The following is a 227260-nucleotide window of genomic DNA, read 5'->3' as shown; positions in this document are numbered from 1 at the left end:
TGGCCATGCTCACCTCGGCGTGTTGCGGCGTTGGGCTTTGGTCGAGCGGCCGCCGGGGCGCATTGCCTTGCTCAGTGCCGGGCCGGTGGCCTGGTATTCGGGCATGTTGCCGGGCTTGCTGGCCGGGCGGCATGCGCCAGAGGATTGCCAGATCGAGCTGCAAAGCTTGTGTCGCGCGGCCAAGGTCGAGCTGATCATCAGCCCGGTAGAAGGCTTGTCTGCCGCCCAACAACAGGTGCAACTGGCCGATGGACGCACCCTGGATGCGAGTTGGTTGTCGCTGAATGTCGGGGCCCAGGTCAGTGCACCGCCGCAACACGGCGACGCCATGCACCTGTTGGCGGTAAAACCGTTCGACGAACTGCTCGCCGGCTGGCAACAGTGGCAACGCGCGCCGCAACCCATGGCGATTCTCGGTGGCGGGGCGGCCGGGGTCGAATTGGCCTTGGCCCTGGCCGGCAAGGTGCCGCAACTGGCGCTGTTCTGCGCCGGGCATTTGCTCGATGGCTTATCACCAGGGATACGCTTGCGGGCGTTGGGGCAACTACGCCAGCACGCGGTGGACGTGCGCGAGGATTGCCCGATCAGTCGGGTCGATAACGATCGTTTACTTAGCGGCAATGAACCGGTTTGGCGCGGTCAGCGCCTGTTGCTGGCCAGCGGTGCCAAAGCCTTTGCCTGGCCAGCGCACAGTGGCCTGGGCTGCGATGAGCGCGGTTTTGTATTGATTGCGCCCACATTGCAGAGCTACACCCACCCGACCATTTTCGCCGTGGGTGATTGCGCCAACCTGCCGGGCGCACGCAAAAGCGGGGTCTACGCAGTACGTCAGGGCCCGGTGCTGGCCGCCAACCTGAATGCAGCCCTGCGTGGGCTGCCGTTGCAACGCTACCGCCCGCAACGCCAGAGCCTGGCGTTATTGGCCACCGGCGATGGCGGCGCGCTACTCGACTGGCACGGTTACAGCGCCGACGGCCAGCTCTACGGCCGCTGGAAAGATTTTCTGGACAAAGGCTTTATCCAGCGCCATCGCCTTTAACACCAATCTCGGCCTGCATGGCATCGCTTGTGTGAGCACAAACAGATGCCAATGGCTTAGCCCCCTGCGACCAAAGTGCCATGGCTGCGGACAGCCAAGAGTGCTCGAATCAACCTCCCGTTAAAGGTTGGCCGCAGGGAGCGACACCCGCTATGGTCTATAGATTCGCTGACAGCGGCCGATTGCCTACGCAGGCACATCCGGCTGCAAGCACGTACTCTCCAGCAGGCATGGCCCGCCCTATACCAGTAGGCGCGCTGCAGGCAGTTTCTGGTGTTGGCACTGCCAGAATAAAAATAATGAGGTTTGTCATGCGTTCTGCGTTTATTACCTACCCCAAGGCCTGCCTGCTGCATGCCATCGGGTTGGCCGGGTTGATGGTGGCTTACCAGCAGATCCAAATACCCTGGTTTATCAGCATTCCCTCGTTCCTGCTGTTGGCTCTGTGGCCCTGGTTAGGGCCTTGGCAGCGTCAGCATGAAGAGCTGCCTGCGCCAACCGACAGCCACGCTGAGTCGTTCACCTCCCTCAGCCAGAGCTTGTCGCGGCATACCTGCCACAACGCCTTATCTGCCGCCCAAGTGGCCCATGCCGCGCAGCAACTGGCCGGCAAACTGCAATCGCAGCTGAGTGCCACCGAGCAGGTCAACCTCGCTGCCGAAGCCATCACCCACACCGAACAGGACAACGCCCAGCGTGCCGAGCAAACGCTACTGGCAGCACAGCGCGTACGGCAAAACAGCGCCAGCGGGCAACAGGAACTGCGCGCCGCCATCGCGGCCATGCAACAGCTGAGCACACAAACGGCCACCAGCCGCGAACTGATCGACGGCCTTAGCAGCCGTACGGAACAGATCGAGAAAGTCACCCAAGTGATCCAGTCAATCGCCAGCCAGACCAACCTGCTGGCGCTCAATGCGGCCATCGAAGCCGCCCGCGCCGGTGAGCTCGGCCGTGGCTTTGCCGTGGTGGCCGATGAAGTGCGCAACCTGGCGGGGCGCACCAGCAGCGCTACCGAGGAAGTCACCCAGATTGTCAGCGATATCCGCCAGCAGAGCGCAGCGGTGGTCAGCCATATGCAGCAACAGGCCGAGCAGCTGACACTGGCGGCAACCCAGGTCGAACACACCGGCGAACAACTGCAGGGAATTGCCGACCTGGCAGTGGACGTGGAGTGCCAGGTGAGCCAGATCGACACCGGCACCCGGCACAATCACGAACGCCTGGCCGAGCTGTCAGTGGCGGTCAGCCAATTGCGCACTGATGTGAGTGACAGCGAAGGGCAGACCCGCCAACTCAGCAGCGCCGCTGAGCAGTTGGTCGGCCAAGCCGAAACGGTCAGCGAGCAGCTCGCCAGCGTCGGTCTGGATGACTACCACCAACGCATTTACGACCTGGCCCGCAACGCTGCCGTACAGATCGGCCAGCAGTTTGAGGCGGATATCCAAGCCAACCGAATCAGCCTCGGCGACCTGTTCGACCGCCACTACCAACCGCTGCCGAACAGCTTCCCTGCCAAGTACAAAACCCGCTTCGACAGCTATGCCGATCAAGTACTGCCGGCCATTCAAGAGCCTTTACTGGCGCAACACGAAGGCCTGGTATTTGCCATTGCCAGCACCGCCGAGGGTTATGTGCCGACCCACAACAATGCCTTCAATCATGCGCAAACCGGCGACCGCGCGGTGGACGCCCTGAAAAGCCGTAGCAAGCGTCTGTTCAACGACCGCACTGGCATTCGCTGCGGCAGCCACCAGCAGCCGCTGCTGCTGCAAACCTATATGCGCGACACCGGTGAGCTGATGCACGACCTGTCGGTGCCGATCAGGGTCCAGGGTCGCCACTGGGGCGGTTTGCGCCTGGGTTACAAGCCAGAACCTTGAGCCGCCGCACGTCGGCGCGACGCACGCATAGCTTCGCCCGGCAGAAAAATTGAATTTCCATACCCTCTGCGGTTCATACCCTGTACCCCATTCAGGTTGACCACTGCAGCCGTCAGCCGCCAAGGAGCACCTTTATGAAGATTCTGCTGGTACTGACTTCCCACGACCAACTGGGCGATACCGGGCATAAAACCGGTTTCTGGTTGGAAGAATTCGCCTCACCCTATTACGTATTCAAAGACGCCGGCGCGCAGTTGACCCTGGCCTCGCCCAAGGGTGGCCAGCCACCACTCGACCCCAAGAGCGACGAGGCCGATGCACAAACCCCGGCCACTGAACGCTTCAAATCCGACCCGGCCGCGCAACAGGCACTGGCCAACACTGTGCCGTTGAACCAAGTGAAGGCAGATGATTACGACGCGGTGTTCTACCCAGGCGGCCATGGCCCACTGTGGGACTTGGCTGAAGACCTCCACTCGATCGCCTTGATCGAGCACTTTCAGGCCCAAAACAAACCAGTGGCGGCGGTTTGCCACGCGCCGGGCGTGCTGCGGCATGTCAAAGCAGCCAACGGCCAGCCGCTGGTTCGCGGTAAAAAAGTCACGGGCTTCAGCAACAGCGAAGAAGCGGCGGTGCAGCTAACTGAGGTGGTGCCGTTTTTGGTGCAAGACATGCTCATCGCCAACGGCGGTCACTATTCCAGCGTTAACGACTGGCAGAGCCATGTGAAGGTCGACGGCTTGCTGATCACCGGGCAAAATCCTGGCTCATCAGACGCCACCGCTGAAGCGCTGATGCAGCTGCTGAAAACCGCTAAAGCGTGAGCGAGCTGGCCGTGCGTAGCGTACACAGTGCGCCACGCCACCTGAACGCCAGCCAGAGGTAATCTCGACCATGCAACTCAACGCCGACTTCAGCCAACGCGCGCTGGTGCGTCCAGACGACAGCCCGTGGGTAGCTTCTCCTATGCCGGGGGTGGAGCGGCGCATGCTCGACCGGATTGGCGAGGAAGTGGCGCGGGCGACTTCAATCGTGCGTTACGCCGCCGACTCGCACTTCAGCGCCCATCAGCATCCGGGCGGTGAGGAGTATCTGGTACTGGAGGGAGTGTTCAGCGATGAACAGGGCGACTACCCCGCCGGCACCTATGTGCGTAACCCCATCGGCAGCTCGCACGCGCCGTTCAGCCGCGAGGGCTGCACGATTTTCGTCAAGCTGATGCAGTTTGATCCGGCGGATGATCAGCACGTGGTGATCGACAGCAACCAGGCCGAATGGCTGCCGGGCATGGTGCCGGGCTTGCGCGTATTACCGCTGCATCAGCACGGCACCGAACATGTAGCGCTGGTGCGCTGGGCACCGGGCACATGCTTCAATCGCCATCGGCATTGGGGCGGCGAAGAGATTCTGGTGCTGGAAGGGGTCTTTCAGGACGAGTTCGGTGATTACCCGGCGGGCAGTTGGCTGCGCAGCCCGCACCTGTCAGAGCACACCCCGCTCAGTGAACAGGGTTGCCTGATCTGGGTAAAAACCGGGCATCTGGGCGGTTAGCTGCCGCCCGCCATCAAGCGCTTGTAAACCCGGGTACGCCGTACCGTCTTGAGTTGTTCCTGCAGCAAGGCGCGCAACGGCGACACCTGCGCATCCGTGCGCTTGCCGCGGCTGAGCTGGCGCAGCTGGAATTTCACCGTGGCCATATAGGCCAGCGAGGCCAGCGCCTTGTTCTTCCAGCGAATCGGCGGCAGCTCGGCACGTGCCTCGTGTTGGCCCGCCTGCCATTGCTTGGGCAGTGCCGGCTCGATAGCCAGCGCTGTGCCAATACCGGCCATGGCCACCCCACTGGCCAACACCTGCTCGACCACCGGCAAGCGACGAATGCCGCCCGTAACCATCACCGGCATCTTCGCCACAGCCGCGATCTCACCGGCAAACTCCAGAAAGTACGCCTCACGCGCCAGGGTCCGCCCATCGCGGGCATCGCCCTGCATGGCCGGCGCTTCGTAGCTGCCGCCGGACAGCTCGACCATATCCACCGCCAACTCGTTGAGCAGCACCACCACCTGCTTGGCATCGGCCTCGGCAAAGCCGCCGCGCTGAAAGTCCGCCGAGTTGAGTTTGACCGCCACGCTGAAACCCGGCGCCACCACTGCACGCACCGCCTTGATCACCTCCAGCAATAACCGGGCGCGGTTTTCCAGCGGGCCACCCCAGCGATCGGTGCGCTTATTGCTCAACGGCGAGAGAAACTGGCTAAGCAGATAACCGTGCGCAGCGTGAATCTGCACGCCGTTAAAGCCAGACCGTTCGGCCAGTTGCGCACTGCGCGCAAAGCGCTGAATCAGTGCTTCGATTTCGGCCTCATCGAGCGCCTTGGGTACGGGAAACATCTTCGACAAACCGCCCAGCTCCAGCGCCACCGCCGAAGGCGCGACGGTTTGCTGGCCAAGATTGGCCTGCATCTGCCGCCCCGGATGATTGAGCTGCATCCAGATCTGCGCGCCATGGGCCCGGCTGATGCGCGCCCACTCACGGAATTTTTCCAGCTGCCGCTCATCTTCCAGCACCACGCCGCCTGGCCCAGTCATGGCGCGGCGGTCGACCATCACATTGCCGGTCAACAGCAAGCCGCTGCCGCCTTCAGCCCAGGCCTTGTACAAGCGCAGCAATTCGGCGGAGGGGCCCTGACTGGTGTCGGCAAGATTCTCTTCCATTGCCGCCTTGGCAATACGATTGGGGATGACACTGCCGTTGGGCAGGTGCAGGGCTTCAAATGCGCTCATGGAAGACTCCGGGGTGGCAGATCAAGCAAGCCTAAGGTTAAAGTCAACTTTAAGGTCAATAGCCCGGAGTGCAGATAATGAAGATTGGTCAATTGGCCGAGCGCAGTGGCTTGCCGCCGTCACGCATCCGCTTTTATGAAGCCCGCGGCCTGCTCAGCGCCCAGCGCCAGGCCAACGGCTACCGCAGATATCCGGAACAGGCGCTGCAAACCCTCAGCATCATCAGTTGCGCGCAGCAGGCCGGGTTTAGCCTGGAAGAAATCCGCCGCTTGCTGCCGCAAGCTGACACAACGGGTTTGGACCATGCCGAATTACTCACCAGCCTGCAGCGCAAGGTCAGCGAGATTGAGCTGATGCAGCAACGCCTGGTGCAAAACAAGGCGCAGTTACTGACGATCATCGCCACCATCGAAAATAAGCCCGCAGGCATGCTCTGCACCGAAAATGCCGAGCGCGTATTGGCCACTCTACGCAACGCCAACAACGGCTAAACAAGCGGATAAATGTTTAGCCAATCAGCAACTAAGCATGTGAATAATCAGATTTAACCCCTGTGTTGGCCTGTGTGAACCTGCTGGCCATGTGTTTATCCATCGTGCTTACCACCGCTTCTGCATGCTTTGCCCTGCTGACTAAACAGCGCTTTTGCGCGGCCCCTTACAGCAACGCAACGCTGCCACAAACCCTGGCCTTCTGGGCCCTGTGGCATTGCCGTCATGCCCGCCCGCCGGACACCTGCGCCTCTCGCTAACTGTCTAGCTGCCAGCGTTGCTGGCGGCCCATGCTGTGCTAGCGCACCATGGCCCGCCGCGCACAGCACCCGCACGTCGTCCCAGGAAGCTGCTTATGAATGCCGCCACCCAGCCCGTAATACCCGCTGCCGAACGTTGCCCGTCCTATTACAGCGCCAGCCTCAATGAGGAAACCGATTACCCGACCCTGCAAGGCGAAGTCAGCGTCGATGTAGTGATCATCGGCGGCGGCTTTACCGGCGTCGCCACCGCCGTGGAGCTGGCCGAGCGCGGTCTAAAAGTGGCGATTATCGAAGCCAATAAAATCGGTTGGGGCGCGACCGGGCGCAACGGTGGCCAGGTTACCGGCAGCCTGTCAGGCGATGCAGCCATGACCAAGCAGATGCGCAACACCCTCGGCGAAGAGGTCGAGGACTTTATCTGGCACTTGCGTTGGCGCGGTCACACCATCATCAAACAGCGTGTGGAGAAGTACGGCATTCAGTGCGACCTCAAGCACGGCCACCTGCATGCGGCGATGAAGCCCGTGCACATGCACGAACTGGAAGCCACCCACGCCGAAGCCGTGCGCCGCGGCATGGCGGCTGACGTGACCCTGCTCGACCGCGACGGCGTGCGCAGCCACCTGGCCAGCGACCTGTACAACGGCGCGCTGAAGAACACCCGCAATATGCACCTGCACCCGCTGAATCTGTGTATCGGTGAAGCCAAGGCCGCCGCCAGCTTGGGCGCGTTAATTTTCGAGCACTCCGAGGTACTGGAGATTGTTCACGGTGCCAAGCCGGCGGTAATCACCGCTCAAGGGCGGATCAACGCCAAGCAGGTGCTGCTGGCCGGCGACGTGTACCACAAGCTCGAGCCGAAGAAACTCAAAGGCATGATCTTCCCGGCCATGGGCGGCATCGTCACCACCGCGCCGCTGGGTGAGCTGGCCAAACAGATCAACCCGCAGGACCTGGCCGTGTACGACTGCCGCTTCGTCCTCGACTACTACCGCACGACTGCCGATGGCCGCCTGCTGTTCGGCGGTGGCTGCAACTACTCCGGGCGTGATTCTCGCGACATCGCGGCTGAGTTACGCCCTGGTATCGAGAGCACCTTCCCGCAGCTCAAGGGCGTCGATATCGACTTCCAGTGGAGCTGCGCCATGGGCATTGTGATCAACCGCATCCCGCAACTGGGCAAGCTCTCGGATAACGTCTGGTACTGCCAGGGCTACTCCGGCCACGGCATCGCCACCACCCATATCATGGGCGAGATCATGGCCAACGCCCTGACTGGCACCATGGGCCATTACGACACCTTCGCCGCCTGCACACACATCAAGGTGCCGCTCGGTGATGTATTCGGCAACCCGATGCTGGCCGCCGGCATGTGGTACTACCAAATGCTGGAAAAACTGCGTTAAGCCACTCGCCATAACAGATCGCGGGCATGGCCCGCTCCTACAGGGTTACGCCTATCGTAGGAGCGGGCCATGCCCGCGAGCCTTTAGCCTCTTCCTGCTGGGCTGAGTGCGGCTTGCGGGACCGACGCCTTATCCCGATCATCAACAAAGGCCACCGCCGGCGAACCATCGGCGTTGTGCTGGTAGATCGCGCTCGGCTGGCCCTGCTCGTTAAAGAACACCTGGCCCAGCCCTGCGCCATTCCACAACCTTTCACCGGCCTTACTGCGCGAAGGAATGCGCGGCGTGACCTGCATACGCCGGCGTTTGGTCAGCCAGTTAAGCGGTGACCAGGGCGCGTACAGCCAACGGTTGAGGCGGTCGAACCAGTCGAGCAGGCGCGGTGGAAACTCATTCTTCAGACCGCTGCTGGTGATCTGCCAGAGTTGCGGCCCACGCTTGCGCTGCCGAATCAGCACCTCGTAAACGAAGGAATAGTGCACATCGCCGGAAAGAATCACATAGTTACCCGGCGTGCGTGAATGACGGAAGATATTCATCATCACCCGCGCTGCACCGCGGTGAGCCATCCAGTTTTCGGCATCGACCATCAGCGGATGGCCGGCCCAGCTGAAGACTTTTTGCACGGCCTCGATCAGCTTGACGCCGAACATCGGCGCGGCCGAGACGATGATCGCCGACGGCTGATCCAGCAGCGCCTGCTGAAATTCACACAGTGCTTCCCAATCCATCAAACCGGACGGCCGCTTGCGGTTACGCGCGCTACGCCAGCGCCGGGTGCGGGTGTCCAGCACCACCAGTGTCGGGCTGGTCGGCAGGACGAAATGCCACTGGTGAAAGGCCAATAAGCTATCGATCAGCGCATCCTGCTGTTGCGGGTTCATGTGGTTGTCCGCATCGCGGTCTGCGGTCATGGCCTGAACGGCCTGCAACGGCTTGGCGAACACCTCAGGGTTGTTACCCCAACCCTGACACAGCAGGTAGGCAATCAGGGCATTGCCCAAAATGCGCCTGGAAAACGGGTGACCGTAGGCCGTCAGCTCCCATTGCGCGGAGAGGTTCCAGTCATCGGTGACGTCGTGGTCATCGAAGATCATCAGCGTGGGCAAGTGGGCGAGGGCACGGGCAACCTGCGCCAGACCGCCGCGAAACACTTCAATATGCTTACGCTCAGCCTGGTAACGCGGCACTTCATCGCGACTCAACGCCGGCATCTCGGCATCCAGCAGGGTCCAGGGCACGGGTGACCAAACCAGCAGGTACATGGCCAAGACTTCGGCGCAGGTCACCAGATGGTTGTCGGCGCTGCTGGTGGTGAAAATCGGCTTCTCCACCCCGCCAAAGAAACGCTCACGCAGGGTTTCGTTGCTTTTCAGCTCTGGCAGCAATTCCGCGCGCTGGTAGTAGCTGGCCGGATGCTGGTACAGCGCGGTGCTGTCATCGACCACTGCACCCTCCAGGTGCTCACCGAACAGGCCGAGGCGGGCGATAACCTGATGGATCGCGCGCAACATCGGCCCGCTGACATCATCGGCGTAGATCTGGTCGCCGCTCATCAGCAGCAACGCCGGGCGCTGTTCAGGGGCGTGCGGTTCGGCCAACAGGCGGTCGGCGCAGAGTAGGCCATCGGCCGAGGGATGATGCGGCTTGCGGCAGGAACCGTGAAGAAGCTGATCCAGGTGCTCGCGCAGCACAAAATTAGGCTGCGCCACACCGTCATACAACAAGTGCGGCGCCCATTCGGCAATGCCTTGCGGCGCCTGGCCGGGTTGATCGATCAACAGGTCATAGTCGATCTGCACATCGCAGGGCAACGGCGTATCAAGCGCAAGTTCGATCAGGTGGATAAAGGCCTGCTCACCGACCTGGATCACCTGACAGCTGTCACCTTGCAGCGGATAACGCTGCGGCTCTTCAGCCTCACCATGAGCCAGCTGCAGGCTTAGGGTCAGCGGCCGACTGCCGACCAACCAGAGCACCAAGCACTGTGGCTGCATGCGCCGTAGCAGCGGACCGGCGAGCACCAGGGGGAGGTCATCGTGCACAGTAGCAGTGGGAGTCGGCATCAGGGCATTGGCTCAGGTGGCATGCAGAACGGCAATAGAGCGCCATTTTGCGCCACAGGTTCAGTATTTGCAGCCTCCCAGGCCTGCTCAGCTCACTGCGCCGCCTGACGCAGCCCTGGCAGATCAAGAATCTCAATCTCGCCATAGGTCAGGCGCAGAATGCCCTGGCCTTCCAACTCTTTGAGGATCTGGTTGGTGGTCTGCCGGGAAATCGCCAACATCAGCGCTAACTGTTCCTGGGGTAAATGGATGACCCGACGCGGCTCACCTTCACCGTAATTTTCGGCAATCAACAATAGCCGCCGGGCTAGGCGCGGAGCCGCTGGGCGCAGGCTCATCTCTTCCAGAGCAATAAACGCCAAACGCAATTTCTGACTCATCAGCAGGGCGAAATCACGCCAGTACTGTGGCTGTTGTTCAAGCAGCGCCAGCAGGCGCACTTGCGGCACCCACAGCAGGGTGGTGGTGCCTTCGGCGAAGGCATCGTGGGTGCGCGGCTGACCATCGAACAGGGAGATTTCGCCAAACCAATAGGGCGGTTCGACCAGAGTCAGCAGTGCTTCTTTTCCGGCGGCATTGACTGCACCGATGCGCATGCCGCCCTCAACCACCGCATACAAACCACAAGGCGGGTCGCCACGGCGAAACAGTACCTGCCCGGCCGCCAGTTGCTGCACCTGGGCGCACGCCAACAGGGCCTGCTGCAACGCGGCGGGCAGGGTATTGAACCAATGTCCTTGGCGCAGTCGTGCGTGATAGGTCTCGACAGCACTCATTGGCGGCTCCCGGTTTGTCGGCTAGCTGACAGAGCGGCGCGTGGTCTCGGGTTCATGCTGGGCACCTGTCCTGCGTGAGGAACACAATAATGAAAACCTTGGTCGACCATCTGGCTCAATACGCGGCGTATCACCGCGATCAGCGCAATATTCTCAGCCACTTTATCGGTATTCCACTGATCGTTCTGGCGGTAGCGGTATTACTTTCCCGTCCCGGCTTCGAGGTGCTTGGCCTGTGGCTGTCCCCAGCCGCGCTGACAGCACTGGCGGCAGCTGTCTTTTACCTACGCCTGGATGTGCGCTTCGGCTTGCTCATGGCTGCGCTGCTGGGCCTGAGTCTCTGGGCCGGCGCGGCGTTGGCGCAACAAACCACCCTGGTTTGGCTGAGCATGGGGTTGGGGCTGTTTGTGCTTGGCTGGGTTATTCAGTTCGTGGGGCATCACTACGAGGGGCGCAAGCCGGCGTTTGTCGATGACGTGATGGGCTTGGTGATCGGCCCACTGTTCGTCGCCGCCGAAGCCGCCTTCCTGCTGGGCCTGCGTAAAGAGGTTGAGCAGGCCATCGTCGAGCGCGCTGGGCCGACCTGCAGCCGCGAGAAGAAAGCCACCGCCTGAGGCTGCTAGACCCGATCCGGATCTCGCGAGCTAGAGCGAGGCCATTTTTAACGCCGTATCGCCGACGCGCAGCAGATCCAAGGCAGCCCTCAGTACATCGCCATCCATTGCGTGGTCAGTGACCGCGTATGGCGATACACAGTGATCGGGGCGAACGGCCGACCTGAGGCGCTCTGCAAGGCGCTGCTTTGGCTGTTGAGGTCCAGCAGCGCTGCTTTGAGGTAGTCCCAGCGGGTTTTCAACTTACCGACCTGCGGATCACTTTTGCTGTCCAGTGCGTCCAGCTGCGCATCAACCGCAGGTACGATTTTGCGCTCGTCCTGACCCAGATAGGTATTGGGCTGCTCACGGGCGGTTTCAAAATTACCGAAGTAGGCACGGCTGAGGTACTGAACCGAGAGGTATTCGAGTTTGGCGGCCACTTCGCTGGCTGCCGGATCGGCGAGTTTGCGGGTTTCCTCCAGCACGCCGAGCAGGGCTTTGCTGAGCTCCTCCGGATAGCGCCAAGGCATGTCATCCTCACTCGGACCGAAAGACACGCCCCGGCGAATCTGCACCACCAACTCCTGATGGGCGCTGCGTAAAGCATCGTTGCTTTGCGGCAAACCTTGCACCGACGCAGCCAGCGCTTGCAGGTCGGTTTCCAGGGCGTCTTGATGTTTCTTTTGGAAACCTTCGCCCCGTAACAACATCAAGCTGCTGGTAACCCGGCTGGCCTGCACCTGCACCTGTTCTTGGGGGGTAACGGCTTGAGCAAAGGTTACTGGTGCAAGGCTGATAAACAACCCGATAACCGCGACCAACAGCGGTCGATACAGCGTTATAGAACGCATACGAGGGGGGCTCCTTATTATTTTTGTGAGCAGCGCTTAAGCCATTCGGCTTATACAGTCGCGCGCACAGATTACTGCACTGAATACTGGATAGAAGCAATCTAAAGAGTGATTTCGTCGGAAAAATGCGCCTCTTAGAGCAAATCTTGCAGGCACTGCGCGCTGAAGCCGTCGGCCGCAAAGAAGGCTCCCAATGCCCGCTCCGCCAAGGTGATGCCGTGGGCGGTGGCAAACGGCGGCTGGGCCACGCTATACCTGCTCGGTTACATCTTCGTGATGTTCCAGGCGGTCGTGGTGCTGGTGTTTGTCGAGCTGAAGTGGATTGGCCTAAAGCGCTCGACAGTCGTCACCAAAGCGCTCGATTAGGCTTCAGTTGGCACTCAGCAATGACACCGATTTAACCTGCGCCCAAAGTGATTGCTCATGCTGAATCTGCAGGTGGTCGAAAGAGTAGCGAGTGATGCGCGCCAGCAGTTGCTCGTCACCCACCTGCAGACGCACCAGCACATGCGCCTGCTCGGCCACGTTGATCCAGTCGACCACCCGCGCTGGGAGCAGGTTGAGCACGCTGCTGGCCTCGGCACGCTGCAGGCTCAGGCTGACATCGCGCGCCTTGATCTTGATCCGCACCGACTGACCCAGCGCTAGCGCCGCATGTGGCAGCTGCAGACCGATAGCACTACCGGGCAATTGCAGGGCAAGCAGCCCGTAGGCCGGATCATGGCCACTGACCACGCCGTCGACCACCGCCTCGGCATCGTCCTCGAAAACAAACGGCAGGTCGGCGCGCAGCAGGGTTTCTTTGAGCGGGCCGCTGGCGCTTACCTTACCGTCCTCGAGCAGCACCAGATGATCGGCCAGGCGCGCCACCTCATCAGGAGAGTGGCTGACATACACAATCGGGATCTGGAGCTCCTGATGCAGGCGCTCCAGATAGGGCAGCACCTCCTGTTTGCGCTTGAGATCAAGCGAGGCCAGCGGCTCATCCAGTAGCAGCAAGCGTGGGCTGGTCAGCAGGGCGCGAGCGATGCCGACGCGCTGCTGCTCACCGCCGGACAGTTTGCCCGGCAAGCGCTGCAGCAAGTGCTCAATGCCGAGCAGCTCCACCGCCTGCTCCAGGGCAATCCGCCGCTGTGCTGCCGGGATGCGTTTAAGCCCGTATTCCAAGTTACGCCGCACCGTGAGGTGGGCGAACAGCTTGGCATCCTGAAATACATAACCCACGGCACGCTGATGCGCCGGCACAAAAATACCCTGGGCGCTGTCCTGCCACAGCTCGCCATTGACCTGCAGGTAGCCGTTCGCCGGCCTATCCAGCCCGGCAAAACAGCGCAGGCAGCTGGTCTTGCCGGAACCGGAATCACCAAACAGCGCGCTGACCCCACGACCCGGCAGATTCAGCTCGACATCCAGACTGAAGCCGGTGTGTTCAACCTTGAAGCGCGCCTGGATCTCGCCCGGCCCGCTGACGGTGCGAATCGCCGCAGCGCGCCGCGAAAATGGCCAGATCATTGCCACACCCGCGTATTGCTGCGCCCGCTGCTTCGTCCAGAGTAGAGCGCCAGCAGCACGATAAAGGAGAACAGCACCATGCCCCCCGCCAGCCAATGAGCCTGGGCGTACTCCATGCTTTCTACGTGGTTATAAATCTGCACGGAGGCCACTTGAGTTTTGCCGGGAATATTGCCGCCAATCATCAGCACCACGCCGAACTCGCCTACGGTATGGGCAAAACCGAGAATCGCCGCCGTGACAAAACCCGGCTTAGCCAGCGGCAGCACCACCGTAAAGAACGCATCCCAAGGCCCCGCGCGCAAGGTAGCGGCAGCCTCCAGCGGGCCCCGTCCAATCGCCTCGAAGGCGTTCTGCAGAGGCTGCACGACAAAGGGCAGGGAATAGAACACCGAACCGATCACCAAGCCGGCAAAGGTAAACGTCAGGGTGCCGAGGCCCAGGCTCTGGGTCAGCTGACCGATAACACCCTGCGGGCCCATGCTCACCAGCAGGTAGAAGCCAATCACGGTCGGCGGTAGCACTAACGGCAACGCGACCACTGCGCCAATCGGCTGCTTCCAGCGCGAATCCGTACGGGCCAGCCACCAGGCAATCGGTGTTCCGATCAGCAGCAGCACGAGAGTGGTCAGCGATGCCAACTCAAGCGTCAGCAGTACGGCGGCGAAATCGGCTTTGCTCAGTGGCATCGCAGCATCCTTTAGCGCTGATAACCGTAAGACCTGATTATTGCAGTCGCTTTTGCGCCTTTCAGGTACTCGATAAAGGCCACCGCCGCGGGGTTATGTACGCCCTTCTTAAGAAGCAACCCGTCCTGCTTGATTGGCGTGTGCAGCTCGGCCGGCACCCGCCAGGCCGAACCGCCGTTGAGCTGGCCATCCTTGTACACCTGCGACAGCGCAACAAAGCCCAGTTCGGCGTTGCCGGTGGCAATGAATTGGTACGTCTGGCTGATACTCTGCCCCTCAACCAGCTTGCCCTGCACCGCTTCGCTCAGGCCGAGCTTTTCCAGCACTTCGCTGGCAGCCAGACCATAGGGCGCAGCCTTTGGGTTGGCCAGCGCCAGGTGTCTGTATTGATTGGCCTTGAGCACTGCATCGCTGCCATCCAGGTAACCCGGTGTGGCCGACCACAACACCAGGTTGCCGACCGCATAGGTAAAGCGCGAGCCCTTAACGCCCAAGCCTTCGCTGTGCAGCTTGGCCGGGGTGCTGGCATCGGCGCTGAGAAATACTTCGAACGGTGCGCCATGCTGAATCTGTGCATACAACTGGCCGGTGGCGCCGAAGGAAGCGACCACTGTGTGTCCAGTGTCTTTCTCGAACTCGGCGGCAATCGCCTGCAGCGGCGCGGTGAAGTTGGCCGCCACCGCGACCTGCACCTGCTCAGCCAAGACCTGACTGCTGAATACCAAGGCGGCGAACAGTGCCGCGATACGAGCTTGCATGGATAACTCCTGGGTGGATGCCGCAGGACAACGGCTGTTCTGTCGACGCTGATTTGCCTGGCTACTCTACCTTCGCTATATCCCACGATATACAGCGATTTGCGCAATAAACCACCAGGCAGATAAACAAAAACAGGGCTGCCGAGAGAATCGACAACCCTGTTACGCAGGCATCAGCGCTGCGAGCTGAGCTGCATAAAGCCAATTACTGACTCAATAGTCAAGTGGCGCCCTATCCAGCTCGCATATCGAGGCTGACTGCCGTCAGCCCCGTTCGATCATTGCTTTAGCTCAGCGCGATTTCCACCGTATCGCCCTGCAACCGAACCAGCCAGGTGCGCAGCTGCTGCTGCGGGTACTCCAGGCAGGTGCCGTCTTGCAGACGGAAGTGCTGCTTGTACAGCGGCGCAGCGATCACCAGATCACCGGCCAGGCTGCCGACAATGCCGCGGCCGATGACGTTGGCGCCCGATAACGGGTCGCGGTTATCGAGGGCAAACAGTTGCTGGTCGCTGGCCTCGTCTGGCAGGTAGAACAGCGCCACTTGCCCACCCTCGATCCACGCGACCACGCCGGAGTTAGCCACCAGGTCCTGGCGGGCACACACGGCTTGCCATTGCAGCGCGTGCTGCACGCTGCGTTCTGCGCTTAATTGGCTCATCAAACCACCTCTTCGAATAGCGGAATAAGGGAACGTTCGTCGTCGCGGACCGGACGAATCTGCGCACGCTCTTTGACGAACTGGATGTCCGGATCGGCGCGCTTGTCGTTAACGAAGGTGCGGAAGCGTTTGAGTTTTTCCGGATCGTTCAAGGCGTTGGCCCATTCGCATTCGTAGCGATCGACCACCAACTGCATCTGCGCTTCAAGCTCGGCGGCGAGGCCCAGGCTGTCATCGATAACCACAGCCTTGAGGTAATCCAGGCCACCTTCCAACGACTCGCGCCATACCGAGGTGCGTTGCAGACGGTCGGCGGTTTGCACGTAGAACATCAGGAAACGGTCGATGTAACGGACCAGGGTGGCGTCATCCAAATCGGTGGCAAACAGCTCGGCATGGCGTGGACGCATGCCGCCATTCCCGGCCACATAGAGGTTCCAGCCATTCTCGGTGGCAATCACGCCCACATCCTTGCTCTGCGCCTCGGCGCATTCGCGAGTGCAACCGGATACCGCAAACTTGATCTTGTGCGGCGAGCGCAGGCCCTTGTAGCGGTCTTCCAGCAGCAGTGCCATGGCCACACTGTCCTGCACACCGTAGCGGCACCAGGTGCTGCCCACGCAGGATTTCACCGTGCGCAGCGACTTGCCGTAGGCGTGGCCGGTTTCAAAACCGGCGGCGATCAGCTCGGCCCAGATCTGCGGCAGTTCGTGCAACTGCGCGCCGAACAAATCGATGCGCTGGCCGCCGGTGATCTTGGTGTAGAGGTCGTATTTCTTCGCCACCGCACCAATCGCAATCAAGCCATCCGGGGTCACTTCGCCACCGGGAATACGCGGCACCACCGAGTAGGTACCGTTCTTCTGCATGTTGGCCATAAAGGTGTCGTTGGTGTCCTGCAGCGGCACCAGCGCCGGATCGGTGATCGAGCGGTTCCAGCAGGAAGCGAGGATCGAACCCACCGCTGGCTTGCAGATGTCGCAACCCACATGGCCACGGCCGTGCTTAGCCAACAGGGTTTCGAAACTCTCGATACCTTCAACGCGGACGATGCCGTACAGCTCTTGGCGGGTATAGGCGAAGTGCTCGCAAAGGCTCTTATCCACCACCACGCCGCGTGCGGTCAGCTCGTGTTCGAACACCTGCTTGAGCAGGGCCGAACACCCGCCGCAGCCGGTGGCCGCTTTGGTACAGGCCTTGAGCCCAGCCAGGTCGCCGCAGCCGCCGTCGATGGCCGCGCAGATCGCGCCCTTGCTGACGTTGTGGCAGGAGCAGATGGTGGCGGTATCCGGCAGCGCATCGGCACCCAGCGCTGGCGCGCCTTCGCCTTGCGGCAGAATCAGGCAGGACGGATCGGCCGGCAGGGTGATGCCGTTCTGCACGTACTGCAGCAGGGTGTCGTAGTAGCTGTTGTCGCCGACCAGCACGGCGCCGATAGCCTGCTTGCCGTCGGCCGAAACCACCAACCGGCGGTAGCTGGCGTTGGCTTCGTCGATAAAGCGATAGCTGCGCGAACCGGCAGTGGCGCCATGGGCATCGCCGATGGAGCCGACGTCGACGCCGAGCAGCTTGAGCTTGGTCGACATGTCCGCGCCCATAAAGGGCTCGCTGTCTTCACCACAGAGCTGGGTGGCGACGCTGCGGGCCATCTGATAGCCCGGAGCGACCAGGCCGAAGATCCCACCATTCCACGCCGCGCATTCGCCGATGGCGTAGATGGCCGGGTCGCTGGTGCGGCACTGGCTGTCGATGGCCACGCCGCCGCGCGGGCCAAGCTCCAGGCTGCACTGTTTGGCAATGGCGTCCTGCGGGCGAATACCGGCGGAGAACACGATCAGGTCGGTCTCCAGAAACTCTTCTCCGGCGAAGTTCATCCGGTAGCGGTACTCGCTGCCGGGGGTAATCGACTGGGTGCCGCGCGACAGGTGCACGCTGACGCCCAACGCTTCGATCTGTGCTTTCAGCGCCAGGCCGCCGTGCTCATCCAACTGCACCGGCATCAAGCGTGGGGCGAATTCCACTACATGGGCTTCCAAACCCAGCGACTTCAGCGCGTTGGCCGCTTCCAAACCGAGCAAACCACCGCCAACTACTACACCACGGCGCTTGCCTTTGGCCGCAGCGCGAATGCCGTCGAGGTCAGCCAGGGTGCGATAGACCAGGCGCGAATCGCCCTCGGCGCCTTCGATCGGCGGCACAAAGGGATAGGAGCCGGTGGCCAGCACCAGTTGATCGTAGGGGAAACAACCCGTGGCGGTGATCACTTCACGACGCTCGCGGTCGATCTCCAGCACCGGCACGCCCAAGTGCAAAGTGACCCCAGGCGTCTGGTACAGCTCAACCGTGCTGAGCGCCAACGACTCGGCATCACGGCCGCCGAAATACTCTGAGAGGTGCACGCGGTCATAAGCACGCAGCGGCTCTTCGCTGAACACATGCACCTGATAGCGGGCCAGGGCGCCACGCTCAATCAGTTGCTCGACGCAATGATGGCCGACCATGCCGTTGCCGATGACGATAAGCCGTTGCTGGTCTGTGGAGGTCTCTGTGCTGTTCATGGCATTTCCCGGCCGAAGCTCATCAGGTTGTTCTGCGGCAATAAAAAAGGCGCCTGAAACCTTGCGGTTTCAGGCGCCTTTGCCTGTTCTGTGCGGTGCCTGTGAGGAGCACCTGATACCCATTGCCTGTGTAGGCTAGCGATCGCCATTGATCGAATGGGCGGCCCGAATGTGGCGGGCTCGACGGGACTTATGCAGTGCTTGTGCCAGTTTTCCCGCAGTGGCCTGCGAGCCGCATAACGCCGAGCTGCAGCCTTGCAAGCGAGCACCCCACCAGACGCGGCAAAGACCCAAAAAGAGGCGAGCCGACCACCCGACGCCCCATTTTGAGTCGCCCCTGCCTTCACCTTTTTCCTCGCACAAATCTCGCTAGGCCTTGCTGCACGGGCGCTGAAGCCGTACCCGCAAACCCTGGCGCGTGCCTTGCTATAGCCCAGCATGGGTAATCAAAGCCGATTGCCCGTCCACGACAAAGACGCCGTGTTGCTCCCGTTTCGACGGAGGGTGGCATGGCGTTTTGCGTTTAAGGTTCAGGAGAAGGTGTGGCGAACAAAACGGTTCGGAGTGTCTGTCCCTATTGCGGCGTCGGTTGCGGCATCGTCATGCAGGTGGAAAACGGCAAGATCGCCAAGGTCAGCGGTGACCCGCAGCATCCGAGCAACTTCGGCCGCCTGTGCACCAAAGGCAGCACCTGCGCCCAACCGCTGAACGAGTCCGGGCGCATGGAGCACGCCTACCTGCGCAGCGAACGCAGCCGCGACCCGGGGCAAATCGCCATGGGAGCCGCCATCAGCGCCGCCGCCGCCCGCCTGCGCACGATTCTCGACGAGCACGGCCCGGACGCCATCGCCCTGTATGTTTCCGGGCAGATGTCGCTGGAGGCGCAGTACCTGGCCAATAAACTGGTCAAAGGCTACCTGGGCAGCAATCAGATCGAATCCAACTCACGCCTGTGCATGGCCAGCGCCGGCAGCGGTTACAAGCTGTCGCTCGGTGCCGACGGCCCACCCGGCTCGTACCAGGATTTCGAGCGCGCCGAGGTGTTCTTCGTTATCGGCGCGAATATGGCCGACTGCCACCCAATCCTGTTCCTGCGCCTGATGGCGCGGGTCAAGGCGGGCGCCAAGCTGATCGTCGTCGACCCCCGGCGCAATGCCACGGCGGACAAGGCCGACCTGTTTCTGCAGATCAAACCAGGCAGCGACCTGCTGCTGCTCAATGGCCTGCTGCATTTGCTGCACCAGAACGGCCACACCGATCCGGCCTTTATTGCCGAGTTCACCGAAGGCTGGGAGGTCATGCCGGACTTTCTGCAGACTTACACCCCCGAATACGTCGCCGCACACACCGGGCTGGATGAGGCCGCCATTCGCCAAGCCGCGCAGTGGATCGGCGAGGCGGGTGAGTGGATGAGCTGCTGGACCATGGGCCTCAACCAGAGCACCCACGGCACCTGGAACACCAACGCCCTGTGCAACCTGCACCTGGCCACCGGCAAGATCTGCCGCCCGGGCAGCGGGCCGTTCTCCCTCACCGGCCAGCCCAACGCCATGGGCGGCCGCGAGATGGGTTATATGGGCCCTGGTCTGCCCGGCCAGCGCAGCGTGTTGGTGGCCGATGACCGCACCTTTGTCGAACAAATCTGGGGCGTGCCGGCCGGCACTTTGCACAACCGCTTGGGCGGCGGCAGCGTGGCGTTGTTCGAGGATCTGGCCGCCGGCAAGGTCAAGGCCTGCTGGATCATCTGCACCAACCCGGTGGCCAGCATGGCCAACCGCGCCACGGTGATCGAAGGGCTGAAAGCCGCCGAACTGGTGATCGCCCAGGACGCCTTCCTCGACACCGAAACCAATCGCTACGCGGACATCCTGCTGCCCGGCGCGCTGTGGGCCGAAGCCGAAGGGGTGATGATCAACTCCGAACGCAACCTGACCCTGATGCCGCAAGCCGTCGAGCCGCCCGGCGAAGCCATGGCCGACTGGCGCATCATCGCCGAGGTGGCTTGCGCCATGGGCTTTGCCGACGGCTTTAGCTACAGCTCGGCCGAGCAGGTATTCGACGAAATCAAACGCTTCCACAACCACAAAACCGGCTATGACCTGCGCGGCGCCAGTTACCCACGCCTACGCCAGAACCCGCTGCAATGGCCCTGCGCCAGCGAGACGGGCGACGGGCGCGCGCCGATCCGCTATCAGAATGACGGCATCAGCCAGACCCTGCACACCCACGCCGACGGCAGCACGCCGCGCCTGGCCTTTGCTACGCCCAGCGGCAAAGCGCAGTTCTTCCCCCGCCCGCACTTGGACCCGGCGGAAATGCCCGATGAAGATTTCCCCTTCGTGCTCAACACCGGGCGCCTGCAGCATCAGTGGCATACCCTGACCAAGACTGGAAAAGTCGCCACGCTGAACAAACTCAACCCCGGCCCCTTTATCGAAATACACCCGCAGGATGCCGCTGCCCTCGGCGTGCGCGACCGCGACTCGCTGGAAGTCCGCTCGCGACGCGGCCACGCCGTACTGCCGGTGGTGGTCAGCGATCGCGTGCTGCCCGGCGGCTGCTTTGCGCCGTTCCACTGGAACGATGTGTACGGCGACAACCTGGCGATCAACGCTGTGACCAGCGACGCCATCGACCCCATCTCGCAGCAGCCGGAATTCAAATTCTGCGCCGTCAGCCTGCGGCGCATCGAGCTGATCAGCCATCAACGCCTCGACACACCTTCTGGCGAGGCGACCACCAATGCGCGTCTTTCCCCTTTGCCTGAGGAACTCGAGATGTCGAGTATCGAAACCTTTGCGGCCCTGGTCGGCGTGAATACCCACACGCCACCGTCATTGAGCGAACGCGAGCGCACCTATATGGCCGGCTTTATCAGCGGCTTGCGCAGCAACCCAGGTGGCGGCGTGCCCAGCCTACCGAGCCAGGCGCCCCTGGCCGAAGCTAACCGTCTGTGGCTGGATGGCATGCTCGCCGGAATGTTCAGCCGCAGCGCGCCAATAGCACAGGCCACAGGCCCTGACGTAACGCTGCTGTGGGCGTCGCAGACGGGCAATGCCGAGGCGCTGGCCGAGCGCTTTGCCGCGCAGCTGCACGATGCAGGGGTGGCTGTGGCGCTCAGCTGCATGGCCGATTATCCACTGGAGAAACTGGCCAGCGCCGGCTCAGTGCTGTTGCTCAGCAGCACCTTCGGCGACGGCGATGCGCCAGACAACGGTCAGGCGTTCTGGAGCGCCCTGCAGACCAGTGACACGCGCCTGGAAAACCTGCGCTATGCGGTACTGGCGCTTGGCGACCCGAATTACGAGCAGTTCTGCCAGCACGGCAAAAACCTCGACCGCCGCCTGACCGAACTCGGCGCCACACCGCTGCGGCCCTGCCTGGATTGCGACAGCGACTTCGACGACAGCGCAGCAGCCTGGCTCAGCGAGCTATTGCCGTTGCTGCGACCCGCCGAAACGGCAGTTCTGGCACACAGCGCCGCCGCAACTGAACCCGCCAGCACACAGCGGATAAGCAAGGCGCAGCCGCTGCCTGCGCGCCTTACGGTCAACCTGCGCCTGAACGCAGCAGGCGCCAGCAAGGACACCCGCCAATTTGCCTTCGCCCTGGGCGACTCCGGCCTCACCTACGAAGCCGGCGATGCCCTCGGCGTATGGCCACGTAACTGCCCAGCCCTGGTTGATGAGGTGATCGAATTGGCGCGCCTGGATGGCGAGCAACGGGTCAGCGTGGCTAAGGTCGGTGAACTGTCGCTACGCGACGCTTTGAGCAGCCATTTCGAGATCACCCGCCCGAGTCACGAGGCACTCGCGCTGGTGGCCGAACGCAGCGCCAGCAACGAGCTGCGCAGCCTGCTAGGCGAGCGCAAAGCCGAGTTGAACGACTGGTTGTGGGGCCGCCAGCTGGCGGATGTGCTGCAGGCCTATCCAGCTGAGCATTCGACCAGCGCGTTGCTGGGCAGCCTCAAACGTCTGCAACCGCGCCTCTATTCAATCTCCTCAAGCCCCAAGGCGCATGCCGGCGAAGTGCACCTAACCGTTTCCGCCGTGCGCTATGGCCAGCGCAAAGGGGCGGCCTCAACCTTTCTCGCCGACCGCGCCGATTGTGCCGAGGTGCCTGTCTTTGTGCAGCCCAATAAACACTTCCGGCTGCCACACGCTGGCGATGTACCGATCATCATGGTGGGCCCCGGCACCGGCGTGGCGCCGTTTCGCGGTTTCCTCCACGAACGGCGCGCGCGCGGCGATACCGGCAAGAACTGGCTGTTCTTCGGCGAACAGCACGCGGCCAGCGATTTCTACTACCGCGACGAGTTAACGGCGATGCAACACGACGGCCTGCTGACCACCCTCAGCCTGGCGTTCTCGCGCGATCAGGCAGCGAAAATCTACGTGCAGGACCGTATTCGCCAACAAGGCGCCGAACTCTGGCGTTGGCTGGAAGAGGGTGCACAGCTGTATGTCTGCGGCGACGCCAGCCGCATGGCCAAGGACGTTGAGCAGGCGCTAAGGGATGTGGCGCGAGAGCATGGTGGTTTGAGCGAGGAGCGGGCGGCAGAGCATATTCGCCGCCTGGCCGAACAGAAGCGTTACCTGCGTGATGTGTATTGAGTAGGGTGGATCACGCTTCATCGATCCACCATTGCGGTGGACGTGAAAAGCGACGTCCATCCTACGGACTGCGCTAATCCAGGCTAAATGCTAAGGCGTCAGAGCCGGCGCCATACACTGGCCAACCAAGGCTGCTGCTCACGCGGTAAGCCCGCCGGGCGGTAGTAATGCTGCAGCTCGCTAAACCCGGCGGCGTTAAGCAACACACGCCAGTTGGCCAGGTCGTAATAGGCGCCATAACGGTCGCCATTCCAGCCTTCCTGGTTTTCACCACGCGGGTTGGAGCTGAACAGCACGCCACCCGGTTTCAGGCAGGCATGCAGCTGCGCCAACACCCGTGGCAGTTCCTGGCTGGGAATATGAAACAGCACGGCATTGGCAAATACACCGTCGAAGCGCTCAGGTGGCAGATCGAGAGCAAGAAAATCCTGCTGCCAGGCTTCGCAGCCGCTGTCGGTGCGTGCCATCTCGACAAAGCGCGCGCAACCATCCAGACCCACCGCGGTGTGACCCATGGCCTTGAAGGTGCGCAAATCGCGGCCCGGGCCACAACCGAAATCAAGAATCTGGAAGGGCGCAGTCGCCTGAATAGGCGCGAGCAGGGCGGCAATGTTCTGGCTGACATCGTGATCACGGGTGCCATCACGAAAGTCTTCGGCGCAGTCTTGATAGTGCTGCACCGTCAACGCACTGATGTGCGCCAACGTCTCCGGGCTTAATCGCACAGGCGCTTAACCCGCAGCCAATAGACGGCGCAGCTCGGCCAGCACCGGCGCGCTGTCGGGGCGCACATCGCGCCACAGGGCAAAGGCTTCGGCCGCCTGCTCGACCAACATGCCCAAACCATCCAGCGTGCGCACCGCGCCATGCTCGGCCGCCCAGCAGTTGAACGCCGTCGGTTCCTTGCCATACATCATGTCGTAGCAGACCGTGTGAGCCGGCTGAATCAGGCTCGGCGCAATCGGCGGTACAGCACCGGCCAGGCTGGCCGAAGTGCCGTTGATGATGATGTCCACCGGCGCATCGATCCAGTCATAACCGCTAGCAACCACCGGGCCGAGATCGGCGAATTCGCGGGCCAGCTGTTCGGCTTTTTCCACCGTACGGTTGGCAATCACCAGTGCCGCCGGTTGCTCGGCCAACAACGGTTCGAGCACACCCCGTACGGCGCCACCTGCACCGAGCAGGAGGATGCGTTTGCCCTTGAGTGTCACGCCGGCATTTACCGTCAGATCACGCACCAAGCCGGCGCCGTCGGTGTTGTCACCCAGCAGGCTGCCATCCGCCAGCTTCTTCAAGGTGTTCACCGCACCCGCGCGTTGGGCGCGGGCACTCAAGCTGTCGGCCAGGGCAAACGCCTGCTCCTTGAACGGCACGGTGACATTGGCGCCCCGACCTTCGACGAAAAACGCCTGGGCAAAACCGGGGAAGTCCTCCAGCGGTGCCAGCAAGGCTTCATAACTCAGCTGCTCACCCGTCTGCTCGGCAAACAAACGATGAATCAGCGGCGACTTGCTGTGGCCGATGGGGTTGCCGAAAACGCCGTAGCGGTCCATGAACACTCCTCAGAAATAAGTCGGCGACCTAGAACGGCCACCAGCTGCGATTATCCTCCAGCTCGGCGCGACACTGCTTGAGCTGCCAACCATAGGCCTTGGCCTGCTGCTCGACCTTGCGCGCCACCTGCATCAACCAGGGTTTGCCGTTGTAGCTGCCGCGGCGATAGCCACCACGTCCTTCGTGATAGGCCAGGTACTGGTTGTAAGCGTCCCACTTGGAAATACCCAGCTCACGCTGGCTGGCGTCGGCGTACCAACCCACGAACAGCAGGGCGTCGTCGAAGCTGCTGCGCGAGCCGCCATTGCCGGTGGCGCGCTGGTAGTCAGCCCAGGCCGGGTCCTGCGCCTGGGCATAGCCGTAGGCTGAACTGACCCGTCCCCAGGGAATGAAACCGAGAAAGTAGTAGCGTGGCGGCAGGGCATCATGGCGGTAGCCGCTCTCCTGCTTGATGACCGCCATGGCCACCTGCATGGGCGTGCCCCACTGCCGTTCCATCACCAACGATTCTTCATACCAATCCGGGTACTGGCGATAGATCGCGCACAGGTTGCCCACGTCGCGGGGCGGCGGCGTGGCGCAACCAGCCAGCAACAGTGCGGCGATCAACAGGCAGCCGATTCGCAGCGAACGCCCCACCCTGACTCAGGCCTGTCCGGCGAGCCAGTCGCGGTCAGTCAGGAAATACTCGTTCAACCGCGCCTCTTCGCTGCCGGGCTCGGGCTTCCAGTCATAGCCCCAACGCACGTGCGGCGGCAGAGACATGAGGATCGACTCGGTGCGTCCGCCGGACTGCAAACCGAACAAGGTGCCACGGTCGAACACTAGGTTGAATTCGACGTAGCGACCACGGCGGAAGGCCTGGAACTCACGCTCACGCTCGCCATACGGCGTCAGCTTGCGGCGCTGCACGATGGGCAGGTAGGCCGCCAGATACGCGTCGCCGATGGCGCGCATAAAGGCGAAGCTGGTGTCGAAGTCCCACTGGTTGAGATCGTCAAAAAAAAGCCCGCCAATGCCGCGCGGCTCATCCCGGTGCTTGAGGTAAAAGTAGCGATCGCACCAGGCTTTAAACTTCGGATAAACCTCGGCCCCGAACGGCGCGCAGGCGTCATGGGCGACTTGGTGCCAGTGCGCGCAGTCTTCGTCATTGCCGTAATAAGGGGTCAGGTCGAAACCACCACCAAACCACCACACGGGTTCTTCACCTTCCTTCTCCGCGCTAAAGAAGCGCACGTTGGCGTGGGAGGTCGGCACATAAGGGTTCTCCGGGTGCATCACCAGCGACACACCGAGGGCTTCAAAACCACGACCGGCCAACTCGGGGCGATGGGCGCTGGCCGAGGGCGGCAGGCTGTCACCGAACACATGGGAGAAATTCACCCCACCCTTTTCGATCAGCGCACCGTTCTCCATCACCCGCGTGCGACCGCCACCGCCGGCGGGGCGCTGCCAGGCGTCCTCAAAGAACTCGGCGGCGCCATCCTCGGCTTGCAGGGCAGCGCAGATACGGTCTTGTAAATCCAGCAGGTAGGCTTTGACGGCCTCAGTACGGTCACTCACGGCGGCACCTTGAATCAGCTAAGACCGCTCAGCAGCACAGGGGCTGAGCGGCGAAATCGATGGCAAGCATAACATTATGGTTTGCCATCCATGGCTGCCTCCAGGGCCGTCGCGACGCAACGTTAAATTGCCTCCCGGCCATTTTTTGGCCAGCGCCACACCGCAGTTGACGCCGGTCAATGCAGACGATTGGATAACGGCACTTTTCTGCCCGTGCGGGCATGATTCAATCATCCATTCGCCGAGGAACCTGAAAATGGCTATGCGTATCCAGTTCAACCGTCACGGCGGCCCGGAAGTACTCGAATACACCGACTACAACCCAGCCGCTCCAGGTCCTAATGAAGTGCGGGTGCAAAACCAGGCCATCGGCCTGAATTTTATCGACACCTATTTCCGCAGCGGTCTGTACGCACCGCCGGCGCTGCCATCCAGCCTGGGCACCGAAGGTGCCGGCATCGTTGAGGCCGTGGGCTCGGCCGTTAGTCACTTTCAGGTCGGTGATCGCGTGGCTTATGCCACAGGGCCATTGGGCGCGTACAGCGAGCTGCATGTGCTACCCGCCGACAAACTGGTGAAACTGCCGGATGCGATCAGTTTCGAACAGGCTGCGGCCGTCATGCTCAAGGGCCTGACCGTGCAATACCTGTTGCGCCAGACCTTTTCCCTGCAAGGCGGCGAAACCATCCTGTTTCACGCCGCCGCCGGCGGTGTCGGCTCCCTCGCCTGCCAGTGGGCCAAGGCGCTTGGGGTCAAACTGATCGGCACTGTGAGCTCGGCCGAAAAAGCCGCGCGGGCTATGCAACAAGGCGCCTGGGCAACCATCGACTACAGCCATGAGAACGTCGCCCAGCGCGTGCTGGAACTGACCGATGGGCAGAAGTGCCCAGTGGTCTACGACGGCGTCGGCAAGGACACCTGGGAAACCTCGCTGGAGTGCGTGGCCCCGCGCGGTTTACTGGTCAGCTTCGGTAATGCTTCCGGCGCGGTAACCGGAGTTAACTTGGGTCTTCTGGCGCAGAAAGGCTCGTTGTTCGTCACTCGCCCGACCCTAGCGGGCTATGCCAATACGCCGGAACGCCTGCAGAGTATGGCGGATGAGCTGTTTGCCATGATCAGCAGCGGTCAGCTGCAGGTGGAGATCAGCAACCGTTATGCGCTCAAGGATGCGGCGCAGGCACAAACAGCGCTGAGTGCCCGGCAAACCACCGGTTCGACCATCCTGCTTCCTTGAAACTACGTAGCCCGGATGCAATCCGGGGACCGTGTCGGCCATCCCCGGATTGCATCCGGGCTACGAGAAGAAGCGAAACCTACGACGCCCTGACCACATCACCGCTGATCAAGTCGCGAATCAGGCTGGGGTTCTTGCGTCCACCCAAGGCCCCGCCCAGCACAGCATCCAGCTGACCGGGGAAGTACTGTTCGACCCGCAGACGCGAACGGGCCGAGGGCCGCCCTGCCGGATTGGCCGAGGTCGACACCAACGGCCCGGTCAACCGGCATAGCGCACGCACTTGTGGATGGTCGCTGACGCGCAGGGCCACGCTGCTGTATTGGCCGCTGATCCACTCCGGCAAGCGGTTCTGATGCGGCACCAGCCAGGTATTGGGGCCCGGCCAGCTGCCAGCCAAACGCGCCAGCCAGATTTCCGGAAGGTCTTCGAGAAGGAAGTCGAACTGCTCGATCTCGGCCGCCACCAGGATCAGCCCCTTGTGCACAGGACGGTCCTTCAGTGCCAGCAGGCGCTCCACCGCCTCGCCATTCCAGGGATCACAGCCCAGCCCCCATACCGCTTCGGTCGGATAGGCAATCACTCCACCACTGCGCACCACCTGTGCGGCTTGTTGTATTTGCCAATTGCTGACCATGCACTGCTCTCCGCTAAACACTTGACGGGCAGTGTATCCAAGCCAAAGCCCTGTTCAAGGTGCGCGGCCTACCCAGCGACCATTTTCACAGGCCACTCGCCCCTCCAGCTCCAGCTCTGTCAGCGCCGCCAGCACCTCAGCCAACGGCAAGCCACTGGCCACCACCAGCGCTTCGCTGCTGTGCGGTGCGGCATGCAGCAAGGCCAACAAGGGATGGCTGGCCGACTCTGGTTGGCGCGAGGGGCTTGTGGGCGGCTGCACCTGCCAGCCGCGCAGGGCCTGCAGAATATCTTCGATACTTTCCACCAAAGTCGCGCCTTCACGGATCAACTGGTGGCAGCCACGCGCACCGGGATGGTGGATAGAGCCAGGAATCGCATACACCTCACGACCCTGCTCGGCCGCCAGACGCGCGGTGATCAAGGAGCCGCTAGACGGGCTGGCTTCCACCACCAGCACGCCCACGGAAAGGCCGCTGATGATTCTGTTCCGGCGCGGAAAATTACTCGCCTGAGGCGGGCAATCCAGCGGCAACTCGGAAATCAGCGCGCCACCATTGACCACAATCGCTGCCGCCAACGCTTTGTGCCGCGCCGGATACAAGCACTGCAAACCGGTGCCGAGCACCGCTACCGTCTTGCCGTTCGCGTCCAGTGCACCCTGATGCGCCGCGCCATCAATCCCCAACGCCAATCCGCTGGTAATCACAAATCCGCCAGCGGCCAGGCTGCGCGCGAAGCTCTGCGCCGTATCCAAACCCGGTCGTGAGGCACGCCTGCTGCCAACCATAGCCAGTTGTGGCTGTTCCAGCAGCGCAGGGTCACCGTCGATAAATAACAGCGGTGGTGCATCCGCCAGTTCACCCAGCAGTCCCGGATAAACAGGGTCATCCCACATCAGCACATGTTGGGTATCGCCCTCCAACCAGGCCAGGCTGCGAGCCGCGCGCTCACGGACTTCGCTACTGCGGCGCGCCTCACTGCAAGATTGCGGCAAGCCGAGTGACCGCCAGGCGCTGGCCGGTGCACTAAGCGCCGCCGAAGCACTGTCGAAAGCACTGAGCAATTTACGAAAACGACGAGGGCCTAACTCTGGCAAGCAGTGCAGGCGCAGGCGGGCTTCCAGTTCAGCTGGAGAAATGGCAGGAGAAATAGCAGAAGATTGCGACATCCGGATCATCCTTGATCGGTCGCGCCGCGTGGGCGACAGGGGCGTCTTGTAGCAAAAAATGTTGGCCGTTCGTTTAAACGTCGCAGCGCGACGGTTCAAGGTGGCGAGCCAGAAACAGGACGCCATAAAAAGCCCCGCATTCGCGGGGCTTTTTGGTGTTACGGGTTACGCACTTTATCCATGACGGCCAGTGAGCGAGAAGCGCCCAACACCAGGCCATAGCTGAGCTTGTCATAGGTGCGGAACACCATCAGCAAGCCTGAACGCTCGTCCGGAATTTTCACCGACTCGCCTGAAATGCGGTCACGCACGGTTTCACCGGTCTTGTAGATCGCCAACACGTTACCTTCACTCAGACCGTCACGGGCGCCCTTGTTGATGGTTACCACGTCGAACTGACCAATCTGGGTCACGCCGCGCGGCACATCGAGGATCACACCGCTGATCTCACCAGCCGGCTCACTCGGCATAAAGGTCGAGTTGATCGATCGCTCTTCGGTGGCGAACAGACGGTCGCCAAGGCGAACCTCTTGAGTCGAACGACTTAGCAACATAGTGCCGACATCGCCTTCTTCGGCCACGATCTCGCCCGAACCAATGTCGTCGGCGTTGATCCCGAGAAACTCCTGGGTATCAGGATCGGTGTAGGTTTTACCCTGGCGAAAAATGCCGTAAATAGGTGCTGATTCATTAAAACTGCCGCGGGCATACACTCGATCGCCGGCGCCACTGACCACGCGCTCAGCATTGCCTGCCACGATGTACGGCGCACCCTGGAACTGCTCAGGGGTATCAACGATACGGTTGCTCAGCAGAAAGCTGTTGATAGCTTCCAGCGGAATCGCCGGAATCGCCTCAGCCATTGGCGTGCTGCGTACCTGCGGCGACAGCTTGATGGTGCCGCGCGACTCGCCGCGATTGAGCATCAGGCGTGGCTGACCATCGACATAGACCAAGCTAAGCTGGTCGCCTGGGTAGATCAGGTGAGGATTTTCCACCTGTGGATTGGCGTGCCAGATCTCAGGCCACTTCCACGGTTGGCTCAGAAACTTACCGGAAATATCCCAGAGGGTATCGCCCTTGACCACGGTATAACGGTCTGGGTGACCGTCCTTGAGTTGCACGGCGGCCTGGGCCAAGCCACTTGCCGCAATTAGCAGCAGGGCGAGTAGTGATTTCCTCATGCGGTGAATCCCTTTATTATGTGCCTTCACGTAGAGCGCCCTAGCGCCGCGACAAAACCCAGTCGTGCTGCGGCGTGAAGCCGTTTTTCAATGCTGCTCATCATCTTAGCAGCGGATTTTGACTTTATTCCACAAGTGCATCACAAACGCATATGGCGATTCTTAATATCCTCGAATTTCCCGATCCGCGTCTGCGCACCATCGCTAAGCCGGTGGACGTAGTCGACGACGCCTTGCGTCAGCTGATCGATGACATGTTTGAAACCATGTATGACGCCCCTGGCATCGGCCTGGCAGCCACACAAGTCAACGTGCACAAGCGTTTGGTGGTGATGGACCTGTCGGAAGACAGGTCCGAGCCACGGGTGTTTATCAACCCCGAGTTTGAGCCTCTGACTGATGAGGTGGACCAATATCAGGAAGGTTGCCTGTCGGTACCGGGGTTCTACGAGAACGTCGACCGCCCGCAAAAGGTCAGGATCAAGGCACTGGATCGCGACGGCCAGCCCTATGAGCTGATCGCCGAAGGCCTACTGGCGGTGTGCATCCAGCACGAGTGCGACCACCTTAACGGCAAGCTGTTTGTCGATTACCTGTCTAATCTCAAACGCGACCGCATCAAGAAGAAGCTGGAAAAGCAACATCGCCAGCAGGCTTGAGCCACACCTTTCAAAGGCTTGCTACGGCAAGCCTTTTTCTTTAGCGAGCCCCCATGACTGAAGCACTGCGTATCGTGTTTGCCGGCACTCCGGAATTCGCCGCCGAACACCTCAAAGCCCTGCTCGACACACCCCACCAGATCGTAGCGGTGTACAGCCAGCCAGATCGGCCGGCCGGTCGCGGGCAAAAGCTCACGCCCAGCCCGGTCAAACAACTCGCCCTGCAACACGATATTCCGGTGTATCAGCCGCAAACCCTGCGCGACCCGGCAGCGCAGGCCGAGTTAGCAGCGCTCAAGCCTGACCTGATGGTAGTCGTCGCCTATGGCTTGATCCTGCCGCAAGTGGTGCTCGACACCCCACGCTTGGGTTGCATCAACAGTCACGCCTCACTATTGCCACGCTGGCGCGGAGCGGCGCCGATCCAACGGGCGATTGAAGCAGGAGATGCCGAATCGGGTGTGACCGTGATGCAGATGGAGGCCGGCCTGGATACTGGACCGATGCTATTGAAAGCCAGCACCCCAATCGCTGCAGAGGACACCGGCGGTAGCTTGCACGACCGCTTGGCCAGCCTCGGGCCGCAAGCTGTGATCGAAGCCATCAGCGGTCTAGCCGCTGGCACCCTGATAGGCGAGGTGCAGGACGACAACCTGGCCACCTATGCGCACAAACTGAACAAAGAGGAAGCCCGCATCGACTGGAGCCGCCCGGCCGTTGAGCTGGAGCGCCTAGTACGTGCCTTCCATCCCTGGCCGATCTGCCACAGCACGCTGAAAGACGATGCATTGAAAGTACATGCGGCAGAGCTAGGCGAGGGCAGTGGACCCGCCGGCAGCATTCTCGCCGCCGACAAGTCCGGGCTGACAGTCGCATGCGGCACCGGCGCGCTGCGCCTGACTCGCCTGCAGCTGCCCGGCGGCAAAGCATTGAACTTCAGTGACCTGTACAACAGCCGCCGCGAGCAATTCGCCGTGGGCCTGGTGCTCGGCCAATGAACCCACGTCTCGCTGCTGCTCGCGCCCTGGCCGTCGTCCTCAATGGCAAAGCCTCACTGGGCAGCAGCCTGCCGCCGCTGCTGGATAAGGTCGAGCAGCGTGACCGTGGTCTGGCTCAGGATCTGGCCTTCGGCACCGCACGCTGGCAACCGCGCCTGGCCCTGATCGCGGAAAAGTTGCTGCAAAAGCCGTTCAAGGCTAACGATCGTGATGTCGAAGCGCTGCTGCTGATCGGCCTGTACCAGCTGTTCTACACGCGTATCCCGCCTCACGCGGCCATCGGCGAAACCGTAGCCTGCGTCGATAAATTGAAGAAGCCCTCGCTTAAAGGCCTGCTCAACGCCGTGCTGCGCAACGCCCAACGCGACAACGAGAGCATCATCGCCAGCCTGGATCGCGACCCGGTGTTGCATACCGCTCACCCACGCTGGCTGCAAAAGGCTCTGAAAGCTCAGTGGCCTGAGCAGTGGGAGGCGATTTGCGCCGCCAACAACGCCCACCCACCACTGATTCTGCGGGTCAATCGCCGACTCAGCACACGGGACGACTATCTGGCCGAGCTACGCCGGGTCGGCTTCGAGGCCGAGCCCAGCCTCTATAGCGCTGATGGTATTCGCCTGCTCCAAGCCTGCGATGTCACCACCCTGCCAGGCTTTGCCGAGGGCCGCGTCAGCGTGCAGGATGAAGCCGCGCAGCTGGCCGCCGAACTGCTCGATCTGGCCCCCGGCCAACGCGTGCTGGATGCTTGTGCCGCGCCGGGCGGTAAGACTTGCCACCTACTCGAAGCCGAGCCCGAACTGGCAAGCGTAGTGGCGGTGGATCTGGAAGAAAAACGCTTGGTCCGCGTGCGCGAAAACCTCAAGCGCCTGGGCCTGCACGCCGAACTGATCGCCGCCGATGGCCGTGACCTGGCTGCCTGGTGGGACGGCAAACCGTTCCAGCGCATCCTGCTCGATGCGCCTTGCTCGGCCACCGGCGTGATTCGCCGCCACCCCGACATCAAACTAACTCGCCAACCCGACGACATCCCCGCACTCGCCAAGCTGCAGAGCGAGCTGCTGGATAGCTTGTGGCAGACCCTGGAAGTCGGCGGCATCCTGCTCTACGCCACCTGCTCGGTGATGCCGGCAGAGAACAGCGAGAATATCGCCGCCTTTCTGACGCGCACTCCGGGCGCCCGTGAGCTGGATATTGCCGGTGCCTTCGGTCACAAGACCACCCACGGTCGTCAGCTCTTCCCGCAAGTCGACGGCCACGACGGCTTCTACTATGCCAAGCTGATGAAAATCGCTGCCGCCCCACGCGGCTGAGGAACAGACTGCATGAAGATCATCATTCTCGGTGCGGGCCAAGTCGGCGGCACCCTGGCGGAACACCTGGCCAGCGAGGCCAATGACATCACCGTAGTCGACACCGACGGCGAACGTTTGCGTGCCCTCAGCGACCGCCTGGATATCCGCACCGTGCAAGGCCGCGGCTCGTTTCCCACGGTGCTGCGCCAAGCCGGCGCGGACGATGCCGACATGCTGGTGGCCGTGACCAACAGCGACGAAATCAACATGATCGCCTGCCAAGTCGCCTACACCCTGTTCCACACTCCAACTAAAATCGCCCGGGTTCGCGAAGCCGCCTACCTGACCCGCAGCGGCCTATTCAGCAACGAATCAATTCCGGTCGATGTGCTGATCAGCCCTGAGCAAGTGGTGACTAACTACATCAAGCGCCTGATCGAATACCCCGGCGCCTTGCAGGTGATCGACTTCGCCGGTGGCAAAGCCCAGCTGGTCGCGGTCAAGGCCTATTACGGCGGGCCTCTGGTCGGCCAGCAGCTGCGTCAGCTGCGCGAACACATGCCCAACGTCGACACCCGCGTGGCAGCGATCTTCCGCCGTAACCGAGCGATCATGCCGCAAGGCGACACGGTGATCGAAGCCGACGACGAGGTATTCTTCATTGCCGCCAAAGCGCATATCCGCGCAGTGATGAGCGAAATGCGCCGCATGGAAGACAGCTACAAAAAGGTCGTTATTGCAGGCGGCGGACACATCGGCGAGCGCCTGGCCGAAGCGATCGAAAGTCGCTATCAGGTGAAGATCATCGAGATGAACCCGGCGCGCTGCCGCTACCTCTCAGAAACTCTCGACAGCACCATCGTGTTGCAGGGCAGCGCCTCGGACCGCGACCTGTTGGTGGAAGAGAACATCAGCGACGCTGACATCTTCCTGGCCCTGACCAACGACGACGAAGCCAACATCATGTCGTCCTTGCTGGCCAAGCGCCTCGGCGCACGCAAGGTGATGACCATCATCAACAACCCGGCCTACGTCGACCTGGTGCAGGGCGGCGAAATCGATATCGCCATCAGCCCGCAGATGGCGACCATCGGCACCCTGCTGACCCACGTACGCCGTGGCGATATTGAAAGCGTGCACAGCTTGCGACGTGGCGCGGCAGAGGCCATCGAGGCGATTGCCCACGGCGACTCCAAGTCGAGCAAGGTCGTGGGCCGCGCCATTCAGGATATCGCGCTGCCCCCTGGCACCACCATTGGCGCGATCATTCGTAATGAAGAAGTCCTGATTGCGCATGACGCAACGGTCATTGAGTCCGGCGATCATGTGATCCTGTTCTTGGTCGACAAGAAGTACATCCGCGATGCCGAGCGGCTGTTCCAAGTCGGCCTGACTTTCTTCTAGGAATCGCTAATGAGCACTGAAGCCCTGGAAAAAATGCTGACCAAAGGCATGGACAACGCGCTGCTACGCTTCGGCCTGGGCAAGGGCTATCTGGATGCGGGAGAGCTGGCGCGTGCCGCCGAACACCTGCAACACTGCGTACAGTTCGATCCGCAATATTCAGCCGCCTGGAAGCTACTCGGCCAAGCGCTGAACAAGCAGGGGCTGATTGATCAGGCGCGAGCGGCCTGGACACAGGGCTTGCGGGTCGCAGACGAGAAGGGTGACAAACAGGCAGGCAAGGAAATTACGGTGTTTCTAAAACGTCTGGATAAACGCGCTCAATAGCCTGCGGCGGCTACTCGGCCTGCACAAAACGCAGGCCAACACCTAAGGCTTCAACACGCACCACCTCAAGCGAGAGAATCGGCGCCTCCATCGGCAAACCTTGCACCTGACCCTGCACCCGCTCGCCCATAGCCAGCATGTTCTGCGCTTGATCGATCAACACATACACACCGCATTCGGAGATATCCCGGGTGGTAACCAACATTTCGCCGTGCACCGGATGATCAATGCGCAGGCGAACCTTGAGCGGGGTGCGGAGACTCTTTCGACTGTTACTCATACGGCATCCGTCGTGGGAAGTGTTAGCAGCCTAGTCGAGAGCACGCTTACCCTGCAACACACGTGCTTATCCTTAACGCTCAGTACCATTTAGCTTCGCCTGGCGGGCGCTTTTTGAAGCGCTTCATGCTCCACATATATTGGCTGGGATAAGCCCGCACATAACGCTCAATCACCGAACTCATCGCGGCCACAGCGGTGGCCGTGTCGCTGCTGTACATCTCTTCCGGCGCCGCTTCCAGGATCACCTTGAAGCCCGAACCATCCGGCAGGCGCAGCGCATGCAGGAACACCCCGCAGGCTTTGCCGCCACTCAACATGCCGGCCACAAACTTGCTGGTCAGCGCCTCAGTGCCGAGGAAGGGTACAAATACGCCAGAAGACAGGCTCGGCTCAGGATCGGCGGGAATCCCCACCGCACCACCGCGACGCACCTCTTTGATCACACTGAGGATGCCCTCTTTGGTCGATGGTGCAACACGATTACCCAGCTGCACACGCTGTTGGCGCAGCAGGTCGTCGACGGCTTTCAACTTCGGCGGTCGGAAGAAAATAATCGGTTTGCACTGCGCGCAATAGAAGTGATTAAGCACTTCCCAGTTGCCCAGATGGCTGGTGATGCCGACCACGCCCTTGCCGCTGGCCAGGGCGTCCTTGAGCACGTCCAGGCCTTCGACTTCGCGCACCAAGCCGATGGATTTTTGCGCCGGCCAGATCCAGGCGCAGGCGCTTTCGGTCAGGGTTCTGCCGATATCCATCAATGAATCGCGCAACAGGCGCTGATGCGCGGCGTCATCCAATTCGGGAAAGCATTTGCGCAGGTTGATGCCCGCCACCTCACGTGAGCTGTTGGGCAGTTTCCACATCAACCAGCCAATCGCCGCCCCAACGGCCTGCACAGCGCGCCATGGCAGCAAGGCAAATAAACGCAGAAAGCCCACCACCAGGGCACCTTTGAGCTTTTCCACAGGCAACTCCAGCCGATCAAAAGGCGCTTATTGTAACCACCAGAGCTAGCGGGTGCTCAGGTGTGCGTAGCGGTCGCAGTCGGTGGTGTGATCCATGACCATCCCGGCGGCCTGCATATAGGCATAACAGATGGTCGGCCCGACAAAGGTGAAGCCAGCCTTCTTCAGCGCCTTGCTCATGGCCACGGCTTCGGTGGTGATCGCCGGTACCTGACTACGCTCGCTGAAATGATTGACCTTAGGCGCGCCACCGACAAACGACCAAAGCAGTGCCGACGGGTCTTCCAACTTGAGCCAGGCTTGGGCGTTCTTGCGCACGGCCTGAAGCTTAAGGCGATTACGGATAATCCCGGCATCCTGCATCAGCGTGTTTTCGATGTACTCATCCGTAAGCCCCGCCAGACGCTGCACATCGAAGCCAAACAGCACTTCGCGGTAGCGCTCACGCTTCTTTAGCACGGTGATCCACGACAGCCCGGCCTGGAAACCCTCCAGCAACAGCAGCTCGAACAACACCTGCGGATCGCGCTGCGGCACGCCCCATTCCTGATCGTGATAGGCGATATACAACGGATCATCGGTGCACCAGAAGCAGCGTGGCATGCGGGTTTTCCTGAGCTTCGGTATACTCGCGGACTTTCTGAAGCCGCCAAAGTACGGGTGAAATTTGTGAGCCAGACTACGCCTGCCGTGCGCACCTTCCAAGACTTGATCCTCGCCCTGCAACAGTACTGGGCTGAGCAGGGCTGCGTGGTGTTGCAACCCTACGATATGGAAATGGGCGCAGGCACCTTCCACACCGCCACGTTCCTACGTGCCATCGGTCCTGAGACCTGGAACGCCGCCTATGTGCAGCCTTCCCGTCGTCCTGCCGACGGCCGCTACGGTGAGAACCCCAATCGCCTGCAGCACTACTACCAATTTCAGGTGGTGTTGAAGCCGAATCCGGAAAACTTCCAGGAGCTGTACCTCGGCTCGCTGAAAGCCATCGGCATCGACCCACTGGTACACGACATCCGTTTTGTTGAAGACAACTGGGAATCGCCGACCCTCGGCGCCTGGGGTCTGGGCTGGGAAATCTGGCTGAACGGCATGGAAGTCACCCAGTTCACCTACTTCCAGCAAGTGGGCGGCATCGAGTGCTACCCGGTGACCGGCGAGATCACCTACGGCCTGGAACGCTTGGCCATGTACATCCAGGGTGTGGACTCGGTCTACGACCTGGTGTGGACCGACGGCCAGTTCGGCAAAGTGACCTACGGCGACGTGTTCCATCAAAACGAAGTGGAGCAATCCACCTACAACTTTGAACACGCCAACGTCGAGAAGCTGTTTGAGCTGTTCGACTTCTATGAGTCAGAAGCCAACCGCCTGATCGAGCTGGAGCTGCCGCTGCCGACCTACGAGATGGTGCTCAAGGCCTCGCACACCTTCAACCTGCTGGATGCACGCCGGGCGATCTCGGTGACCGCGCGTCAACAATACATCCTGCGCGTGCGCGCCCTGGCCCGTGCGGTGGCGCAGAGCTACCTGCAAGCGCGGCGCAAACTGGGCTTCCCGCTCGCCACCCCCGACCTGCGTGATGAAGTGTTAGCCAAGCTGGAGGCAGCAGAATGAGTGCGCGTGATTTCCTGGTAGAACTGGGCACCGAAGAGCTGCCGCCGAAAGCCCTGAAAACCCTCGGTGAGGCCTTCCTGGCTGGTATCGAAAAAGGCTTGAAAGCCGCCGGCCTGTCCTACAGCGCCAGCCGCTATTACGCCGCGCCGCGTCGTCTGGCCGTGTTGATCGAACAGCTTGAAGAACAACAAGCCGATCGCACCCAGAACCTCGACGGCCCACCCGTACAGGCGGCGTTCGACAAAGACGGTAATCCGACTCAGGCCGCCCTCGGCTTCGCCAAGAAGTGTGGCGTTGAACTGAGCGCCATCGACCAGAGCGGCCCTAAGCTGAAATTCAGCCAGAGCATTCCGGGCCAAGCCGCTGCTGGCTTGCTGTCAGCTATCGTCGAAACCTCGCTGAACGAATTGCCTATCCCTAAGCGCATGCGCTGGGGCGCGCGCAAAACCGAGTTCGTCCGCCCAAGCCAGTGGCTGGTGATGCTGTTTGGTGATGAGGTGATCGACTGCGAAATCCTCGCCCAGCAGTCCGGCCGGGTGTCCCGTGGCCATCGCTTCCACGCTAATCACGAGGTGCGCATCAGCGCGCCGGCCAACTACGCCGAGGACCTGCGCGCCGCCTACGTGATCGCCGATTTCGCCGAACGTCGTGCGCAAATTGCCGCACGTATCGACCAGCTTGCCGCCGAACAGCAGGGCACCGCCATTGTGCCGCCCGCCTTGCTCGATGAAGTCAGTGCTTTGGTCGAGTGGCCGGTGCCGCTGGTGTGCTCCTTCGAGGAACGCTTCCTCGAGGTGCCGCAAGAAGCGCTGATCATCACCATGCAGGACAACCAGAAATACTTCTGCCTGCTGGATGCCAACGGCAAGCTGCTGCCACGCTTTATCACCGTGGCCAACATCGAAAGCAAAGACCCGATACAGATCATTTCCGGCAACGAAAAGGTCGTGCGTCCACGCCTGACCGATGCCGAGTTCTTCTTCAAGCAAGATAAGAAGCAGAAGCTGGAAAGCTTCAACGAGCGCCTGGCCAATGTGGTGTTCCAGGCCCAGCTCGGTTCGGTCTATGACAAAGCCCAGCGGGTGTCCGCGCTGGCCGGTTTTATCGCCGAGCGCACCGCTGGCAATGCGACTAACGCCGCGCGCGCCGGCCTGCTGTGCAAATGTGACCTGGCCAGCGAGATGGTTGGCGAGTTCCCGGAAATGCAGGGCATCGCCGGTTACTACTACGCCAAGCATGACGGCGAAGCCGAAGACGTGGCCCTGGCGCTGAACGAGCAATACATGCCGCGTGGTGCTGGCGCCGAATTGCCGAGCACCCTTACCGGTGCCGCCGTGGCCCTGGCTGACAAGCTGGATACCCTGGTCGGCATCTTCGGCATCGGCATGCTGCCCACCGGCAGTAAGGACCCCTACGCCCTGCGTCGCGCTGCGCTGGGTGTGTTGCGGATTCTGATCGAGAAGCAGCTGGATCTGGATCTGGCCGAAGCAGTCACGTTCGCCATCAGCCAGTTCGGCGACAAGATCAAGGCCGATGGCCTGGCCCCTCAGGTGCAGGACTTTATCTTCGACCGCCTGCGCGCGCGTTATGAAGACGAAGGCGTCGAAGTGGCCGTGTACCAAGCCGTGCGTGCGGTCAGCCCGACCTCGCCGTTGGACTTCGATCAACGCGTGCAGGCCGTGCAAGCCTTCCGTGCATTGCCGCAGGCAAGCGCTCTGGCTGCAGCGAACAAGCGCGTATCCAACCTGCTGAGCAAGGCCGAAGGCCAGATCGCGGTAAGCGTCGAAGCTCACTATTTCGACAATCCTTGCGAGTTCGCCCTCAACGCCGCCATCCAGCAGGCCGAGCATGCGGTACAGCCGCTGGCCGCTGGCCGTCAGTACAACCTGGCGCTGAGCCAGCTGGCCAACCTGCGCGAGCCGGTGGACGCCTTCTTCGAAGGTGTGATGGTCAACGCCGAAGACCCGGCCGTGCGGGCTAACCGCTACGCGTTGCTGGCCAAGCTGCGCGGGCTGTTCCTCGGTGTCGCCGATATCTCGGTGCTGGGCTAACGGAACCTAGGATGGGTTGAAGGGCGTAAGCCCCGATACCCATCTATTCCCCATCCTACGGAACACGCATGAAACTGCTGATTCTCGACCGCGACGGCGTCATCAATTACGACTCCGACGCCTATATCAAAAACCTCGACGAGTGGATCCCACTGCCCGGCGCCATTGAGGCCATTGCGCGCCTGTCGCAAGCCGGCTGGACCGTCGCTGTAGCCACCAACCAGTCTGGTGTTGCCCGCGGCTATTACGACTTGGCCACCCTGGACGCCATGCACGCGCGCCTACGCGAACTGGTAGCGGTGCAGGGCGGTGAGCTCGGTTTGATCGTGCACTGCATCCATGGCCCGGATGAGGGCTGCGCCTGCCGCAAACCGAAACCCGGCATGCTTGAGCAGATTGCTGCGTACTATGGCGAAGCACTCAAGGGCGTCTGGTTTGTTGGCGACAGTAGCGGTGACCTGACGGCGGCCAAAACCGTCGACTGTCAGCCAGTGTTGGTAAAAACCGGCAAAGGCGAACGCACCCTGGCGAAAGGATTGCCGGCGGGCACCCTGATATTCGATGATCTGGCGGCGGTTGCCGATCAGCTTCTCCACCTATAAAGCAGGCGCTGCCTGCGACGGTAAAAGCTCCCATGTCGACAGTGCAGACCCTCAGAACTTTCCTCTTCTATCTGTTGTTGTCTTCCAGCGCCTTCTTCTGGTGCACCCTCAGCGTCTTCGTTGCGCCTTTTCTACCGTTTCGTGCGCGCTACCGTTTTGTTGTGCAGAACTGGTGCCGCTGCGCCACCTGGTTGGCCAAAGTGGTGATCGGCATCAACTACGAGATCAAGGGACTGGAAAACATCCCTGATAAGCCCTGCGTGATTCTGGCTAAACACCAGAGCACCTGGGAAACCTTCTTCCTCTGCGGCTACTTCGAGCCGCTCAGCCAGGTGGTCAAGCGCGAACTGCTCTATGTGCCGTTCTTCGGCTGGGCGATGGCCATGCTCAAGCCCATCGCGATTGACCGCAGCAACCCCAAGGCCGCGCTCAAGCAGCTGGCCAAGCTTGGCCACAAACGCCTGGGGCAGGGCGCCTGGGTGCTGGTATTCCCGGAAGGCACGCGCATTCCGCCCGGCCAGATAGGCAAATTCAGCCGTGGCGGTGCATCCCTCGCGGTGAATGCAAACCTGCCGGTGCTACCGATTGCCCACAACGCCGGCGAGTTCTGGCCCAAGCAAGGCTGGCGCAAAACCCCTGGCACCGTTCAGGTAATTATCGGCCCGCCGATGTATGCCGAAGGCACAGGCCCACGCGCCATTGCCGAACTCAATGACCGCGCCTTTGCCTGGGTCAGCCAGGCGCAACGCGATATCGGCTCACTGCATGGGCAAAACCAGCCGAAAGCCACTCAGGCACCAGCCTAAGCAATTGTGGATAAGCTGTGTATCGAATAGCGTCAAAGTGCTATTACACGCTTCAATTTATTGATTAATAACGCGTTTATGCCCTACCAGGGACGCCAGGCGATAGGGGATAAGTTTTCCTCAGCAGCGCCGTTGCGCGGGCCAACCCGCTAAACCGGGCACTCGCGCACAGTCTTAGTAACCTGCGCACGGAGCGAAGCAGCTAAGCTGGGTCGACACCCCATGCAGCGAAAAGGAATTCTTCGCCATGCTCTCCATTTATCAGCTCAAGCCGGCTTTTCAGAACCTCCTGCGCCCGGGGGTCAAGCGCCTCTACGACAGAGGCGTCACGGCCAATCAGGTCACCCTGTTCGCCGCCGTGGTTTCCGTTCTGCTCGGTATCCTGCTGCTGGCTCTGCCTCAGCACACCTGGCTATTCGCCCTGATTCCCCTATGGATGCTGCTGCGCATGGCGTTGAATGCCGTCGATGGCATGCTTGCTCGCGAGTTCGGCCAACAATCGCGGCTCGGCGCCTACCTCAATGAGCTCTGCGACCTGATCGCCGACTGCGCCCTGTTTCTGCCCTTCGCCTTGCTCCCCGGGGTCTCGCCGCTGCTGGTGGTGCTGGTGGTGGTGTTTGCCTTGATCAGCGAATACGCCGGCGTACTTGGGCCCATGGTTGGCGCCTCACGCCGCTATGACGGCCCCATGGGCAAAAGCGACCGTGCCTTCTGCTTTGGGGTGCTCGGTGCGGGTGTGGCCTGCGAATTGCTGCCCGCTGTCTGGCTCAATGGCCTGCTCGCAGTGATCCTCGCCCTGTTGCTTTACACCCTCTATAACCGTGTGCGCCAAGGTCTGGCCGAAGCGGCGCAGCCAACTAACTCGAAATAAGGATGTCTCGATGCGTGAAGCCCAAGAATTCAGCTTTACCACCCATGACGGCGTAGCACTGTTCTACCGCCACTGGCCAGCCAGTAACCCTGATGGCGCCGCGCCAAAACGCGCGGTGGTGATGTTCCACCGTGGCCACGAACACGGCGGACGCATGGCCCATCTGGTCGATGAACTGAACATGCCCGACTTCGACTTCTTCGCTTGGGACGCGCGCGGCCATGGACTGTCGCCCGGCGAGCGCGGCGACAGTCCGAGCTTCGCCACCAGCGTGCGTGATGTGCAGACCTTTATCGACCACATCAGCGCCAGTCACGACATGGTGGTGGAAGACATTGCCGTGCTCGCGCAGAGCGTCGGCGCGGTGGTGGTGTCGGCCTGGGCCCATGATTACGCGCCGAAAATTCGTGCCTTGGTACTCGCCTCGCCAGCCTTCAAGGTCAAGCTTTACGTGCCCTTCGCCCGCCCCGGTCTCAAGCTGATGCGGGCGCTGCGCGGCAATTTTTTCGTCAACAGTTATGTAAAAGCCAAATACCTCAGCCACGACCCAGAACGCATTACCTCCTTCGATGCCGACCCGCTGATCGCCCGCGCCATTTCAGTGAACATGCTGCTCGGCCTGTATGACGCCGCAGAACGCGTGGTGGCCGATGCCCAGGCCATCCAGATTCCAACCCAACTACTGATCTCGGGCGCCGATTTCGTGGTGCACCGCAAACCCCAGCAGCAGTTTTTCGAACGCCTGGGTAGCGTGCGCAAAGAAATGCACATCCTTCCCGGCTTCTTCCACGACACCCTCGGTGAGCGTGACCGCAGCCACGCCTTGAGCCGCGCTCAGCGCTTTCTGCTGCGTTGCTTTGAAGAGCCCGTGCAACGCCCGTCCTTGCTCGATGCCGATCGTCTGGGTGTAACCTGCGCCGAATCGGAAAGCCTGGCCGCGCCGCTGCCGCACAACTCCCTCGGCGACCTTTACTGGCGCGCCACGCGTGCCGGTCTCAGGTTCGGCAGCAATCTGGCCGACGGGGTGAAACTGGGTTTCGACACCGGCTTCGATTCCGGCAGCACCCTGGACTACGTCTACCGCAACCAACCGAGCGGAAAGTCGCCAATCGGTAGGCTGATCGATCAGAACTACCTCAACTCCATCGGCTGGCGCGGCATTCGCCAGCGCAAACTGCATGCTGAGGAGTTGTTGCGCCTGACCATGGGCAAGCTACGCGAGCAGGGCCGCGACGTGCGCATCGTCGATATCGCTGCCGGCCATGGTCGCTACATCCTCGAAGCGCTAGAAGGGATGGAGCAGAAACCGGACTCGATCCTGTTGCGCGATTACAGCGATATCAACGTGCGCGACGGCAGCGCCTTGATCGAGCAGAAGGGCCTGACGGACATCGCACGCTTTGTTAAAGGCGATGCCTTCGACAAGGCCGATCTGGCAGCCCTCACGCCTAAGCCGACCTTGGCCGTGGTCTCAGGTTTGTATGAACTGTTCGGCAGCAACCAGATGGTGGGGGATTCGCTGGCAGGATTGGCGGCGGCCGTGGAAGAGGGTGGTTATCTGGTGTACACCGGGCAGCCCTGGCACCCACAGCTTGAGCTGATTGCCCGCGCGCTGACCAGCCATCGCGACGGCGAAGCTTGGGTGATGCGCCGCCGCAGCCAAGCCGAAATGGATCAACTGGTTGAGGCCGCAGGCTTTCGCAAGGTTACCCAGCGGATCGACGAATGGGGCATCTTCAGCGTTTCCCTGGCGCAGCGGGTGTCCTGATGGAGCAGCTTGCCTCTAGTCGTGAGGCCGGCCTGTGGAAACGCGGGGTGCTCTGGCTATTGCTACTGGCCCCGCTGTTCTTTGCCAGCTACAGCTTTGCCAACTGGTTGAGCGGCCAGCGTGACGATGTTGGCACCCTGGTATTTGCCTGGGAAAGCCAGATGCCGCTATGGCCATGGACTATCGCGCCGTATTGGTCGATTGACTTGCTGTATGGCCTGTCGTTCCTACTGCCGGCCACACGTCGTGAAATGGATCGCCACGGCCTGCGTTTACTCAGCGTGCAAGTGCTGTGCATTGCCTGCTTTCTGCTCTGGCCGTTGCGTTTCACCTTCGAGCGCCCCGAGCTGAGTGGCTTGTTTGGCGGCATGTTCGACGTGCTGATGGGCTTCGACAAACCCTTCAACCAAGCGCCTTCGCTGCATATCGCCCTGCTGGTGGTGATCTGGGCGATGTTCGCCCGGCACACCCAGGGCGTGTTGTTACGCGGTCTGATGCACGCTTGGATGGCCTTGATTGGCCTGTCGGTGCTGACCACCTGGCAACATCATTTTATCGACGTGCCCACCGGCGTTCTGGCCGGCTGGTTGTGTGTGTGGTTATGGCCGCACGATGGCCGCAGTCCGCTGCTGCATTGGCAACTGACGCGCGAGCCACAACGCTGGCGGCTGGCCTTGCGCTACAGCCTGGGCGCCGCCCTGCTCACTGCCCTGGCGGTGAGCCTCGGCGGCATCTGGTTGTGGCTGCTGTGGCCGGCGCTCTCTTTACTGTTGGTGGCGCTCAACTATCTGCTGTTTGGTGCGGCGGGCTTCCAGAAAGACGCCAATGGCCGCCTGAGCAGCGCCGTCACTTGGCTACTCGCGCCTTACCTGGCGGCCGCTTGGCTTAACTCACGTTTATGGACCCGCACCCACCCGCACGCCGATGAGATTGAACCAGGCGTGTGGCTCGGCCGTATTCCTGCGCCAGGTCAGGCCGAGCAGTTCCATGCCCAGCTCGATTTGTGCGCCGAGTTACCGGCTAGAACACCACCCATGGCCTACCACTCGTTGCCACTGCTCGACCTCTGCGTGCCCAGCCCAGCCGCCTGCTTGGAAGCCGCGCAGGCCATCGACATGCTGCGCAGCCATGGCAACGTACTGGTGTATTGCGCATTGGGTTATTCGCGCAGTGCCACGGCAGTAGCCGCCTGGTTGCTGCACAGCGGGCGTTGCCAAGATGTGCCTGAAGCGCTGAGCCATCTGCGTAAAGCGCGGCCCCAAGTGGTGTTGAGCGACGCCCATCAACGCGCGCTGCACGGCATGTTGCAGCTAAATCGCAACTCCACGCCCAACGCAGCACTCGTCCATGGCTACTGAAATGCAGCTGTTCACCGTGGCCAGCCTACTGCGCCGGGGTAGGGCGCTGGATTGGCTATCCAGCGGGCTTACGCTGGTCGCCCTGCTGATCGGCCTGGCACCGTTGCTCGGTGTCACTGCACAGCCACTGACGGCGCTGTTCTGTGCGCTGATGCTGGTACTGGGGCTTGGACAGAAGTACTGGGCGTTACGAGTGGCATTGGACGCCGAGCTGTTTCAACACCTCGCTGAGCGCATAAACCATTTAGCCATTCACACCAGCGACCTTGATCAGGCCCTGGTCCAGCTCAAGCTGCAACCTGCACATCAGTCCGCACGTAACTGGGATGAGCGCAGCCTAGGTGCGCTGCGCTTGCTGCGTACGCAAGGGCTCTGGCTGTTGGCGCAGTTGCTGCTGGTTACGTTGACCGTATTAGGCCTGCCTTGGCTTTCAATCACTGGATAAGGAGTCGTCCATGCTCGCGTCTCTCACCGCGTTCGTCATCACCTCGGCGGCGCGTCTGCTCACCGGCGCCCGCGCGCTGTGGCTCGGTTGCACGCCACAACCCGTGCAGCGGCTGTATTACGCCAACCACAGCAGCCACGGCGATTTCGTGCTGCTCTGGGCATCACTGCCGGATGAACTGCGACGCCGCACCCGGCCGGTGGCCGGCGCGGACTACTGGCAGCGTGACGGCGTGCGCCGATACCTGATCAACAAGGTATTCAACGGCGTACTGATCGACCGCGAGCGCGCCACACCTGAGGCCAACCCACTGCAACCCATGCTTGATGCCCTGGATCAAGGCGACTCACTGATCCTGTTTCCCGAGGGTACACGCAACCTTGAAGACGGCCTGCTGCCGTTCAAAAGCGGTCTGTTCCACTTGGCCAGCGCCAGACCACAGGTCGAACTGATTCCCGTATGGATCGCCAATCTCAGCCGGGTCATGCCCAAGGGCAGGGCGCTGCCGTTGCCCTTGCTGTGCACCCTGAGCTTTGGCGAACCATTGCAGCATCTAGAAGACGAAAGCAAAACCGCGTTCCTCGAACGTGCGCGTAACGCCCTGCTGGCCATAGCGCCCGAGGAGGCTTGAAATGGATAACAACACCCTGCTGCTGTTCGCTGGTATCGGCACCCTGTTGCTGTTCGCATCGGCCATTGGCTATTTCCTCAAACGACGCAGCGGGGGCACTCCCAACCCGGTTATCGACAACCTTAATGCACGGATCAATGCCTGGTGGGTGATGGTGTTGGTAATCGGAGTCGCCTTCCTGTTCGGCGACCTGGGCGTGATCTTGCTGTTTTACTTTGTCTCGTTCTACGCCCTGCGCGAGTTTATGACGCTTACGCCCACGAGGCGCAGCGACTACCCAGCACTGGTAGCGGCCTTCTACTTCGCCCTGCCCATGCAGTACCTGTTGATAGCTCTGGACTGGTATGGCTTATTCGCCATTTTTATTCCGGTTTACCTGTTCCTGCTGTTGCCAATTTTGGCGTCCTTGGGCGGCGACACCACCCGTTTCCTTGAGCGCGCATCAAAGGTGCAGTGGGGACTGATGATTGCGGTGTACTGCATCTCCTCGGTACCGGCGCTGCTGACCCTGGACATACCGGGCTATGAAGGACGCAACTTGCTGCTGATTGCCTGGCTGATCATCGTGGTGCAGCTATCCGATGTACTGCAGTACGTCTGCGGCAAGCTGTTCGGCAAACATAAAATTGCCCCACTGCTGTCACCGTCAAAAACCGTGGAAGGCTTTGTCGGTGGCGTCAGCTTGTCCTGTTTGATCGGCGCGTTGCTGTGCTGGATCACCCCATTTAACTTCTGGCAGGCCGCCCTAATGGCCTTAACCGTTAACCTGCTGGGCTTCGCCGGCGGCCTGGTGATGTCGGCGATCAAGCGCGACCGTGGCGTGAAAGACTGGGGGCATATGATCGAAGGCCACGGCGGCATGCTCGATCGCCTCGATTCCGTATGCTTTGCCGCGCCGATCTTCTTCCACTTCGTGCGTTACTGGTGGGTGCCTTTGGCCTAAAGCAACGCGGTAGCGATCACCTTTTAATCTTCGTCCATAACGAAAAAGCCCGGTAGACCTAAGGTCTACCGGGCTTTTTCATTTCAACTACTGGACACTGAATTTGGCAGAAGAGGGCAGTTGCCCGCCTACTAACAATCAGAAGTCCAGGTTCGACACCGCCAATGCATTGGTTTCGATAAAGTCCCTACGCGGCTCTACAGCATCGCCCATCAAGGTGTTGAAGATCTGATCGGCAGCGATCGCATCTTCGATCCGCACCTTGAGCATGCGACGCACCTCCGGATCCATGGTGGTTTCCCAGAGTTGATCCGGGTTCATTTCACCCAGACCTTTATAGCGCTGAATACTGTGACGCTTGGTGCTTTCGGCCATCAACCAGGCCAATGCCTCTTTAAAGGTAGTGACGGGCTTCTTGCGCTCGCCACGCTGCACGTAGGCACCTTCTTCCAGCAGGCTGTTGAGCTGGTCGCCCAAGCTGGTAACGGTTTTGTAATCGTTACTGGCGAAGAAATCACGGTTGAAAATGATGTAGCTGGAGACGCCATGGGAAACCAGCTCAACCTGCGGCAGCCACACATGACGCTCTTGGTCTTCGTGCAGGCTGGTTTTGTAGACCAGACCTGACTTCTCCATACCTTTAAGACGGGCATCAAGCAGACCTAACCAGTGCTGCATGGCGTCTTTATCTGCCAGCTGCTCCGCTTCCACCCGCGGGATGTAAACGAAGTGCTCGGTGAGCTCAAGCGGGTACAGGCGCGACAAACGCTTGAGGGTCTTCATCACCAGGCGATAATCGTTAACCAAGCGCTCCAGCGACTCGCCAGACAGGCCCGGTGCGCTTTCGTTGACGTGCAGGCTGGCATCTTCCAGGGCCGACTGAGTCATGTATTCATCCATGGCCTCGTCGTCCTTGATGTACTGCTCCTGCTTGCCTTTCTTAACCTTATACAGCGGTGGCTGCGCGATATAGATGTAGCCACGCTCAACCAGCTCCGGCAGCTGGCGGAAGAAGAAGGTCAGCAGCAGAGTGCGGATGTGTGAACCGTCGACGTCGGCGTCGGTCATGATGATGATGTTGTGGTAACGCAGCTTGTCGATGTTGTATTCATCGCGGCCGATACCACAGCCCAGGGCGGTGATCAGGGTGCCGACTTCCTGGGAGGAAATCATCTTGTCGAAGCGAGCTTTCTCGACGTTAAGGATTTTACCCTTGAGCGGCAGAATCGCTTGAGTCTTGCGGTTACGACCCTGCTTAGCAGAACCGCCCGCGGAGTCCCCTTCCACGATGTAGAGTTCGGAAAGGGCAGGGTCTTTCTCCTGGCAGTCAGCCAGTTTGCCCGGCAGCCCGGCGATATCCAGTGCGCCTTTTCGGCGGGTCATTTCACGGGCTTTACGCGCGGCTTCACGGGCACGCGCGGCGTCGATCATCTTGCCGACCACAAGCTTGGCTTCGTTGGGGTTTTCCAACAGGAAGTCAGAGAAGTACTTGCCCATCTCCTGTTCCACCGCGGTCTTCACCTCGGAGGACACCAGCTTGTCTTTAGTCTGCGAACTGAATTTAGGGTCTGGAACCTTAACCGAAATAATGGCGGTCAGGCCTTCGCGGGCATCATCGCCGGTGGTGGCAATTTTGTGTTTCTTGGCCAGACCTTCCTGCTCGATATAAGCGTTCAGGTTACGCGTCAGCGCCGAGCGGAAGCCCGCCAGGTGAGTACCACCGTCGCGCTGAGGAATGTTGTTGGTGAAGCACAGCAGGTTCTCGTTAAAGCTGTCGTTCCACTGCAGGGCGACTTCTACGCCAATACCGTCTTCACGTTGCATGGTGAAGTGGAACACCTGGTTGACCGCTGTCTTGTTGAGGTTGAGGTACTCAACGAAGGCGCGCAGACCACCTTCATACTTGAATAACTCTTCCTTACCGCTGCGTTCATCCTTAAGGAAGATACCGACACCGGAGTTGAGGAATGACAGTTCGCGCAAACGCTTGGCCAAAATATCCCAGCTGAAATGGATATTGGCGAAGGTGCCTTCAGAAGGCTTGAAGTGAATCTGTGTACCGGTGGTTTCGCTGTCGCCCACGGCGGCAATCGGTGCCTGCGGCACACCATGCACGTAGGTCTGTTCCCAGATTTTTCCGCTACGGCGAATCGTCAGGATCAGTTCTTTAGACAGCGCATTCACCACGGAAACGCCCACACCGTGCAAACCGCCAGAGACCTTGTAGCTGTTATCGTCGAACTTACCGCCGGCGTGCAGTACGGTCATGATCACTTCGGCAGCTGATACGCCTTCTTCCTTGTGGATATCCACAGGAATACCACGGCCGTTATCGCGCACACTGATCGACTCATCCGGGTGGATGGTGATGGTGATCTCACTGCAGTGCCCAGCCAGGGCTTCGTCAATCGAGTTGTCGACCACCTCGAACACCATGTGGTGCAGACCGCTGCCATCGTCGGTATCACCGATGTACATACCAGGCCGCTTGCGTACGGCATCCAGGCCCTTAAGGACCTTAATGTTATTGGAGTCGTACGTTTGGTTTTCGCTCATGCTTCACTCCCGGTGGTCGTGGGTCTGGGTGATGCCACCATGTTCCACGTGGAACATGGCAACTGGCGTATCCGTGCGCCAGCCTTCCCTCAACAATTCATGGTCTACACAGGTGATGAACACCTGGCAGTGCAAGTCTTCTAACAACCGGCACAAGGCACGGCGGTGGTGCTCATCCAGTTCTGACGGCAAGTCATCCACTAGATAGATGCATTGGCCGTGCTTGGCCTGATTGACTAAGTGTCCCTGGGCAATACGCAGGGCGCATACAACTAATTTTTGCTGGCCGCGAGACAGAACCTCAGCAGCATTATGCGCACCCAGTCGCAGCCGTAAATCGGCGCGCTGCGGACCCGCTTGGGTATGACCCAGCTGCTGATCACGGATGAGGGTAGAGGCGAGCACTTCAGTTAGCTCACGTTCTTTATCCCAACCTCGGTAGTAGCTGAGGCTTAAACCTTGTAGATCCAACAGCTCACTCAGGGTGCGTTCAAATACCGGTTTCAGGGCCTGGATATAGGCACGCCTGTAGCCGTCTATTTCTTCGCTGGCCAGGCACAACTCACGATCCCAGGCCGCCTGCGAAGCGGCGTCAAGTGTACCATGCCGCAGCCACGAGTTCCGTTGACGCAGGGCCTTCTGCAGCCGCTGCCAGGCAGGAAGAAAGCGAGGTTCCACGTGGAACACTCCCCAGTCGAGAAACTGCCTTCTGATTTTTGGCGCGCCTTCGAGCAAACGAAAACTGTCCGGGTTGATCAACTGCAGCGGCAGGGTTTCAGCCAACTGCGCAGCACTACGCGCATTCTGACCGTCGATGCGAATCTGAAATTCACCCTGACGATCACGAGAAATACCCAAGCTACTCTGACGGCCATCCGCTAATTGAACTTGGCCAAAGATGGTGCAGGCAAGTTGCTCATATTGGATAACCGGAAGCAGACGCGTACTGCGAAAGGAGCGAGCCAGACCGAGCAGATAAATGGCTTCCAGCAGGCTGGTTTTACCGCTGCCATTATCGCCAGAGAGGATGTTGATTCGCGGGGAAGGGGAGAGGGTCACCGGGTGCAGATTACGCACCGCGGTGACGGTAAAGCGAGTCAGCGACATTGGATTAGCAGGCCGTTTAAAAACGTAGCACGCGAAGATTCGGATTCAACGGCGTATCGATTACAGGCGCATCGGCATAACAACATAAGACGAATCGTCGTTATCGGCTTCCTGCACCAGAGCACTGCTGTTGGCGTCGGAGAGGATCAGACGTACCTGTTCGGTAGTCATCACACTCAATACATCGAGTAGGTAGCTGACGTTAAAACCGATTTCCAACGCACTGCCGTTGTAGTCGACTGCGATCTCTTCTTCGGCTTCTTCTTGCTCAGGGTTATTGGCCTGAATTTTCAGCAGGCCGGACTCCAGCTGCAAACGAATGCCACGGTATTTCTCGTTGGACAGAATCGCGGTACGACTGAACGCTTCACGCAAGCCCTGACGATCAGCAACCACCAGCTTGTCACCACCGCGCGGCAGTACACGCTCGTAATCCGGGAATTTGCCGTCGACCAGTTTCGAGGTAAAGGTGAACTCACCGGTCGTCGCACGAATGTGATGCTGACCGAGGACGATGCTGACGCTTCCATCCTGCTCAGTGAGCAGACGGGCCAGTTCGAGAATACCTTTGCGCGGCACGATGACCTGGTGGCGCTCAACCTGCTCGATCGCCGCGTCCATGGAACACATGGCCAGACGGTGACCGTCGGTTGCCACAGCACGCAGAATGCCGGTCTGAACTTCTAGCAGCATGCCATTGAGGTAATAGCGAACATCCTGCTGCGCCATGGCAAAGCTGGTGCGCTCGATCAAACGACGCAACTTACTTTGCACCAGGCTGAAGGTCAGTGAGCCGGGGCCTTCTTCAACAGTTGGGAAATCGTTGGCTGGCAACGTAGACAGGCTGAAACGGCTACGACCCGCCTTGACCAACAGCTTCTGTTCGTCGATGCGAATATCAATCAGCGCATCACTGGGTAAGCTTTTGCAGATGTCCATCAGCTTGCGTGCCGGTACGGTGATTTCACCCGGCTCAGCAGGCTCTTCCAAAGTTACCCGGCCGACGAGTTCTACTTCGAGGTCAGTGCCCGTCAGCGAAAGTTGCTGACCTTCGACAACCAGCAGAACATTCGAAAGCACCGGCAAGGTCTGGCGGCGTTCCACGACGCCGGCGACCAGTTGCAGCGGTTTCAACAAGGCTTCGCGTTGAATGGTGAAATGCATGGTCTAGTCCCTTGCCTAGTGGAGTTGCGTATTAGGTAGTCAGTGTACGCAGCAGATTCTTATAGTCCTCGCGGATGTCCGCGTCGGATTCCTTAAGTTCAGCAATCTTACGACAAGCATGCAATACCGTCGTGTGATCGCGACCACCGAAGGCATCACCAATTTCCGGCAAGCTGTGGTTAGTCAGCTCTTTCGACAAGGCCATGGCCACTTGCCGTGGCCGCGCCACTGAACGCGAGCGACGCTTTGACAGCAGATCGGAAATTTTGATTTTGTAGTACTCAGCCACCGTACGCTGAATATTATCGATGCTGACCAGCTTGTCCTGCAGCGCCAACAAATCCTTGAGCGATTCACGAATCAGCTCGATGGTAATGTCCCGCCCCATGAAGTGCGAGTGAGCAATTACCCGCTTCAACGCGCCTTCTAATTCACGCACGTTGGAGCGAATACGCTGAGCAATAAAGAAGGCGGCGTCATGGGGCAAATCGACTTTGGCCTGATCGGCCTTTTTCATCAGAATCGCCACACGAGTTTCCAGTTCAGGCGGTTCGACAGCCACCGTCAAACCCCAACCGAAACGTGATTTCAGACGCTCTTCCAACCCTTCGATTTCTTTCGGGTAGCGATCGCTGGTCAAGATGACTTGCTGGCCACCTTCAAGCAGCGCGTTGAAGGTGTGGAAGAACTCTTCCTGGGAACGCTCTTTCTTGGCGAAGAATTGAATATCGTCGATCAGCAACGCATCGACCGAACGGTAAAAACGCTTGAACTCATTGATCGCGTTCAGCTGCAACGCCTTAACCATGTCCGCGACAAAGCGCTCCGAATGCAGGTACACGACCTTGGCATTGGGATTCTTCGCCAACAGGTGGTTACCCACCGCATGCATCAAGTGAGTCTTACCCAAGCCGACCCCACCATAGAGAAACAGTGGGTTATAGCCATGCTTGGGGTTATCCGCTACCTGCCAGGCCGCAGCGCGGGCCAGCTGGTTGGATTTACCTTCGACAAAGTTATCAAAGGTAAAGGTGCGATTCAGATAACTGGTGTGCTTCAGCCCACCCTCGACCTGCACCGTTCGCTCAGTTCGAGCCGGAGCCTGTTGGCTAGCGGCACCGGCCATAGGATCAAAGCTGGCACGCGAAGGTTCTGTGTGAGCAGTTGCGACGGCTGATGCAGCAGCATGAGTAGGTATCGACACACTAGGTGCTGCTGACGGTGTACTGACCATCGCCGCACGCGGAGCCGAGCTGCGCTTACTGCCTATTAATAAGGAGAGTGCCGGTACCAGCCCGTTAGTCCGTTCAGTGAGCAACTCAAGCAAGCGACCGAGATACTTCTCATTCACCCAATCAAGCACAAACCGGTTCGGCGCATAGACACGAAGCTCGTCGCCTTCGGCTTCGACCTGCAATGGACGGATCCAGGTGTTGAATTGCTGAGCAGGCAGCTCATCGCGCAGAAGCTCGACGCACTGCTGCCAAAGTTCCACAGACACGGACATCCCCTAAATCGAAAGGCGGTGAGGCAAAAAACAGCCGTCATTGTAGCCGTCTAGCCTTGAGTTATCCACATGCAGTCCTGCTTATGCGCAAGTAAAATCAAGGTGTTATTGGTATTTGACGCTAATAATACTAAGGTCGATAAAGGCTGTGGATAACAGCTCGTAAGCTCATGGGGTAACCTGGGGTAAAACCCTGTGGAAAACCCTGCTGTGGGTAAAAAGGCATTTCATCCTCAGCTTATGCGCTGCTTCCACACAGGTGCAGCACGCTTTTTTGACAGACTTACCCTTGTCTGGACAGCCCTAAACCATTGCTCTTAAAGCACTTATGCACAGACAATGGCCGCACTAATAGTTACTAACATTACTAAAGATCTTTAAATATTCTCTTCTTTATATTTCTTTATGCAGGAAAAGCCTGGTTGGAAATTGACCTGACCCTCGGGTTTCTCTAGAATTGCCGGTCTCTTAAAACGGGGGCCATTCCGGCCCGTAGTCGACCACCCAGGTACCGCATCATGAAACGTACTTTCCAACCCAGCACTATCAAACGCGCTCGCACCCACGGTTTCCGTGCCCGTATGGCCACCAAGGGCGGCCGTGCTGTTCTGCAGCGTCGCCGTGCCAAAGGCCGTAAGCGTCTCGCCGTTTAAATTTCGGTCTTGTGGTGAGTCGAGACTTCAGCCGGGAAAAGCGTCTGCTAACCCCCCGGCAATTCAAGGCAGTCTTCGACTCCCCTAGCGGCAAAGCTCCGGGCAAAAATGTCCTTTTGCTGGCGCGCAACAACGAACTTGATCATCCCCGTCTGGGATTGGTGATCGGTAAGAAGAGCGTCAAGCTCTCGGTTGAGCGCAATCGCTTGAAACGCCAGATCCGCGAATCGTTCCGCCTGAATCAAGACAACTTGGTTGGGTGGGACATCGTGGTGGTGGCGCGTAAAGGCCTTGGTGATCTTGAGAATGAGGAACTGGCACGCCAGTTTGGCAAACTCTGGAAACGCCTCGAACGCAGCAAGCCAAGCCCGGAAGCCGTTGCAACACCTGGGGTGAACGACAGTCCCCATGCGTAAACTGGCCTTGCTTCCCATCCAGTTCTACCGCTACGCCATCAGCCCCTTGATGGCCAGCCATTGTCGTTTCTACCCAAGCTGTTCTTGCTACGCGCTTGAGGCCATTGAATATCATGGCACCCTGCGCGGTGGCTGGCTGACCCTGCGTCGGCTTGGCCGCTGTCACCCGTGGAATCCCGGTGGCTACGACCCGGTTCCCCCCGCGAAAACCTCCCGTTCCTCTTCGATGGCCGAATAATCATGGATATTCAACGCTCGATCCTGATCGTCGCCCTGGCAATCGTGTCCTATATGATGGTTCTCCAGTGGAACCAGGACTACGGTCAAACTGCCCTGCCGACAGAAATTGCCGCGACTAGCAGTACGGTACCCGGCTTGCCAGATACTGCTGTCACGACCTCAACTGGCAGCGACGATATTCCGAGCGCCACGCCTGCTGTTGAGCCCAACGCTATCAGCGCCGCTCCAACAGCAGCCAGTGATGAACTGATTCGGGTAAAGACCGATGTACTTGATCTCGCCATCGACCCGCGCGGTGGTGATGTGGTGCAACTGCGCTTGCCGCAGTACCCACGTCGTCAGGATCGTCCGGATGTACCGTTCCAGCTGTTCGACAATGGCGGCGAGCGCACCTACCTGGCTCAGAGCGGTTTGATCGGCAGTAATGCGCCGGACAAATCCAGCGGTCGTGCCCTGTGGAGCAGCGCGCAAAAAAGCTATGAGCTGGCTGACGGCCAGGAGCAATTGCAGGTTGATCTCACACTCAGCGAAGCCGGTGTTAACTACATCAAGCGCTTTACCTTCAAGCGCGGCTTGAACGCTGAATGCTCCGCCAAGGAACAGCAGCAAAAGAAGCCTGGTTGCGTTGACCCTTCGTCGTATCAGGTGACTGTCAGCTACCTGATTGACAACCAGAGCGCTCAGGCCTGGAGCGGCAATATGTTTGCCCAGCTCAAGCGTGATGGTAGCGACGATCCGTCGTCCACCACCGCGACCGGCACCGCGACTTACCTAGGTGGCGCCCTGTGGACCACCGAAGAGCCGTACAAAAAAGTGTCGATGAAAGACATCGATAAACAAGCCTTCAAAGAAACCGTTCAAGGAGGCTGGGTTGCCTGGCTACAGCATTACTTCGTCACTGCCTGGATCCCAAGCAAAGACAGCACTAACCAAATACAGACCCGCAAAGACAGCCAAGGCAACTACATTGTCGGCTTTACCGGCCCGGCCATTCAGGTTGCTGCCGGCGCTCAGGGTGAAACCAGTGCAGTTCTGTATGCCGGCCCGAAGCTACAAGGGCATCTCAAGACCCTCTCTCCAGGTCTTGAGCTGACTGTCGACTATGGCATCCTGTGGTTCCTGGCCCAGCCAATCTTTTGGCTGCTAGAAGTTATCCACAACCTGCTCGGCAACTGGGGCTGGTCGATCATCATGTTGACCGTGATCATCAAGCTGATCTTCTTCCCACTGTCCGCTGCTAGCTACAAATCCATGGCGCGCATGCGTGCCGTAGCACCGAAACTGGCTCAGTTGAAAGAGCAGCACGGTGATGATCGCCAGAAGATGTCCCAGGCGATGATGGAGCTGTACAAGAAAGAGAAGATCAACCCGCTGGGCGGCTGCTTGCCGATCCTGGTGCAGATGCCGGTATTCCTCGCACTCTACTGGGTGTTGCTGGAGTCGGTGGAAATGCGCCAAGCACCGTGGTTGCTGTGGATAACCGATCTGGCGATCAAGGATCCGTTCTTTATCCTGCCGATCATCATGGGCGCCACCATGTTTATCCAGCAGCAGCTCAACCCGACGCCGCCAGATCCGATGCAAGCCAAGGTACTGAAGCTGATGCCAATCATCTTCACCTTCTTCTTCCTCTGGTTCCCAGCAGGTCTGGTGCTGTACTGGGTGGTCAACAACGTCTTGTCCATCGCCCAGCAGTGGTACATTACGCGCAAGATCGAAGCCGCAGCCAAGGCCGCAGACGCCTAAGCCGCACAAGCTTCTAAGCTGGATAAAACGCCCCTCTTCAGGGGCGTTTTGCTATGTCGCATCTGGAGACCCGCATGCAAACAGTCCGTGAAACCATTGCCGCCGTCGCCACTGCCCAAGGTCGGGGTGGGGTCGGCATCGTGCGCGTGTCCGGGCCGCTGGCGGGAAAACTGGCTGAAGAGATTTGCCAACGTGAGCTCAAGCCACGCTATGCACACTACGGCCCGTTCTTCGCTGATGCCCAACAGGTACTCGACGAAGGTCTGGCGCTGTACTTCCCTGGCCCTCACTCATTTACCGGCGAGGATGTGCTGGAATTGCAGGGTCATGGCGGCCCGGTGGTGCTCGATCTGCTGCTGCGCCGTTGTGTACAACTCGGCGCACGCCTGGCCAACCCGGGCGAATTTAGCGAACGCGCCTTTCTCAATGACAAGCTCGACCTGGCGCAAGCTGAGGCGATTGCTGACCTGATCGAGGCCAGTTCTGAGCAGGCGGCGCGTAATGCTCTGCGCTCACTGCAGGGGGAGTTCTCCCGACGTGTGCATGGCCTGACTGAGCGCCTGATCAGCCTGCGGATTTATGTAGAAGCGGCCATCGACTTCCCCGAAGAAGAAATCGACTTTCTTGCCGACGGCCATGTCCTGAGCCTGCTCGATGGCGTGCGTACCGACCTTGCTGGCGTACTGCGCGAAGCCGGGCAGGGTGCGCTGCTACGTGATGGTATGACCGTGGTGATCGCCGGCCGGCCAAACGCGGGCAAATCCAGCCTGCTCAATGCCCTGGCTGGGCGTGAGGCCGCCATCGTCACCGAGATCGCCGGCACCACCCGTGATGTATTGCGCGAACATATCCACATCGACGGTATGCCCCTGCATGTGGTCGATACCGCAGGCCTGCGTAATACCGACGATCAGGTTGAACGCATCGGTGTAGAGCGCGCACTCAAAGCGATTGGTGAAGCCGACCGCATTCTATTGGTGGTGGATGCCACTGCACCGGAAGCAGACGATCCTTTTGCCCTGTGGCCAGAGTTTCTCGACCTGCGTCCAGATCCCGCCAAGGTCACGCTCATTCGCAACAAGGCCGACCTGTCTGGCGAGTCGGTAATGCTTGAAGCCTGCAATGACGGCCATATCACCATCAGCCTCTCGGCCAAGTCCGCAGAAGGCCTGGATCTACTGCGCGAACACCTGAAGGCCTGTATGGGCTATGAGCAGACCTCAGAAAGCAGCTTCAGCGCTCGCAGGCGTCACTTGGAGGCCCTACGCCAAGCATCCACACACCTGGAGCATGGCCATGCTCAGTTGACCCTTGCCGGGGCGGGAGAGCTGCTGGCTGAAGACCTGCGCATGGCTCAGCAAAGCCTGGGGGAAATCACTGGTGCCTTTAGCTCGGACGACCTACTTGGGCGGATTTTCTCCAGCTTCTGTATCGGTAAATAACCGTAGGATGGGTTAGCGGCGCAGAACGTTGAACGTGCCACCAATACAAATCCAGCCCGGCGCGTAACCCATCATCTGCACCCGATTCCTGATGGGTTACCGCACCCCCATCCTTCTGTTGCCTTCACGATTGTCCACCTGCGTTTAACCCATCCTGCATAGCGTCGGTCTCTAAACCTTCATTAATGCCAAACGGCAGGCTTTCGCGTGGGCGAAAAAAGCTCATCAACCCATTTATTTATCCACCTAAGCCCTGTGGAAAACCCAGCCTAAGCCCTGCCTATAACCCGGTGATAAAACTGAGGATAACGGCCCCTGTGGATAACCATCGCTTTCATCCACAGCTTGCATACGGCAACTGAACAGAAAAATGCCAGGATTAGCACAACCTTTCAGAACGCTGTACACATTGATTTGATTGACCTGTAGCAATCTATCCACAGAAAACTGCTTTGTAAGTAATAAACATAAAAACAAAGCTCTATAAAAATTCATTCTTTTAATCTTTATTAACCGCACGTTCATTTTCTTGCCTAAGCCAGCTGGCTATTTTTTGTGCAAAAGGCTTCTTTCAGCTGTTCTAACTGCCTATACTTGCCGCCTTTCCCGCTTTTCAATCCAAAAAGCCCCCTAATTCGCAACAGGCACGAGGTGCGTGGTGGATTTCCCTTCCCGTTTTCAGGTGATCGTCATCGGCGGCGGTCATGCCGGTACCGAAGCCGCACTGGCGGCAGCACGCATGGGGGTAAAAACCCTGTTGCTGACCCATAACGTGGAAACGCTGGGGCAGATGAGCTGCAACCCGGCGATTGGCGGGATAGGCAAGAGCCATCTGGTCAAGGAAATCGATGCCCTTGGCGGCGCCATGGCAGAAGCCACCGACCGTGGTGGTATTCAGTTTCGTGTACTGAACAGCCGCAAAGGCCCAGCCGTAAGGGCCACACGGGCTCAAGCAGACCGCGTGCTGTACAAAGCGGCGATTCGCGAAACCCTGGAAAACCAAGCCAACCTGTGGATATTTCAGCAGGCAGCGGATGACCTGATCGTCGAAAACCATGAAGTCAAAGGCGTCGTCACCCAGATGGGCCTGCGTTTCCTTGCAGACTCCGTGGTACTGACCACCGGCACCTTCCTCGGTGGACTTATCCACATCGGTTTGCAGAACTACTCCGGTGGTCGCGCCGGCGACCCGCCGTCGATTGCCCTGGCGCAACGCTTACGTGAGTTGCCATTGCGGGTCGGTCGACTAAAAACCGGCACGCCCCCACGTATCGATGGGCGATCTGTGGATTTTTCGCTGATGACCGAACAGCCGGGCGATACGCCAACGCCGCTGATGTCATTCCTCGGTCGCGCCGAGCAACAACCCCGGCAGGTCAGTTGTTGGATCACCCATACCAATGCGCGTACTCACGAAATCATCGCCGCCAACCTCGACCGTTCGCCGATGTACTCGGGCGTGATCGAAGGGGTTGGTCCGCGCTATTGCCCATCGATTGAAGACAAAATTCATCGCTTCGCCGACAAAGAGAGCCACCAGGTGTTTATCGAGCCAGAAGGCTTGAACACCCATGAGCTGTACCCCAACGGTATTTCCACCTCGTTGCCATTCGACGTGCAGTTGCAGATTGTGCGCAGTATCCAAGGTATGGAAAACGCCCACATCGTGCGTCCTGGCTATGCCATAGAGTACGACTACTTCGATCCACGTGATTTGAAGTACAGCCTGGAAACCAAAGTGATTGCCGGGCTGTTCTTTGCCGGGCAGATCAATGGAACTACCGGCTACGAAGAAGCCGGCGCGCAAGGTTTGCTGGCAGGTTGCAACGCCGCACTGCGTGCTCAGGGCAAGGACAGCTGGTGCCCACGCCGCGATGAGGCGTACATCGGTGTGCTGGTCGACGACCTGATTACCTTGGGCACCCAAGAGCCTTACCGCATGTTCACTTCGCGCGCCGAATACCGACTGATCCTGCGTGAAGACAACGCCGATCTGCGTCTGACCGAAAAGGGCCGTGAGTTAGGTCTGGTCGATGATGTGCGTTGGGTGGCGTTTGAAACCAAGCGCGAAGCCATCGTGCAGGAAGAACAACGTCTGAAAAGCACCTGGGTGCGCCCGGGTACGGATCAGGGCGATGCGATTGCCGAGCACTTCGGCACGCCGCTGACCCACGAATACAATCTGCTCAACCTGCTCGCACGTCCGGAAATCGATTACGCCGGCTTGGTGGCTATCACCGGCGGTGGCGCGCAAGACCCGCAAGTGGCCGATCAGGTTGAGATCAAAACCAAATACGCTGGCTATATCGACCGCCAGCAGGATGAAATTGCCCGCCTGCGCGCCAGTGAGAACACCAAACTGCCGGCCGATATCGATTACGCGGGAATTTCCGGTCTATCCAAAGAAATTCAGCACAAGCTTGGCGACACCCGCCCGGAAACCCTAGGCCAGGCCTCGCGAGTTCCCGGTGTCACTCCGGCGGCGATTTCGCTGTTGCTGATTCACCTGAAAAAACGCACTGCCGGTCAGCAGTTGGAGCACAGCGCCTGATGTCGTTGGTTACTGCACAGCACGCCGAAGAACTGCGCGAAGGCGCCCGTGAATTGGGTGTAGAACTGAGTGCCGAGCAACACGAACAGCTGCTCGCCTACTTGGCCCTACTGATCAAGTGGAACAAGGCTTACAACCTCACTGCAGTGCGCGATCCGGATGAGATGGTCTCGCGTCATTTGCTCGACAGCCTCAGTGTGGTGCCCTACGTCGTCGAGGCTGGGGATAACTGGCTGGACGTTGGCAGTGGCGGCGGCATGCCCGGTATTCCTTTGGCCATTTTGTTTCCTGAGCGGCAGTTCACCTTGCTTGACTCAAACGGCAAGAAGACTCGCTTCCTCACCCAGGTGAAGCTCGAGCTGAAACTGGCTAACTTGCAAGTTATCCACAGCCGGGTCGAAGAGTTTCAACCTGAGCAGCCATTCAGTGGCATTTGCTCACGGGCGTTCAGCTCCCTGGAAGATTTCAGCAATTGGACCCGCCATCTGGGCGATGTGAATACCCAATGGCTGGCCATGAAAGGCGTGCATCCAGATGACGAACTGCAAGCCCTGCCTGCGGACTTCTCTCTCACTGCCACTCATGTGCTCAAGGTTCCAGGTTGCCAAGGTCAGCGCCATCTGCTGATACTGCGTCGCTCGGTCTAGGGGGAACGACAGCATGGCTAAGGTATTCGCAATCGCTAACCAGAAAGGCGGCGTGGGCAAAACCACCACCTGCATCAATCTGGCGGCATCGCTGGTAGCCACCAAGCGCCGTGTACTGCTGATTGACCTCGATCCCCAAGGCAACGCGACCATGGGCAGCGGTGTGGATAAGCACGCGTTGGAGCACTCGATCTACGACGTGCTGATCGGCGAATGCAACCTGGTCGACGCCATGCAGTTTTCTGAACACGGTGGTTACCAGTTATTGCCGGCCAACCGCGACCTGACCGCTGCAGAAGTCTCGCTGCTGGAAATGAAAATGAAGGAAAGCCGGCTGCGTTATGCGTTGGCGCCAATTCGTGAAAATTACGATTACATCCTGATTGACTGTCCGCCGGCGCTGTCGATGCTGACCATCAACGCGTTGGTCGCCGCCGACGGCGTGATTATCCCCATGCAGTGCGAGTACTACGCATTGGAGGGGTTGTCTGATCTGGTCAACAGCATTCAGCGTATCGCCGAGATTCTCAATCCAAAACTGAGGATCGAAGGCCTGCTGCGTACCATGTATGACCCGCGCATGGGCCTGACCAACGATGTCAGTGCGCAGCTCAAAGAACATTTCGGCGACAAGCTCTACGACGTGGTCATTCCGCGTAACGTGCGTTTGGCCGAAGCCCCTAGCTACGGCATGCCGGCGCTGGTGTATGACAAGCAATCACGTGGGGCCATCGCCTATCTCGCGTTGGCCGGCGAGTTGGTTCGCCGTCAGCGTGCCAGTGCCCACACCGCAACCGCATAAGGAAATTCGCATGGCTGTGAAAAAACGAGGACTGGGACGCGGTCTGGACGCTCTGCTGGGCGGTAGCAGCGTCAATGCCTTGCAGGAAGAGGCCGCACAGGTCGACAGCCGTGAGTTGCAATATGTGCCACTGGACCTGATTCAGCGCGGCAAATACCAGCCACGTCGCGATATGGATTCGACCGCCCTGGAAGAATTGGCGCAATCGATCAAATCTCATGGGGTGATGCAGCCGATCGTGATTCGCCCGATCGCTGATGGCCGTTTTGAGATTGTTGCCGGTGAGCGCCGCTGGCGCGCCAGTCAGCAAGCTGGCCTGGACAAAATTCCGGCCATGGTGCGTGAACTGCCGGACGAAGCGGCCATTGCCATGGCGCTGATTGAGAATATCCAGCGTGAAGACCTCAACCCCATCGAAGAAGCCATGGCCTTGCAGCGTTTGCAGCAAGAGTTCCAGCTGACTCAGCAGCAAGTCGCCGATGCAGTGGGTAAATCGCGGGTAACCATCAGCAACCTGTTGCGCCTGATCGCCCTGCCGGAAGAGATCAAGATTCTGCTGTCTCATGGCGATCTGGAAATGGGCCATGCCCGTGCCTTGCTCGGATTACCGGCCGAACAGCAGACCGAAGGTGCGCGACATGTTGTCGCACGTGGCCTCACCGTGCGCCAAACTGAAGCACTGGTGCGCCAATGGCTGAACAGCAAGGAAAAGCCTGTGACCGAGGTCAAGGCTGATCCAGACATCATTCGCCTGGAACAGCGCCTGGCTGAGCGCCTGGGCTCGCCGGTGCAGATCAAGCATGGGCAGAAAGGCAAAGGTCAATTAGTGATCAGCTACAGCTCGCTGGATGAGCTGCAAGGCGTGCTCGCCCACATTCGCTGAAACAATTGGCCGTGTAGCGACTAGTCGGAAATCACTACCTGGCAGTTGAACAGGGGTGGAAGCGCCCCTATACTCTGCGCGCATTTCGTCGGCACAAAGTATGCCAAGTTATTGATTTTTTGGGTGTCGACGCCCGAGTTTAGTTTCCAGGAAAAAATGATGGATGTACGCATGCAGAATCGCCTGCCCTTCCATCGCTTAGCTGTTTTCCCGGTACTGATGACGCAGCTGGTAGTCGTGCTGCTGTTTGCAGCAGTGCTCTGGCAGTGGCAAGGTGCTGTCGCGGGTTACTCAGGGTTGTGCGGTGGCGTAATTGCTTGGCTGCCAAATATGTATTTCGCCCATAAGGCGTTCCGTTTCAGTGGAGCGCGGGCCGCTCAAGCCATCGTCCGGTCTTTTTATGCCGGTGAGGCGGGCAAACTGGTTTTAACGGCAGTGCTGTTTGCACTGACCTTTGCAGGTGTGAAGCCTTTGGAACCGCTGGCGGTATTTGGCGTGTTCTTCCTGACCCAACTGGTCAACTGGTTCGCACCCTTGCTGATGAAAAAAAGACTTTCGAGACCTTAAGGCGTTTGAGGCACACATGGCAGAACAAACCGCTTCGGGCTATATCCAGCACCACTTGCAGAACCTGACTTACGGGCAACTGCCTAATGGTGATTGGGGCTTTGCCCACACCGCACAAGAAGCCAAAGAAATGGGCTTTTGGGCGTTCCACGTCGATACCCTCGGCTGGTCCGTGGCCCTCGGCCTGCTTTTCGTCCTGCTGTTCCGTATGGCAGCGAAGAAGGCGACTTCCGGTCAACCTGGTGCATTGCAGAACTTCGTTGAAGTGCTGGTCGACTTCGTCGACACCAGCGTTAAAGACAGCTTCCATGGTCGTAGCCCGGTGATTGCTCCGCTGGCACTGACCATCTTTGTCTGGGTGTTCTTGATGAACGCCATCGACCTGATTCCGGTCGACTGGATCCCGATGATGGCTGTCTTGATCTCGGGTGATTCGCACATTCCGTTCCGTGCGGTATCGACGACCGATCCGAACGCGACCCTGGGCATGGCCCTGTCGGTGTTCGCGCTGATCATTTTCTACAGCATCAAGGTCAAGGGCATCGGCGGTTTTATCGGCGAGCTGACCCTGCACCCTTTTGGTAGCAAGAACCTGTTTGTGCAGGCGCTGCTGATTCCGGTCAACTTCCTGCTGGAATTCGTCACCCTGATCGCCAAGCCGATTTCTCTGGCGCTGCGACTGTTCGGCAACATGTATGCCGGCGAGCTGGTGTTTATTCTGATTGCTGTGATGTTCGGCAGCGGTCTGCTCTGGCTAAGTGCCCTGGGCGTTGTCTTGCAGTGGGCGTGGGCGGTATTCCACATCCTGATCATTACCCTGCAAGCGTTCATCTTCATGATGCTGACCATCGTCTACCTGTCGATGGCGCACGAAGACAACCACTAAGAGCGTTTAGGCGCTCATGGTGGACGCTCGCAAGGGCACAGAAGTACCGATTTTGTTTTACCGCTTTACCCTTAGAAACCTTAACCAATACGACATAAAAAGTCGGGAGGAAAGATGGAAACTGTAGTTGGTCTGACCGCTATCGCTGTAGCACTGCTGATTGGCCTGGGTGCCCTGGGTACCGCCATTGGTTTCGGCCTGCTGGGCGGCAAGTTCCTGGAAGGCGCCGCGCGTCAGCCAGAAATGGTTCCAATGCTGCAAGTGAAAATGTTCATCGTCGCCGGTCTGCTCGACGCCGTGACCATGATCGGTGTTGGTATCGCACTGTTCTTCACCTTCGCGAACCCCTTCGTTGGTCAACTCGCTGGCTAATCACTCGGTTTTCGAGTGATTGGTTGTGATGGACAACGAACGAGCGAGGTGTTGGCGTGAACATTAATGCAACCCTGATTGGTCAGTCCGTTGCCTTCTTCATCTTCGTGCTGTTCTGCATGAAGTACGTGTGGCCTCCGGTCATTACGGCTTTGCAAGAACGTCAGAAGAAGATCGCAGACGGCCTGGACGCCGCTAGCCGTGCGGCTCGTGACCTGGAGTTGGCCCAAGAGAAAGTGGGTCAGCAACTGCGCGAAGCCAAAGGCCAAGCAGCCGAGATCATTGAGCAAGCCAAGAAACGCGGTACCCAGATCGTCGACGAAGCCCGTGAACAGGCCCGTGTCGAAGCTGACCGTGTGAAGGCTCAGGCTCAGGCCGAGATCGAGCAGGAAATCAACGGTGTCAAAGACGCGCTGCGTGCCCAACTGGGTAGCCTGGCCGTTAGCGGTGCCGAGAAGATCCTGGGCGCATCTATCGACCAAAACGCGCATGCGGAGCTGGTTTCCAAACTGGCAGCCGAAATTTAAGCGAGGGCGCGATCATGGCAGAACTGACCACGTTGGCCCGACCTTACGCCAAGGCTGCCTTTGAGTATGCTCAGGCCCACCAGCAACTGGCCTCTTGGTCAGCCATGCTCGGCCTGGCTGCAGCGGTGTCGCAAGACGACACCATGCAAAGCGTGCTTAAAGCACCGCGTTTGACGAGTACAGACAAGGCCACCACCTTTGTTGAGGTGTGTGGTGATAAGTTCGACGCCAAGGTACGCAATTTCATTCATATCGTCGCTGAAAACGATCGCCTGGCCCTGTTGCCAGAGATCGTTGAACTGTTCGACCTGTACAAGGCCGAGCAGGAAAAGTCGATCGACGTGGACGTTACCAGTGCCTTCGCATTGAGCGATGAACAGCAAGACAAACTCGCCAAGGTTCTCAGTGCACGGCTCGGCCGAGAAGTGCGTCTGCACGCCGCGGAGGATGCCACTCTTATAGGTGGTGTTCTGATCCGCGCCGGCGACCTGGTTATCGATGGCTCAGTTCGCGGCAAAATCGCGAAGCTGGCCGAAGCATTGAAATCTTGAGTTTGAAGGGGCAGCAGAGCTATGCAGCAACTCAATCCTTCCGAAATAAGTGAAATCATCAAGGGGCGTATCGATAATCTCGATGTCGCCTCTCAAGCCCGTAACGAAGGCACTGTCGTCAGCGTATCTGACGGTATTGTGCGTATTCACGGTCTCGCCGACGTTATGTACGGCGAAATGATCGAGTTCCCGGGCGGTGTCTACGGTATGGCACTGAACCTGGAGCAAGACTCCGTGGGTGCAGTTGTCCTGGGGGCTTATACCTCCCTGGCCGAAGGCATGAGCGCCAAGTGCACTGGCCGCATCCTGGAAGTTCCGGTTGGTCCGGAATTGCTGGGTCGCGTTGTCGACGCACTGGGCAACCCAATTGACGGCAAAGGCCCGCTGAACAACGTCGCTACCGACGCGGTTGAGAAGGTTGCGCCGGGCGTGATCTGGCGTAAGTCGGTCGACCAACCGGTGCAAACCGGTTATAAGTCGGTCGATGCCATGATCCCGGTTGGCCGTGGCCAGCGTGAGCTGATCATCGGTGACCGTCAGATCGGTAAAACCGCTCTGGCCATCGACGCCATCATCAACCAGAAAAACAGCGGCATTAAGTGCGTCTACGTTGCCATTGGTCAGAAGCAATCGACCATCGCCAACGTGGTTCGCAAGCTGGAAGAAAACGGCGCGCTGGCTAACACCATCGTTGTCGCGGCTTCCGCTTCCGAATCCGCTGCGCTGCAGTTCATTGCACCGTACGCCGGTTGCACCATGGGCGAATACTTCCGCGACCGCGGTGAAGACGCGCTGATCGTTTATGACGATCTGTCCAAGCAAGCAGTGGCTTACCGCCAGATTTCCCTGCTGCTGCGCCGTCCGCCAGGCCGTGAAGCCTACCCAGGCGACGTGTTCTATCTCCACAGCCGTCTGCTGGAGCGCGCTTCCCGCGTTTCCGAAGAGTACGTTGAGAAGTTCACCAATGGCGCCGTGACTGGCAAGACCGGTTCCTTGACCGCTCTGCCGATCATCGAAACCCAGGCTGGCGACGTTTCCGCGTTCGTTCCGACCAACGTGATCTCGATCACCGACGGTCAGATCTTCCTCGAATCGGCCATGTTCAACTCGGGTATCCGTCCTGCGGTCAACGCCGGTATTTCGGTATCCCGCGTGGGTGGTGCTGCACAGACCAAGATCATCAAGAAGCTCTCCGGTGGTATCCGTACCGCTCTGGCTCAGTACCGTGAACTGGCAGCATTCGCCCAGTTTGCTTCTGACCTGGACGAAGCCACCCGTAAGCAGCTTGAGCATGGTCAGCGCGTTACCGAGCTGATGAAGCAGAAGCAATATGCGCCAATGTCGATTGCCGACATGTCCGTATCGCTGTATGCCGCCGAGCGTGGTTTCCTGGTCGACATCGAAGTCGCCAAAGTTGGCGCATTCGAACAGGCCCTGATTGCTTACTTCAACCGGGATCACGCCGCTCTGCTGGCGAAGATCAACGAGAAGGGTGACTTCAATGACGACATCGATGGCCAGCTGAAAGCCGGTATCGAGAAGTTCAAGGCCACCCAAACCTGGTAAGCCGCAGTGGGGACCGCAAGGTCCCCGCTTGCTAACCCGATAGGTGTCAAATGGCAGGCGCAAAAGAGATTCGCAGCAAGATTGCGAGCATCAAAAGCACGCAGAAGATCACCAGCGCCATGGAAAAAGTGGCGGTCAGCAAAATGCGCAGAGCACAAATGCGCATGGCTGCTAGCCGTCCCTACGCGGAGCGTATCCGTCAGGTGATTGGTCATCTGGCCAACGCTAACCCGGAATACCGTCATCCGTTCATGGTCGACCGTGCCGTTAAGCGTGTTGGTTATGTCGTGGTGAGTTCGGACCGTGGTCTGTGTGGTGGTCTGAATACCAACCTGTTCAAGGCTCTGGTTAAAGACATGGCGAGCAATCGCGAGCAAGGCGTTGAGATTGATCTCTGCGTCGTTGGCAGCAAGGGTGCGGCATTCTTCCGCAACTTTGGTGGCAACATCGTTGCTGCGATCAGCCACCTGGGCGAAGAACCGTCGATCAATGATCTGATCGGTAGCGTCAAGGTAATGCTCGATGCGTACCTCGATGGTCGTATCGATCGTTTGTCCGTGGTCTCGAACAAGTTCATCAACACCATGACGCAAAAGCCGACAGTGGAGCAGTTGATTCCGCTGGTGGCCGATCCGGATAAAGAACTCAAGCACCACTGGGATTACCTGTACGAACCCGACGCCAAAGAGTTGCTGGATGGCTTGATGGTGCGTTACGTGGAGTCGCAGGTGTACCAGGCAGTGGTTGAGAACAACGCGGCTGAACAAGCGGCACGGATGATCGCGATGAAAAACGCCACCGACAACGCTGGCGATATCATCAAAGACCTGCAGTTGGTTTACAACAAGGCACGTCAGGCAGCGATCACCCAGGAAATTTCGGAAATCGTCGGCGGCGCTGCCGCGGTTTAAGCACGGTTCAACTGTTAGACGGTTGAAAAAAGTCAGAGGAACCAAAGATGAGTAGCGGACGTATCGTTCAAATCATCGGCGCCGTCATCGACGTGGAATTCCCGCGTGATCAAGTGCCGAGTGTTTATGAAGCGCTGAAAGTAGTCGGCGCCGAAACCACCCTCGAAGTTCAGCAGCAGCTGGGCGACGGCGTGGTACGTACCATTGCGATGGGTTCGACCGAAGGCCTCAAGCGTGGCCTGAACGTCGCTAGCACTGGCGCAGGTATCCAGGTACCGGTTGGGGTTAAAACCCTGGGCCGTATCATGGACGTGCTGGGCAACCCAATCGACGAAGCTGGCCCGATTGGCGAAGAAGAGCGTTGGGGCATTCACCGTGCCGCGCCTTCCTATGCTGAGCAAGCTGGCTCCAACGAACTGCTGGAAACTGGCATCAAGGTTATCGACCTGGTCTGCCCGTTCGCCAAAGGCGGTAAAGTCGGTCTGTTCGGTGGTGCCGGTGTCGGCAAGACCGTAAACATGATGGAACTGATCCGTAACATCGCCATCGAGCACAGCGGTTATTCCGTGTTCGCCGGTGTGGGTGAGCGTACTCGTGAGGGTAACGACTTCTACCACGAGATGAAGGACTCCAACGTTCTCGACAAGGTAGCCCTGGTTTACGGTCAGATGAACGAGCCACCAGGCAACCGTCTGCGCGTAGCACTGACCGGCCTGACCATGGCTGAGAAGTTCCGTGACGAAGGCCGTGATGTTCTGTTCTTCGTGGACAACATCTACCGTTACACCCTGGCCGGTACTGAAGTATCCGCACTGCTGGGCCGTATGCCTTCGGCAGTGGGTTATCAGCCGACCCTGGCCGAAGAAATGGGCGTTCTGCAAGAACGTATTACTTCGACCAAGACCGGTTCGATCACCTCGATCCAAGCGGTATACGTACCTGCGGATGACTTGACTGACCCGAGCCCGGCGACCACTTTCGCCCACTTGGACGCCACTGTCGTACTGTCGCGTGACATCGCCTCCCTGGGTATCTACCCAGCGGTCGATCCACTCGACTCGACGTCGCGCCAGCTGGACCCGATGGTTATCGGCCAGGAGCACTACGACACAGCTCGCGGCGTACAGTACGTACTGCAGCGTTACAAAGAGCTGAAGGACATCATCGCGATTCTGGGTATGGACGAACTGTCCGAAACAGACAAGCAGCTGGTATCCCGCGCTCGTAAGATTCAGCGCTTCCTGTCCCAGCCGTTCTTCGTGGCCGAAGTCTTCACTGGTTCGCCAGGTAAGTACGTTTCCCTGAAGGACACCATTGCCGGTTTCAGCGGCATTCTGAAAGGTGATTACGATCACTTGCCAGAGCAGGCGTTCTACATGGTTGGCAGCATTGAAGAAGCTGTTGAGAAAGCGAAGAAACTGTAATCACCCGTGCGCCCGGCAACGGGCGCTTACGGTCTGTTTGCAAGCTGTTAGTCTGTAAGCAGATCGATACGTGAGGTTAGACATGGCTATGACAGTCCATTGCGACATCGTCAGCGCAGAAGGCGAGATCTTCTCCGGTCTGGTCGAGATGGTGATTGCGCACGGTAACCTGGGTGATATCGGTATCGCTCCAGGTCACGCGCCGCTGATCACCGACCTCAAGCCGGGCCCGATTCGTCTGGTCAAGCTGGGTGGCGAAGCCGAGGTGTTTTACATCTCCGGTGGTTTCCTGGAAGTCCAGCCGAGCATGATCAAAGTGCTGGCTGATACCGTGCAGCGTGCTGCCGATATCGATGAAGCTGCTGCTCAGCTAGCCCTCCAGGCTGCTGAGAAAGCGCTGCATGAGCAAGGTGCCGAGTTCGATTACGGCTCTGCGGCTGCTCATCTGGCCGAGGTTGCAGCTCAGCTGCGTACCGTTCAGCAGTTGCGTAAGAAGTTCGGCGGTTAATTTCGCCGCTTCATCGCAAACGAGTAAAAGGGTAGCCTTGGCTACCCTTTTTCTTGTCTGTCATTTCATCTTTTCTGCGGGTTGTGCAGTGGCCTAGCCCACAAGGAACAACCCGCTATTGCTTGGGATCTGCCCTTATGTCGCTCGATATCGTCATCCTCGCCGCCGGCCAAGGCACCCGCATGCGCTCCGCCTTGCCCAAGGTTCTGCATCCGATTGCCGGTAAATCCATGCTCGGGCATGTGATCGACACGGCACGCCAGCTCAAGCCACAAGGCATTCATGTGGTGATTGGCCACGGTGCAGAGCGGGTACGCGAGCAGTTGGCCGCGGATGATTTGAACTTCGTGCTGCAAACTGAGCAGCTGGGCACCGGCCACGCTGTCGCCCAAGCCTTACCCGAGCTGACGGCCGAGCGTGTGCTGATTCTCTACGGCGATGTACCGCTGATCGAAGTGGAAACCTTGCAACGCTTGTTGAAGTTGGTCAGCGAGCAGCAGCTTGGACTGTTGACCGTCAACCTGAATGACCCGACCGGTTACGGCCGCATCGTTCGCGACGCCCGTGGTGTAGTCAACGCCATCGTCGAGCACAAGGACGCCAGCGCCGAGCAGCGTCTCATCAGTGAAGGCAACACAGGCATTCTTGCCGTACCGGGCAAACGTCTGGGCGAATGGCTGGGTCGCCTGTCTAACAGCAACGTTCAGGGTGAGTATTACCTGACCGACGTGATCGCCATGGCAGTGGCTGATGGCTTGGTAGTCGCCACCGAACAGGCGGCTGATGAAATGGAAGTGTTGGGCGCCAACGACCGCATTCAGCTCTCGCAGCTGGAGCGTCATTACCAGTACCGCGCCGCGCGCCAGCTGATGGTACAGGGCGTGACCCTGATCGACCCTGCGCGTTTTGACCTGCGCGGTGAGGTCACGGTGGGTCGCGATGTCACCATCGACATCAACGTGATTATCGAAGGTCAGGTGGTGATCGAGGATGGCGTACAGATCGGGCCGAACTGCGTGATCAAGAACAGCACCCTGCGCGCCGGTGCGATCATCAAAGCCAATAGCCACTTGGAAGGTGCGGAAGTAGGTGAGGGCGCCGATTGCGGCCCGTTCGCGCGTCTACGTCCGGGTACGGTGTTGGGCGCCAAGGCTCATGTGGGCAACTTCGTTGAGCTAAAGAACGCCAAGCTGGGTGAAGGCGCCAAGGCCGGCCATCTGAGTTATCTGGGCGATGCTGAGATCGGTGCGCGAAGCAATATTGGTGCTGGCACCATTACTTGTAATTATGACGGTGCCAACAAGTTCAAAACCGTACTCGGTGAAGACGTCTTTATCGGCTCCAACAGCGCATTGGTTGCGCCAGTGACTCTGGGTGATCGCGCCACCACCGGCGCCGGTTCGGTGATTACTGGTGATGTGCCGGATAACACCCTGGCTGTCGGTCGCGCCAAGCAGCGCAACATCGAAGGCTGGAAGCGGCCGACCAAGAAGTGAGGATGGACGTAGGATGGGTTAGCCTAGCGGCGTAACCCATCGCTCATGCAGCATGGGTATCGCTACGCTCAACCCATCCTACGATCTGATTCTCAAGGCGGCTTTTGCTGCCTTTTGTCGTTTTCCTGCTTGACGTAAAAGCTTCATTAGGTTTTGATTCGCGCAATTATCTTTCGAATCGAAACTTAGCATGTCGAAACGCAACACTCCGCAACGTCGCCACACCATTCTTGCCCTGCTCGCTGAGCAAGGTGAAGTGAGTGTGGATGAGTTGTCGAAAGCCTTCGCCACCTCTGAAGTGACCATTCGCAAGGATCTCGCCGCCCTGGAAAAGAGTGGCCTGCTGCTGCGTCGTTACGGCGGCGCCGTGACGATGCCGCAAGAGTTGATCAGTGACGTTCAACCCATCTCGCAATACAAGCAAGCCATCGCCCGTGCCGGTGTGGCGCGCATTCGTGAGCACGCACGGATCATCATCGACAGTGGCACCACCACGGCGGCGATGATTCCGCAGCTCGGCCATAAGCCCGGTCTGGTGGTGATGACCAACTCGCTGAACGTGGCCCGTGCCATCAGCGAGCTGGAACATGAACCGGTGTTGCTGATGACCGGCGGCACCTGGGACCCGCATTCGGAGTCTTTCCAGGGCCAGGTCGCCGAACAGGTGCTGCGCTCTTACGATTTCGATCAGCTGTTTATCGGTGCAGATGGCATCGACCTCAATCGTGGCACCACCACTTTCAATGAGTTGCTGGGTTTGAGCCGGGTAATGGCGGACGTAGCCCGCGAAGTGGTGGTGATGGTCGAGAGCGACAAGATCGGCCGCAAGATTCCCAATCTGGAGCTGCCCTGGAGCGGCATCCATACCCTGATAACCGACGAGCGCCTCGCTGATGAGGCTCGTGAACAATTGACCGCCCGCGGGATCAAGCTGATCTGCGCGGCAATAGACGTTTAAGTTAAGGAGAAGACTATGTGTGGCATCGTGGGCGCAGTCGCCGAACGTAATATTACCGCCGTGTTGGTTGAAGGCCTCAAGCGCCTGGAATACCGCGGTTATGACAGCGCCGGTGTGGCGTTGCTGAATGATCAGGGCGGCCTGCAACGCAGTCGTCGGGTGGGCAAGGTCAGCGAGCTGGAAGCGGCATTGAGCCAGGAGCCGCTGGCTGGCCGCCTGGGCATAGCCCACACCCGCTGGGCCACCCACGGCGCGCCAAGCGAGCGCAATGCCCACCCGCACTTCTCTGGTAAAGAGCCCGGTAGCGAGCTGGCGGTGGTGCATAACGGCATCATCGAAAACCACGAAGCACTGCGTGCTCAGCTGAAAGAGCAGGGTTATGTATTCAGCTCGGATACTGATACCGAGGTGATCGTGCACCTGCTCGACCACACCCTCAAATCCCAGCCTGATTTGACTGCCGCTCTGAAGTTGGCGGTTAAGCAACTGCACGGCGCTTACGGTTTGGCAGTGATCAGTGCCAAGCAGCCTGACCGTCTTATCGCTGCGCGCAGCGGCAGCCCGCTGGTGATTGGTCTGGGTTTGGGTGAAAACTTCCTGGCATCCGACCAGCTTGCTCTAAGGCAAGTCACTGACCGTTTCATGTATCTGGAAGAAGGCGACATCGCCGAAATCCAGCGCGACAGCGTGCAGATTTGGGACGCTGTGGGCCAGCCTGTGGTGCGCGAAAGCGTGCAGTACCACGAAGGCGCCGAAGCCGCCGACAAGGGCGAGTATCGTCACTTTATGCTCAAGGAAATTTTCGAGCAGCCTAAGGTGGTGCAGCGCACCCTAGAAGGCCGTCTGGGTTCTGATCACGTACTGGTGCAAGCGTTCGGCCCACAAGCCGCCGAGCTGTTTGGCAAAGTGCGCAACGTGCAGATCGTCGCCTGTGGCACCAGTTATCACGCCGGCATGGTCGCTCGTTACTGGCTGGAAGAGCTAGCCGGGATTCCCTGCCAGATCGAAGTGGCCAGCGAGTTCCGCTATCGCAAGGTGGTGGTGCAGCCCGACACTCTGTTTGTCAGCATCTCCCAGTCCGGCGAAACCGCCGACACTCTGGCCGCGCTGCGTAATGGTAAAGAGCTGGGCTACTTGGCCAGCCTGGCGATCTGTAACGTTGGCATCAGCTCCTTGGTGCGTGAATCGGATCTGTGCCTGCTGACTTTGGCCGGTCCAGAAATCGGCGTGGCTTCGACTAAAGCCTTCACCACCCAACTGGTGGCATTGATGTTGCTGACCCTGTCCCTCGGTCAGGTACGCGGCACCCTGGATAAAGCCCTGGAAGCCGAATTAGTCGATGAGCTGCGTCGCCTGCCGACCCGTCTGGGCGAGGCTTTGGCCATGCACGATGTGGTGGAGAAGGTTTCCGAGTTGTTTGCCGAGAAGCACCACAGCCTGTTCCTCGGTCGGGGCGCGCAGTACCCGGTGGCGATGGAAGGCGCGCTCAAGCTCAAGGAAATCTCCTATATCCACGCCGAAGCCTACCCAGCCGGTGAACTCAAGCACGGTCCGCTGGCCTTGGTCGACGCCGATATGCCGGTGGTCACCGTGGCGCCAAACAACGAGCTGCTGGAAAAACTCAAATCCAACCTGCAGGAAGTGCGCGCCCGTGGCGGTGAGCTGGTGGTGTTTGCCGACGAGCAAGCCGGCATGAGCAACGGTGAAGGCACCCACGTGGTGAATATGCCGCACATCCACGACGCTCTCGCGCCAATTCTCTACACCATCCCGCTGCAGCTGTTGTCGTACTACGTGGCCGTGCTCAAAGGCACCGACGTTGACCAGCCGCGCAACTTGGCCAAGAGCGTCACGGTCGAGTAACAGTGCTCAAGAGGGAAGAGGTGTGAAACGCGAAGACATAAGGGCCAAACATGCAGCCGGGGTGTTGTTCGATACGCATGTGATCGTCAATCCGGCTAACACCCAAGAGTGGATTGTGCTGTTGAAGAAAGACGCGGGCACCAGCTTTTTTCTGGTTGATCAGCAGGAGCAGGTGGAATCCTTTGCCGACCTCAACAGCCTGATCGAAGAGCTGCGGCTACTCGGTATTAAAGGTGCAGAGATCCATCTTTGAGGATCATTTATGCCCATTGGGTATGCGAGGCGTCTGATTGGCCGTGAGCGCAGTGCAGCGGCTAATCGACATTTAGGTTTCGCCCTGGCGTTTGTTGCCGGTGCGATTAATGCTGGTGGCTTCTTGGCCGTGCAGCAATACACCTCGCATATGACCGGCATTGTTTCGGCCATGGCCGACAACATCGCGCTGGGTGCCCACGAGCTGGTGTGGGGTGGTCTCGGCGCGGTGCTGTCGTTTCTGCTTGGCGCGGCGTGTTCGACGGTGATGGTCAATTACTCACGGCGGCGGCAGCTGCACAGTGAGTATGCCTTGCCGTTATTGCTCGAAGCCGTCTTGCTGTTGTGCTTTGGCTTTCTCGGCGCGGCGTTGGCGCAGATTACTGGCCTGTTTGTGCCGCTGACGGTGATCCTGCTGTGCTTCATCATGGGCTTGCAGAATGCGCTGATCACCAAGCTCTCCAACGCCGAAATTCGCACCACCCATATCACCGGGATCATTACTGATATCGGTATCGAGTTGGGTAAATTATTTTATTGGAATCGCACCCACAACCCTGAGATCGCCCGGGTGATGGCAGACCGCCAACGGCTGTGGGTACTTAGCTTGCTGGCTGTGTATTTCTTCCTGGGAGGCGTTGTCGGCGCCCTGGGCTTTAACTATCTGGGCTACATCGCGACTGTGCCGCTGGCCTTGTTTTTGGTGCTATTGGCCAGCGTTCCAGCGGTGGATGATCTGCTGTTGCTCATGCGGCGTTTGTTGCGCCGCTGAAATAGCCGACAAGCTCTTAGGCGTCGGACGACCTGAACAGATGCCGATGTTCGGCGTTATACAGCGCCGAGTCGGCGAACTGTTCGGCATGCAGCACGCGGCCGACGAGTATCAGTGCGGTACGGCGAAAGCCCTTGGCGCGCACCTGTTCCTCGATGGTGGCGAGTGTGCCGCTGACCCAATCCTGATCCGGCCAGCTGGCGCGATGCACCACAGCAATCGGGCAGTCCGCGCCGTAGTGCGGCAGCAGTTCGGCCACTATCTTGCTCAGATGCACCACTCCGAGGTGGATGGCCATGGTCGCGCCGTGGCGCGCCAGATCACTCAGCTGCTCGCCCGCCGGCATCTCCGACTTGCTCGCATAGCGGGTGAGAATCAACGTCTGTGACACCTCGGGCAGGGTCAGCTCGCTTTCCAGCAATGCAGCGCAGGCGGCAGTGGCGGTGACCCCGGGAATGATCTGAAAAGGAATCTCCAGCCGACGCAGGTGGCGGATCTGCTCACCAATCGCGCCATACAGCGACGGGTCGCCGGAATGCACGCGGGCAACGTCCTGACCTTTGCTGTGCGCCTGGGCAATCAGCTCGATGATCTCATCCAGGTGCAGTTCGGCGGTGTTAACCACCTGCTCGGCACTGTGGCCTTCCAGCACCGCTGCCGGCACCAGTGAACCGGCGTAGAGAATCACCGGGCAGCTGCGCAGCAGGCGCTGGCCCTTGACGGTGATCAGCTCAGGGTCGCCGGGGCCGGCGCCGATAAAGTAAACAGTCATGACAGCTCCTTGGCTGCAATCAACGCCAGGGCGCAGGTGGCGCTGGCATTCCGGGTTTTGCCGCCGAGCAGGCTGGCAGGTTGGCCGCCCAGGCGTTCGGCCAGCGCCAGGGCGCAAGGTTCGGCGACGGCCGGGCTGCCGGTGACGGACAGGGTAAGCGCGCAAGCTTCAACGAGGTTTTGATAGAGCAGCAGCTCTTCAGGGCTGAAGTAGATCAGCTGCAGGCCGAGGTGTTCGGCCAATGCCAGTAACCCAAGCTCATCGCGTTTGTGCGCGATGCTCGCCAGCGCCACGAGGTTATCCAGCGTCAGGCCCTGCGCCTGTAGGCTGTCGAGCAACAGTGTGGATAAGTCTTCGAGGCAGCAACCACGTCGACAGCCCAGCCCGGCGACCACTTGAATGGCGGGCGCGAGGCGGTTATAGACAGGGCTGGGCATCATCAACAGCGCTCGGGTTGTGCGGCGGCGTAGCTCACCATGCGGGCCATCAGCGGTCAACCGTGATTGACCGACCGCCATGCTCTGCGTAGCCTTGCTGCGTTCGAGGTTCTTCGTGGGAAGAGCCTGTTCACAATCTAGCGAGCTAGAGCCATGCAAGGCGGAAAGAAGCGAGGAAGCGGAGTTTACTGTTGTAAATGAGCATTCCGAGCCTCTTTCCAACGCCGCAGGGCTGACGCGCAGCAGATTTTGGATAGGTTCTTAGCCGGAGCTAAGAGGGAACAAGGTTGATGCCTTGGCTGCCCCCGCAACTGTAAACGACTCGTTCCCTTGTGTTGTTCTGCCGCTCAAGCGCTGCAGCACAACAGCCACTGCGTCAACGCGGGAAGGCGAAGGGATAGCCGGCGACTCTACGCCAGCCCGGTCGTGAGCCAGGAGACCTGCCTCGTCACGTTTTCGACAACCGGGCGGGGTGATCCGGTGGTGTTGGCTGACGCCCTGTGGCTGTCATGTCTGTGCCGCCTCCTGCTCGTCTTTCTTTCGACGCTATGCAGGACTCGCCATGAAAACCCTCGGCAAACTTCCCGTCACCATCGTTACCGGCTTTCTCGGCGCCGGTAAAACCACCTTGCTCCGCCATATGCTTGGCCACGCTGACGGGCGGCGCATTGCGGTGATCGTCAATGAATTCGGCGAGCTGGGCATCGACGGCGAAATCCTCAAGCAGTGCTCCATCGGTTGCAGCGAAGAAGAGGCCAATGGGCGGATCTTCGAACTGGCCAACGGCTGCCTGTGTTGCACAGTGCAGGAAGAATTCTTTCCGGTGATGCGCGAACTGGTGGCGCGCCGTGGCGAGCTGGACCACATCCTCATTGAGACCTCCGGCCTGGCTCTGCCCAAGCCTCTGGTGCAGGCTTTCAACTGGCCGGAAATCCGCAACGCCTGCACCGTCGATGCGGTGATCACTGTGGTCGACAGCCCAGCCGTGGCCGCCGGCACCTTCGCCGCCTTCCCTGATCAGGTCGACCAGCAGCGCAAGCTCGACCCGAATCTGGACCACGAATCGCCGCTGCACGAGCTGTTCGCCGACCAACTGGCCAGCGCCGACCTGGTGATCCTCAATAAAGCCGACTTGCTCGACGCTGCGGCGCTGGCTGCAGTGCGTGCCGAAGTGGCCGAGGAACTGCCACCTGCGGTGAAAATCATCGAAGCCCATGGCGGCGAACTGCCGCTGGATGTGTTGCTGGGCCTGAACTGCGAAACCGAACTGCACATCGATGCGCGTAAAACCCACCATGACCTGGAAGGCCATGAAGACCACGATCATGACGAATTCGACTCGTTCCAGGTGGAACTACCGCAAGCCGAGGAAGCACGCTTACTGAGCGCCTTGAAGGATGCAGTGGCCAAGCACGGCATTCTGCGTATCAAGGGTTTCGCGGCGATTCCCGGCAAGCCGATGCGCCTGTTGCTGCAAGGCGTTGGTCAGCGTTTCGACAAACACTTCGACCGCGCCTGGCAGGCCGATGAGGCGCGGGTCAGCCGCTTGATCGTGATCGGTCAGCAGCTTGATCAGGCGACAATTGAAGCCGAGCTACAAGCGGCATTGGCCTGAGCAGAGTGTGGGAGGGGGCTTTAGCCGCGACTAGGCCTGACAGGGGTCGCGGCTAAAGCCCCTCCTACAAGAAGAGTAATCATGCACCTAATCCGCACCCAGCCCGGCAGCCAAGTGCCGGTCGACAGCATCGCTGATCTCGGCCAGACCCCGGCTGAGCTGGTGATTCTCTGCACCGGCGATTCGCAGCTGTCGCTGTTGGCGGAGGTGGCGCGGCAGTTACCCGAGGATTACCCCAGCCTGCGTCTGGCCAGCCCGGCGCAGCTGAGCAATCACGCCTCGGTGGATCTCTATGTCGAGCAGGTGCTACAGCATGCCAAGGTCATCCTGATTGCCGTGCACGGCGGCGTCAGTTACTGGCGCTACGGTATTGAGCGTTTGGTTGAGTTGGCCGAGCGCGGTGCGCGGGTGATCATGGTGCCCGGCTGCGACAACCCCGACCCTGAGCTGATGGGCCTGAGCACTGTGCCGCTGGTTGATGCCGAGCGGCTCTGGCAGTTCCTCCGGCAGGGCGGTGCGCATAATGCCTTGCAGCTGTTCAACTGCATCGCCAGCCAGTGGCTACAGCGCGACTATGCCTGGGGCGAACCGCAGCCGTTGCCGCGCGTGGGCCTGTATCACCCACAGCAGGTCGGCGCGGTTTTGGCCGACTGGCAGGCCAATTGGCAACCCGCTGCGCCGGTGGTGGCGCTGCTGTTTTATCGCACCCAGGTGCAGGCGGCGAACACCGGCTTTATTGATGTGTTCTGCCAACGCTTGCAGGCTCAGGGCCTCAATCCGCTGCCGATTGCCGTGGCCAGCCTCAAAGAAGCCGCCTGTTTGGCTCAGGTCGAAACCTGGCTGGACGACACCCACACGGCGCTGATCATCAACACCACCGCGTTCGCTTTATCTAATCCAGAAGCGCCGAGTGCGCGGCCTTTCCGCCGCGATATCCCGGTGCTGCAAGTCATCTGCGCGCTGGATAACCATGCGCAGTGGCAAGCCAGCGCTCAAGGTTTGGGTTCCCGCGACTTGGCCATGCACGTTGTGCTGCCGGAGTTGGATGGCCGGTTGATTACCCAGCCCATCAGCTTTAAAGGTATGGCCTGGCACAGCGAGCGCAGCCAGAGCGATGTGGTGTGTTACCAGCCGCATCTGCCGGGGATGGATTTCGTCGCTGAGCTGGCGCGCAACTGGATCGCCTTGGCTGACAAGGCCAACGTCGATAAGCGCATTGCCTTGGTGCTGGCCAACTACCCGACTCGCGACGGCCGTATCGGCAATGGTGTTGGCCTGGACACCCCGGCGGCGGCGCTGAATATTCTTCGCGCGCTCGAACAGCAGGGCTATCCGGTTGAAGGCTTGCCTGCCAGCGGTACGGCGCTGATCCACCAGTTGCTCGGTGGCGTGACCAATGATCTGGATAACCTCGACCTACGGCCCTGTGCGCAGAGCCTGGCACTGGACGATTACCTGGCGTTCTTCCACAGCCTGCCGCAAACCAACCAGCAAGCGGTGCGTGAACGCTGGGGCGAGCCGCAGCAGGACCCGATGTTCCGTGGCGGGCGCTTGATGATCGCCGGTCTGCGCTTCGGCCTGACTTTTGTCGGCATCCAGCCGGCGCGCGGCTATCAGCTGGATGCGGCGGCGGTGTACCACGACCCCGATTTGGTGCCACCGCACGGTTACCTGGCGTTCTACTGCTGGCTGCGCAAAACCTTTGCTGCCGATGCCGTGATCCACGTCGGCAAGCACGGCAATCTGGAGTGGCTGCCGGGCAAGAGCGTCGGTTTATCCGAGCAGTGCTGGCCGAGCGCAATTCTTGGCCCGCTGCCGAATATCTACCCCTTTATCGTCAACGATCCGGGCGAGGGTGCGCAGGCCAAGCGGCGTACTCAGGCGGTGATTATCGACCACCTGATGCCGCCGCTGACCCGCGCCGAAAGCTACGGCCCGCTGCGCGATCTGGAGCGCCTGGCCGACGAGTATTACGAGGCCAGCCAGCTCGACCTGCGCCGCGCCGCCGAGCTGCGTGGGGAGATTCTGCTCAAGGTGCGCGAGGCCAGCTTGGATCGCGAACTGGGCCTGCAACTCAACGAAGACCCCAACAGTTGGCTGCCGCAGCTCGACGCTTATCTGTGTGATTTGAAGGAATCACAGATTCGCGACGGCCTGCATGTCTTCGGCGAGTCGCCCGTCGGCACGCTGCGCCGCGACACCTTGCTGGCGCTGCTACGCATTCCCCGTGGCGATGGCCAGGGCGGCAATGCCAGTCTGTTGCGCGCCTTGGCCAGCGACCTGCAATTGGCCTTCGATCCGCTCGACTGCGATATGGCCGCGCCCTGGCAGGGACTGCGCCCGCCGGTGCTGGCAGAGCTGAGCGATGAAGCTTGGCGCAGTACCGGCGATACCCGCGAGCGTTTGGAGTTGCTGGCTTTACAGCTGATCGATACAGCGGATTACCAAGCCGTGGGTGCGCAAAGTCGCCAGGTGCTGCAACGCTTGCATGAGCAAATCGCGCCACTGCTGGATGCCTGCGGCGATGCCGAGATGCACGGTTTGTTATCGGCGCTGGATGGGCGCTTTGTCCCGGCTGGGCCGAGTGGCGCGCCGAGTCGCGGGCGCCTGGATGTGCTGCCCACCGGGCGTAACTTCTACAGCGTGGATGTGCGCAACTTACCGACGCCGACCGCCTGGCGCATCGGCGTGCAGGCAGCGGATCGTCTGCTCGAACGGCATCTGCAGGACCACGGCGACCATCTGCGCCAGCTCGGCCTGTCGATGTGGGGTACGGCGACTATGCGTACCGGCGGCGATGATATGGCCCAGGCCCTCGCGCTGATGGGCGTGCGCCCGGTATGGCAGGCGGGCAGCCAGCGCGTCGAGCGTTTCGAGGTGCTGCCGCTGGCGCAACTCGGCCGCCCACGGGTGGACGTGACCCTGCGTGTTTCCGGTTTCTTTCGTGATGCCTTCAGCAACCTGATTCGCCTGTTTGACGACGCGGTGCAGGCGGTGGTCGATCTCGATGAGCCGGAGGACATGAACCCGCTGTCGGCAAGGGTTTGGCGTGAATCCCTGACCCTGCAAGACAGCGGCCTGGACGAAGCCGAGGCACGCAAGCAAGCCGGTTGGCGCGTGTTCGGCAGCAAGCCGGGGGCTTATGGAGCGGGCGTGCAAAACGCCATCGAAGAACGCCTGTGGCAAACCCGCGAAGACCTGGCCGAGGTCTACCTCAACTGGGGCGGCTATGCCTACGGCGCGCACAGCGAAGGCACCCCCGCGCGCGCGCAGTTCGCCGAGCGTCTGGAGCAGATGCAGGCGGTGCTGCACAACCAGGACAACCGCGAACACGACATTCTCGATTCCAACGACTACTACCAGTTTCAGGGCGGCATGCTCGCGGCGGTGGAAACCCTGCGCGGGGCCAAAGTGGCCAGTTACCACGGCGACAATAGCCAGCCGGATACACCGCGTATCCGCACCTTGAAGGAAGAACTCAACCGCGTGGTGCGTGCCCGTGCGGCCAATCCCAAGTGGATCGACGGCATGAAGCGCCACGGTTACAAAGGCGCGTTTGAGTTGGCGGCGACCATCGACTATTTATTCGCTTTCGACGCCACAAGCGAACTGGTTGACGACCACCAATATGCGCTGCTCACCGATGCTTATCTGCTCGATAAAAGTACCCGCGACTTTATCCAACAACACAACCCCGGTGCCCTGCAGGACATCCTCGAACGCCTGCTCGAAGCCCAGCAACGCGGCCTCTGGCAGGAACCCGGTGAGTACCGCGAAACCCTGGAAAACCTGCTGATTGATAGCGAGGAGTCGTAGGGTGGATGGCGCTTTATCCATCCACCAAAACACCGCCATGGTGGACGAGAAAAGCGTCGTCCACCCTACGCAAACTTGATGGACTGCAACCATGACTGAACATCACTTTCCCCTCGCCGCCGTGGTTGGCGCTGACGACCTCAAGTTGGCGCTGTGCTTGGCGGCGATTGATCCGGCGATAGGCGGCGTGCTGATCGAAGGCCCGCGCGGCATGGCCAAATCGACCCTGGCCCGTGGCCTGGCCGATCTGCTGGCCAGCGGCACCTTTGTCACCTTGCCGTTGGGGGCGAGTGAGGAGCGCATTGTCGGCACGCTCGACCTGGATGCCGCGCTGGGCGAGGGCCGCGCGCAGTTTTCCCCCGGTCTGCTAGCCAAGGCCAATGGCGGCGTGTTGTACGTGGATGAGGTCAACTTGCTGCCCGATCATCTGGTCGATCTGCTGCTAGATGCCGCCGCCAGCGGGGTCAACCATATCGAGCGCGATGGCATCTCCCATCGGCATGCCGCGCGCTTTGTGCTGATTGGCACCATGAACGGCGAAGAGGGCGAACTGCGCCCGCAACTGCTCGACCGCTTCGGCCTTAATCTGGCCCTGGACGCCCAGCCGCAACCGGCGCAGCGCGCCGAAATTGTTCGCCGCCGGCTGGCCTTTGATGCCGATCCGCAGGCATTTCTGCAGCGTTGGCAGGTGCAGCAAAACGAGCTACGCGGCCGTTGCCAACGTGCCCGCGAGCGCCTCGCGACGATTCCGCTAGATGACGCCGCCCTGGAGCAAATCAGCCAGCGCTGCTTTGCTGCTGCGGTCGATGGTTTGCGTGCTGATCTGGTCTGGCTGCGCGCCGCCCGGGCGCATGCCGCTTGGCGTGGCGTCGAGCAGATTGCGTCCGAGGATATTGATGCGGTGGCAGAGTTCGTACTGCGCCACCGTCGCCGGCAGAGTCCACCACCAGCCGCACAACCTCCGCAGCCTCAGTCACAACCGGACAACAGCGCGCCCAGCGAACAGCCACAAGCGCCGCAAGGCGAGGGCCAGTGGGGCGAATTACCTGCCCAAGTGCAAAGCCTCGGCGTCCGGCGTGAACCGCCCCGCTGGACAAAAAAGCCCTAGGCATCCGCCCGCGCACAGCCCCAGGCGCGGATGCCAGGGCCGCTCCCGGCAAATTCGGCAATGGTCGTAACGGTGCCAATCGCAGTGGTGCGACGGGCCGTATCGACTGGCCGGCGAGCTTGCTTAAGGCCGCTTTTAAATACGTAGGCGAGGAAGTCAGCGCAAGGCAAAAGCAGGCGAAAAAGCGGAGTTTACGAGCTGTAAATGAGCATTTTGAGCCTGTTTTTAACGCTGCGATGACAACGCAGGTAGTTTTTAGAGGTGGCCTTAAAGGTTGCCCGCGCAATCGTCTGGATCTCGTGTTGCGTCCGCGCAGCGCCAAGCCGGCTGAACTTTGGCTGGTAATTGTCGATGCCTCGGCCTCGACTCGCCGCCATGGCGCGCTGAGCAAAGCCAAGGGTTTGCTCAGTGAAGTGTTCGAGCAGGCTCGCCGGCAACGTGCGCGCTTGGCTTTGCTGCACGCCACTGGCCGCCAGGCGCAGTGGTTGTGGCAAGGGCAGAAAGCCTCCGCAGCCTTGCAACAATGGCTCGCCGAATTGGGCGCAGGCGGCGGCACACCGTTGTTTGATGCGCTGCAACAAGCGGCCGACTGGCAGGCGCGGCGTCAGCGCTTACACCCGGGCGAAACTCAGCGGTTGTTGATCATCACCGACGGCCGTCTGCGCGACTGGCCGGCGTTAGCGCCAAGCGCCTGCCCGGCGCTGCTGGTGGATATCGAAAGCGCCCCGATCCGCCTCGGCCGCGCCCGACAACTGGCGGCGGAGTTAGGCGCAGACTACCGACATATTGATTCGCTGCCGGTACTGGCCGGCAGCCTGGAGACAACCCCATGAAAACCCTTCTGATAATCGGCATCGGTGCCGGCGACCCGGACTACCTGACCGTGCAGGCGATCAACGCGCTGAACCGCACGGACGTGTTCTTCCTGATGGACAAAGGCAGCGCCAAGGACAGCCTGATCGGCCTGCGCAAGACCATCTGCGAGCGCTTTATTAACGGCCGCGACTATCGTTTTGCCAGCGCCGAGTGCCCGGAGCGGGTGCGCGATGTGCCCGACTATCACGGCAGCGTGGTTGATCTCAATCAGGACAAGCAGCAGGTGTTCGAAGGCATGATCCGCGAGCAGATGAGCGACGGTGAAACCGGGGCTTTTCTGGTCTGGGGCGACCCGGCGCTGTACGACAGCACCCTGCGCATCGTCGAGCAGATTGTGGCCAACAGCAGCGAGCAGATCGAGTACGAAGTCATCCCCGGCATCACCAGCCTGCAAGCTCTGGCAGCCAAGCATAAGGTCTGCTTTAACAGCATCGGTCAGGCCTTCCAGATCACCCCGGCACGGCGTCTGGCCGAAGGCGGCTTTCCCGAGGGCGTGGACAGCGTGCTGGTGATGCTCGACGCCCAGGACACCTACCAGCGTTTTGTCGGCCAGCCCATGCACATCTACTGGGGCGCTTATATCGGCACCCCGGACGAAGTGCTAATCGCCGGCCCGCTTAGTGAAGTCGCCGACACCATCCGCACCTGTCGTGCAGAGCTGCGCGAGCAGCATGGGTGGATTATGGACAGCTACCTGCTGAGGAAAGTGTGAGGGTTCCCACCTAGATGGGAACCATCGAACGTTCAATTACTTTGCCAGTTCACACTTCTGCAGGTGCTTTTGCGCGGTTTCTTCCGGGACAACGTCCAATTTGGCGCCACCGACGAATACGCCCATTTTGATGGACTGACGTACGTAGTAGTTCTGCCCGGCGACGGCTAGCAGGTTGATGGCGTTATCGCTGAACTCTGACTCGGTGGCGAGGACGTGGTTACCCGGGCTGATATGGCGGTAGAAGTAAGTGCGGTTGGCTGTTTCGCCAATCACTTCGCCATCGATCTTGACGGTTTTTTTCAGCCCTTGGCCGGCGAAGCTGTCGCGGTAGATATACAGGCCAGCTTGGTCGGCTGGTGGTGCGGGGAAAGACTTCAGTGCAGCATCTGCCGAAGGGGTGTCCATCGGTACGGACGCGCAACCGGAAAGAACGGCGATACCGAGTGCGGCAATAAACAACTTGAAGCGGTTTTGCATGAGGAAATCCTTTTCAGGGCAGTGTGTATAGGGTTTGACAGCACGGCCTAGCGGCCGGTGCGGCGCGATTATGTCAGATTGACATCATTGTTAGCGATGGCCCTTTTTGCCCGCGAATCGTCCGTTGCTCTGATGGGTATCCCACGCTCAACCCATCCTACGTTCTGTCAGGCCGATGCAATGTTGGGGAGTTAGCCTTGGGCAGTAGAACCCCAAGGTGCATGCAGCGCGATACTCAGCAATACACGTTTGCCACGCATGATGGTCGATACGCTGTGATCGTATAGATCAGGACGAAACAGGATAATGCGGTTAAAAATGGAGAAAATCACACGATCTGTTTCGAAAACTCCACCTTCTTCAGGCTTGATCAACACAACATTGAGTTTGTAGTAGCTGCCGTTTCCCATCGGGTCATTGTGGCGCATCACACGATGGCCTTCGGGATAGGTGACCAGATTGATAGTCAAACGCCGTAGATGGAGCAAGCTGCGGTTGATGACGTGGCCCATGGAGCAGTCTCCTAAAGGATCATTGAGTGGCATTAGATACATTTCTGAATGACCGCTCAATAATCTTATGCTAGGCCTATCCGTACATCATTGGTCCAGACGGATAGCTGGTAACCCGCATAAACCTGTGGATTGACCATAGTTCGTAGGATGGGTCGGGCCGCGCAGGCTTCGGCTTTTGTGGTTATTGGCAGTCAAAACCGTGTTGGCTGCGGTAGTACTCCACCTGTTCGGGTGGCATCTCTTTAAACAGCGCGCAGATGGTGAAGCTTCCAACCTGGCGGCCGTTTTTCAGGTAGCCCCAGTCGGTGATCTGTTCGCGGGTAAAGCGCAGTTGTTGGCCCCAGACGACACTTTTGACGATGCGCGGCTCGTTGGCCACGGTGCCGATAAAACCCTGCTCAAGCGCGTGGAAGGGCGTGACCCAGAAGGTTTCTATGCCGTTGCTGTCTTCGGCCATGACCTGAACCTTGTAGTCATGGGTATTGGCGGGCGGTTTTGCGGCCAGTGCCAGGAACTCGGTCAGGCCTGCCTGTGCCTGGCGCACGGCCGCTGAGACGGCCGGGTTCTGCCGGTCAGAGGAGACCACTTCATTGGTGTCGCGCGCGGTGGCGTGAAATGCAGTCAGGCCCAGAGCGAGCAAAGGAAAAATAACAAAGGGGCGCATGCTGATTCCTTTCGTTAGTAGCTTGCCTGCTGTTCTGTGGCTTCCAGTTCTAAGTCCGGGCATTGAGCTGTTTCGTCGATCATTTGCCGCTTGCCCCAATTTTCCAGGCGGGTGTACCAAGGTAAACCGCTGTCATCCAGTCGCTCCTTGGCCTCTTCACTGCCGTTGCTGGCGGCCAGTTCCAGCCACAGTCGCTGTTGGTCGCGATTGACGGCTACGCCCGTGCCGGTGCTGTAGGCCTCGCTGAGGCTGAATTGCGCGGCGGCATGGTTGCTTTGCGCGGCTTTGCAGATCCAGTAAAGCGCTTTGCTGTCGTCGCTGCTGAAGTGCATGGCGCGCTCATCGCCGCTGGCGGCAAACTCCACGCCGCTATTACGGCTCCAGTACAGCTCCCCCAGCAGGTATTGGCTTTGTATATCGCCTTGGTCGGCCGCTTGTTCAAACCAGTGCATGGCCTGGTAGCGCTCATCCTGATCACCGGGGTTGTCCAGATAGTCGATGCCCAGTTCAACTTGAGCCAGCACCAAGCCTTGTTCGGCGGCCTGATTTAGCCAGCGTTTGCGCTCGGAGTCGTCACCCGGCAGGAGTTTGTCGCGGTACAGCATGGCAATTTCAAATGCCGCGCGGGTAACCCCTTGCTCGGCGGCTTTGGCGTACCAGCGCTCACTCTCGGCGTAGCGTTGCTGGGTGTAAAACTGGTAGCCCATGTTGAACTGGGCGCAGGCATCGCCGGCATGCGCCCGCTGCGCATGGTCCAGGATGTTGGCTTCGTCTGATTGATCAAGCGTCACCGGGCATTGCTTGATCGCCGCCTGACTGGTGAGTGTGCAGAGCAACAGAAGAGCGCTGGCGAACAGTGTGGCGGTAAGCCGGAGGGTGCGTAGCATGCCAATCATCCTTGATGAGGTAACCCGAGCCTGATGCGTCCGGGGCTGATAAACAGTGACGGTCACCTTAGTGACTCATCGTTAAACAAGACAAGTTATGCCTGCCCAGGCTGTCGATTAATCGTCTTTTTGCAGGACTGCCGAATGCAGTGATGCCGGCCTATATCTGCGGATAACTGCGCGGGGTATACACCCACTCGCCACCCTCGGCTCGTGGGAAGCGGCAGGTTTGGCTAGAGCCGATGATTACCAGGGTGCGCATGTCGACCATCTCCGATGTCAGTTCACCCAAGGTGAGGGTGTGCAGGGTTTCGCCGGGGCGGCCGATGTCGCGGCCGAGCACCACCAAGGTTTCCGGGGTGCGTTGTTGGCGGATGATCTCCAGCGCAGAGCCGAGCTGCCAGGGGCGGGCTTTGGATATGGGGTTGTAGAAGGCCATTACCAGGTCAGCGGCGGCGGCGTGCTCAAGACGCTTTTCGATAATCGCCCAGGGCTTGAGGTTGTCTGACAGGGAGATCAGACAGAAGTCATGGCCCAGTGGTGCGCCAGCCTTGGCGGCGGTGGCAAGCGCAGCGGAAACGCCGGGGAAGACCTGCAGATCAACGCGCTGCCACTCGGCATCGGTCGACTCGTGCAAGGCTTCCAATACAGCGGCGGCCATGGCGAATACGCCGGGGTCGCCGGACGACACCACCACCACCCGCCGACCGCTGGCGGCTAGCTCGAAGGCATGGCGGGCGCGCTGCATTTCTTCGCGGTTATCGGTGCAGTGGCGCACCTGCTCCGGGCGCAGCGGGCCGGCCATGTTGATATAGGTTTCGTAGCCGAGCAGGTCTTGCGCCTCGTCCAGCGCCTGGCGTGCGGCGGGCACCATAAATTCGGCGGCACCGGGGCCGAGGCCGATCACGGTCAGACGGCCACGCGGGCGGCCGAGTTGGCTGGTATCGATGGGCGTAGCGGCCAGCAGCAGGCGCAGGTTGGCGTGCTGGCTGTGCAGCGGCGGCAGTTGGCTGACGTCGTCGATAAAGCGCAGCGGTAGCTTGAGCTGCGCGGCGGCGGCGTGCAGCTCGGTGTTGGCCATCAGCGCGGGGACGGCGAGCAGGCAGGCCAGGCTTTGCGCGGCCAGGTTGCTGGTCTGTAGCGCCTGTTGCAGTTCGCTGACTAATGCAGGGCTGGCCTGTTCGACCCACACGGCCACTTGTTGTGGGTGAATCAGCAGCTCATCCGGATTGGTTGCGCGTGTGTGTGGGCTGATGTGGATGACCCGCGCGGCGCTGTTATCCACTGGCAGTTTGGCCTGGGCCAGCCAGGGCGCGTCGCCTTCAATCCGCACGGTTTGACCGCCGAGCAAGTCGCTGACAAAGCCTTTGCCCTGCTCAAGATCGGCCAGTACATAGCCGGCGGGCGGCTCTAGCAGGCAGGTGCCGAAACGCAGTTCACCGCTGGTGGTGATCGCCGCGTTGACTTCAAGGTGCGCGGCAACTTCGCGCGCCATACGGTTAACGCCACCCAGACCACCGAGCAGCGGCACCACGGCGCTGCCGTCTTCGGCTACGGCCAGCACCGGCGGCTCGCAGTCTTTCTCCCCCAGCACGGAGGCCAGGCTACGGATGACGATGCCGACGGCGCACAGGGCGATGATCGGTGTACCGGCGCGGTACAACGCGCGCAGGGTGTTGCCGAAGTTGTCATACAGCTGCTCAACGCCTGCCACTCGACCGCTCAGGCCGTAGATCTGCGCCTGTGGATAAAGCGCCTGGATGCGCCGCGCGCAGGGCAGTGCAGAGGAACCGAGAATGATAATGGCGGGAGCGCTGGTCATAAGGTGTTCCATCTGTTTGTGGGAGGGGCTTTAGCCGCGAGCTACATAAGGCATATCGCGGCTAAAGCCCCTCCCACGGGTTGTGTGCAGTTTTTAACCGCGCCATTTCTCGCCGGGAATAACGATCATCGAGAAATACGGCGAGGACATCGGCTCCACCTCATCCAACGGCACGATGCGTTGGTTGCCCATGGTGGCGCGCTCAACGTAGTGGGCGCGGTCGTCGATGCCCAGCTCTTGCAGCACGCGGCGAACTTTCTCGAAGTTGCGCCCTAGCTTCATGATCACGGCGGCTTCGGCGCTGTGCAGGCGCTGCTTGAGTTCGTCTTCGGGGAGCACGCCGGAGAGCACGCTCAAGCTCTGGTTGCGGTACACCAGCGGCGTACCGAGCACCGAGGAGCAGCCGAGCATGGAGCACACGCCGGGCACCACTTCGACCTCGTACTGCGCGGCTAGACGATCGTGCAGGTACATGTAGGAGCCGTAGAAGAACGGGTCGCCTTCGCAGATCACCGCGACATCCTGACCAGCGTCCAGGTGGGCTGCGATTTGCACTGCGCAGGTGTCGTAGAAGTCGCTGATCACATCTTCATAACTCAGCGGCGCGGCGAGTTTTTCCGTGGTCACCGGGTAGACCAGCGGTAGGCGCTGCTGGCTGTCGGTCAGGTGCGCTTCGATAATGCCGAAGGCGTTGCCGCCCTGACCCTTGTTGGCTTTGGCCTTGGCCACGAAGTAGCCAACCACCGGCGCCGACTGCAGCAAACGCAGGGCTTTAAGAGTGATCAGCTCCGGGTCGCCGGGACCAACGCCGATGCCAAGCAGGCGGCCTTTTTGGGTACTCATCACTCCACCTCCGTGGCCAAAGCGTTGACCGCGGCTACCGCCATGGCGCTGCCGCCACGCCTGCCGCGCACGATTACATAGGGCACGCCACGGCTATCGGCGGCCAGGGCGTCCTTGGATTCCGCCGCGCCGATAAAGCCCACCGGCATGCCGATAATCAGCGCTGGTTTTGGCGCGCCGGCGTCGAGCATTTCCAGCAGGTAAAACAGCGCGGTGGGCGCGTTGCCGATTACCACCACGCTGCCTTCCAGGTGCTCGCGCCAATGCTCCAGCGCGACTGCCGAGCGGGTATTACCCAGTGCACGGGCCTGCTCAATCACGCCTTCGTTATGCAGGGTGCAGATCACCGGGTTATTCGCAGCCAGGCGCGGGCGGGTGATGCCTTCGGCGACCATCCGCGCATCGCAGAGAATCGGCGCACCCTTGGCCAGTGCGGCGCGGCCGGCAGCACCGGCACCGGCGGAGAAGCGCAGGTCCTGCACCACATCGACCATGCCGCAGGCGTGGATGAGGCGCACGGCAAGCTTTTCCAGATCAGCGGGAATGTTGCTGAGGTCAGCCTCGGCGCGGATGGTGGCGAAGGATTGGCGGTAGATTTCCTGGCCATCGCGGATGTAATCAAGCATCGCTATTTCCTGTTGCGCAGTGGGCGGCGAACCAGTCGCCGGCCTCGTCGATCGTAATGGCGCTGGCCAGCAGTTGGCCGAAACCGGCTGCCTGCGGCGTGCGTTGATAGAGTTGGTAGTGGCCAGCGCTGCTGGCCAGCAAGGTAAAGGGCGCGGTGTGCGCAGCGGCGCAGGAGCGCGGGCAGGCGCTTAAATGCACCTGAGGGCGGACGCTGCTGGCGCGCAGCCGTGCGGAAAGGCGCAGGGCATCGGCCTTGCTGTCGCTCAAGCCTTTAGCGCAGGCGGCGGAGCCGGTGCAGGCGATCAGCTGGCTTAACGGTTCTTGCGCATCGGTGAGCAAGCCGAGGTCGTTCAGCTTGTGCAGCAGTGTGTCCGTCGAGTGTTCGGGGATATTTGGCAGCAACACACCCTGCCAGGGCGTCAGGCGCAGACTGGCATCGCCATGTTGTTCAGCCAGATCGGCCAGGGCCTGCAATTGCGCGGCGTCGATCCGTCCCAGGCGCGCGCCAGCGGCGACCATGCGCAGGTCCGCTTGCTGCTGGGGATAAATGCCGATCGGCGCGCGTGGGCTGACCGGTGTGCGTTGCCAATCGGCCGGCGGCGCTTGCACGGCAAAGGGCAGGCGCGTTTGCAGCTGTTGCAGCAGCTGGCTGGCTGGAATCACGCTTAGCAGCTGGCGCATACGGCTGTGTGCGTTGCCGGCCAGTTCGATAAACAGCCTTAGCAGCTGCTCTACCAGCGACACGGTTTGCTCTGCGTCGACCACGCCCAGTGGCTGATCACCTGGGCAGCCAGCCAGGCCAAAGGCCAGCCGTGCCGGCATGCCGGGCAGAGCGCTAAGCCAGATATCGTGCGGGTGTTCGAGCATCGCCAGGGCTTCGCCGCCATCCAACTGAATGGCGAATTTGGCCGATAGCCCGTGCAGTGCCGGGGTGCTTTGCAGCAGTTCAAGCAACGCGGCGGCTAACGGTCGGGTGTCGAGCAGCGCCTGCGGGTCGAGACCGGCGGCGGGGCTGAGCAGCAGGTTGCGCACATCATCAGCCGTCGGGTTACTTGGGCCCAGGTTGGCGGCGAGCAGGCGCTCAATCAGCTCGGCCTGCTGACCAGCTAATACGCCACGAATCTGCAGATTGCTGCGGTTGGTCAGCTCCAGCACACCGCTGGCGCAGTGTTCGGCGGCCTCGGCGATGGCGCGGGCTTGGTTGCTGCTGAGTACACCGCCAGCCAGCTTGACCCGGCAGATGCCACCGTCCAGTGCTTGCACAATGCGCAGCAGGCCGGGGCACGCGCTGGGGCGTGGTAGTGATGGATCGACGGTGATGGAATGGTCGCGCAAAAAAGGTCACCAACAACAAAGACGCGGCGACCGAACCAGCAGAGCCCGCCCTGGCACAGGGGACTCAATGGCATCGGTACACCCCGCCCGATGTTGGCACTCGCGACTAGCGTCGTCGGCAGGTCTCCTGGCTTACAGGTCTTCATCTGCTGCGGCCTTCCCGGTTACCCAGTGGCACAGTTGCGGCAAACTCGCTGTTTACAGTTGCGGGGGCAGCTCGGTCACGATCAGCAGATCGCTCCTGATTCCCTCTTAGAACCTGTTTACGATCTGCTGCGCGTCGGCCCTACTGCGTTAAAAACAGGCTCGGAATGCTCATTTACAGCTCGTAAACTCCACTTCCTCGCCTATTTTTGCCTTGCATGGCTCTAGCTCGCGAGATCGTAAACAGGTTCTTCGGCCCATTAGGGCACCGACGAAGGCGCTATTATGCCCGCTTTGCGCGCGGGTACGACAGCCAACTGGTCGGGCGGCGCGACGATGACGGTTTGAGGAAAGCGCATGACGGCCTGGTTAACCCTGGTGGGAATCGGTGAAGACGGCTATGTCGGCCTGGGCGAGGCGGCTCGCAAGGCCTTGGCTGAAGCGCAGTGCATCGTTGGCGCGGCGCGGCAGCTGGCGTTGTTGCCGGCTGATTTGCCGGGTCAGCATGAGCTGTGGCCCAGCCCTTTCAGTGTTGCGCCGGTACTGGCGCGACGCGGTACGCCGGTCTGTGTGCTGGCCAGCGGCGATCCGCTGTTCTATGGCGTGGGCGCGAGCCTGGCGCGGCAGCTGCCGGCCGAGGAAATGCGGGTGTTCTCGTTTCCGTCCTCAGTGTCCTTGGCCGCTGCTCGCCTGGGTTGGCCGCTGCAGGAGGTCACGGTGCTGTCGCTGGTGGCGCGGCCGTTGGCGGCGCTGCAGGCGCAGGTTTTCCCCGGTGCTCGACTGCTGGTGTTGAGTAATGACGGCGAGAGCCCGGCGGCGGTGGCCGAGCTGCTGCGCGAACGCGGTTTTGGTCCCAGCCGCATAACCGTACTGGAGCACTTGGGTGGCAACCAGGAGCGGCGCATTGACGGCTTGGCCAGTGATTGGGCGTTGCCGCGCGTTGCTGACTTAAATCTGCTGGCAATCGATTGTGTGGCCGTCGCCGATGCGCGTTTGCTGCCGCTTACGCCGGGTTTGCCGGACGACGCCTATCAGCACGACGGCCAGCTGACCAAGCGCGATGTGCGCGCTATCACCCTGGCGCGGTTGGCGCCGCAACCCGGTGAGCTGCTCTGGGATGTTGGCGCCGGCTGTGGCTCCATCGGTATCGAATGGATGCGCGTCCATCCCCGCTGCCGGGCGCTGGCCATCGAGGTCGATGCCGGTCGCCAGGCGCATATCCAGCACAACCGCGATGCGCTCGGTGTACCCGGCCTGCAACTGATCGCCGGTCGCGCGCCAGAAGCGTTGGCCGGATTGGCCGCGCCGGATGCGATCTTTATCGGCGGCGGCGTGACCATCCCCGGCGTGCTGGAACAATGTTGGGCCAGCCTTAAGCCGGGCGGGCGGCTGGTGGCCAATGCCGTGACCCTGCAGAGCGAGGCGGCGTTGGTGGCCTGGCGTGAACAGGTGGGCGGTGAGCTAACCCGCATCAGCGTGGCCCAGGCGCAGCCGCTGGGCGGCTTTGATACCTGGCGCAGCGCCTTGCCGATCACCCTACTGGAGGTGCGTAAGCCGTGAGTCTTCGTATTTTGCTGCTGGGCGGCACCACTGAGGCGCTTCGCTTGGCCCGTGATTTACCCGCCACGGCCATCTACAGCCTGGCGGGCTTGGGCCGGGTGCCGGATGACTTGCCCTGCGAAGTGCGGGTCGGTGGTTTTGGCGGGGCCGAAGGCCTGGCAGCGTTTATCCGCGAGCAGGGCATTGAGTTGCTGCTGGACCTGACTCACCCCTATGCCGCGCAGATCAGCGCCAATGCCGCCCGCGCTGCCGAGTTGAGCGGGGTTGCCTGCTGGGCGCTGCGTCGTCCCGGCTGGCAAGCCGGCGAGGGCGATGACTGGCGCGAGGTGGACGACTGGAACGGGCTGGTTGCTGCACTGCAAGACTTCCGTCGTCCGCTGTTTACCCTCGGCCGTGAGCCGCTGGAGCATCTGCATGATATCCCTCCTCACCAGCACTGGACCGTGCGTTGCCTAACGGCGCAGGAAGGCGTGCCGCGTGCCACAGTTATCGGCGCCCGCGGGCCGTTTGATCTGCACGGCGAGCGCGCGCTGTTCGCTCTGCTGGGCATCGATGTGCTGATCAGCAAGAACAGCGGCAGCCAGGCCACCGAGCCCAAGTTGCAGGTGGCGCGTGAGCTGGGTGTGCCTGTATTGCTGCTGCGTCGGCCCGAGTTACCAAGGGTAAGCCGCGAGTTCGTGCAGCTGGAGGCCTTGTGGGAGGCGCTTCAGCGGCGATTGGCTGAGCCGTAACCAGGTAGAGTGGATGAGGCTGTTTTCATCCACCATCGCAGTTGGTGAATGGGTGAAGCGTCATCCACCCTACGGGTTGCTGGGTTGCCCACCGCAAAACATCCCCTGCTAGACTGCCGCCCCGCTTTGGAGGCTGCTATGACCACGCCCGTTTCGCCTTACGCCCGTATTTTGTTTGTCGGCCCGGACCTGGACGAGGGTTCGTTTGCCGAGCTGTTTCGCCGGCGTCTGGCGGAGTTGCGCGGGGAAGCGGTGCTGGCCGATATCGTCGATACCACTGAGGGTTATGCGCTGCTCTGGCAGCGCGTGGCCGAGGCTGAACGGCCGCTGCTGGTGATCGATCTGGAGCCGCAGAGCAGCAGCCCGCATCTGGATTGGCTGCGCAGCGAGCTCAGTCAGCAGGCCAATCCTGAGCAGCTGTTTGTCGCTAGTGCGATTGGCCAAGCTGAAGGCTTGCCGGTGGACGCCGCCTGCGCATTGATTGAGCGCCCCGAGCTGCACCTGCCCTGCGTCGGCGTGAAGGCCGTACCGGGCTATCACGCCTGGTCGCAGATTCCGCCGCATGCCCAGCGTTTGTTGCTGTGCAACGGCCCGCGCTGCACCCGGCGCGGCGCGCTGGACCTGTGGAAAACCCTGCGCCAGCGCCTCAAGGCCGCCGGCAAACTGGAGTGCGAAGGCGGCGTGCATATCACCCGTACGCAGTGTCAGTTCCCCTGCGACCTGGGCCCGACGGCCAGCCTTTATCCGGCCGGTGAATGGTTCCGGGTGCGTGATGAGGCCGAGCTGATCCGCTTGGTCGATGAGCGCCTGGTGGCCGGGCGTGCAGTACCTGAGCTGCGTATCGATCAGGGCTAACACCTGAGTGCTGCAACCCCTGTGAGAAGGGCTTTCGGTTTGGGTAGCGTGCTTCGCTCTACCGCCTGCATCCATGCCGTAGTAGTCGCGACTGCGGCGATTAATACAGCACCGCTGCAGTGCCTTGCACAACAGCAAGCCTGTGCGCGCTGCTGATAGCGCAACCTATTCGCCATGACCATTCTCTGGCCTTATGCGGCTGCTAGAGTGGCAGTAGGCAGCGGGTTGCCCGGCCTACCGGCGGTTGGCTGATTTGATAGGTGGAGGCGAGATGGTGATTTCCCGGTTGCTGCGCTGGCTGCCCGAACGCTCATTGTTGGAGCGCGACGCAGAACAGAAATTTCGCGCATCCAAAGCGCGCGAGGCGCGTAAAAGCAGCCTGGTTTTCGCGCTCGTCTCAGCGCTATTGCTGCTGTTGTTTAACCTCAGTGATTATCTCAGCGGTTTGCCATTCGCCAGCCCGGAGAGCCTGCTGCGCTATATCGCTATCGCAACGCTGCTAATTCCCCTGGCGTATGCCCGCCGCGTCAGTGCCGTGCAGTTGCAGCGGCTGTGGTTTGCCGTTGCTGTGCTGCTGATTCTGCTCATCAATGCGGTTTTTTATAGCGCGGGGCTGCGCAATGGTGCGCTGGGTGTTGGTGGGCCTGTGGTGTTGGCGGTTGGGCTGGGCTCCATCACGTTCTTCCATATGGGGCAAAAACTCCTGCTCTGGTCACTGCAGCTGGCGGGGCTGTTGCTGGTCAAATATGCAGGCGGCGTGAACACGGGCTGGAGCCTGTTTTATCTGACCTTGGTCATCTTCCTGCTGAGCTTTACCCAGTATCGCCTTGACCTGTTACAGCGCCTGCATTTTCGCTATCAGCTGGCTGAGCGCCTGAAAGCGGAAACCGACAAGCTCACGGGGGCGCTCAACCGGCACTCATTTGAAAAACGCCTCAGCCACTTGCTCGGTCAGCTCAAACCAGGCACCACGCTGTGCGTTGGTTTGCTCGATATCGATTATTTCAAGAAGTACAACGACCACTATGGCCATCTCAAGGGCGATGCTTGCCTGGTTGCGGTGTCCAAGGCCCTGCAAGAGCTGCCGCTGGATTTACTGGTGCGCTTCGGTGGCGAGGAATTTATCGTGGTCAAAATGGTGCACGGTGATACGCCTAGCTGGTTGCTGAACCTCAACCAATGTATCCATGCCTTGCAGGTGCCTCACAGCGCCAGCCCGCTGCAATGGGTCAGCGCATCGGTCGGCCTGTGCCAGTACCGTCATCAGGCAGGCGGGAGCTTGCCCCTTAGTCAGCAATTACTGGGTGCGGCTGACAAACTGTTGTATGAGGCCAAGGAGGGCGGGCGTAATCGTGTGTGTTCGGCGCTGCTGGCAAACCCGGCGACAGCGGCCGTGCAGTAATCAGGCTGTTAAGCGTGTGGCCTATTATTTTCAACTGCGCTGTAACGTCGTGAAGAGTTACTACTCTAGTGATACGCCAGCATGCACTAAACCTATCCGCTGGCTTACCTGACCCATTGAGGATATGCCCATGACTATCAAAACTACCGCCGCCGGTGCTGCTATTGCCTTCGCTGCTGCTTCGTTGTTTGCTGGCATGACCAGCACGGTCGCGGTCGCTGAAGAAGCCGTAGTGCATTGCTACGGTGTCACCTCCTGCAAAGGCCAGAACGACTGCAAGACCGCCGAGAACAGCTGCAAAGGTCAGGCTGCCTGCAAAGGCCAGGGCTTCAAGAGCATGACCCTGGCCGAGTGCAATAACGCTGGTGGTAAAACCGGCGAATAAGTGAATCGGGGCGGCCGCAACTCGGCGGCCCCGCATCACTGCCTGAGGAGCCATAGATGAATGCTGGACAAGACAGTCTGGGTTTTGGCCTGGGGCTGCGCAGTGAGTACTACCAAGCCATTCTCGAGCAACGGCCGGCGATCGACTGGTTCGAAATTGTCTCGGAAAATTATTTAGTGGAGGGCGGTAAAGCCCTCTACTTTCTCGATGCCATCGGCGAACACTACCCGCTGGTGATGCATGGCGTGTCGCTGTCGATTGGCGGCCCGCATGAGCTGGATCGCGATTACCTGCGCCGGCTCAAGCACTTGGCGCAACGGGTACAGCCGGCGTGGATCTCCGATCACCTGTGCTGGAGTCGCGGCAATGCCCACCAGCTGCACGACCTGCTGCCGCTGCCCTACACCGAAGAAAGCCTGCAGCACGTGGCCGCGCGGGTGCGCCAGGTACAGGACGTGATCGAGCGGCCGCTGGTGCTGGAAAACGTCTCCAGTTATTTGCGCTGCGCCGATGATCAATTCAGCGAATGGCAATTCCTCTCGGCCCTCAGCGAGCTGAGCGGCTGCGAGTTGTTGCTGGACGTGAACAACGTTTACGTCAGCGCGCGCAATCACGGTTTCGATGCCTGGGAATTTATCAGCAGCCTGCCCAAGCAGCGTATTCGTCAGCTGCACCTGGCCGGGCACAGTGATTACGGCAGCTACCTGATCGACACCCATGATCATCCGGTCAGTGACCCGGTTTGGCAGCTGTATCAACGCACCTTGCAGCACCTCGGCCCGGTGTCGACCTTGCTTGAGCGCGATGATCACTTTCCGGATCTGGACGAGCTGCTCGGCGAGCTGAACAAAGCCCGCCTGTTGGCGGCAGAAACGCTACAGGGTGGTGCGCAATGCGCCTGAGTGATTGGCAGGCAGAGGTGCAAAGCTACCTGCTGAATGGCGACGTGACGCCTCATCCGGCCTTGCAGGCGAGCCTGCTCGGCAGCGCTGCGCTGACCGCCGAGCAGGGCTTGGCGATTTATCACAACGCCTACCGCGCGCGCCTGTTGGAAACCCTGCGCGGCGATTACCCCGCCGTGCATGGCTGGCTCGGTGATGACGAGTTCGATGCGCTGGCGCTGGCCTACCTCAATGCTCATCCGTCGCAGCATTACAGTCTGCGTTGGCTGGGTGCGCAGTTGGCGGATTTTATCGATGGCTATCTGGTGCCGGCACAGGCCGCGCCGCTCAGTGAACTGGCGCGTTTGGAATGGGCCTTCACCTTGGCCTTCGATGCCATTGAGGCGCCGGTATTGAGCATGGCGCAGATGGCCGAACTGGCGGCTGAAGACTGGCCCAGCCTGCAAGTGCGCCTATTGCCCAGCGTGCAATGGCTGACGTGTGGACATAACAGTGTGGCGATCTGGCGCGCGTGCAAAGAGCAGACGGAATTCCCCGGTAGCCAGCCGTTGGCCGAGGTTGAAACCTGCCTGGTCTGGCGTGATCAGTTGATTACCCGCTACCGCAGTCTGGCGACGGATGAAGCCGCCGCGCTGCAGGGCATGGCTGTGCAGGGCTGGAACTTTGCCGAGCTGTGTGGCGAGTTGAGTGGTTTGGGTGAACAGGCACCGGTACAGGCCGTGACTTGGCTGCGCCAGTGGCTCAGCGATGGTTTGCTGCAGCGTTACCCAACGGACTAATCCGCAGTAGCGGGCTTTTGCCTTACCATGCCGGCTCTGCCTTGTTGCGAGCCGTGCATGCATGCCTGCCTTCCTGCTGCGTTATCGCGTTGTTCTGATCGTCTTGCTGATTTTGCTCGGCCTGTTGGCGAGCATCTGGCTGGCCGGGCGCTATGCCGAGCAGCGTGCTTGGCAGGAGCGCAGTATCGAAGCCCGTGGCCAGTTGCAGCTGTATGCGCAGTCGATCCATACCCTGGTTGAACGGTTTCGCTCGGTGCCCGAAGTGCTGGCGCTGGACAGTGATATTCGCGCATTGCTGCGCGCCCCCGATGACCGTCTGCTGCGTGAAAAACTCAACCTGCGCTTAGAGCAGCTCAACACGGCGGCCGGCTCCAATGTGCTGTATCTGCTCAATGCCCAGGGTGAGACGCTGGTGGCCAGCAACTGGCGCGACTGGAGCAGCTTCGTCGGCAACAACTACGCCTTCCGCCCGTATTTTCAGGATGCGCTGCGCCAGTCCTCGGGCCGTTATTTCGCGGTGGGGGTAACCACCGGCATCCCCGGTTATTTCCTCTCCCATGCGGTGCGTGATGACAGCGGTACGGTGATCGGCGTGCTGGTGGTCAAGCTGGAGCTGGAAGAGCTGCAGCGTGACTGGGTCAATCAGCCCGGCATATTGCTGGTGGCCGACAGCTACTCGGTGGTGATCCTCAGTAATCGCCCGGCCTGGCGCTTCCTTGCTCTGGATGAGCTGAGCGAGCAGGCGCGCGCCGAGCTGGTAGAAGTGCGCAAGTACGCCGAACAAGCCTTGCAGCCGCTGCCCAATACGTTGCGCCGGCAAATCGACAGCAATAGCCAGTGGCGCCGGGTTGATGGCCCGGATGGCCCACGTGATTACCTCTGGCAGCGCCAGGCCATGGACGACGAAGGCTGGACCTTGCACCTGCTGCATGAACCGAAAACCCTGGTGAACTCTGTGCGCAGTTATCGCCTGGCCGCTGCTGGGGTGTGGATGACCCTGGCTTTTCTATTGCTCTACCTGGCCCAGCGCCGCAAAAACCAGCGCCTGCAAGCGGGTATCCGCGAGCGCCTGGAGCGCGAGGTGGCGCTGCGCACCGCCGAATTGCGTGAGGCGCAGGAAGGCTTGGTGCATGCGGCGAAAATGGCCGCGCTGGGGCAGATGTCGGCGGCCATGGCCCATGAAATAAACCAGCCGCTGACCGCCATGCAGATGCAACTGGGCAGCCTGCGCCTGCTGCTCGACAGCGGCCGCCAGGACGATGTACGTGAAGGGTTAAAACGCATCGACGCCTTGCTGCAACGCATCGCCGGGCTCACCGGGCATCTGAAAACCTTCGCCCGCAAGAGCCCGGCCGGGCTCAGTGAACGCTTGCGTTTAAGCGACGTGCTGGAGCAAACCTTGCAATTATTGGCGCCGCGTTTACGCAGTGAACAGGTGCAACTGCACAGTGACATCGATAGCAGTGCGCTGGTGTTGGGTGATGCGATTCGCCTGGAGCAGGTGTTGCTCAATCTGCTCAACAACGCCCTAGATGCGATGGCGGCAGTCGAGTCGCGACAGCTGCATATCCGTATCGAGCGTCAAGCCGAGCAGTGCGTGTTGAGCATCGCCGACAGCGGTGGCGGCATTGCGGCGGACGCTTTGGCGCATGTGTTCGAGCCCTTCTTCACCACCAAACCGGTAGGGGCAGGGTTGGGGTTGGGGCTGGCGGTGTCCTACGGCATCGTGCGCGAGCTGGGCGGTAGCCTGGAGGCAACCAATGCCGAGCAGGGCGCGGTGTTTACCCTGCGCCTGCCGGCTGCGCCAAACCAGTAGGGTGGATGTCGCTCTTTACATCCACCACTGGCTCATCGCGGTGGCTGGGTGAAGCCATGTAGGGTGGATAGCGCTCTTTTTATCCACCATGGGGCCAGCGTTGGTGGATGGATAAAGCGCCATCCACCCTACAAATTATCAAGGCGTTACACTGCCGCCGATTAATCAGGAGGTTGTATGACCGGGCAGGTAATAGTCGTCGATGACGAAGCGGCAATTCGCGAGGCGGTACAGCAGTGGCTGGAGTTGTCCGGCTTCAGCGTGCAGAGCTGCTCGACGGCGCAGGCCGCGTTGGCGCTGGTTGACCGTGATTATCCCGGCATCATCATCAGCGATGTACGCATGCCCGGCACCGATGGTTTGCAGCTGCTCGACAGCGTGCTGGAGCGCGACCGCGACTTGCCGGTGATTCTGGTCACCGGGCATGGCGATGTACCGATGGCGGTGCAAGCCTTGCGGCAGGGCGCCTATGACTTTATCGAGAAGCCCTTCACCCCTGAACGCCTGCTCGACAGCGTGCGCCGGGCTTTGGATAAGCGCCGGTTGGTCTGTGAAAACCGCCAGCTGCGTCAGCAGTTCGCCCTCAAGGATCATATCGAGTCGCAGCTGCTCGGCGTCTCGCGACCGATGGACACCCTGCGCCGGCAGATCCTCGAGCTGGCCGGCACCTCGGTGAATATCCTCCTGCGTGGCGACACCGGCAGTGGCAAGGAGCGGGTGGCGCGCTGCCTACATGACTTCAGTAACCGCGCCGGCAAACCGTTTGTGGCGCTGAACTGCGCGGCGATTCCCGAGCACCTGTTTGAGAGCGAGCTGTTCGGCCATGAGAGCGGCGCCTTTACCGGTGCCCAAGGCAAGCGCATCGGTCGTATCGAGCATGCTGATGGCGGCACCCTGTTTTTAGACGAGGTGGAAAGTCTGCCGTTGGCCCAGCAGGTCAAATTGCTGCGCGTGTTGCAGGAGAAAACCCTGGAGCGCCTGGGTTCCAACCGCAGCATTCAGGTTGATTTGCGGGTGATCAGTGCGGTCAAGCCAGACCTGCTCGATGAGGTCAAGGCCGGGCGTTTCCGTGAAGACCTGTACTACCGCCTGAATGTGGCCACTCTACGGATTCCCGCTTTGCGCGAGCGCCGTGAAGACATTCCGCTGCTGTTCGATCATTTCGCCAACCAGGCCGCGCAACGTCATGGCCGTGAGACGCCGAGCCTACCGCCCAGCGAGCTGAGCCGGCTGCTGGCGCATGACTGGCCGGGCAATGTGCGTGAACTGATTAACGCGGCCGAACGCCACGCCCTCGGTTTGAATGGCGGGCTGGAACCTGCGGATGAGCTGCCGGTGCAATCGCTGGCCGAGCAGATGGAAGCCTTCGAGGCGCAATGCCTGCACCGCGCGTTGCAACATTGCCAGGGCAATATTGCCGAGGTCATGACGCTGCTACAGCTGCCACGACGCACCCTCAACGAGAAGATGCAGCGTCACGGCTTGCTGCGCAGTAGCTACCGGCCGGCCGGCAGCAACGACGAAGACTAGGTACGGCTGCAAACACGTGACGTGATTTGTAGCCCGGATGAAATCCGGGGTATCGATAGCGCTCATAAAACCACCCCCGGATTGCATCCGGGCTACCAGAGCGATGTAGGGTGGGTCGGGGCGCGTAGCGGACGCTGTTTTCATCCACCATGGCTGTTGGTGGATGGGTGAAGCGTCATCCACCCGACGAATTCGCACCTTTGAGAGTTCGTAGGCGAAATTTCGCTTATCTAGGTTTTTTCAGTGGCGGATTTCCGCTTGCTACATCCAGCCATGCTGGCAGTCTGATTGGAGTAAAGGCTCTAGTGCGGGCTTTTCTGTCACTGGCACGGCATCTGCTATAGCTCTTGTCAGCCGCGCACTCGATTGCGCTGGCACCCATAAGAAAGACAAGAGGTGAACCCCATGAACTGCCCTGCATCATCTGCGCGCTCGGCGCGTCCGGCATCAATACCTTCTCTCTTGTGCGTTCGGCTCAGGTCGTGCGTTGGCCTCTGCCACTTTCTGCCATTCAGCTAAATCGGGCCCTGCACGGTCGTACTGACCTTCAGCGTCTACAGTGAAAACCTCTGCATAAAGCCATAACAACGACGGAGTTTCTTCCATGCGAATGACCAAACGTTTCAGCCTATTTGCTGCTGCCGCAGCCTTTACCGCCAGCACCGCAGCACTGGCTGCACCGACCTTTATCAATATTCTCACCGGCGGCACCAGCGGTGTGTACTACCCGATTGGTGTTGGCCTGTCGCAGCTGTACAGCAACGGTATCGAAGGCTCGAAGACCTCGGTACAGGCGACCAAAGCTTCGGTTGAGAACCTCAACCTGCTGCAATCCGGCCGTGGCGAACTGGCCCTGGCCCTGGGCGATTCCGTGGCCGATGCCTGGAATGGCGTGGAAGACGCCGGCTTCAAAGCGCCGCTGAAAAAACTGCGCGCTATTGCCGGCACCTACCCGAACTACATCCAGATCGTTGCCAGCAAGGAATCCGGGATCAAGACCCTGGCTGACCTCAAGGGCAAAACCATCTCCGTGGGCGCGCCGAAGTCCGGTACCGAGCTCAACGCGCGCGCCATCTTCAAGGCGGCTGGCTTGAGCTATGACGACATGGCCAAGGTCGAGTTCCTGCCGTACGCCGAGTCGGTAGAACTGATTAAGAACCGTCAGTTGGATGCCACCCTGCAGTCTTCGGGCCTGGGCATGGCGGCGATTCGTGACCTGGCGGCAACCCTGCCAATCACCTTCGTTGCGGTACCGGCTGAAGTAACCGCGAAAATTGGTAACGATGCTTACCAGGCTGCTTCGATCCCGGCCGGCACCTATGACGGTCAGGATGCTGAGGTGCCGACTGTGGCTATCACCAACATCTTGGTTAGCCATGAAGGGGTGTCTGAAGACGTCGCCTACCAGATGACCAAACTGATGTTTGAAAACCTTGAGCGTCTGGGCAATGCCCATTCCGCCGCCAAGGACATCAAGCTGGAAACTGCAGCGAAAAACCTGCCGATCCCGCTGCACCCAGGTGCTGAGCGTTATTACAAAGAAGTTGGCGCGCTGTAAGGCTGTTGAAGGATTGGCTGCGTAGGATGGGTTGAGCAACGCGATACCCATGCTGCACGGCTTGAGTCTGGAGAGAAGCTTCAGCAACGTTCGATGGGTTACGCCGCTGCGCGGCTAACCCATCCTACCTAGGCTCCACTGTCAGTAGAGTTGCGAATAAAACCGGTGTGATCGTCACGGCAGGTTTTGTTGGCGCCTCTTGTGCTATCGACGTTGTAACGAGGGCATCCGCTCCATGAGTGACCACAATCAAGGCTTAGCTGCCAACCCCGGCGACTGGCCCAAAGCGCTGTTCTATGTCGCGCTGCTGTTCTCCATTTTCCAGATCACCACCGCCGCCTTTCACCCGGTGTCGAGCCAGATTCTGCGTGCAATCCACGTAGGCTTTCTGTTGATGGTGGTGTTTCTCTGCTTTCCGCTGCGCGGCAAGGGCCAACCTTGGCAGCCGATGGCCTGGTTACTCGGTTTGGCCGGCATGGCCACGGCGGCATACCAGTGGTATTTCGAGGCTGATCTAATTCAGCGCTCCGGCGACTTGACCAACAGCGACATGGCCATCGGCCTGCTGTTGATCGTCCTGGTGTTCGAGGCCGCGCGCCGCGTCATGGGCATTGCCCTGCCGCTGATTTGCGCGCTGTTTCTGGTCTATGGTCTGTTCGGCCAATACCTGCCGGGCGACCTGATGCACCGCGGTTATGACCTCGATCAGATCGTCAACCAGCTGTCCTTCGGCACCGAAGGCCTGTACGGCACGCCGACCTATGTATCGGCCACCTACATCTTCCTGTTTATCCTGTTTGGTGCGTTTCTCGAACAGGCCGGGATGATCAAGCTGTTCACCGATTTCGCCATGGGCCTGTTCGGCCACAAGCTTGGCGGCCCGGCCAAAGTCTCAGTGGTGTCGTCGGCGCTGATGGGCACCATCACCGGTTCCGGTGTGGCCAACGTGGTCACCACCGGCCAGTTCACCATCCCGCTGATGAAGCGCTTCGGTTACAAGTCGGCCTTTGCCGGCGGTGTTGAGGCGACGTCCTCCATGGGCAGCCAGATCATGCCGCCGATCATGGGCGCCGTGGCGTTCATCATGGCCGAGACCATCAACGTGCCGTTCTTTGAAGTCGCCAAGGCGGCGCTGGTGCCGGCCTTGCTGTATTTCGGCTCGGTGTTCTGGATGGTTCACCTGGAAGCCAAACGCGCTAACCTGCGTGGCCTGCCGAAAGACCAGTGCCCGAACCCTTGGGCGGCAGTGAAGCAGCGTTGGTACTTGCTGATTCCGTTGTTCATCCTTATCTACCTGCTGTTCTCCGGGCGCACGCCGTTGTTCTCCGGCATGGTTGGCCTGGCCCTGACCGCTATCGTGATTCTCGGCTCGGCAATCATTTTGCGGGTGTCGTCCAAGGTCATGCGCTTTGCCTTCTGGATTGCCCTCGGGGTGCTTTGCGCCGGCTTCTTCCAGCTCGGTATCGCCGTGGTGTTTGGCGTGGTGGCGCTGCTGGTGGCGATTAGCTGGTTTATCAAAGGCGGCCGCGACACCTTGGTCATCTGCCTGCACGCCTTGGTTGAAGGCGCGCGCCATGCGGTGCCAGTCGGTATTGCCTGCGCCTTGGTGGGCGTGATCATCGGTGTGGTCTCGCTGACCGGTGTGGCCTCGACTTTTGCCGGTTACATTCTGGCGATTGGTCAGGACAACCTGTTCCTCTCGCTGATTCTGACCATGCTCACCTGCCTGGTATTGGGCATGGGCATTCCGACCATTCCCAACTACATCATCACCAGTTCGATCGCCGCACCGGCGCTGCTGGAGCTGGGCGTACCGCTGATCGTCTCGCACATGTTCGTCTTCTACTTCGGCATCATGGCCGATCTCACGCCGCCGGTGGCACTGGCCTGTTTCGCGGCCGCGCCGATTGCCCGCGAGAGCGGTTTGAAGATCAGCATGTGGGCCATTCGCATTGCCGTAGCCGGGTTTATCGTGCCGTTTATGGCAGTGTACGAGCCGGCGTTGATGCTGCAGGGCGATAGCCTGTTGGCGACCGTCTATGTGGTGTTCAAAGCGGCACTGGCTATCGGTATCTGGGGTGCGATCTTTACCGGCTTCCTGCAAATCAAGATGCCGTGGTGGGAGCGTGCGCTGGGCTTTGCCGCCGGTGCCAGCCTGATTCTGGCGACGCCCATGAGCGATGAAATCGGCTTTGCCTTAGCGGCTGTATTTATCGCCCAACACCTGTGGCGTGCGCGTAATGCGCAGGTAGCCACTGCATGATTGGTCTGTGCCTGGGGTTGGCTGGCGCGGTATGGGCAGAGGTGCCTACGCCAGCGTTCACCTTGGGCTGGATGCACACCATCGAGAAAATTCGTTGGGAAGAGGATTACCGCGTTACGCCTGAGGGGTTGATGCTCGGCGAGGCGCGGGTCAAGGGTTCCGGGGCCGGTATGGAGATTCCAGACGGCGCCGAACTGCGCGAGGGCAGCTGGCATTACCAGCGTCAGCTACCCCCCTTGCAACCGCTGCGCCTGGGGCGAACCCCCGAGGCAGGGGATTACCAACTGTGTTTCAACCAGCGTTGCCACTCGATGAGTGAATGGCTCGGCCCGCCAAAAGCGACCCAGCCCGCGTTGGAACTTTGGAGCTGTGAGCTCAGCTCCCCGGCCGTTGCTGCCGGCCAGGATGACGGTTAAGACCGCATTTGCTTCCAAGGCCACAAGCTTTGGCGTGCTGTAGAGGAGAGCCCCCATTTGGCGTAGCCGGTGGGGGTTTTGTTCATCTGCAGTAACGGTTAGTTTCAGCAGATTGACCGACAAGCAGGCTGTTATGAGCACCATCACCTATTACCTGGATATGCAGCGCCCCGAGCAGATTATTGGCAAACCACTGCCGGCCGATTTGAGCGTGGTTGAATGCCAGCACAAGCAGTATCAGCTCAACCGTTTTCTCTACCAGCTGGTTGGCGAGCCCTGGCAGTGGACCGACAAACTGAGCTGGAGCGATGCGCAGTGGCGCGCGCTGATCGAGCAGCCCGGCCATCGCACCTGGGTGGCCTATTACCAGGGTGCGGTTGCCGGTTACTACGAGCTGCTGCGCGACGCCGAGGGCGTGGTGGAGATTCTTTATTTCGGCCTGGCGGAAGCGTTCTTCGGGCAGGGCTTCGGCGGCCCGTTGCTGACTCAGGCGCTGCAATCGGCCTGGGCTTGGCCCGGTACCACGCGGGTTTGGGTGCATACCTGCAGTCTCGATCACCCCAGCGCGCTGGCCAATTACCAGGCGCGTGGTCTGCGTATTTATCGTGAAGAGGTCGAGGCTGAGGCCCCTTAAGAGGGTCTACGCTTGCAGGGCGTCCACTTATTTCAGGAGCCGATCATGCGCCGTGTTCTCAGCCATCCTCTGTTACTCAGTTTTTGCCTGCTACCCACCCTGGCCTGTGCGGTAGATATTCAGCCTGGTTTGTGGGAAATCAGTTCGGACACTATGCAGGTCGGCGGCCAGGCGGTGCCGGGGATGGAGGCAATGCTTGAGCAAATGAAAAATCTGCCCCCTGAGCAGCGCCAGATGATGGAGCAAATGATGGCGCAGCAGGGCGTGCAATTGGGCGACAAAGGCGTGCGCATTTGCATGACGGAGGCGCAAATCAAGGCCCAGCAAATCCCCCTGCAAGACCCCGACTCTGGCTGCAAAAATGAAGTGACCGAGCACAGTGCCGAGCTGTGGAAATTCCGCTTTACCTGCCCCAACGGGCAGGGTGAGGGCGAGACCCGCTTTATCAGTGACAAAGAATTCACTTCAACGGTCAACGGCACCTTCGATGGCCAGAGCAGTAGCATGCAAAGCCATGCGCGTTGGGTGGCGGCGGATTGTGGAGCGTTGCAGCGGCCTTAGCGGCCCTTGAGCGGATTGACGATGCCGTGGCGTTCTTTCAGCGCCTGTACCAGCTTGGCCTCCTTATTAAGAAAGGCATCAAACTGCTTGATGACCTCAGGGTATTTGATGCTCGACAGAAAGTAGTGATCATCCTCATAGGCCAGGCTGGGATCGAACACCAGGGCCTCGTTTCCTGCCGTGTTATAGAGCTGGTGCTGCACCACTTGCGGGTTGAGGTAAACGCCGTCGACCCGGTCACTCAGCGCCATGGCCAGCAGTGAGTCGATCTGATTGGCCTGAATCAGCAGGATCTTCCCCGCCTTGATGTCATCCAAGTAGGGCCAGGGGGTAAAACCGCGTTGGGTGCCCAGACGTTTCAGGCGTGCTTTGCCCTGGCCGAGAAACTGCGGTTTGACCAGCACGCCATCGATGGCCGGCGCGGCCGCCTGGCTGAAATACAGCGTGTGATCCTGCTTGAGGTCGGCATTCCAGCGTGGGTTATCCGGGTATTTGAAATCCACCCGACCGCTGAGAAAGTCGCTAAGCAGGCGTCGTACTGGGAGCGGTTCGTAGAGAAAAACATGGCCCTGTTGCGCGGCAAAGGCGTCTAGCAGATCGCGGCCATAACCCATGTACTGGCCATTCTGCACATCGGAGTAGGGCATATAAGGCTGCAGTTCGACCCCGACCTTGAAGGTGTCGGCTTGTACGGAAAATGCACTAAGGAGCAATAGGCCTGCCAGAAAAGGCAGCAGAGGTCTCATGAGTGGCGTCTCGTCCAGTGCCCTGACGGCTATAGCTCAACGATAGCTAATTGCCGGTGTTGTGTGAGCGTGCTGTCGATAAAAGCTGACGTTTTGAGCAAAAAATGAATCCGTAAAGTAGCTGTAATGGCCATCAGTCGTGGCTTTGCGCCAGCACGAATAGGCTATGAATGTTACCCTGTTAGGTGAAGCCACCGTACGGTTGGCTGTAAAAGCAGGGCAATTCGGTCCTCGTGCGCGTTAAGCGTGCCACACGCAAAAGGAGCATTCCACATGGAAAAAGACCCTTCGTCTGACACGATTCCACAACCAGAGGCGGCAACTCTGGACGGTATTCCGGCCCCCTCCGGTGATGCCAATCTGATCGACACCGATTACGTCATCGGGCAAGACAATATTCAAGGCAAGTTCCTCTTCCCCCTCGATATTCACGGCAAGGTATTCAGCATTTCAGCGCTGACTATTGTGCTGTTCGTGGTGCTGACGCTGGCCCTGCAAGATCAGGTAGAGCCGCTGTTTAGCGCCCTGCGTGGCTGGTTGACCGGCAACCTGGCGTGGTTCTTTATCGGCTCGGCCAATATCTTTGTGCTGCTGTGCTTGGGCTTGATTATTTCGCCACTGGGCAAAGTGCGTTTGGGCGGTATGGATGCGAAGCCGGACTACACCTACGTGGGCTGGTTCTCCATGCTGTTTGCCGCCGGTATGGGTATCGGCCTGATGTTCTATGGCGTGGGCGAGCCCATGTCGCACTTTGGCTCGGCCATGGGCGGTGTGAGTGTCGGCGAGGATGGTCTGCGTACCGACTGGGCGCCACTCGGTGCTGCAGCCGGTGATGCTAAGGCCGCCGCCAGCTTGGGCATGGCAGCAACTATCTTCCATTGGGGCCTACACCCTTGGGCGATCTACGCGATTGTGGCTTTGGCCCTGGCGCTGTTTTCGTTCAACAAAGGCCTGCCGCTGTCGATTCGTTCGATTTTCTACCCGATTCTCGGTGAGCGGGTGTGGGGCTGGCCAGGGCATCTGATCGATATCCTTGCAGTGTTCGCCACCTTGTTTGGTCTGGCTACTTCCCTTGGTTTGGGTGCCGCCCAGGCGGCTGCCGGGCTTGATCATCTGTTCGGTATTACCGCGAACGACACCAGTAAGGTGCTGCTGATTATCGGCATCACCTGCCTTGCCCTGTTGTCTGTTGTGGCGGGCCTGGAAAAAGGCGTTAAGCGCTTGTCCGAGCTGAACATGGGCTTGGCCATTTTGCTGTTGCTGTTCGTCATCATTGCCGGCCCGACGTTGGCGATCTTTACCGGTTTCTTTGACAACCTCGGTTCATACCTGCGTTATCTGCCGGAACTGTCCAACCCGATTGGCCGTGAAGACGCCAACTTCAGCCAAGGCTGGACGGCCTTCTACTGGGCCTGGTGGATCAGCTGGTCGCCGTTTGTGGGCATGTTTATCGCCCGGGTCAGCCGTGGCCGTACTGTGCGCGAGTTCCTGATTGCCGTGCTGTTGGTGCCGTCGATTGTATCGGTGCTGTGGATGACCGCATTTGGTGGCACAGCCATCAGCCAGTTTGTCGCGGATGGCTTTATGGGCGTGCAGGATGCAGCGCTGGAGCTGAAGCTGTTTGCCATGCTGGCTGAGCTGCCACTGTCGGCGATCAGCTCGTTTATCGGTATCGTCCTGGTGATCGTGTTCTTCGTCACCTCGTCGGACTCCGGTTCTCTGGTGATCGACACCATCACTGCCGGCGGCAAGGTCAATGCACCGACCCCGCAGCGGGTGTTCTGGGTGATCACCGAAGGTGTTGTAGCCATCGCCCTGTTGCTGGGTGGCGGGCTAGTCGCCTTGCAAGCCATGGCGGTGTCGACCGGTTTGCCGTTCACCATTGTGCTGTTGGTGGGCTGTGTGTCGATCGTCAAAGGCTTGATGAGCGAACCGCGCTAAAACACGGTTGTTGAGCTGTACAAGAGCGCGCCTTCGGGCGCGCTTTTTTGTGCGTGCGAGCTTTGCATTAGCGACGCCTGCCACCTGTAGGAGCGGGCTTGCCCGCGATGCTTTACGCGGCATCACGCCTGCAAAGAGGGCCGCCGCCGTAGGATGGGCTGAGCGTGGCGATACCCATCACGTGGTCACGTGCTTGATGTGTCGACGCTACACCGAGTGTGTTGAGTGTTGTGGGCGGGGCTTTAAAAATAGAGCTGTCAGCATTTTATTAGAAATGCAGGTATCAATTATCAGGGGTTACGGCAGTGCTTAACTCTTGGTCGGCATCGGCGGCTAGTTTCAGGCGGTCAGCTTTACTGATGTATTTATCCTTATTATTAGGTGGCGCTAACTTGGCGCTGGCTTTTTTTGCGTGTGCCTGTAGCAGTTGTTTTATCTTTTTGCGGCGATTCATGTTTCTTACCCATTGTTAGATAGTAATTAGTCGCAGGTTGAAATATTGATCCAGAACTAAGTAACGCGCGACGCGTTAGGTCGCAGTCAGTAATTGGTTACGCCATCTCAACTCTAGCGCAGCCAGCCCGCCGACAAAAATAGCCTCCCCGGCTAAATGTACGCTTCCCAGCAGAGTCATAGTCCCAAGATACTGGGTCGCAATACCCATGCAAACGAAAGCCCAAAGCGCATTTGCGGATATTAAAATATTTATTAAGACTTTTTCTCTCTTAGCCCGCCTGGCCAGCGAGAATGAATAACAGGCATAGACTAAGTTGGTCGCGCCAATCAATAACAAGAGGTTTTCTGGGATGGCGTATAAGCCGCTAAGCCACCCGGAGAATAAGACAACTAAAAGGCCAGCTACTGCGCCAGCAGTACAGTCGACCCACAGAAGATTTTTGATTATTTGCATAGACCCTCAACTCCACAGCTCGCCCACCGGCGTATCGGTCGCGTAGTGCGTGGCCACTTGGGCTTGCAGCAGTTCGGCGGTAGCCAGGGCGTCGATCAAGGCGTGGTGCGCCGAGTAAGACGGCAGGTTGTAGCGCAAGCGGCTGTCGGCCAGGCGTATCGACACTGGCTCGCGGCGCCACAAGCGTTCCCACCAGCTCGGCTGGCGATGCAGGCGGGCTTCCAGCTGCATGGTGTCGATCACGGGGAATTGCAGGCCTTCACCGAGGTGATCGCGTACGGCCTTATCAAGGAAGCTGCGTTCAATGTTGCGGTAGTGCACCACCATTACTTTGCCGGCCATGGCCGTGAGCAGCTCGTCGAGAATCTGCCCCAGGCGCGGCGCGTGGCGAATGTCCGAGTGGGTGATGTGGTGAAAGGTCACCGATTCGCTGCTCAATTCGCAGACCGGTTTGACCACCCAATACAGCGCGTCGCCACAACGGATGCGGCGCAGGTTGCACGGCACCAGACCGAGGCTGACGATGGCGTGCTGGTTGGCGTCGAGGCCGGTGGTTTCCACATCCAGGGCCATCAGTGGCACCTGTTCCAGCGGCGTGTCGGCGCTGACCACGCCGGCCTGGTAGAAGGCTTGCAAGCGTGGGTTCTGCGCGCTGCTGGCGAGCCTGGCGAACTGCTCAGTCCAATCGAAAAGCGCGCTGGCGGGGTGTTTGCCGTGACGCGCCATCAGCTTTTGCTCGGCTGGGCTGGATAGCGAAAGCGCAGGAATTTCTGCGCATTGCTCAGCACCTGAAAGGCTTCTTTGAGGTTGTGCCGATCACTGGCCGAGATCTTTTCTGGTTCGATGTAGTTGTTCGGCTCGCGTCCTTCTGCCACCGCGCTGGCCTGATGGCGGATGCGCACCATGCTGAGAAACTCCAGGGCGTAGCGCAGTTGGCTGATGGCCTCGGGTTGCAACAGTTTGGTTTTGGCGATGGCGTCGAGCCGTTCCAGTGAGTTCTGCGCTTTGCTGCCGCACGCCAGTGCGTGGATGCGGATCAAGTCGGTGAGCGGTGCAGTGCCCCGGCCCTTGAGGTTGATGATGTGCTTCTGCTGACCATCGGTCTCCATCACGAAGGTGCGAAAGAAGCCCAGCGGTGGGGTGCGATTCAAGGCGTTGCGGGCCATGGCGGCGAGGAAGGCTGGGGCGTTGCTGGCTTTTTCGGCAAGCAGTTCCTTGAGGTTCTCCGCCAGCTCGATTTCGCCGTGTACGCCGTCCAGGTCAAAGAAGATGCTGCTGTTGAGCAAGGTTTGCGGGTTGGGTCGGTCGATCCACTCGCTGAAGTAGGTACGCCAGACCTTGAGTGGCTGTCGCCACTGGCGGTTGCTGGCCATGATCCCGCCTTTGCAATAGGTGTAGCCGCACGCCGCCAGGCCATCGCTGACGAATTTGGCCAGCTCGGCAAAGTAGCTGTCATGCAGATCGGGGTCGAAGCGGTCGTCGAGGACCAGGGCGTTGTCTTGGTCCGTTACCACCAGCTGTTCGTCACGGGCCATAGAGCCGGCGGCGAGGAAGCAGTAGGGCACGGGCGGTGGGCCGAGTTTCTGTTCGGCCAATTCCAGCAGGCGTTGGCTGAAAGCGCGGCCGATGCCGGCCATGGCGCTGCCGATCATGTGTGCGGTGGCCTGCTCGTTGGCCATGCGCACGAAGGTGCCGCGCAGGTCGGGAAGCAGCCCTTGCAGGCCGGCGACATCCGGCTGATTGAAGATCGAGTTGACCAGGTACAGGCTGCTTTGTGACTCGTAGCGGATGATGTCGGAGAGGTTGATCATTCCCACCGGGCGGCGTCGTTGCACCACCGGTAGATAGTGGATGTTGTGGCGCAACATGCTCAACATGGCTTCGAACACGCTGTCATCAGCCTGGATGGTGATGGGATCTGGCGACATCACTTGGCTTACCGGGGTGGCGCTGTCCAGCCCTACGGCCAGCACGCGGGTGCGCAGGTCGCGGTCAGTGAGAATGCCGACCATGGTAGAGCCGGGCTCACAGCTGTCGAGAATCACCAGTGATGACACGCTCTGTTCCGTCATCAGCTGCGCAGCCTGCCGCACGGGTGTGTCCTGGCTGGCGCAAACGGGTTGGCGGGAGACCAGCGTGCGCACCTTGATCTGCATCAGGTCACTGGCTTTGCCCTGGCTCTCCACCGCGGATTTAAGCCGTGATTGCCCCTCTGCCTCAACGAAGTCAGCAAAATGGTCGTGTTGTTCACACAACTGGGCGAACAGAGCCGCCGGAATAAAGTAGATCAAGCTATCTTCGATGGCCCGCGCGGGGAAGCGCACCTTGTTGCTGCGCAGCAAGCCGGCTTGGCCGAAGATGTCGCCTTCGCTCAGGCGGTTGTACAGCTCGCCGTGACGTCGGTAGATTTCGACGGCGCCGCTGCGCACGTAATGCAGTTCATGGATGGCCGCGCCGTACAGCAGGATGTCACTGCCGGCCTTGAAGTAGGCCACTTCGACCTGGCGCGCGATGCTGTCGAGGCTGTCCTCGGGCAGGGAGTCGAAGGGCGCGAAGCGCTGCAAGTGGTCGCGGATTTCCAGTAACTCGATTTGCATGGGGGCCTCGCGGGTTGGCTGGCAGTACAGGATACGAGCATCCCGGCAGGATGTCCGCCTTGCTGGCGTTACCGGGTGTGCCTGCGTCCGCGCTCAGCGCCGATTATTATCAAGGGCTGCCGAGTGACGCGCGTGATCAAGTGGATTTTTAACGACCAGTTAAACAAGGAGCGGCGATGCAAGGTACGGGGCTTTGGTGGGGCGCGGCACTGCTGCTGTTGGCCGCTATTACGATTTATTACTACAACCGCCTGGTGTTCAACCGCGCGCGGGTTGCTGAGGCGTGGAGCGGTATCGATGTGCAGCTCAAGCGCCGCGCCAGCTTGATTCCGGCGCTGGTCGAGTGCGTGCGCCAATACATGGGCTATGAACAGGCCACGTTGCAGGCACTGGTGCAGGAACGTATGCGCGCAGTGCAACTGGCGGATTCACCGCTGGGCCAGCGTGCGCCGGTGGAGGCGCACGTGAGCACACAACTGCGCCAGCTGTTTGCTCTGTTCGAGGATTACCCCGCACTCAAGGCTGATGGCCAGTTTATTGACCTGCAACGCACCCTCACCGAGGTCGAAAATCATATCCAGATGGCCAGGCGTTACTACAACGGCGCCGTGCGTGAACTGAATGTGCGGGTCGAGTCGGTGCCCAGCAACCTGGTGGCGCGCACCTTTGCTTTTACCCCGGCCGAGTACTTCAGCCTGGATGATCCACGTGACACCCAGTCGCCAAAAATGGAGTTTTGAGATGCTGCGAGTCGTACGGTTTGCCTTGCTGGGGCTGTGTTTGCTGCCGTTCTGGGCCGCAGCGGCTGAAGTGATTGAGGACTTTGCCGTCACCTTGCAGGTGCAGCGCGACGGCAGTGTGCTGGTAACCGAGCAGATTACCGTGCAGGCCGAAGGGCAGCAGATTAAGCGGGGTATCTATCGCGATTTACCGGTCAGCTATGAGCTGCCTCTGGGTTTGCGCAAGAGTGGGCCCATTACGTTGCTTGGCGTCACCCGTGACGGCGAACCAGAGCGCATCCGCACTGAGCGCAACGGTGCCTGGGTGCGTTATTACATCGGTTCGGCGGATCACGTGTTGAAGCCAGGGCGCTATCAGTACGTGCTGCGTTATCGAGTTGAACGGCAGTTGCTCACTCATACCGATAAAGATGAGTTGTATTGGAATGTCACCGGTAATGGTTGGGTATTCCCGATTCTGCGTGCCTCTGTCGAGGTGACGCTGCCGCAGGGCGCACGCATTGGCGGGCTGGCGGCTTACACCGGCGCCGGTGGTGAGCAGGGTCAGGCGTTTGCGGTGGTCGAGCAGCGCGATGACTACTTGCATGTGGAAACCCGTGAAACCTTGCCGGCCTATCACGGCCTGACCGTGGCGGTTGATTGGCCGGCGGGGCTGGTGGTGCACCCTGGCCTGCTGCAGCGCGGCGGCTATTTACTCTGGGATAACCTCGGTCTGTGCCTGGGTGCGTTGCTGTTGATTGGTCTGCTGTTGTTTTACCTGCTCGCCTGGAATCGCGTCGGCCGCGACCCGCAGAAAGGGGTGATTATTCCGCTGTTCGAGGGGCCAGAAGGGATGAGTGCGGTGCAGGCCGGTTACCTCTGGCATCGCGGTTTGCGTGGCAGTTACTCAGCGGCGCGAGCGTTCAGTGTATGGCTGACCGATATGGCGATCCGCAAGCATCTGCATATCGAAGACAGCCCCCGTGGTGGTGGCTTTAACCTGGCGCGCGGGCAGGGCGAGCGGGACGACTTTAGCGCGAGTGATCGCGACCTGCGCAAGCGGCTGTTCCCGGCCAACAAGGAAGGCATCGCACTGCAGATCGGCAGCGAATACGAGCCGCGCCTGGCCAGTGCGGTGTCAGGCTTGAGCAGCCAATTGAAAAAGCAGGGCAAGGCCTGGTTCAGCAATAACCGTGGCATCTGGGTGTGGGGCCTGGTCTGGGCGGTCGCTGCATGCCTGCTGATGATCTGTAGCGGAGCGCAGAGCGAGGACGATATGGTCACCGGCCTGGCGGGTGCGGTGTTTAGCTTGGGGTTTGGTGTGCCCTCGCTGTTTGTGTTGCGCCTGGCTTGGCATCAACCCAGTTGGGGCAAGCAGGTCGGCTTGGGTTTAATGGGTTTGATGTTTGTTTGGCCGGTGCCGATTGGTTTGTGGATGCTCATCGAGTCGACGTCGTTGCCAGCTATTTTGTTGATGGGTGTCTATCTGGTGTTGGTGGTGGTTTTTTACTACCTGCTGCCGGCGCCGTCAGTCAACGGGCGGCGTTTGCTCGACGCCCTAGAAGGTTATCGCGACTACCTGCAGCTGGCCGAACGCGACGTGTTGGCCCTGGCAGGCGCCGCGCCGGCGATGAGCATCGCCTTGTATGAGCGGCATTTGCCTTATGCCATGGCGCTGGGTGTGGAGGATCAGTGGAGTGCGCGCTTTAGTGCCGCGCTAGCCAGCGGTTTGATTGACCCGGCGCAGCGTGACTACCAGCCCGACTGGTACCACAGCCACAGTAATTTCAGCACGCCACTGGCCATGAGCAGTGCATTGGCCGCTGGGCTGAGCAGTGCCACAGCGCTGGCCTCATCACCGCCGTCGAGCAGTTCATCGGGCGGCGGCGGCGGCTCCTCCGGTGGTGGCTCGTCTGGCGGTGGTGGCGGTGGTGGGGGAGGCGGCGGTTGGTAGGGTGATTTTGTGGGGGGGGCTTCAGTCGCGATCAAGGCTCGTCGCGGCTGAAGCCCCTTCCACAGATCATGATCAGCGACATTAAGGCTTGCGGGTTTCCTGCAACATGGCCAGCAAGGCTTCGCTTTTTTCCAGTTGTTCGGCTTCGCTGAGCTGCGGGTTTTCCAGCACGCTGTCGAGCTGTTCGATCAGCTCGCTCTGCCGGTTGATGCGCTCATCCAGTTTTTCCAGCTTGCGCTGGTTGCGCCAGCTCCACAGCGCCAAGGCGCAAGCAGCCAGCACAACGGCGGCCAGCACGATCATGGTCAGGGTGTTCATCGCGGCTCCAGAGGTTTGTGCATCAACATACGCGGCAAGTTAACAGCGCCGCGCGTTACCGTCTGTGCCTGCTGCACAGAAAATCCCTGGCGGTCGAAAAACGCCTGAGCCACCAGGCTGGCCTCGGTGAATACCCTGCTAACCCCGGCCGCCTGCATGCGCGTTTCGGCTGCCGCGTACAGCGCGCTGGCGACACCTTGGCGCGCGTAATCGGGAGCGGTGAACAACAGGTCGATATGGCCGTCGAGGTTAAAGCCGATAAAACCGGCGAGCTGCCCGTCGCGGTGCGCCAGCAGCACCTGCAAACCGGCCAGGCGCTCTTGCCAGGCCGGCAGATCGGCTGCCGATGGTGCCCAGGCTTGGCGCTGCGCGGCATCATAGTGAGCTGCGGCCAGATGCTGTATCGAGGCACTGAACAGCGCCGTTACGGCGGTGAGATCGTCCGCTTGGTAGGGCCGCAGATGGATCATGGCGGTGCTGGGCATTCGGCGCTTCTGTGGTTGTAAGTGCTTAGGCATTGTCGGTGTGCGGCGGTGCATTGCTCAAGGTGATTGAGTCGTTCTGGATGGGCTGCGCCAGATCAGGGTTGCTTCTTGCGCAGGCTTTTCAGGCGCTGGCTGGCGCGCTGCACGGCGGCCATTTTTTCCGGGCGCTTCATGCGTTTCCATTGTTTGATCTCGGCTTTGCTGCGCCCGCAGCTTAGGCACAGATCGCCGCTCAACTGGCAAACGGCAATACAAGGGTTGTCAATTTCCTTGGCCATGAACTATCGCTTGGCCGAACGCTGGCGGGCCAGGCGTTGTTGCCAGTTGCCGCCGTCGACCCGCAGGCACTGTTGCTCATTGTCGAGGTGGACATGGGCCGCCGGCGTGTCGAGTTGAATCGCTGCGGCCTGCAAGGCGGCAGCGGTCAGTTCCCGCATTAGACGATCTTGCCCTCTGGCGATGGCGGCGTCCTGCTCTGCCTGGCTGGCGAAGACCCAGATCACCCGTAGGCTGGCGGGGAAGTGTTGGTAATCAACATCATGGGTCAGCCACTGGAAACCGACAATTTCGGCCTTGGCGGCTTCGCAGGCGTCGGTCAGGGTCGCGGCCAACGTCCGTTCAATCTGGCTTTGCTCGCGCTTACTCAGGTTCATGGGGGCTCCTTGTTGGTGTGGGGCTACCGTGCAGGATAACGCCGAAAGCGGCTGGTTTATCCGGGCATACGCGCCTCGGTGCTCAGTCGTTCGACCAGCTCATTGAGCGTTAGGCTGCCCAGGTTGTCGCCAGCGCGGCTGCGCAGGGTCACGCGGCCTTCGGCTTTTTCCTGGTCGCCGATCACCAGCAGGTAGGGCACTTTCTGCAGGGTGGCTTCGCGGATCTTGTAGCCGATCTTCTCGTTGCGCAGGTCCGCCGCCGCGCGCAAGCCGGCGCGTTTGAGCGTGGCGAGCACTTGGCGGGCGTAGTCGTTCTGCCCTTCGGAGATGGTCAGCACGGTCGCCTGTTGCGGGGCCAGCCACAGCGGAAACAAGCCGCTGTAGTGCTCGATCAGGATGCCGGTAAAGCGCTCCAGCGAGCCGAACAGGGCACGGTGCAGCATCACCGGGCGCTCGCGTTCGCCCTGTTCGTTGATGTAGCTGATGTCAAAACGCTCCGGCAGGTTGAGGTCCACCTGCAGGGTGCCGCACTGCCAGTCGCGGCCGATGGCGTCGCGCAACACGAACTCCAGTTTCGGTCCGTAGAACGCGCCTTCGCCGGGGTTGAGTTGGTAGTCGATGCCCATCCGCTGCAACGCGCCGGACAGTGCGCCTTCCAGTTGATCCCAGGTGGCGTCGCTGCCGATGCGGTTGACCGGGCGGGTGGAGAGCTTCACCGCCACCTCGTTGAAGCCGAAGTCGCGGTAGATGGCGAACACTAGGGCGATGGTGTCGGCGCACTCCTGCTCCATCTGCGCGGTGGTGCAGAAGATGTGTGCGTCGTCCTGGGTGAAGTGGCGCACGCGCAGCAGGCCGTGCAGCGCGCCGGACGGCTCGTAACGGTGCACCTTGCCGAACTCGGCCATGCGCAGCGGCAGGTCGCGGTAGCTTTTCAGACCACGGGCGTAGAGCGCCACCGCGCCGGGGCAGTTCATCGGCTTGAGGGCGAACACGCGCTCGTCTTCGGTGGTGGTGGTGAACATGGCCTCGCGGTAGTTGAACCAGTGTCCGGAGGTTTCCCACAGGCTGCGGTCCATCACGTCCGGGGTGTTGACCTCGACGTAGCCGGCGGCGTCCTGTTGCTGGCGCATGTAATTGATCAGCTGCTGGAACAGGGTCCAGCCCTTGGGGTGCCAGAACACGGAGCCGGGGGCGCAGTCGTCGAAGTGGAACAGGTCAAGCTGAGCACCGAGCTTGCGGTGGTCGCGCTTGCCGGCTTCTTCCACGCGTGTGAGGTAGGCCTTGAGCTCTTTCGGCGTGGCCCAGCAGGTGCCGTAAATGCGTTGCAGCGCGGCGTTTTTGGCGTCGCCGCGCCAGTAGGCACCGGCCACTTTGGTCAGTTTGAACGCTTGCAGCAGGCCTGTGCGCGGGATATGCGGGCCACGGCAGAGGTCTTCAAAATCACCCTGGCGGTACAGCGACAGCACTTCACCGGCGGGAATGTCGCGGATCAGCTCGGCCTTGTAATGCTCGCCCTGGGCCTCGAAGTGGGCGATGGCGTCATCACGAGGCAGCTCGCGGCGGCTGACCGGCAGATCGCCGGCGGCCAGCTCGGTCATGCGTGCTTCGATCAGTGCCAGATCGTCCGGGGTAAAGGGTCGCTCGAAGGCAAAGTCGTAGAAAAAGCCGTCTTCGATCACCGGGCCGATGGTCACCTGGGCGCTGGGGTACAACTGCTTCACGGCCATGGCCAGCAGGTGTGCGCAGGAGTGGCGCAGCAGCGCCAGGCCGTCGCCGTCGCGGGCGGTGATCAGGCTGAGCTGGGCGTCGTTTTCGATCAGGGCGCTGGTGTCCACCAGTTGGCCATTCAGGCGGCCGGCCAAGGCGGCTTTGGCCAGGCCGGGGCCAATATCGGCGGCCACCTCGGCCACGCTCAGCGGCCGGGAGTAATGACGTTGGCTGCCGTCGGGCAGGGTGATGCTAGGCATATGGGTTCTCTAATCAGGTGCGGTTAAACATAAAATCTGTAGGGTGGGTTACGCGACGCCCGGATTGCGTGTTGGCGCCGATAACCACGTATATGCGCCGCTAACCCACCCTACCTAGTCCGTCTTCAAGCTCTTGTCAGCCGCGTCTATAGCGCAGCGGCAAGCCCTCGCAGTCGTCCTGCACCTGGCCGTTGTGCCAGGCCAGTTGGCCGGAGACGATGGTGCTGCGCACGGCATGGCGGAAGGCGCGTCCCTGGAAGGGCGTCCAGCCGCAATGGGCGAGTGTCGGGTCGGCTTCTACCGGGCGCGGTTCACGTAGGCGCTCGATCAGCGTCAGGTCGGCCCAGTAGCCTTCGCGTAAGTAGCCGCGTTGCTCGATAGCAAAGCGTTGGGCCACCGCATGGCTGGTTTTCTCTACCAAGGTGGTCAGTGGCAACAGGCCGTCGGCCACCAGTTCCAGCAGCGCCGGCAGAGCGTGTTGCACCAGCGGCAGGCCGGATGGGGCTTGTAGGTAAGGTCGCTGCTTTTCTTCCAAGGTGTGCGGGGCGTGGTCGGTGCCGATGATGTCCAGTCGTCCGCAGAGCAGCGCCTGGCGCAGGGCGTCGCGGTCGGCCTGGGTTTTGATCGCCGGGTTGCATTTGATCAGGTGGCCGAGCGCCGCGTAATCGCGGTCGTCAAAGCACAGATGATGCGCACAGACTTCGGCGGTGATCCGCTTGCCGGCCAACGGACCGGGCTGGAACAGGCTAAGTTCGCGGGCGCTGGTGATGTGCAGCACGTGCAATTGGGTATCAAAGCGTTGCGCCAGACTGACCGCGAGGCTGGAAGACTGGTAGCAGGCCTCGGCATCACGAATCAGTGGGTGCTGGTCGGGCGCAATGTACTCGCCATACTGCGCTTGCCACTGCAGTTCGCGTTCGCGGATGCGTGGCGTGTGTTCGCAGTGCGTCAGGATGAGGGTCGGGCAATCACGGAACAGCCGCTCCAGCGAGGGCAGGTCGTCGACCAGCATATTGCCGGTGCTGGCCCCCATAAACACCTTCACTGCTGCCACGCGGTTGGGGTCGAGGGCGGCGACGATGTCGAGGTTCTCGTGGCTGACGCCAAAGTGGAAGCCGAAGTTGGCTTTGGAGCAGCTCGCGGCGCGGCGTTCCTTGGCTTCCAGGGCATCCAGGTTGAGGGTCGGCGGGGTGGTGTTGGGCATATCCATCACGCTGGTGATGCCGCCGGCCACTGCCGCCCGCGATTCGGTGGCGAAGCTGCCTTTATGCGGCGCGCCGGGGTCGCGAAAATGCACTTGATCGTCGATCATCCCTGGCAGCAAAAACTGCCCGGCGGCCTCAATCTCGACCTTGGCGTTGAGGCCGGTAAGGCTGCTGGCGATTTTCTCAATGCGGCCGTTATGCACCCGTAGATCGGCGTCGAACTCGCGGCCTTCGTTGATCAGGCGCGCGTTGCGAATCAGCAGGTCAGTCATGGCGATGCTTCTCAATACAGTGGCGAGTGGGCGGCACCGGGTCGTAGCCACCCGGATACCAGGGTTGGCAGCGCAACAACCGGCGCAGAGCCAGCCAGCTGCCGCGCAGCGCGCCATGGCGTTCAATCGCTTCGATGGCGTAGTGCGAACAGCTCGGGTGGAAGCGGCAGGGCGCCCCGAGTAAGGGGCTGATCAGGTACTGATAAAGGCGCACCACACCGATCAATACGCGCTTCATTGCGCCACGCTGATTACGCACACCCGCTCGGCGCGGATGGCGTTGTAGAAGCAATTAGGGCGACCGGTGTGACAGGCCGGTCCATCCTGCTCAACAAGTAGCAGCACGGCGTCGCCGTCGCAGTCCAGGCGCGCTTCGACCAGCCGTTGGCGGTGGCCGCTGGTTTCGCCCTTGCGCCACAGTTGCTGGCGCGAGCGCGACCAGTAGCAGACTTGACCGCTGGCGAGGGTCTCTTCCAGTGCGGTGCGGTTGATCCAGGCCAGCATCAGCACTTCGCCGCTGTCATGTTGCTGGGCGATGGCGGCGATCAGGCCGTCGGCATTCCAAGGGATGGCATCCAGCACCTCACTGAACGGGCGACTGTCGCCCAGCCCGGCTTGTTCCAGCGCAAGCCACAGGCTCATGGCTTAAGTGCGGCCAGTAGGGTGTCGAGGTTGTGCTTGAACATGCCCAGGTAGCTGCTGGCAGGGCCTGCGCTGGCCAGGGCATCGGAATACAGAGTGCCGCCGACCTTGGCGCCGCCTTCAGCGGCGATCTGCTGGATCAGGCGCGGGTCGCGGATGTTTTCAACGAACACCGCGCGCACGCCATCGGTGCGAATCTGGCGGATCAATGCTGCCACTTCGGCGGCCGAGGGTTCGTCTTCGGTGGACAGCCCCTGGGGGGCAATGAAATTCAGGCCATAGGCCTGGCCCAAATAACCGAAGGCGTCGTGACTGGTGATGATGGTGCGTTGGGCCGGCGGTAATTGGCCCAGGCTGCGGCGGGCCTCACTCAGCAGGACGCGGATCTGGCTGATGTAGGCCTCACTGCGGTAAGCGTAATACTCGGCATTGGCCGTATCGATCTGGCTCAGTGTGTTGGCGATGTTGCGCACGTAAATTTCGGCGTTGGCCAGGTTCTGCCAGGCATGCGGGTCGGCCACCCGCTGTCCCTCTTCATCAAGCATTAGCGGCAGCACGCCGGCGCTGGCATCAATGCGCTTGCCAGGAGCTTCGCTGCTGTCGATCAAGCGCGCCAGCCAGGGCTCAAATCCCAATCCGTTGGCGATAATCAGATCGGCCGCGAAGACTGCTTTAGCATCGTCGGTGCTGGGCTGGTAGACGTGAGCATCGGCATCGGCGCCGACAAGGTTGTGAAGTTCGAGCTTATCTCCGGCAATTTGTTGGGTAATGTCGGCCAAAATGCTGAAGCTGGTAACAACCTTGAGTTTTTCATCTGCGTTAGCGAAAAGGCTAAGGCTTAGGGTTAGCAGGGCAATCAGGATGCGCATGGTTGTTCCTTAGTGGGCGGGAGATAAATGGGGTTGGCGGCGCAGCAGGCCATTCAGTGGCCCGAGCAATACGGAGCAGACATAGGCCAGGCCGGCGAGCAACACGATGCACGGCCCGCTGGGCAGATTGGCGTAATACGACAGCAGCAGGCCGAGCCACACGCAGACCGCGCCGGTGAGTGCGGCGAGCAGCAACATGCGCGGCAGGTGGCGGCTCCAGAAGCGTGCGGCAGCGGCCGGTAGCATCATCAGGCCAACCACCATCAACGCGCCGATGGCCTGAAAGCCGACCACTAGGTTGAGCACCACCAACGTCAGAAACAGCCCATAGGCCAAGGGTCCGAAGCGGCTGACGCCCGCGAGAAACAACGGATCGAGGCTGTCCATCAGCAACCAGCGATAGATCAGGGCGAGTAGCAGCAGGCTGCCGACGGACACCAGCAGCATGCCGTTCAGGGTGGGTGGGTCCACGGCCAGCACCGAGCCGAACAACAGGTGCAGCAGGTCGAGTTTGTTGCCGGCCAGGCCTAGCAGTAGCACGCCGCTGGCCAGGGAAATCGGGTAGATGGCGGCCAAACTAGCGTCTTCACGCAGGCCGGTGCGTCGTGTGACCCACGCCGCGATACCCGCCATGCCAAGGCCTGCGACTAAGCCGCCGAGCGTCAATGCCGGTAGGCTCAGGCCAAACAGCCAGAAGCCTACGGCGGCTCCGGGCAGAATGCCGTGGGCGATGGCGTCGCCCATCAGGCTTAAACGGCGCAATACCAGAAATACGCCCAGCGGCCCGGCACTCACGGCCAGCGCCACACCGCCAACCAGCGCACGGCGCATAAAGGCGAATTCGACAAAGGGACTCCAGAGCAGCTCCAGGCTCACGCCACTTGCTCCAGCGATGAACGCTGACCCATCAGCTCGCGAATAGGCGCAAAAATGCAGCCGCTGCGCGACACCAGCAAGGCGTTATCCAGGTGCTGACTCATATTGCTGATGGAGTGGCTGACGACGATTTGCGTGCGGCCTTGTGTATGCCAACGCTGAATGTGCTGCCAAAGCAGGACCAGGCCGTGCTCATCCAGCGCGGCTTCGGGTTCGTCTAGCAGCAGCACCTGGGCGTCGGTCAGGCTCAGGCGGGCGAGCAGGGCGCGTTGTAATTCGCCACCGGACAACGCCTGCAGGCTGTGCTGTTGCAAATCGAGCAAGCCCCAGTCGGCCAAGGCTTGCTCCAGGCGCGTCTGACGCTGCTGGCGATTAAGCGGGCTGCGCCATAAACCGGCGCTGACCAGATCGTGCAGTTTGATCGGGAATTGCCGGTCCAGCGCCTGCTGTTGTACCAAGTAGGCAACCCCACCCAGACGCGGCACCGTGAGTTCGATAGCGCCGCGCAGCGGTTGCTGGATGCCGGCAATGACCTTGAGCAGGCTGCTTTTGCCGCAGCCGTTAGCGCCGATCACGCCCGTTAAGCTGGCGCGTGCCAGGTGCAGGTTTAAAGGCGGCGTCAGGGCCCGCCCGCCTGGACCCCACTGCAGGTTGTGGCAGTGGATCATGTCTTGCTCCAGTTCCAGCGGCTGACAGCGACAGCATCGTGGGCGTGCAGGCTTTCGGCATGTACCACGCGCAGGTGAAAGGCGTTGAATGCAGTTTGTTCGCGCAATGCGCTGTGCAGCCGGCGGGCGGCGTCTTCGCAGAACATTAGGTTTTGCCCGTTGGCCAGGGCGAAAGCCTGTTCATCGGCACGCTTTACAGCGGTTTGCACGGCAGTGCCGAGGGCCTGTTCGGCGGCGTCGATCAACTCAACCAGCGGCAGCTCAGCGCAGTCCTCGTGCAGGCGTACTTGCAGGGTGGCGTAGCTGCGCTGGCTGTGCGGGGTGGCGACGATGCCTTGGGACGAGCCGAGCCAAGCCAGCAGGTGTGCGTGATCCAAGGGTTGGTTGGCGAAGTCCTCGATAAAGCGTTGCTGAATCAGCTGGCGCGCCAATGCGGCGGAGCAGGGGCAGGTTGATGAATAGGCCACTTCTACCTGTAGTTCCACGTGAAACCCCCATGAATCCTGACGTGCACGCACTTCGAAGGGGTAGGCCTTCCAGCCGGCGAGGGGGCTGACCAGTGCTGGACGACTGAGCAGGGTCTCGCCGCGCAAGGTAATGGAGGCTTGCTGCGACAGGCCCTGGTGGCTGTCGAGAAACTCGCCCAGCAGTTGCTGCAGCGTCGCCGGGTTCAGCGCGTTGTGCTCCAGCGCATGCAATGCCAGGTAGAGGCGCGACATATGAATGCCGCGGGCATTGCCATCATCCAGGCTGACCCCGACATCGGCGCGAGTATTGGTGCGTTGCCCGGCCAGGTTGATCGGCAGCGCTATGCCCTGCATGCCGACCCAGTCCAGAGCCTGTTCATGGGCAGGTATTTGCGTGGCTATGTCCGGCAAGGTCAGTGCGTTCATCAGAAATCTGCCGCTCGGTTATGGATTTAAATGTTATGTTATAACAAGTAAATTACAAAACCAGCGAATCCTGACAATGATCGAAATGCCGCTCACCCACGCCGAGCTGCTCGCCCAGCCGGCGGATGACTATATGAACACCGCGCAGCAGCAGTTCTTCCGCACGCTGCTTCTCAACCAGCGCGGCGAACTGCAAACGCGCATTGCTGACGAGTTCGAAGGCTTGCGCGAGCGCGAAACCAGCAGCGATCCCGCCGACATTGGTAGCGCCGAAGAGCGTCGCCAATGGCAGCTACGCCTATTGGAGCGAGAAAAAAAGCTACTCGACAAGATCGACGAAGCCCTCGACCGCCTGGCTCGTGGCGAATACGGCTGGTGCCGCGAAACCGGTGAACCGATTGGCCTCAAGCGCTTACTGCTGCGGCCCACCGCGAGCCTGTGCATCGAAGCCAAAGAACACCAGGAACAGCGGGAAAAACACCTGCGTCACACCGACCAATGATGGAGCCTGAAACCATGACCAATCGTCTTCCCGTCACCGTGTTGTCCGGCTTTCTCGGGGCCGGTAAAAGCACCTTGCTCAATGCCATTCTGAAAAACCGCCAAGGCTTGAAAGTAGCGGTGATCGTCAACGATATGAGCGAGATCAATATCGATGGCAGCGAAGTTCAGCGTGATGTCAGCTTGAACCGCGCCGAAGAAAAGCTTGTGGAGATGAGCAACGGCTGCATCTGCTGCACCTTGCGTGAGGATTTGCTGGAAGAAGTTGGTCGCCTGGCTCGCGATGGCCGTTTCGATTATTTGCTGATCGAGTCCACCGGCATTTCCGAGCCGCTGCCAGTGGCTGAGACCTTTACCTTCCGTGGTGAGGATGGCCAGAGCCTGGCCGATGTGGCGCGCCTGGACTGCATGGTGACGGTGGTCGACGGGGTGAACTTTCTGCGTGATTTCCATGAGGCCGAGAGCCTGGCCAGCCGTGGCGAAACCTTGGGCGACGAAGATGAGCGCTCAATCACCGACCTGCTGATCGAGCAGGTGGAATTCGCCGATGTACTGCTAATCAGTAAGATCGACCTGATCAGCAGTGTCGAGCGCGAAGAGCTGATGGCTATCCTCAAGGGCTTGAATACCCACGCCGAAATTGTGCCGATGGCCATGGGCGCGGTGCCGCTAGACAAGATCCTCAATACCGGTCGCTTCGACTTCGAACGTGCTGCCCAGGCGCCCGGCTGGCTTAAAGAGCTGCGCGGTGAGCATGTGCCGGAAACCGAGGAATACGGCATCGCTTCCAGCGCCTACCGTGCGCGCAAGCCGCTGCATCCCGAGCGGTTCTTCAACTTTATCAACCGCGAGTGGAGCAATGGCCGCCTGCTGCGCAGCAAGGGCTTTTTCTGGTTAGCCAGCAAGTACCAGGAGGCCGGCAGCTGGTCGCAGGCCGGTGGCCTGATGCGTCATGGTTTTGCCGGGCGTTGGTGGCGTTTTGTCCCGAAAGACCAGTGGCCGCAGGACGATGAAGGGCTGCAGTCGATTATGAAAAACTGGCAAGCGCAGACCGGCGACTGCCGCCAGGAGCTGGTGTTTATCGGCCAGAACATCGACTTCACTCAGTTGACCGCAGAGCTGGATGCCTGCCTGCTGACCGATGCGGAAATGGATTTGGGCGCGGACGCCTGGCGGGCGCTGCCTGACCCGTTCGGCCCTTGGCATGAGGAGGCGGCCTGATGCTGGCGCCTGTGTTGCGTCAGCCGTTGCAGCAGGTACGCAGCGAGCAGATTGAAGTGCTCAGTGAGGTGCTGCGTGAAGAGATCAATCTGGCGGTTTGGCAGCGCCAGTTGCCGACGCAAATCAGTGATTTCGCCAGCGCCTTGTTGGCCGAAGGCTCGTCGCTGGGGCACTCCATCGTGCTGGAGCTGGCCAACCCGGAGAGCACGCCGAACCTCAGTGGCTTGGTCGATGGCTACAGCGATCTGCCGGGCCAGGCGGCTTTTGTGCAGGACGTCAGCTGGCTGGTCAGCGCCTTTGCTTGCCTGTTCGACGCCAAACGCATCGGCCTGCGCCTGCGCATTCTCGACAAGGCCATGTGCCCGCGCTTTCATGTCGACCATGTACCGGTGCGGCTGATCACCAGCTACGCCGGGGTAGGCAGTGAGTGGCTGGAAGAAGGCGTGATGGCACGCCGGCGCCTCGGTGATCCGGTCGCCGAGCCCAGTGACGCCACGCTGATCCAGCGCGCTACGAGTGGGCATGTGCTGCTGGCCAAGGGCGAAAAATGGATCGGCAACGAGGGCGGCGGCTTGATCCACCGCTCGCCGCAACCACCAGCTGGTGAGCGGCGCTTGTTGCTGACGCTGGATTGGTTGGCCTGAATTGCAGGCAAAAAAATAGGCTGCAGATTATGGCAGCCCTAAGCACCAGAAAAGCATGTCGGGGCGTGAGCCGGCATGCAGGGGTGAGGTATAGGGCCACTAAACCATAGGAGTGATGACGCTTTGATGAAGCTTATTTAGCGCGCCATCCACACCCCTCTGCTCTGTTTCTCGCAGAAGGGTTTGAGGTAGGTGGCATCACTGGCCACGCCGTAGTAATGCACATCCTGTTGGTAGGGCGTGCCGCCAACGGTGGCATTGCGGCAAACGCCAAAGGACCCCGTCGGGCATTGCTCCACAAACTCCACCGCGACCTTCTGGCCTTGCAGCTGCGGCTTGCAGAAGCCGGTGCGAAACAGGTTGGGCGGGATGCTGCGGTTCTGCTGGCAGACCTTCACATCCAGGCGCTCGGCCTGGCTATGCACCACGCAGGCTTCGCCCCAGGCCTGGCCGGACAGTGCAAACAGGCTCAGCAGCAGAAAAGCGCGCATCAATTGACCCTCGAAAAATATGCCGGCGACTCTAGCATGCAGGGTTTAATCAGTCTGCGGGCTACGTTGGGATCGCACACAGGCGCCGCTAGAATGGCGGCAGCCAAATTCTTCTCTCTGATAGACAGTGCAAACGCCGATCATGCTGAAAAATATCCCCACCCATGTGATTGCCGGGCCGCTTGGTGCGGGCAAGACCAGCTTGATCCGTAATTTGCTGGCGCAGCGCCCGCCGACCGAACGCTGGGCGGTGTTGATCAACGAATTTGGCTTGATTGGTCTGGATGCCGCGCTGCTGACCACTGATGACGATGGCGTGGCTCTCGGCGAAGTGGCCGGTGGTTGCCTGTGCTGCGTCAACGGCGTGCCGTTTCAGGTCGGGCTAAGTCGTCTATTACGTCAGGCCAGGCCGGATCGACTCTTGATCGAGCCATCTGGCCTGGGTCATCCCTTGCAATTACTGGAGCAACTGCGCGAAGCGCCCTGGGCTGGGGTGCTGACGGTGCAGGAACCGCTGCTGGTGCTGGACGCCCAGGCCCTGGCCGCAGGTGAGACGCTGCCCGATAGCCAACAGGCGACGCTTGGTCGCGCCGGCTTATTAGTGCTGAACAAGGCTGAAGGGCTCGATCAGGCCGCAAAAGCGCGAATCCAAGCGCAGCTGCCGGCGCGGCCGCTGTATTGGACGAGCCAAGGCGTACTGCCGCTGGCGCAATTACCCGGCGTTAATGCTCAGGCCCAGGCGGGCAGCACCTTGGATGATTTGCCGCCCGCCGCTAAGGCATTGCCGCTGCTGTGGCGCAGCCCGAGCGAGCCAATCTGCCAGGTTCAGCAACAGGCCGAAGGCTGGAGCATCGGTTGGCGCTGGCACCCCAGCCAGCAGTTTGAGCTGATGCGCGTGCAGCAGTGGCTGAGCAACCTGTCTTGGCGCCGCGCCAAGCTGGTGCTGCACTCCAACGCCGGCTGGCTATCCGCCAACGCCCTGAACGGTCAGGCGTTGCATTGGCAAAACAGCGAATGGCGCACGGACTCGCGGCTGGAGCTGATCTTTAACGAAGCGCAGGACATCGCCGCATTGCAGGTGGAGTTTGCCCAGTGCTTGCTGTGAGGCCACTTTGCCGGTTATTGCAGTAGGGCCTCTTGGGCCGGTTGAGCCAGCGTGGGCAGCTGCTCCAGGTCGACGATGATCTGTCGGCTGTAGCGATTGACCAGGGTGGGGATATTGTCCTTTTGGTAATACCGCAGCGACGGTTCGATATAGCGCCATCTGCGTTCAATGCTGTGCAGCAACGCCTGCGCCTCGCCGTCTTTATACTTTTGCCGCAGTTGCTGCAGGCCCTCGCTAAAGACTTTGCTCTGCACATCCAGCGCCGGGTTATCCCCGCCGAGGGCATTGGCTCCCACGCTATGGGCTAGGTAATCGGTGGTAAGGGTTTGCAGCTGCATGGCCAGCACCCGACTGCGTGTCGTCATTAGATCTGGCTGCTGGTAATAGACGTCCAAACTGTCGCTAAGGCTCGTCAGCAGGCGATTTAACTGAATCAGTTCGGCAATCGACCCACCGCTTGGGCTGAGCTGTTGCTGCAGGCTGCTCGCCAGTTCTTGTAGCAGCGCACGGTAGGCGGGCCACTGTTCACGTAATAGCAGCAAAGTATTGAGCCCGTCGCCATCAGCGGGAGCATCCAGTTGGTGAAGCAGTTGATCTGTCTGGATGATGCGTTGCTGCACTGATGCCAGGTGTGCCGGGTCGTTGTCGACCCCGTACAGCAGATAGAAGTCGCCCATTGAACCGCTAAGGTCGAGGCGTATCTGCTGCAGCGCCATGGTCGGTTGTGTGGTTGCTGCGTAGCTGTTGAGGCAAGCGAGAAAAATTGCCAGCGCGCAAAGCTGGCGCAGGTATGAATGATTCATTGAGGTGTCCTAAGGTGCGGCCGGGCTTCTACCCGGCCGCATGTTGAGTGGTCAGGGATAGGCGTTAAACCAGGCCAGGGTCTTGCCCGGCGAGGCATCGAACCATTCATGCTGGCCCAGTGCTTGGGTGTAACGACCCGTGGGAATGCCCTGATAGAGCAGGCGGTCGTAGTACATATCCATACTCCACCAAGGCACCACGGCATCGACAAAACCGTGGATGAAGTAGGTCGGTGGATGATCGGCTGGCAGGGTGTTCGGTACCGAGCAGATAGGCCCACTGCAGGTCGCGTAGGAGCCGGAGTGAACCACCAGGGCCTTGAATTGGCCGGGGAAGCTGACGGCCATGCGACTGGTGTTATAGCCGCCGCTGGAGATGCCGGTGGCGTACTTACGCTGGCCGTTCAAGGGGCCGAAATGACCATTGTCGATGGCCTGGAACAGGTTGCTGAGGAAGGTGAAGTCAGTACTGGTTTCATATAGCTCACCTGACAGACCGGGGATATTGGTGTGCCAGAACAAATCGGCCGGTGCGCTGGGGGCAATCACCGCGTAGCCGTTGTCTAGCAGGGTCTTGATGGTCTTGCCTTCGTTGTACAGCTTGCCCAGCCAGGCATTGCTGTAATAAACGAAATTATCCAGCGCAAAGAACGAACCTTGATAGAACACCACCACTGGCCAACCTCCCGGCGGCGGGGTACCCGCTGGGTGTTGGTAGATCACTTTACGGGTCGCCAGAACGCCAGAATTGATCCAGGTCGATTGGTGGCTGCAGCTGATCTTGCCGGGCAGCAACAGGGTCTTCTTGCGCTCGCTGCAGGGTGAGTCGGCCCAACTGGGGCTTGTAAACAGACACGTCAACAGGGCGATCAGGCCCAGTCGACGCACATTTTGCTTGGCAGTAAACATGTGCTGTCTCCAGTTTCTTATTGGTTTTTTATCGAGGCGTCCTCCTGACGGTAATAAGTGATTCCCTGCATTCGCAACGTAAATAGAAACCTGAATTCCGATTCCGTCAAGTTGGCCAAGTCAAGAAATCTGCCTGCTGTAGCGCGGCGATCGGTCTAGCGCCGGCTATCGACGAGAAGAAAAATCTTTTGTGAGCTTGCCAAGACAAGACGTTGGTACTACTTTATCGGAACCGATGTTCCGGTTCCGATAAAAACAATACAGCAGGAGATCGTCGTGGCGACACAGAGATCAGCATGGACCGCAGGTTGCTTGGCATTGCTGGCGGCCAGCCAGGCAGATGCCTTTCAGACGCGCTCAGGAGACTGGGCGCTGTCGTTGGATACCACCCTGTCTTATGGGGTGAATTACCGCATGGAGAGTCAGGATCGTCGCCTGATCGCCCGCGCCAATGGTGGCAGGGGCGATAACAGCGGCCTGATCAACTCCGATGACGGCAATCTCAACTACAAGAAAGGTGAGCTGTTCTCAGAAGTGACCAAGGTGGTCACCGAGATGGACCTGAATTTTCAGGACAACTACGGCATCTTTCTGCGCGCCCGCGGCTTCTACGATTTTGAGCTGAAGGACGATGATCGCCGCCACCGCGAGATTTCCAATAAGGGGCTGGACGATGCCGGCTCCAGCGTCGACCTGCTGGATGCATTCGTTTACGGCAGCTGGACCGTGGCTGACCGTGCGCTCAACGTCCGCCTGGGGCGCCAGGTGATCAATTGGGGTGAAGGGCTGTTCTACCAGAACGGTATTGGCGCAACCAACCCGGTCGACCTCAATGCCCTGCGCGCCCCAGGCTCCGAGCTGAAAGAAGCCTATATGCCGACCCTGATGGGCTACGCCTCGTTCGAGCTGAGCGACGGTCTGTCCATCGAAGGTTACTGGCAACCCGGCAGCGCCTGGGACGAAACCAAGATCGACCCCTGTGGCACCTATTTCTCCACCCTGGATGTGCTCGGTGGTGGTTGCAATTACCTGATGCTGCCCCCTTTGCAGGAGCCGTTGCTCGGTGGTCAAGCCTTTGACAGCCCAGAACAGGCTCAAGCCTTTGCCGATAGCCTGGGCCCAGGCTTCGCCAATGACCTGCTGCGCGGTTACTTGCCGACGACCTATATCTCGCGGGGCAAGGATGTAGAAGCCGATGATGCCGCGCAGTTTGGTGTGGCCATGCGTTGGATGGTGCCGGAGCTGAATGACAGTGAGCTGGGCTTCTATTACATGCGCTACAACATGAACGTGCCGATGCTCGGCTTGACGGTTGGCCAGCCGGTGGTGTTGCCTGTGGTGGGCGCGTTGCCGTCTGGGACCAGCTCCAGCTACTACGCCGAATACCTGGAAAAGCGCCACCTCTATGGCCTGAGCTTTAACACCAGTATCGGCGGTGACAGCTTCCTCAATGGCCTTTCGGTGGCTGGTGAACTGAGCTACCGACCCAATGCGCCGATTGCACTCGGCTTGGGCGAATACCTGCCGACGGCATTGCTGGGCAACCTGGCAGGCCTGCCGGTCGGTACGCGCCTCGATGGCTTCGAAGAGAAGGCCATGTGGCAAGCCTCGCTGGTGGGTATCTACAGCTTTAACAACCTGCTCGGGGCCAACGCCGCCACCCTGATGACGGAGGTGGTCGGCAGCCGGGTACAGGGCCTGGAGTCGGATGTCGATTACTACGGCGCGACGTCCAGTGCCTGGGGGGCGCAAAGCAGCCTGTCGCTGACCTACAGCAACGTCTTCAACGTGGTCAATCTGGTGCCCAGCCTCAGTTACCAGTACGGCATCAACGGCGTTGCACCGCAGCTGACCAATGGCCTGTTGGAAGAGCGCAAAAGCTACTCGCTGGGCCTCGATGCGATCTATCAGGAGTCCCTGGCCGTCGGCGTCAAATATGTTGGCTACAGCGGTGGCGGCTTGGCCAACAAGCTCAGCGACCGCGACTACCTCGGCTTCAACATCAAATACAGTTTCTAGGACGAGATCACCATGAAGACTTCAGGATTGTTGCGCGCCAGTCTGTTTGGCACTTTGTTGCTGAGCAGCGCGCTGGCTCAGGCCCAGGTGGATGCCGTCCAGGCCGCACGCCTCGGCCAGGACTTGACCCCCATCGGTGCCGAGAAAGCCGGCAATGCCGCCGGCACCATCCCGGCCTGGGACGGCGGCCTGGCCCGCGACGTCAGCGCCTTCGACTCGGCGCAAGGTTACCGTGACCCTTACGCTGCCGATCAACCGCTGTTCAGCATCACCGCGGCCAATGCCCAGCAGTACCGCGAGCAACTCAGCCCCGGTCAGTTGGCCATGCTGACGCGCTTCAGCGACAGCTGGAAACTCAACGTTTATCCGACTAGGCGCTCGGCGTCCTACCCGGACAAGGTGTATGCCGCAGCCAAGCACAATGCGACCTCGGCCAAGCTGATCGAAAACGGTAACGGCATCGCCGATTTCAAGCTGGCCACGCCATTTCCAGTGCCGCAGTCCGGTCTGGAGGTGCTGTGGAACCACTTGGTGCGCTACCGCGGTGACAGCGTAAAGCGCTACTACGCCCAGGCGGTGCCCCAGGCCGGTGGTGACTACTTTATGACCAAGATCGAAGACCTGTTCCTGTTCAACCAGGCGGCCGGCGACCAGAGCCAGAGCGACGGCAATATCCTCTTCTACTTCCGCCAGTCGGTACTGGCTCCTGCGCGTCTGGCCGGCACCGAGCTGCTGGTGCATGAGACCGTCAACCAAGTCAAAGAGCCGCGTTTGGCCTGGCTCTACGCTTCGGGCCAACGCCGGGTGCGCCGCGCCCCGAACGTGGCCTATGACTCCCCCGGCACTTCATCGGATGGCATGCGCACCACGGACAACTTCGACATGTTCTCCGGGGCGCCGGACAAATACGACTGGCAACTGATGGGCAAGAAAGAGCTCTTCGTGCCTTACAACAGCTATCGCCTGGCGGCCAAGAGCAATAAGTACAGCGACATCGTCAAGCGCGGGCATATCAACCCGGATTTGCTGCGTTACGAGTTGCACCGTGTCTGGCATGTGCGGGCCACGCTGAAAGCCGGCATGCGTCATCAGTACAAGCAGCGGGATATGTATTTCGATGAGGACAGCTATCAGGTCCTGGTGGTCGATCACTATGACAACCGCGACACCCTGTGGCGGGTCGGTGAGTCTTATACGATCAACCTGTATGACCAGCCGCTGATCTGGACCAAGGGCGATGCGGTATATGACTTGATCGGTGGTCGCTATGTCATCGGCGTGTTGTCCAATGAAGAACCCGCCAATCAGTTTGATATTGCCCTGAAACCGTCAGACTTCACCCCTGCACAATTACGCAGGGACAGCCGACGTTAATGTTTGGCAACTTCCAGATAATTGCAGATGAGTGTGGAAAGTTCTCCGGGGATAACTTCCCGGGGAGTTTCACCGAGCGTCCCAACCATGGTCAGGTAATTCATGCTGGCCAGCAGCATATGCGCGGAAAGATCGGCGGCTTGTTGCGGTTGTGGGTGGCCGAATTCGCTTTGGCGGGTCAGGACGATGCGACAGAAGGTCTGACCGATATAGGCATTGAGCTGGTGGAAGCGCTGGCGAAATTGCAGATCGGCGGAGCTGCGGCGAACCAGGGCGCGCAGCAGACCTTCGTGCCCGGCGAACAGATCGATCATGCCTTGGATAAACCCCTCGATCTGCTTGGCCACAGGCAGGTCGCTGTGGCTGAGGTCGGCGACCAGGGCATCGATAGCGCTGCGGCCTTGCTCAACAAAGCGCTCGTGTACGGCGTAGAGCAGCACGTCTTTGTCGCCCAGCAGACGATAGAAAGTGCCTACCGAGGATTCGGCCAGTTGCGCAATCTGGGAAATGCCGGTGTCTTCGAAGCGATTGTCCGCAAGCAATTCGGCAGCCACGTTAAGGAAGCGTTCTAAGGCTTTTTTACTGCGAGCCTGAGTTGGGCTGGAAATGCTGTTCATTAGGAGTTCTCTATACGAAGCAGGCCGATTCTAGATTTTTCGGCGCAATAAGGCAAACGTCAGCGTAATAACTAAGTTGGCAAACTGAATATATTTATTAGTTGTTTCCTGATAACCGCAGTGGTTCAGGAGGGCAGGTTAATTAGTGCCCTGGTTATTATTAGAAGGAGTTTGGCCGTGCATTATATTCAATTGAAAAGTGGCCGCTGCGCCTATATCCGCAAAGGCCAGGGAATACCGGTGCTGTTGCTGCATGGTCTGGGCTCATCCTGGCAGGACTGGCAGCCGCAAATTGAGGCACTGTCGCGCTTTGCTGAAGTGTTCGCCCTCGATCTGCGCGGCCATGGTGCCAGCGAGCCCCTGCGTGAGCCGGTTAGCGTGGCCGAACTGGCGGAGGATGTGGGTGAGTTTATTCGCTTCCAGGCTATTCAAGGCTGTGTGCTGGTGGGCATTTCCATGGGCGGTATGGTCGGCTTCCAGTTGTTGGCGCAGCAGCCAGAACTGGTTGGGCGCCTGGTGGCGATCAACAGCGCGCCGAGCTTCCCGCTGGATTCCTGGGCGTTGCGCGGCAAGGTGCTGCTGCGTCTGGCGCTGATCCGTCTGCTCGGTTTGAAAACCATGGGTCGTCTGCTGGCGCGCAAGCTGTTTCCTTATGCCGAGCAGAGTGAATTGCGCCGCCGCACCGCCATGCGCATTGGTGAAAACGATCCGGTGTCCTACCTGCATGCGATTCGCGCAATTCTTGGCTGGACGGCGTTGCCGGCCGTCAATGGCGTGGACACGCCGATGCTGATCGTTGCTGGCGATCGTGATTACACGCCATTGGCCTACAAACAGGCCTATGTCGCTGCGCTGCGCAATGCCGAACTGCAGGTGGTGAGTAACTCGGGGCACGCCACGCCGCTGGATCAACCCGAGCAATTGAATACCCTACTTGAGCGGTTTATTCGCGCTCAACAATAGGTGGAGGTGAGTGTGGGCATTCGGGCACCTGCGGGTGCTCATTTTTTATGCCACTTCATGTGTAGCAATCACCCTTCGGGTTATTGCTACACCGCGTTAAAAATGACTTTTCGTCGAAGCTCGGCGGCAGGCTTACGGCGCAGTAAACTGGCGGGCCAGAAAACAGTGAGCCGGCTATGAATCTTCAACCTTGGTCCCATGAATGCTCTGCCGGCTTCACCCTGCGTGGTTGGCATACGCCGGCTTCGGGTAAGCCCGTGCTGCATTTTCTGCATGGCAATGGTTACTGCGGGCGGGTTTACACGCCGTTGTTACAGCGCTTGGCCGAGGATTTCGATCTGTGGCTGTGCGATGTGCAGGGCCATGGCGAGAGTGATCATGGCGGGCGCTTCCATGGCTGGAATCGCAGCGCCGAGCTGGCGGTCGAGGCCTTCGAAGCCGGTCGTGGGATATTCGGCAGCGCACCGTGCTTTGCCTTGGGCCATAGCTTTGGCGGCGTATTGACCAGCCTGATGCTGGCCCAGCAGCCGCAACTGTTCCAGCGCGCGGTGCTGCTTGACCCGGTGTTGTTCAGCCCGGCGATGATCGGGGTGATGGCATTGTCCGATGTGGTCGGCCTGAGTCGGCGCACCACTATGGCCAGCAAGGCGCTGAAACGTCGTAGCAGTTGGCCGGATCGCGCCGCTGCGCATGCTGCCTTGCACGGCCGTGGGATGTTTCGCGGTTGGACCGAGGAGGCCTTTGCCGCCTATATCCAACATGCGCTGAAGGACAGTGATAAGGGCGTCGAGTTGAAGTGCCGGCCGAGCCGTGAAGCGGATATTTTCAGCTCCTTCCCCAAGCGCCTGTGGCCATCATTGGGCAAGGTGACAACGCCGACCCAAGTGCTTTATGGCCAGCGCAGTTACCCTTTTGTGGCCAAGTCCGTGGCGCGCTGGTGCGCCAGCAATGCCCAGGTCAGCGCGCATGTAATGCCGGGCGGGCACTGCTTTATGCAGGAGCAACCGGACGTAAGTGCTGCCCGCGTGGTGCATTTTCTATTGCAGCGTGATTAGCGCTGATGGTCAGTCGCGAAGAGGTCTGGCTGGCGCTGTCTGAGCTATGGCTGGACACCGATCTGACGGAACCCACTCTGCGCTATATCGCCCGACAACTGCATGGCAGTGGATTTTGCGCTGAGCAGCTACAGCATATTTTTCAATATGAGGTGGCCCCGCAGGTCTGGGCAAACCATTGGACGACGGCGGGTGTGTGGGATGGTTTTGATCCGCAGTGGCTAGTGGCGGGATGTCGACGCCATCAGCAGGCGGGTCGTTGGCATCGGCTGAAATGCCGTTGGCTGCATAGGCCGATGACATATGGCTGCCGCCTGCAATGGCAACAGGTGCTGCTGTATTGGGCGGCGTTGGTCGCCGCTGAGCCGCGCCAGTAAACCTGTGTGCTTACGCGTTTGGGCGGGCGGGGTGGTGATGCGCTACCCCGTTCTAGCGGCTTTTAGTGTGGCGTAATGTCTTCATCGGGGTTCTGCCGCTGGCTGCGCCATTGCTGCATCTCGATCACCTGTGCGCTGGGCGTGGGCGGCTCACGAAACGGGTGGGCGGCCAGCTCAATACGCCCTAGCTGCTGGCCAAACATGATGATGCTACCGACATGCCGCTGTTCCCCGGTTACGGTGAACTCGAAACCGTAAACCCGTGCCAACCGCTTGCGCCCTCGTGCATCGGGCAGCAGGGCGAGCCGGCGCAGTGCCACGTTCTCATCGAGCAACTCGATATCGGCCTTGGCGCAGTGCTGTTTCACCAGGCTCAGTGCCCGTTCGCGTAAGCCATGGGCGTGCCATAGCCAGGCGCAAGCTGTGGCGAACAGCATCAGCAGAAATACATCGAAGAGGTCGATCATTTAGCCTTCAGCTTCGTTAAGCGCCTGGTAACGCTGTTGCAGTTCGTGGCGAATCTGCCGGCGTTGCAGGCCTTGCCGCTGGCGGCGCAGGCCGTCAGGCGTTTCAGGAATCAGGGCGGGGATGACGACCGGCTTTCGCTCTTCATCGACCGCAACCATGGTGAAAAAGCAGCTGTTGGTATGGCGTACCGAGCGCTCGCGGATATTTTCCGTGATCACCTTGATGCCGACTTCCATTGACGTACGCCCGGTGTAGTTGACCGACGCGAGAAAGGTCACCAGTTCGCCAACATGAATCGGCTCAAGGAAAATCACCTGATCCACTGAAAGCGTCACCACATAGGTGCCGGCATAGCGGCTGGCGCAGGCGTAAGCCACTTCATCGAGGTATTTGAGCAGGGTGCCGCCGTGGACATTGCCGGAAAAATTGGCGTTGTCCGGAGTCATCAGGACGGTCATCGACAGCTGGGCGGTTCCGGCTTGCATAGGGCACTCTATGACGGGTTGATCGCGCTAAATGCTGCAAGGTTGCGCGCTATGGGCGTCACGGTACTGGTTGCGGCAAACCATAAGCAAGGGGCTTGCTGCGCCCGGGTAAGCCCAGCCGGGCGCAACGCGTAGCGAATCGTCAACCGCTACTCAGGCGTGGGTCAGGTACCAGCGCCAGTCCTGCTCGCCAACTTCGCCCATAAACTGGCGAAATTCATTCCATTTGATCGCCAGGAACACCTTGAGGAATTCCTCGCCCAGCGCCTGTTTGGCCCAGCTGGAGTTTTCCAGCGCGCGCAGAGCGGTCAGCCAGTCGGTCGGCAGGGTTTCGCGCACCTGTTCATAGCCGTTGCCGATGATTTCCTCGCCTGGATCGATTTGGTTCTGGATGCCGTGATGGATACCGGAAAGGATCGCCGCGGCTGCCAGATAGGGGTTGGCGTCGGCGCCGCAGATGCGGTGTTCGACATGCCGGCTGTTGGACGGGCCGCCGGGTACGCGGAAGGATACGGTGCGGTTGTTCACCCCCCAGCTCTTGGCCAGCGGCGCGTAGCTGTTGGCCTGGAAGCGGCGGAACGAGTTGGCGTTGGGGCAGAAAATCGCCAGGGCGTCGTTGAGCGTCGCCATCATGCCGCCGATGGCATGCTTGAGCAGCGGGGTGCCATGAGGGTCTTCGGATGCCATCAGGTTATTTCCCTCGGCGTCGGCCAGGCTGACGTGCATATGCAGGCCGTTGCCGGCCTGGTCGCCGAACGGCTTGGCCATAAAGCAGGCTTGCAGCCCGTGCTTGTTGGCCACGCCCTTGACCAGGCGCTTGTAGCGCACGCCTTCATCCACTGCCTGCAGGGCATCGAAGCGGTGTTCCAGGGTCAGTTCGAGCTGGCCGGGGGCGTACTCGGAAATCGCCGTGCGCACCGGCAGGCCCTGCACTTCGCAGGCGGCGTAGAGGTCGTCAAGGAAGGGCTGCAGTTGTTCCAGCTCGTACACGCCATACACCTGCGGTGCCTGCGGGCGCACGCCGTTGGCTTGTAGCGCCGGTTGCGGGCGACCGTTGGCGTCGCGCTGCTTGTCCAGCAGGTAGAACTCCAGCTCCACCGCCATTACTGGGTGGTAACCGTCGGCCTTGAGCCGGTCGATGGCGCGGATCAGCACATGCCTTGGATCGGCCGGCGCAGCAGGCATTCCTTGGGTCGGGTGCATGCTTACCTGCAGCTGGCCGGTCGGTGTGCTGCGCCAGGGTTGCAGGGTCAGGCTGCCGGGCAGCGGATAGGTCCAGCAGTCGGCGTCGGCCACCTCCCAGACCAGGCCGCTTTCTTCCACGTCTTCGCCCTGAATGGTCAGCGCCAGGATCGAGCTGGGCAGCGGCCGGCCGTTCTCGTAGATGGCCAGCAGCTCGTCGCGGTGCAGCAGCTTGCCGCGGGGAATGCCGTTGGCGTCGATCAGCATCAGCTCGATGCTGCGCACTTGCGGGTGGGCGGCGAGGAAGTCGCGGGCTTCCTGAGGGTTGGCGAATTGCATGGTCGGATCTCGTATTGGGTCGTGTGGGCGCTATTCATCCCGTGGGAGGCGCTTCAGCGGCGACTGTCGCGGCTGAAGCCCCTCCCACAGGTGCGGTCGAGGTTCAACGATGAGTTACTCGCGCGCGTCGGGAATGGCCAGCAGCTCGGTCAAGGCCTGGTCGAGCATATCGATCAACTTGTCCACATCGTCCGCTGTAGTGCTCGGGCAGCACAGGGTCATGTTGTGGAACGGGGTGATCAGGATGTCGCGGTTGATCAGGTACAGGTGCAGGGCCATCTGCAGTTCGTCGTGGAACGCCGCTTCGGCCTCGGCCCCGGTCTTCGGCGACTGTGGGCAGAACTGGAATTCGCTGCGTGCGCCCAGCTCGGTCACCGACCATTTGAGGTCATGCTTACCGATCAGGCTGCGGAAGCCATCGGCCAGGCGTTTGGCCAATGGCAGCATGTGCGCGTAGGCGGCCTCGGTCATCACCTGTTCCAGGTTGGCGCGCATGCAGTGCATGGCCAGGGCGTTGGCGGAAAGCGTGGTGCCCATGCCGCTGTGGCCATGACCGTGGCTGCCTTCGCTGGCGCGTTGACGTGCGGCGGTCATGGCCTCGGCCATCGCCGCACTGCAGCCGAAAATGCCGCACGGCACGCCGCCGGCAATCGGTTTGCCGACCACGAAGAAATCCGGATCAAGGTCCCACAGTTTCGTGCAGCCACCGATATCGGTGGAAATGGTGTGGGTCTCGTCGATGATCAGCAACGCGCCGTATTTATGGGTCAGCTCGCGGCATTGCTGCATAAAGCCCGGCTCCGGCAGGACCATGCCGATATTGGTCATCGCCGGCTCGCAGAGCAGGGCGCAGACATCACCCTGGGCGAGTGCAGCTTCCAGCGCCGCGACATCGTTGAACGGGATCGAGCGGCTGTGCTGAGTCAGGTCATAGGCCTGGCCGATCAACCCGCTGCGCGGCACGGTTTCGCCATCGATGCAGCGCACCATCACATCATCCACGGTGCCGTGGTAGCAGCCGTCGAACACCAACAGGGTATTGCGCTGGGTAATCGCGCGGGCCCAACGCAGCACGTAGCGGTTGGAGTCGGTGGCGGTGGCCGTGACTTGCCAGAACGGTAGGCCGAAGCGCGCGGCCAGCAGCTCGCCGCAGACTACCGCGTCTTCACCCGGGAGCATGGTGGTCAAGCCGTTGTTGCCTTGTTCGGCAATGGCCTTGGCGATTGGGTCCGGTGAGTGGCCGAACATGCTGCCGGTGTCGCCCAGGCAGAAGTCGATGTACTCATGGCCATCGACGTCATAGAAGCGCGCCCCTTTGGCGCGCTCGACGAATAATGGGCAGGGCGTCGACCAGTCGGCCATCCAGTGCATCGGCACACCGCCATACAACGAGTGGCGCGCCCGCTCGGCCAGGGCCACGGATTTCGGATTGCGCGCGATAAAACGCTCGCGCTCGCGGCTGGCGAAGGCTTCTACGGCGGATGGGCTGATACCACTGGCAGTCATGTTGAACACCTCACTCAAAATCGTGGCTCATATTAGTTTGTGATCACATTTTGGTAAATAGGCGGAGTTAATTCAGGATTTTAGTGCTGATTTACTGTATTTGTGATCACATAAATGTCATGAGCCGTCCGCGAGGACACAAATTTAGACGCGCGTTACACTGCGCACGCTCCTAACTGATGAGGCCCTTTTTTATGCGTAACTGTAGTTTGACCTGCCGCCAGCTTCCCGCGCCGCCGCAGGGATACTGAGCGTATGGCTGATAACCTGCAGGAACAGCTCTACCAAAAAATACGCAACGACCTGCTGGCCGGACGTTTCCAGCCGGGTGAGCGCTTGAAAATTCGTGATCTTGCCGCTGCCTGGGGCACCAGCCCGATGCCGGTGCGCGCCGCTTTGCAGCGCTTGGTCGCCGAGGGCGCGCTGGAAGGCGAGCCGCAGCGCTCGGTGCGTGTACCGCCGATGACCCGAGAGCGGTATCAGAATATTTTCCAGGTACGCCTGGGGCTGGAAGGTTTGGCTGTGGAGCTGGCCACGCCCAGGCTGACGACCGCCGATCTAGCGGAGCTGCGCGGTTGCGTAGTGCGCATGGACGAGGCCATCGAGCGGCGTGACGTACAGGCCTATCTTGATGCCAACAGCCAGTTCCACCTGCAGCTGTATAGCGCGTGCGGCAACCCCGTGTTGCTGCGCAGCATCGAATCGTTGTGGCTGCAGGTTGGGCCGTTCTTCAATCGACTGTTCACGGAAGCCGATTTGTCGCTGCGCTTGAATGACTTTCACGAAGAAGCCTTTGCCGCCATCGAAGCCGGTGACGCCAAGGCGGCGCGGCAGGCGATGGAGCAGGACCTGAGTTATTTCGCGCGATTTTTGCTGAACCTGCTGGATCTCGAACAAACCCTTAAGCGGCCTTAGCCGCTTAAGGGTGGGTGCGGCGGCTTAGCTTTCCAGCCACACGTCGCGCACCCAGTGCCAGACCGATTCCCAGCTTTCGTCTTCGTTGATTTCGGTGGTTTCGGCTTCCCACAGCAGCACGGTGCCGTCTTCTTCCACTACGTAGTAGTTACCGTGGTCTTCGCACAGCGGCACGAATTCGCGCGGCACGCCCAGGGACCAGGCGGTGGCGGCCACTTCTGGCAGGTAGGTGTGTGATTGCGGATCGCTGGCAGTGACGGGCTCCAGGCGGCCGTAAACCACATCGCTGACCTGCAGCAGGTACTCGCGCAGAGCGAAGGGCAGGTGAATGAGGATCTGTTCCTGAATCTCTACCAGGGTTTCTTCTTCCGGCAACTCCAGCGGGACGGGCACCGGCTCGTTGAGTTCGCGCAACTGTTCGATGACTTCTTCCACGGTGTCTGCCTCATTTATTACGGGGTATACGGGAGCGTCTTATACCCTAGACGGGTCTAAGCAAAAAGCTGGCACAGTGCTATTGTGCAGATGAACAGTGCGTCAATTTATGAGCGTCATAGAATGGTTGGGTCATGAAAAGCCAAACGCAAGAGACCGAAGGTGGTGCCATCAGCGAGGAAGAGCGGCTGCAATTGCTGACGACCGCAGGTAAGCGCAACCGCTTGTTTATCCTAGCGCTGGCCGGGGTGCTGGGTAGCCTGATGCTGGTATCGATCGGGCTGAATATCTACAGCACATTCAGCACTGACGATGGGCCGCGTATTCAAGCGCTGGAAAAACAGCTGCTAAAGCTTGAGCGGCAGCTGGCGGTGCAACAGACCGCGTTGAACAACCAGGAAGAACTGCTGGTCAGTCAGCAAGCGTCGCAGCTCACGGGCATGTTCGACCGCGCAGAAAACCCCGACAGTCTCGCCGAGGTGAGCAAGGTGTTGCAGGCTCAAGAGCGCGATTATCAACAGGTCATGCAAGGGCTGAAGGTGGGGATGCGCGACCTGGCCAATATGCTGCCGGGCTCACGTAGCTGGCTGGCGCATTATGAGGAGGCGATTGATCGCGCCCAGCTCAACAGCCGTCAGCGCAGTGAGGAAATTCAGGCCTGGAAAGACAAGGCCCAGCAGCCTACCCCGGTAGCCAAGCCACCGGGTACTGCGGTTGATCCGGGCTGATGCATTAGCCCATATGGTAAAAGGCCAACTTGTTGCCATCCAGATCGCGGAAGTAGCCGCCATAAAAGCCCGGTATGCGTTCGCCGGGTGCGCCTTCGTCGCTTGCGCCCAGCTCGATAGCTTTGGCGTAGAGTTTATCTACCCCTTCGCGGGAGCCGGCGGCCAAGGCCAGCATGTTGCCGTTACCGGGAGTGGGTGCTTGCTTGTCATAGGGTAGGCATATGGCAAACATCGGCTGGCCTTTGGCGACGCCATAAAAGGCGATACGGCCCATATCCATCACAATCTTGGCGCCCATTTCGGCGAGCAAAGGGGTGTAAAAGGCCTTGGCTTTTTCCATGTCAGTGGTGCCGACTGTTGTGTATCCGATCATTGTTCAGTCCTCGTGGTGGGTCTTCTATGAAGGATGCAGCTTGCTCCTTGAGTGTATCGGGCGCTAGCGCATCAGTTGGCTGAATGATGGGCACAAAAAACCCGGGCAAGCCCGGGCTTTTTATTACAACAGGTATTAGCCGTTCTGGCGGATACCGGCAACCAGCCATGGCTGGTTGTCACCGGCCGCACGCTCCATGCGCCAGCTTTCGCTGAACACTTCACCCTGGTCAAACCGCGAGGTTTTGGCCACACCGGTGAAGGTCAGGGTCGCGACGGCTTTGTCGCTGAGATCATCGACGCCATCCAATTGCACATCGAGGTTGTCAACGTAGGTGGACTGGAAGCCATCACCCAGGTCGGCCCGCTCGCGGCTGAGGAACTCAAGCAGCTGCGGGGTGACGAACTCGGCGATCTGGCTCATCTCGTTGGCATCCCAGTGCTGTTGCAAGCTGAGGAAGTGCTCACGACCGGCGCTGATAAAGCTCTGCTCGTTGAACCAGGCCGGCGCGTTGATCACGGGCTTGATGGCTGCAGCGCTGCTGCCGCCAAAGATTGGGGCTGCTGGGCTCGCTGCTTCACGCTGCATCGGTGCGCCGTTAGCTGTAGCCGGGTTGGCTTGCTGGCGACGGGCGGCGAGGAAACGGAACAGCAGGAAGGCGATCAGGCCGAAAATCAGCATGTCCATGATCTGCAGGCCTTCAAAGCCGTCACCCATAAACATCGAGGCCAGCAGGCCACCGGCGGCCAAGCCAGCCAATGGGCCTAACCAGCGTGAGGCACCGCTAGCTGCAGCGGGCTGGCGACCGGCTGTAGCCGGTGCCGCGGATTGCTGGGTGGGCGCCTGACGCGCCTGATGGCTCGGTGCGGAGCCGAAAGATTTACCGCCGCCCAGACGCTTGGCCTCGGCTTCGAAGCTCATGGTAAGACCCAGGCTAAGGCACATGGCCAGGGCGACACTGAGAAAACGCTGCATAGTTAGCTGTCTCTTGATGATTGGATCTACGCGCGGCATCTTGCCCGGCGAGGCTGTGACTGGCTAGACCTAGAATGTTTCCGGCTTTTACCTGTGGCCGGCCGTATCGCGCCGGGGGTTGGATCAGGCCATCTGTGGTGATGGGTATCGCTGCTCTCAACCCATCCTACGGCTGGGGTTTAGCGCCAGTTGTAGAGTTCTTTCTCCGACAGCTGGTGCATCTGGCTGACCTGGGCTTGGAACGCTTGCATCGAGGCCCAGATGCGACCATTCAGCTCGCTCTGTGCGGCCAGCTCACCCAGTACCACGGTGCTTTCGCGGCGCATGGCGTCCAGCACGTCATCGGGGAAGCGCTTGAGTAGGGTGCCTTCCTGCTTCAACTGATCGAGCGCCATGGCGTTGTGGTAGACGTAATCGTCGAGCATGTCTTGGTTAGCGGCGCGGGTGGCTTCAGTAAGGATCGCCTGCAGGTCGGCCGGCAGGCTGTCGAGCGCCTTCTGGTTGATCAGCAGTTCGAGTACCGCCTGCGGCTCCTGCCAGCCGGGGTAGTAGTAGAACTTAGCCGCCTTGTGCAGGCCGAAGGCCAGGTCGTTGTAAGGGCTGACCCAGTCAGTGGCATCGATGGCGTTGGTTTGCAGGGCCGTGAACACTTCACCGCCCGGCAGGTTAACGGTGGTGGCGCCAAGTTTGCTCAGCACTTCGCCGCCCAGGCCTGGCATGCGGATTTTTAAGCCTTTGAGGTCATCCAGCGAGTTGATTTCCTTGTTGTACCAACCGCCCATCTGCATGCCGGTATTGCCCACTGCCAATGGCTTTACACCAAAGGGTGCATAGGCTTCGTCCCACAGGGCTTGGCCGCCGCCCTTGCTCAGCCAGGCATTCATCTCGCTGGTCGATAGACCAAAGGGTACGGCGGTGAAAAATTGTGCGGCCGGCACCTTGCCCTTCCAGTAATACGCCGCGCCATGACCCAGCTCCGCGGTGCCGCGTGACACTGCATCGAACACTTCCAATGGCGGCACCAGCTCGCCACCGGCATAGACTTTGATCGTCAGGCGGCCGTTGCTCATGGTCTTGACCCGCTCGGCGAGACGCTCGGCGGCGGTGCCCAGACCGGGGTAGTTTTTCGGCCAGGCGGTGACCATTTTCCACTGGAAGCTTTCTGCGGCAGGCGACTCTGCGGCAGGCGTGGCGGCAGGTTCTTCCTTGCAAGCGCTCAGGCCGAGGGCGGCGAGCAGGACGCTGGCAAGCAGCAGAGGGCGACGGATCATTAGGGCTTCCTTATTATTTGAAAAAACGGTCGATCACAGGGGTCGGGTGGATCACGCTTTTTTCATCCACCCTCGCAGTTGGCGGATGGGTGCAGCGTCATCCACCCTACAGGGACGGCTTTTACAGCGCTTGCAGCTTGGCGTAACTCAGCATCAGCCACTTGCTGCCTTCACTCTCGAAATTCACCTGCACCCGCGCCTGCGCACCGCTGCCTTCGAAGTTGAGGATGGTGCCTTCGCCAAACAGTGAATGTTGCACGCGCTGGCCGAGGTTAAAACCGGTGTCCGGCACGGCGCTGCCGGCGAACAGGTGACTGTCGTTGCTGGCGCCGCCCACGTTGCGACTCACTGCGCCGAACGGCCGGCTGACGCTGTTGGACAGGCGCACTTCCTGAATCAGTTGCGGCGGAATTTCGCGGACGAAACGCGACACCTTGTTGTAGGTCTCGGTGCCATACAGGCGCCGGGTTTCGGCGTAGGTGATGACCAGCTTGCTCATGGCGCGGGTGATACCGACGTAAGCCAGGCGGCGTTCCTCCTCAAGGCGGCCGGGTTCTTCCAGGCTCATCTTGTGCGGGAACAGACCTTCTTCCATGCCCACCAGAAACACCTGGGGAAACTCCAGGCCCTTGGCGCTGTGCAGGGTCATCAGCTGGATGCTGTCTTCATTTTCTGCCGCTTGGGTGTCGCCGGCTTCCAGCGAGGCGTGGCTTAAGAAGGCTTGCAGCGGGCTCAGCTCGTCGTCTTCGTTGTTGTCGAAGGTGCGCGCGGCGCTGACCAGCTCTTCCAGGTTTTCGATGCGCGCCTGGGCTTTTTCGCCTTTCTCGGCCTTGTGATAAGCGATCAGGCCGCTCTGCTCGATCACCGTCTGGGTCATCAGGTGCAGAGACATGTCCTGCGCTTTGGCCGACAGGTTGTTGATCAACTCGATAAACCCGGCCAGGGCACCCGAGGCGCGAGCCGGCAGCGTTTTGGCAGCGACCATCAGGTTGATGGCGCCCCACATCGACACCTCATGGGCACGGGCGTATTCGCGGATCGCCTCGATGCTCTTCTCGCCAATGCCACGCGCCGGCACGTTGATCACCCGCTCCAGCGCCGCGTCGTTGCCGCGGCCGTCGAGCAGGCGCAGGTAGGCCATGGCGTTCTTGATTTCGGCGCGTTCGAAGAAGCGCTGGCCGCCATAGATGCGGTAGGGCACTTTTTCGCGCAGCAGGGCCTCTTCAAGTACCCGCGACTGGGCGTTGGAGCGGTAGAGAATGGCGATTTCGCTGCGCTTGAGGCCGTCCTTGCGCAGGGCATCTTCAATCGTCTCGACCACATAGCGCGCTTCGTCGTGTTCATTGAAGGCCGAGTACAGGTTGATCGGCTCGCCGTCGTCGTCTTCGGTCCACAACTCTTTACCGAGACGCCCCTGGTTATTGGCGATCAGCGCGTTAGCGGCTTTAAGGATGCCGGCCGTGGAGCGGTAGTTCTGCTCCAGGCGGATCATCTCGGCATCGGCAAAGTCAGTGGAAAACTGCTGGATATTCTCGATTTTCGCCCCGCGCCAGCCATAGATCGACTGATCGTCGTCCCCGACCACCATCATGCTGTCACCGCCCTTGGCGAGCAGGCGCAGCCAGGCGTACTGCACGGCGTTGGTGTCTTGGAATTCGTCGACCAGCACATGGCGGAAGCGCCGCTGGTAATGCTCCAGCAGGCCCGGCTTGTCGCGCCACAAATCGAGCGCACGCAGCAGCAGCTCGGAAAAGTCGATCACTCCGGCGCGCGCGCAGGCGGCTTCGTAGCCCTCATAGATTTTCAGCATGGTGGCGAGGAACAGGTCGCCGCCGGGCTGAATATTCTTCGGTCGCAGGCCTTCGTCTTTTTGCCCGTTGATAAACCACTGCGCCTGCTTGGGCGGCCAGCGCTGCTCATCCAAGCCCAGCTCGCGGATCACCCGCTTGACGATGCGCTGCTGGTCATCGGAATCAAGAATCTGAAAGTTTTCCGCCAGCCCGGCTTCCTGCCAGTGCGCACGCAGCAGGCGATGGGCCAAACCGTGGAAGGTGCCGACCCACATGCCGGCTGGGCTCACGCCGAGCATCTGCTCGATGCGGTGGCGCATTTCGGCAGCGGCCTTGTTGGTGAAGGTCACCGATAAGATGCTGTGTGGCGAAGCGTTCTCGATCTGGATCAACCAGGCGATACGGTGCACCAGCACGCGGGTTTTACCGGAGCCAGCACCGGCCAGCACCAGTTGGCGGCCCACGCGCGCGGCTACAGCCTGGCGTTGGGCATCATTAAGAGAGGCAATCAGGAGTTCGGGGTCATTTTGCATCGCGGCATTCTAGGGGGCTGCGTCAGGCAGGGCAAACGGGAGCCGATTCGAACGCGGGCCAGGGTGCGTAATAGACGACCGGCAAGTCAGCTCGACGGGCACAGGTAGGTGCTGACTGCACTGGTCGAAGGTTTGTTCTCGATGGTGTGAATTGGCGCACGTCCTGCTTGGGCGATGCGTCTAGCTCGCGTATGCTGCGCCGACGTTTAGGCAATCATTACAAGAAAATCGCCTATGACCGCATCGACTTTATTTGCGCCCGCAAGTGGCCCTACGCCAACGTCCTCTCGGGAAGTGGCTCAGCTGTTTGCGACTGATATAGCTGCCGAACGCACCCGCATGCTCTACCAGGGCTCGCAGGTGCCGACCCTGTTTATGCTGCTCAGCGGGGTGGTGTGTGCCTTCCTGTTGTGGGGCCTGCTGTCGCCGTTGTTGTTGATCGGCTGGTCGATCTGGCTGGTGATCCTCGCCGTATTGCGCCTGGTGCAGGTGCGGGCCTTTAACAAAGCCTTGCCTAGCCGACAGGCCGAACGCCATTGGCGCCGTCTATTTCTGCTCGGTGCTGGGGCTTCCGGGTTGACCTTGGCGTTTGCCGTCATCGCTCTGGTGCCGGCGGATGTGTTTTATCTGCAGGCGCTGATCTATGGCTTGATTGGCGCAGCGATTCTTTCTGCCAGCGTGGCTTATGCCATCAGTTTCAGCGCCTTCCTGACCTTCGCCTTGCCCTGCCTGCTGCCCTCGGTGGGTTACCTGCTGCTCAGTGATAATCCCGTACAGCGCGGCTGGGGCCTGCTTGGCAGCATTTTGCTGTTGTCCCTGCTGGTGGTGGCCTGGCAAGTCAACCGGCTGGTGCAGCGCAGCCTGCTGCAGCGTTTTCACAATCAGGCGCTGATCAGTAATCTGGAGCACGCCAAACAGCAGGCCGAAGGTCTCAACGGCGAGTTGGCGCATGAAGTAGAACAACGCCGCCGCGCCGAGCGCGAGCTGCGCAGCGCCCATGGTGAGCTGGAAATGCGTGTGGCCGAGCGCACCCTGGAGCTGGATGAAACCACCTATGCCCTGACTAAGAGCCGTGCACGCCTGACCCTGGCCATTGAGGCCAGCGAGCTGGGCCTGTGGGACTGGGACCTGCAGAGCGATGAAGTGCACCACTCGCGGCTCAAGGAAATATTTGGTCTGGAGCCGGATGAGGTAAAGGTCATGCTGCGCGACCTCAAGCCGCGCCTGCACCCGGATGATCTGTCGGTGCTGCGTCGCGCGCTGGTCGAGCACATGAAAGGGCGCAGCGAGGACTACCAGGTCGAATACCGTATCAAACACGCCAACGGCCACTGGGTGTGGATCGAAGACCGTGGCCGTGCGGTTGAACGCGACGCAGAAGGCCGGGTCATGCGCATGCTCGGCACCCGCCGCGACATCAGCGCGCGCAAGGTTCAGGAGCAACAGCAACAACTGGCCGCCACAGTGTTTGAGGCCGCCAGTGAAGGCATCGTGATTCTTGATCCGGACTACCGTCTGTTATCGGTCAACCAAGCCTTCAGTGACGTCACCGGCTATCGCCAGGATGAAGTGGTCGGCAAAAGCGTGATCAGCCTGATCAACAGTGGTGACAGCCGCCGGCAGTACCAGATGATCCGCCTGGAGCTGGAGCACAGCGGCAGCTGGCGTGGCGAATTGATTGAAACGCGCAAGAACGGTGAGCTCTATCCACAGTGGCTGCAGCTCAATGTGGTGCGCGATTCGCGGGATAACGTTAGCCACATTGTCGGGTTTTTCGCCGATTTGTCCTCGCGGCGTGAGGCGGAAGAGCGTTTGCGCTACCTCTCGCACTATGACGAGCTGACCGGCCTGGCCAATCGCAGTCTGTTCAAGGAGCGGTTACACGAAGCCAGCCAGCGGGCACGCCAGAGCGGCCGTAGTATCGCGTTGCTGCATGTCGATCTGGACCGCTTCAAGCTGCTCAACGACAGCCTCGGCCATGAAGTGGCGGATCAGTTGCTGCGCCAGGTCAGCCGCCGCCTGACCCAAACGGTACCGGAAGCGGATACCTTGGCGCGGTTGTCGGGTGACGAGTTCGCCATTCTCATCGACTCTTACGGCAGTCTTTCCAGCCTGGCGCGCTTGGCCAGCCGTTTGCTCAGCAAACTGCGCATGCCGATGACCTTGGGCGGGCATGAACTGGTCGTCAGCGCCTCGGTGGGCATCAGCTTGCTGCCGGACAATGCGCGGGAAATTTCTGCGCTGGTCAGCCAGGCCAACATGGCCATGCAACATGCCAAGCACCTGGGCGGTAATACCTTCCAGTTTTTCACTGATAACCTGCAGGCCTGCACCCTGGAGCGCCTGCAACTGGAAAACCAGCTGCGCAAAGGCATCCAGGAAGGCCAGCTGGAGGTGTTCTACCAGCCCAAGTTATGCCTGGCCGACGACAGCCTCAATGCTGCCGAAGCGCTGGTGCGCTGGCGTCATCCCGAGCTGGGCCTGGTGCCGCCGAGCGACTTTATCGGCCTGGCCGAAGAAACCGGGTTGATCGGCGCGATTGGCGAATTTGTCCTGCGTCAGGCGTGTAAGCAAGCGTATGCCTGGCAAGCGCAAGGTCTGGCGCAAATTCGCGTGTCGGTAAACCTCTCGGTGCATCAGTTGCGCCAGGGCAACCTGCTTAGCCTGGTACGCCAGGTGCTCGATGAAACGGGATTGGCACCACAGTTTCTTGAATTGGAACTGACCGAAAGTCAGCTGCTCGATAACGTGGAAAGCGTCATCAGTACCTTCCGTCAGCTGCGCGAGCTGGGGATTAAGCTGGCGATTGATGACTTTGGCACCGGCTATTCCTCGCTCAGCTACCTCAAGCGCTTCCCCGTCGACTACGTGAAGATCGACCAGACCTTTATCCGCGACCTCACCCCCGGCAGCGAGGACGCCGCCATCACCCGCGCGATCATTGCCATGGCCCACAGCCTGGAACTCAAGGTGGTGGCCGAGGGTGTGGAAACCCAGGCGCAGATGGACTTTCTCAAGAGCCAGCGCTGCGACGAAATTCAGGGTTACCTGATCAGCAAGCCCGTGCCGGCTGAGCAGTTCGCCCAACTGCTGCGCGAGCAGGGCGACAAGTTTTAGGCGGCGGCTGGCGAGCGGCTTGTCTGGCGCCCACCTGCCCGCTACTGTCGCGCTTTTGCTGACTCGCAGGATGCCTTAGATGCAGCCCACTTCTGCCGCCCCCGCTGCTCGCCCGGCCAATGCCACGCTGATCCTGCTGGCTTCGCTGTACTGCGCTCAAGGTTTGCCCTCGGGGCTGATGGCGCATTCGCTGCCGGTATTGCTGCGCCAGCATGGCGTCGATCTGGCGCTGATCGGCCTATTAAAGTTGCTGGCGCTGCCCTGGCTGCTCAAGGTGCTCTGGGCGCCGTGGGTGGACCGCCTGGCATCGCCACGGCTGGGGCATCACCGGGGCTGGATCTTGCCGTTGCAGATGGGCGTTATTGCGGTGATTGCGAGCTTGGCGCTGATGGATCCCGAGCGGCTATTCGACAGCCAATTTCTGCTGCTGATCGGTTTGCTGCTGATCAACCTGGCGGCCTCGACCCAAGATATTGCCACCGATGGCTTGGCCGTACGCCTGTTGCCGGAGCGCTGGCGCGGGCTGGGCAATAGCCTGCAAGTCGGCGGGTACAAGATCGGCATGCTGGTCAGCGGCAGTGGTTTGCTATTGGCGATGGATACCTTCGGCTGGCACCTGAGCCTGGCGTTGGTGGCGGTGTTGCTGGTGTTGATGACGCTGCCGATCTGGCGCTTTAACGAGCGGCGCGAGCTGCCGTTTCAGCCGGCACAGGCCGAGCCTGCCGGGCCGGGGCTGTTGCTGCGGCATTACCGTGGTTTGTTGCTGCAACCCGGCATGCTGTTCTGGTTGGCGGTGCTGCTGAGCTTCAAGCTGGGTGATGCGCTGGGCTCACCGATGATCAAGCCGATGCTGGTGGACCAGGGCTGGAGCAATGCCGAGCTGGGCCAATTGACCTTGATCAGCAGCCTGGCCGGAATTGCCGGCGCGTTTCTCGGCGGCCTGCTGTATGCGCGCATCGGCGCGCTGCGCGCGCTGTTGCTGTTCGGTCTGTTGCAGGCCTGTGGGATCGCCGCCATGGCCGTACTGGTGAATGCCGGCGGCAGCATTGGTTTGGTCTATCTGGTCGCGTTGTTTGAGCAGACCGCCGATGGCATGTCCACGGTGGCGCTGTTCGCGGTGATGATGCGCCAGTGCCGGCCCGAGCATGAGGGCGCGGACTTTACCCTGCAGGCCAGTGTGCAGCTGCTGCTGGCCGGGCTGGTGGGGGCTACCAGCGGTTGGCTGGCTGAGCAGCTGGGCTTTGCCAATCTGTTTATCAGTGCCGGTGTAATGGGCTTGCTGGCACTGCCCATCGTGCTGCTGTATTTCTGGCGCGCTGCTCGGCCGGTATCACGCGTGGCATAAGTCGCCGGTTTAACGGCCGTTGTCCCTGTTGGAGGCTCTCGATTCCTGCCTGCGCCTTGTGTTGCTTGCCCGGCAGGCGCTCAACCGGAGCAAAGATGGCTGCCTTTGTGCTTTGCGCGGGTAATCCTGCGGGCCTGTCCGGATTGAGTAAGAGGTGCGTATGCGCAAACCCGCGAGCCTGAGTGTCGGCCTGCGTCTGTTGTTGGCGTCACAGGCAATGGCCCCGTTGAGCGTCAAGCTGGGGCTGGTGCAGCAACTGGGGGCGGAGAAAGCCGCGCTGCTGGCGCCGCATATGCCGCCTGGGCAGTTGCGAGAGCTGATCATGGCCATGCCCATCGAGTTTGCGGCGGCAGTAACCACGCACCTCGACCCACGGTTAATTCTCGACACCTACCTGGGCCTGCCAGACAGCCTGCACCTGGAGGTGGCGCGCCAGCTCTGCGTCGATGGTGCGTTTGCCACGGCCGCGCTGTATGCCGAGTGCCTGTCGGCCAAGCAGATCAAGGTGCTGATTTATGGCATCAATGATGTCGACCATGTACTGCAGATTGCCCGGCATATCGTCGACATGCCGCTGATCAGCGAGAGCCTGCGCAGTTTTTCCACCGGCTACCTGTGCAAGCTTACCGAGGCGGCAGTGCTGGATCGCAACCTGCCGGTGGCCGCTCAGGTGCTGGGGGGCTTGTCGCTGGCGCGGCAGGCGGATGTTTGTGCGGGGTTGCAACCGGCGACCCTGCGCAGGCTGTTGCCACTGCTGCTGTTGATCAGTGGCGATGGTTTGCGCAAGCAGCTGCCGGAAGCCGTGCTGCAGGTTTTTGAGCAGCAGTGGGCCTAGATCGCGGCCGCTATTCCATCCACTGCCGTTCGTGGCGTTCGAGCAGGTTGCTGGCCTGTTCCGGGCCATCGCTGCCGGCCGGGTAGGGGCGCGGGCTCTGGTAGTGCTGGTGCCAGCCTTTGATGATCGGGTCGACCCAACTCCAGGCCGCCTCCACTTCATCGCGGCGCATAAACAGAGTCGAGTCGCCTTCGATAACATCCAGCAGCAGGCGCTCATAAGCGTCCCAGCGGCGTTGTTTGTGGAAGGCATTAGCCAGGTTGAGGTCGAGTTCCACCGGTTGCAGGTGCATGCCCTTGCCGGGGCTTTTGCCCATTAATTGCAGGCTGATGCGCTCTTCCGGTTGCAAGCGAATCAGCAGGCGATTGGCTTCGCCACCGCCAAACAGTTGGTGCGGTACGGGCTTGAACTGAATCAGGATTTCCGAGGTTTTATGCCCCAGACGTTTGCCGGTGCGTAGGTAGAACGGTACGCCGGCCCAGCGCCAGTTATCGATTTCCGCCTGCACGGCGACAAAAGTTTCGGTGTCGCTGTCGTTGTCGACGTTCTTTTCGAAGTAATAGGCCGGCACTTCCTGGCCGCCGATTTTGCCAGCGGCGTACTGCCCGCGTACGGTCTTGTCTTGCACGTCGAGCCCGGAGATCGGCTTGAGCGCTTCGAGAATTTTCACTTTTTCGTTGCGCACCGATTCGGCGTCGAAGCGCACCGGCGCTTCCATCGCCACCAGGCAGAGCAACTGCAGCAAGTGGTTCTGGATCATGTCGCGCATGGCGCCGGCTTTTTCGTAGTAGGCGCCGCGGTTTTCCACGCCAAGGGTTTCGCACACGCTGATCTGCACGTGATCGATATGCCCGGCGCGCCACACGGGCTCGAACAGCGCGTTGGCAAAGCGCAGCGCCATCAGGTTCTGTACGGTTTCCTTGCCCAGGTAGTGATCGATACGGAACACCCGCGACTCGTCGAACACCGCGCCGATGGCGGCATTGATCGCCTGGGCTGATTCGAGCGAGTGGCCAATCGGTTTTTCCAGCACGATGCGCGCTTTGGAACCGGCCAAGTTGGCGACTTTAAGGTGCGAGGCGATGTCTTCAAACAGGTCCGGCGCGGTGGCCAGGTAGTAGATACGCACCCGCTCAGGGTCATCGCCCAAACGCTTGCTGAGGCGGCCGAAGTCGGCGCTTTGGCTGGCATCCATGGCGAAGTAATCGAGGCGTGCGGCGAAGCTGGCCCAAGTGCCGTTGTCAAAATCGCTGCGGGCCACCTGGGCCCGGCAGTGGCGTTCGGTGAGGGCTTGGAAGGCGCTGCGGCTATGGGCGCTGCGGGCCAGGGCAAGAATCCGCGTATCGCCATGCAGACGACCGGCGCGATGCAGGTGGTAGAGCGCTGGCAGCAGTTTATGTAGGGCCAGATCGCCGGTGCCGCCAAACACCAGCATGTCGCAGGGAATGCTCAAGGTGGGAACTCCGACTCGGTTTAGCAGTGCGGGGGCGGCGGCCATGTAGTATAACTACAAAACCACTACAACCCGTCGTGCGTCGATCATAACCGAGTCATGGCTTTGATGCGGCGTGCTAGATGGATTCGTTAGCCAAATGTCGAGCCTAAACCTGTGAACCTGTTGCAGCACATTGCCCAGTCGCGTCATCTACTCCGCAAATCGGAACTCAAAGTTGCGGATCATGTTCTGCTCGACCCGGCGTCGGTCATGCACAGCTCCATGGCTGAACTGGCGCACAACGTCGGCATCAGTGAGCCAACCATCGTGCGCTTCTGTCGGGCGATTGGGTGCACCGGTTTTCAGGACCTCAAACTCAAGTTGGCGCAAAGCCTGGCCGCCGGCGCCAGTTTCGGTCAGTTCGCCATTCATGAAGATGATTCGGTGGCAGATTTCAGCCTGAAGATCTTCGACACCACCCTGCATACCTTGATCGAGGTGCGCGAGAAGCTCGACACCCAGGCCTTGCAGCAGGCCATCGCGGCCATCAGCAACGCTCAGCGTGTGGAGTTCTATGGCTTTGGCGCATCCGGCGCAGTAGCGGCGGATGCTCAGCACAAATTCTTCCGTCTGCTGTTAACGGCCGCCGCCTATTCCGACCCGCACATGCAAGCGATGAGTGCGGTGACGCTCAAACCTACCGACGTGGCGATTTGTATCTCGCAGTCCGGGCGCTCCAAGGACCTGCTGATCACTGCCAACCTGGTGCGTGAAACCGGCGCGACCTTGATTACCCTATGCCCGAGCCAGACACCGCTGGCGGATCTGGCCACGGTCAACCTGGCCATCGATGTGCAGGAAGACACCGAGATTTACACCCCGCTGACCTCGCGTATCGCCCACCTGGTGGTGATCGACGTGCTCGCCATGGGCGTGGCCATGGCCCGTGGACCGGGCTTGGTCAACCACCTGAAGAGCGTCAAGCGCAGCTTGCGCAGCCTGCGGTTGTCGCCTAAATCACATAAAAATATCGAAGACTGAACGGCGCTCCGCCAGCGTCAGACGTAATCAGCGCGTCGCGCAATCTACAGCCCGCCCCGTTGGTTTTGTTTGTGTGATGTCATCACTGCGTTATTGCGCGGCCATCAAAGCGTCATATCCGAGGCCGAAGCTAGAACTCCCGTTATTCAGCTTGGGAGTTTTACCCTATGTCTGGCTATTTGGATAAAGCGCAGCCTCACGAAAACAGCGATGCCAAAACGCGGCGTAAGCTGCTTGACCAGCGCCGCATGGAATACCGTCGCGCCATCGAAGCGCATGCCGAAGCGCGTCAGTTGCAGCATGAGTTGATCGACTTTCCGGAGTTGCTTGCAACGCGTTATTTGCACAGCCTGCAGGCTGCAAACGCAGCAAGCGCGCGTTGAATATGCGCTGCTAGGTAATGCGCCTGGAGCCGTCGGTAACGGCGCCAGGCGGCTAGGTCCTACTCGATATTGACGGTGTAATCCTCCACTTCACCGTAATTGAAGGTGCCACACGGCACGGGTGCGGTGTTGTAGCGCATGGCTACACGCAGGCGGGTTTTTCCGGTGGCGGCACCTGCGGGAATTACCAGGTTGCCATTCACCACCGTGCTGAGCGCGCGCGTGGAGGTGAACAGTTCCTCACCTGCGTCGGTGAAGTCACCGTCTTTGTTCAGGTCGACCCAGACCTTCCAGTACTCGTTGTACACAGAGCCGGCAAACTGTGGCGTCAGGCGCAGGCTGTTGCTGCCACGTTGCAGGTTAACCGCCTGACCAATGCGCGCTTCGGTGAAGTCGCTGTAGGTGCTGGCGCCTGAGCTGCGAGAGAAGCTGCCGAGGCTGACCTGGCTGATCCACTCATCGTTGGCATTGCCGCTGGCCGCGCTGCAGTAGTTTGGCTGCACCGGGCCCGAACCGATCACCAGAAACGCGGCTGACAGTGCGCCCCAGGTGCCGGACGCATCGCGCGCGCGGACATAGACCGTGTGCTTGCCAGGCAGCAGCCCCGTGGTGGCGATGTTGCCGGTCAGGCCCTCGGTCTTGCCGTTGAAGCTGCCGTCCAGTGGCTGCAAAGGCATGGCCTGCGCCCCTGACTCCCAGGGTGCTTTGTCGATGTAGTACTCGGCCGCGGTGACATTTTGCGTGGGTTCGGTGCCATTGCGGGTGCTGAAACCCAGGTCACTCGCGGTGGCACTCAGGGTCACTAGGGTGCCGGCTGGCACGCCGCTGGACGCATTGCCACTTAGTGCCAGGTTGCTGATGTCCGGACCGCCGGGGGTTGTGTAGGGGGTACGAACAACCTTGGCCGCGTAGATCAGGGCGGGCAGGTTCTTCGGCTTGATGGTGTTCTGGTAGACCGTGCAGCTCTGGAAGAACTGCGTGCCCAGCTCGAAGGTGTAAGCCGCTACCCCCAGCTCGCCATAGCTGATCCCGTCACTGGTGCCGTCGGTGGGGTAAAGGCCGATGGACTGTTGCGGCGCGTAGCCATTGAACAAGGCGAACTTGCGGCCCAGGGTCTGCAGCGCGGTGCCATTGGGCGCCGCCTGGCTGGTATCACCCCAGGGCCAGAGCACCAGTTCGCTGTAACTGTGGATATCCAGGTGGATGCCGCTGGTGTCGCTCGGCGCCGCATCATTCTTGCCGGGGCCGCGACGATCGGGCCAGAGGCTGCGCACATAGCTTTCAAGGGCCTGGATTTCCGGCTCGGAGCCCGCACTGGGGCCGCGGTAAGTGTCATTGCAGGCACTGCCGCTTGAGCCTTGGCCGTTGGTGCTGTTCCAGCCGAAGCTGAAGTTGCGGTTGAGGTCGGCGCCGCGGCTGTTGCTGTTGGCGCCGCAGTAATTTTGGTTGGCATTCTTGCGCCAGGACAGACCTGTTTCGGCTTTCTTGCGACCGTCCGGGTTGGTCTGCAGCATCAGATGGACCTCGTGGTGATCGAGAATCCAGGTGGCGTCAGCATCGGTGCCGTAGCCGTTGACCAGCCAGCGGGCGAAGTCCAGCACCAGCGGGGCGGTGGTGTATTCGCGGGCGTGGATGGCGCTGTTGATAAACAGCTTGGGCTTATTGCCGGTAATGGCTTTGTTGGTCAGCTTGAGCACGCCGATGTCGTGTCCGCCCTGACCGTTGAGCTTTTCCCAGGTCTGGCCAACCAACAGCCATTGGGCAATGCCGGGGAACTGACTGGCCATGCCGCTGGCCACACTGTAGGTACTCTCCAGGGTTTCATAGCAGGCGTAGCCGGGGATGCTGGCCAGGCTTGCGTCGCTCATCGCTGTGGCGCTTTTCAGGCTGCGCTGTTGCAGGCGATTCTGGATCAGGGTGAGGACTTCATTGCGCTTGGCAATAAATTCGCTGGCCACTTCGAAGGTGAAACCAAAGGCTGCGAGTTTCTCCTGCTCTTCCTCGGTCAGCTCCATGATCAGGTAGCCTTGCTTGTAATGCGACTCAAGCAACTGACCGTGGAAGCTGATGGCCGCTTTGCGGGCAATGTCTTCGTTAGGGAAAAACGCCTTGTACACCTGGTTGGCGGCTTTTTCCTGCTCTAGCAACATAAAGTCTTCTTGGGGGTTGGCGTGTGCCTGAACCGTGTTGAGCATGCAAAGCGCGGTGATGCTGGCACTGATGGCGAGGGTTAACTTCCGCTTTCTCATTCTTGAGATTCCTATCCTTCACTTATTATTTATCCGCCCCCGATAAGGAACGGTGTGTTTTTTGCCCCCTTGTGGAGGGCGAGTGATATGTGGCAGTGGAAGCTCTTGCTGCCGAATGCGTTGGCGCTACTGCATGCCGCTGAACATCGTGTTATGAGAGGCAGGCCGATCTGGTACAAGAGTGCAAAGGAACTTAGAAGGCGCTTTTAGACCTGTCAATTTCTTCGTAGATCGCTGTCGTTTTTCGTATTTTCACCGCATATAACCAGCTCACTGCCCGCTTAAATGATGGCGTCTGGCTATGTGTCGAAACCCTGTGTGGAGGGATTTATGCAAGGGATCAACAAATGGCGGGTCAGCATGCTGCTGCTGGTTCTCGCGCAGGTTCTGGGCTGTGCCGCAGGTGGCGCCGAGCCGCAGGTAGGCGCTGATCGGGCGCGCGTGATGGCGGCCGAGTGGGCGCAGCTGCGCCAGGCGAAGGGGCATTTTGCCGGTGGCGAGTGGCGGCAGGATCTGGATGCCTGGCAAGGCCGCAAGCATCAGCTGATGCAGGAGCTGGCTGCTGAAGTGCTGGCTGCGCGCGGCGATGCGTCGGCTGTGCTGGCGCTGTTGGGCGAGCCTGACGCCAAGGTAGCGGTCGATCAGGCGGACTACGCCGATTGGCAGCGCCGCACGGATTGGCAGGGAAGTGCGGGGCCGCTGCTGTGGAGCTATCACTGGCGCGGCCAGCATGATCAGTTGCTGGTGGCCTTCAGCGCGGGGCGCGTCAGTGCGGTGGGCTGGCTATATGCCTGGGAGTAGTGTCGCCGCCGGGCTCGGAAAAACGCTTGGCCAAGGCGTTGATCAGGCTGCGCTGATCGCGCACAAAGGCGAAGAAGGCCTGTGCCACCGGCGACAGGTATTTGCCGCGCGGGTGCAGCAGGCACCAGCTGCGCAATAGCGGCAACTCGCTCACCGGCAGTTCGCGCAGGGCGCCGCAGTCCAGCTCGCGGCGCACGGCGTGGCGCGGCAGCAAAGCGAGGCCGAGACCGGCGATGACCCCTTCGCATTGTCCTTCCATGGAGCCGACTTCCAGGGTGTGAGCAAAGTGCGCGCGTTTTTGGTGGCAATACTCTTCGCAGGCCTGGCGTGTGCCGGAGCCGGCTTCGCGGATCAGTAGGGGGAAGGCGGTCAGGTCCTGCAGGCTCAATGGGCCTTGGCTGCACAGGGGGTGATCGGGTGGGGCGACGGCGATGATCGGGTTGTTAAGAAAGGGCAGAAATTCCAGGTTCATGTCCGTGGGCACCCGCGACATGATCAGCAGGTCATCACGATTGGCGTTCAGGCGTTTGAGGGCTTGGGCATGATTGGTCACCACCAGGTGTAAATTGACTTCTGGGTAATGCTGGCGAAAAGCGGCGAACAGGTGCGGAACGAAGTACTTGGCGCTGGATTCGACCGCCAAGCTGAGCTGCCCTTGCAGCGAGCCTTGTAGGTCGGCCAGCTGCATGTCGAGGCTTTCCAAGCGGCCGAAAATATCGGCACTGGCGCGCTGCAGGGCCTCGGCTGCTTCGGTGAGGTACAGCTTCTTGCCGACGTAATCGAACAGCGGCTGGCCGAGTAATTCTTCCAGCTGGCGAATTTGCAGGCTGACGGCGGGTTGGCTGAGCGACATTTCTTCTGCCGCGCGGCTGTAAGAGAGGTTGCTGCACACCGAGCGGAATATCTGTATTTGTCTAAATGTCATACGTAGCAATGACTTACGCATGATTTTTACCTTTGTGGTGGCAGGCTTTGTGCGCAACTATAAGTCTTTGCTTATACCTAACCCAATAATTATTGATTTTGGTTAATCAATAAGCCGGCGTAGCTTAACTGCCTGACCGCTTTTGCTGCTGCGGTCATACGTCGACCGCTTCTGTCGGTTGCCTGCTCACGTGATCGAGGGTGCTGGCTCGTGATCAAGAAAATACTAATAGCCAATCGCGGTGAGATTGCAGTGCGCATTGTGCGCGCCTGTGCCGAAATGAATATTCGCTCGGTGGCCGTCTACTCCGATGCTGACCGTCAGGCATTGCACGTCAAGCGTGCCGACGAGGCTCACGGTATTGGTGCCGATCCGCTGGCCGGTTATCTGAACCCGCGCAAGCTGGTCAATCTGGCGGTGGAGACCGGCTGTGATGCGCTGCACCCCGGCTATGGTTTTTTGTCTGAGAACGCCGAGCTGGCCGATATTTGCGCCGAGCGTGGGATCAAGTTTATCGGGCCGTCGGCCGAAGTGATCCGCCGTATGGGTGACAAGACCGAGGCGCGGCGCAGCATGATCGCCGCCGGCGTACCCTGCACCCCCGGCACTGAAGGCAACGTGGCGGACCTGCATGAAGCGTTGAGCGAGGGTGACCGCATCGGTTACCCGGTAATGCTCAAGGCTACCAACGGCGGCGGTGGACGCGGCATTCGCCGTTGCAACAGCCGTGAAGAGTTAGAACAAGCCTTCCCCCGCGTGATCTCCGAGGCGACCAAGGCCTTCGGCCGCGCCGAGGTGTTTCTGGAAAAATGCATCGTCAATCCCAAGCACATCGAGGCGCAGATCCTCGGAGACAGCTTCGGCAATGTGGTGCACCTGTTTGAGCGTGACTGCTCGATCCAGCGGCGTAACCAGAAGCTGATCGAAATCGCTCCAAGCCCGCAGCTGACGCCTGAGCAGCGTGCCTATATTGGTGACCTGTCGGTGCGTGCGGCCAAGGCGGTGGGCTACGAAAACGCCGGTACCGTGGAATTCCTGCTGGCCGAGGATGGCGAGCTGTACTTTATGGAGATGAACACCCGGGTGCAGGTGGAGCACACCATCACCGAGGAAATCACCGGCATCGACATCGTCCGCGAGCAAATTCGCATCGCCTCGGGTTTAGAGCTGTCGGTCAAGCAAGAAGACATCATTCACCGTGGCTTCGCCTTGCAGTTCCGCATCAATGCCGAGGACCCAAAGAACAACTTCCTGCCCTCGTTCGGCAAGATCACCCGCTACTACGCCCCCGGCGGCCCCGGCGTGCGCACCGACACGGCGATCTACACCGGCTACACCATTCCGCCGTACTACGATTCCATGTGCCTGAAGCTGGTGGTCTGGGCGCTGACCTGGGAAGAAGCCTTGGCCCGTGGCCTGCGCGCCCTGGATGACATGCGCGTGCAAGGGGTGAAGACCACCGCCGCTTATTACCAGGAAATTTTGCGTAACCCGGAATTTCGCAGCGGTCAGTTCAACACCAGCTTCGTCGAGGCGCACCCGGAGCTGACCGAGTACTCAATCAAGCGTAATCCGTCGCACCTGGCCATCGCCATCGCCACCGCCATTGCTGCCCACGCTGGCCTGTAAGGGAAGAATCAGAATATGAGCACGCCTGTTTCGCCTAAAAAAATCACCGTTTCCGATACCGTTCTGCGCGACGCCCACCAGTCGTTGCTGGCCACGCGCATGCGCACCGAGGACATGTTGCCGATCTGCGACAAGCTCGACCAGGTTGGCTATTGGTCGCTGGAAGTCTGGGGTGGCGCGACCTTCGATGCCTGTATCCGCTTCCTCAAGGAAGACCCCTGGGAGCGCCTGCGCAAGCTCAAGGCGGCGCTGCCCAATACCCGCCTGCAGATGCTCCTGCGCGGGCAGAACCTGCTCGGCTACCGCCACTACAGCGACGATGTGGTCAAAGCCTTCGTGGCCAAGGCGGCGGTCAACGGCATCGACGTGTTCCGCATCTTCGACGCGATGAACGATGTGCGTAACCTGCGCGTCTCGATCGAAGCGGTAAAGGCGGCCGGCAAGCATGCCCAAGGCACCTTGAGCTACACCGTCAGCCCGGTGCATACGGTCGAGGCCTACGTGAAGCAGGCCAAGGCCATGCAGGCCATGGGCATCGACTCCGTGGCGATCAAGGACATGGCCGGCCTGCTCACCCCCTACGCGGCCTATGACCTGGTCAAAGCGCTGAAGGCCGAGGTCGATCTGCCGGTGTTTATCCACAGCCACGACACCGCCGGCCTGGGTGCCATGTGCCAGCTCAAAGCAATTGAGGCCGGTGCCGATCACATCGACACCGCCATCTCCAGCATGGCCTGGGGCACCAGTCATCCGGGCACCGAGTCGATGGTCGCGGCGCTCAAGGGCAGCCCCTACGACACCGGCCTGGACCTGGCCCTGATTCAGGAGATTGGCTTGTACTTCCATGCGGTGCGCAAGAAGTACCACCAGTACGAAAGTGAATTCACTGCCGTCGACACCCGTGTGCAGGTCAATCAGGTGCCGGGCGGGATGATGTCCAATCTAGCCAACCAGCTCAAAGAGCAGGGCGCGCTCAGCCGCATTAATGAAGTTTTTGCGGAAATCCCACGGGTGCGTGAAGACCTCGGCTTCCCGCCGCTGGTCACGCCGACCTCGCAAATCGTCGGCACCCAAGCGGTGTTCAATGTGCTGGCCGGTGAGCGTTACAAGACCATCACCAACGAGGTGAAACTCTACCTGCAAGGCCGTTATGGCCTGGCGCCAGGCAAGGTCAACGAGCAGCTACGCAAGCAGGCAATCGGCAGCGAAGAAGTGATTGAAGTGCGCCCGGCGGATCTGCTCAAGCCGGAAATGGCCAAATTGCGCGAGGAAGTCGGCAGCCTGGCGAAATCCGAAGAAGACGTGCTGACTTACGCCATGTTCCCCGACATCGGGCGCAAGTTCCTCGAAGAACGCGCCGCCGGCACCCTGACCCCAGAAGTGCTGTTGCCGATTCCAGAAGCCGGCGGTGTGGCGGCTGCGGGCGGTGAAGGCGTGCCCACCGAATTCGTGGTCGATGTGCACGGCGAAAGCTACCGCGTGGACATCACCGGCGTCGGCGTGAAGAGCGATGGCAAGCGTCACTTCTACCTGTCCATCGATGGCATGCCGGAAGAAGTGGTGTTCGAGCCGCTGAATGATTTTGTCGCCGGCAGTTCAGGCAAGCGCAAGCAGGCCAGCGCGCCGGGCGATGTCAGCACCAGCATGCCGGGCAATATTGTCGATGTACTGGTCAAGGTGGGTGACACGGTCAAGGCGGGTCAGGCGGTACTGATCAGCGAAGCGATGAAGATGGAAACTGAAATACAGGCGCCGATTGCCGGTAGCGTGACTGCGGTACACGTGGCCAAGGGCGATCGGGTCAACCCGGGTGATGTGTTGGTGGAAATCGATGGTTAACCTCAGAAGCCCCGGCTGTTTGAACAGGCATTTGAAGAGCTTTTTTGGGGCTTCTTTTTACATCGCCGGCGTGGGATCTGCGCCTGGCAAGGGTTTTGGGCCACGTGCCTGAGTCCCCGGGGAGCCTAATGGCTCCCTTTTTTTCGGTTATGCCCCGTTGCGCACTGCTTGGCTGCCAGTTGAGAGCCGGGTTGGGCGCAAGGCCACGAGCATCAGCACAGCTTGCGGAGGGGCATGACCTTTTATGCAGGGGATGTGACGCCACAAACGTCTATCTACAGGTAAATCGATAGGGGGTATGCGCTGTGAGTCTGGACCCGGTTGTACTGTTTTTTGTGTTCGGCCTGGCTGCCGGCTTGCTGAAAAGCGAGTTGAAGCTACCGCCAGCGCTCTATGAAACCTTATCCATCATGCTGCTGCTGGCCATTGGTCTGCACGGCGGCGTGGAGCTGGCTGAACAAGCCAGTTGGCAGTTACTCGGTCAGGCGGCGCTGGTGCTGGGGCTCGGCGTGGTCTTGCCACTGTTGGCGTTTGCTGTGCTACGCGGCCTGGGCTTTGACCGAGTCAACGCCGCCGCTGTGGCCGCGCACTATGGCTCCGTCAGCGCCGGTACCTTTGCCGTGGTGGTGGCCTACATGCTGGCCAAGGGCATTGAGTTCGAGAGCTATATGCCGCTGTTTGTGGCGATTCTGGAAATTCCCGCGATATTGGTCGGTATTCTTCTGGCCAAAGGTCTGGCACGCGATACCGATTGGGGCGAGCTGGGCCGGGAGATCTTCCTCGGCAAGAGCATCATGTTGTTGCTTGGCGGTTTGATCATCGGTGCCATCGCCGGCAAAGAAGCGATCAAGCCGCTGGAGCCGCTGTACACCAGCATGTTCAAGCCGGTGTTGGCGTTCTTCCTGCTGGAGATGGGCCTGATTGCTTCCGGCCAGCTCGGTGCGCTGAAACAGTTTGGCTTGCGTCTACTTGGCTTTGCCTTGCTGATGCCGCTGTTGGGTGCCTTGATTGGTGCGTTACTGGCGCGCTTTATGGGGTTGAGCCTGGGCGGAACGGCGGTACTCGCCACGCTCGCCGCGTCGGCGTCCTATATCGCGGTGCCGGCGGCGTTGCGCCTGGCGTTGCCCGAGGCTAACCCTTCGTTGTCGCTGACCGCGTCCTTGGGTATCACCTTTCCGTTCAACATTCTGCTGGGCATCCCGCTGTACCTGATGCTGGCTGAACAGCTTATTGCCTGGGGGCTCTGATATGAACGCACACATGCGCACCCTGCTTACCGTGATCTGCGAAGCGGCGCTGGAGAAAAAATTGGTGGCTGACTTGCACACCCTCGGTGCCCCCGGCTGGACCATTTCCGACGCCCGCGGCAGTGGTGGCCGCGGCGTACGCAGCGCCGGCTGGGAAACCGAAGGCAATATTCGCCTGGAGATCATCTGCGCCCGCGATGTGGCCGAGCGCATCGCCGAGCATCTGCAGGCGCGTTACTACGCCAACTTCGCCATGGTCTGTTACCTGGCTCAGGTGGAAGTGCTGCGTCCGGAGAAGTTCTAGCGGCTCAGGCGGTGCGCCGTGCGCAGTTCCAGCAGATCTTGATAGGTGCAGGTCTGTGGCACTTCGCCGGTCAGATCAAAACAGCGCTGACCGAAGCCCATAGGCCAGTAGGCAATGCCGACCGGCGGCCAGAAGATCGAGGCCACTCGAAAGCGACTTTTCAATTTCCCCGAGCGGATGGTATTGGCCTGGCTGTCTTCGATGCGGTAGGGAATACCCGCACTGGCACCCCAGGAAAAGGGACGGCTGCGGACCAGGCCCTGATTGTTCTTCGCCGGCCGCTCGTTAATCACCAGGGTGCTGTTCTCCGGCAGTTTGAACCAGGCGCCGGTGGAGCAGCCTACGCTGGCCAGAGTTATGAACAAGAGTGCGCTAAGGCGGAGTATGGACATGCGTGTCGATCCTTATGGTCATCCGTGAACATTCACGAGCAGGCGCCGATCTGGCCATTGGCCAGCTGCGCGGGGGCGCAAATATACCCAGTTTTTTCGGTTTTGCCTGCAGCGAGAATGTTTCTGCAGCGTTTGCGCAATGGACTGTGATCAGCGCTCCTTCGCAAGCGTCTAGCCGACAGAGCCCGGATGTCTGGGCGCGGCTGTGGACCTAAGCATGCAAGCGCTGTTGAATGAAATTCTCGATGAGGTGCGCCCGCTCATTGGTCAGGGCAAGGTGGCCGATTACATTCCGGCGCTGGCCGATGTCCCGGCCAAGCAACTGGGCATTGCGGTGTACAGCAACGACGGCGAACTGTTTTGCGCCGGCGATGCCGATACGGCGTTTTCCATACAGAGCATCTCCAAGGTGTTCAGCCTGGTGCAGGCCATTCAGCATTCTGGTGAAGATATCTGGCAGCGCCTCGGCCATGAACCCTCCGGTCAGCCTTTCAACTCGCTGGTGCAGTTAGAGTTCGAGCGTGGTCGTCCGCGTAATCCGTTTATCAATGCCGGTGCCCTGGTGATTTGCGATATCAACCAGTCGCGCTTTGCCGCGCCGGCGCTGTCGATGCGTGACTTCGTGCGGCGGTTGGCCGGCAATCCTGAGCTGTTGGTGGATAGCAAAGTGGCCGAATCGGAATATATGCACCGCGCGCGCAATGCGGCGGCAGCCTACTTGATGCAGTCCTTCGGCAATTTTCACAACGACGTGGAGGCGGTGCTGCGCAGTTATTTCAATTACTGCGCGCTGCGCATGAGTTGCGCCGATTTGGCGCGAGCGTTCTGCTTCCTGGCCAACGATGGTTTCTGCAAACACAGTGGGCAGCAAATTCTCAGCGCCAAGCAGAGCAAGCAGGTCAACGCGATCATGGCCACCAGCGGGTTGTATGACGAGGCCGGTAACTTTGCCTATCGCGTCGGCTTACCGGGCAAGAGTGGTGTGGGCGGCGGCATCGTTGCGGTGGTGCCGGGGCGTTTCAGCGTGTGCGTGTGGTCGCCTGAGCTCAATGGCGCGGGTAACTCCCTGGCCGGCATCAAAGCGCTCGAACTGCTAAGTGAGCGGATTGGTTGGTCGGTATTCTGATGAGTGCCGCGCGCGTCATGCCGCGACGCCTTTCGCCGGCATGACGCGCGCTACGCTGGATTAATCGGCCTTGGGCGTCGAGGGCTCATCCGTTGCCGGCGCTTGTTCCTGCTCGACCGCCTCGGTCTTTTCGCAGACGCCGTTGGCACCCTGTTTACCGGTGTAGGACACCGTGGGCGAACCGGCGGCATTCAGGCTGATGGAGAGGGTTATGCCTTCACCCTTGGCCTCAAAAAACTGTTCGCTGAGCTTGTGCAACACAATCGGCTTGTCGTTGACATAGACCGAGCCGTTGGCTTCGGCTCGCACGTTGAGGTCGGTCGTGCAGGTGACGTCGAATGGCGGCAGATTGGCGGCATGGGCCATGCCGCTGACGGCCAATAAAACCATGGGGATGGGCAAAGTGTTCATGCGGTTGCTCCAGGCAGGGAGGCGGGCGAGGGCCTTCACAGTTACCGCTGGCCCGAATAATCAACTAAGCAGCCAGCTGTAGCCTTGTCCAACCGGGGTGCGGTTTACCCGATCAGTTGCGTGGTCAGCCAGTGCTCACCTGCCCCTTCAGCGGCAGCTCCAGCCAGCCACGCGCCACCAGCGCATAGAGCAATCCGCAAATATTCGAGGCGGCCAACTTGTCTTGCATATTGCCGCGGTGCTTGCGCACGGTCAGGTCGCTGATGGCAAGTTCGCGGGCAACTTCCTTATCGCTCATTCCTTGGGCAAATAACTGCACGATCTGTAACTCTCGTGCACTTAATTTAGTGTTTTGTAGTTGTTCTTTATTAGTGGGTTCAGGTGCTGCGAAGTTCTCCAGGTAATAAATAGCCAGCTGTGCTGACTTATTTAATGAAAGTTTATCGTGTAAGTGCTCGCGGTGTTTTCTGGCGGTGCTCAGGGATACGCATAACTGTGTTGATATATCACGGTCTGTGCAGCCTTTGGCGATAAGCGATAGGGCCTGAAACTCACGTGGCGTAAGCACGTTGCGAATCCTTTCTGATGCAGCAGAGAGGGTCGCAGGTTAGAGCGTGCCAAGTAATAAACCGAGATGGAAAGACTTCCCCATATATACCGAATTTGCCCAATAGCCCGTTATTTAATTAATCGCCAGAGTTTAATTGTCGACTAACTCTACGGGCTCTTCAGGGCTGCAGGTGAGTTGCCTTATTCGGCGTACGTGCGGCGACATAAGTTGCTGCGCACTCCATTTAGATAACTGCAAGGATTACAGTCATGAATTGGAATCGTACGTTTACCGATCTTCTGCGCGCCGGGCGTCCTGCTTACTGGGGTAATTGGACCCTCGACCCCAAGTTCAAGGTCGGCGCAGTCGGTATTGTGTCTCCGGATAGTGGGGACTTCACCCTGGTGCAGGAGGCTACACCGGGTATCGCCATCAGCAGCCGTGGGGTGCCTAACCAGTGGAAGCTTTCTTCCAGCAACGTCAAGCGCAGCCAAGCCAGCGTTAACCTGGATGGCTCGGCCACTGATCCGGAGACGGGTATCAAGATCACCGCTGGTACGGAAATCACCTGGGAGTTCGCCAATGTCGGCTCGATGGCCTCGGAGTTCGGTATTTCCAGCGAGAGCTTTATCAGCGACCTCACCGTATTGAGCAAAGCGGAAACCTTGACCTGGCTCGCCAAGCAAGCGTCTGCCGTGAGCATGGGCAGCGGCGGCAATATCGCTCAGGGTTTTGGCGTTGTCACCAGCGTGATCTACGCCAACAGCGGCTTGAATGTCGGCTCTCAGGACAAAAGCTCGTCCTTCGCTATTTCAGGCTCAGTGGGTGCCGTGCAGGACATGCTGGCCGGGGCCAACGGCAAGGGCTCGTTTGTGTCCTCCAAAGAAACCAAGCAGATCGACCAGCACCTCTGGCCCGCCGCCCCGAATAGCTTGGCCAATGGCTCGGTGCCGATTGCCTACACCTTCGCCTCCTACGACGGCAACCTGCTGATTCCTAACTGGATTACTCGGTTGGGGGCCTTACAGATCCTGTTCAACAACAAACCAGGCTGCACCTACATCACCGATATCAAGCTGAGCTACGACACGCCGCAAGGCCCGCAGCACCAGTCGTTCTCGTTGAGCGGCGGCCTGTCCAAGACCATCGGCAATATCCCATTGAACGCCACCAATATCGTCGCCGACATCAACTTCAAGGGTGTGATCAACAGCGACAAGTACAGCTTCAAGTGGCCGAACCCGCTTGGCCAGTGGCTGACCGGCCAACGTGAGATCGAGATGACCGGAGTCTGGCCCGGCCAGACACACGCCAACGATATCGCCATGTGACATCCACTCGGGGGTAGAGCGTGCTGCTCGGCCCTCGAATCGCTTAGCCCATGGAGGGCATGCAACCATGCAAAATTTCCTCAATAGCCACAAAAAACTCGGCGCCTGCATCCTGTTCATCGCGTTGTGCGCAGGTAGCGTATCGGCGGCACAGGCCGAAGAAGTCGGTACAGGCGTGCTGATCGTGCGTGGCGGCGCCGCTAACACGAGCGTCAACTACGACAAGGAGGACCAGGACAGCAACGGTCGTCTGCAGGGCGTTTCTGTTCTGTGTGCCAGTAAGGGCAGCCAGACGGCTGCCGCTCTGGTCGCCACGGATACCACGCGTGTCTGGGGTGCCTATATGAGCGGCACCACCACCACGGTGGTCAACAAGGGTGGTCATGTGATCAAGGATCGGCAGCCGGGTAACCCCAATCATTGCCTGATCAATGGCCTCACACTGGGTCAAATCAAGGGCCTGTGGCACTGATCTGCGCGATAAAAAAGACCGGCCTGAGCCGGTCTTTTTTTGCCTGGTGTTTGGCACCTGGCTCGTGCCTGGGTGATGGATTAACCGGCAATCAGCTCCTTAGCTGCCTGGCGGTGATCGGCGATCAGTTTGGCCACATCCAGGCCTTCGATCTGCCCGTCGATCACACGCCATTGGCCGCCGACCATCATCCGGTCGGCTTTGTCGGCGCCGCACAACAGCAGGGCGGAGATCGGATCATGGCTGCCGGAGAAGCGCAGCTCATCGAGCTTGAAGAAGCCCAGGTCAGCCTGTTTGCCCACCGCCAGTTCGCCGATGTCGCTACGGCCCAGAAGTTTGGCCGAGCCCTTGCTGGCCCAACCCAGTACCAGTTCCGGGGTGATCTTCTCGGCGCCGTAACGCAGGCGCTGGATATACAGGGCCTGACGCGCTTCGAGGATCATATTCGAGGCATCGTTGGAGGCCGAACCGTCGACGCCGAGGCCGATGGGTGCGCCGGCAGCTTCGAGGTCGAGGGTTGGGCAGATGCCGGAGGCCAGGCGCATGTTCGAGCTTGGGCAATGACAGATGCCGGTGCCGGCCGCGCCGAGGCGGACGATTTCATCCGGGTTGAAGTGAATGCCGTGGGCCAGCCAGGTGCGCGAGCTGAGCCAGCCGACGCTGTCCAGATAATCCACGGTGCGCAGGCCGAAGCGCTGTAGGCAGAAGTCTTCTTCGTCGAGGGTTTCGGCCAGGTGAGTGTGTAGGCGTACGTCCAACTCTTCAGCCAGCTCGGCACTCTGACGCATGATTTCCTGGGTCACCGAGAAGGGTGAGCAGGGCGCCAGAGCGATCTGGATTTGTGCGCCGTCGCCGCGCTGGTGGTACTGCTGAATCAGGCGCTGGCTGTCAGCCAGAATCACCTCACCTTGCTGCACGGTCTGCTGTGGCGGCAGGCCACCGTCGGCCTCCCCCAGGCTCATGGAACCGCGGGTGAGCATGGCGCGCATGCCCAGTTCGCGGACGGCCTCGACCTGTACGTCGATGGCGTTTTCCAGGCCGCCGGGGAACAGGTAGTGATGATCCGCAGCGGTGCTGCAACCGGACAGCAGCAGTTCGGCCAATGCCACTTTACTGGCCAGGGCCAGTTTCTCTGGAGTCAGGCGTGCCCACACCGGGTACAGGGTTTTCAGCCAGGGGAAGAGTGGCTGGTTAACCACCGGGCCCCAGGCGCGGGTGAGGGTTTGATAGAAGTGGTGATGGGTGTTGATCAACCCCGGCAGTACCACATGCTCGCGGGCATCGAAGGTCTGATCGCAGGGCTGGGACGGCTGCTGGCCGGCCTTGAGCAGTTCGCTGATCACGCCGTCTTCAATCACCAAGCCGCCGGCGGCGTCGAGGTTGTTGGCGGTAAAAATAGCGAGAGGGTTTTTGATCCAGATACGTGTAGCAGCCATTGAGTTGGCTCCTCTGAAGGTGGGTTCAGGTTAGCCAGCTCAGTGTTTACCCTGTCTGCTGATCCAGGTGCGCGAGCGGCTTAGTTGCCGGGCGTGGCGCAGAAGATAGCTGCGTGATCGGCCCGGTGCAAGACCGCTGAGCAGATTTGCTGACCAGAGGGTCAGCTGGCGAAGAGCCTGTTTTCAACGCAGCAGGGCCGACGCGCAGTAGATCGTAAGCAGGTTCTTACAGCAGTTTGCGGTACTGGACAAACCCCGAGCGCTCGGCAATCCGCTCATACAGCAGCATGGCGCGGCTATTGCTCTCGTGGGTCAGCCAGTAGGTGCGTGCGCAACCTTGGGCTTTGGCTTGCTGGTAAACGTGCTCGATCAACTTGCGGCCTGCGCCGCTGCTGCGCACATCCTTGGCGATAAACAGGTCCTGCAGGTAGCAGTAGTCGCCAACAGTCCAGGTCGAGCGGTGGTAGATCCAGTGCACCAGACCGATGGCCTGATCCTCATGCCAGGCCAGCGCCGCGTGCATCGGCTCGGCGGGATCAAGAAAGCGCTGCCAGGTGCTGTCGCTGGTCGCGGCCGCTATCTCGGTCATGTAGAAGCGTTGATACCCCTGCCACAGCGGCAGCCAGGCGGCATGGTCGGCGTCTGTTATCGGGCGGATTTCGACGGGAATACGAATGGGCATGCTGCAACCTCGTTGGTTGAGTAAAGCCCTTACAGCCTAGCTGCAAGGGCACAGCCTTCAATCGGCGCGTTCACCGCAGACATCTAAGGCGAACCAGTGTTTCACATCGGCCTGGCTCAGGCCTGCGCCGAGCAGGGCGAACAGCTTGCCCAAGGCCGCTTCACGGGTCATGCCACCAGCGGAAATCAGTCCGGCGCTGGCCAGTTGGCTGCCGGCGGCATATACGCCGAATTCGACATGGCCCTGTGGGCACTGGCTGATCGCGGCTAATACCACACCACGCTCATGGGCAGCCTTGAGTACGCTGAGCAGCTCGGCATCATCGGCCGGCCCGGTGCCACTGCCGTAGCATTCCAGCAGCAAGCCCTGCACGCCGCTGTCGAGCAGGGCGCGCACATGGCTGGCCTGGATGCCGGGATAGACTGGCAGTACGGCGAGGTTGACCGGTTGGCGTAGCTGGCGGTAGTCGATGCTCGCTGGGATGTCTTCAGCCCGAGGACTCTGACGCTGACGTGGCAGTACTTGAAAGGCGTCGAAGGCATCACTGCGCAGCTTGCTGACCCGCGCGCCATGCAGCAGCGCGCCATTGAAATACAGGTGCACGCCGGGTGTAACACCCGCGTGCAGTACGCGCATGGCGCCGAACAGGTTGCCCCAGGCATCGCTGCCTTCGGCGCCTGCCGGCAGCATCGAACCGCTGAGTACCACCGGCACCGGCAAGCCGAGCAGCAAAAAGCTCAGGGCCGCGGCGCTGTAAGCCAAGGTGTCGGTGCCGTGCAGCAGTAACACTGCGTCGCAGTCATCCTGTTCAACTCCAGCGCGAATTGCCGCGACCATCGCCAGCCAGTTGTGCTGGTTCATATTGGCGCTGTCGATGGGTGGCAGCAGTTCGGCAAAAGACCATTGTGGCAGGGGCTGAGCTTCCAGCCGTTGCTGGTTGCGTAGACGTGCTTCGAAGCCGGACGCAGGGGCCAGGCCTGTGGCGCTCATTTGCATACCGATGGTGCCACCGGTGTAGAGCACCAGGAGTTTTTTGCAGCCCATCAGGGGTCTCCCTGTTTTCATTGTTCTTATAAGCAAACAGGGGGCTTAGCCCCCTGTTTGTCAACGCGTACTCAGCGGATTAGCGCTGGTGCACGCTGTTACCGATTTCTGCCTGGTTGCTCGGGGCACTGGCTGCCTGAGCTGGCCAGGCTGCTGGGTCGAGATCCAGATCGGCGAAGTTCTTTGCGTCGAATACGGGCGACTCAACACCGGCTTTGATCTGGCTGTCGTAGTCGCGCATCAGGCGCAGGCCTACCTTGAACAGCAGCGCCAGGGCAATCAGGTTGGCAATCGCCAGCAGGCCCATAGTCACGTCCGCGAAGGCGAATACGGTGCCCAGATCCTGAACCGAGCCCCAGAGTACCAGAGCGATTACCAACACGCGGTAGACCAAGACCGGCGCGCGCTTCTTGCTGAAGAAGCCCAGGGCGTTTTCACCCAGGTAGTAGTTGTAGATCAGGGTGGTGAACACGAACATCAGCAGGGCGATCGTGACGAACACACGGCCCCATTCGCCAACCACGCTGGCTACGGCGGTCTGGGTCAGCACTACGCCCGAGATATCCATGCCTGGCTGATAGACGCCCGACAACAGGATGATCAGCGCGGTGCAGCTGCACAGGATGATGGTGTCGATAAACACGCTGAGCGACTGCACGATGCCTTGGGCGACCGGGTGCTTGACCTGGGCGACAGCGGCCACGTTAGGCGCACTGCCCAGACCGGCTTCGTTGGAGAACAGACCACGCTTCACGCCCATGATGATCGCGGCGCCAATACCACCGGCAAATGCTGGCTCCAGGCCGAAGGCGCTGTTGAAGATCAGTTTAAAGGTGGCGGGGATGGCGTCAGCATTGCTGCCAATTACGAAGATGGCCATGGTGATATAGGCAAACGCCATCACCGGTACCAGCACGTCAGCGAACTTGGCGATGCGCTTGATGCCGCCGAAGATGATCAGGCCGATCACCGCCGTGAGGATCAGGCCGCTGACATAGGTCGGCATGCCGAAGGTGTCATGCATCGAGCTGGCCACGGTGTAGGACTGCACGGCATTGAAGCCGAAGCCGAAGGTCACCAGCAGCAGGATCGAAACCACGATGCCCAACCAGCGCTGGCCGAGACCGTGCTGGATGTAGAAGGCCGGGCCACCGCGATAGGTGCCGTCGTCTTCGCGGCGTTTGTACAACTGCGCCAGGGAGCACTCGAAATAGCTGGTGGCCATGCCGACCAGTGCTACGACCCACATCCAGAAGATCGCACCGGGGCCGCCGAGCATGATGGCTACGGATACACCGGCGATGTTGCCGGCACCCACACGGCCGGCCACTGAGAGCATCAGCGCCTGGAACGAACTGAGCTGACCGGGCTGACGCTGGAAGGCTTCGGCGAAGATGCGGAACATGCTGCCGAAGTAGCGAAATTGCACGAAACGCGAGGCGATGGTGAAGTACAGACCAAGGCCGATCAGCATCACGATCAGGAGTTTGCTCCAGATCAGGTCGTTGAGAATATCGAGCATGGCAGCAGGTCTCTCTTGTTGTTCTGTGAAGGAAATATGGCTGGGGCCGAATATTTGGACAGATACGTTCGTCGTGCAATTTCGCAGGTGGCGGCGATCTGATGCGAGTTGATGCTAGAATCGCGCCGCTCGCATCACCAGGAACATGCGCCATGTCCGATCATCTCGGGGTCAACCTCAAGCTGTTATGCAGCCACTACCGGTCAATTGCCGAAGTGTGTCGCAAGCTCACGATCAATCGCGCCCAGTTCAACAAGTACCTCAGCGGGCAGAGCCGGCCAACGGCCTACAACCTCAAGCGTATCTGCGATTTCTTCGGTGTCGAGGCGTATGAGCTGAGCCTGCCGGCCGAGCAGTTCGCCGACCTGGTGGGGGCGCGCAGTGGTAGCCCGGAAACGCGAGCCTTGGGCGATCCCTTGTTGGAGTTGTTGCAGCCGCTGAGTGAGTACTCCAGCAGTCTGTCGCGCTACTGCGGTTACTATTTCGAATATTCCAACTGCATGTCGGTGCCGGGGCAGATTCTGCTGTCGTTGGTACAACTGCGCGAGGAGCGCGGTAGCTTTCTGTTCGAGCGCCAGGAGCGTCAGGAGCCGTCGCGTGCTGACAGCGGCAAGGCCGAAGACTGGGTGCGCTGTCGTTACCTGGGCGCGGCGTTTTACCTGCAAGACCGGCTGTTTTTGCTCGACTACGAGTCGCTGACCGGCAACGAGATGACCCAGACCATACTGATCCCCAGCTTTAAAAGCCGCATCAGTCGGCTTAATGGCCTGAAAACCGGGGTGTCCAGCGGCGACCTGCGCACCCCCGCGTGCACCCGAGTGGTCTGGGAGTTTCTCGGCAGCGACATCAATCGAGTCAACGCCTACCGCCAGGTGATGCTCTACAGCCCGGATGATCCGCGTATCGACGCCGACATTCGTCAGCGCCTCAGCGGCGCGCAGATCCGTAACGGCCTGTTCGAGATCGAGTAAAATCGTTTAGCCGCGCAGCTGCTCCAGGCGCATTTTTTGCTGCCCCTTTGCATCGAAGTTATCCAACGCCAGCCAGCGCTCATAACCAGCGGCCAATGCCGGCCATTCGCTGTCGATGATCGAATACCAGGCGGTATCGCGGTTACGGTCCTTGAACACCCGATGCTGACGGAATAACCCTTCGTAGCTAAAGCCAAAGCGCTCGGCGGCGCGCTTGGAGCGGGCGTTGTCGTTGTTGCACTTCCATTCCAGGCGGCGGTAGCCGTTGTTGAAGGCGTGCTTGGCCAGCAGGTAGATCACCTCGGTGGCCTGCACACTGCGTTGCATCACATGGCCGAAGCAGACGTGACCGATTTCGATGCTGCCATGCTCCACGGCGATGCTCAGGTAGCTGAGCACGCCTTGTACCTGGCCACTGCTTTGTTCGACCACAGCGAAGAACAATGGATCTTGGCTGGCGGCATTGCGGGTGAGCCAGGCGTCGAAGGCGGCGCGTTCGTTGAAGGGGCCGTAAGACATGTAATCCCACAGCAGTGGATCACTGTCCGGGCCTTGCAGTGCTTGCCACAAGCCGTCGCCATGGCGCGCGGGGTTCAAGCCTTCAAGGCGCACGCTGCGGCCTTGCAGGGTGTCGCGGCTGGGTGCGCTCACGGCTTGCCAGCGGAGGGGTGGGGTCAGGCTCATGACGTGCTCCTATTCAAAGCAGTTGGCGATATTGCACAAAGCCGGAGCGCTCGGCGATGCGTTCATACAGCTGCATGGCGTCGCTGTTGCTCTCGTGGGTCAGCCAATGCACCCGCGCTGCGCCGGCGGCGCGGGCTTGGGCATAGACATGCTCGATCAATTGGCGACCGATGCCGGCGCCGCGTAGGTCATCGGTAACGAACAGGTCTTGCAGGTAGCAGTAGTCGCCAGTCGTCCAGCACGAGCGGTGGAAGATGTAATGCACCAGGCCCACGGCGCGCCCGTTGTGCCAGGCGAGGGCGGCGTGCATCGGTTCGGCCGGGTCGAGAAAGCGCTGCCACGTCATGGCGCTGGTGGCCTCGGCAATCTCGGCTTTATAGAAGCGCTGGTAGCCCTGCCACAATGGCAGCCACGCGGCGTGGTCAGCGGCGCTGATTGGGCGAATTTCAATGTTCATAAAGCCTCCTTGGCGAGTTGATCGTGTTGCATCTGCGCGACCAGTTCGCGGTCGCGTGCCTCGCTGCTGGCGGCCAGCCCCTCGCGCACGCCGGTTTGGTCAGCCTGGCTGCGGTTCTGGCCGAGCTTCCATTTACCTTCCAGGCGCTGAATCGGCAGGGCGAAGCCGACGATGGCGCGCAGCATGCTGTCGATGTACTCACGCGGCGCATCGCTTACCGCCCAGGGTTGCGGGCGCTCGGCTTCGTGCAGCGCGCTGAGGCGGCTGACCAGTTGCAGCAGGCGCTCGGCGTCATCAAACACCTCGGCTTGGCCGTAGGCGTGCACGGCGATGTAGTTCCAGGTGGGCACCACCTTGCCGTGCTCGGCTTTGGCGGCGTACCACGACGGGCTGATATACGCCTCGGCACCCTGAAAAATCACCAGCGCCTCGCTGCCTTCGGCGAGGTCGCGCCACTGCGGATTGGCGCGGGCGAAGTGGCCGTACAGCGTGCCGTATTCACCTTCGTCAGGTTCCAGCAATAGCGGCAGGTGGCTGGCGAGCAAGCCTTGGCTGCCGTGGCTGATCAGCGTGGGCAAACGGCTGGCGCGCATCTGCTGGTGCAGTGCGGCGAGGTCGTCCTGGCGGAAGGCGGCGGGTGTGTACATGGCGAGTCTCCTGAGAACCTGTTTACGGTCTGCTGCGCGTCGGCGATACGGCGTTAAAAACAGCCTCAGAATGCTCATTTACAGCTCGTAAACTGCGCTTCTTCGGCTGTTTTTGCCTTGTCTCGCTCTAGCTCGCGAGACCGTAAACAGGTTCTGACGTGATGGAGCCATGCTAGAACGGCTATTGGTCTGTTGTAAGATCCATTTAATGTGACTTTAGTAGAGCCAATTTATATGCCTGCCTCGTCTGCACCGCCCTTGCCAGTCGACCTCTCCGGGATCCACCTCGATCCGCGTCAGGGCTTGGCGCGTCAGCTGTATCAGGCATTGCGCGAGCGCATTCTCGATGGTCGCCTGCAAAGCCGCACGCGCTTACCGGCCAGCCGCGACCTGGCGCAGTTATTGGCTATTTCCCGTAATACCGTGACCCGCGCCTTCGACCAGCTCTACGCCGAGGGCTATGTCGAAGGGCGGATTGGTGACGGTACTTACGTCGCCGAGCTCAGTGCGGTCAGTCGACCGACGCCGCTGGCGGTTGAGCCGGTAACGCAGAGCGCGGCACTGGCGCGCTTGCAACAGCATCACTTGAGCCCGCCCTTGAGCGGCCCGCCAAGGGCGTTTCGCGTCGGCGTGCCGGCGTTTGATCTGTTTCCGTTCGAGACCTGGGCACGTTTGTCGGCGCGCTTCTGGCGTAAACCATCGCCGGCGCGCTTAGGTTATGGCGACCCGGCCGGCGACTGGCAACTGCGTGAGCTGATCGCCGCTTACCTGCGCAACAGCCGTGGTTTGCATTGCGACCCGGCGCAGATCGTGGTCACCAGCGGCGCCCAGCAAGCCATCAGCCTGTGCGCACAGTTACTGGTGGCGCCGGGCGAGCGCGTGGCGGTGGAGAACCCCGGCTACCGCGCCGCCGGCCATGCGTTGGCGGTGGCCGGTGCGCAGTTGTGCGGCGTGGCGGTGGATGCTGATGGATTGGACACCGCGGCGCTGGCGCAGATCGAGGGTTGTCGGCTGGTCTATCTGACGCCGTCGCACCAGTATCCAACCGGCGTCACCCTGTCGTTGGCGCGGCGTTTGGAGCTGTTGGAATGGGCCGAGCGCAATGACGGCCTGATCATCGAAGACGATTACGACGGCGAATACCGTTACAGCGGTACGCCATTGGCGCCGCTGGCGGCCCTCGATCGTCAGGGCCGGGTGCTCTACGTCGGCACCTTCTGCAAGATCGCTTTTCCGGCGCTGCGTTTGGGTTATCTGGTGCTGCCGCCGGCGCTTGCCGAAGCCTTTGCCCAGCGTCGCGCGGTGGACATGCGTCACTCGGAGATTGGTACCCAGGCAGTGATGGCCGAGTTTATCGCCGCTGGGCACTTTCAGCGGCATATCCGCCGTATGCGCACCGCCGCGCGTAGTCGGCGCGATGCCTTGCTAGCCGGTTGGCCTGATCAAGTGCCGGGTTGCGCACCGCTGCCGTTGGTGGAGGCCGGTCTGCACTTGTGTGTGCGGGTCGACAGCCTGGTCCGTGAGCGCGAACTGGTCGCCGTTGCTGAACGCGTCGGCGTGGAGTTGAATGGTTTGAGCAGTTACTGGCTGCCCGACAGCAGCATCGCTGTGGATGACCGAGCTGGGCTGGTGCTGGGCTTTGCCGCGGTGCCCGAGGCGCAGATTGCCGAGGCGTTGGAGGCACTACGCCGCGCTTGGAGCCTGTAGCGTGGGCTTTAGTGGGAGGGCTTTCGGCTCGGGAATCCTGCTTCGCGATCCACAGGGAGGTGGTGAATGCCGCAGGCCCGCCGGGAGCGGGGCGGCCCTACCTCCTGCGCAGTCGAAGCCGCGCCAGCTCCACCCCATGCGTGCTGCTCAATGCGGGCGTTAAGTCGCGCTCGCCTTACGCGAACTACTCATGCGGCACATCTTTATCCAGCAGGTCATTGCCCTGGTCAGAGCGAATTTCCGCGTCGACTTTTTGCTCCAGGTGTTTGTCCGGGGTGACATCAAGCACCGCATCGCCGCGCTTAACTCGGGTCGCAGCAGAGTCATTTTTGTCCTCGCCGCTAGCCAGCGGTGTGACGCCAGCGTTTTTGCCATCCAGCGCGCTAAACAGCGCGGTGTTGACCTCGGGATCGAAGCGCAAACGGTAAATCGGTTCTGGCAAGGTGAAGCCTTGTTCTTCCAGCGCGCGCATAGCGGCGCGAATGGCCAGGCTGCGTGCTTTACCGAAGTTGGTTTCACGTTGATCGATCCAAGCATAAAAAGTCAGCACGATGTTGGAGTCGCCGACGGTGTTGATCAGCGCGTCGGGCTCGGGGTCTTGCAGGATGAAATCGAGGGTGCGAATGGCGTCCAATCCGGCTTTCATCCCGGCCACCGGATCGTCTTCGGCATCGACGCCGAGTTCGAACTCAAAGCGTCGTTCCGGGTTGGTCGAGTAATTGAGGATGATGCCTTTGAACACGGCCGCATTGGGGATGCGCATGTGGTTACCGTCGAGGGTCATCAAGATGGTCGCGCGCGAAGTGAGGCGCACGACGATGCCTTCAAGGTCATTGATAACCACGTGGTCCTTGGCCCGAAACGGCTGGCGCAGGCTCAGCATCACGCTGGAAATATAGTTCTCCACTGTGTCGCGCACGGCAAAGCCGATGGCCAGGCCGATCACCCCGGCACCGCCGAGGATGGTGGTGATAACCGCCGCCGCGCCGAGCAGATTGAGCGCCAGAATAATCCCCAGCAGCAGAATGACCACGCGTGTGGCTTGGGCCATTAGGTCGGCTAAAAAGGGATTGGGCGCTATTTTTCGCCACAAAAATTGCCGGCCGGCGAGGAAGTTACCGAGCAGGATAAAGACGGTTAAAACCAGCAGCGCGAGACCAATCAATGGCAGCGCTTTTATAAAATTCAGGCTTTGTGTACGCAAGCGTTCGAGCACCGGCCGCACGTTATCGGCCACGGCCAGCGTGCGGCTCATCTCGTCGGTTACCGTGACCACTCCGGCGAGTCGGCTGGCGAGGCGCTCGGCTTGCTGCGCGGCGACTTCGTTGGCGACCTCGCCGCGCAGAATGACCACGCCTTCGCCGACATACACACTGACTTCGCGCAGCGGTTCCAGTTCGGCAAAAATATTCTCGATGCGCGACCTGATCTTCTCATCGCTTTCTGCCGCCTCGGCGTCGATGTTCACCACCGATTCGGGCGCGGCGGGCGCATCTTCCGCTTGAGCCAAAATGTGCTCGCCGGGCAATAAGCCAACGAGCAGTGCGAGTACCAGTAGCGTGTGGCGCGGCGTGCGGGTGCGGCGTTTCATTGCAGGCGACTCCGAATAGGGCGGTGGAACATCACCTAGCCTACGCGGATGCGCAGAGCAGGAGCGGGATGGGTGGCCAGCGGAGCAGCGGGTGCTTATAAAGCTTTGGCCAGCATCCACGCTCCCATGGCGACCATCATCAGGTTTTCCGTCAAGGATACAAAACCCAGCGGCACCTTACTGCTACCGCCGACACAGGCGCATTTGAGTTCACGCTTGTCGAGATACACGGCTTTGATCACTGAAACCGCGCCCACTGAACCGATAAACAACGCCACGGGTGCGGCAAGCCAAACCAGCGCACCTGAAATCATCAGTACCCCCGCCAGCCCCTCGCCGAACGGATAAAGATAGCCATAGCGTACCCATCTGCGCGCCAGCAAATCGTAGTTGAGGAACATGGTCGAAAAACTCTCGACGTCCTGCAATTTCTGGATGGCCAGCACACACATGGCCACGGCGATAAACCATTCCAGCGCACGCACCGTTAATAGGCTGCCATACGCCGCCCAGCTCATGGCCAATGCCATCAACAGTGAAACAGCGAAGATGGCAAAGACGGGCGTATAGCTGGTTTCATCCGGCCCTTTTACCGGCTCACCGAAATGTTTACGCAAGGCATCGTAGCCACCGATGCGTTGGCCGCCGATCCATGTCTGCGGTGTTGTATCTACGTTGTGTTGGTTCTGGAAGGCGTCGGTTTCCGCGCGCGTTGTCAGGTGGCGGTCGTCTACGTCGAAGCCTTTACGCTTGAGCAAATCCTTCGACTTGAGGCCATAAGGGCAGAGGTGGTTCTTCATCACCATGCGATACAGCGTGGCTTGTTTTGGCTTATCTGAGTCCATGACGTTTCTCCTGTACCGGCAGATTGTCTAGAGGGCCTTATTCGCGTCGTTTAAGGCGAACCAGGCGAGCCAGGCGAGCCAACGGTCGTCAGCAATGGCGCGCCTGCAGCGTTTCTCAAGGTCGCAAAACCCAAGCGCTAGTAAAGGCAGACCATCGTTATGCTGTTGGATTCCATTGAGTTTGCCGGAATGCGGCTTGAGGAAGAGGCTTGTTCATGCCAGCGGCATAAAAAAGGGATGGCCGAGGCCATCCCTGAGGAAAAGAGGCGTGGGGGCGCCTCTTGGTCGATATGGGTTAAGCGCTGAGCGGCACCAGGCGCGGGGCGATCATGTTCTCGGGGCGCAGGATATCGGCGAGCTCGGCGTCGCCCAGCAGCTTCTCCTCGCGTACCAATTCCAGCACGCTGCGACCACTTTCCAGCGCCACCTTGGCGATGCGGGTGGCGTTCTCGTAGCCGATGTAAGGATTGAGTGCGGTGATCAGGCCGATGGAGTTTTCCATCAATTCACGGCAGCGCGCTTCGTTGGCGGTGATGCCGTCGATACACAGCTCGCGCAGCATATCCATGGCGCGGGTGAGCAGGCGGATCGAGTCGAAGATCTTGTAGGCGATCAGCGGCTCCATGACGTTGAGCTGCAGCTGGCCACCTTCGGCGGCCATGGTCAGCGCCAGGTCGTTACCGATCACTTCAAAGGCCACCTGATTAACCGCTTCCGGGATCACCGGGTTGACCTTGCCGGGCATGATCGAGCTGCCTGGCTGACGCGCCGGCAGGTTGATTTCATTGATGCCGGTGCGCGGGCCACTGGAGAGCAGGCGCAGGTCGTTGCACATCTTCGACATCTTCACTGCGGTGCGCTTGAGCATGCCGGAGAACAGCACGAAGGCGCCCATGTCCGAGGTGGCTTCGATCAGGTCGGCGGCGGGGGTCAGCGGCTGGCCGCTGATGATGGCCAAACGCTTGACTGCCATCAGCTGATACTGCGGGTCGGCGTTGATGCCGGTGCCGATCGCGGTACCGCCCAGATTCACTTCGGTAAGCAGGGTCGGGGCGAGCAGTTTGAGGTGCTGCAGGTCTTCGCTGAGGGTGGTAGCGAAGGCGCGGAATTCCTGGCCGAGGGTCATCGGTACGGCGTCTTGCAGCTGAGTGCGACCCATCTTCAGCACATGGCTGAACTCCAGGTGCTTCTTCGACAGCGATTGGATCAGCTTGTCCAGCGCGGTGAGCAGGCTGTCGTGGCCCAGCAGCAGGCCGAGGCGAATGGCGGTCGGGTAGGCGTCGTTGGTCGACTGCGCCATGTTCACGTCGTTGTTCGGGTGCAGCTGCTTGTAGTCACCTTTCTCGAAACCCATGGCTTCCAGGGCGACGTTGGCGATCACCTCGTTGGCGTTCATGTTGGTCGAGGTGCCGGCGCCGCCCTGAATCATGTCGACCACGAATTGATCGTGAAACTCGCCCTGAATGATGCGTGCGCAAGCGGTGCTGATCGCGGTGTGCTTGGCGGCAGACAGATGGCCCAGTTCGCGGTTGGCATCGGCGGCGGCCTGCTTGACCATGGCCAGAGCTACGACCAATTTTGGGTAGTGCGACAGCGTCACGCCGGACAGGCGAAAGTTCTGCACTGCGCGCAGGGTCTGGATGCCGTAATAGGCGTCAGCAGGAACGTCGAGGGTGCCGAGCAGGTCTTTTTCGATGCGCGATGATGCAACAGGGGACATGATGGTTACGGTCTCTGAGAATGCGACTTGTGCCGCGATGTGCCGTAGATTAGGGGCTGTGGCCTGATGCTGGCCAATGCTGTTAAACGCTGGGTCATGCATAATCGGCATAATGTCGGTGTGACGTCCGCTTGCGCTCGGACGTGCAGATAACTTGTGGGAGGGGCTTCAGCCGCGATCGTCGCCGCTAAAGCGCCTCCCACAATGCCTGGCTCGGACATCGGCTGCGCAGCGCATAGGGTGGATGACGCATTACCCATCCATCACAACTGAATGCCGGCTGGGCGGTGGATGAAAAGAGCGTCATCCACCCTACAAAAACAGGAGCGACGATGAACCTTGAAAGTAAATGGCTGGAAGACTTCGTTACCCTGGCTGCCACCCGCAGTTTTTCCCAGGCGGCGCAAAAGCGCTTCGTTACTCAGCCGGCGTTCAGCCGGCGGATTCGCAGCCTGGAAAACATGCTCGGCCTTACCCTGGTAAATCGCAGCTGCACACCGGTCGAGCTGACCGAGTCCGGCCAGCTGTTTTTAGTCACGGCAAGGAGCATGGTCGAGCAGCTGGGTGAGGTGGTGCGCCATCTGCATAACCTCGAAGGCCAGCAGGGTGAGGTGATGCAGATCGCCGCAGCGCACTCACTGACTCTGGGTTTTTTCCCCGAGTGGATCGCCCGTCTGCGCCGCGAGGGTTTGCCGCTGACCACCCGGCTGGTCGCCACCAACGTCGGTGAAGCGGTGCATTCGCTGCGTGAAGGGGCCTGCGATCTGATTCTTGCCTACTACGACCCGGATGCTGCGTTGCAGATGGATCCGGAGATTTTCCCTTCGCTGCACTTGGGCCGTACCGAGATGTTGCCGGTGTGCGCGGTCGATGAGGATCGCCAGCCGTTGTTCGATCTAGAAAGTGGTCAGAGTGTGCCACTGCTGGCCTATACAGCCGGAGCGTTCCTCGGCCGATCAGTCAACCTGCTGCTTCGTCAGCGCGTGCTGCGCTCGACCACCGTGTATGAAACGGCGATGGCCGACAGCCTGAAAAGCATGGCCCTGCAAGGGATGGGCGTGGCCTGGGTGCCGCGTTTATCGGTGACGGGGGAGTTAGCGAGGGGCGAGCTGGTGGTGTGTGGCGGCGAGCAATGGCAGGTGCCGCTGGAGATTCGCCTGTACCGCTGCGCGCTGGTGCGCAAAGCCTCGGTGCGGCTGCTGTGGCGCAAGCTAGAGAGTGGCGAGGTCGGTGCTTAGAGCCTTTTTAGGATCTGCTGCGCGTCGGCTCTGCGGCGTTAAAAACAGGCTCGGAGTGCTCATGTACAGCAGTACACTCCGCCTCCTTGCCTGTTTTCGCCTTGCAGGGCTCTAGCTCTCAAGACCCACAAGAGCTCTAAGAGCTCTAACTAACGCCAACTAGTATGGGCTCATCAGGTGCCGGACTTGATGGTGGTCCAGGCGCGAGTGCGTATGCGTTCGACTTTCTGCGGCAGCGGTTGCAGCACGTAGAGGGTCTTTTGTGCCTCGCTGGTTGGAGTCAGGCCGGGGTTGTCGCGGATCTCTGTGCCCACCAGTGGCATGGCGGCCTTGTTCGGGTTGGGGTAGCCGAGAAAGTCGCTGATTGGCGCCACCACGTTTGGGTCGAGCAGGTTGTTGAGGAACTCATGGGCCTCAGCAACGTTCTGTGCGCTTTTCGGAATGGCGAAGGAGTCGAACCACAGCGGTGCGCCCTCCTTCGGCAAGCGCCAGTCGACCACCACGCCGTTGCCGGCTTCTTTGGCGCGGTTGGCGAACTGGTAGAAGCTGCCGGAGTAGCCGATGGCCACGCAGATGTTGCCGTTGGCGATATCGGTCATGTACTTGGCTGAGTGGAAGTAGGCGACGTAGGGGCGGATTTTCAGCATCAGCTCGGTGGCTTTTTTGTAGTCATCCGGCTTGGTGCTATTCGGGTCCAGACCCAGGTAGTGCAGGGCAATGGGCAGAATCTCGCCCGGCGAGTCGAGCATGGCCACGCCGCACTGCTTGAGCTTGCTGATGTTCTCTTCTTTGAAGATCAGGTCCCAGCTGTCCACCGGTGCATCAGCGCCGAGCACTTCTTTGACTTTGTCCGGGTTGAAACCGATCAGCACGGTGCCGTACATGTAGGGCACTGCGTATTGGTTACCGGGGTCGTTGGCGGTCATCAATTCCAGCAGGCCGGGGTCGAGGTTTTTCCAGTTGGGCAGCTGGGTTTTATCCAGTTTTTGGAACACGCCGGCTTTGATTTCGTTTTCGAGGAAGGTGTTGGTCGGCACCACCAGGTCGTAACCCGAGTTGCCGGTAAGCAGCTTGGCTTCCAGGCCTTCGTTGGTGTCGAAGATGTCCCAGGTCAGCTTGATGCCGCTGTTGGCGGCAAAGTCCTTGGGTACCGAGGGCAGCATGTAGTCGGCCCAGTTGTACACGCGCAGTTCGCGCTGTGGTGCTGCGGTTTCGGCCTGCGCTGCGCCGGTCAATAAGGTTGCACCGCAGATGGCGGTGGTGAACAGGGTTTTGATTATTTTCATGGTGGTCACCCGTGGGTCATTTAAGGAGGGTTTAAGCGCCCTCGAAGCCTTCCAGAACATTCACTGCGTTGACGCCAATGGCCTCGACGGCATAGCCGCCTTCCATGACAAACAGTGTCGGTTTGCCCAGGGCGGCGATGCGCTTGCCGATGGCCAGATAATCCGGGCTGTCGAGTTTGAATTGGGAGATGGGGTCATCCTTGAAGGTGTCCACGCCCAACGAGACGACGATGATCTCGGCATCAAATTCGGCAATGCGCTGACAGGCTTCATCCAGCGCCGCGCTCCACACAGCCCACGGGCTGCCCATGGGTAACGGGTAGTTAAAGTTGCAGCCTTCACCTGCTCCTTCACCACGTTCATCGCTGTAGCCAAGAAAGAACGGGAATTCCTCGGCTGGGTCGCCGTGGATCGAGGTGAACAGCACGTCACCCCGCGTATAGAAAATGTCTTGCGTGCCGTTGCCGTGGTGGTAATCGACATCGAGGATAGCCACGCGCTGTTTGCCCTGATCGAGGAATGCCTGGGCGGAGATGGCGGCGTTGTTCAGGTAGCAGTAGCCACCCATCAACTCGCCTGCAGCGTGGTGACCCGGTGGGCGGCACAGGGCGAAGGCACTGTGTGCGCCATTTGAGATTTCCTGCTGGGCGCTGAGTGCGACTTGCGCGGCGCTATAAGCCGCTTGCCAAGTACCAGCGGTAATCGGTGCGCCGCCGTCGAAGCTGTAATAGCCGAGCTGGCCATGCAGGTCGGTGGGGATTACTGGGCGCAAAGTGCGCGCTGGCCAGGTGAATGGCAGCAGATCACCAGTGCCATTTTGCGCTTGCCAGCGATCCCAGGCTCCTTTGAAAAAATCCAGGTAGGCGGCGCTGTGGATGCGCTCAATCGGTGCGCGGCCGAAGTCTGTCGGCGCGAGGATGTCGCCAAGCTGCCGATCTTTAACCCGCTGCAGAATATGGTCAGCGCGTTGCGGCTTCTCGAAACACGGCATCAGTTGGCCGTCGATCAGCTCGCAGCTGCCGTGGTGCAGGTGATGGTCGTCGCTGTAAAAGGTCAGCATGCGGGTGGCTCCCAGGCGTTGTTGTTCTGGCCACCATTGTTCGCAGCTAATGCGCTGCGGTTGAACGCTGACAACGGCCAAAAGGGGATCGAAGTGGCCAAAATCGGCGGCCATGGGCGGAGCTCCGTGGGAGGCGCTTTAGCGGCGAGCTGTTTAAAAGCGGTTGTCGCGGCTGAAGCCCCTCCCACAAAACCCGATCACGGCTGGAGCGGGGGCAGGCTGTAGGGTGGATGGCGCTCTTTTCATCCACCGGCTTTGCCATGGCTTGGTGGATGGGTAAGGCGTCATCCACCCTACTTCTCTGCGCCATGTACTTAAGCGCGAAAACGGCTCGGCGGCACGCCGCTCCAGCGCTGGAAGGCATGGCGGAAACTGGCGGTTTCACTAAAACCGAGGTATTCGGCAATCCGGCAAATTGGCCAGTCTTCCTGGCCGAGCAGGGTTTTTGCCCGCTCGAAGCGCAACTCGTCGAGCAGCTCTTGGTAGTGCGTGCCGAGCTCCTGCAAGTGACGGCGCAGGGAGCGTGGCGAGCAGTGCATCTGTTGTGCCAGCTGCTCCAGGCCGGGTGGTGCAGTGAGCTGTTCGGCCAGTAGCTGGCGGATGCGTGCGAGCCAGGCTTGACGGGTGTTGAACTCGCTATTCTGCTTGCGGCAGCGTTCGAGCATTTCGCGGTGGGTTACCGCATCGGCCAACGGCAGTGGTTGCTGTAGCCAGCTGGCGGGAAAGGCGAAAGCGTTGCGCGCGGCATCGAACTGCAGTGGGCAGGCGAAGTTATGCGGGTAGCGCGCGCTGTACTCCGGCTCTGCATAGCGAAACTGCGCGGCGCTAAGCGTTAGAGGCTGGCCGAGCAGGTCGTCGCTGATCAGTTTGAGCGAGGCCAGGCACATTTCCAGGTTGAACACTTCCAGCGCCGGGCTGTGCTGGTAGTCGCTGGCGCTAACCCAGGCCAGCTCACCCTCGAGGTGCATATCCAGCTTGAAGTACGTGCCGAGCAGGGCCGGGTATTGCAGCATCAGCCGCCAGGCGTCACCAAAGGTGGCACTGGAGAGCGCGGCGTAACCGACCATGCCATAGGCCGACACATGCATGCGCCGGCCCAGCTCCAGGCCCAGATCACTGCGCAGCTGCAGCGCGTTGGCGCAAACCTGCAACTCCTGGGTGCGGGTGATGCGCGTGTCGGCGCAGTCCAGGTCAGCCGCAGCAATGCCGCTGCCAGCCAATAACTGCTCGGTCAGTTCGGGTTGTGTGGCAAAAATTTCCAGGATTAGCGAAACCACATGCAGGGTAGTCAGGTGGGCGTGCAACATCGGGGCAACCGCAGCAGTTCAGAATGCCTGAATGACGCAAGAACTATGCCGCGGCACCGCAGCTGTCCAGGGCTATCCGGGACGCTGCGGTCTAGCCGAATTTAGCGATTACGCAGAAATGCGTTGATAAAGTCGCCCTGATTGGGTGCTTTCTCGTGGGTGGTAAAGCTCAGGGTCGCATCGTTTTCGCGCAGCTTGAGCTTCTGCGCAAAGCTGCACTGCACGGTTTTCAGGCCCTTGGCGACAGCCTTTTGCTCATCACCGTTCTGGCACAAGCTGGCCAGCTGGCTGGCCACTTCTCCGCAGAAGCTCGGCACGCTGAGACGTTTGAGTTTGTCGTCGTCGATGGCGCTCCACTCAACCTTCGTGACCAGCGGGGTGCCGCAGGCCTTCGAGGCGTCCTGGTCGATCTGCTGCAGCTGCTGGGTGAAGTCGGCCACGCGCTTTTCCCGGTCGAAGCTGCTCAGCTTGTCCTGAATGCCCTTTTTCTTCTGCTGCTCGTAGAGTGCCAGCAGGCTGGCAGGTTTGGTTTCTTTGCTCTTGGTTTCATCGAAGCCCAGCTCGAAGCCGTCGGTGCTCGGCAGGTACAGCTGATATCGCTCGCCACCCCAGCCCTGACGCTTGATCAGCATGTTGTAGGCGCTGCCATCGAGGGTGGTGGTGTAGTCGCGGTCGTCGTTGCCGCGGTCCTTGATAGCGGTAAGTAGCACCACCTCATCCAGCGGGTGGTTGATGCCGCTGACCTGGATCAGTGCCTGCTCACCGTCGCTGCTGGGTGCAACGATCACGCTGATGCCTTTGCCTGCATCGAATACTTGCGGGTATTTAGCCAGTTCGAGGGCGCTGGCGTTGAGGGTGAGCAGTGAAGCGGCGAGTAGCAGTGACAGCCTTGTCATGGTGGTGTCCTGGGTAATTAAAAGAACGCCCAGTATAGCCAGGCCATTGGCCGCGATTTGTGCGCCAGGTCTGCTCGTGGTGCCTGTGTTCGGGCTGTTTAGATCAATCTGCAGGGCGGCAGCATGCCCTTCGACAAACGGTTGGCGCGGGTGCCCGCCTGCCGGGGCTTTACGGTATACTGCGCGGCCTTTGGCCGGTCGCACCGGCTGAAAATCGCACACAAGCCACGCCGGTTTTCCCGCGTGGCTTGTTGGTTTTTGCCGCGCCTGCGGGCGCAATTGAGAAGAGGCACGACGATGAGCGCACTGGTTGGCGTGATCATGGGCTCCAAGTCCGATTGGTCCACCCTTAGCCACACCGCCGATATGCTGGACAAGCTGGGCATTCCGTACGAAGTGAAGGTGGTTTCCGCCCACCGCACCCCGGACCTGTTGTTCCAGTATGCCGAGCAAGCTGACGAACGCGGCATTCAGGTGATCATCGCCGGCGCTGGCGGCGCGGCGCACCTGCCGGGTATGTGTGCGGCGAAGACTCATTTGCCGGTGCTTGGCGTGCCGGTTCAATCGGCCGTCCTCTCGGGTGTCGATTCGCTGCTGTCGATCGTGCAGATGCCGGCTGGCATTCCGGTCGCTACCCTGGCCATCGGCAAGGCCGGTGCGGTCAACGCCGCGCTACTCGCCGCGAGCATCCTCGGCCACCAGCACCCGCAATTCCACACGGCGCTCAAGCAGTTCCGTCAGGAGCAGACTGAAACCGTGTTGGAAAATCCGGACCCGCGTGAGGCTTAACCCATGAAAATCGGCGTAATCGGTGGCGGCCAACTGGGTCGCATGTTGGCCCTGGCAGGCACCCCGCTGGGGATGAACTTCGCCTTCCTCGATCCTGCTCCGGATGCCTGCGCGCAAGCGTTGGGCGAGCATATCCGCGCCGATTATGGCGACCAGGATCACCTGCGTCAGCTGGCCGATGAAGTCGACTTGGTGACCTTCGAGTTCGAAAGTGTGCCGGCCGAGACCGTGGCCTTCCTCTCGCAGTTCGTGCCGGTCTATCCGAGCGCCGAAGCCCTGCGCATCGCTCGTGATCGCTGGTTTGAAAAGTCCATGTTCAAGGACCTGGGCATTCCCACCCCGGATTTCGCCGATATCCAGTCGCAGGCTGACCTCGACGCAGCCGTGGCAAGCATCGGTTTACCGGCCGTGATGAAGACCCGCACCCTGGGTTACGACGGCAAGGGCCAGAAGGTGATGCGCAAGCCCGAAGACGTGACTGGCGCCTTCGCCGAGCTGGGTAGCGTGCCGTGCTTGCTGGAAGGCTTCGTGCCCTTCACGGGTGAGGTGTCGCTGGTGGCGGTGCGTGCCCGTGATGGCGAAACGCGCTTCTACCCGCTGGTGCATAACCGCCACGACAGCGGCGTGCTGGCGCTGTCCATTGCCAGCACCGATCATCCGTTGCAGGCGCTGGCCGAGGACTACGTTGGCCGCGTGCTGACCAAGCTCGATTACGTCGGCGTGCTGGCCTTCGAGTTCTTTGAAGTCGATGGTGGCCTGAAAGCCAACGAAATTGCCCCACGCGTGCACAACTCCGGGCACTGGACCATCGAAGGCGCCGAGTGCAGCCAGTTCGAAAACCACCTGCGCGCCGTTGCCGGTTTGCCGCTGGGCTCGACCGCCAAGATCGGCGAGAGCGCCATGCTCAACTTCCTCGGCAGCGTGCCGCCGGTGGAGCAGGTTATTGCCATCGACGACTGCCACCTGCATCACTACGGCAAAGCCTTCAAGGCTGGGCGCAAGGTTGGCCACGCCACCCTGCGCTGCGTGGATCGCGCCACGCTGGACAAGCAGATTGCCGTGGTCGAAGCGCTGATCGCCAAGGGTTGAGCACAATCTGACGCCGCCTATGCGGTGGCGTCAGATTGAACCTTGCTGGCGGATTCCCGTCTGATTGCCTAACGCCACTATGGCTGACCCGCAACTGACTTGGAGTGAATCGCATGAGCATCATCGGCACTATTTTTATCGGCCTGATCGTTGGCTTGCTGGCTCGTTTTCTCAAGCCTGGCAACGACAGCATGGGCTGGATCATGACCATCCTGCTCGGCGTCGGCGGCTCTATCGCCGCAACCTATGGCGGTCAAGCGCTGGGTATCTATCAGGCCGGCGAAACCGCGGGTTTTATCGGCGCGGTGATCGGCGCAGTGGTGTTGCTGGTTATTTATGCGGCGGTGAAAAAGGACTGATAAGCCCTCATCCAATCGTTATGTGAGCCAACTAATGCGCTACCTGCTGTTGCCACTGTTGTTTATAAGCACCCTGGCCTGCGCCGAGTTGCCGGAAACCGATTGGCTTGAATTGATGCCGCCGCAAGATCGGGCGGCATTGGAAGCCATGCCGGAAATCGACCATCAAGGCTCCGAGCAAGACAGCGAGTTCTACAACCCCGGCGGCCTCAAGCAGCAGGACAAAAACTTGCCAGCGGTGATGTACTCCACCAATACCGTTGCTGCGCTGGATGGCAAAACCCTGCGTCTTGGCGGCTACCCCGTGCCGCTGGAAACCAACAGCCAAGGCCGCAGCACGCTGTTCTTCCTGGTGCCATACCCCGGCGCCTGCATCCACGTCCCACCGCCGCCACCGAATCAGCTGGTTTTGGTGCGCTACCCCAAAGGCATTGAGCTGGAAGACATCTACGCACCGCTGTGGGTCAGCGGCACGCTGCAGGTCGAACAGGTCAACAACGAGCTGGCGGATGCGGCGTATGCGTTGGAGGCGGATGTGGTGCGGGTTGTGGAGGAAAGCGATCTGTAACGGTTATGTGCCGGTGTTCTTCCGGCACATCTTGCGCTTCAGCTGATACTGGTTTCAGTTGGCCCCGATGGCGCGCAGCAGCTCCGTCGATGTCAGGCGTTTCAGCACGTGTTTGGCGGGATCCATCTCCACGTCCAGCGCCAGCGGAGTAGTGCCGTCCGCGTCATACACGAAATAAGCGTTGTCGCTGCTCACTTCATGGGTTTTCTCTCCCGCTGTCGCGATGGTCTTGGGAGCCGCCGACATCAGCTCGTCGACCGTGTTGTAGCGCAATGCCACATCGACCTCACCCAGGCGGCCAAGGGGCGCCTCGGCTGGCTGGAAAGGCTCGACCAACACGGACTGTAGAGAAACCGCGTTGGAGGCCTCGATCCACTTGTCTGAGTAGGCGAAAATCAGATCCTGGTACTCGCTCGACAGTGGCTTATTCAGATTGCACACAGCCTTGCGGATGGATACGCCGTTCTGCGCGTTGCGGATATTGCCGTACACACAATCTATGACCGGGACTTGGTCTTTGAGCGAGAGGGTGTAGAACACCTCGAAAGACGTGCTCGATGCGGTGTTTTCGTAGGTCAGTGCGGGAGCACCGTTGAACGAGACAAGGGTTCTGGAGCTCTGGCCTGAGTAACCAACGATGTCTGCGAAGACCTTGGCTTCTTTTCTCCAGCTGATCGTCAACTGGCCGGTGCTCATATCCGCTCGGTAGGTCTCAGTGATTTCAGCCCTATTGGCTGCGGCGGTGTACGTTTGCGCATGTATGGTGGTGGTTAGCGCAAGAGAAAGCAGCGTGGCACACAGCTTGTGCTTCATAGTGTAAGGATTCCCTTGGCCGAGGATTCCTCTCTGAGGATGGCCCTTAATTCTGTGCGTTCCTCGCAATCAAGGCTTGATGATCGGAGCATTAGTAAATTGATCATTAAAGGGGGCTGAGTGAATTATCTAGCAGCCGAAGACCTAAGCTGTTCAAAATAAATAACATCGACCCCTTTAGTTACCCGGTTCTATTTGCCCTAATATCAGTTATTGGAAATTTAGAAGCTCCGAGCAAATCGAAATATCCGCCAAGGTTTTTTCCCCATCATGACTGTAGACGCAAATGGGATTTTCAAAGGTTCCAGTCATGCGCTTACAGTCATTATGATTCCCTTGGAGGTAAACGCATTCCGTATTTGCAATGACTAATTCTTTGCTCGGCTTTTCAATATATAATTGTGCATCACGCATGAAATAAATTGTCTCATGTATGCTCCCCCCCTCCTGCGAGATATTGCGGTACCTACCCTCGGCCACTATTTCAGCAGCGACTGGAATTGACCCAATATATTCTGCGTCGGGTCTCTCAGTCGATGCCATGTATAATTTGCGCTGAGCATTTACACCAAGCTCCTCACTTGTCGGCCATGATGTAATCAAATATTTATCGCTGTCACTTTTCAGCCGCTGGTATTCGAAAGGTGATTCACATGTGCTCTGTGATGTTTGAATTCTAAAATTAATATTATCTGCCGATAATATTAATGATCTTTTGCCCTCTGTAATCGCTTCCCTGCACTGAAAAAGAGCAGCTTCATTCTCTGCAACTGATGCATTGCTAAGTATTAGTGAGAGAAAAAAGTAAAATATTTTCATGCGTAGGTATCTCCCAAATACTCCAATATTTCCTCGGTCAGTTCTTGACGCTGAGGGAAATTTGCCGCCTCTGGCCAGGGCGTATTGACACCAACATTGGCTCCATCTCCGCGAATCCGCCGCGTCATTTCTGCAACATTATTGGTGTCTGCGATGCTAATGAGCCTATTCTTTGCCCAAAACCATCCCGCCGTATCTACTGATATTGGTGGATCAGTATTCACTCTGTCTGGATTATTTATTTGTGGTGGTCGCATATCGGCCTCCAGCTGTGCAAGCGCCACCGCATTTTGAGTTGGGAGGGTATTGTACTGCGCAGCAGGAACAGTATCCCCTGTAATTCCCCACCACCGAGGATTACGCCACCAACCGTCAGTAAAAGAGCCATTCGCGATCCAGCCACGATATACCCAATATTTTGCGTAGTTATCACGGCCAGTCAACTGTTTCATTCCTCGGCCACGGAAATTGCCTCCATCGTTCCATTTTATATTGCCAAGCCAGCCCGCGAAATTCTTGGCTTTTTCATATCTCCTAAAGTATGTATAGGGGTCTCCATTATAAAGCTCTGACATCCATCTGAGTTGATTAGTTTCTACCCCAGCTTGACCAAAGAAGTGAGCGCGACGGAGTTGGTCGACTATTAAATATTTAGAAGTTGTCTTGTTGATATATGGTAAGAAAAGCTGCACTTTTTCTGTCGTGGCATTGGGATATACTCGACGGAATTCGTTAGATGATAGCCATCCACATTTTCTAAACAAACTAATTAGTTCTCTGGGCGGAAAGTGCCAGTGCCTAGCCTCAATACCTTCCAGCGCTGCATCCTCCCAAAATGCTAGTTCTTGGTGATGCTTGCGTAGCCGGTTATAGCTTTCCTCAGATAACGACCCGCCGGGTGCTACTTTTTTCAGCCAGCCATAGCGGGTATCGAAATCGTTCTTGGTCCATTCACTCGGGAATTTGCAGATAAAGCGCTTTAGTTGTTTTTGCGCGGCAGGATCTCGTAAGGCCGCTTCGTTTTGTGTGCGCTCACGTTCGTAGCGCTCCGAGAGTTTGAGCTTCTCTTCTTCCGCTAGGCTGGCATAGCTAGGTGATAGCGCAATACTCACTGCATCTACCTGATCGGACACCACCTTGCCGTCATCCAGGCGCAGCAGGCTGCGAATGAATGGTGACTGGCAGTGGCTGTCGGAGTCGGTGTCGTCGTCGATCAATTGCCAGCCTTGCCAATGAGGGAAATCCGCGTCACTGAACTTGGCGACCGTTGCAGCATTGAGGTTTACCCACCCTGTTCTGGCGGCTGCACCTGCCTGGCTAGGAACTGCTATTTGCCGCCAGTGGGCTGCATCTGCAGGCTGCAGTGTGTCTGGTCCTAGAACCCTGCCGAAGCGAAGTAGTTCGTAACCGGCGCTCGGACGCTGGGGGTAGAGGTTGGTTGCAGTTCGATACAGGTTGTATTCGTAATCAGTTTCTTCTTGATGCCCCCCAATCTCTTCCCCGCCCATCAGGAATGAGGTCAGCGTGCATTGGCCGCGCTCATAGCGCATACGCACGAAGATGCCTTCCTGGAGTTGATTGGCCACTGCCCACTCGTAGCCTTGAACCAGTGGAGTGGGTTCTGTTTCCCTGCCATTTTCGGCAGAACTACTATCTTGCACTGGTGCTGCTCCAGCAGGTAGGGCCGGGCAGCGATAGATAACCGGAGCACTATTCTCGGCTTGCCGCCGATTGGCGGGCGGGGCCTCATAGATCAGCACTTCCGGTGGTACAAAGAAGTACATGTCTCCCCAGCAGCTGTCTGTTCTTCCGTTGCCAGCTTGATGGTTCAACGTTTTCTCGGTGCGACCAACTAAGTGTGCGATCTGGCTCTGGTCAGCAATGATTTCGAAGTGAATGCGCTCGCTCTGGCCGTAGATTCGTCCAGCTTCTCCTATTGCGTCCTTGCGATAGACCGCCTGCCCCTTGGTTGGATTGGTTAGTGTGATCTTCGATAGGTGCATATAGACCGAGTAGAAGACTACTGTGGAGAGGGCACCTTCACCGATTTCTGTCTCGTGCTTGAGAACGATACAGCCGTTATCGGTCCACTGATCACGGTAGCGCAGCCCATGATCCGCTGGCGCGCTGGCTTCTTCGGTTGGTTGACGGAAATAGACCAAGGTGGCATCCGCAATCGCCCTTACAGGGAGAGAGAAGGTTCCTTCTCGGGGGGCGGTAAGGTGCATGCCGCCATGCCAATTCAAGTCAAAGCTAAGAGGAAATGCGCCGTCTCCTGGGCTGCCGCCGAGCATGGCGCGGTTGATAAACGCATCGTCATTTTCCCCGGCTATTGTGCGGGGAATGAAAGGTGGGCTGATCAGCATTGCGAGTACCTAATCCTTAGTGTTTATCGTCCTGACGTTAAAGAGAGAACGGATAGTCCTTGGTAATAACGGGCTTGGGTTTAGTTGATGTATTAAGCAACGCCTCATCCAACAAATTCCCCGCCTTATCACTATCCGCCGCACCTGGCAGCACCGGTGGTTTGATCTTGATGCCCGAGCCTTTACCCGGTGCACCACCCGCATTGATTTTGGCCATTGGGCCGCTGAGGGTGATGCCGCCGGGGTCGAGTTTGATAAAGCTGCCGCCGGCTTTGATCGTTAACTCGACGCCGGCTTCGATGACCATCTTTTGCCCGGCCTTGAGGTGGATTTCGCGGCCGGCTTTGGTCAGTTGCGCGGTGCCGAGTTTGATGTGTTGGTTTTGCCCGACGGTCAGGTGGTCGTCGGGTTTGACTTCGACTTTGCGTTCGGTTTTCACCGTGAGGTTTTCTTCGGCTTTGAGCTCGGTGTAGCTGTTGGCTTCGACGGTGTCGTGGCGCTCGTTGCCGACGCGGATCTTCTGGTCGTGCTCGATGTTTTCATCCCAGTCGCGCTGGGCGTGTAGGTAGATCTGTTCGGCACCTTTTTTGTCTTCGATGCGCAGCTCGTTGTAGCCGCCACCGCCCGGCGTGCTGAGGGTTTTGAACACGGTGCGGGTTTTGTTCGCGGGCAGGTCGTAGGGCACCACGTGTTCGGCGTGGTACAGGCAACCGGTAACCAGCGGCTGATCGGGGTCGCCTTCGAGAAAGGTCACCAGCACTTCCATGCCAATACGCGGAATGGCGATACCGCCGTACGCATCGCCGGCCCAACTGGAGGCCACACGCAGCCAGCAGCTGGTGGTGTCATCGGCCTGGCCTTCACGGTCCCAGAAGAACTGCACTTTGATGCGGCCGTATTCGTCGCAATGGATTTCCTCACCGGCGGGCCCGGTGACTACGGCGGTCTGGCTGCCCAATACGCGGGGTTTTGGATGGGCCAGAGGCGGGCGGAAAGGCACGTCCCAGGGTGTGGCGCTGAAGTGGTTGCGGTAGCCCTGCTGGAAGCCATCGCTGGCTTCGGTATGGCTGGTGACCGACTCTTCCAACACCTGTGGCTGTTTGCCCTGGTGAGTAATCTCGTGCAGCAGCCAGAGGTCGTTGTAGTCGCCACGCGGGTGGTCAGAGAGTTCGAGATAGTGCCCGCTGACGAGTTTGGGCTGATCGCCCCGGCCTTCGGCCAGGCGGTAGTCGGCGCGGTGGCGTTCTAGATTGCGCTGGCTGAGATGCTTGCCGCGCGTACGGTCGACGAACCGGCCGGGGTAGTCGTAGTCCTCCAGGTCCGGCAGTGGCTTGGCCTCGGGGTCGCGCTCTTGCTTAAACGCCGCCTCCATCAGCAAGCGCGGCTGCTCGAAGTCGTAATCGCGGCGGGTGGTGCGGCTGGTGCGGGTTTCCAGGCGTACGGCGAAGCGTTTGATCACCGGCTCATCGGCGGTCATGCCGTTGTCTTGCAGGTAGGCGGTGGGCTGGCCGAGTTTGCCGAAGGCGCTTTGGTCGTCACCGAAGACCAGCACATGGCCCTGCGCGCTGTGCTGGAAGTGGTAGTGAATACCTTCCTCCTCGCATAGGCGCTGGACGAAGTGCAGGTCGCTCTCGTCGTACTGCACGCAATAATCGCGCTCCGGGTAGACAGTCGGGCCGAGCTGGAACTGATAGGCGTTGGCCTGGATGCCGTGCTCCTGCAGCACTTGCGCGACGATCTGCGGCACCGTGAGGTGCTGGAAGATGCGCTGGTTGGTGCGCAGCGCCAGGTAGCTCAGCTGCGGCACGATGCTGAGCGTATAGCGGGTCAGGCGTTTGCCGGCCTCGCCTTGGGCGACCTGATAGATCAGGCCGTGAATACCCAGCCCGTCTGGGCTAAAGGCGAGAAAGGCCGGCTGATGCAGCAGGCTTTGCAGATCAAGCTCAGGCTGCTCGCTGATCAGCTCAACCTCGAAGCGATAGGGCTGGCTGATGGCTTCGCGGCCGTTGAACTCAAGCACTTGCAGGTCGTGCTCAAGGCCCTCGATGGTGAGACTGAAGTGAGTTTCATTGGCCGGGTTGAACATCGTCGCTTCCTTGTAAAAAGATCATCCATTGGTGTCACACAACGCCTGTACGGCATGACTATCCGCTGCGTTTCAACCAGCGTGGCCAGCGGCTGGGTAGCGGCTGGCGAAAGACTTCAAGCAACTGTGCGCTGGTGATGCTGCGCTGTGCTTCATCGAAGGCCAGTGCGGTATGCAGCGCCGGCCAACAATGCGCCGGTAACTGCTCGGGACGTTGCAGTTGCTTATCCAACTCCATGGCCTTGGCCTGTTTGGCGCTCTGGCGACGGAACGGATGGCGCCCGCTGGCCAGCTCATACAGCACACACGCCAGGGCATAGACATCGGCGGCGGCGGTGAGCGGTGCGCCATCGAGCAATTCCAGCGCGGCGTAGCGTGGCGTCCAGGCGGTAAAGCGGTTACGACACAAGCGTGGCAGGCCGGGCAGCAGACCTTCCACAGGCTGACCGAGACCATAATCGAACAGGCGCAGGCCGTCTTCGGCAAGCATCACATTGCTGGGTTTCAAGTCGCCATGCAGCACGCCGAGGCTGTGTGAATAGCTGAGGGCATCGAGCAGGGCGATGGCGATTTCCTGCAGCTCACTCCAGGGCAGGCCGTCGGGCCGCTCACTCAGCAGTTGATCGAGCGTCAGACCCTTGAGCAGCTCCAGAGTGAGGAAGGCGCGCTGGCTCGGCACATCCACCTCAAAACCAAACAGACGCACCACATGCGGATGATTGAGCCGTGCGGTAAGGGCGAACTCGCTGTACAGCAGCGAGTTGGCGTCCGGGTATTCAGCAAAGTCATCGCTGAGGGTTTTCACCGCTACGTAAGGATCGGGGTCGCCGAACTGCTCACGTAGCAGGTCGCGGGCGCGATACACCGCGCCCATGCCGCCGACGCCGAGCAGGCGCTCGATTTTGTAACGGCCACCGAGTACTTCCGGCAACTCGCTGAGTACTTCGCGCGGTGCTTGCGCGGCCGGTTTGGCGGCAGTCGCGGCCAAGGCGAAATAGGTCAGGTCGCTGGCTGGGGTGCTGGCCAGCGAGGCTGCATCGAGTAGACGCTCACTCATCCTTGAGTTCTCCTCATCGGCGGATCACCACCGCGCTCAGGTTGTCTCGCGCCGGGCCGTCGAGCACTTGCTGGAACAAGCGATTCAGCGTCAGCTGGGGTGACGGCAGATTGAGTGCCGCACCCAGCGCATCGGCAGACATGCCTTGGTAGAGACCGTCACTGCACAGTAGAAACGCATCGCCGGGCAGCACGTCGAGTTCGAGAATTTCTAACTTAAGTTCGTCGCTGGCGCCAATCGCGCGAGTCAGGGCGTGCGCCGCTGGATGCCGAGCGGCCTCGCTTGGGCTCAGTTGCTGTTCATCGATCAGCTGCTGCAGCAACGAGTGGTCACGGCTGAGCTGATACAAGCGACTGCCGCGCCACAAGTAGCAGCGGCTGTCGCCGGCCCACACGCAGGCGGCGCGGTCGCCCTCGATCAACAGTGCCACCACCGTGCTGCCGATCACCGGGTCCGGGTGGGCGGCGGTGACCGTCAGTTCTTGGCCGAGGCGGCGGTTGAGCGTGTGCAGGCGTTTGCGCAGCTCATCCAGACGCTGCGGCAAATCACCCACACTGGGCTCGGCCAACTGCTCGACAATCAAGCGGCTGGCCAGGGCACCGTTTTGGTGCCCACCCATGCCGTCGGCAACCACCCACAGGCCCTGCTCCGGCAGGGCGAGAAAGGCATCCTCGTTGCGCGCCCGCACCTTGCCGGTGTCGGTACGCGCCGCGCTACGCCAGAGGTTGGCAACTGCTTGCATCAGAGCGTGGCCGGCAGTTTGAAGCTGCGCAGCTGGTCCAGGTCAAACGGATTGGGCGAGCGCTGACTGTGCAGCAAGTAGTTGGCGCGCAGGCCACCGAGGTCGGCCTTAAGCATCAGCACGTCACGGCCGCTGTGGTAATCCACGCTCATCAGGTCAAGCAGGCGGAACAGCGACCACGGGCCAGTGTTCTTCTCGATACCGACCTTACGCCCGCCGAGCTCTTCGACCACCAAGCTGGTGCGCCCTTCATTGGCTTCTGCCGGCCAGCTGAACGCGGTTTGCACGATGGGACCGTGGCGGTATTCCATCTGCTGGTCGCCAAAGCGGAAGTCGGCGCGGCCCAGGCTTGAATCCAGCGAGTAAGGCTCCAGCTTGAACAGCACTTTCGGCTCGTTGGGGTTCTCGGCGAAGAAGCTGCGGCGAATGGTTTGCGCATGGCTCATCTGTAGCAGGAACTCACGCGACAACGGCAGACCACGGCCATCCACGCGGCGCAGTTGGTACTGTCCCGCAGTGCCGCTGACGAAGGATTTCAGGTAGTTGTCGAAGAAGCGCTCGGCAATCCCCTGAGCCTTAAAGAACTCGCGGAAATCGGCAATCGCCACGTCACTTTCGCTGTGCGCGCTGAACGGATAGCGCTGCTTCAACGAGCCTTTATAAGCAGCGTACAGCTCGCTCTTATAGCGCTGGTTGAGGTAGTGGTAGGCGTCGTTGAGCACCAGCATCCAGCTGTCTTCGGCGAGCAGGCCGAGCCAGTTGCCGATTGGCTGGGGCAGGCGTGCGGCACTGCTGCGCACCTGGTTGATGGCATCCCGTTGGCCGCCCATGCGTGCCTTGGCCAATTCGAATGCAGCCTGTTCCGGGGCGCTGGCGTGCGCCAGGCTAGCCAGTTGCAGTTGCAGCGCATCCAAAGCTTGCAGGGTGGTGGCCAGTTCCGGCCCGGCACCGCCGTTTTCGTCGAGCAAACGGTGCAGCGGTTCGAAGCGGCGTTCCAAAGTTTTGCGCGCGGTGTCTGGCAGGTTTTTCACCAGGGCCGCTTGGGCTTGTTCGGCGGCCGAGCTGGCCAGTTTGGCAACCTTGCCCAGCTTACCTTTGGCGCCTTTCAAGGCATCCGCGGCGGCACCGGCATCATCCGCTGCTTCGGCCATGCCTTTGAAGCGCGTGTTGTCGCGCACTTCTACCAGCAGTTGCAGCAACGGCGAGTTGGCGGCGGTTAGGCCAGACAGTTGCAGAGCGCCCTGACCGGCGCTACCAATCGGGTCCAGCGACAGCTGGGCGAGGGCTTCGCCCCAGTAATTGGCGTAGTCGCGGAAGTACAGCTGCTCCATCTCCACCAGCAGGCGACTGAGGTCGTTGCTGCTTAAGGTGTCGCCTTCGCCCAGAACCCAGTTATCGCGCAGCAGCTCGCGCACCAGATCAGCACCCTTGGCGGTGAAGGTTTTCTGGTAACCGACCTGGGTGTAGAAGCCCGGAATGGCATAGTCGCTGCCGGCGAACAGCCCTGCTTGTGGGCCGAGTTTCTGGCTCAGGCGATATTCCGGCAGGCTGCGGGCCTGGTCGCGGAGCATGCGATAAACCACGTTGGCCAGCGATTCGCTGCGCAGGATCTTGCGCGCTTCGGCGACCAGCGGCGCATTGAGCGAGTAAGGCGTAAAGGACTCCGACAGCAGGCGGTCAAAATGCTCGTTGAGGCCACGCTGACCGACGCTGTTGCCGGCGTAACGCAACGACCAATCGGCTGCCAACCACTCTTGCAGGAAGGCTTTGTCGCGGCGCTCTTCGAGGTTGAGCATGAGGTAGGCGCGCAGGCTGTTGAGCAGGCGCTCACGGTCACCCAGGTTGGCGCGGACTTGGGCTTCCAGCTGGCGGCCTACACGGCTTAGCAGCAGGTTTTCCAGCTCGCCGCGATAGGCGTTCTGCAGCGTTGGGTCGACTTTCTCACCTTGGTAAAGACCGCCGCGTTGCAGGTAGGACACCTCATCCACTGGCGGGAATACCTGGGTGGCTGCATAGCTATGATCCAGCGCCTTGAGGGTGCGCAGGGCATCATCCTGAGCGCTGAGGCTGCCGTGCTGTTGGGTCAATTGTTGAGCGAGGTCACGCAGTTGTTCCAGGCGGCCGTGGTTACCGGAGAAGCCACCGGCCCAGACCACGCCGAATACACCGAGCACCACCAGTGCGGTGGCGTACATGGCGCGTTGGCCCCAATCGATACGGCGCACTTCTTTTTGATCCAGCCCGGCAAGGTCTGACTCGGGGAAGATCACGCGGTTGAGCAGGTGATTGATAAAGCGCGCACGGCCCGTGCGGAAGGTCGGCAGCGCGCTGCTGGCCAAGCCTAGGTTGCGGCCAATGCTGCTGGTGCTCGGGTCGAGCTGGTCATTCAGTTCCGGCGCGCTGGTCAGGTAAAAACCACGCAACTGGCTGGCGCGCTGATAGCGGTTGCCGCTGAAGGCCAGTTCGCTGAACAGGCACAGACGTTCGCCCAGCAGACCGAGTTGGTGCGGGAAATCGAGAATACGACCACGGCGCTGGGTGTCGCGCTCCTGGTGCATACGCAGGATGACTTGGCTGTTAAGGCGACGCAGCAGCTCTTCGAATTCCTGGCGAATCACCTGCACATCAGTGGCGTTTTGCTCCTTACGGAAGCTGGCGCCGAGCACTTGATCGCTCTCTTCGCGCGACAGCTGATCGAAGAACTCATCGAAGCCCAGCACCTTGTCGGCTTTGCTCAGCACCAGGTACACCGGCACGTCGGCGCCGAGGCGCTGATGAATATCCTGCAAACGCTGACGGGTTTGCCGCGCGAGGTTTTCCAGTTCGACTTCGCTGCCGCCTTGCAGATACTCGACGGGGATATTTACCAGCACACCATTGAGCGGGCGTGCGCGGCGTTTGCGTAGCAAGCCGAGCAGGGTCTCCCAGGCGCGCCCGTCGATGGCCGCGTCAGGCTGGGTCAGGTAACGCCCGGCGGTGTCGATCAACACGGCGTGGTCGGCAAAATACCAGTCGGCGTAGCGCGTGCCGGATACGTCCTTGGTCAGGCGTTGCTGGTCGCCACGGTTGAGCGGGAAGTCCAGGCCGGAGAAGTCCAGCAGGCTGGTTTTACCGCTGCCTTGTGGGCCGAGCAGCATGTACCAGGGCAATTCACTGCGCCATTTTTCGCTGCGGCCGCGGTACAGGCTGGAGCGTTTTAGCGTGTGCAGCGCTTGTTTGAAGCGGTGGCGCAGTTCGACCTGTTCTTCATTGATCAGGCCTTCACGGCGCAGGCGCTCTTGGGCGTCGGCGTCATCTTCTTCGGCCTTTTTGTGGGCGGTGGCCTTCCAGCTGGCGAATACCATGGCCAGGCCCCAGATCAGGAACAACAGGCTGATGCTCAGTAAGCGACTGGTGGCCGATTCCCAGAACTTGTAATCACTGACGGCCAACAGCGGGCCGACGAACCACACCAGCAGGGCCAGCACCAATACCAGGCACAGGCTCCAGACCCAGGTCTTGCGGAAAAAATTGGCTAATTTGCTGAAGAAACTCTTCATTTCGTCTCATCCATGAATGCACCCGCGGACGGGTCAAGTTGCTCGTACGGCTGCAAAATCGTTTCGCGTTGCTCGCCCAGTACCCAGGCGAAACCGCCATACATCACCACCAGGCAAACCACTGTGAACAATGCCACCAGCCACCACGGCACGATGCGCACCAGGCGCCGGCGGGTGTCTTTCAGGCCTTGCCAGTGCGGCGAGACTTCGCGCGGCACGTCACCGCGCATCTGCCGAATCTGCCGATAGAGGCTGTCGCGTACTGCTTCCAGTTCGAGCATGCCGCGTGGCAGTACGCGGTACTTGCCCTCGAAGCCGAGCGATAGGCACAGGTACATCAGCTCGAGCATCGGCAGGTGTTTGACCGGGTTGCGCGACAGGCGCTCGAGCAGTTGGAAGAACTTCTCACCACCGAAGGTTTCATTGTGAAAGCTCGACAGCAGGCTCATCTGCGACCACTCGCTCTCGTTGCCCCAGGCGGTGGTCACCACGGCCTCATCGACCACGGTGCAGAGCACGTAGCGGGCAGCCATCACTTGGCTGCTTTCTGCGCCTTCGTGCAGGGCGCGGTGCTCGAACAACTTGATAGCGCTGGCCAGACGCTGGTTAAGCGCGTGCATGTCCTCACTGTCGAAGCTGTGCTTGAGCCGCACCACTTCCGAAAGCAAAGTAGCCGCGGCCGCAACCAGTGGATTGAGGCTGATATTGAAGCTCTCGGCCGGGCGCAAACGCGCGGCGTAGATCATCCGCTCTTCCAGCTGTTCGAACTTCGGCGGTGCGGCAAAATCGGTCAGCGGGCTGTGCGCTGGGGCATCACCTTTACGGTTGAGGATGACGGTTTTGTCGTCCTGACCGTATTCCATTTCCTTGGTAGTCATATCAGTTCCTGATCGCCCAGAATTTCATCTCAAGCCCGGAGAACTCGCCGGACACGTGGAAAGCGAAGCCGCCGGAGCGTTCCAGCTGCGCCAGGTCTTCGGAGCCCAGTTCCAGGGCGAAATAGGTTTTGCCCGAGTGGAAGGGGATCTGCCGTGGCGCCACGGGCATCGGTTTGACCTTGATGCCTGGCAGGTGCAGGTTGACCAGCTGGCGAATCTGCTCCACTGGGCCGACCTTGAGGTGCGCCGGCAGGCGGTTGCGCAGCTCTTCCGAGTCGCATTGGGCACTGGCCGCGAGAACGAAGGTGGAGGTGGCGAGCAACTTGTGGTCGTGTAGCGGCGATACCTGAATGCCGTACTGACGCTGTTGCAGGAGCATTTCGATGGCGTGCTGTTCCAGCACCATCGACAGCACTTGGCGAATCGCATCCATCAGTTTGCGGAAGCTGGTGCCCTGGTCGCTGTGCAGGTAACGGCCTTCCAGGCGCGGGCGCTTGATTTCGCTGGAGAAGGTCGCCAACTCGCCAAGCAGGCCAAGCAACTCGCGGTAGATCTGCTCCGGGTGCACCTGCTCGATACCCAGGTAATGGCGCAGCACAGGCTCAAAGCGGTTGATCAGCTGCAGCATCATGAAGTCGCCGACTTCGGCGCCGCCGACCTTGCCGGTGGCGCGAATCCGCTCGGCGAGGATGTCACCGCGATGGGCGAGCATGCTGATCACTTCTTTCAGGCAGCTGAGCAGGTAGCCGGAAGCCTGGAAGTTGACGTAAGTGGGGATGAACTCTGGGTCAATGCTGATCACCCCGTCCGGGGTGGTGTCGAGCACATCGCACAGTTGCAGTTTGACGTAGGCCTGGTCGCTCTGGTGTTCACCCAGCAGCAAGCGGAAATCCGGGCGGCCGCAGCTGACCTGGCTCGATGCGCTGTCGCCGGCGTTGGAATCGGCCACTTCTTCATCGAATGCGGTAAAGCGTGCCAGTACGTCCTGCTGTTCCGGGCGACGGCTTTCGATATGGTTGCCGGTGACCAATGGCAGGGCCAGGTACACCGGGGTGTTGCCGGTATTCGGCGGCACGTCGAGGGCCAGCGGCTCACGCTCGGCGCCGATATCGAACAGGGTGCCGTCGGGCAGGATGCCGCTGGCCTTGCTCACCACCAGCTTGCCCATGTTGAGGAACTGGCGGTCGATCTCCAGCTCGAAAAAGCCCCAGGCGTAGCTGTCGAGCTTCTGCGTGCGGGTTTTCAGCTGGTAATCGTAGTAACGGTCGTTCTGCTGGAAGTGCTGCGGGCGCAGCAGCATGCCTTCCTGCCAGACCACTTTATGCATGGCCATGGCTTAGTCCTCATCCTTGTCGGCTTTATCCGGGGCTTGAATACCTTTGGCATCCAAGGTGATGACGCTGTAGTTGTGCTCCTGCTCGTTGAGCGAAATCACTGTGCGCCAGTTGCTTTCCGGCAGGTCGCGGTAGGCGGCCAATACACCGACATAGCGGCTGCCCGGCTGTACCGAGAGCTTCAGCTTGCGCTGCTCGCCGGGGCGCAGTTCCAGCTCCTCGAGCACCACCATGTCCGGAGACAAAGCTTCTTTTGGGCGTTGATACAGTGAGAAGAAATCGGCCGTTTCAAAGGACACCGGGTGCTTCAGCTCGACCAGGCGCAGCACAATCGGCGAAGGGCGGCCATTGAGGTCCGGGTTCAGCTCATCGCTGCCGTTGAGGGTCAGGTCGAGCTTGGTCATGTCCGAATAGGGCGACAGTGCCGCGCAACCGGTCAGGCTGAGTAGGGCGGCCAACAGGGCCAGGGGAAGCAAGCGGTGCATGGTGATCATCCTTGAACATCGGTGTTGAGGGTGGCGATCAGGCGGACCTGTTCTTCATAGGTGTGGGCGAAGTCACGGGCGAACAGGCGGTCACTCCAGTCGTCGTTCTGTTCCAGCGCACTGTGCAGGCGACGGTAGGCGCGCCAGCGACTGCCAGCGGTGGCGATCAGCGGCTTACGGCCTTCGCGCTCGAAACGCAGGCTCAGTTGCTCCGGTGACAGCTGCTCGAACATGCCCTTGACGGCCGCGCGACTGGCGGCCAGCAGTGCCACTTGATGCGCCTGCAAATCACGGAAACTGCGACTGATGGTTTGCTCGGCACTGAGTTGCCCAGCCTTGCCGCCGCGCAACAAGGTGGTTAATGCCTCGCTGCTGTCGGTGCTGTGTTTCAGTGGGTTATTGCCGGCACTTTGCACCGTGGTCAGGGCCAGGCGCAGCTCGTTTTTCAGCTCGCTGCGGGTGCGTAGGCTCTGTTGCAAGCTGCCGACGCTCTGCTTGAGCAGCTTGGCTGCATTCAAGGCCAAGGCTTCGCGGGCGTCATCGTCGAGGTCATCCAGCTTAACGCCGAGTGCTTCGCCAAATTTTTCCCAGAAGGTGGGCGGCAGGCGCACCGGTGCTGGCGCGGGCTTGGGCTGGGTGATTACCGGCGGTGCAATCAGCTCCGGGACCAGCAGGTTTTCTTCATCGATCTGCGCGTAGTCGCGTTGCTGGGCATGCACGTTGTGCGGCTGCAACACGGCCGTCAGGTCATCGACCTGAGCGTACACACGCTCCTGCTGATCGAGCGCAGTCATAGGGTCAAGATCGAGAAAGGCGTCATCCGGAATGATGCTGCCGGCAGGTTGCGAGCGGCCGATATCGCCGGCGAACAGCGCTGGGTCCTGAATCAGCCGCGCGCGCAGCTCAAAGTCACCGAAGCAATACACGCTGCCGTGCTCGATACGCTGGGCCTCGCCCTTGCGCAGGCTGGCGCCACTGTCTTTCAGCTGAATACCGTTGCTGCTGGTATCGGTCAGGAAGAAGGAGCCATTGCGATAGCTCACCTCGGCATGCCGACTGGACAACACGCGCTTGCGATCCGGAATCACCCAGTCGCATTCCTCCGCCCGACCAATAATGCCGCCGGCCTGTTTGAAGGTTTTGGTGGTCAATAGACCTGGCACGAACTGCTGTGCACTGACCACATCGAAGACCAGTTCCATGGTGTTTTACTCCTTGCGGTCAGTTGCCGCGGGTTTGAGCTTGCGGGTCGCCCAGCGGGCGGTATTCGTCGTCGCTGAATTTGTAATTACCGCTGCAGGCGGAGAGGCATAGGGCTGCGAGAAGAGCGAGAGCGTAATAGCGTTTAGGCACGCGGATTTCCTCCTTGAAAGCGTGAATGGCAACGGTAGTCACCGTTGTAGTGGCAAAGTGCTGCTTGTGGGCGGGCATTGAAATGCAAGACAGAGCTTTGTCAGGTGACCTGGTTCATAAAAATGGCGGATGAGTTCTCGAAACTGGGAGCTGTGAGCGTTGAGGTTGTGCTGGCATTCACCGATGCCCCTGGTGTGTATGCAGTGGTGAAGTCACTAGAGTCATGCATATTGGTGCCTGCTAGGACCTGGTATCCGTGCTAGTTGGGGTGTCTTTCGGTTTTCGTTATGCGCTAGCCAGTGAGCAACCAGCTTTTCGAACTCGAGGTGATTCTTCGCTTGGCCGTACACTGCGCTGGACGTAATCGGTTGCTTCGCCAACAGCGCCAGCCGCTGAAGCGTCATATCCAGCTTGTCGATTTCGACTGTGACGTCTTCTTCTATCGCTGCTTTGGCTTCTTGATAATTCCGGCGCAGATCCCAGGTTGGGATGGAGCGATTACGTGGGTCATTTTTGTATTGCGACCAAGTGACGTTTTTCCAGCGGCGCAACTTTTTGCCATAGGTCTCGATTTCGTCAGATAGCCACTTCTGTTCGAGATTGGTGAGGGTGCTGCCGCCGCGTTTGAGGCTTTCCTGCCAGCGCAGCAATGTGGCGTGGCACGCCGGGATATAGCCGCCGAGCATCGTGTGATCCAGGACGGACAGACCATTGCGTTCGGGCATATCACCTTTTAGGGCTAGGTAGTTGTAGCGGGCGCAAGTGGCTTGCTCAATGCCGGCGCAGCCTGGCTTCCAAAGTACAGACGTCGGTGGTCCACCGGCCTGCGGCAGCGGCATAAAGTGCCATTGCTGGCCATGGTGCTGATAGTCGTCACCGCTGAAGTTATACATTCCAGCGAGAAACAGCAGCGCACCTACGCCAGTTGAGCCGCCGATCAAGGCGGCGGCACCCGGCCATAGCATGGCCCCTTTGGTGTCCATCCAGGGAGCAGGTACGGTGGGGATAAGGTCGTTGTGGTTGACGATACGGTGGTGAGTCAGTGCGCCGGCACCTTTTACAAATGCCTCGTCGCCGGCGCGTGGGGAGCCATAGGTGTAGAGCAGCACGTCTTCGGACCAATTGTTTCTTATCCATTCGGCCATTAACAACGCTATGGCCCCTCCCAGGCTATGGCCGCAGACCACGATCTTCTGCGTTCTATGGAAGGCGTCCAGATAGGGCACCACAAAATCGCGCACAGCCTTAAAGGACTCCTGAAAACCATGATGGGCTTGGCCCTCACCCGCCTCATTAGGCACTTGAGTGGCATTGACGTCGCGTACCCAGTCGGCGAGTTCCTGAGTGCCGCGGGCAACGATCAACACCATTCGGTCATCATGGGTGATAAAGGCCTGGGCCTCGCCGAGCGTGCCGCGCAAGGTATTTGCAGGCTGATGCAGAAAGTGCACGGCTTGCGGTGTACTGCGCTCCTCACTTAAGCCGGCATAGTGCTCATTATCATGGGGCACAATTTCCAGCCGTTTGGAGTAGGGCACTTCCTCGGTCAGCAGGTGGTAGGGTGTTGCGCCGCCAAAGGTATCGGGCTCCGCGCAGTGCGCCAGCGTGGTGTCCAGTACATGGCCAAGGGTGCCGGGAACCGAATAGGGCGGTTTTGCTTCGCCCTTCGGATCCTCGTCAAGAGGCAGGTTGAAGGGGCCATAGGATTGCGTTGCCATCAGAGCAAACTGATAAGCATCCAGTGCATTGAACTCTTTGCTTAGGGAAAGTAATGGCCGATAAGCGCGTAAGGCTTTGACCTCCAGCACATGGTGCTGGTTGGGTGCTAGAGCAGTACCCAGTTGTTCTTTCGCCAGCCCCGCGCTCTGTTTAAGTGTGACGGACGGCCGTGGATGCCATGCGCTATTGCTGCGCGGTAGATGCGAGGTGACTTCGGCAAAGTCACTGACCTCAACCCGAAGAAAGCGGGCCTTTTCTCGCATAGCGCGCTCTTCCGCCAGATAGGTTTTTCCATCTGCACGGCGAGGGCCGGTGGGAGACTGCTCGGCGGCTACTTGCAGAGCAGTGAGTGGGAGTTTGTAGGCTTTTCTGATGGTGAGAACCTTGTACCAAGGGTCTAAATCACCAGCGTCTAGAGCTGAAATGTCGAGAACTACAGGGCCGCAATAAAAGCCCCCCACTCGCGCAAAACCATCGCTGTCCAAGCTTCCCTCAAACTTTTGTCCTTGGCTGTCGTGCAATACATAAGGCAACCCTGCATAGGGTAGCCCGTTGCCATGCTCATCAACCAAGCGGAAGCTGATCCAATGCCCACGCAATGGACACTCCAGTGCTTCAACTTTGTTGGTTTTAGCCGAGTCACTCATCCCTGATCACTCCGTGCAATTTGGGTAAACGGTGCATTCGCGACCTTTAATTTTGAAGGTCTTGAAAACTGGAGGCTTCTGGCAATTAGGCCAGCCCGGTTTGGGTAGGCAAGGTTTCCAGCCCTCAGGGAATTTGACCCATGTGTCGTCGTGAGACGGTTCTTCTTCAGGATTTACCCGGAATTCCATTCTGATGATTTTTCCTGGTAGTTCGTTGCGAACCACTGCTACCCCCATGCCGCGCCGTTTTGAAAATTCTTCCGCGACTTGCCACTGTTCGTCGGCTGCGTGGCAGAAAAGAAGCTTTGCAATCCCTCCTTTGCGGGCCAGCGCGCTGCTGATTTGAAATAGCCAAGTACAGAGCCCGCGAACTTCCAAGGTGCCGTTTGCCGGAAAGCGCGGTGCTTGCTCTGGGCGCTTGTCGTAGATCTTCAGACCGCCACCGGAAGGGAACTTGTCGAATACCGGATCAGGGCCGTAATGCCCCACCACCTTGAAATCAACCGAAGCTAACTGCAACGTGCAACCCACCAGCTTGTAGCTCAGCGGTATTTGTTGCTTGATTTGCTGGGGTTGAGGATTGCGCTCGGTTTCGAAGATGGCGAAATGCCGATTGAGTTCAGTAACTTCTTTGCCAAGCCCATAGCTATAAAAAGTGCGCGTGCAGCCTTCGCGTTGAGTGGGGTTGTAGGTGGCGGTGATTTTTGAAGAAAAATCAGCAGGTAATTCACCAGCCAAAGTAAAATTTTCAGAACCTGGCACAGCTACATTAATTGAACTGCATGCACTGCCACCAACTAGCATGCTTGTAAGTAGCAAGGTTTTAATAAAGCGCCTTTGCACTAATTGATTCATCGCTGCTTACTCCGTGCAATTTGGGTAGACGGTACATGCGCGCCCGTTCATTTCGAAGGTTTTGAACTGTGGTGGCTCTGTACAGAGCTCTTCGAGTTCTGTTCCCCAGCGACCAGTGCAGGGTTTCCAGCCAATAGTGGTTTTTAACCAAAATCCGTTCATATATGGTCTTTCATCAGCACTTTCCCGAAAGCTCAGGCTGACAACCTTGTTTGAGAGTTCGGTATGTACTAGGTGTGCGCCAGCATTTTTGCAGGTCAGAATTTTGTCTATTTGCCCGAAGCGAGACTTGGCTGTACTCAACTTGAACAACCATGAGCATTCCGCTTGCTTGGTGAGCGTGCCGTTGGACTGAAAAGTGGGCGCTCCCTCTGGGAGTTTGTCGACGATCACCAAATCGCCGTTGTCGTAGGTTTGCTGCCAGTCCTTGTCGCCGTAACGGCCATGGATAAACAACCCGACTCTGGCCAAGCGCATTTCACACAGCCCTTCGCGATAGCTGACCGGGATGGTGAAGCGGTACTGCTGCGGATCACTCTGGAAGCCACTTTCGAATGATTTAGCTTGGCTGCGACCGTCACAGCCATTAGCCACGCCATAGTGGGCCTGGGCCTTGAGTGAGAAGTTGGCGGGCAACTCGCCTTCCAGAGTAAAGCTCTCACCAGCTAGCGAGCTGAGTGAACTGCAAGCGCTTAGCGAGAGGCCAAGCAAACCAGGCCATAAAAGTGCGCGAAGGTGTGGTGACTTAATGGAAAATCTCATTGCTACTCACTCCGTGCAATCGGGCAGGCGTTAGTTTTAATTAAAGGCGTCAAAAGGAAGTAATAAGGTATCGATCGAGATGTCGATTGGCAGTGACGCTAATGTGATTACTGGGCATACCACCGTTATCCAGCAGAATACAGTTGCGCCATTGGCTTCTTTGTTATTGTTATTTAGGCCTAGCAACATCAGATTGCCTTGTGTTCCTTTGTAATAATTACTCTCTATGGCAGAGCTTTCGGATCTTCCGATAAAAGTTCCGCAGGCCGTTAGGCAAAGTAAAATGGCTACTAAGAACCCTGTACGTATTACAGTGTTCACGCTAATTTCCCTTCTGGGTTTTGATATTTATTTGCGTTTGGCTGCACAGGGTTTTCGTTGCGTAATGCCTCATACTTCACCAATTCACGGCAGGTGCGTGCGAAGTGTAAGTCTGGTGTTTCATCCTCTAATACTGTCCATGCGCAATGATCGATAAGTGCAGGTTGAAGTTGATACTGAAGAAGAAACTGAATACGCTCTAACGACTGCCATTGCCATATTTTGGCTTGGCCAAGTTGTGCGTCCAACCAGTTGCTCAAGGGTTGCGTTTCGGCCAACTGGGCGGTTGCTGCAGAGTGGTTTTGCCACAACCACTGCTCCAGGTTATGCCGCAGAACTGCTTGGGTGACGGCCTCTGGCTCGGCAAATTCCTGCCAGGGCTTGTCGAATGGCGCGGGGTATAGACCAGGGCGCGGGTTATGGATGCTCTGCCAGGCTTGGCCATCCCAACAAAGAGCACTGTTTAGCTGACCCAATAGCAGGGGACGTTGCGCGTCGCTGAGTTGAGCAAGATGGCGTGCGATTACGCGGTTGTCCTGAAAGCGGTAGAGCGCACGTTGCTCTTGCTCATCAACCAGCAGGCGTTCTTGCCAGTGTTGGGCCAGGGTGGCTAGATCAATGTGATCTGCACTGGCCAGCCAACCCCAGTCACTTTCGGGTGTATTGAGTAGCGTCTGAATAAGCTCTGCATTGGGGTTGTGCAAACGCACCAGCCAGGGGCCGACCTCGGCCATGTCCTCAAACTCGGTACCTAGGTAAAGGTTGACGTAATCCGGCATAAGGTCTGCGCCGAACAGGGCTTTGATCGGGTCAGGCTCTGCGAGGCTGTCGATAATCAGTACCAGCTCGCGTTGCTGGGCAAGCTGTTCAGTGAGCCAGTCTTGGGCTACTTCGATCATGCGCGGAGTCCTGTGTCACAGACGCCATCCCGGCAGGCTTCACAAATCGGGCAGCGACTTGCACCAATCTGACGTGCTTTGCGGGCCATTTGCAGCTGTACGTTGGAGAGGGCGAGTTGAGGCTTTTCTCCTGCCTTATCCGCATCCGCCGCCCCCGGAATAGTCGGCAGCACAATGCCAATTCCCGTGCCTTTGCCCGGCGCGCCGCCGGAGTTCATTTTGATGGTTGCGCCGCTGAGGGTGACGCCACCCGGATCGAGCTTGAGGAAGCTGCCGCCGCCGCTGGCGGTGAGTTCCATGCCTGCCTCGATCACCACTTTGCTACCGGCGTAGTAGTGGATTTCGTTACCGGCTTCAACGAATTGTCCGGTACCGATTTTTACATGTTGTTTTTGCCCGACGGTGAGGTGGTCGTTGCTGCGGGTTTCCACTTTGCGGTCGGCGTGGGTGGTGCGGTGTTCTTCGGCCTGGAATTCGCTGTAGCTGTTGGCTTCGACTGTGTCGTGGCGTTGGTTGCCGATGCGGATCTTCTGGTCGTGCTCGATGTTTTCATCCCAGTCGCGCTGGGCGTGCAGGTAGATCTGCTCTGCACCCTTTTTGTCTTCGATGCGCAGCTCGTTATAGCCGCCACCGCCGGGGCTGCTCAGGGTTTTGAACAGGCTGCGGGTTTTGTTCGCGGGCAGGTCGTAGGGCACCACGTGTTCGGCGTGGTAGAGGCAGCCGGTGACCAGCGGCTGATCGGGGTCGCCTTCGAGGAAGGTCACCAGTACTTCCATACCAATGCGCGGAATGGCGATTGCACCGTAGCGGTCGCCGGCCCAGCTGGAGCTGACGCGCAGCCAGCAACTGGTGGTGTCGTCAGCTTGCCCTTCGCGGTCCCAGTGGAATTGCACTTTGACGCGGCCGTACTGATCGCAGTGAATCTCTTCACCTGCCGGGCCGGTGACCACGGCGGTCTGGCTGCCCAGTACTTTGGGCTTCGGATGCTCCAATGCAGGACGATGCAGCACGTCCCACGGCGTGGCGCTGAAGCGGTTGCGGTAACCCTGCTGGAAGCCGTCGCTGACTTGGGTGTGGCTGGTAACGGACTCTTCCAGTACCTGCGGCTGTTTACCTTCGTGAGTGATTTCCGTTAGCAGCCACAGCTGGTTCCAGTCGTCACGCGGGTGCTCGCTGAGGTTAAGGAAGTGGCCGCTGAGCAGCAGCGGTTGGTCGCTTTCACCCTGGGCTAATTCGTAATCGCTGCGATGACGTTCGAGGTTACGTTTGGCCAGGTGCTTGCCACGCTCACGCTCAACAAAACGGCCGGGGTAATCGTAGTCTTCCAGGTCCGGGCTGAATTCGCTGGTGAAGGCGGCTTCCATCAACAGCTTGGGTTTTTCGAAATCGTAGTCGCGACGGGTTACCCGGCTGGTGCGGGTTTCCAGGCGTAAGGCGAAGCGTTTGACCACCGGCTCATCGGCGACTAGGCCACTGTCCTGCTGATAAGCAGTGGTAGGCAGTTTGGGGAACACAGTTTGGTCGTCACCGAAGACCAGCACATGGCCTTGCTCGCTGTGCTGGAAGTGGTAGTGAATGCCTTCTTCCTCGCACAGTCGCTGGATAAAGTGCAGGTCGGATTCGTCGTACTGCACGCAGTATTCACGCTCGGGGTAGACGGTTTGGCCGAATTCGAACTGATAGGCGTTGCTCTGGATGCCGTGCTCGTCGAGCACCTGACTGATGATTTTTTCGACCGTAAGGTGCTGAAAGATGCGTTGGTTGGTGCGATGCGCCAGGTACGCCAGTTGCGGGCGCAGGGTGACGTGGTAGCGGGTCAGACGCTGCCCGGAGTCGCCTTGCGCCACACGGTAGATCAGGCCATGAATACCGTTGCCGCCAGGAGCAAAGGCGAGGAATGCAGGTTGGTGCAGCAGGCTTTCCAGATCAAGATCAGGACGTTCGCTGATTAGCTCCAGCTCGAATACAAACGGCTGGCTAATGGCCTCACGACCTGTGAACTCAAGCACCTGCAGATCGTGCGCGAGGCCCTCGATGCTCAGGCTGAAATGGGTCTGGTTGGCGGCGTTGAACATGCTCTTCTCCTTAAGCCTTACACATCAGCTGGGCTGATACTCAGCCGCTGCATGCGGTACAGCAGGGTGCGGCGCGGCAGGCCCAGTTCGCAGGCGGCGCTGGTTTGGTTGCCACGGTTTTTGCGCAGGCAGTCGAGCAGCAGGCTGCGTTCGACGCGTTCCATGCGCTCGCGCAGGTTCATGCCACTGTCGTCCGGGCTGCTGTCCTGACGCAGGTTGAAATACTCGGGCAGTAGCTCGCCGCCTTCGCAGAGCAGCACCGCGCGTTCGACCATGCCTTTGAGCTCGCGCACGTTGCCGGGGAAGGCGTAGCTGGCCAGTTGGTCCAGGGTGCGGTCAGCCCAGCGGCACGGGTTGCGTTGCAGAAAGGCGCTGGCCTTGTCGGCAAAGTGCCGGGCCAAGGTGAGGATGTCCTGCTCACGTTCGCGCAAGGCCGGCAGCTCGATAGGGAACTGCGCTAAGCGGTAGAACAGGTCTTCGCGAAAGCGACCTTCTTCGACCAGGCTGCGCAGGTTGTGGTGAGTGGCTGAGACGATGCGCACATCGACCTTGTGGGTGGCAGTCGAACCCAGCGGGCGCACTTCGCCTTCCTGCAATACGCGCAGCAGCTTGGCTTGCAGACTCAGCGGCATGTCGCCGATTTCATCGAGGAACAGCGTGCCGCCATCGGCTGCATCAAACAGACCCTGATGGTCGCGATCGGCGCCGCTGAAGGCGCCTTTGCGGTAGCCGAATAGCTCACTTTCCAGCAGGTTCTCTGGCAGCGAGGCGCAGTTCTGCACGACAAAGGCTTTGCTGCGGCGGAAGCCGCAATCGTGAATGGCGCGGGCGACTAATTCTTTGCCGGTACCGGTTTCGCCCGCCAGCAATACGCTCACCGGGTTGTGCAGTACTTTGCTGATCAGTTGGTAAACGCTGCGCATCGCAGGGCTGTCGCCGATCAGCCCGTAACCGCTGGCGCAAGGCGTGCTGACTGGCGTTGGGGTGTACGGCGCATCCGTTGTGCGCAGGCGTTGTAGCAGGTGCAATTGGGCAATAGCAAAGCTGCCCAGATGGCCCAGCGAGCTGGCGAAGCCTTGCAGGTCACGGGCACGCTGGCTGGCGATCAGCAGCAGGCCGTTGACCTGTTTCTGTTCGTCGAGCAATGGCTGGCACAGCAAGCTGCGCCACGCTTGTGGGGCCTCGGGAAGGAAGCCGGTCTGGTGCAGGCTGCTGTCCAGCTCATTAAGGCTGAGCGTCTGGTTTTGGCACAGGCAGTATTGCAGCAGCTGCTCGCCGTCATAGTCGCTGGGCAGGCTGGACTCGGCGCGCGGTTGCAGCACGCCGTCCTGCCATTCGGCGGACAGGGTCAGGCGGGTGTGGGTGGCGTCGAGCAGGTACAACTGACTCAGCTCGCAACCAGACAACTGCGCGGCGCTTTCCACCAGGCCGCCGAGCAATGCATCGCCCGTGGCCGCACGGGCCAGCAGGGCGAAATGCTGCAGCAGCGTTTCGGCGTAATGCAGCGGCTGCGGCACTTGGCTGAACATCAGCGGCACGTTAAGCGAACTCACAAACCACCGATCCTTCACCGTCCAAGGTGGCGTGCACACGTTGCAGCTTTTCACCGTTGGCCATGGCATCCAGCAAACGATCGACCACCAGCGGTTGTAGGTACTGGTCGATCAGGTGATCGATCAGGCGTGCGCCGCTGTCGCTGTGGCTGCAGCGCTCGGCCAGATTTTCCAGCAGGGCAGGGGCGTAGCTGAACTGCAATTGGCGACGTTGCAGGCGCTCGCCAAAGCGCACCAATTTGAGACCGACCAGCTCGTTGAGCACTTCGCCATTGATTGGGTAGTACGGCACCACGCGCATGCGGCCGAGCAGCGCTGGCTTGAAGTGCTGACTCAGGGTCGGGCGAATCGCGTTTTCCAAATCTTCTGCCGCCGGCCGCTGGCCGTCCTGACAGAGGCTGGCGATGCGCTCGCTGGCGAGGTTGCTGGTCATCAGAATCAGCGTGTTGCGGAAGTTGATCTCACGGCCTTCACCGTCGTTGGCCACGCCTTTGTCGAAGATCTGATAGAACACGTTCATCACATCGGGATCGGCTTTTTCCACCTCGTCGAGCAGCACCACGGAGTAGGGCTTCTGTCGTACCGCTTCGGTGAGCATGCCGCCTTCGCCATAGCCGACGTAACCGGGTGGCGCGCCGATCAGCCGGGAGACGGTGTGCTTCTCCTGGAACTCGGACATGTTGATGGTGGTGAGGAAGCGCTCGCCGCCGTAGAGCAGGTCAGCCAGGGCCAGTGCGGTTTCGGTTTTGCCGACGCCGCTGGGGCCAACCAGCAGGAATACGCCCACGGGGGCATCGGCGCGATTGAGGCCGGCCGCAGTGGCGCGCATCGAGCGGTCCAGCGCGGCGATGGCTTGTTCCTGGCCGCGCACGCGCTGGCGCAGGTCGCTGGCAAAGCTCAGCACCTTGCTGTTGTGCTCGCGCGCCAGTTGGCTCAGCGGTACGCCAGTCCAGTGGCTGATCACTTCGGCGACCAGGCGTGGGCACACTTCGAAGCTGACCAGGCGCTCTTGGGTCTGGGCAGTCGCCAGTTCGGCTTGAATTTCGCGCAGCTCCGCTTCCAGTTGAGCCAAGTCGTATTCTGGTTCAGCGTCGGCTTTTTCTTCGCTGGTGGCCTGACGTGCCATCGCGCACTGTTTGCGTAACTCCAGCAAGCGCTCGGCCAGTTCGCGCTGCACCGACCAGCGGGTTTCGATCTGTTCCAGTTCGGCGCGGGCCTCACTGAGGCGCTGTTGCAGCTGGGCGAGGGCCTCGCTGTCGATCTGTAGACCGGCTTCCATATCGCGGCCCATGGCTTCACCCTGGCGTTCGCCTTCGGCGATTTCACCGCGCAAACGCTCCAGCGCTTCTGGTGCGGCGGCCAGGCTGATGCGCACGCGAGCACAGGCGGTGTCGAGCACATCCACGGCTTTATCCGGCAGCTGACGGCCTGCCAAGTAGCGGGCGGACAGCTCAGCCGCCGCGACCACTGCGTCGTCGCGCAGGTAAATGCCGTGGCTCTTCTCGTACACCGGCGCCAGGCCCCGCAGGATGGTCACGGCTTCTTCGACTGTGGGTTCGTGCAACTGCACCGGCTGAAAGCGGCGGGCTAGGGCTGGGTCTTTCTCGAAGTACTTCTTGTACTCGCTCCAGGTGGTGGCGGCGATGGTGCGCAGTTCGCCACGGGCCAAGGCGGGCTTGAGCAGGTTGGCCGCATCGCCGCTGCCGGCTTGGCCACCGGCACCGATCAGGGTGTGGGCTTCGTCAATAAACAGGATGATCGGTTTAGGCGAGGCTTTGACCTCATCGATCACGCCTTGCAGACGGCGTTCGAACTCGCCTTTGACGCTAGCACCGGCTTGCAGCAGGCCGAGATCCAGGCACAGCAACTCGACACCTTTGAGTGCGTCCGGCACTTCGCCGGCAGCAATGCGCAAGGCAAGGCCTTCGACGATGGCGGTTTTACCGACACCGGCCTCGCCGACCACGATCGGGTTGCTTTTACGCCGACGGGCGAGGATGTCGATCATCTGGCGAATCGCCGCATCGCGGCACAGCACCGGGTCGAGCTTGCCGTCACGGGCCTGCTGAGTGAAGTTGTGGGTAAAGCGCGACAGGTTCGATTCCCCAGTATTGGGCGCTTTGCCTGCGCTTTGCTCGGGCTGCTGGGCCATGGCGAATTCGCGCAGGCGCTCGGCATTGAGCTTGGCTAGCAGCGGTTGGTAGTGGCTGCCGGCGTAACGCATCGGATTGCGCAGCAGGGCGAGGATCAGTGCGGCCTGATCGACTTGGCTCTGGCCCAGCTCAAGGCTGGCCACCAGCAGAGCATCCTGCAGCCATTGCACCAGTTCGGTGGCGAATACCGGGTTGCGCGATTCGCTGTGTTCGCCGCGCGGTTGCAGCGCGCGGGCCAATTCACCGGAATCTACTTCGGCATCCTGCAGGGCGCGGCTGAGCAGGCTTTCCGGGCGCTCCAGTAGGCCAAGCAGCAGGTCTTCGACCAGAATCTTGCTGCCGCCACGGACGACGCAGCGCTCGGCGGCGCATTCGAGGTCATATTTAGTGGCGGCGTCGAGGGCCTGAACCAGTTGCTGCAAGTCGACGTTGATCATCTTCCATCTTCCTTAATGAGCTTTGCTACCGAGGGTGACCACGCCGTCGGCGTTGTCACGCCCCAGCCAGGTGGTCCAGCCCAGCAGGCAGGGGTTGTCCGCGCCGAGGCGCAATTCGCGTACTTCGTCCTGGCGCAGTTCCAGGCGGATGTCGTAATCCAGCGGGTCGCGCAGGGTGAAACGCACCAGCGCGCAGAGCGGTTGGTAGCCGCTGCCGATGGGCAGGAACTCGTGGAAACGGTCCCAGTTGAGCTGGCGTACATGGATGCGGAACTTGCCGCCGCGGTCGCGCACAAACTCGCCGAGCACCAGGCTTTCGCCTAGTTGGCTGTTGGCCAAACCGAGGCGATTACGTTGCTCGCCGAGAATCTCCACCTGGCGCTCCAGGCACTGCTCGATGTGCAGGTCAGCGTGCTTGAAGTAGTAGCGCAGCACCGACTCGATCAATGCCGCCGAGTGGGCGCGCAGGCTGAGCAGGCCGAGGTAGGGCAGCAGGCGCTTCCAGTTCAGCTCGGAGGCGCTGCGAATGGTTTCGCCGCCGAGGCCGATCAGGGCAAACAGGTGCGCCGAAAAAGGGTCGGCTGCACCACTCTGAAAACGTGTGTGGTAGCGGTATTTCTGCCAGGTGGGCAGCAGCAGGCGTTGCAGGCGGTTGTTGAACAGGTCGAGGAAATCCCGCGTGGGGTTGCCGTCTTCACTGTCGCCCAATGCTTGTTCACCGTAGAAGGCCGGCAGGGGCGAGCCGGCACCAAATAGGCTGACCAAGTTAATGCGCATGCGTGCGCGCAGTTCGCCGTGTTCTTCAAAAAACTGCACGCGGTCGATATCACTACCGGGGAAGCCCATGCTTGGGTTGGCTTGCAGTTCCAGGCGCTGATACAGCGCTTCTTCATCCAGCTCCGGATGGGCGGCTTGCAAACGCTCCAGCACCAGCTGTACGCCCTGGAACAGGCTGTACTCGCGGATGCCTCGGCTCAACCGGGTGATGACCGGTCCAAAGTCGGCCGTGCTTCGCTCAGGCGGCGTGGCAGTGGGGCTCAGAATGCTCATTTACACCTCGTAAAGTCGGGTGCGGCTCCAATGGCTTCGAAGCCCAGTAGTGCTTTGCTTGGTGCGAGCGGGCATGTCTGTGTCCAAGGCTTCATAGCAGGGGTTGTAACCCCATGCGCGGCGTCCATTGGTACACCTCTCCCTGTGTGCTCTGTACGCGTAGCTCGTGGTACGAATTCAGGCTGGCATACAGGGCGAAAAACTCATTGAGCACCGAGGCAAAGAGAAACAGGTCACCTTCGCCGACATAGCCTTCGGGGTTGATCGTCAGTTGTGTGCGGACACCACGTACTGGCAGGCCACGGTGCAGGCGGTCGACGTGCTGGTGGCTGATGCTTTTCATTCCGTCGAGTAGGCGCTTGCTGACCTTCTCCGCGTGTTGGTCGTAATAGCGCGGCAGGTCGTAGGTTTCGAGAATCACCTTGAGCGCCTCGACGTTGGCCAGCGACAGGTAGTTCAGCGACATATTGCTGATCAGCTTCCAGAGAAAGTCGCGGTGCAGCGGCGGTGCGTAGCTCGGGGTGACCGCGCTGATATTGCGGAAGGTTAGAAACTCCGGGGTGTCTTCACTGGGCATGCAGATATCGCCGAGGCCCAGTTGGCGCGGCAGATTTTGGTTGGTGCAGGTCAGCTCAATCGATAGGGTTTCATGCTGATCGAGGTTACGCAGGCCGAAGCTCAGGTAAGTTTCCAGCCCGTCGCCGAGCAGCGACGGTTGCTGTCGTACGCTGTAATGCGGGCGCGCCAGGGGCACGTCAAAGCTGGCGTCGTGTTCGAAGGATTCGAACGGCACGTACTCCTCGTAACCCTTGCCGCCGGGCTTCCAGCCGGTGACCCGGTCCACCGAGAACACGCCACAGTGCTGCGAGTCGAGCTCGGAAGGTAAGAGCAGGTATTGATCCTGCTTGCCGTCCAAGCGAATCGGGATGGCGTCATGGGCGAACAAGTTGACCACTGGCGTGCAGTACAAACGCACGTTATCCAGGGTTGGGCGAATGCGTTGTACGCCGGCTTTATGGATATCGAAACGCAGCTCCAGGCCGCGTGCCTGCTTGAGCACGTCTTCGGGCAGGCGCTTGAGTGCATCCAGGCCGATGATGTCGGTGAACAGGAATTTTTCCTGGAAGGCGAAATACTCCTGCAGATAGCGATAACCGCGGAAGGTGTTGAGCGGGTAAGGGATCAGCGCTTCATCTTCGGCAAAACCGACAGGCTGCACATTGCTGGCGGGCAGGTGCAGGCCATCCAAGGGGCGGCCGAGGTTGTCTTGCAGCGGCTTGCCTGCAGCATCGAGCAACACCAACTGTATGCCGCCCAAATGACGCAACAGGCTGAGGTAGAGCAACTGACTGATATAGCGCTCACCCGACAGGTGCAGGCGCAATTGCTTGAGGTTGAGCTCGCCAAGGTGACCATCAGCCGTCATGCCTAAGCGCAGACTAAGCAGTGCGCCATCACCTTTTACCGAGTAGTCCAGCGCGTTGAGCGCCAATGGCAGCACTTCGGTGGTGAAAGCGGTACTGAAACGACAGGTCACGCCCTGGATCGGCTTGGATTCCACCGGCGTATTGCGTGGTACTGACAGGGCCGGGCCAGGGCGCTTAAGTGGGTCGAACTGCAGCATGCTGAACGCCGGCAGCGGGCGCATATAGTTGGGCCACAGCAGGTGCATCAGCGAGTGGGTCAGCTCCGGTAGTTCATCATCGAGCTTCTGCCGCAAACGTCCAGTGAGAAAGGCAAAACCTTCCAGCAAGCGCTCGACATCCGGGTCGCGCCCGCTCTGCCCAAGAAACGGCGCCAACGCCGGGCTGCGCTCGGCAAAGCGCTTACCGAGTTGGCGCAGGGCGGTGAGTTCGCTCTGGTAGTAGTGGTTAAAAGACATTCAAGGTGCTCATCCGTGGGCGTTGATCATGGACACAGAGTCGTGTCGCTGATTCTCCAGTTGTATATAGCGTTGCCTCTGCGCTCGTGGTGCGAGCGTTCGAGCAGGGCTAGGAAACGTGGCTTGTCCAGTGAGTAGGAGCGGCCATTCGCGGCGATATTGAGGCGATAGCTGTCCGGGAAACTGTTCTGCAACTCGTCGTCGAAGGAGATATAGGACAGCACCTCGGCCACTTCGCCACTCTCGACGCGTTTGTTCAATACGAACGGCTCTTTGGCGTTGGAGTACTCGTAGGCGGTGATGTCGACCGGATAGCTGCAACGATTTTCCAGGTCGGCGATAAACACCGTTTTCGGTTGCGCTGTGCAACCTCCGAGCACGAATAGGGAAAGCAGGGCGAGGTGCTTAGTCGTAATCAAGGGACAGACCACGATTTGTGTGGACGTGGTTTCCGAGGAATTGTGGTCTGTCCTCGGATATCTCTTGCCCCCGGATATCTCTCTGCGGATGTGTTGGTAGAAGTACATCGCGTCAGTTCTCGATAACATGGTAAGGGGTATTGCTGATGAACAGGTTCATCCAGCTGTCTTGCCAGTCCGGCACGCCAATTTTGAAGGACTGCTGCTGTTTGTCGAAGTCGAACCAAATAATGCCTACGGTTCTGTCATCTTCGTGCGAGCGCATGTCCGTGTAGTTCTTGTCGTAAAGCGGCGTACGGAAGGTGGAGTCTGGTGCCTGGGTGTCGATGACGCGGATGTAGGCAAGATCGCACCAAGCTCCGAGCCAAGGTGCCAATAGCACGTTCTGGAAAATGTATCTTCCCGAGGGGCTGGGGTATGAGTACTGCGCTTTCTGAGTGGTGGCGATGTGAATCGCTCCGAAAAGCAGGAGCAAGAGTGATATTGGCAGCAGCAGGGTCATAGAGGCCTTTCGGGTATTCATTTTTTAAACTCGAAGGTGACCGGAGTAATAGTCTCGTAGCCGATATCGGAATAGACGACGAAGTCACCACCTTTCTTATGCATCGAGCGGTACTTCACGAAATGGCTGTTGGATATCAAGAAATAGCGCTTGCTTTCTAAGTCCTTGAAACGCTGTTCAACGTCATCGCCAGTGAACGGAGCTGTAGCAACCACCTTTGCTTTTTCGTAGTCGATATTGGCGTTGTTACTGAGGCTGTCTGTCAGGCCATCCGCGATACCGTCGAAGTTCCAATATCCGAGTGGCTGGCTGAGTAGGCTCTCGTCGTTAAAGTCATATGCATCTTCGACATAGAACCCTATGCGGTCAGCGATGAAGGTCACCTTGTCCGGAAATGCGTTGACGGTACCTTCAACCGTCACTCGTAAATTGAAGTTGGCCAGTGCGCCGCGCAAATCATTGAGCTCATCGCCTAGAGTGTCGAAAGTGACCGCACGGCTATTGGCGTAACCGAAAGCCTCGGCTTTGCTACCCTGGCCATTGAAAGACAGTGGGAAGCAGCCGCCAGAGTGCTGACCAAACTCCCTGAGGATATTACGGCGGATAAGCTCGGTTGCTTTGGCATTGTTCCAGGCAGCTCTTAGCTCGTTACGAACCCTCACCACCCTGGGAAAGGCCATCAACCATTGGTATGTGACTATGGTCTCCTCCATATATTGAGCAGGGGGCATTTGTTTATGGCTCTTCACTAATTCGGCCATACCGCCGCTGGGGGTGCCCCAGGGATTTCCTTGGAACCAATGCCGCATTAGCTTCGCGGAAACCTGCCAGCCCATCTTGTCCATGGCCGCTGGAATATCTGTGATCTTGAACAAGCGAACCTGCGAGGCCGTTCCTTGTGGGTTTTGCGAGCTCGGTGTGAGCGTGGATTTCAGAACGATATCGGACATGTGCAGATCTCCACGTAGTCAGGCAATCACTACTTCGGATTGTTCGGCGATAACCAGCTCAATGGTTTCTGCACTCGAAGAGCGGAGTTTGTCGGTTTTCCCGTCCACTCCAGTGACACCATGGATCTCTTTGCCGGTTGCGCTGCGGAGCACATAGGACATTCCGCTCAGCGGTGCACCGGAGTCTTGGTCGAGCAGAACGAAGAACTCATCGAACACCCCTTTGATATCCATAGGAGTCGGAGGGACAAACGGCGCCCCACCCCCACTATTCCCAATAATTACTGTTCCAGAACCAGCCACAACCGGATTGCCGTGATTTCCCACAGTGCCCACCGTGGTAGCTGGCTTACCGTTGATCAGTACATTGCTGATCACGTTGCTGGCCAAGGAGCTGCCGCAGGCAGTTGGGTCGTCTTGGCGTGCGGCGGACAGGTTGTCGAACAGCACGTTGGGTGAGCCAACGGTGATTGGATTCTTGCTGTGGCCAGGAAGCGGACAGACAGTGGGGTCGCTGACGCGGGCTGCGGGTTTACCGGACATGGGCTCTCCTTAGTTGACCTTGACCTGTCCGCTGCCGTCCAGGCGCGCGGAGAAACTGACTTGGCGTTTAAAGCCATCTACTTCCAGCTGGCCTTCGATGGCAAACGCCAGGCTCAGTGGGTTGTTGTCGCGGGGTAGGGAAATCACCCGCACATCGCTTAAACGCGGTTCGTACGCTTCGATAAAGCGTTCGATAGCGATACGCGCTTGCTGCAGCGAATCGTGCAGCGACAGGCGCATATCGTTGAGATCGGGCAACCCGTAGTCCGGCAGCGTTTGCACACTACCGGCTCGGGTGCTGAGCATTTTCGCCAGATGAGTCGCCACGGAGGCCATTGCGGCGACCTCGCGGCTCCAGCCAGCGCGCTGGCTGGCTTCACCGCCGAGGCGCTCGAATAGGCTTCCGTAGCTCACTGGGTGTTACTCCTTGTCCAGCTTGCCAACCAAGGACAGGGTGAAATCGGCACCCATGTACTTGAAGTGCGGACGCACGTTGAGGCTGACGCGGTACCAGCCTGGCTCACCATCAACATCACTGACGATCACTTGCGCGGCGCGCAGCGGACGACGGCTACGGACTTCGGAGCTTGGGTTTTCCTGGTCAGCAACAAACTGACGGATCCACTTGTTGAGTTCCAGTTCGAGGTCAGTGCGCTCTTTCCACGCGCCGATCTGCTCGCGCTGCAGCACTTTCAGGTAGTGGGCCAGGCGGTTGATGATGAACATGTACGGCAGTTGGGTGCCGAGTTTGTAGTTCAGCTCAGCGGTTTTGCCTTCTTCACTGATGCCGAAGAACTTCGGCTTCTGCGTCGAGTTGGCGGAGAAGAACGCGGCGTTGTCGCTGCCTTTGCGCATGGTCAGGGCGATAAAGCCTTCTTCGGCCAGTTCGTATTCACGACGGTCGGAGACCAGTACTTCGGTCGGGATCTTGGTTTCGATCTCGCCCATGCTTTCGAAGTGGTGCAGCGGCAGGTCTTCTACTGCGCCGCCGCTCTGTGGGCCGATGATGTTCGGGCACCAGCGGAACTTGGCGAAGCTGTCGGTCAGTTTGGAGGCGAAGGTGTAGGCGGTGTTGCCCCACAGGTAATGCTCGTGGCTGTTGGCGACGTTCTCTTTGTAGACGAAGGTCTTCACCGGGTTGTCTTCCGGGTCGTACGGGTTGCGCAGCAGGAAGCGCGGTACGGTCAGGCCAACATAGCGGGCATCTTCTTGCTCGCGGAAGCTCTGCCATTTGGCGAACTGCGGGCCTTCGAAGTGATCCTTCAGGTCTTTCAGGTCCGGCAGGCCGGTGTAGCTTTCCAGGCCGAAGAACTTCGGACCGGCAGCGGCGATAAACGGCGCGTGGGACATGCTGGCGACACTGGCAACGTATTGCAGGGTCTTGACGTCCGGCGCGCTCGGGTCGAAGAAGTAGTTGGCGATCAGAGCAGCGACCGGCTGGCCACCGAACTGGCCGTACTCAGCGGTGTAGATGTGCTTGTACAGGCCGGACTGCATGATTTCCGGGCTGTCTTCGAAGTCATCGAGCAGATCTTGCTTGGAGGCGTTGATGATCTCCAGCTTGATGTTTTCGCGGAAATTGGTGCGATCCACCAACAACTTCAGACCGCGCCAGGAGGACTCCAGGGCCTGAAACTCGGCGTTGTGGAGGATTTCGTCCATCTGCCGGCTGAGCTTGGCGTCGATCTCCGCGATCATGCGGTCGACCATGGCCTTTTTAACGGGCTCATTTTCGTTCTGCGGCTTCAGCAACTCTTCGATAAAGGCCGACACGCCACGCTTGGCGATGTCATAGGCTTCGTCGTCTGGAGTCAGTTTGGTCTCGGCAATGATGCGGTCGAGGATGCCGAGGTCGGCGGCGCTGCGACCGCTTTCTACTGCTGCACTAGTGCTCATGAATTAGCTTCCTTGTTAATTGAATCAGGAGTCCAGCTTGCCTTGGGCAGCCAGGCCGAGTTCGCCGAGTACGCGCTCACGCGAGTCGTCGTCAGCCAGCACGCTTTCGATCGCCTTGCGGAAGGCTGGAGCGTTGCCCAGTGGGCCTTTCAGGGCTACCAGGGCGTCGCGCAGTTCCATCAGCTTTTTCAGCTCTGGGACTTGCTCGACCAGGTTGGCCGGGTTGAAGTCCTTCATCGAGTTGATGCGCAGTTGCACAGCCAGGTCGTCGCCTTCGGCGTCATCCTGCAGACGATTCGGCACGCCGAATGTCAGGTTGAGCTCCTGCTTGGCCAGCACTTCATCGAAGCTGTTTTTATCGATGCTGATCGGCTTGCGATCTTCGATCTTGCGATCGTCGGCGCGTTGGGTGAAATCACCCAGAACCATCAGTTTCAGCGGCAGTTCGATCTCTTCCTGAGCACCGCCGGTGGCAGGCTTGAAAGTGACGTTGATGCGTTCCTTGGGGGCTACCGAGCCTTCTTTGGCCATGGTCTTTCTCCGTTACGGTTATGGCCCGAGGGCCTAGTCCAGTACCACTTCAAGATCGAGGTGGCACAACCTGCGGTAGATCTCTTCCTTGCTTTCACGCACCGCGTGGTTTTGCGGCAGCAGCTCACAGCAGCTGTGCAGCATGCGCAGTACGTCCAGGGCGAGATCGGGTTCCCAGTCGCCCAGGCCGGTGGCCTGTAGCGTCTGGTCGAGTGATTCGAGTTGGGTTTTGGCGAGATCGTATTTCTTGGCGCTGAAACACAGGCGCGCCAAGGTCAGTTGCCAGAAAAAACGCTCGCGGCCACCCCGTGCTGCGGCCAGGCCGAGTTTGAGTTGCTGTACGGCGGATTTGAGGCCGTCCTTGCGCAACTTGGGTAGGGTTTCCTGTAGGGCAAGGTCCCAAGCCGGCTGGCTGCCACTGTCGTTGGCGGCGGGAGTGCTTTCGCTGACCGGCGCATGCACATGGGGCAGTACGTGGGAGCTGATCCAGGCGCGAGTCTGCCCGTCGGCAAAGGCGCTGCCGTCGTGGAAACGCAGTTCTTCCAGGCCACTCATGCGCTGCATAAACAGCGCAAGTTGGATTTCTACTTCACGCATGGCCTGTTCGGCATCCAGCTCATGCAGGCATTGCCAGACCAGGTGTTGGCCGTCGAGCCAGAAGGGCGCGCGAGCGATGCTGGCTTCCAGGTCGACCAGCAGGTCAGCGTACTGACCGTTCTGGAAGCGCTCCTGGTAGCTGGCCAGTTTGTCCG

212 protein-coding genes and 2 riboswitches (2 of these 214 only partly in view) are annotated in these 227260 nt (G+C 60.0%); of the genes, 100 read left to right on the top strand and 112 right to left on the bottom strand.

What is annotated here, in order from left to right:
* The 4 genes from D8779_RS07780 to D8779_RS07765 form a co-directional block, all read left to right on the top strand.
* On the top strand, window positions 1–1039 hold the 3' portion of the coding sequence (locus D8779_RS07780; RefSeq protein WP_136663843.1) for an FAD-dependent oxidoreductase. It extends 35 nt beyond the left edge of the window; the window shows 1039 of its 1074 coding nt (coding positions 36–1074); the start codon falls outside the window, past its left edge; its stop codon occupies window positions 1037–1039.
* 80 nt (window positions 1040–1119) lie between these two features.
* The gene (locus D8779_RS07775) at window positions 1120–2922 is read left to right on the top strand and encodes a methyl-accepting chemotaxis protein (protein WP_420875582.1); all 1803 of its coding nucleotides are present in this window, start codon (window positions 1120–1122) and stop codon (window positions 2920–2922) included.
* 134 nt (window positions 2923–3056) lie between these two features.
* Window positions 3057–3746, top strand: coding sequence for a type 1 glutamine amidotransferase domain-containing protein (locus D8779_RS07770; protein WP_136663842.1), 690 nt, complete (start codon window positions 3057–3059; stop codon window positions 3744–3746).
* A gap of 70 nt (window positions 3747–3816) precedes the next feature.
* The gene (locus D8779_RS07765; protein WP_136663841.1) at window positions 3817–4473 is read left to right on the top strand and encodes a cupin domain-containing protein; all 657 of its coding nucleotides are present in this window, start codon (window positions 3817–3819) and stop codon (window positions 4471–4473) included.
* Here D8779_RS07765 and D8779_RS07760 read toward each other — a convergent pair.
* On the bottom strand, window positions 4470–5702 hold the full coding sequence (locus D8779_RS07760) for an NADH:flavin oxidoreductase/NADH oxidase family protein (RefSeq protein ID WP_136663840.1): 1233 nt from the start codon (window positions 5700–5702) through the stop codon (window positions 4470–4472). The two genes, D8779_RS07765 and D8779_RS07760, sit on opposite strands and share 4 nt — an antisense overlap.
* A 77-nt stretch (window positions 5703–5779) precedes the next feature.
* Between D8779_RS07760 and D8779_RS07755 the strand changes: the two genes are divergently transcribed.
* Window positions 5780–6193, top strand: coding sequence for a MerR family transcriptional regulator (locus D8779_RS07755; protein ID WP_136663839.1), 414 nt, complete (start codon window positions 5780–5782; stop codon window positions 6191–6193).
* A gap of 355 nt (window positions 6194–6548) precedes the next feature.
* Window positions 6549–7862: an NAD(P)/FAD-dependent oxidoreductase gene (locus tag D8779_RS07745; RefSeq protein ID WP_136663837.1), complete on the top strand. Its 1314-nt coding sequence runs from the start codon at window positions 6549–6551 to the stop codon at window positions 7860–7862.
* A gap of 83 nt (window positions 7863–7945) precedes the next feature.
* Here the strand turns inward: D8779_RS07745 and D8779_RS07740 are convergent, their stop codons facing one another.
* Window positions 7946–9928 (bottom strand): metallophosphoesterase family protein, encoded by a 1983-nt coding sequence (locus D8779_RS07740; protein WP_136663836.1) that lies wholly within the window; start codon window positions 9926–9928, stop codon window positions 7946–7948.
* A gap of 92 nt (window positions 9929–10020) precedes the next feature.
* The gene (locus D8779_RS07735; RefSeq protein ID WP_136663835.1) at window positions 10021–10704 is read right to left on the bottom strand and encodes a Crp/Fnr family transcriptional regulator; all 684 of its coding nucleotides are present in this window, start codon (window positions 10702–10704) and stop codon (window positions 10021–10023) included.
* A gap of 89 nt (window positions 10705–10793) precedes the next feature.
* Here D8779_RS07735 and D8779_RS07730 point away from each other — a divergent pair, with 89 nt between their 5' ends.
* Window positions 10794–11318: an Mpo1 family 2-hydroxy fatty acid dioxygenase gene (locus tag D8779_RS07730; RefSeq protein WP_136663834.1), complete on the top strand. Its 525-nt coding sequence runs from the start codon at window positions 10794–10796 to the stop codon at window positions 11316–11318.
* An 89-nt stretch (window positions 11319–11407) separates the two neighbouring features.
* Here the strand turns inward: D8779_RS07730 and D8779_RS07725 are convergent, their stop codons facing one another.
* The 6 genes from D8779_RS07725 to nirB form a co-directional block, all read right to left on the bottom strand.
* On the bottom strand, window positions 11408–12151 hold the full coding sequence (locus D8779_RS07725; RefSeq protein WP_136663833.1) for a hypothetical protein: 744 nt from the start codon (window positions 12149–12151) through the stop codon (window positions 11408–11410).
* Window positions 12152–12520: 369 nt separating this feature from the next.
* Entirely contained in the window at window positions 12521–13663 is a 1143-nt protein-coding gene (modC, locus tag D8779_RS07720; protein WP_136663832.1) for a molybdenum ABC transporter ATP-binding protein, read from the bottom strand.
* Complete coding sequence (modB, locus tag D8779_RS07715; RefSeq protein WP_136663831.1) at window positions 13660–14352, bottom strand: molybdate ABC transporter permease subunit; 693 nt, start codon at window positions 14350–14352, stop codon at window positions 13660–13662. The genes modC and modB overlap by 4 nt, the downstream gene beginning before the upstream one ends.
* Before the next feature lie 11 nt (window positions 14353–14363).
* Entirely contained in the window at window positions 14364–15110 is a 747-nt protein-coding gene (modA, locus tag D8779_RS07710) for a molybdate ABC transporter substrate-binding protein (protein ID WP_136663830.1), read from the bottom strand.
* A 286-nt stretch (window positions 15111–15396) separates the two neighbouring features.
* On the bottom strand, window positions 15397–15771 hold the full coding sequence (gene nirD, locus D8779_RS07705; protein ID WP_136663829.1) for a nitrite reductase small subunit NirD: 375 nt from the start codon (window positions 15769–15771) through the stop codon (window positions 15397–15399).
* Window positions 15771–18329 carry a nitrite reductase large subunit NirB gene (gene nirB, locus D8779_RS07700; RefSeq protein WP_136663828.1) on the bottom strand — a complete coding sequence of 853 codons (2559 nt, stop codon included), beginning with the start codon at window positions 18327–18329 and terminating at the stop codon, window positions 15771–15773. Before nirB ends, nirD begins: the two co-directional genes overlap by 1 nt.
* A gap of 542 nt (window positions 18330–18871) precedes the next feature.
* Here nirB and D8779_RS07695 point away from each other — a divergent pair.
* Window positions 18872–22942 carry a bifunctional nitrate reductase/sulfite reductase flavoprotein subunit alpha gene (locus D8779_RS07695; protein WP_136663827.1) on the top strand — a complete coding sequence of 1357 codons (4071 nt, stop codon included), beginning with the start codon at window positions 18872–18874 and terminating at the stop codon, window positions 22940–22942.
* 98 nt (window positions 22943–23040) lie between these two features.
* Here D8779_RS07695 and D8779_RS07690 read toward each other — a convergent pair whose 3' ends face one another.
* Genes D8779_RS07690 through hemF form a run of 4 tightly spaced genes read right to left on the bottom strand, consistent with a single transcriptional unit; the run spans window position 23041 to window position 26062 of the window.
* Window positions 23041–23667 (bottom strand): class I SAM-dependent methyltransferase, encoded by a 627-nt coding sequence (locus tag D8779_RS07690; RefSeq protein WP_136663826.1) that lies wholly within the window; start codon window positions 23665–23667, stop codon window positions 23041–23043.
* Between the two features lie 6 nt (window positions 23668–23673).
* Complete coding sequence (aroE, locus tag D8779_RS07685; protein WP_136663825.1) at window positions 23674–24498, bottom strand: shikimate dehydrogenase; 825 nt, start codon at window positions 24496–24498, stop codon at window positions 23674–23676.
* 28 nt (window positions 24499–24526) lie between these two features.
* Window positions 24527–25138: a transglycosylase SLT domain-containing protein gene (locus D8779_RS07680; RefSeq protein WP_136663824.1), complete on the bottom strand. Its 612-nt coding sequence runs from the start codon at window positions 25136–25138 to the stop codon at window positions 24527–24529.
* Window positions 25139–25144: 6 nt separating this feature from the next.
* On the bottom strand, window positions 25145–26062 hold the full coding sequence (hemF, locus tag D8779_RS07675; RefSeq protein ID WP_136663823.1) for an oxygen-dependent coproporphyrinogen oxidase: 918 nt from the start codon (window positions 26060–26062) through the stop codon (window positions 25145–25147).
* 256 nt (window positions 26063–26318) lie between these two features.
* On the opposite strand from hemF, the gene D8779_RS07670 reads away from it, so the two are divergent.
* Entirely contained in the window at window positions 26319–27296 is a 978-nt protein-coding gene (locus D8779_RS07670) for an NADPH:quinone reductase (protein WP_136663822.1), read from the top strand.
* A gap of 79 nt (window positions 27297–27375) precedes the next feature.
* Here the strand turns inward: D8779_RS07670 and tsaC are convergent, their stop codons facing one another.
* The 3 genes from tsaC to D8779_RS07655 form a co-directional block, all read right to left on the bottom strand.
* A complete protein-coding gene (gene tsaC / locus D8779_RS07665) occupies window positions 27376–27933 on the bottom strand; it encodes an L-threonylcarbamoyladenylate synthase type 1 TsaC (RefSeq protein WP_136663821.1) in 558 nt (185 codons plus the stop codon).
* 54 nt (window positions 27934–27987) lie between these two features.
* Window positions 27988–29103: a DNA-processing protein DprA gene (gene dprA / locus D8779_RS07660; RefSeq protein ID WP_136663820.1), complete on the bottom strand. Its 1116-nt coding sequence runs from the start codon at window positions 29101–29103 to the stop codon at window positions 27988–27990.
* Between the two features lie 158 nt (window positions 29104–29261).
* Entirely contained in the window at window positions 29262–30287 is a 1026-nt protein-coding gene (locus D8779_RS07655) for a LysM peptidoglycan-binding domain-containing protein (RefSeq protein ID WP_136663819.1), read from the bottom strand.
* Between the two features lie 152 nt (window positions 30288–30439).
* Between D8779_RS07655 and def the strand changes: the two genes are divergently transcribed.
* From def to D8779_RS07630, 5 genes are read left to right on the top strand one after another with little or no spacing between them, the layout of a single operon-like run.
* A complete protein-coding gene (gene def, locus D8779_RS07650) occupies window positions 30440–30946 on the top strand; it encodes a peptide deformylase (RefSeq protein ID WP_136663818.1) in 507 nt (168 codons plus the stop codon).
* A gap of 53 nt (window positions 30947–30999) precedes the next feature.
* On the top strand, window positions 31000–31944 hold the full coding sequence (fmt, locus tag D8779_RS07645; protein ID WP_136663817.1) for a methionyl-tRNA formyltransferase: 945 nt from the start codon (window positions 31000–31002) through the stop codon (window positions 31942–31944).
* A complete protein-coding gene (rsmB, locus tag D8779_RS07640) occupies window positions 31941–33254 on the top strand; it encodes a 16S rRNA (cytosine(967)-C(5))-methyltransferase RsmB (protein WP_136663816.1) in 1314 nt (437 codons plus the stop codon). Before fmt ends, rsmB begins: the two co-directional genes overlap by 4 nt.
* 12 nt (window positions 33255–33266) lie before the next feature.
* Window positions 33267–34640 carry a Trk system potassium transporter TrkA gene (gene trkA, locus D8779_RS07635; protein WP_136663815.1) on the top strand — a complete coding sequence of 458 codons (1374 nt, stop codon included), beginning with the start codon at window positions 33267–33269 and terminating at the stop codon, window positions 34638–34640.
* 9 nt (window positions 34641–34649) lie between these two features.
* Window positions 34650–34967 carry a tetratricopeptide repeat protein gene (locus D8779_RS07630; RefSeq protein WP_136663814.1) on the top strand — a complete coding sequence of 106 codons (318 nt, stop codon included), beginning with the start codon at window positions 34650–34652 and terminating at the stop codon, window positions 34965–34967.
* 10 nt (window positions 34968–34977) lie between these two features.
* Here D8779_RS07630 and D8779_RS07625 read toward each other — a convergent pair whose 3' ends face one another.
* The 3 genes from D8779_RS07625 to D8779_RS07615 form a co-directional block, all read right to left on the bottom strand.
* Window positions 34978–35247: a PilZ domain-containing protein gene (locus D8779_RS07625; protein ID WP_136663813.1), complete on the bottom strand. Its 270-nt coding sequence runs from the start codon at window positions 35245–35247 to the stop codon at window positions 34978–34980.
* Between the two features lie 79 nt (window positions 35248–35326).
* Window positions 35327–36214, bottom strand: a complete 888-nt coding sequence (locus D8779_RS07620) for a lysophospholipid acyltransferase (RefSeq protein WP_136663812.1) — start codon at window positions 36212–36214, stop codon at window positions 35327–35329.
* Window positions 36215–36259: 45 nt separating this feature from the next.
* The gene (locus D8779_RS07615; RefSeq protein WP_136663811.1) at window positions 36260–36817 is read right to left on the bottom strand and encodes a DNA-3-methyladenine glycosylase I; all 558 of its coding nucleotides are present in this window, start codon (window positions 36815–36817) and stop codon (window positions 36260–36262) included.
* 66 nt (window positions 36818–36883) lie between these two features.
* Here D8779_RS07615 and glyQ point away from each other — a divergent pair, with 66 nt between their 5' ends.
* The 10 genes from glyQ (at window position 36884) to D8779_RS07565 (ending at window position 47306) form a co-directional block, all read left to right on the top strand.
* Window positions 36884–37831: a glycine--tRNA ligase subunit alpha gene (glyQ, locus tag D8779_RS07610; RefSeq protein WP_136663810.1), complete on the top strand. Its 948-nt coding sequence runs from the start codon at window positions 36884–36886 to the stop codon at window positions 37829–37831.
* Entirely contained in the window at window positions 37828–39882 is a 2055-nt protein-coding gene (glyS, locus tag D8779_RS07605; protein ID WP_136663809.1) for a glycine--tRNA ligase subunit beta, read from the top strand. Before glyQ ends, glyS begins: the two co-directional genes overlap by 4 nt.
* 68 nt (window positions 39883–39950) lie before the next feature.
* Window positions 39951–40484 (top strand): D-glycero-beta-D-manno-heptose 1,7-bisphosphate 7-phosphatase, encoded by a 534-nt coding sequence (gene gmhB / locus D8779_RS07600; protein WP_136663808.1) that lies wholly within the window; start codon window positions 39951–39953, stop codon window positions 40482–40484.
* Between the two features lie 32 nt (window positions 40485–40516).
* The gene (locus D8779_RS07595) at window positions 40517–41290 is read left to right on the top strand and encodes a lysophospholipid acyltransferase family protein (RefSeq protein WP_136663807.1); all 774 of its coding nucleotides are present in this window, start codon (window positions 40517–40519) and stop codon (window positions 41288–41290) included.
* A gap of 247 nt (window positions 41291–41537) precedes the next feature.
* Window positions 41538–42161: a CDP-alcohol phosphatidyltransferase family protein gene (locus D8779_RS07590; RefSeq protein ID WP_136663806.1), complete on the top strand. Its 624-nt coding sequence runs from the start codon at window positions 41538–41540 to the stop codon at window positions 42159–42161.
* Window positions 42162–42171: 10 nt separating this feature from the next.
* Window positions 42172–43929, top strand: coding sequence for a bifunctional alpha/beta hydrolase/class I SAM-dependent methyltransferase (locus D8779_RS07585; protein WP_136663805.1), 1758 nt, complete (start codon window positions 42172–42174; stop codon window positions 43927–43929).
* Window positions 43929–45287, top strand: coding sequence for a phosphatase PAP2/dual specificity phosphatase family protein (locus D8779_RS07580; protein ID WP_240789697.1), 1359 nt, complete (start codon window positions 43929–43931; stop codon window positions 45285–45287). Before D8779_RS07585 ends, D8779_RS07580 begins: the two co-directional genes overlap by 1 nt.
* Window positions 45277–45732, top strand: coding sequence for a hypothetical protein (locus D8779_RS07575; RefSeq protein WP_136663804.1), 456 nt, complete (start codon window positions 45277–45279; stop codon window positions 45730–45732). The genes D8779_RS07580 and D8779_RS07575 overlap by 11 nt, the downstream gene beginning before the upstream one ends.
* A 10-nt stretch (window positions 45733–45742) precedes the next feature.
* Window positions 45743–46363, top strand: coding sequence for a lysophospholipid acyltransferase family protein (locus D8779_RS07570; protein ID WP_136663803.1), 621 nt, complete (start codon window positions 45743–45745; stop codon window positions 46361–46363).
* Window position 46364: 1 nt separating this feature from the next.
* The gene (locus D8779_RS07565; protein ID WP_136663802.1) at window positions 46365–47306 is read left to right on the top strand and encodes a phosphatidate cytidylyltransferase; all 942 of its coding nucleotides are present in this window, start codon (window positions 46365–46367) and stop codon (window positions 47304–47306) included.
* Between the two features lie 138 nt (window positions 47307–47444).
* On the opposite strand, the gene gyrB is transcribed toward D8779_RS07565, so the two are convergent.
* From gyrB to dnaA, 4 genes are read right to left on the bottom strand one after another with little or no spacing between them, the layout of a single operon-like run.
* Entirely contained in the window at window positions 47445–49862 is a 2418-nt protein-coding gene (gene gyrB / locus D8779_RS07560; protein ID WP_136663801.1) for a DNA topoisomerase (ATP-hydrolyzing) subunit B, read from the bottom strand.
* 3 nt (window positions 49863–49865) lie between these two features.
* On the bottom strand, window positions 49866–50969 hold the full coding sequence (recF, locus tag D8779_RS07555; RefSeq protein WP_136663800.1) for a DNA replication/repair protein RecF: 1104 nt from the start codon (window positions 50967–50969) through the stop codon (window positions 49866–49868).
* A gap of 60 nt (window positions 50970–51029) precedes the next feature.
* Complete coding sequence (gene dnaN, locus D8779_RS07550; RefSeq protein WP_136663799.1) at window positions 51030–52133, bottom strand: DNA polymerase III subunit beta; 1104 nt, start codon at window positions 52131–52133, stop codon at window positions 51030–51032.
* 31 nt (window positions 52134–52164) lie between these two features.
* On the bottom strand, window positions 52165–53634 hold the full coding sequence (dnaA, locus tag D8779_RS07545; RefSeq protein WP_136663798.1) for a chromosomal replication initiator protein DnaA: 1470 nt from the start codon (window positions 53632–53634) through the stop codon (window positions 52165–52167).
* 524 nt (window positions 53635–54158) lie between these two features.
* Here dnaA and rpmH point away from each other — a divergent pair.
* The 23 genes from rpmH (at window position 54159) to D8779_RS07430 (ending at window position 75673) form a co-directional block, all read left to right on the top strand.
* Entirely contained in the window at window positions 54159–54293 is a 135-nt protein-coding gene (rpmH, locus tag D8779_RS07540; RefSeq protein WP_136663797.1) for a 50S ribosomal protein L34, read from the top strand.
* 11 nt (window positions 54294–54304) lie between these two features.
* Window positions 54305–54709: a ribonuclease P protein component gene (rnpA, locus tag D8779_RS07535; RefSeq protein WP_167492541.1), complete on the top strand. Its 405-nt coding sequence runs from the start codon at window positions 54305–54307 to the stop codon at window positions 54707–54709.
* Window positions 54702–54947, top strand: coding sequence for a membrane protein insertion efficiency factor YidD (gene yidD / locus D8779_RS07530; RefSeq protein ID WP_136663795.1), 246 nt, complete (start codon window positions 54702–54704; stop codon window positions 54945–54947). Before rnpA ends, yidD (D8779_RS07530) begins: the two co-directional genes overlap by 8 nt.
* Before the next feature lie 2 nt (window positions 54948–54949).
* Window positions 54950–56695, top strand: coding sequence for a membrane protein insertase YidC (gene yidC / locus D8779_RS07525; RefSeq protein WP_136663794.1), 1746 nt, complete (start codon window positions 54950–54952; stop codon window positions 56693–56695).
* Window positions 56696–56769: 74 nt separating this feature from the next.
* Window positions 56770–58137: a tRNA uridine-5-carboxymethylaminomethyl(34) synthesis GTPase MnmE gene (mnmE, locus tag D8779_RS07520; RefSeq protein WP_136663793.1), complete on the top strand. Its 1368-nt coding sequence runs from the start codon at window positions 56770–56772 to the stop codon at window positions 58135–58137.
* 658 nt (window positions 58138–58795) lie between these two features.
* Window positions 58796–60688, top strand: a complete 1893-nt coding sequence (gene mnmG, locus D8779_RS07515; RefSeq protein ID WP_136663792.1) for a tRNA uridine-5-carboxymethylaminomethyl(34) synthesis enzyme MnmG — start codon at window positions 58796–58798, stop codon at window positions 60686–60688.
* A complete protein-coding gene (gene rsmG / locus D8779_RS07510) occupies window positions 60688–61335 on the top strand; it encodes a 16S rRNA (guanine(527)-N(7))-methyltransferase RsmG (RefSeq protein ID WP_136663791.1) in 648 nt (215 codons plus the stop codon). The genes mnmG and rsmG overlap by 1 nt, the downstream gene beginning before the upstream one ends.
* A 13-nt stretch (window positions 61336–61348) precedes the next feature.
* Window positions 61349–62137: a ParA family protein gene (locus tag D8779_RS07505; RefSeq protein ID WP_136663790.1), complete on the top strand. Its 789-nt coding sequence runs from the start codon at window positions 61349–61351 to the stop codon at window positions 62135–62137.
* A gap of 10 nt (window positions 62138–62147) precedes the next feature.
* Window positions 62148–63020 carry a ParB/RepB/Spo0J family partition protein gene (locus D8779_RS07500; RefSeq protein WP_136663789.1) on the top strand — a complete coding sequence of 291 codons (873 nt, stop codon included), beginning with the start codon at window positions 62148–62150 and terminating at the stop codon, window positions 63018–63020.
* A gap of 159 nt (window positions 63021–63179) precedes the next feature.
* Window positions 63180–63587 carry a F0F1 ATP synthase subunit I gene (locus tag D8779_RS07495; protein WP_136663788.1) on the top strand — a complete coding sequence of 136 codons (408 nt, stop codon included), beginning with the start codon at window positions 63180–63182 and terminating at the stop codon, window positions 63585–63587.
* Window positions 63588–63603: 16 nt separating this feature from the next.
* The gene (gene atpB, locus D8779_RS07490) at window positions 63604–64473 is read left to right on the top strand and encodes a F0F1 ATP synthase subunit A (RefSeq protein ID WP_136663787.1); all 870 of its coding nucleotides are present in this window, start codon (window positions 63604–63606) and stop codon (window positions 64471–64473) included.
* 114 nt (window positions 64474–64587) lie between these two features.
* Entirely contained in the window at window positions 64588–64845 is a 258-nt protein-coding gene (atpE, locus tag D8779_RS07485; RefSeq protein ID WP_002555987.1) for a F0F1 ATP synthase subunit C, read from the top strand.
* Window positions 64846–64901: 56 nt separating this feature from the next.
* The gene (locus D8779_RS07480; protein ID WP_090240971.1) at window positions 64902–65372 is read left to right on the top strand and encodes a F0F1 ATP synthase subunit B; all 471 of its coding nucleotides are present in this window, start codon (window positions 64902–64904) and stop codon (window positions 65370–65372) included.
* Window positions 65373–65386: 14 nt separating this feature from the next.
* Window positions 65387–65923 (top strand): F0F1 ATP synthase subunit delta, encoded by a 537-nt coding sequence (locus D8779_RS07475; protein ID WP_136663786.1) that lies wholly within the window; start codon window positions 65387–65389, stop codon window positions 65921–65923.
* 21 nt (window positions 65924–65944) lie between these two features.
* Window positions 65945–67489: a F0F1 ATP synthase subunit alpha gene (gene atpA, locus D8779_RS07470; RefSeq protein WP_090240974.1), complete on the top strand. Its 1545-nt coding sequence runs from the start codon at window positions 65945–65947 to the stop codon at window positions 67487–67489.
* 50 nt (window positions 67490–67539) lie between these two features.
* The gene (gene atpG / locus D8779_RS07465; RefSeq protein ID WP_090240976.1) at window positions 67540–68400 is read left to right on the top strand and encodes a F0F1 ATP synthase subunit gamma; all 861 of its coding nucleotides are present in this window, start codon (window positions 67540–67542) and stop codon (window positions 68398–68400) included.
* Between the two features lie 47 nt (window positions 68401–68447).
* Complete coding sequence (atpD, locus tag D8779_RS07460; RefSeq protein WP_090240978.1) at window positions 68448–69824, top strand: F0F1 ATP synthase subunit beta; 1377 nt, start codon at window positions 68448–68450, stop codon at window positions 69822–69824.
* Between the two features lie 82 nt (window positions 69825–69906).
* Complete coding sequence (locus D8779_RS07455; protein WP_090240980.1) at window positions 69907–70332, top strand: F0F1 ATP synthase subunit epsilon; 426 nt, start codon at window positions 69907–69909, stop codon at window positions 70330–70332.
* 137 nt (window positions 70333–70469) lie between these two features.
* The gene (glmU, locus tag D8779_RS07450) at window positions 70470–71828 is read left to right on the top strand and encodes a bifunctional UDP-N-acetylglucosamine diphosphorylase/glucosamine-1-phosphate N-acetyltransferase GlmU (RefSeq protein ID WP_136663785.1); all 1359 of its coding nucleotides are present in this window, start codon (window positions 70470–70472) and stop codon (window positions 71826–71828) included.
* Window positions 71829–72018: 190 nt separating this feature from the next.
* The gene (locus tag D8779_RS07445; RefSeq protein WP_136663784.1) at window positions 72019–72786 is read left to right on the top strand and encodes a DeoR/GlpR family DNA-binding transcription regulator; all 768 of its coding nucleotides are present in this window, start codon (window positions 72019–72021) and stop codon (window positions 72784–72786) included.
* 15 nt (window positions 72787–72801) lie between these two features.
* Window positions 72802–74649 carry a glutamine--fructose-6-phosphate transaminase (isomerizing) gene (glmS, locus tag D8779_RS07440; RefSeq protein WP_136663783.1) on the top strand — a complete coding sequence of 616 codons (1848 nt, stop codon included), beginning with the start codon at window positions 72802–72804 and terminating at the stop codon, window positions 74647–74649.
* Window positions 74650–74671: 22 nt separating this feature from the next.
* Window positions 74672–74902: a hypothetical protein gene (locus tag D8779_RS07435; RefSeq protein ID WP_136663782.1), complete on the top strand. Its 231-nt coding sequence runs from the start codon at window positions 74672–74674 to the stop codon at window positions 74900–74902.
* Between the two features lie 9 nt (window positions 74903–74911).
* Window positions 74912–75673, top strand: a complete 762-nt coding sequence (locus D8779_RS07430) for a YoaK family protein (RefSeq protein ID WP_136663781.1) — start codon at window positions 74912–74914, stop codon at window positions 75671–75673.
* A gap of 16 nt (window positions 75674–75689) precedes the next feature.
* Here D8779_RS07430 and cobM read toward each other — a convergent pair whose 3' ends face one another.
* Together cobM and D8779_RS07420 are read right to left on the bottom strand one after the other, a co-directional pair.
* Window positions 75690–76445, bottom strand: coding sequence for a precorrin-4 C(11)-methyltransferase (gene cobM / locus D8779_RS07425; RefSeq protein WP_136663780.1), 756 nt, complete (start codon window positions 76443–76445; stop codon window positions 75690–75692).
* Window positions 76442–76963, bottom strand: a complete 522-nt coding sequence (locus D8779_RS07420; RefSeq protein WP_338109859.1) for a cobalamin biosynthesis protein — start codon at window positions 76961–76963, stop codon at window positions 76442–76444. The genes cobM and D8779_RS07420 overlap by 4 nt, the downstream gene beginning before the upstream one ends.
* Before the next feature lie 157 nt (window positions 76964–77120).
* Window positions 77121–77344, top strand: a riboswitch (cobalamin riboswitch).
* Window positions 77345–77444: 100 nt separating this feature from the next.
* Between D8779_RS07420 and cobW the strand changes: the two genes are divergently transcribed.
* The 5 genes from cobW to cobF all read left to right on the top strand — a co-directional run bounded on the left by cobW (window position 77445) and on the right by cobF (window position 85009).
* A complete protein-coding gene (gene cobW, locus D8779_RS07415) occupies window positions 77445–78497 on the top strand; it encodes a cobalamin biosynthesis protein CobW (RefSeq protein WP_136663779.1) in 1053 nt (350 codons plus the stop codon).
* Between the two features lie 81 nt (window positions 78498–78578).
* Complete coding sequence (cobN, locus tag D8779_RS07410; RefSeq protein WP_136663778.1) at window positions 78579–82313, top strand: cobaltochelatase subunit CobN; 3735 nt, start codon at window positions 78579–78581, stop codon at window positions 82311–82313.
* A 91-nt stretch (window positions 82314–82404) separates the two neighbouring features.
* A complete protein-coding gene (locus D8779_RS07405) occupies window positions 82405–83421 on the top strand; it encodes a magnesium chelatase ATPase subunit I (protein WP_136663777.1) in 1017 nt (338 codons plus the stop codon).
* 236 nt (window positions 83422–83657) lie between these two features.
* Window positions 83658–84254: a vWA domain-containing protein gene (locus D8779_RS07395; protein ID WP_136663776.1), complete on the top strand. Its 597-nt coding sequence runs from the start codon at window positions 83658–83660 to the stop codon at window positions 84252–84254.
* Entirely contained in the window at window positions 84251–85009 is a 759-nt protein-coding gene (gene cobF, locus D8779_RS07390) for a precorrin-6A synthase (deacetylating) (protein ID WP_136663775.1), read from the top strand. The genes D8779_RS07395 and cobF overlap by 4 nt, the downstream gene beginning before the upstream one ends.
* A gap of 36 nt (window positions 85010–85045) precedes the next feature.
* Here cobF and D8779_RS07385 read toward each other — a convergent pair whose 3' ends face one another.
* From D8779_RS07385 to cobG, 8 genes are all read right to left on the bottom strand, one after another.
* Window positions 85046–85489 (bottom strand): DUF2846 domain-containing protein, encoded by a 444-nt coding sequence (locus D8779_RS07385; RefSeq protein ID WP_136663774.1) that lies wholly within the window; start codon window positions 85487–85489, stop codon window positions 85046–85048.
* Between the two features lie 191 nt (window positions 85490–85680).
* Entirely contained in the window at window positions 85681–86001 is a 321-nt protein-coding gene (locus tag D8779_RS07380; protein WP_136663773.1) for a 2OG-Fe(II) oxygenase, read from the bottom strand.
* Window positions 86002–86185: 184 nt separating this feature from the next.
* Window positions 86186–86668, bottom strand: coding sequence for a YegJ family protein (locus D8779_RS07375; protein WP_167492540.1), 483 nt, complete (start codon window positions 86666–86668; stop codon window positions 86186–86188).
* Window positions 86669–86682: 14 nt separating this feature from the next.
* Window positions 86683–87555 carry a tetratricopeptide repeat protein gene (locus D8779_RS07370; RefSeq protein WP_167492539.1) on the bottom strand — a complete coding sequence of 291 codons (873 nt, stop codon included), beginning with the start codon at window positions 87553–87555 and terminating at the stop codon, window positions 86683–86685.
* Between the two features lie 160 nt (window positions 87556–87715).
* Window positions 87716–89377, bottom strand: coding sequence for a precorrin-3B C(17)-methyltransferase (gene cobJ / locus D8779_RS07365; protein ID WP_136663770.1), 1662 nt, complete (start codon window positions 89375–89377; stop codon window positions 87716–87718).
* A gap of 93 nt (window positions 89378–89470) precedes the next feature.
* Entirely contained in the window at window positions 89471–90223 is a 753-nt protein-coding gene (locus D8779_RS07360) for a precorrin-2 C(20)-methyltransferase (RefSeq protein WP_167492538.1), read from the bottom strand.
* Window positions 90220–90846, bottom strand: a complete 627-nt coding sequence (locus D8779_RS07355) for a precorrin-8X methylmutase (protein WP_136663768.1) — start codon at window positions 90844–90846, stop codon at window positions 90220–90222. Before D8779_RS07355 ends, D8779_RS07360 begins: the two co-directional genes overlap by 4 nt.
* Window positions 90839–92182: a precorrin-3B synthase gene (gene cobG, locus D8779_RS07350; RefSeq protein ID WP_240789696.1), complete on the bottom strand. Its 1344-nt coding sequence runs from the start codon at window positions 92180–92182 to the stop codon at window positions 90839–90841. The genes D8779_RS07355 and cobG overlap by 8 nt, the downstream gene beginning before the upstream one ends.
* Before the next feature lie 100 nt (window positions 92183–92282).
* Window positions 92283–92479, bottom strand: a riboswitch (cobalamin riboswitch).
* Between the two features lie 204 nt (window positions 92480–92683).
* Here cobG and cbiE point away from each other — a divergent pair.
* The 14 genes from cbiE (at window position 92684) to D8779_RS07280 (ending at window position 107718) form a co-directional block, all read left to right on the top strand.
* Window positions 92684–93886 (top strand): precorrin-6y C5,15-methyltransferase (decarboxylating) subunit CbiE, encoded by a 1203-nt coding sequence (gene cbiE, locus D8779_RS07345; protein ID WP_136663767.1) that lies wholly within the window; start codon window positions 92684–92686, stop codon window positions 93884–93886.
* Window positions 93883–94617: a cobalt-precorrin-6A reductase gene (locus D8779_RS07340; protein ID WP_136663766.1), complete on the top strand. Its 735-nt coding sequence runs from the start codon at window positions 93883–93885 to the stop codon at window positions 94615–94617. Before cbiE ends, D8779_RS07340 begins: the two co-directional genes overlap by 4 nt.
* A gap of 138 nt (window positions 94618–94755) precedes the next feature.
* Window positions 94756–95472 carry a (2Fe-2S) ferredoxin domain-containing protein gene (locus D8779_RS07335; protein ID WP_136663765.1) on the top strand — a complete coding sequence of 239 codons (717 nt, stop codon included), beginning with the start codon at window positions 94756–94758 and terminating at the stop codon, window positions 95470–95472.
* Between the two features lie 271 nt (window positions 95473–95743).
* The gene (locus D8779_RS07330) at window positions 95744–96874 is read left to right on the top strand and encodes a GGDEF domain-containing protein (protein WP_136663764.1); all 1131 of its coding nucleotides are present in this window, start codon (window positions 95744–95746) and stop codon (window positions 96872–96874) included.
* A gap of 130 nt (window positions 96875–97004) precedes the next feature.
* Window positions 97005–97259: a BufA2 family periplasmic bufferin-type metallophore gene (gene bufA2, locus D8779_RS07325; RefSeq protein WP_136663763.1), complete on the top strand. Its 255-nt coding sequence runs from the start codon at window positions 97005–97007 to the stop codon at window positions 97257–97259.
* A 56-nt stretch (window positions 97260–97315) separates the two neighbouring features.
* Complete coding sequence (gene bufB, locus D8779_RS07320; protein ID WP_136663762.1) at window positions 97316–98161, top strand: MNIO family bufferin maturase; 846 nt, start codon at window positions 97316–97318, stop codon at window positions 98159–98161.
* Window positions 98152–98940, top strand: a complete 789-nt coding sequence (locus tag D8779_RS07315; RefSeq protein ID WP_136663761.1) for an HvfC/BufC N-terminal domain-containing protein — start codon at window positions 98152–98154, stop codon at window positions 98938–98940. Before bufB ends, D8779_RS07315 begins: the two co-directional genes overlap by 10 nt.
* Window positions 98941–99001: 61 nt before the next feature.
* Window positions 99002–100756 (top strand): sensor histidine kinase, encoded by a 1755-nt coding sequence (locus D8779_RS07310; RefSeq protein WP_136663760.1) that lies wholly within the window; start codon window positions 99002–99004, stop codon window positions 100754–100756.
* Between the two features lie 177 nt (window positions 100757–100933).
* On the top strand, window positions 100934–102286 hold the full coding sequence (locus tag D8779_RS07305; protein WP_136663759.1) for a sigma-54-dependent transcriptional regulator: 1353 nt from the start codon (window positions 100934–100936) through the stop codon (window positions 102284–102286).
* A 604-nt stretch (window positions 102287–102890) separates the two neighbouring features.
* The gene (locus tag D8779_RS07300) at window positions 102891–103844 is read left to right on the top strand and encodes a TAXI family TRAP transporter solute-binding subunit (protein ID WP_136663758.1); all 954 of its coding nucleotides are present in this window, start codon (window positions 102891–102893) and stop codon (window positions 103842–103844) included.
* Between the two features lie 235 nt (window positions 103845–104079).
* Window positions 104080–106107 carry a TRAP transporter permease gene (locus D8779_RS07295; protein WP_136663757.1) on the top strand — a complete coding sequence of 676 codons (2028 nt, stop codon included), beginning with the start codon at window positions 104080–104082 and terminating at the stop codon, window positions 106105–106107.
* A complete protein-coding gene (locus D8779_RS07290; RefSeq protein WP_136663756.1) occupies window positions 106104–106523 on the top strand; it encodes a DUF1850 domain-containing protein in 420 nt (139 codons plus the stop codon). Before D8779_RS07295 ends, D8779_RS07290 begins: the two co-directional genes overlap by 4 nt.
* A gap of 133 nt (window positions 106524–106656) precedes the next feature.
* The gene (locus D8779_RS07285) at window positions 106657–107157 is read left to right on the top strand and encodes a GNAT family N-acetyltransferase (RefSeq protein ID WP_136663755.1); all 501 of its coding nucleotides are present in this window, start codon (window positions 106657–106659) and stop codon (window positions 107155–107157) included.
* A 45-nt stretch (window positions 107158–107202) separates the two neighbouring features.
* Entirely contained in the window at window positions 107203–107718 is a 516-nt protein-coding gene (locus D8779_RS07280; protein WP_136663754.1) for a DUF3617 domain-containing protein, read from the top strand.
* Here the strand turns inward: D8779_RS07280 and D8779_RS07275 are convergent.
* On the bottom strand, window positions 107715–108464 hold the full coding sequence (locus D8779_RS07275; protein WP_136663753.1) for a substrate-binding periplasmic protein: 750 nt from the start codon (window positions 108462–108464) through the stop codon (window positions 107715–107717). The genes D8779_RS07280 and D8779_RS07275 overlap by 4 nt on opposite strands.
* Before the next feature lie 273 nt (window positions 108465–108737).
* On the opposite strand from D8779_RS07275, the gene D8779_RS07270 reads away from it, so the two are divergent.
* Complete coding sequence (locus tag D8779_RS07270) at window positions 108738–110405, top strand: BCCT family transporter (protein ID WP_136663752.1); 1668 nt, start codon at window positions 108738–108740, stop codon at window positions 110403–110405.
* A gap of 283 nt (window positions 110406–110688) precedes the next feature.
* Here the strand turns inward: D8779_RS07270 and D8779_RS07265 are convergent, their stop codons facing one another.
* The 4 genes from D8779_RS07265 to D8779_RS07250 all read right to left on the bottom strand — a co-directional run bounded on the left by D8779_RS07265 (window position 110689) and on the right by D8779_RS07250 (window position 113912).
* Window positions 110689–110859 carry a DUF2986 domain-containing protein gene (locus D8779_RS07265; protein ID WP_136663751.1) on the bottom strand — a complete coding sequence of 57 codons (171 nt, stop codon included), beginning with the start codon at window positions 110857–110859 and terminating at the stop codon, window positions 110689–110691.
* Between the two features lie 75 nt (window positions 110860–110934).
* Complete coding sequence (locus D8779_RS07260; RefSeq protein ID WP_136663750.1) at window positions 110935–111315, bottom strand: hypothetical protein; 381 nt, start codon at window positions 111313–111315, stop codon at window positions 110935–110937.
* 6 nt (window positions 111316–111321) lie between these two features.
* Complete coding sequence (locus D8779_RS07255; protein ID WP_136663749.1) at window positions 111322–112041, bottom strand: 3'-5' exonuclease; 720 nt, start codon at window positions 112039–112041, stop codon at window positions 111322–111324.
* On the bottom strand, window positions 112041–113912 hold the full coding sequence (locus tag D8779_RS07250; RefSeq protein WP_136663748.1) for a DUF294 nucleotidyltransferase-like domain-containing protein: 1872 nt from the start codon (window positions 113910–113912) through the stop codon (window positions 112041–112043). Before D8779_RS07250 ends, D8779_RS07255 begins: the two co-directional genes overlap by 1 nt.
* A 176-nt stretch (window positions 113913–114088) precedes the next feature.
* Between D8779_RS07250 and D8779_RS07245 the strand changes: the two genes are divergently transcribed.
* Window positions 114089–114652, top strand: coding sequence for a LemA family protein (locus tag D8779_RS07245; RefSeq protein WP_136663747.1), 564 nt, complete (start codon window positions 114089–114091; stop codon window positions 114650–114652).
* A 1-nt stretch (window position 114653) separates the two neighbouring features.
* On the top strand, window positions 114654–116585 hold the full coding sequence (locus D8779_RS07240) for a DUF2207 domain-containing protein (RefSeq protein WP_136663746.1): 1932 nt from the start codon (window positions 114654–114656) through the stop codon (window positions 116583–116585).
* A gap of 81 nt (window positions 116586–116666) precedes the next feature.
* Here D8779_RS07240 and D8779_RS07235 read toward each other — a convergent pair whose 3' ends face one another.
* From D8779_RS07235 to folE2, 12 genes are all read right to left on the bottom strand, one after another.
* On the bottom strand, window positions 116667–116903 hold the full coding sequence (locus D8779_RS07235; RefSeq protein ID WP_136663745.1) for a hypothetical protein: 237 nt from the start codon (window positions 116901–116903) through the stop codon (window positions 116667–116669).
* On the bottom strand, window positions 116900–117388 hold the full coding sequence (locus D8779_RS07230) for a GNAT family N-acetyltransferase (RefSeq protein WP_205895787.1): 489 nt from the start codon (window positions 117386–117388) through the stop codon (window positions 116900–116902). Before D8779_RS07230 ends, D8779_RS07235 begins: the two co-directional genes overlap by 4 nt.
* Window positions 117389–117483: 95 nt before the next feature.
* Window positions 117484–117666: a DUF1289 domain-containing protein gene (locus D8779_RS07225; protein ID WP_090241053.1), complete on the bottom strand. Its 183-nt coding sequence runs from the start codon at window positions 117664–117666 to the stop codon at window positions 117484–117486.
* A gap of 3 nt (window positions 117667–117669) precedes the next feature.
* Window positions 117670–118041 (bottom strand): hypothetical protein, encoded by a 372-nt coding sequence (locus tag D8779_RS07220; protein WP_136663744.1) that lies wholly within the window; start codon window positions 118039–118041, stop codon window positions 117670–117672.
* A gap of 56 nt (window positions 118042–118097) precedes the next feature.
* A complete protein-coding gene (gene thrS / locus D8779_RS07215; protein ID WP_136663743.1) occupies window positions 118098–120008 on the bottom strand; it encodes a threonine--tRNA ligase in 1911 nt (636 codons plus the stop codon).
* Window positions 120009–120144: 136 nt separating this feature from the next.
* Window positions 120145–121485, bottom strand: a complete 1341-nt coding sequence (locus D8779_RS07210; RefSeq protein WP_136663742.1) for a dihydroorotase — start codon at window positions 121483–121485, stop codon at window positions 120145–120147.
* A complete protein-coding gene (gene yidD / locus D8779_RS07205; RefSeq protein WP_136663741.1) occupies window positions 121478–121723 on the bottom strand; it encodes a membrane protein insertion efficiency factor YidD in 246 nt (81 codons plus the stop codon). Before yidD (D8779_RS07205) ends, D8779_RS07210 begins: the two co-directional genes overlap by 8 nt.
* Window positions 121720–122127, bottom strand: a complete 408-nt coding sequence (gene hisI, locus D8779_RS07200; RefSeq protein WP_136663740.1) for a phosphoribosyl-AMP cyclohydrolase — start codon at window positions 122125–122127, stop codon at window positions 121720–121722. The genes yidD (D8779_RS07205) and hisI overlap by 4 nt, the downstream gene beginning before the upstream one ends.
* Complete coding sequence (locus D8779_RS07195) at window positions 122124–122996, bottom strand: metal ABC transporter substrate-binding protein (RefSeq protein WP_090241055.1); 873 nt, start codon at window positions 122994–122996, stop codon at window positions 122124–122126. Before D8779_RS07195 ends, hisI begins: the two co-directional genes overlap by 4 nt.
* Window positions 122997–123005: 9 nt before the next feature.
* Window positions 123006–123827, bottom strand: coding sequence for a metal ABC transporter permease (locus D8779_RS07190; RefSeq protein WP_136664456.1), 822 nt, complete (start codon window positions 123825–123827; stop codon window positions 123006–123008).
* A 41-nt stretch (window positions 123828–123868) separates the two neighbouring features.
* Window positions 123869–124540, bottom strand: coding sequence for a metal ABC transporter ATP-binding protein (locus D8779_RS07185; protein ID WP_136663739.1), 672 nt, complete (start codon window positions 124538–124540; stop codon window positions 123869–123871).
* Complete coding sequence (folE2, locus tag D8779_RS07180; protein ID WP_136663738.1) at window positions 124537–125433, bottom strand: GTP cyclohydrolase FolE2; 897 nt, start codon at window positions 125431–125433, stop codon at window positions 124537–124539. The genes D8779_RS07185 and folE2 overlap by 4 nt, the downstream gene beginning before the upstream one ends.
* Window positions 125434–125518: 85 nt before the next feature.
* Here folE2 and dksA point away from each other — a divergent pair, with 85 nt between their 5' ends.
* The 3 genes from dksA to D8779_RS07165 are packed head-to-tail and all read left to right on the top strand — an operon-like array spanning window position 125519 to window position 127799.
* Window positions 125519–125935, top strand: a complete 417-nt coding sequence (gene dksA, locus D8779_RS07175) for an RNA polymerase-binding protein DksA (protein WP_136664455.1) — start codon at window positions 125519–125521, stop codon at window positions 125933–125935.
* 14 nt (window positions 125936–125949) lie between these two features.
* Window positions 125950–127155, top strand: coding sequence for a zinc metallochaperone GTPase ZigA (gene zigA / locus D8779_RS07170; RefSeq protein ID WP_136663737.1), 1206 nt, complete (start codon window positions 125950–125952; stop codon window positions 127153–127155).
* The gene (locus D8779_RS07165) at window positions 127155–127799 is read left to right on the top strand and encodes a DUF1826 domain-containing protein (RefSeq protein WP_136663736.1); all 645 of its coding nucleotides are present in this window, start codon (window positions 127155–127157) and stop codon (window positions 127797–127799) included. The genes zigA and D8779_RS07165 overlap by 1 nt, the downstream gene beginning before the upstream one ends.
* A gap of 137 nt (window positions 127800–127936) precedes the next feature.
* Here the strand turns inward: D8779_RS07165 and D8779_RS07160 are convergent, their stop codons facing one another.
* Window positions 127937–128290, bottom strand: a complete 354-nt coding sequence (locus D8779_RS07160; protein ID WP_136663735.1) for an NADH:ubiquinone oxidoreductase — start codon at window positions 128288–128290, stop codon at window positions 127937–127939.
* A gap of 142 nt (window positions 128291–128432) precedes the next feature.
* On the opposite strand from D8779_RS07160, the gene D8779_RS07155 reads away from it, so the two are divergent.
* A complete protein-coding gene (locus tag D8779_RS07155; protein WP_136663734.1) occupies window positions 128433–129395 on the top strand; it encodes a CobW family GTP-binding protein in 963 nt (320 codons plus the stop codon).
* A 14-nt stretch (window positions 129396–129409) separates the two neighbouring features.
* On the opposite strand, the gene D8779_RS07150 is transcribed toward D8779_RS07155, so the two are convergent.
* Together D8779_RS07150 and D8779_RS07145 are read right to left on the bottom strand one after the other, a co-directional pair.
* Window positions 129410–130198, bottom strand: a complete 789-nt coding sequence (locus D8779_RS07150; protein ID WP_136663733.1) for a hypothetical protein — start codon at window positions 130196–130198, stop codon at window positions 129410–129412.
* A gap of 51 nt (window positions 130199–130249) precedes the next feature.
* Window positions 130250–131107 (bottom strand): extracellular medium-chain-length polyhydroxyalkanoate depolymerase, encoded by an 858-nt coding sequence (locus D8779_RS07145; protein ID WP_240789695.1) that lies wholly within the window; start codon window positions 131105–131107, stop codon window positions 130250–130252.
* A gap of 276 nt (window positions 131108–131383) precedes the next feature.
* Here D8779_RS07145 and D8779_RS07140 point away from each other — a divergent pair, with 276 nt between their 5' ends.
* Window positions 131384–133126, top strand: coding sequence for a DUF1302 domain-containing protein (locus tag D8779_RS07140; RefSeq protein ID WP_167492537.1), 1743 nt, complete (start codon window positions 131384–131386; stop codon window positions 133124–133126).
* A gap of 12 nt (window positions 133127–133138) precedes the next feature.
* Window positions 133139–134500: a DUF1329 domain-containing protein gene (locus D8779_RS07135; protein ID WP_136663731.1), complete on the top strand. Its 1362-nt coding sequence runs from the start codon at window positions 133139–133141 to the stop codon at window positions 134498–134500.
* On the opposite strand, the gene D8779_RS07130 is transcribed toward D8779_RS07135, so the two are convergent.
* The gene (locus tag D8779_RS07130; RefSeq protein ID WP_136663730.1) at window positions 134497–135117 is read right to left on the bottom strand and encodes a TetR/AcrR family transcriptional regulator; all 621 of its coding nucleotides are present in this window, start codon (window positions 135115–135117) and stop codon (window positions 134497–134499) included. The two genes, D8779_RS07135 and D8779_RS07130, sit on opposite strands and share 4 nt — an antisense overlap.
* A gap of 177 nt (window positions 135118–135294) precedes the next feature.
* Here D8779_RS07130 and D8779_RS07125 point away from each other — a divergent pair, with 177 nt between their 5' ends.
* The 3 genes from D8779_RS07125 to D8779_RS07115 all read left to right on the top strand — a co-directional run bounded on the left by D8779_RS07125 (window position 135295) and on the right by D8779_RS07115 (window position 137512).
* Window positions 135295–136080, top strand: a complete 786-nt coding sequence (locus tag D8779_RS07125) for an alpha/beta fold hydrolase (protein WP_167492536.1) — start codon at window positions 135295–135297, stop codon at window positions 136078–136080.
* A gap of 176 nt (window positions 136081–136256) precedes the next feature.
* Entirely contained in the window at window positions 136257–137135 is an 879-nt protein-coding gene (locus D8779_RS07120) for an alpha/beta fold hydrolase (RefSeq protein ID WP_136663728.1), read from the top strand.
* A gap of 5 nt (window positions 137136–137140) precedes the next feature.
* Window positions 137141–137512: a DUF7079 family protein gene (locus D8779_RS07115; RefSeq protein WP_240789694.1), complete on the top strand. Its 372-nt coding sequence runs from the start codon at window positions 137141–137143 to the stop codon at window positions 137510–137512.
* Window positions 137513–137574: 62 nt separating this feature from the next.
* Here the strand turns inward: D8779_RS07115 and D8779_RS07110 are convergent, their stop codons facing one another.
* The 4 genes from D8779_RS07110 to D8779_RS07095 all read right to left on the bottom strand — a co-directional run bounded on the left by D8779_RS07110 (window position 137575) and on the right by D8779_RS07095 (window position 141492).
* Window positions 137575–137979, bottom strand: coding sequence for a DUF3301 domain-containing protein (locus tag D8779_RS07110; RefSeq protein WP_136663726.1), 405 nt, complete (start codon window positions 137977–137979; stop codon window positions 137575–137577).
* The gene (locus D8779_RS07105; protein WP_136663725.1) at window positions 137980–138465 is read right to left on the bottom strand and encodes an acyl-CoA thioesterase; all 486 of its coding nucleotides are present in this window, start codon (window positions 138463–138465) and stop codon (window positions 137980–137982) included.
* Between the two features lie 153 nt (window positions 138466–138618).
* Window positions 138619–139986 carry a glutamine synthetase family protein gene (locus tag D8779_RS07100; RefSeq protein ID WP_136663724.1) on the bottom strand — a complete coding sequence of 456 codons (1368 nt, stop codon included), beginning with the start codon at window positions 139984–139986 and terminating at the stop codon, window positions 138619–138621.
* A gap of 114 nt (window positions 139987–140100) precedes the next feature.
* Window positions 140101–141492 carry an aspartate aminotransferase family protein gene (locus D8779_RS07095; protein ID WP_136663723.1) on the bottom strand — a complete coding sequence of 464 codons (1392 nt, stop codon included), beginning with the start codon at window positions 141490–141492 and terminating at the stop codon, window positions 140101–140103.
* Window positions 141493–141747: 255 nt separating this feature from the next.
* Here D8779_RS07095 and D8779_RS07090 point away from each other — a divergent pair, with 255 nt between their 5' ends.
* The gene (locus D8779_RS07090; protein ID WP_136663722.1) at window positions 141748–142407 is read left to right on the top strand and encodes a GntR family transcriptional regulator; all 660 of its coding nucleotides are present in this window, start codon (window positions 141748–141750) and stop codon (window positions 142405–142407) included.
* Window positions 142408–142431: 24 nt separating this feature from the next.
* Here D8779_RS07090 and D8779_RS07085 read toward each other — a convergent pair whose 3' ends face one another.
* Complete coding sequence (locus D8779_RS07085; protein ID WP_136663721.1) at window positions 142432–142842, bottom strand: SMI1/KNR4 family protein; 411 nt, start codon at window positions 142840–142842, stop codon at window positions 142432–142434.
* Window positions 142843–142976: 134 nt separating this feature from the next.
* Here D8779_RS07085 and D8779_RS07080 point away from each other — a divergent pair, with 134 nt between their 5' ends.
* On the top strand, window positions 142977–143570 hold the full coding sequence (locus D8779_RS07080; RefSeq protein WP_136663720.1) for a hypothetical protein: 594 nt from the start codon (window positions 142977–142979) through the stop codon (window positions 143568–143570).
* A gap of 4 nt (window positions 143571–143574) precedes the next feature.
* Here the strand turns inward: D8779_RS07080 and D8779_RS07075 are convergent, their stop codons facing one another.
* From D8779_RS07075 to uvrD, 4 genes are all read right to left on the bottom strand, one after another.
* Window positions 143575–143943 carry a VOC family protein gene (locus D8779_RS07075; RefSeq protein ID WP_136663719.1) on the bottom strand — a complete coding sequence of 123 codons (369 nt, stop codon included), beginning with the start codon at window positions 143941–143943 and terminating at the stop codon, window positions 143575–143577.
* A gap of 135 nt (window positions 143944–144078) precedes the next feature.
* Window positions 144079–144918: a Tim44 domain-containing protein gene (locus D8779_RS07070; RefSeq protein ID WP_136663718.1), complete on the bottom strand. Its 840-nt coding sequence runs from the start codon at window positions 144916–144918 to the stop codon at window positions 144079–144081.
* A 179-nt stretch (window positions 144919–145097) separates the two neighbouring features.
* Window positions 145098–146189: a TRAP transporter substrate-binding protein gene (locus D8779_RS07065; protein WP_136663717.1), complete on the bottom strand. Its 1092-nt coding sequence runs from the start codon at window positions 146187–146189 to the stop codon at window positions 145098–145100.
* 121 nt (window positions 146190–146310) lie between these two features.
* Window positions 146311–148512: a DNA helicase II gene (gene uvrD / locus D8779_RS07060; protein ID WP_136663716.1), complete on the bottom strand. Its 2202-nt coding sequence runs from the start codon at window positions 148510–148512 to the stop codon at window positions 146311–146313.
* Window positions 148513–148746: 234 nt separating this feature from the next.
* Between uvrD and D8779_RS07055 the strand changes: the two genes are divergently transcribed.
* The 3 genes from D8779_RS07055 to D8779_RS07045 all read left to right on the top strand — a co-directional run bounded on the left by D8779_RS07055 (window position 148747) and on the right by D8779_RS07045 (window position 153809).
* The gene (locus D8779_RS07055; protein ID WP_136663715.1) at window positions 148747–151629 is read left to right on the top strand and encodes a putative bifunctional diguanylate cyclase/phosphodiesterase; all 2883 of its coding nucleotides are present in this window, start codon (window positions 148747–148749) and stop codon (window positions 151627–151629) included.
* A gap of 79 nt (window positions 151630–151708) precedes the next feature.
* The gene (locus tag D8779_RS07050) at window positions 151709–152974 is read left to right on the top strand and encodes an MFS transporter (protein ID WP_136663714.1); all 1266 of its coding nucleotides are present in this window, start codon (window positions 151709–151711) and stop codon (window positions 152972–152974) included.
* Window positions 152975–153134: 160 nt separating this feature from the next.
* Window positions 153135–153809: a hypothetical protein gene (locus D8779_RS07045; protein ID WP_136663713.1), complete on the top strand. Its 675-nt coding sequence runs from the start codon at window positions 153135–153137 to the stop codon at window positions 153807–153809.
* 10 nt (window positions 153810–153819) lie between these two features.
* Here D8779_RS07045 and zwf read toward each other — a convergent pair whose 3' ends face one another.
* Complete coding sequence (zwf, locus tag D8779_RS07040) at window positions 153820–155307, bottom strand: glucose-6-phosphate dehydrogenase (RefSeq protein ID WP_167492535.1); 1488 nt, start codon at window positions 155305–155307, stop codon at window positions 153820–153822.
* 111 nt (window positions 155308–155418) lie between these two features.
* On the opposite strand from zwf, the gene hexR reads away from it, so the two are divergent.
* Complete coding sequence (gene hexR / locus D8779_RS07035) at window positions 155419–156285, top strand: transcriptional regulator HexR (protein ID WP_136663711.1); 867 nt, start codon at window positions 155419–155421, stop codon at window positions 156283–156285.
* A gap of 167 nt (window positions 156286–156452) precedes the next feature.
* Complete coding sequence (locus D8779_RS07030; RefSeq protein WP_136663710.1) at window positions 156453–156668, top strand: PA3496 family putative envelope integrity protein; 216 nt, start codon at window positions 156453–156455, stop codon at window positions 156666–156668.
* A gap of 59 nt (window positions 156669–156727) precedes the next feature.
* On the opposite strand, the gene D8779_RS07025 is transcribed toward D8779_RS07030, so the two are convergent.
* Window positions 156728–158917: a M14 family zinc carboxypeptidase gene (locus D8779_RS07025; protein ID WP_136663709.1), complete on the bottom strand. Its 2190-nt coding sequence runs from the start codon at window positions 158915–158917 to the stop codon at window positions 156728–156730.
* A 330-nt stretch (window positions 158918–159247) separates the two neighbouring features.
* Here D8779_RS07025 and D8779_RS07020 point away from each other — a divergent pair, with 330 nt between their 5' ends.
* Window positions 159248–159718 (top strand): hypothetical protein, encoded by a 471-nt coding sequence (locus tag D8779_RS07020; RefSeq protein WP_136663708.1) that lies wholly within the window; start codon window positions 159248–159250, stop codon window positions 159716–159718.
* Here the strand turns inward: D8779_RS07020 and D8779_RS07015 are convergent.
* Window positions 159684–160664 carry a LysR family transcriptional regulator gene (locus D8779_RS07015; RefSeq protein WP_136663707.1) on the bottom strand — a complete coding sequence of 327 codons (981 nt, stop codon included), beginning with the start codon at window positions 160662–160664 and terminating at the stop codon, window positions 159684–159686. The genes D8779_RS07020 and D8779_RS07015 overlap by 35 nt on opposite strands.
* Window positions 160665–160853: 189 nt before the next feature.
* Here D8779_RS07015 and D8779_RS07010 point away from each other — a divergent pair, with 189 nt between their 5' ends.
* The 4 genes from D8779_RS07010 (at window position 160854) to D8779_RS06995 (ending at window position 165662) form a co-directional block, all read left to right on the top strand.
* On the top strand, window positions 160854–162272 hold the full coding sequence (locus D8779_RS07010) for an acetyl-CoA carboxylase biotin carboxylase subunit (protein WP_136663706.1): 1419 nt from the start codon (window positions 160854–160856) through the stop codon (window positions 162270–162272).
* 15 nt (window positions 162273–162287) lie between these two features.
* Complete coding sequence (gene oadA, locus D8779_RS07005; protein ID WP_136663705.1) at window positions 162288–164111, top strand: sodium-extruding oxaloacetate decarboxylase subunit alpha; 1824 nt, start codon at window positions 162288–162290, stop codon at window positions 164109–164111.
* Between the two features lie 305 nt (window positions 164112–164416).
* Window positions 164417–165358, top strand: coding sequence for a sodium-dependent bicarbonate transport family permease (locus D8779_RS07000; RefSeq protein ID WP_136663704.1), 942 nt, complete (start codon window positions 164417–164419; stop codon window positions 165356–165358).
* A 1-nt stretch (window position 165359) separates the two neighbouring features.
* The gene (locus D8779_RS06995; RefSeq protein WP_136663703.1) at window positions 165360–165662 is read left to right on the top strand and encodes a DUF3240 family protein; all 303 of its coding nucleotides are present in this window, start codon (window positions 165360–165362) and stop codon (window positions 165660–165662) included.
* On the opposite strand, the gene D8779_RS06990 is transcribed toward D8779_RS06995, so the two are convergent.
* Window positions 165659–166054 carry a hypothetical protein gene (locus D8779_RS06990; protein WP_136663702.1) on the bottom strand — a complete coding sequence of 132 codons (396 nt, stop codon included), beginning with the start codon at window positions 166052–166054 and terminating at the stop codon, window positions 165659–165661. The two genes, D8779_RS06995 and D8779_RS06990, sit on opposite strands and share 4 nt — an antisense overlap.
* A 217-nt stretch (window positions 166055–166271) precedes the next feature.
* Between D8779_RS06990 and glsB the strand changes: the two genes are divergently transcribed.
* A complete protein-coding gene (gene glsB, locus D8779_RS06985; protein WP_136663701.1) occupies window positions 166272–167180 on the top strand; it encodes a glutaminase B in 909 nt (302 codons plus the stop codon).
* Between the two features lie 60 nt (window positions 167181–167240).
* Here glsB and D8779_RS06980 read toward each other — a convergent pair whose 3' ends face one another.
* Together D8779_RS06980 and D8779_RS06975 are read right to left on the bottom strand one after the other, a co-directional pair.
* The gene (locus D8779_RS06980; protein ID WP_240789692.1) at window positions 167241–167591 is read right to left on the bottom strand and encodes a hypothetical protein; all 351 of its coding nucleotides are present in this window, start codon (window positions 167589–167591) and stop codon (window positions 167241–167243) included.
* A 124-nt stretch (window positions 167592–167715) separates the two neighbouring features.
* Window positions 167716–168159, bottom strand: a complete 444-nt coding sequence (locus tag D8779_RS06975; RefSeq protein WP_136663700.1) for a response regulator transcription factor — start codon at window positions 168157–168159, stop codon at window positions 167716–167718.
* A 251-nt stretch (window positions 168160–168410) separates the two neighbouring features.
* On the opposite strand from D8779_RS06975, the gene D8779_RS06970 reads away from it, so the two are divergent.
* The gene (locus tag D8779_RS06970) at window positions 168411–169472 is read left to right on the top strand and encodes a hypothetical protein (protein WP_136663699.1); all 1062 of its coding nucleotides are present in this window, start codon (window positions 168411–168413) and stop codon (window positions 169470–169472) included.
* A gap of 67 nt (window positions 169473–169539) precedes the next feature.
* Window positions 169540–169944: a hypothetical protein gene (locus D8779_RS06965; protein WP_136663698.1), complete on the top strand. Its 405-nt coding sequence runs from the start codon at window positions 169540–169542 to the stop codon at window positions 169942–169944.
* 80 nt (window positions 169945–170024) lie between these two features.
* On the opposite strand, the gene D8779_RS06960 is transcribed toward D8779_RS06965, so the two are convergent.
* The 4 genes from D8779_RS06960 to D8779_RS06945 all read right to left on the bottom strand — a co-directional run bounded on the left by D8779_RS06960 (window position 170025) and on the right by D8779_RS06945 (window position 174628).
* Entirely contained in the window at window positions 170025–171380 is a 1356-nt protein-coding gene (locus tag D8779_RS06960) for an 8-oxoguanine deaminase (RefSeq protein WP_136663697.1), read from the bottom strand.
* Window positions 171381–171606: 226 nt separating this feature from the next.
* Complete coding sequence (locus D8779_RS06955) at window positions 171607–172062, bottom strand: GNAT family N-acetyltransferase (RefSeq protein WP_240789691.1); 456 nt, start codon at window positions 172060–172062, stop codon at window positions 171607–171609.
* A 57-nt stretch (window positions 172063–172119) separates the two neighbouring features.
* The gene (locus D8779_RS06950; protein ID WP_420875580.1) at window positions 172120–173106 is read right to left on the bottom strand and encodes an asparaginase; all 987 of its coding nucleotides are present in this window, start codon (window positions 173104–173106) and stop codon (window positions 172120–172122) included.
* A 79-nt stretch (window positions 173107–173185) separates the two neighbouring features.
* The gene (locus D8779_RS06945; RefSeq protein WP_136663696.1) at window positions 173186–174628 is read right to left on the bottom strand and encodes an alanine/glycine:cation symporter family protein; all 1443 of its coding nucleotides are present in this window, start codon (window positions 174626–174628) and stop codon (window positions 173186–173188) included.
* 152 nt (window positions 174629–174780) lie between these two features.
* Between D8779_RS06945 and D8779_RS06940 the strand changes: the two genes are divergently transcribed.
* A complete protein-coding gene (locus D8779_RS06940; RefSeq protein WP_136663695.1) occupies window positions 174781–175599 on the top strand; it encodes a helix-turn-helix domain-containing protein in 819 nt (272 codons plus the stop codon).
* Window positions 175600–175605: 6 nt separating this feature from the next.
* Here the strand turns inward: D8779_RS06940 and D8779_RS06935 are convergent, their stop codons facing one another.
* From D8779_RS06935 to D8779_RS06925, 3 genes are read right to left on the bottom strand one after another with little or no spacing between them, the layout of a single operon-like run.
* Window positions 175606–176277 (bottom strand): GNAT family N-acetyltransferase, encoded by a 672-nt coding sequence (locus D8779_RS06935; RefSeq protein WP_420875597.1) that lies wholly within the window; start codon window positions 176275–176277, stop codon window positions 175606–175608.
* Window positions 176278–176296: 19 nt separating this feature from the next.
* Window positions 176297–176740: a GNAT family N-acetyltransferase gene (locus D8779_RS06930; protein ID WP_136663693.1), complete on the bottom strand. Its 444-nt coding sequence runs from the start codon at window positions 176738–176740 to the stop codon at window positions 176297–176299.
* The gene (locus tag D8779_RS06925) at window positions 176737–177387 is read right to left on the bottom strand and encodes an FMN-binding negative transcriptional regulator (RefSeq protein WP_136663692.1); all 651 of its coding nucleotides are present in this window, start codon (window positions 177385–177387) and stop codon (window positions 176737–176739) included. Before D8779_RS06925 ends, D8779_RS06930 begins: the two co-directional genes overlap by 4 nt.
* A 234-nt stretch (window positions 177388–177621) precedes the next feature.
* Between D8779_RS06925 and pdxR the strand changes: the two genes are divergently transcribed.
* Window positions 177622–179094, top strand: coding sequence for a MocR-like pyridoxine biosynthesis transcription factor PdxR (gene pdxR, locus D8779_RS06920; RefSeq protein WP_136663691.1), 1473 nt, complete (start codon window positions 177622–177624; stop codon window positions 179092–179094).
* 184 nt (window positions 179095–179278) lie between these two features.
* On the opposite strand, the gene D8779_RS06915 is transcribed toward pdxR, so the two are convergent.
* The 3 genes from D8779_RS06915 to aspA all read right to left on the bottom strand — a co-directional run bounded on the left by D8779_RS06915 (window position 179279) and on the right by aspA (window position 183250).
* Entirely contained in the window at window positions 179279–180685 is a 1407-nt protein-coding gene (locus D8779_RS06915) for a mechanosensitive ion channel family protein (protein WP_136663690.1), read from the bottom strand.
* Window positions 180686–180780: 95 nt separating this feature from the next.
* The gene (locus tag D8779_RS06910; RefSeq protein ID WP_205895786.1) at window positions 180781–181530 is read right to left on the bottom strand and encodes a MauE/DoxX family redox-associated membrane protein; all 750 of its coding nucleotides are present in this window, start codon (window positions 181528–181530) and stop codon (window positions 180781–180783) included.
* Between the two features lie 295 nt (window positions 181531–181825).
* On the bottom strand, window positions 181826–183250 hold the full coding sequence (gene aspA, locus D8779_RS06905) for an aspartate ammonia-lyase (RefSeq protein ID WP_136663689.1): 1425 nt from the start codon (window positions 183248–183250) through the stop codon (window positions 181826–181828).
* Between the two features lie 332 nt (window positions 183251–183582).
* On the opposite strand from aspA, the gene D8779_RS06900 reads away from it, so the two are divergent.
* Entirely contained in the window at window positions 183583–184488 is a 906-nt protein-coding gene (locus D8779_RS06900) for a LysR substrate-binding domain-containing protein (protein ID WP_136663688.1), read from the top strand.
* A gap of 173 nt (window positions 184489–184661) precedes the next feature.
* Here the strand turns inward: D8779_RS06900 and D8779_RS06895 are convergent, their stop codons facing one another.
* The 4 genes from D8779_RS06895 to D8779_RS06880 form a co-directional block, all read right to left on the bottom strand.
* On the bottom strand, window positions 184662–185774 hold the full coding sequence (locus D8779_RS06895; RefSeq protein ID WP_136663687.1) for a polyamine ABC transporter substrate-binding protein: 1113 nt from the start codon (window positions 185772–185774) through the stop codon (window positions 184662–184664).
* 31 nt (window positions 185775–185805) lie between these two features.
* The gene (locus D8779_RS06890) at window positions 185806–186834 is read right to left on the bottom strand and encodes a histone deacetylase family protein (RefSeq protein ID WP_136664449.1); all 1029 of its coding nucleotides are present in this window, start codon (window positions 186832–186834) and stop codon (window positions 185806–185808) included.
* A 314-nt stretch (window positions 186835–187148) separates the two neighbouring features.
* Window positions 187149–188141 (bottom strand): AraC family transcriptional regulator, encoded by a 993-nt coding sequence (locus D8779_RS06885; RefSeq protein ID WP_136663686.1) that lies wholly within the window; start codon window positions 188139–188141, stop codon window positions 187149–187151.
* A 101-nt stretch (window positions 188142–188242) separates the two neighbouring features.
* The gene (locus D8779_RS06880; protein WP_136663685.1) at window positions 188243–189037 is read right to left on the bottom strand and encodes a hypothetical protein; all 795 of its coding nucleotides are present in this window, start codon (window positions 189035–189037) and stop codon (window positions 188243–188245) included.
* Between the two features lie 297 nt (window positions 189038–189334).
* Between D8779_RS06880 and purE the strand changes: the two genes are divergently transcribed.
* The 4 genes from purE to D8779_RS06860 all read left to right on the top strand — a co-directional run bounded on the left by purE (window position 189335) and on the right by D8779_RS06860 (window position 191842).
* The gene (gene purE / locus D8779_RS06875; RefSeq protein ID WP_136663684.1) at window positions 189335–189826 is read left to right on the top strand and encodes a 5-(carboxyamino)imidazole ribonucleotide mutase; all 492 of its coding nucleotides are present in this window, start codon (window positions 189335–189337) and stop codon (window positions 189824–189826) included.
* Between the two features lie 3 nt (window positions 189827–189829).
* Window positions 189830–190915, top strand: coding sequence for a 5-(carboxyamino)imidazole ribonucleotide synthase (locus D8779_RS06870; protein WP_136663683.1), 1086 nt, complete (start codon window positions 189830–189832; stop codon window positions 190913–190915).
* 113 nt (window positions 190916–191028) lie between these two features.
* Window positions 191029–191274 (top strand): GlsB/YeaQ/YmgE family stress response membrane protein, encoded by a 246-nt coding sequence (locus tag D8779_RS06865; protein ID WP_136663682.1) that lies wholly within the window; start codon window positions 191029–191031, stop codon window positions 191272–191274.
* 34 nt (window positions 191275–191308) lie between these two features.
* A complete protein-coding gene (locus D8779_RS06860; protein ID WP_136663681.1) occupies window positions 191309–191842 on the top strand; it encodes a DUF3299 domain-containing protein in 534 nt (177 codons plus the stop codon).
* A gap of 54 nt (window positions 191843–191896) precedes the next feature.
* On the opposite strand, the gene D8779_RS06855 is transcribed toward D8779_RS06860, so the two are convergent.
* From D8779_RS06855 to tssA, 29 genes are all read right to left on the bottom strand, one after another.
* Complete coding sequence (locus D8779_RS06855; protein WP_136663680.1) at window positions 191897–192655, bottom strand: hypothetical protein; 759 nt, start codon at window positions 192653–192655, stop codon at window positions 191897–191899.
* Window positions 192656–192865: 210 nt separating this feature from the next.
* Window positions 192866–193474 carry a hypothetical protein gene (locus D8779_RS06850; RefSeq protein ID WP_136663679.1) on the bottom strand — a complete coding sequence of 203 codons (609 nt, stop codon included), beginning with the start codon at window positions 193472–193474 and terminating at the stop codon, window positions 192866–192868.
* The gene (locus tag D8779_RS06845; RefSeq protein WP_136663678.1) at window positions 193471–195840 is read right to left on the bottom strand and encodes a M23 family metallopeptidase; all 2370 of its coding nucleotides are present in this window, start codon (window positions 195838–195840) and stop codon (window positions 193471–193473) included. The genes D8779_RS06850 and D8779_RS06845 overlap by 4 nt, the downstream gene beginning before the upstream one ends.
* 37 nt (window positions 195841–195877) lie before the next feature.
* Window positions 195878–197926: a type VI secretion system Vgr family protein gene (locus D8779_RS06840; protein ID WP_136663677.1), complete on the bottom strand. Its 2049-nt coding sequence runs from the start codon at window positions 197924–197926 to the stop codon at window positions 195878–195880.
* 58 nt (window positions 197927–197984) lie between these two features.
* Window positions 197985–198983 (bottom strand): serine/threonine-protein kinase, encoded by a 999-nt coding sequence (locus tag D8779_RS06835; protein WP_205895785.1) that lies wholly within the window; start codon window positions 198981–198983, stop codon window positions 197985–197987.
* Window positions 198984–198996: 13 nt separating this feature from the next.
* Entirely contained in the window at window positions 198997–199725 is a 729-nt protein-coding gene (locus tag D8779_RS06830) for a PP2C family protein-serine/threonine phosphatase (protein WP_090240823.1), read from the bottom strand.
* Window positions 199725–203264: a type VI secretion system membrane subunit TssM gene (tssM, locus tag D8779_RS06825; RefSeq protein ID WP_136663676.1), complete on the bottom strand. Its 3540-nt coding sequence runs from the start codon at window positions 203262–203264 to the stop codon at window positions 199725–199727. The genes D8779_RS06830 and tssM overlap by 1 nt, the downstream gene beginning before the upstream one ends.
* The gene (gene icmH / locus D8779_RS06820) at window positions 203261–204142 is read right to left on the bottom strand and encodes a type IVB secretion system protein IcmH/DotU (RefSeq protein WP_136663675.1); all 882 of its coding nucleotides are present in this window, start codon (window positions 204140–204142) and stop codon (window positions 203261–203263) included. The genes tssM and icmH overlap by 4 nt, the downstream gene beginning before the upstream one ends.
* A gap of 1 nt (window position 204143) precedes the next feature.
* Window positions 204144–205475 (bottom strand): type VI secretion system baseplate subunit TssK, encoded by a 1332-nt coding sequence (gene tssK, locus D8779_RS06815; RefSeq protein ID WP_090240817.1) that lies wholly within the window; start codon window positions 205473–205475, stop codon window positions 204144–204146.
* Between the two features lie 3 nt (window positions 205476–205478).
* Entirely contained in the window at window positions 205479–205961 is a 483-nt protein-coding gene (gene tssJ, locus D8779_RS06810) for a type VI secretion system lipoprotein TssJ (protein WP_090240815.1), read from the bottom strand.
* 5 nt (window positions 205962–205966) lie between these two features.
* A complete protein-coding gene (gene tagH / locus D8779_RS06805) occupies window positions 205967–207163 on the bottom strand; it encodes a type VI secretion system-associated FHA domain protein TagH (protein WP_136663674.1) in 1197 nt (398 codons plus the stop codon).
* A gap of 19 nt (window positions 207164–207182) precedes the next feature.
* A complete protein-coding gene (locus D8779_RS20770; protein WP_136663673.1) occupies window positions 207183–207314 on the bottom strand; it encodes a type VI secretion protein in 132 nt (43 codons plus the stop codon).
* A gap of 221 nt (window positions 207315–207535) precedes the next feature.
* Complete coding sequence (locus D8779_RS06795; protein ID WP_136663672.1) at window positions 207536–209680, bottom strand: lipase family protein; 2145 nt, start codon at window positions 209678–209680, stop codon at window positions 207536–207538.
* 6 nt (window positions 209681–209686) lie between these two features.
* On the bottom strand, window positions 209687–210535 hold the full coding sequence (locus tag D8779_RS06790) for a hypothetical protein (protein WP_136663671.1): 849 nt from the start codon (window positions 210533–210535) through the stop codon (window positions 209687–209689).
* 6 nt (window positions 210536–210541) lie between these two features.
* Entirely contained in the window at window positions 210542–211297 is a 756-nt protein-coding gene (locus tag D8779_RS06785) for a hypothetical protein (RefSeq protein ID WP_136663670.1), read from the bottom strand.
* A gap of 317 nt (window positions 211298–211614) precedes the next feature.
* Window positions 211615–212517 carry a DUF4123 domain-containing protein gene (locus D8779_RS06775; RefSeq protein WP_136663669.1) on the bottom strand — a complete coding sequence of 301 codons (903 nt, stop codon included), beginning with the start codon at window positions 212515–212517 and terminating at the stop codon, window positions 211615–211617.
* On the bottom strand, window positions 212514–214592 hold the full coding sequence (locus D8779_RS06770) for a type VI secretion system Vgr family protein (RefSeq protein ID WP_136663668.1): 2079 nt from the start codon (window positions 214590–214592) through the stop codon (window positions 212514–212516). Before D8779_RS06770 ends, D8779_RS06775 begins: the two co-directional genes overlap by 4 nt.
* 17 nt (window positions 214593–214609) lie before the next feature.
* The gene (locus D8779_RS06765; protein WP_136664446.1) at window positions 214610–216121 is read right to left on the bottom strand and encodes a sigma-54 interaction domain-containing protein; all 1512 of its coding nucleotides are present in this window, start codon (window positions 216119–216121) and stop codon (window positions 214610–214612) included.
* Window positions 216122–216131: 10 nt separating this feature from the next.
* On the bottom strand, window positions 216132–218735 hold the full coding sequence (gene tssH / locus D8779_RS06760; protein WP_136663667.1) for a type VI secretion system ATPase TssH: 2604 nt from the start codon (window positions 218733–218735) through the stop codon (window positions 216132–216134).
* A gap of 12 nt (window positions 218736–218747) precedes the next feature.
* Window positions 218748–219785 carry a type VI secretion system baseplate subunit TssG gene (gene tssG, locus D8779_RS06755; RefSeq protein WP_136663666.1) on the bottom strand — a complete coding sequence of 346 codons (1038 nt, stop codon included), beginning with the start codon at window positions 219783–219785 and terminating at the stop codon, window positions 218748–218750.
* Between the two features lie 91 nt (window positions 219786–219876).
* Window positions 219877–221667, bottom strand: coding sequence for a type VI secretion system baseplate subunit TssF (tssF, locus tag D8779_RS06750; protein ID WP_136663665.1), 1791 nt, complete (start codon window positions 221665–221667; stop codon window positions 219877–219879).
* Between the two features lie 26 nt (window positions 221668–221693).
* Complete coding sequence (locus D8779_RS06745; RefSeq protein ID WP_240789690.1) at window positions 221694–222086, bottom strand: hypothetical protein; 393 nt, start codon at window positions 222084–222086, stop codon at window positions 221694–221696.
* A 112-nt stretch (window positions 222087–222198) separates the two neighbouring features.
* On the bottom strand, window positions 222199–222588 hold the full coding sequence (locus D8779_RS06740) for a hypothetical protein (protein ID WP_136663664.1): 390 nt from the start codon (window positions 222586–222588) through the stop codon (window positions 222199–222201).
* A gap of 17 nt (window positions 222589–222605) precedes the next feature.
* Window positions 222606–223538 carry a DUF6402 family protein gene (locus D8779_RS06735; protein ID WP_136663663.1) on the bottom strand — a complete coding sequence of 311 codons (933 nt, stop codon included), beginning with the start codon at window positions 223536–223538 and terminating at the stop codon, window positions 222606–222608.
* A gap of 18 nt (window positions 223539–223556) precedes the next feature.
* Entirely contained in the window at window positions 223557–224081 is a 525-nt protein-coding gene (locus tag D8779_RS06730) for a PAAR domain-containing protein (RefSeq protein WP_136663662.1), read from the bottom strand.
* 9 nt (window positions 224082–224090) lie between these two features.
* The gene (gene tssE / locus D8779_RS06725) at window positions 224091–224495 is read right to left on the bottom strand and encodes a type VI secretion system baseplate subunit TssE (RefSeq protein ID WP_136663661.1); all 405 of its coding nucleotides are present in this window, start codon (window positions 224493–224495) and stop codon (window positions 224091–224093) included.
* Between the two features lie 6 nt (window positions 224496–224501).
* Window positions 224502–225977, bottom strand: a complete 1476-nt coding sequence (gene tssC / locus D8779_RS06720) for a type VI secretion system contractile sheath large subunit (protein WP_090240793.1) — start codon at window positions 225975–225977, stop codon at window positions 224502–224504.
* Between the two features lie 24 nt (window positions 225978–226001).
* Entirely contained in the window at window positions 226002–226508 is a 507-nt protein-coding gene (tssB, locus tag D8779_RS06715) for a type VI secretion system contractile sheath small subunit (protein WP_136663660.1), read from the bottom strand.
* A 33-nt stretch (window positions 226509–226541) separates the two neighbouring features.
* On the bottom strand, window positions 226542–227260 hold the final stretch of the coding sequence (gene tssA, locus D8779_RS06710) for a type VI secretion system protein TssA (RefSeq protein ID WP_136663659.1). The gene runs 844 nt beyond the window's last position; only the last 719 of its 1563 coding nucleotides appear in the window; its start codon lies beyond the right edge, outside the window; the stop codon is at window positions 226542–226544.

This window comes from Pseudomonas leptonychotis, from assembly GCF_004920405.1.
GTDB lineage: Bacteria > Pseudomonadota > Gammaproteobacteria > Pseudomonadales > Pseudomonadaceae > Aquipseudomonas > Aquipseudomonas leptonychotis.
This window is presented reverse-complemented; position numbering and strand designations above follow the sequence as displayed.

Bases quoted from the DNA above. Each gene is read 5' to 3' on its own strand.
- D8779_RS07775 (WP_420875582.1), top strand. From the start codon at position 1,120: ATGGCTGCGGACAGCCAAGAGTGCTCGAATCAACCTCCCGTTAAAGGT.
- D8779_RS07770 (WP_136663842.1), top strand. From the start codon at position 3,057: ATGAAGATTCTGCTGGTACTGACTTCCCACGACCAACTGGGCGATACC.
- D8779_RS07765 (WP_136663841.1), top strand. From the start codon at position 3,817: ATGCAACTCAACGCCGACTTCAGCCAACGCGCGCTGGTGCGTCCAGAC.
- D8779_RS07760 (WP_136663840.1), bottom strand. From the start codon at position 5,702: ATGAGCGCATTTGAAGCCCTGCACCTGCCCAACGGCAGTGTCATCCCC.
- D8779_RS07755 (WP_136663839.1), top strand. From the start codon at position 5,780: ATGAAGATTGGTCAATTGGCCGAGCGCAGTGGCTTGCCGCCGTCACGC.
- D8779_RS07745 (WP_136663837.1), top strand. From the start codon at position 6,549: ATGAATGCCGCCACCCAGCCCGTAATACCCGCTGCCGAACGTTGCCCG.
- D8779_RS07740 (WP_136663836.1), bottom strand. From the start codon at position 9,928: ATGCCGACTCCCACTGCTACTGTGCACGATGACCTCCCCCTGGTGCTC.
- D8779_RS07735 (WP_136663835.1), bottom strand. From the start codon at position 10,704: ATGAGTGCTGTCGAGACCTATCACGCACGACTGCGCCAAGGACATTGG.
- D8779_RS07730 (WP_136663834.1), top strand. From the start codon at position 10,794: ATGAAAACCTTGGTCGACCATCTGGCTCAATACGCGGCGTATCACCGC.
- D8779_RS07725 (WP_136663833.1), bottom strand. From the start codon at position 12,151: ATGCGTTCTATAACGCTGTATCGACCGCTGTTGGTCGCGGTTATCGGG.
- modC (WP_136663832.1), bottom strand. From the start codon at position 13,663: ATGATCTGGCCATTTTCGCGGCGCGCTGCGGCGATTCGCACCGTCAGC.
- modB (WP_136663831.1), bottom strand. From the start codon at position 14,352: ATGCCACTGAGCAAAGCCGATTTCGCCGCCGTACTGCTGACGCTTGAG.
- modA (WP_136663830.1), bottom strand. From the start codon at position 15,110: ATGCAAGCTCGTATCGCGGCACTGTTCGCCGCCTTGGTATTCAGCAGT.
- nirD (WP_136663829.1), bottom strand. From the start codon at position 15,771: ATGAGCCAATTAAGCGCAGAACGCAGCGTGCAGCACGCGCTGCAATGG.
- nirB (WP_136663828.1), bottom strand. From the start codon at position 18,329: ATGAACAGCACAGAGACCTCCACAGACCAGCAACGGCTTATCGTCATC.
- aroE (WP_136663825.1), bottom strand. From the start codon at position 24,498: ATGGACCGCTACGGCGTTTTCGGCAACCCCATCGGCCACAGCAAGTCG.
- D8779_RS07670 (WP_136663822.1), top strand. From the start codon at position 26,319: ATGGCTATGCGTATCCAGTTCAACCGTCACGGCGGCCCGGAAGTACTC.
- tsaC (WP_136663821.1), bottom strand. From the start codon at position 27,933: ATGGTCAGCAATTGGCAAATACAACAAGCCGCACAGGTGGTGCGCAGT.
- dprA (WP_136663820.1), bottom strand. From the start codon at position 29,103: ATGTCGCAATCTTCTGCTATTTCTCCTGCCATTTCTCCAGCTGAACTG.
- D8779_RS07655 (WP_136663819.1), bottom strand. From the start codon at position 30,287: ATGAGGAAATCACTACTCGCCCTGCTGCTAATTGCGGCAAGTGGCTTG.
- def (WP_136663818.1), top strand. From the start codon at position 30,440: ATGGCGATTCTTAATATCCTCGAATTTCCCGATCCGCGTCTGCGCACC.
- fmt (WP_136663817.1), top strand. From the start codon at position 31,000: ATGACTGAAGCACTGCGTATCGTGTTTGCCGGCACTCCGGAATTCGCC.
- rsmB (WP_136663816.1), top strand. From the start codon at position 31,941: ATGAACCCACGTCTCGCTGCTGCTCGCGCCCTGGCCGTCGTCCTCAAT.
- trkA (WP_136663815.1), top strand. From the start codon at position 33,267: ATGAAGATCATCATTCTCGGTGCGGGCCAAGTCGGCGGCACCCTGGCG.
- D8779_RS07630 (WP_136663814.1), top strand. From the start codon at position 34,650: ATGAGCACTGAAGCCCTGGAAAAAATGCTGACCAAAGGCATGGACAAC.
- D8779_RS07625 (WP_136663813.1), bottom strand. From the start codon at position 35,247: ATGAGTAACAGTCGAAAGAGTCTCCGCACCCCGCTCAAGGTTCGCCTG.
- D8779_RS07615 (WP_136663811.1), bottom strand. From the start codon at position 36,817: ATGCCACGCTGCTTCTGGTGCACCGATGATCCGTTGTATATCGCCTAT.
- glyS (WP_136663809.1), top strand. From the start codon at position 37,828: ATGAGTGCGCGTGATTTCCTGGTAGAACTGGGCACCGAAGAGCTGCCG.
- gmhB (WP_136663808.1), top strand. From the start codon at position 39,951: ATGAAACTGCTGATTCTCGACCGCGACGGCGTCATCAATTACGACTCC.
- D8779_RS07595 (WP_136663807.1), top strand. From the start codon at position 40,517: ATGTCGACAGTGCAGACCCTCAGAACTTTCCTCTTCTATCTGTTGTTG.
- D8779_RS07590 (WP_136663806.1), top strand. From the start codon at position 41,538: ATGCTCTCCATTTATCAGCTCAAGCCGGCTTTTCAGAACCTCCTGCGC.
- D8779_RS07585 (WP_136663805.1), top strand. From the start codon at position 42,172: ATGCGTGAAGCCCAAGAATTCAGCTTTACCACCCATGACGGCGTAGCA.
- D8779_RS07580 (WP_240789697.1), top strand. From the start codon at position 43,929: ATGGAGCAGCTTGCCTCTAGTCGTGAGGCCGGCCTGTGGAAACGCGGG.
- D8779_RS07575 (WP_136663804.1), top strand. From the start codon at position 45,277: ATGGCTACTGAAATGCAGCTGTTCACCGTGGCCAGCCTACTGCGCCGG.
- D8779_RS07570 (WP_136663803.1), top strand. From the start codon at position 45,743: ATGCTCGCGTCTCTCACCGCGTTCGTCATCACCTCGGCGGCGCGTCTG.
- D8779_RS07565 (WP_136663802.1), top strand. From the start codon at position 46,365: ATGGATAACAACACCCTGCTGCTGTTCGCTGGTATCGGCACCCTGTTG.
- gyrB (WP_136663801.1), bottom strand. From the start codon at position 49,862: ATGAGCGAAAACCAAACGTACGACTCCAATAACATTAAGGTCCTTAAG.
- recF (WP_136663800.1), bottom strand. From the start codon at position 50,969: ATGTCGCTGACTCGCTTTACCGTCACCGCGGTGCGTAATCTGCACCCG.
- dnaN (WP_136663799.1), bottom strand. From the start codon at position 52,133: ATGCATTTCACCATTCAACGCGAAGCCTTGTTGAAACCGCTGCAACTG.
- rpmH (WP_136663797.1), top strand. From the start codon at position 54,159: ATGAAACGTACTTTCCAACCCAGCACTATCAAACGCGCTCGCACCCAC.
- yidD (WP_136663795.1), top strand. From the start codon at position 54,702: ATGCGTAAACTGGCCTTGCTTCCCATCCAGTTCTACCGCTACGCCATC.
- yidC (WP_136663794.1), top strand. From the start codon at position 54,950: ATGGATATTCAACGCTCGATCCTGATCGTCGCCCTGGCAATCGTGTCC.
- mnmE (WP_136663793.1), top strand. From the start codon at position 56,770: ATGCAAACAGTCCGTGAAACCATTGCCGCCGTCGCCACTGCCCAAGGT.
- rsmG (WP_136663791.1), top strand. From the start codon at position 60,688: ATGTCGTTGGTTACTGCACAGCACGCCGAAGAACTGCGCGAAGGCGCC.
- D8779_RS07505 (WP_136663790.1), top strand. From the start codon at position 61,349: ATGGCTAAGGTATTCGCAATCGCTAACCAGAAAGGCGGCGTGGGCAAA.
- D8779_RS07500 (WP_136663789.1), top strand. From the start codon at position 62,148: ATGGCTGTGAAAAAACGAGGACTGGGACGCGGTCTGGACGCTCTGCTG.
- D8779_RS07495 (WP_136663788.1), top strand. From the start codon at position 63,180: ATGGATGTACGCATGCAGAATCGCCTGCCCTTCCATCGCTTAGCTGTT.
- atpB (WP_136663787.1), top strand. From the start codon at position 63,604: ATGGCAGAACAAACCGCTTCGGGCTATATCCAGCACCACTTGCAGAAC.
- atpE (WP_002555987.1), top strand. From the start codon at position 64,588: ATGGAAACTGTAGTTGGTCTGACCGCTATCGCTGTAGCACTGCTGATT.
- D8779_RS07475 (WP_136663786.1), top strand. From the start codon at position 65,387: ATGGCAGAACTGACCACGTTGGCCCGACCTTACGCCAAGGCTGCCTTT.
- atpA (WP_090240974.1), top strand. From the start codon at position 65,945: ATGCAGCAACTCAATCCTTCCGAAATAAGTGAAATCATCAAGGGGCGT.
- atpG (WP_090240976.1), top strand. From the start codon at position 67,540: ATGGCAGGCGCAAAAGAGATTCGCAGCAAGATTGCGAGCATCAAAAGC.
- atpD (WP_090240978.1), top strand. From the start codon at position 68,448: ATGAGTAGCGGACGTATCGTTCAAATCATCGGCGCCGTCATCGACGTG.
- D8779_RS07455 (WP_090240980.1), top strand. From the start codon at position 69,907: ATGGCTATGACAGTCCATTGCGACATCGTCAGCGCAGAAGGCGAGATC.
- glmU (WP_136663785.1), top strand. From the start codon at position 70,470: ATGTCGCTCGATATCGTCATCCTCGCCGCCGGCCAAGGCACCCGCATG.
- D8779_RS07445 (WP_136663784.1), top strand. From the start codon at position 72,019: ATGTCGAAACGCAACACTCCGCAACGTCGCCACACCATTCTTGCCCTG.
- glmS (WP_136663783.1), top strand. From the start codon at position 72,802: ATGTGTGGCATCGTGGGCGCAGTCGCCGAACGTAATATTACCGCCGTG.
- D8779_RS07430 (WP_136663781.1), top strand. From the start codon at position 74,912: ATGCCCATTGGGTATGCGAGGCGTCTGATTGGCCGTGAGCGCAGTGCA.
- cobM (WP_136663780.1), bottom strand. From the start codon at position 76,445: ATGACTGTTTACTTTATCGGCGCCGGCCCCGGCGACCCTGAGCTGATC.
- D8779_RS07420 (WP_338109859.1), bottom strand. From the start codon at position 76,963: ATGGCGGTCGGTCAATCACGGTTGACCGCTGATGGCCCGCATGGTGAG.
- cobW (WP_136663779.1), top strand. From the start codon at position 77,445: ATGAAAACCCTCGGCAAACTTCCCGTCACCATCGTTACCGGCTTTCTC.
- cobN (WP_136663778.1), top strand. From the start codon at position 78,579: ATGCACCTAATCCGCACCCAGCCCGGCAGCCAAGTGCCGGTCGACAGC.
- D8779_RS07405 (WP_136663777.1), top strand. From the start codon at position 82,405: ATGACTGAACATCACTTTCCCCTCGCCGCCGTGGTTGGCGCTGACGAC.
- D8779_RS07395 (WP_136663776.1), top strand. From the start codon at position 83,658: ATGACAACGCAGGTAGTTTTTAGAGGTGGCCTTAAAGGTTGCCCGCGC.
- cobF (WP_136663775.1), top strand. From the start codon at position 84,251: ATGAAAACCCTTCTGATAATCGGCATCGGTGCCGGCGACCCGGACTAC.
- D8779_RS07385 (WP_136663774.1), bottom strand. From the start codon at position 85,489: ATGCAAAACCGCTTCAAGTTGTTTATTGCCGCACTCGGTATCGCCGTT.
- D8779_RS07380 (WP_136663773.1), bottom strand. From the start codon at position 86,001: ATGGGCCACGTCATCAACCGCAGCTTGCTCCATCTACGGCGTTTGACT.
- D8779_RS07375 (WP_167492540.1), bottom strand. From the start codon at position 86,668: ATGCGCCCCTTTGTTATTTTTCCTTTGCTCGCTCTGGGCCTGACTGCA.
- D8779_RS07370 (WP_167492539.1), bottom strand. From the start codon at position 87,555: ATGCTACGCACCCTCCGGCTTACCGCCACACTGTTCGCCAGCGCTCTT.
- cobJ (WP_136663770.1), bottom strand. From the start codon at position 89,377: ATGACCAGCGCTCCCGCCATTATCATTCTCGGTTCCTCTGCACTGCCC.
- D8779_RS07355 (WP_136663768.1), bottom strand. From the start codon at position 90,846: ATGCTTGATTACATCCGCGATGGCCAGGAAATCTACCGCCAATCCTTC.
- cbiE (WP_136663767.1), top strand. From the start codon at position 92,684: ATGACGGCCTGGTTAACCCTGGTGGGAATCGGTGAAGACGGCTATGTC.
- D8779_RS07335 (WP_136663765.1), top strand. From the start codon at position 94,756: ATGACCACGCCCGTTTCGCCTTACGCCCGTATTTTGTTTGTCGGCCCG.
- D8779_RS07330 (WP_136663764.1), top strand. From the start codon at position 95,744: ATGGTGATTTCCCGGTTGCTGCGCTGGCTGCCCGAACGCTCATTGTTG.
- bufA2 (WP_136663763.1), top strand. From the start codon at position 97,005: ATGACTATCAAAACTACCGCCGCCGGTGCTGCTATTGCCTTCGCTGCT.
- bufB (WP_136663762.1), top strand. From the start codon at position 97,316: ATGAATGCTGGACAAGACAGTCTGGGTTTTGGCCTGGGGCTGCGCAGT.
- D8779_RS07315 (WP_136663761.1), top strand. From the start codon at position 98,152: ATGCGCCTGAGTGATTGGCAGGCAGAGGTGCAAAGCTACCTGCTGAAT.
- D8779_RS07310 (WP_136663760.1), top strand. From the start codon at position 99,002: ATGCCTGCCTTCCTGCTGCGTTATCGCGTTGTTCTGATCGTCTTGCTG.
- D8779_RS07305 (WP_136663759.1), top strand. From the start codon at position 100,934: ATGACCGGGCAGGTAATAGTCGTCGATGACGAAGCGGCAATTCGCGAG.
- D8779_RS07300 (WP_136663758.1), top strand. From the start codon at position 102,891: ATGCGAATGACCAAACGTTTCAGCCTATTTGCTGCTGCCGCAGCCTTT.
- D8779_RS07295 (WP_136663757.1), top strand. From the start codon at position 104,080: ATGAGTGACCACAATCAAGGCTTAGCTGCCAACCCCGGCGACTGGCCC.
- D8779_RS07290 (WP_136663756.1), top strand. From the start codon at position 106,104: ATGATTGGTCTGTGCCTGGGGTTGGCTGGCGCGGTATGGGCAGAGGTG.
- D8779_RS07285 (WP_136663755.1), top strand. From the start codon at position 106,657: ATGAGCACCATCACCTATTACCTGGATATGCAGCGCCCCGAGCAGATT.
- D8779_RS07280 (WP_136663754.1), top strand. From the start codon at position 107,203: ATGCGCCGTGTTCTCAGCCATCCTCTGTTACTCAGTTTTTGCCTGCTA.
- D8779_RS07275 (WP_136663753.1), bottom strand. From the start codon at position 108,464: ATGAGACCTCTGCTGCCTTTTCTGGCAGGCCTATTGCTCCTTAGTGCA.
- D8779_RS07270 (WP_136663752.1), top strand. From the start codon at position 108,738: ATGGAAAAAGACCCTTCGTCTGACACGATTCCACAACCAGAGGCGGCA.
- D8779_RS07265 (WP_136663751.1), bottom strand. From the start codon at position 110,859: ATGAATCGCCGCAAAAAGATAAAACAACTGCTACAGGCACACGCAAAA.
- D8779_RS07260 (WP_136663750.1), bottom strand. From the start codon at position 111,315: ATGCAAATAATCAAAAATCTTCTGTGGGTCGACTGTACTGCTGGCGCA.
- D8779_RS07255 (WP_136663749.1), bottom strand. From the start codon at position 112,041: ATGGCGCGTCACGGCAAACACCCCGCCAGCGCGCTTTTCGATTGGACT.
- D8779_RS07250 (WP_136663748.1), bottom strand. From the start codon at position 113,912: ATGCAAATCGAGTTACTGGAAATCCGCGACCACTTGCAGCGCTTCGCG.
- D8779_RS07245 (WP_136663747.1), top strand. From the start codon at position 114,089: ATGCAAGGTACGGGGCTTTGGTGGGGCGCGGCACTGCTGCTGTTGGCC.
- D8779_RS07240 (WP_136663746.1), top strand. From the start codon at position 114,654: ATGCTGCGAGTCGTACGGTTTGCCTTGCTGGGGCTGTGTTTGCTGCCG.
- D8779_RS07235 (WP_136663745.1), bottom strand. From the start codon at position 116,903: ATGAACACCCTGACCATGATCGTGCTGGCCGCCGTTGTGCTGGCTGCT.
- D8779_RS07230 (WP_205895787.1), bottom strand. From the start codon at position 117,388: ATGCCCAGCACCGCCATGATCCATCTGCGGCCCTACCAAGCGGACGAT.
- D8779_RS07225 (WP_090241053.1), bottom strand. From the start codon at position 117,666: ATGGCCAAGGAAATTGACAACCCTTGTATTGCCGTTTGCCAGTTGAGC.
- D8779_RS07220 (WP_136663744.1), bottom strand. From the start codon at position 118,041: ATGAACCTGAGTAAGCGCGAGCAAAGCCAGATTGAACGGACGTTGGCC.
- thrS (WP_136663743.1), bottom strand. From the start codon at position 120,008: ATGCCTAGCATCACCCTGCCCGACGGCAGCCAACGTCATTACTCCCGG.
- D8779_RS07210 (WP_136663742.1), bottom strand. From the start codon at position 121,485: ATGACTGACCTGCTGATTCGCAACGCGCGCCTGATCAACGAAGGCCGC.
- yidD (WP_136663741.1), bottom strand. From the start codon at position 121,723: ATGAAGCGCGTATTGATCGGTGTGGTGCGCCTTTATCAGTACCTGATC.
- hisI (WP_136663740.1), bottom strand. From the start codon at position 122,127: ATGAGCCTGTGGCTTGCGCTGGAACAAGCCGGGCTGGGCGACAGTCGC.
- D8779_RS07195 (WP_090241055.1), bottom strand. From the start codon at position 122,996: ATGCGCATCCTGATTGCCCTGCTAACCCTAAGCCTTAGCCTTTTCGCT.
- D8779_RS07190 (WP_136664456.1), bottom strand. From the start codon at position 123,827: ATGCGCCGTGCGCTGGTTGGCGGTGTGGCGCTGGCCGTGAGTGCCGGG.
- D8779_RS07185 (WP_136663739.1), bottom strand. From the start codon at position 124,540: ATGATCCACTGCCACAACCTGCAGTGGGGTCCAGGCGGGCGGGCCCTG.
- folE2 (WP_136663738.1), bottom strand. From the start codon at position 125,433: ATGAACGCACTGACCTTGCCGGACATAGCCACGCAAATACCTGCCCAT.
- dksA (WP_136664455.1), top strand. From the start codon at position 125,519: ATGCCGCTCACCCACGCCGAGCTGCTCGCCCAGCCGGCGGATGACTAT.
- zigA (WP_136663737.1), top strand. From the start codon at position 125,950: ATGACCAATCGTCTTCCCGTCACCGTGTTGTCCGGCTTTCTCGGGGCC.
- D8779_RS07165 (WP_136663736.1), top strand. From the start codon at position 127,155: ATGCTGGCGCCTGTGTTGCGTCAGCCGTTGCAGCAGGTACGCAGCGAG.
- D8779_RS07160 (WP_136663735.1), bottom strand. From the start codon at position 128,290: ATGCGCGCTTTTCTGCTGCTGAGCCTGTTTGCACTGTCCGGCCAGGCC.
- D8779_RS07155 (WP_136663734.1), top strand. From the start codon at position 128,433: ATGCTGAAAAATATCCCCACCCATGTGATTGCCGGGCCGCTTGGTGCG.
- D8779_RS07150 (WP_136663733.1), bottom strand. From the start codon at position 130,198: ATGAATCATTCATACCTGCGCCAGCTTTGCGCGCTGGCAATTTTTCTC.
- D8779_RS07145 (WP_240789695.1), bottom strand. From the start codon at position 131,107: ATGTTTACTGCCAAGCAAAATGTGCGTCGACTGGGCCTGATCGCCCTG.
- D8779_RS07135 (WP_136663731.1), top strand. From the start codon at position 133,139: ATGAAGACTTCAGGATTGTTGCGCGCCAGTCTGTTTGGCACTTTGTTG.
- D8779_RS07130 (WP_136663730.1), bottom strand. From the start codon at position 135,117: ATGAACAGCATTTCCAGCCCAACTCAGGCTCGCAGTAAAAAAGCCTTA.
- D8779_RS07120 (WP_136663728.1), top strand. From the start codon at position 136,257: ATGAATCTTCAACCTTGGTCCCATGAATGCTCTGCCGGCTTCACCCTG.
- D8779_RS07115 (WP_240789694.1), top strand. From the start codon at position 137,141: ATGGTCAGTCGCGAAGAGGTCTGGCTGGCGCTGTCTGAGCTATGGCTG.
- D8779_RS07110 (WP_136663726.1), bottom strand. From the start codon at position 137,979: ATGATCGACCTCTTCGATGTATTTCTGCTGATGCTGTTCGCCACAGCT.
- D8779_RS07105 (WP_136663725.1), bottom strand. From the start codon at position 138,465: ATGCAAGCCGGAACCGCCCAGCTGTCGATGACCGTCCTGATGACTCCG.
- D8779_RS07100 (WP_136663724.1), bottom strand. From the start codon at position 139,986: ATGCAATTCGCCAACCCTCAGGAAGCCCGCGACTTCCTCGCCGCCCAC.
- D8779_RS07095 (WP_136663723.1), bottom strand. From the start codon at position 141,492: ATGACTGCCAGTGGTATCAGCCCATCCGCCGTAGAAGCCTTCGCCAGC.
- D8779_RS07090 (WP_136663722.1), top strand. From the start codon at position 141,748: ATGGCTGATAACCTGCAGGAACAGCTCTACCAAAAAATACGCAACGAC.
- D8779_RS07080 (WP_136663720.1), top strand. From the start codon at position 142,977: ATGAAAAGCCAAACGCAAGAGACCGAAGGTGGTGCCATCAGCGAGGAA.
- D8779_RS07075 (WP_136663719.1), bottom strand. From the start codon at position 143,943: ATGATCGGATACACAACAGTCGGCACCACTGACATGGAAAAAGCCAAG.
- D8779_RS07070 (WP_136663718.1), bottom strand. From the start codon at position 144,918: ATGCAGCGTTTTCTCAGTGTCGCCCTGGCCATGTGCCTTAGCCTGGGT.
- D8779_RS07065 (WP_136663717.1), bottom strand. From the start codon at position 146,189: ATGATCCGTCGCCCTCTGCTGCTTGCCAGCGTCCTGCTCGCCGCCCTC.
- uvrD (WP_136663716.1), bottom strand. From the start codon at position 148,512: ATGCAAAATGACCCCGAACTCCTGATTGCCTCTCTTAATGATGCCCAA.
- D8779_RS07055 (WP_136663715.1), top strand. From the start codon at position 148,747: ATGACCGCATCGACTTTATTTGCGCCCGCAAGTGGCCCTACGCCAACG.
- D8779_RS07050 (WP_136663714.1), top strand. From the start codon at position 151,709: ATGCAGCCCACTTCTGCCGCCCCCGCTGCTCGCCCGGCCAATGCCACG.
- D8779_RS07045 (WP_136663713.1), top strand. From the start codon at position 153,135: ATGCGCAAACCCGCGAGCCTGAGTGTCGGCCTGCGTCTGTTGTTGGCG.
- zwf (WP_167492535.1), bottom strand. From the start codon at position 155,307: ATGGCCGCCGCCCCCGCACTGCTAAACCGAGTCGGAGTTCCCACCTTG.
- D8779_RS07030 (WP_136663710.1), top strand. From the start codon at position 156,453: ATGTCTGGCTATTTGGATAAAGCGCAGCCTCACGAAAACAGCGATGCC.
- D8779_RS07025 (WP_136663709.1), bottom strand. From the start codon at position 158,917: ATGAGAAAGCGGAAGTTAACCCTCGCCATCAGTGCCAGCATCACCGCG.
- D8779_RS07020 (WP_136663708.1), top strand. From the start codon at position 159,248: ATGCAAGGGATCAACAAATGGCGGGTCAGCATGCTGCTGCTGGTTCTC.
- D8779_RS07015 (WP_136663707.1), bottom strand. From the start codon at position 160,664: ATGCGTAAGTCATTGCTACGTATGACATTTAGACAAATACAGATATTC.
- oadA (WP_136663705.1), top strand. From the start codon at position 162,288: ATGAGCACGCCTGTTTCGCCTAAAAAAATCACCGTTTCCGATACCGTT.
- D8779_RS06995 (WP_136663703.1), top strand. From the start codon at position 165,360: ATGAACGCACACATGCGCACCCTGCTTACCGTGATCTGCGAAGCGGCG.
- D8779_RS06990 (WP_136663702.1), bottom strand. From the start codon at position 166,054: ATGTCCATACTCCGCCTTAGCGCACTCTTGTTCATAACTCTGGCCAGC.
- glsB (WP_136663701.1), top strand. From the start codon at position 166,272: ATGCAAGCGCTGTTGAATGAAATTCTCGATGAGGTGCGCCCGCTCATT.
- D8779_RS06980 (WP_240789692.1), bottom strand. From the start codon at position 167,591: ATGAACACTTTGCCCATCCCCATGGTTTTATTGGCCGTCAGCGGCATG.
- D8779_RS06970 (WP_136663699.1), top strand. From the start codon at position 168,411: ATGAATTGGAATCGTACGTTTACCGATCTTCTGCGCGCCGGGCGTCCT.
- D8779_RS06965 (WP_136663698.1), top strand. From the start codon at position 169,540: ATGCAAAATTTCCTCAATAGCCACAAAAAACTCGGCGCCTGCATCCTG.
- D8779_RS06960 (WP_136663697.1), bottom strand. From the start codon at position 171,380: ATGGCTGCTACACGTATCTGGATCAAAAACCCTCTCGCTATTTTTACC.
- D8779_RS06955 (WP_240789691.1), bottom strand. From the start codon at position 172,062: ATGCCCATTCGTATTCCCGTCGAAATCCGCCCGATAACAGACGCCGAC.
- D8779_RS06950 (WP_420875580.1), bottom strand. From the start codon at position 173,106: ATGGGCTGCAAAAAACTCCTGGTGCTCTACACCGGTGGCACCATCGGT.
- D8779_RS06945 (WP_136663696.1), bottom strand. From the start codon at position 174,628: ATGCTCGATATTCTCAACGACCTGATCTGGAGCAAACTCCTGATCGTG.
- D8779_RS06940 (WP_136663695.1), top strand. From the start codon at position 174,781: ATGTCCGATCATCTCGGGGTCAACCTCAAGCTGTTATGCAGCCACTAC.
- D8779_RS06930 (WP_136663693.1), bottom strand. From the start codon at position 176,740: ATGAACATTGAAATTCGCCCAATCAGCGCCGCTGACCACGCCGCGTGG.
- D8779_RS06925 (WP_136663692.1), bottom strand. From the start codon at position 177,387: ATGTACACACCCGCCGCCTTCCGCCAGGACGACCTCGCCGCACTGCAC.
- pdxR (WP_136663691.1), top strand. From the start codon at position 177,622: ATGCCTGCCTCGTCTGCACCGCCCTTGCCAGTCGACCTCTCCGGGATC.
- D8779_RS06915 (WP_136663690.1), bottom strand. From the start codon at position 180,685: ATGAAACGCCGCACCCGCACGCCGCGCCACACGCTACTGGTACTCGCA.
- D8779_RS06910 (WP_205895786.1), bottom strand. From the start codon at position 181,530: ATGGACTCAGATAAGCCAAAACAAGCCACGCTGTATCGCATGGTGATG.
- aspA (WP_136663689.1), bottom strand. From the start codon at position 183,250: ATGTCCCCTGTTGCATCATCGCGCATCGAAAAAGACCTGCTCGGCACC.
- D8779_RS06900 (WP_136663688.1), top strand. From the start codon at position 183,583: ATGAACCTTGAAAGTAAATGGCTGGAAGACTTCGTTACCCTGGCTGCC.
- D8779_RS06895 (WP_136663687.1), bottom strand. From the start codon at position 185,774: ATGAAAATAATCAAAACCCTGTTCACCACCGCCATCTGCGGTGCAACC.
- D8779_RS06890 (WP_136664449.1), bottom strand. From the start codon at position 186,834: ATGCTGACCTTTTACAGCGACGACCATCACCTGCACCACGGCAGCTGC.
- D8779_RS06885 (WP_136663686.1), bottom strand. From the start codon at position 188,141: ATGTTGCACGCCCACCTGACTACCCTGCATGTGGTTTCGCTAATCCTG.
- D8779_RS06880 (WP_136663685.1), bottom strand. From the start codon at position 189,037: ATGACAAGGCTGTCACTGCTACTCGCCGCTTCACTGCTCACCCTCAAC.
- purE (WP_136663684.1), top strand. From the start codon at position 189,335: ATGAGCGCACTGGTTGGCGTGATCATGGGCTCCAAGTCCGATTGGTCC.
- D8779_RS06870 (WP_136663683.1), top strand. From the start codon at position 189,830: ATGAAAATCGGCGTAATCGGTGGCGGCCAACTGGGTCGCATGTTGGCC.
- D8779_RS06865 (WP_136663682.1), top strand. From the start codon at position 191,029: ATGAGCATCATCGGCACTATTTTTATCGGCCTGATCGTTGGCTTGCTG.
- D8779_RS06860 (WP_136663681.1), top strand. From the start codon at position 191,309: ATGCGCTACCTGCTGTTGCCACTGTTGTTTATAAGCACCCTGGCCTGC.
- D8779_RS06855 (WP_136663680.1), bottom strand. From the start codon at position 192,655: ATGAAGCACAAGCTGTGTGCCACGCTGCTTTCTCTTGCGCTAACCACC.
- D8779_RS06850 (WP_136663679.1), bottom strand. From the start codon at position 193,474: ATGAAAATATTTTACTTTTTTCTCTCACTAATACTTAGCAATGCATCA.
- D8779_RS06845 (WP_136663678.1), bottom strand. From the start codon at position 195,840: ATGCTGATCAGCCCACCTTTCATTCCCCGCACAATAGCCGGGGAAAAT.
- D8779_RS06840 (WP_136663677.1), bottom strand. From the start codon at position 197,926: ATGTTCAACCCGGCCAATGAAACTCACTTCAGTCTCACCATCGAGGGC.
- D8779_RS06835 (WP_205895785.1), bottom strand. From the start codon at position 198,983: ATGAGTGAGCGTCTACTCGATGCAGCCTCGCTGGCCAGCACCCCAGCC.
- D8779_RS06830 (WP_090240823.1), bottom strand. From the start codon at position 199,725: ATGCAAGCAGTTGCCAACCTCTGGCGTAGCGCGGCGCGTACCGACACC.
- tssM (WP_136663676.1), bottom strand. From the start codon at position 203,264: ATGAAGAGTTTCTTCAGCAAATTAGCCAATTTTTTCCGCAAGACCTGG.
- icmH (WP_136663675.1), bottom strand. From the start codon at position 204,142: ATGACTACCAAGGAAATGGAATACGGTCAGGACGACAAAACCGTCATC.
- tssK (WP_090240817.1), bottom strand. From the start codon at position 205,475: ATGGCCATGCATAAAGTGGTCTGGCAGGAAGGCATGCTGCTGCGCCCG.
- tssJ (WP_090240815.1), bottom strand. From the start codon at position 205,961: ATGCACCGCTTGCTTCCCCTGGCCCTGTTGGCCGCCCTACTCAGCCTG.
- tagH (WP_136663674.1), bottom strand. From the start codon at position 207,163: ATGGAACTGGTCTTCGATGTGGTCAGTGCACAGCAGTTCGTGCCAGGT.
- D8779_RS06795 (WP_136663672.1), bottom strand. From the start codon at position 209,680: ATGAGTGACTCGGCTAAAACCAACAAAGTTGAAGCACTGGAGTGTCCA.
- D8779_RS06790 (WP_136663671.1), bottom strand. From the start codon at position 210,535: ATGAATCAATTAGTGCAAAGGCGCTTTATTAAAACCTTGCTACTTACA.
- D8779_RS06785 (WP_136663670.1), bottom strand. From the start codon at position 211,297: ATGAGATTTTCCATTAAGTCACCACACCTTCGCGCACTTTTATGGCCT.
- D8779_RS06775 (WP_136663669.1), bottom strand. From the start codon at position 212,517: ATGATCGAAGTAGCCCAAGACTGGCTCACTGAACAGCTTGCCCAGCAA.
- D8779_RS06770 (WP_136663668.1), bottom strand. From the start codon at position 214,592: ATGTTCAACGCCGCCAACCAGACCCATTTCAGCCTGAGCATCGAGGGC.
- D8779_RS06765 (WP_136664446.1), bottom strand. From the start codon at position 216,121: ATGTTCAGCCAAGTGCCGCAGCCGCTGCATTACGCCGAAACGCTGCTG.
- tssH (WP_136663667.1), bottom strand. From the start codon at position 218,735: ATGATCAACGTCGACTTGCAGCAACTGGTTCAGGCCCTCGACGCCGCC.
- tssG (WP_136663666.1), bottom strand. From the start codon at position 219,785: ATGAGCATTCTGAGCCCCACTGCCACGCCGCCTGAGCGAAGCACGGCC.
- tssF (WP_136663665.1), bottom strand. From the start codon at position 221,667: ATGTCTTTTAACCACTACTACCAGAGCGAACTCACCGCCCTGCGCCAA.
- D8779_RS06740 (WP_136663664.1), bottom strand. From the start codon at position 222,588: ATGACCCTGCTGCTGCCAATATCACTCTTGCTCCTGCTTTTCGGAGCG.
- D8779_RS06735 (WP_136663663.1), bottom strand. From the start codon at position 223,538: ATGTCCGATATCGTTCTGAAATCCACGCTCACACCGAGCTCGCAAAAC.
- D8779_RS06730 (WP_136663662.1), bottom strand. From the start codon at position 224,081: ATGTCCGGTAAACCCGCAGCCCGCGTCAGCGACCCCACTGTCTGTCCG.
- tssC (WP_090240793.1), bottom strand. From the start codon at position 225,977: ATGAGCACTAGTGCAGCAGTAGAAAGCGGTCGCAGCGCCGCCGACCTC.
- tssB (WP_136663660.1), bottom strand. From the start codon at position 226,508: ATGGCCAAAGAAGGCTCGGTAGCCCCCAAGGAACGCATCAACGTCACT.